This window comes from Streptomyces sp. NPDC003456 (genome assembly GCF_042878735.1).
In the GTDB taxonomy this organism is placed as follows: Bacteria; Actinomycetota; Actinomycetes; order Streptomycetales; family Streptomycetaceae; genus Streptomyces.
The window spans coordinates 981,759-1,206,635 of sequence record NZ_JBIAOK010000001.1; the positions used below are offsets into that span (position 1 = coordinate 981,759).

At 74.0% G+C, this 224,877-nt stretch carries 195 protein-coding genes, 3 tRNA genes, 4 pseudogenes and 1 riboswitch (2 of these 203 running past the window's edge); of the genes and pseudogenes, 94 read left to right on the forward strand and 108 right to left on the reverse strand.

All coding sequences use genetic code 11. The annotated features are described in order from the left end of the window. The 3 genes from ACFYWG_RS04000 to ACFYWG_RS04010 form a co-directional block, all read left to right on the forward strand. On the forward strand, positions 1–327 hold the 3' portion of the coding sequence (locus ACFYWG_RS04000) for a MarR family winged helix-turn-helix transcriptional regulator (protein WP_385417082.1). The gene continues 156 nt to the left of window position 1, outside the view; 327 of the gene's 483 nt are visible here — the last part of the coding sequence; its start codon lies off the left edge, out of view; its stop codon occupies positions 325–327. Continuing rightward, on the forward strand, positions 324–770 hold the full coding sequence (locus tag ACFYWG_RS04005; RefSeq protein WP_389199125.1) for a MarR family transcriptional regulator: 447 nt from the start codon (positions 324–326) through the stop codon (positions 768–770). Before ACFYWG_RS04000 ends, ACFYWG_RS04005 begins: the two co-directional genes overlap by 4 nt. 72 nt (positions 771–842) lie before the next feature. Beyond that, positions 843–1,202: a tetratricopeptide repeat protein gene (locus tag ACFYWG_RS04010; RefSeq protein WP_383503955.1), complete on the forward strand. Its 360-nt coding sequence runs from the start codon at positions 843–845 to the stop codon at positions 1,200–1,202. A gap of 106 nt (positions 1,203–1,308) precedes the next feature. On the opposite strand, the gene ACFYWG_RS04015 is transcribed toward ACFYWG_RS04010, so the two are convergent. Further along, positions 1,309–2,718, reverse strand: coding sequence for a PepSY-associated TM helix domain-containing protein (locus tag ACFYWG_RS04015; protein ID WP_389199127.1), 1,410 nt, complete (start codon positions 2,716–2,718; stop codon positions 1,309–1,311). A gap of 133 nt (positions 2,719–2,851) precedes the next feature. Here ACFYWG_RS04015 and ACFYWG_RS04020 point away from each other — a divergent pair, with 133 nt between their 5' ends. Next, entirely contained in the window at positions 2,852–3,496 is a 645-nt protein-coding gene (locus tag ACFYWG_RS04020) for a peptide deformylase (protein ID WP_385417074.1), read from the forward strand. Between the two features lie 507 nt (positions 3,497–4,003). On the opposite strand, the gene ACFYWG_RS04025 is transcribed toward ACFYWG_RS04020, so the two are convergent. Then, positions 4,004–5,434 carry a dihydrolipoyl dehydrogenase family protein gene (locus ACFYWG_RS04025; protein ID WP_389199129.1) on the reverse strand — a complete coding sequence of 477 codons (1,431 nt, stop codon included), beginning with the start codon at positions 5,432–5,434 and terminating at the stop codon, positions 4,004–4,006. A gap of 110 nt (positions 5,435–5,544) precedes the next feature. Here ACFYWG_RS04025 and trxA point away from each other — a divergent pair, with 110 nt between their 5' ends. Next, a complete protein-coding gene (gene trxA / locus ACFYWG_RS04030; protein WP_333936520.1) occupies positions 5,545–5,931 on the forward strand; it encodes a thioredoxin in 387 nt (128 codons plus the stop codon). Between the two features lie 106 nt (positions 5,932–6,037). Here trxA and ACFYWG_RS04035 read toward each other — a convergent pair whose 3' ends face one another. Both ACFYWG_RS04035 and ACFYWG_RS04040 read right to left on the reverse strand, forming a co-directional pair. Then, entirely contained in the window at positions 6,038–7,081 is a 1,044-nt protein-coding gene (locus tag ACFYWG_RS04035) for a LacI family DNA-binding transcriptional regulator (protein WP_376334058.1), read from the reverse strand. A 79-nt stretch (positions 7,082–7,160) separates the two neighbouring features. Beyond that, positions 7,161–7,829, reverse strand: coding sequence for a TetR/AcrR family transcriptional regulator (locus ACFYWG_RS04040; RefSeq protein WP_389199132.1), 669 nt, complete (start codon positions 7,827–7,829; stop codon positions 7,161–7,163). A gap of 128 nt (positions 7,830–7,957) precedes the next feature. Between ACFYWG_RS04040 and ACFYWG_RS04045 the strand changes: the two genes are divergently transcribed. Continuing rightward, on the forward strand, positions 7,958–8,521 hold the full coding sequence (locus ACFYWG_RS04045; protein ID WP_376334054.1) for an NAD(P)H-dependent oxidoreductase: 564 nt from the start codon (positions 7,958–7,960) through the stop codon (positions 8,519–8,521). Between the two features lie 120 nt (positions 8,522–8,641). On the opposite strand, the gene ACFYWG_RS04050 is transcribed toward ACFYWG_RS04045, so the two are convergent. From ACFYWG_RS04050 to ACFYWG_RS04065, 4 genes are read right to left on the reverse strand one after another with little or no spacing between them, the layout of a single operon-like run. Further along, positions 8,642–9,766, reverse strand: coding sequence for an XdhC family protein (locus tag ACFYWG_RS04050; RefSeq protein ID WP_389199134.1), 1,125 nt, complete (start codon positions 9,764–9,766; stop codon positions 8,642–8,644). Beyond that, positions 9,759–11,891 carry a xanthine dehydrogenase family protein molybdopterin-binding subunit gene (locus ACFYWG_RS04055; RefSeq protein WP_385417060.1) on the reverse strand — a complete coding sequence of 711 codons (2,133 nt, stop codon included), beginning with the start codon at positions 11,889–11,891 and terminating at the stop codon, positions 9,759–9,761. The genes ACFYWG_RS04050 and ACFYWG_RS04055 overlap by 8 nt, the downstream gene beginning before the upstream one ends. Next, positions 11,888–12,880 (reverse strand): FAD binding domain-containing protein, encoded by a 993-nt coding sequence (locus ACFYWG_RS04060; RefSeq protein ID WP_385417057.1) that lies wholly within the window; start codon positions 12,878–12,880, stop codon positions 11,888–11,890. The genes ACFYWG_RS04055 and ACFYWG_RS04060 overlap by 4 nt, the downstream gene beginning before the upstream one ends. Beyond that, positions 12,877–13,419 carry a (2Fe-2S)-binding protein gene (locus ACFYWG_RS04065; RefSeq protein ID WP_383500475.1) on the reverse strand — a complete coding sequence of 181 codons (543 nt, stop codon included), beginning with the start codon at positions 13,417–13,419 and terminating at the stop codon, positions 12,877–12,879. The genes ACFYWG_RS04060 and ACFYWG_RS04065 overlap by 4 nt, the downstream gene beginning before the upstream one ends. 248 nt (positions 13,420–13,667) lie before the next feature. On the opposite strand from ACFYWG_RS04065, the gene ACFYWG_RS04070 reads away from it, so the two are divergent. Continuing rightward, on the forward strand, positions 13,668–14,243 hold the full coding sequence (locus ACFYWG_RS04070; RefSeq protein ID WP_383500478.1) for a TetR/AcrR family transcriptional regulator: 576 nt from the start codon (positions 13,668–13,670) through the stop codon (positions 14,241–14,243). A gap of 69 nt (positions 14,244–14,312) precedes the next feature. On the opposite strand, the gene ACFYWG_RS04075 is transcribed toward ACFYWG_RS04070, so the two are convergent. Then, entirely contained in the window at positions 14,313–15,218 is a 906-nt protein-coding gene (locus ACFYWG_RS04075; protein WP_389199138.1) for a LysR family transcriptional regulator, read from the reverse strand. 115 nt (positions 15,219–15,333) lie between these two features. Here ACFYWG_RS04075 and ACFYWG_RS04080 point away from each other — a divergent pair, with 115 nt between their 5' ends. Next, positions 15,334–15,549 (forward strand): hypothetical protein, encoded by a 216-nt coding sequence (locus ACFYWG_RS04080; protein WP_376324939.1) that lies wholly within the window; start codon positions 15,334–15,336, stop codon positions 15,547–15,549. 52 nt (positions 15,550–15,601) lie between these two features. Here ACFYWG_RS04080 and ACFYWG_RS04085 read toward each other — a convergent pair whose 3' ends face one another. Both ACFYWG_RS04085 and ACFYWG_RS04090 read right to left on the reverse strand, forming a co-directional pair. Beyond that, positions 15,602–16,555 carry a hypothetical protein gene (locus ACFYWG_RS04085; RefSeq protein WP_389199140.1) on the reverse strand — a complete coding sequence of 318 codons (954 nt, stop codon included), beginning with the start codon at positions 16,553–16,555 and terminating at the stop codon, positions 15,602–15,604. Next, positions 16,552–18,222, reverse strand: coding sequence for a protein kinase (locus ACFYWG_RS04090; RefSeq protein ID WP_389199142.1), 1,671 nt, complete (start codon positions 18,220–18,222; stop codon positions 16,552–16,554). Before ACFYWG_RS04090 ends, ACFYWG_RS04085 begins: the two co-directional genes overlap by 4 nt. Positions 18,223–18,639: 417 nt before the next feature. Here ACFYWG_RS04090 and ACFYWG_RS04095 point away from each other — a divergent pair, with 417 nt between their 5' ends. From ACFYWG_RS04095 to ACFYWG_RS04105, 3 genes are all read left to right on the forward strand, one after another. Continuing rightward, complete coding sequence (locus ACFYWG_RS04095) at positions 18,640–19,566, forward strand: YihY/virulence factor BrkB family protein (RefSeq protein ID WP_389199144.1); 927 nt, start codon at positions 18,640–18,642, stop codon at positions 19,564–19,566. 98 nt (positions 19,567–19,664) lie between these two features. Beyond that, a complete protein-coding gene (locus ACFYWG_RS04100) occupies positions 19,665–20,873 on the forward strand; it encodes a CaiB/BaiF CoA transferase family protein (protein WP_376324929.1) in 1,209 nt (402 codons plus the stop codon). A gap of 172 nt (positions 20,874–21,045) precedes the next feature. Beyond that, positions 21,046–21,555, forward strand: a complete 510-nt coding sequence (locus ACFYWG_RS04105; RefSeq protein ID WP_389199146.1) for a GNAT family N-acetyltransferase — start codon at positions 21,046–21,048, stop codon at positions 21,553–21,555. Positions 21,556–21,564: 9 nt separating this feature from the next. On the opposite strand, the gene ACFYWG_RS04110 is transcribed toward ACFYWG_RS04105, so the two are convergent. Continuing rightward, the gene (locus tag ACFYWG_RS04110; RefSeq protein ID WP_383500501.1) at positions 21,565–22,545 is read right to left on the reverse strand and encodes a TerC family protein; all 981 of its coding nucleotides are present in this window, start codon (positions 22,543–22,545) and stop codon (positions 21,565–21,567) included. A 226-nt stretch (positions 22,546–22,771) separates the two neighbouring features. On the opposite strand from ACFYWG_RS04110, the gene ACFYWG_RS04115 reads away from it, so the two are divergent. The 3 genes from ACFYWG_RS04115 to ACFYWG_RS04125 all read left to right on the forward strand — a co-directional run bounded on the left by ACFYWG_RS04115 (position 22,772) and on the right by ACFYWG_RS04125 (position 25,161). After that, the gene (locus tag ACFYWG_RS04115) at positions 22,772–23,227 is read left to right on the forward strand and encodes an archease (protein WP_383500659.1); all 456 of its coding nucleotides are present in this window, start codon (positions 22,772–22,774) and stop codon (positions 23,225–23,227) included. Positions 23,228–23,289: 62 nt separating this feature from the next. After that, positions 23,290–23,742 carry a YbhB/YbcL family Raf kinase inhibitor-like protein gene (locus tag ACFYWG_RS04120; protein WP_376324918.1) on the forward strand — a complete coding sequence of 151 codons (453 nt, stop codon included), beginning with the start codon at positions 23,290–23,292 and terminating at the stop codon, positions 23,740–23,742. Positions 23,743–23,898: 156 nt separating this feature from the next. After that, positions 23,899–25,161 carry an MFS transporter gene (locus tag ACFYWG_RS04125; protein ID WP_389199460.1) on the forward strand — a complete coding sequence of 421 codons (1,263 nt, stop codon included), beginning with the start codon at positions 23,899–23,901 and terminating at the stop codon, positions 25,159–25,161. A gap of 78 nt (positions 25,162–25,239) precedes the next feature. Here the strand turns inward: ACFYWG_RS04125 and ACFYWG_RS04130 are convergent, their stop codons facing one another. The 4 genes from ACFYWG_RS04130 to ACFYWG_RS04145 all read right to left on the reverse strand — a co-directional run bounded on the left by ACFYWG_RS04130 (position 25,240) and on the right by ACFYWG_RS04145 (position 29,766). Further along, the gene (locus tag ACFYWG_RS04130) at positions 25,240–25,668 is read right to left on the reverse strand and encodes a VOC family protein (protein ID WP_383500504.1); all 429 of its coding nucleotides are present in this window, start codon (positions 25,666–25,668) and stop codon (positions 25,240–25,242) included. Between the two features lie 521 nt (positions 25,669–26,189). Continuing rightward, positions 26,190–27,743, reverse strand: a complete 1,554-nt coding sequence (locus tag ACFYWG_RS04135) for a serine/threonine-protein kinase (protein ID WP_389199150.1) — start codon at positions 27,741–27,743, stop codon at positions 26,190–26,192. Next, positions 27,740–28,534 (reverse strand): serine/threonine protein kinase, encoded by a 795-nt coding sequence (locus ACFYWG_RS04140; RefSeq protein WP_389199152.1) that lies wholly within the window; start codon positions 28,532–28,534, stop codon positions 27,740–27,742. Before ACFYWG_RS04140 ends, ACFYWG_RS04135 begins: the two co-directional genes overlap by 4 nt. A gap of 251 nt (positions 28,535–28,785) precedes the next feature. Continuing rightward, on the reverse strand, positions 28,786–29,766 hold the full coding sequence (locus tag ACFYWG_RS04145) for a hypothetical protein (protein WP_389199154.1): 981 nt from the start codon (positions 29,764–29,766) through the stop codon (positions 28,786–28,788). A 365-nt stretch (positions 29,767–30,131) separates the two neighbouring features. Here ACFYWG_RS04145 and ACFYWG_RS04150 point away from each other — a divergent pair, with 365 nt between their 5' ends. The 3 genes from ACFYWG_RS04150 (at position 30,132) to ACFYWG_RS04160 (ending at position 33,046) form a co-directional block, all read left to right on the forward strand. Further along, the gene (locus tag ACFYWG_RS04150) at positions 30,132–30,581 is read left to right on the forward strand and encodes a spore-associated protein (protein ID WP_383500516.1); all 450 of its coding nucleotides are present in this window, start codon (positions 30,132–30,134) and stop codon (positions 30,579–30,581) included. Between the two features lie 411 nt (positions 30,582–30,992). Further along, entirely contained in the window at positions 30,993–32,426 is a 1,434-nt protein-coding gene (locus ACFYWG_RS04155; protein ID WP_389199156.1) for an amidase, read from the forward strand. A gap of 173 nt (positions 32,427–32,599) precedes the next feature. After that, on the forward strand, positions 32,600–33,046 hold the full coding sequence (locus ACFYWG_RS04160) for a type II toxin-antitoxin system PemK/MazF family toxin (RefSeq protein ID WP_389199159.1): 447 nt from the start codon (positions 32,600–32,602) through the stop codon (positions 33,044–33,046). Here the strand turns inward: ACFYWG_RS04160 and ACFYWG_RS04165 are convergent. Then, positions 33,009–33,845 carry a TIGR02452 family protein gene (locus ACFYWG_RS04165; protein WP_389199161.1) on the reverse strand — a complete coding sequence of 279 codons (837 nt, stop codon included), beginning with the start codon at positions 33,843–33,845 and terminating at the stop codon, positions 33,009–33,011. The two genes, ACFYWG_RS04160 and ACFYWG_RS04165, sit on opposite strands and share 38 nt — an antisense overlap. Before the next feature lie 290 nt (positions 33,846–34,135). On the opposite strand from ACFYWG_RS04165, the gene egtA reads away from it, so the two are divergent. The 5 genes from egtA to ACFYWG_RS04190 all read left to right on the forward strand — a co-directional run bounded on the left by egtA (position 34,136) and on the right by ACFYWG_RS04190 (position 38,857). Beyond that, positions 34,136–35,437 carry an ergothioneine biosynthesis glutamate--cysteine ligase EgtA gene (egtA, locus tag ACFYWG_RS04170; RefSeq protein WP_383500527.1) on the forward strand — a complete coding sequence of 434 codons (1,302 nt, stop codon included), beginning with the start codon at positions 34,136–34,138 and terminating at the stop codon, positions 35,435–35,437. Beyond that, complete coding sequence (gene egtB / locus ACFYWG_RS04175) at positions 35,434–36,780, forward strand: ergothioneine biosynthesis protein EgtB (protein ID WP_389199163.1); 1,347 nt, start codon at positions 35,434–35,436, stop codon at positions 36,778–36,780. The genes egtA and egtB overlap by 4 nt, the downstream gene beginning before the upstream one ends. Then, entirely contained in the window at positions 36,780–37,568 is a 789-nt protein-coding gene (gene egtC, locus ACFYWG_RS04180; RefSeq protein ID WP_389199165.1) for an ergothioneine biosynthesis protein EgtC, read from the forward strand. Before egtB ends, egtC begins: the two co-directional genes overlap by 1 nt. Beyond that, positions 37,565–38,527 carry an L-histidine N(alpha)-methyltransferase gene (egtD, locus tag ACFYWG_RS04185; RefSeq protein ID WP_383500536.1) on the forward strand — a complete coding sequence of 321 codons (963 nt, stop codon included), beginning with the start codon at positions 37,565–37,567 and terminating at the stop codon, positions 38,525–38,527. The genes egtC and egtD overlap by 4 nt, the downstream gene beginning before the upstream one ends. Positions 38,528–38,641: 114 nt before the next feature. Next, on the forward strand, positions 38,642–38,857 hold the full coding sequence (locus ACFYWG_RS04190) for a dodecin (protein WP_333936343.1): 216 nt from the start codon (positions 38,642–38,644) through the stop codon (positions 38,855–38,857). Positions 38,858–38,876: 19 nt separating this feature from the next. Here the strand turns inward: ACFYWG_RS04190 and ACFYWG_RS04195 are convergent, their stop codons facing one another. Then, entirely contained in the window at positions 38,877–39,371 is a 495-nt protein-coding gene (locus tag ACFYWG_RS04195; RefSeq protein WP_385417019.1) for a hypothetical protein, read from the reverse strand. Positions 39,372–39,494: 123 nt separating this feature from the next. Here ACFYWG_RS04195 and rpmF point away from each other — a divergent pair, with 123 nt between their 5' ends. The 3 genes from rpmF to ACFYWG_RS04210 all read left to right on the forward strand — a co-directional run bounded on the left by rpmF (position 39,495) and on the right by ACFYWG_RS04210 (position 43,108). Further along, complete coding sequence (gene rpmF / locus ACFYWG_RS04200) at positions 39,495–39,665, forward strand: 50S ribosomal protein L32 (RefSeq protein WP_389199168.1); 171 nt, start codon at positions 39,495–39,497, stop codon at positions 39,663–39,665. 67 nt (positions 39,666–39,732) lie between these two features. Beyond that, positions 39,733–40,731 carry an LLM class flavin-dependent oxidoreductase gene (locus ACFYWG_RS04205; protein ID WP_383500543.1) on the forward strand — a complete coding sequence of 333 codons (999 nt, stop codon included), beginning with the start codon at positions 39,733–39,735 and terminating at the stop codon, positions 40,729–40,731. A gap of 10 nt (positions 40,732–40,741) precedes the next feature. Beyond that, positions 40,742–43,108, forward strand: coding sequence for an ATP-binding cassette domain-containing protein (locus ACFYWG_RS04210; protein WP_383500546.1), 2,367 nt, complete (start codon positions 40,742–40,744; stop codon positions 43,106–43,108). Between the two features lie 16 nt (positions 43,109–43,124). Here the strand turns inward: ACFYWG_RS04210 and ACFYWG_RS04215 are convergent, their stop codons facing one another. Together ACFYWG_RS04215 and ACFYWG_RS04220 are read right to left on the reverse strand one after the other, a co-directional pair. After that, positions 43,125–43,940: a lysophospholipid acyltransferase family protein gene (locus ACFYWG_RS04215; protein ID WP_389199171.1), complete on the reverse strand. Its 816-nt coding sequence runs from the start codon at positions 43,938–43,940 to the stop codon at positions 43,125–43,127. Then, complete coding sequence (locus tag ACFYWG_RS04220) at positions 43,937–44,704, reverse strand: GNAT family N-acetyltransferase (RefSeq protein WP_383500552.1); 768 nt, start codon at positions 44,702–44,704, stop codon at positions 43,937–43,939. Before ACFYWG_RS04220 ends, ACFYWG_RS04215 begins: the two co-directional genes overlap by 4 nt. A gap of 193 nt (positions 44,705–44,897) precedes the next feature. On the opposite strand from ACFYWG_RS04220, the gene ACFYWG_RS04225 reads away from it, so the two are divergent. From ACFYWG_RS04225 to ACFYWG_RS04260, 8 genes are read left to right on the forward strand one after another with little or no spacing between them, the layout of a single operon-like run. Then, positions 44,898–45,221, forward strand: a complete 324-nt coding sequence (locus ACFYWG_RS04225; RefSeq protein WP_383500555.1) for a gas vesicle protein — start codon at positions 44,898–44,900, stop codon at positions 45,219–45,221. 37 nt (positions 45,222–45,258) lie between these two features. After that, positions 45,259–45,720 (forward strand): gas vesicle structural protein GvpA, encoded by a 462-nt coding sequence (locus ACFYWG_RS04230; protein WP_383500558.1) that lies wholly within the window; start codon positions 45,259–45,261, stop codon positions 45,718–45,720. Positions 45,721–45,722: 2 nt separating this feature from the next. Next, entirely contained in the window at positions 45,723–46,484 is a 762-nt protein-coding gene (locus ACFYWG_RS04235) for a GvpL/GvpF family gas vesicle protein (RefSeq protein ID WP_383500561.1), read from the forward strand. Positions 46,485–46,488: 4 nt separating this feature from the next. Beyond that, complete coding sequence (locus tag ACFYWG_RS04240) at positions 46,489–46,821, forward strand: gas vesicle protein GvpG (protein WP_383500564.1); 333 nt, start codon at positions 46,489–46,491, stop codon at positions 46,819–46,821. Continuing rightward, positions 46,818–47,162, forward strand: coding sequence for a gas vesicle protein (locus ACFYWG_RS04245; RefSeq protein ID WP_383500567.1), 345 nt, complete (start codon positions 46,818–46,820; stop codon positions 47,160–47,162). Before ACFYWG_RS04240 ends, ACFYWG_RS04245 begins: the two co-directional genes overlap by 4 nt. Beyond that, positions 47,159–48,007 (forward strand): GvpL/GvpF family gas vesicle protein, encoded by an 849-nt coding sequence (locus tag ACFYWG_RS04250; protein WP_389199176.1) that lies wholly within the window; start codon positions 47,159–47,161, stop codon positions 48,005–48,007. The genes ACFYWG_RS04245 and ACFYWG_RS04250 overlap by 4 nt, the downstream gene beginning before the upstream one ends. After that, positions 48,004–48,249, forward strand: a complete 246-nt coding sequence (locus ACFYWG_RS04255) for a gas vesicle protein (RefSeq protein ID WP_389199178.1) — start codon at positions 48,004–48,006, stop codon at positions 48,247–48,249. The genes ACFYWG_RS04250 and ACFYWG_RS04255 overlap by 4 nt, the downstream gene beginning before the upstream one ends. Further along, positions 48,246–48,539, forward strand: a complete 294-nt coding sequence (locus ACFYWG_RS04260; protein ID WP_383500573.1) for a gas vesicle protein K — start codon at positions 48,246–48,248, stop codon at positions 48,537–48,539. Before ACFYWG_RS04255 ends, ACFYWG_RS04260 begins: the two co-directional genes overlap by 4 nt. A 92-nt stretch (positions 48,540–48,631) precedes the next feature. On the opposite strand, the gene ACFYWG_RS04265 is transcribed toward ACFYWG_RS04260, so the two are convergent. Genes ACFYWG_RS04265 through ACFYWG_RS04275 form a run of 3 tightly spaced genes read right to left on the reverse strand, consistent with a single transcriptional unit; the run spans position 48,632 to position 52,031 of the window. Beyond that, a complete protein-coding gene (locus ACFYWG_RS04265; RefSeq protein ID WP_383500576.1) occupies positions 48,632–49,378 on the reverse strand; it encodes a succinate dehydrogenase/fumarate reductase iron-sulfur subunit in 747 nt (248 codons plus the stop codon). Then, on the reverse strand, positions 49,375–51,324 hold the full coding sequence (locus tag ACFYWG_RS04270) for a fumarate reductase/succinate dehydrogenase flavoprotein subunit (protein ID WP_389199181.1): 1,950 nt from the start codon (positions 51,322–51,324) through the stop codon (positions 49,375–49,377). Before ACFYWG_RS04270 ends, ACFYWG_RS04265 begins: the two co-directional genes overlap by 4 nt. A gap of 2 nt (positions 51,325–51,326) precedes the next feature. Then, positions 51,327–52,031: a succinate dehydrogenase gene (locus ACFYWG_RS04275; protein ID WP_389199183.1), complete on the reverse strand. Its 705-nt coding sequence runs from the start codon at positions 52,029–52,031 to the stop codon at positions 51,327–51,329. Between the two features lie 94 nt (positions 52,032–52,125). On the opposite strand from ACFYWG_RS04275, the gene ACFYWG_RS04280 reads away from it, so the two are divergent. Then, positions 52,126–53,010 (forward strand): LysR family transcriptional regulator, encoded by an 885-nt coding sequence (locus ACFYWG_RS04280; RefSeq protein WP_389199185.1) that lies wholly within the window; start codon positions 52,126–52,128, stop codon positions 53,008–53,010. Between the two features lie 125 nt (positions 53,011–53,135). On the opposite strand, the gene ACFYWG_RS04285 is transcribed toward ACFYWG_RS04280, so the two are convergent. The 4 genes from ACFYWG_RS04285 to ACFYWG_RS04300 all read right to left on the reverse strand — a co-directional run bounded on the left by ACFYWG_RS04285 (position 53,136) and on the right by ACFYWG_RS04300 (position 57,945). After that, positions 53,136–55,277, reverse strand: coding sequence for a putative bifunctional diguanylate cyclase/phosphodiesterase (locus tag ACFYWG_RS04285; protein ID WP_383500586.1), 2,142 nt, complete (start codon positions 55,275–55,277; stop codon positions 53,136–53,138). Then, the gene (locus tag ACFYWG_RS04290) at positions 55,274–56,086 is read right to left on the reverse strand and encodes an SAM-dependent methyltransferase (RefSeq protein WP_383500589.1); all 813 of its coding nucleotides are present in this window, start codon (positions 56,084–56,086) and stop codon (positions 55,274–55,276) included. Before ACFYWG_RS04290 ends, ACFYWG_RS04285 begins: the two co-directional genes overlap by 4 nt. Positions 56,087–56,414: 328 nt before the next feature. Further along, positions 56,415–57,377 (reverse strand): SCO0930 family lipoprotein, encoded by a 963-nt coding sequence (locus ACFYWG_RS04295; RefSeq protein ID WP_383500592.1) that lies wholly within the window; start codon positions 57,375–57,377, stop codon positions 56,415–56,417. Positions 57,378–57,720: 343 nt separating this feature from the next. Next, entirely contained in the window at positions 57,721–57,945 is a 225-nt protein-coding gene (locus ACFYWG_RS04300; RefSeq protein ID WP_383500595.1) for a hypothetical protein, read from the reverse strand. Between the two features lie 295 nt (positions 57,946–58,240). Here ACFYWG_RS04300 and ACFYWG_RS04305 point away from each other — a divergent pair, with 295 nt between their 5' ends. The 3 genes from ACFYWG_RS04305 (at position 58,241) to ACFYWG_RS04315 (ending at position 59,908) form a co-directional block, all read left to right on the forward strand. Next, on the forward strand, positions 58,241–58,372 hold the full coding sequence (locus ACFYWG_RS04305; protein ID WP_333936356.1) for a hypothetical protein: 132 nt from the start codon (positions 58,241–58,243) through the stop codon (positions 58,370–58,372). 22 nt (positions 58,373–58,394) lie between these two features. Further along, positions 58,395–59,159 (forward strand): DUF4239 domain-containing protein, encoded by a 765-nt coding sequence (locus tag ACFYWG_RS04310; RefSeq protein ID WP_376324843.1) that lies wholly within the window; start codon positions 58,395–58,397, stop codon positions 59,157–59,159. Between the two features lie 227 nt (positions 59,160–59,386). Further along, positions 59,387–59,908 carry a hypothetical protein gene (locus tag ACFYWG_RS04315; RefSeq protein ID WP_383500600.1) on the forward strand — a complete coding sequence of 174 codons (522 nt, stop codon included), beginning with the start codon at positions 59,387–59,389 and terminating at the stop codon, positions 59,906–59,908. Between the two features lie 107 nt (positions 59,909–60,015). On the opposite strand, the pseudogene ACFYWG_RS04320 reads toward ACFYWG_RS04315, so the two are convergent. Then, positions 60,016–60,270 (reverse strand): annotated as a pseudogene (locus ACFYWG_RS04320) (hypothetical protein); the annotation flags it as partial. An 832-nt stretch (positions 60,271–61,102) separates the two neighbouring features. On the opposite strand from ACFYWG_RS04320, the gene ACFYWG_RS04325 reads away from it, so the two are divergent. After that, a complete protein-coding gene (locus ACFYWG_RS04325; RefSeq protein WP_376324837.1) occupies positions 61,103–61,771 on the forward strand; it encodes a class F sortase in 669 nt (222 codons plus the stop codon). 34 nt (positions 61,772–61,805) lie between these two features. Here the strand turns inward: ACFYWG_RS04325 and ACFYWG_RS04330 are convergent, their stop codons facing one another. Both ACFYWG_RS04330 and lysX read right to left on the reverse strand, forming a co-directional pair. After that, positions 61,806–62,651 (reverse strand): polysaccharide deacetylase family protein, encoded by an 846-nt coding sequence (locus ACFYWG_RS04330; RefSeq protein WP_385416978.1) that lies wholly within the window; start codon positions 62,649–62,651, stop codon positions 61,806–61,808. An 89-nt stretch (positions 62,652–62,740) separates the two neighbouring features. Beyond that, entirely contained in the window at positions 62,741–66,028 is a 3,288-nt protein-coding gene (gene lysX / locus ACFYWG_RS04335; protein WP_389199191.1) for a bifunctional lysylphosphatidylglycerol synthetase/lysine--tRNA ligase LysX, read from the reverse strand. A gap of 183 nt (positions 66,029–66,211) precedes the next feature. On the opposite strand from lysX, the gene ACFYWG_RS04340 reads away from it, so the two are divergent. After that, a complete protein-coding gene (locus tag ACFYWG_RS04340) occupies positions 66,212–66,676 on the forward strand; it encodes a universal stress protein (protein WP_376324830.1) in 465 nt (154 codons plus the stop codon). A gap of 105 nt (positions 66,677–66,781) precedes the next feature. Next, on the forward strand, positions 66,782–68,266 hold the full coding sequence (locus ACFYWG_RS04345; RefSeq protein ID WP_383500610.1) for an amino acid permease: 1,485 nt from the start codon (positions 66,782–66,784) through the stop codon (positions 68,264–68,266). On the opposite strand, the gene ACFYWG_RS04350 is transcribed toward ACFYWG_RS04345, so the two are convergent. Next, the gene (locus ACFYWG_RS04350; protein WP_385416969.1) at positions 68,253–69,404 is read right to left on the reverse strand and encodes a CapA family protein; all 1,152 of its coding nucleotides are present in this window, start codon (positions 69,402–69,404) and stop codon (positions 68,253–68,255) included. The genes ACFYWG_RS04345 and ACFYWG_RS04350 overlap by 14 nt on opposite strands. A 222-nt stretch (positions 69,405–69,626) precedes the next feature. Between ACFYWG_RS04350 and ACFYWG_RS04355 the strand changes: the two genes are divergently transcribed. From ACFYWG_RS04355 to ACFYWG_RS04370, 4 genes are all read left to right on the forward strand, one after another. Then, positions 69,627–70,175: a sigma-70 family RNA polymerase sigma factor gene (locus ACFYWG_RS04355; RefSeq protein ID WP_376324824.1), complete on the forward strand. Its 549-nt coding sequence runs from the start codon at positions 69,627–69,629 to the stop codon at positions 70,173–70,175. A gap of 151 nt (positions 70,176–70,326) precedes the next feature. Continuing rightward, a complete protein-coding gene (locus ACFYWG_RS04360; protein WP_376324821.1) occupies positions 70,327–70,839 on the forward strand; it encodes a hypothetical protein in 513 nt (170 codons plus the stop codon). Positions 70,840–70,990: 151 nt separating this feature from the next. Continuing rightward, the gene (locus ACFYWG_RS04365) at positions 70,991–71,644 is read left to right on the forward strand and encodes a zf-HC2 domain-containing protein (protein WP_385416964.1); all 654 of its coding nucleotides are present in this window, start codon (positions 70,991–70,993) and stop codon (positions 71,642–71,644) included. A gap of 109 nt (positions 71,645–71,753) precedes the next feature. Further along, positions 71,754–72,935 carry a PP2C family protein-serine/threonine phosphatase gene (locus ACFYWG_RS04370; RefSeq protein WP_376324815.1) on the forward strand — a complete coding sequence of 394 codons (1,182 nt, stop codon included), beginning with the start codon at positions 71,754–71,756 and terminating at the stop codon, positions 72,933–72,935. Positions 72,936–72,944: 9 nt separating this feature from the next. On the opposite strand, the gene ACFYWG_RS04375 is transcribed toward ACFYWG_RS04370, so the two are convergent. Together ACFYWG_RS04375 and ACFYWG_RS04380 are read right to left on the reverse strand one after the other, a co-directional pair. Continuing rightward, positions 72,945–73,808 (reverse strand): Fpg/Nei family DNA glycosylase, encoded by an 864-nt coding sequence (locus tag ACFYWG_RS04375; protein ID WP_389199196.1) that lies wholly within the window; start codon positions 73,806–73,808, stop codon positions 72,945–72,947. Between the two features lie 22 nt (positions 73,809–73,830). Beyond that, positions 73,831–75,921: a SpoIIE family protein phosphatase gene (locus ACFYWG_RS04380; protein WP_376324811.1), complete on the reverse strand. Its 2,091-nt coding sequence runs from the start codon at positions 75,919–75,921 to the stop codon at positions 73,831–73,833. Between the two features lie 172 nt (positions 75,922–76,093). On the opposite strand from ACFYWG_RS04380, the gene ACFYWG_RS04385 reads away from it, so the two are divergent. Further along, positions 76,094–77,515, forward strand: coding sequence for a lipase maturation factor family protein (locus tag ACFYWG_RS04385; protein ID WP_385416959.1), 1,422 nt, complete (start codon positions 76,094–76,096; stop codon positions 77,513–77,515). Between the two features lie 21 nt (positions 77,516–77,536). On the opposite strand, the gene ACFYWG_RS04390 is transcribed toward ACFYWG_RS04385, so the two are convergent. Both ACFYWG_RS04390 and ACFYWG_RS04395 read right to left on the reverse strand, forming a co-directional pair. Further along, a complete protein-coding gene (locus ACFYWG_RS04390) occupies positions 77,537–78,535 on the reverse strand; it encodes an aldo/keto reductase (protein WP_389199198.1) in 999 nt (332 codons plus the stop codon). A 298-nt stretch (positions 78,536–78,833) separates the two neighbouring features. Beyond that, a complete protein-coding gene (locus ACFYWG_RS04395) occupies positions 78,834–81,857 on the reverse strand; it encodes an alpha-mannosidase (RefSeq protein WP_389199200.1) in 3,024 nt (1,007 codons plus the stop codon). A gap of 535 nt (positions 81,858–82,392) precedes the next feature. Between ACFYWG_RS04395 and ACFYWG_RS04400 the strand changes: the two genes are divergently transcribed. The 3 genes from ACFYWG_RS04400 (at position 82,393) to ACFYWG_RS04410 (ending at position 85,518) form a co-directional block, all read left to right on the forward strand. After that, positions 82,393–83,418 carry an alpha/beta hydrolase family protein gene (locus ACFYWG_RS04400; protein ID WP_389199202.1) on the forward strand — a complete coding sequence of 342 codons (1,026 nt, stop codon included), beginning with the start codon at positions 82,393–82,395 and terminating at the stop codon, positions 83,416–83,418. A gap of 142 nt (positions 83,419–83,560) precedes the next feature. Then, positions 83,561–84,895, forward strand: a complete 1,335-nt coding sequence (locus tag ACFYWG_RS04405) for an amidase (protein WP_383500636.1) — start codon at positions 83,561–83,563, stop codon at positions 84,893–84,895. Between the two features lie 206 nt (positions 84,896–85,101). Continuing rightward, entirely contained in the window at positions 85,102–85,518 is a 417-nt protein-coding gene (locus ACFYWG_RS04410; RefSeq protein ID WP_389199204.1) for a VOC family protein, read from the forward strand. Between the two features lie 66 nt (positions 85,519–85,584). Here ACFYWG_RS04410 and ACFYWG_RS04415 read toward each other — a convergent pair whose 3' ends face one another. The 8 genes from ACFYWG_RS04415 to ACFYWG_RS04450 all read right to left on the reverse strand — a co-directional run bounded on the left by ACFYWG_RS04415 (position 85,585) and on the right by ACFYWG_RS04450 (position 95,806). Then, positions 85,585–86,067 (reverse strand): GNAT family N-acetyltransferase, encoded by a 483-nt coding sequence (locus ACFYWG_RS04415; RefSeq protein WP_376324794.1) that lies wholly within the window; start codon positions 86,065–86,067, stop codon positions 85,585–85,587. A gap of 54 nt (positions 86,068–86,121) precedes the next feature. Beyond that, positions 86,122–86,295 carry a hypothetical protein gene (locus ACFYWG_RS04420; RefSeq protein ID WP_333936385.1) on the reverse strand — a complete coding sequence of 58 codons (174 nt, stop codon included), beginning with the start codon at positions 86,293–86,295 and terminating at the stop codon, positions 86,122–86,124. A 474-nt stretch (positions 86,296–86,769) separates the two neighbouring features. Next, positions 86,770–88,272: an SDR family NAD(P)-dependent oxidoreductase gene (locus ACFYWG_RS04425; protein WP_389199207.1), complete on the reverse strand. Its 1,503-nt coding sequence runs from the start codon at positions 88,270–88,272 to the stop codon at positions 86,770–86,772. Between the two features lie 103 nt (positions 88,273–88,375). Further along, the gene (locus ACFYWG_RS04430) at positions 88,376–89,719 is read right to left on the reverse strand and encodes a wax ester/triacylglycerol synthase family O-acyltransferase (protein ID WP_389199209.1); all 1,344 of its coding nucleotides are present in this window, start codon (positions 89,717–89,719) and stop codon (positions 88,376–88,378) included. Between the two features lie 144 nt (positions 89,720–89,863). Then, positions 89,864–92,482: a PA14 domain-containing protein gene (locus ACFYWG_RS04435; RefSeq protein ID WP_385416937.1), complete on the reverse strand. Its 2,619-nt coding sequence runs from the start codon at positions 92,480–92,482 to the stop codon at positions 89,864–89,866. A gap of 101 nt (positions 92,483–92,583) precedes the next feature. Continuing rightward, positions 92,584–93,807: a glucose-1-phosphate adenylyltransferase gene (glgC, locus tag ACFYWG_RS04440; RefSeq protein ID WP_383500649.1), complete on the reverse strand. Its 1,224-nt coding sequence runs from the start codon at positions 93,805–93,807 to the stop codon at positions 92,584–92,586. A 52-nt stretch (positions 93,808–93,859) separates the two neighbouring features. Further along, positions 93,860–95,011: a glycogen synthase gene (glgA, locus tag ACFYWG_RS04445; RefSeq protein WP_376324785.1), complete on the reverse strand. Its 1,152-nt coding sequence runs from the start codon at positions 95,009–95,011 to the stop codon at positions 93,860–93,862. Positions 95,012–95,050: 39 nt separating this feature from the next. Then, positions 95,051–95,806, reverse strand: a complete 756-nt coding sequence (locus tag ACFYWG_RS04450; RefSeq protein ID WP_389199212.1) for a (2Fe-2S)-binding protein — start codon at positions 95,804–95,806, stop codon at positions 95,051–95,053. Positions 95,807–96,016: 210 nt separating this feature from the next. Between ACFYWG_RS04450 and ACFYWG_RS04455 the strand changes: the two genes are divergently transcribed. Further along, complete coding sequence (locus ACFYWG_RS04455) at positions 96,017–97,327, forward strand: DMT family transporter (protein ID WP_389199214.1); 1,311 nt, start codon at positions 96,017–96,019, stop codon at positions 97,325–97,327. Here the strand turns inward: ACFYWG_RS04455 and ACFYWG_RS04460 are convergent. Both ACFYWG_RS04460 and ACFYWG_RS04465 read right to left on the reverse strand, forming a co-directional pair. After that, positions 97,317–97,715 (reverse strand): annotated as a pseudogene (locus ACFYWG_RS04460) (M23 family metallopeptidase); the annotation flags it as partial. The gene ACFYWG_RS04455 and the pseudogene ACFYWG_RS04460 overlap by 11 nt on opposite strands. A gap of 570 nt (positions 97,716–98,285) precedes the next feature. Continuing rightward, positions 98,286–98,576, reverse strand: a pseudogene (locus ACFYWG_RS04465) (transglycosylase family protein); the annotation flags it as partial. Positions 98,577–98,924: 348 nt separating this feature from the next. Here ACFYWG_RS04465 and gndA point away from each other — a divergent pair. Further along, the gene (gene gndA / locus ACFYWG_RS04470; RefSeq protein WP_385416926.1) at positions 98,925–100,364 is read left to right on the forward strand and encodes an NADP-dependent phosphogluconate dehydrogenase; all 1,440 of its coding nucleotides are present in this window, start codon (positions 98,925–98,927) and stop codon (positions 100,362–100,364) included. A gap of 581 nt (positions 100,365–100,945) precedes the next feature. On the opposite strand, the gene panD is transcribed toward gndA, so the two are convergent. The 5 genes from panD to uvrA form a co-directional block, all read right to left on the reverse strand. Next, positions 100,946–101,365, reverse strand: coding sequence for an aspartate 1-decarboxylase (gene panD, locus ACFYWG_RS04475; RefSeq protein WP_389199216.1), 420 nt, complete (start codon positions 101,363–101,365; stop codon positions 100,946–100,948). A 165-nt stretch (positions 101,366–101,530) separates the two neighbouring features. Beyond that, positions 101,531–102,097, reverse strand: coding sequence for a type 1 glutamine amidotransferase domain-containing protein (locus ACFYWG_RS04480; protein WP_389199218.1), 567 nt, complete (start codon positions 102,095–102,097; stop codon positions 101,531–101,533). Positions 102,098–102,193: 96 nt separating this feature from the next. Continuing rightward, the gene (locus ACFYWG_RS04485; protein ID WP_376324772.1) at positions 102,194–102,643 is read right to left on the reverse strand and encodes a DUF1931 family protein; all 450 of its coding nucleotides are present in this window, start codon (positions 102,641–102,643) and stop codon (positions 102,194–102,196) included. A 407-nt stretch (positions 102,644–103,050) separates the two neighbouring features. Further along, positions 103,051–103,896, reverse strand: coding sequence for an aldo/keto reductase (locus ACFYWG_RS04490; RefSeq protein WP_389199221.1), 846 nt, complete (start codon positions 103,894–103,896; stop codon positions 103,051–103,053). A 246-nt stretch (positions 103,897–104,142) separates the two neighbouring features. Further along, positions 104,143–106,611, reverse strand: a complete 2,469-nt coding sequence (gene uvrA, locus ACFYWG_RS04495) for an excinuclease ABC subunit UvrA (RefSeq protein WP_389199223.1) — start codon at positions 106,609–106,611, stop codon at positions 104,143–104,145. Positions 106,612–107,037: 426 nt separating this feature from the next. Here uvrA and ACFYWG_RS04500 point away from each other — a divergent pair, with 426 nt between their 5' ends. Continuing rightward, a complete protein-coding gene (locus ACFYWG_RS04500; protein WP_389199225.1) occupies positions 107,038–109,050 on the forward strand; it encodes a serine/threonine-protein kinase in 2,013 nt (670 codons plus the stop codon). 20 nt (positions 109,051–109,070) lie between these two features. Here the strand turns inward: ACFYWG_RS04500 and ACFYWG_RS04505 are convergent, their stop codons facing one another. Continuing rightward, positions 109,071–109,394 (reverse strand): deoxyxylulose-5-phosphate synthase, encoded by a 324-nt coding sequence (locus tag ACFYWG_RS04505; RefSeq protein ID WP_383505136.1) that lies wholly within the window; start codon positions 109,392–109,394, stop codon positions 109,071–109,073. A gap of 106 nt (positions 109,395–109,500) precedes the next feature. Here ACFYWG_RS04505 and ACFYWG_RS04510 point away from each other — a divergent pair, with 106 nt between their 5' ends. Further along, positions 109,501–109,683, forward strand: a complete 183-nt coding sequence (locus ACFYWG_RS04510; protein WP_383505139.1) for a hypothetical protein — start codon at positions 109,501–109,503, stop codon at positions 109,681–109,683. A 30-nt stretch (positions 109,684–109,713) separates the two neighbouring features. On the opposite strand, the gene ACFYWG_RS04515 is transcribed toward ACFYWG_RS04510, so the two are convergent. Together ACFYWG_RS04515 and ACFYWG_RS04520 are read right to left on the reverse strand one after the other, a co-directional pair. Beyond that, positions 109,714–111,300, reverse strand: coding sequence for an amidohydrolase (locus ACFYWG_RS04515; protein ID WP_389199228.1), 1,587 nt, complete (start codon positions 111,298–111,300; stop codon positions 109,714–109,716). Between the two features lie 8 nt (positions 111,301–111,308). Next, positions 111,309–111,521 carry an MbtH family protein gene (locus ACFYWG_RS04520; protein ID WP_376324749.1) on the reverse strand — a complete coding sequence of 71 codons (213 nt, stop codon included), beginning with the start codon at positions 111,519–111,521 and terminating at the stop codon, positions 111,309–111,311. 93 nt (positions 111,522–111,614) lie between these two features. Between ACFYWG_RS04520 and ACFYWG_RS04525 the strand changes: the two genes are divergently transcribed. After that, a complete protein-coding gene (locus ACFYWG_RS04525; protein ID WP_389199230.1) occupies positions 111,615–112,721 on the forward strand; it encodes an alpha/beta hydrolase-fold protein in 1,107 nt (368 codons plus the stop codon). A 192-nt stretch (positions 112,722–112,913) separates the two neighbouring features. Here ACFYWG_RS04525 and ACFYWG_RS04530 read toward each other — a convergent pair whose 3' ends face one another. From ACFYWG_RS04530 to ACFYWG_RS04545, 4 genes are all read right to left on the reverse strand, one after another. Continuing rightward, the gene (locus ACFYWG_RS04530; protein WP_389199232.1) at positions 112,914–114,614 is read right to left on the reverse strand and encodes an ABC transporter ATP-binding protein; all 1,701 of its coding nucleotides are present in this window, start codon (positions 114,612–114,614) and stop codon (positions 112,914–112,916) included. Beyond that, the gene (locus ACFYWG_RS04535) at positions 114,604–125,508 is read right to left on the reverse strand and encodes an amino acid adenylation domain-containing protein (RefSeq protein WP_389199234.1); all 10,905 of its coding nucleotides are present in this window, start codon (positions 125,506–125,508) and stop codon (positions 114,604–114,606) included. The genes ACFYWG_RS04530 and ACFYWG_RS04535 overlap by 11 nt, the downstream gene beginning before the upstream one ends. Beyond that, positions 125,505–127,298: an ABC transporter ATP-binding protein gene (locus ACFYWG_RS04540; protein ID WP_389199236.1), complete on the reverse strand. Its 1,794-nt coding sequence runs from the start codon at positions 127,296–127,298 to the stop codon at positions 125,505–125,507. Before ACFYWG_RS04540 ends, ACFYWG_RS04535 begins: the two co-directional genes overlap by 4 nt. A gap of 217 nt (positions 127,299–127,515) precedes the next feature. Then, positions 127,516–128,865 carry a lysine N(6)-hydroxylase/L-ornithine N(5)-oxygenase family protein gene (locus ACFYWG_RS04545; protein ID WP_383505158.1) on the reverse strand — a complete coding sequence of 450 codons (1,350 nt, stop codon included), beginning with the start codon at positions 128,863–128,865 and terminating at the stop codon, positions 127,516–127,518. Between the two features lie 271 nt (positions 128,866–129,136). Here ACFYWG_RS04545 and ACFYWG_RS04550 point away from each other — a divergent pair, with 271 nt between their 5' ends. Then, positions 129,137–130,084: a methionyl-tRNA formyltransferase gene (locus tag ACFYWG_RS04550; RefSeq protein ID WP_389199239.1), complete on the forward strand. Its 948-nt coding sequence runs from the start codon at positions 129,137–129,139 to the stop codon at positions 130,082–130,084. Positions 130,085–130,389: 305 nt separating this feature from the next. On the opposite strand, the gene ACFYWG_RS04555 is transcribed toward ACFYWG_RS04550, so the two are convergent. Together ACFYWG_RS04555 and ACFYWG_RS04560 are read right to left on the reverse strand one after the other, a co-directional pair. Then, positions 130,390–130,869 (reverse strand): hypothetical protein, encoded by a 480-nt coding sequence (locus ACFYWG_RS04555; RefSeq protein WP_389199241.1) that lies wholly within the window; start codon positions 130,867–130,869, stop codon positions 130,390–130,392. Between the two features lie 103 nt (positions 130,870–130,972). Beyond that, on the reverse strand, positions 130,973–132,850 hold the full coding sequence (locus tag ACFYWG_RS04560) for an ABC transporter ATP-binding protein (protein ID WP_389199243.1): 1,878 nt from the start codon (positions 132,848–132,850) through the stop codon (positions 130,973–130,975). A 210-nt stretch (positions 132,851–133,060) separates the two neighbouring features. Between ACFYWG_RS04560 and ACFYWG_RS04565 the strand changes: the two genes are divergently transcribed. From ACFYWG_RS04565 to ACFYWG_RS04575, 3 genes are all read left to right on the forward strand, one after another. Beyond that, complete coding sequence (locus ACFYWG_RS04565) at positions 133,061–134,044, forward strand: YbhN family protein (RefSeq protein ID WP_389199245.1); 984 nt, start codon at positions 133,061–133,063, stop codon at positions 134,042–134,044. Positions 134,045–134,287: 243 nt separating this feature from the next. After that, positions 134,288–135,385, forward strand: a complete 1,098-nt coding sequence (locus tag ACFYWG_RS04570) for a mechanosensitive ion channel family protein (protein ID WP_376324724.1) — start codon at positions 134,288–134,290, stop codon at positions 135,383–135,385. Positions 135,386–135,772: 387 nt separating this feature from the next. Beyond that, positions 135,773–137,992, forward strand: a complete 2,220-nt coding sequence (locus ACFYWG_RS04575) for an NADP-dependent isocitrate dehydrogenase (RefSeq protein ID WP_383505176.1) — start codon at positions 135,773–135,775, stop codon at positions 137,990–137,992. 111 nt (positions 137,993–138,103) lie between these two features. Here ACFYWG_RS04575 and ACFYWG_RS04580 read toward each other — a convergent pair whose 3' ends face one another. Further along, positions 138,104–138,445 carry a DUF5713 family protein gene (locus ACFYWG_RS04580; protein WP_383511385.1) on the reverse strand — a complete coding sequence of 114 codons (342 nt, stop codon included), beginning with the start codon at positions 138,443–138,445 and terminating at the stop codon, positions 138,104–138,106. A gap of 81 nt (positions 138,446–138,526) precedes the next feature. Here ACFYWG_RS04580 and ACFYWG_RS04585 point away from each other — a divergent pair, with 81 nt between their 5' ends. Further along, positions 138,527–139,330 (forward strand): N-formylglutamate amidohydrolase, encoded by an 804-nt coding sequence (locus ACFYWG_RS04585; protein WP_389199248.1) that lies wholly within the window; start codon positions 138,527–138,529, stop codon positions 139,328–139,330. Between the two features lie 58 nt (positions 139,331–139,388). On the opposite strand, the gene ACFYWG_RS04590 is transcribed toward ACFYWG_RS04585, so the two are convergent. The 3 genes from ACFYWG_RS04590 to ACFYWG_RS04600 all read right to left on the reverse strand — a co-directional run bounded on the left by ACFYWG_RS04590 (position 139,389) and on the right by ACFYWG_RS04600 (position 142,065). Beyond that, positions 139,389–139,931: a hypothetical protein gene (locus tag ACFYWG_RS04590; RefSeq protein ID WP_389199463.1), complete on the reverse strand. Its 543-nt coding sequence runs from the start codon at positions 139,929–139,931 to the stop codon at positions 139,389–139,391. 65 nt (positions 139,932–139,996) lie between these two features. Then, entirely contained in the window at positions 139,997–140,572 is a 576-nt protein-coding gene (locus ACFYWG_RS04595; RefSeq protein WP_376324714.1) for an RNA polymerase sigma factor, read from the reverse strand. A gap of 62 nt (positions 140,573–140,634) precedes the next feature. Further along, positions 140,635–142,065, reverse strand: a complete 1,431-nt coding sequence (locus tag ACFYWG_RS04600) for a S8/S53 family peptidase (protein ID WP_389199251.1) — start codon at positions 142,063–142,065, stop codon at positions 140,635–140,637. A gap of 138 nt (positions 142,066–142,203) precedes the next feature. Between ACFYWG_RS04600 and ACFYWG_RS04605 the strand changes: the two genes are divergently transcribed. Beyond that, a complete protein-coding gene (locus tag ACFYWG_RS04605) occupies positions 142,204–144,810 on the forward strand; it encodes a CHAT domain-containing protein (protein WP_389199253.1) in 2,607 nt (868 codons plus the stop codon). A gap of 93 nt (positions 144,811–144,903) precedes the next feature. On the opposite strand, the gene ACFYWG_RS04610 is transcribed toward ACFYWG_RS04605, so the two are convergent. Further along, positions 144,904–146,613 (reverse strand): LuxR C-terminal-related transcriptional regulator, encoded by a 1,710-nt coding sequence (locus ACFYWG_RS04610; protein ID WP_389199255.1) that lies wholly within the window; start codon positions 146,611–146,613, stop codon positions 144,904–144,906. Between the two features lie 382 nt (positions 146,614–146,995). Between ACFYWG_RS04610 and ACFYWG_RS04615 the strand changes: the two genes are divergently transcribed. Beyond that, positions 146,996–148,717: an FAD-dependent monooxygenase gene (locus ACFYWG_RS04615; RefSeq protein ID WP_389199465.1), complete on the forward strand. Its 1,722-nt coding sequence runs from the start codon at positions 146,996–146,998 to the stop codon at positions 148,715–148,717. Positions 148,718–148,810: 93 nt separating this feature from the next. Here the strand turns inward: ACFYWG_RS04615 and ACFYWG_RS04620 are convergent. Both ACFYWG_RS04620 and ACFYWG_RS04625 read right to left on the reverse strand, forming a co-directional pair. Further along, a tRNA-Pro gene (locus tag ACFYWG_RS04620) sits at positions 148,811–148,884 on the reverse strand. Between the two features lie 42 nt (positions 148,885–148,926). Further along, positions 148,927–149,232, reverse strand: coding sequence for a hypothetical protein (locus tag ACFYWG_RS04625; RefSeq protein WP_385416861.1), 306 nt, complete (start codon positions 149,230–149,232; stop codon positions 148,927–148,929). Positions 149,233–149,484: 252 nt separating this feature from the next. On the opposite strand from ACFYWG_RS04625, the gene ACFYWG_RS04630 reads away from it, so the two are divergent. Continuing rightward, positions 149,485–149,829 (forward strand): cupin domain-containing protein, encoded by a 345-nt coding sequence (locus ACFYWG_RS04630; RefSeq protein ID WP_383506214.1) that lies wholly within the window; start codon positions 149,485–149,487, stop codon positions 149,827–149,829. On the opposite strand, the gene ACFYWG_RS04635 is transcribed toward ACFYWG_RS04630, so the two are convergent. After that, positions 149,819–150,853, reverse strand: coding sequence for a LacI family DNA-binding transcriptional regulator (locus ACFYWG_RS04635; RefSeq protein WP_376324698.1), 1,035 nt, complete (start codon positions 150,851–150,853; stop codon positions 149,819–149,821). The two genes, ACFYWG_RS04630 and ACFYWG_RS04635, sit on opposite strands and share 11 nt — an antisense overlap. 111 nt (positions 150,854–150,964) lie before the next feature. Here ACFYWG_RS04635 and ACFYWG_RS04640 point away from each other — a divergent pair, with 111 nt between their 5' ends. Then, positions 150,965–152,128, forward strand: a complete 1,164-nt coding sequence (locus ACFYWG_RS04640) for a Gfo/Idh/MocA family protein (RefSeq protein ID WP_383506220.1) — start codon at positions 150,965–150,967, stop codon at positions 152,126–152,128. 67 nt (positions 152,129–152,195) lie between these two features. Here the strand turns inward: ACFYWG_RS04640 and ACFYWG_RS04645 are convergent, their stop codons facing one another. Together ACFYWG_RS04645 and ACFYWG_RS04650 are read right to left on the reverse strand one after the other, a co-directional pair. Continuing rightward, entirely contained in the window at positions 152,196–152,807 is a 612-nt protein-coding gene (locus ACFYWG_RS04645) for a TMEM175 family protein (RefSeq protein ID WP_376324693.1), read from the reverse strand. Between the two features lie 64 nt (positions 152,808–152,871). Then, complete coding sequence (locus ACFYWG_RS04650; RefSeq protein ID WP_383506224.1) at positions 152,872–153,900, reverse strand: LacI family DNA-binding transcriptional regulator; 1,029 nt, start codon at positions 153,898–153,900, stop codon at positions 152,872–152,874. Positions 153,901–154,009: 109 nt separating this feature from the next. Here ACFYWG_RS04650 and ACFYWG_RS04655 point away from each other — a divergent pair, with 109 nt between their 5' ends. The 3 genes from ACFYWG_RS04655 to ACFYWG_RS04665 are packed head-to-tail and all read left to right on the forward strand — an operon-like array spanning position 154,010 to position 157,002. After that, a complete protein-coding gene (locus ACFYWG_RS04655; protein WP_389199467.1) occupies positions 154,010–155,167 on the forward strand; it encodes a phytanoyl-CoA dioxygenase family protein in 1,158 nt (385 codons plus the stop codon). 8 nt (positions 155,168–155,175) lie between these two features. Further along, positions 155,176–155,952 carry an SDR family oxidoreductase gene (locus tag ACFYWG_RS04660; RefSeq protein ID WP_389199259.1) on the forward strand — a complete coding sequence of 259 codons (777 nt, stop codon included), beginning with the start codon at positions 155,176–155,178 and terminating at the stop codon, positions 155,950–155,952. A gap of 45 nt (positions 155,953–155,997) precedes the next feature. Further along, on the forward strand, positions 155,998–157,002 hold the full coding sequence (locus ACFYWG_RS04665) for a Gfo/Idh/MocA family oxidoreductase (RefSeq protein WP_389199261.1): 1,005 nt from the start codon (positions 155,998–156,000) through the stop codon (positions 157,000–157,002). A 154-nt stretch (positions 157,003–157,156) separates the two neighbouring features. On the opposite strand, the gene ACFYWG_RS04670 is transcribed toward ACFYWG_RS04665, so the two are convergent. From ACFYWG_RS04670 to ACFYWG_RS04690, 5 genes are read right to left on the reverse strand one after another with little or no spacing between them, the layout of a single operon-like run. After that, the gene (locus ACFYWG_RS04670; protein WP_385416844.1) at positions 157,157–158,176 is read right to left on the reverse strand and encodes a Gfo/Idh/MocA family protein; all 1,020 of its coding nucleotides are present in this window, start codon (positions 158,174–158,176) and stop codon (positions 157,157–157,159) included. Between the two features lie 18 nt (positions 158,177–158,194). After that, positions 158,195–159,097 (reverse strand): sugar phosphate isomerase/epimerase family protein, encoded by a 903-nt coding sequence (locus ACFYWG_RS04675; RefSeq protein WP_376324681.1) that lies wholly within the window; start codon positions 159,095–159,097, stop codon positions 158,195–158,197. A 1-nt stretch (position 159,098) separates the two neighbouring features. Next, positions 159,099–160,010, reverse strand: a complete 912-nt coding sequence (locus tag ACFYWG_RS04680) for an ATP-binding cassette domain-containing protein (RefSeq protein ID WP_389199264.1) — start codon at positions 160,008–160,010, stop codon at positions 159,099–159,101. 5 nt (positions 160,011–160,015) lie between these two features. After that, a complete protein-coding gene (locus ACFYWG_RS04685) occupies positions 160,016–161,092 on the reverse strand; it encodes an ABC transporter permease (RefSeq protein ID WP_376324675.1) in 1,077 nt (358 codons plus the stop codon). Then, positions 161,092–162,111: a sugar ABC transporter substrate-binding protein gene (locus ACFYWG_RS04690; protein ID WP_376324672.1), complete on the reverse strand. Its 1,020-nt coding sequence runs from the start codon at positions 162,109–162,111 to the stop codon at positions 161,092–161,094. The genes ACFYWG_RS04685 and ACFYWG_RS04690 overlap by 1 nt, the downstream gene beginning before the upstream one ends. Before the next feature lie 323 nt (positions 162,112–162,434). On the opposite strand from ACFYWG_RS04690, the gene iolC reads away from it, so the two are divergent. The 5 genes from iolC to galE all read left to right on the forward strand — a co-directional run bounded on the left by iolC (position 162,435) and on the right by galE (position 168,407). Then, entirely contained in the window at positions 162,435–163,412 is a 978-nt protein-coding gene (iolC, locus tag ACFYWG_RS04695; RefSeq protein WP_389199266.1) for a 5-dehydro-2-deoxygluconokinase, read from the forward strand. A gap of 13 nt (positions 163,413–163,425) precedes the next feature. Beyond that, positions 163,426–164,304, forward strand: a complete 879-nt coding sequence (locus ACFYWG_RS04700) for a deoxyribose-phosphate aldolase (protein WP_389199268.1) — start codon at positions 163,426–163,428, stop codon at positions 164,302–164,304. 115 nt (positions 164,305–164,419) lie between these two features. Beyond that, a complete protein-coding gene (iolB, locus tag ACFYWG_RS04705) occupies positions 164,420–165,313 on the forward strand; it encodes a 5-deoxy-glucuronate isomerase (RefSeq protein ID WP_383506247.1) in 894 nt (297 codons plus the stop codon). Further along, positions 165,310–167,181: a 3D-(3,5/4)-trihydroxycyclohexane-1,2-dione acylhydrolase (decyclizing) gene (iolD, locus tag ACFYWG_RS04710; RefSeq protein WP_389199271.1), complete on the forward strand. Its 1,872-nt coding sequence runs from the start codon at positions 165,310–165,312 to the stop codon at positions 167,179–167,181. Before iolB ends, iolD begins: the two co-directional genes overlap by 4 nt. Before the next feature lie 125 nt (positions 167,182–167,306). Then, complete coding sequence (gene galE / locus ACFYWG_RS04715) at positions 167,307–168,407, forward strand: UDP-glucose 4-epimerase GalE (RefSeq protein WP_383506253.1); 1,101 nt, start codon at positions 167,307–167,309, stop codon at positions 168,405–168,407. A 55-nt stretch (positions 168,408–168,462) separates the two neighbouring features. On the opposite strand, the gene ACFYWG_RS04720 is transcribed toward galE, so the two are convergent. Beyond that, positions 168,463–170,277: a glycoside hydrolase family 15 protein gene (locus ACFYWG_RS04720; protein ID WP_389199272.1), complete on the reverse strand. Its 1,815-nt coding sequence runs from the start codon at positions 170,275–170,277 to the stop codon at positions 168,463–168,465. 199 nt (positions 170,278–170,476) lie between these two features. On the opposite strand from ACFYWG_RS04720, the gene ACFYWG_RS04725 reads away from it, so the two are divergent. The 5 genes from ACFYWG_RS04725 to ACFYWG_RS04745 are packed head-to-tail and all read left to right on the forward strand — an operon-like array spanning position 170,477 to position 175,719. Beyond that, complete coding sequence (locus tag ACFYWG_RS04725) at positions 170,477–171,298, forward strand: glycosyltransferase family 2 protein (protein WP_376324655.1); 822 nt, start codon at positions 170,477–170,479, stop codon at positions 171,296–171,298. Continuing rightward, a complete protein-coding gene (locus tag ACFYWG_RS04730) occupies positions 171,295–172,551 on the forward strand; it encodes a glycosyltransferase family 2 protein (RefSeq protein ID WP_389199275.1) in 1,257 nt (418 codons plus the stop codon). The genes ACFYWG_RS04725 and ACFYWG_RS04730 overlap by 4 nt, the downstream gene beginning before the upstream one ends. Positions 172,552–172,560: 9 nt before the next feature. Next, positions 172,561–173,910 (forward strand): lipopolysaccharide biosynthesis protein, encoded by a 1,350-nt coding sequence (locus tag ACFYWG_RS04735; RefSeq protein WP_389199277.1) that lies wholly within the window; start codon positions 172,561–172,563, stop codon positions 173,908–173,910. 16 nt (positions 173,911–173,926) lie between these two features. After that, complete coding sequence (locus ACFYWG_RS04740; RefSeq protein ID WP_383506265.1) at positions 173,927–174,898, forward strand: glycosyltransferase family 2 protein; 972 nt, start codon at positions 173,927–173,929, stop codon at positions 174,896–174,898. Continuing rightward, positions 174,895–175,719 (forward strand): polysaccharide deacetylase family protein, encoded by an 825-nt coding sequence (locus tag ACFYWG_RS04745; protein WP_389199279.1) that lies wholly within the window; start codon positions 174,895–174,897, stop codon positions 175,717–175,719. The genes ACFYWG_RS04740 and ACFYWG_RS04745 overlap by 4 nt, the downstream gene beginning before the upstream one ends. A gap of 7 nt (positions 175,720–175,726) precedes the next feature. Here the strand turns inward: ACFYWG_RS04745 and ACFYWG_RS04750 are convergent, their stop codons facing one another. From ACFYWG_RS04750 to ACFYWG_RS04760, 3 genes are read right to left on the reverse strand one after another with little or no spacing between them, the layout of a single operon-like run. Beyond that, positions 175,727–176,551 carry a family 16 glycosylhydrolase gene (locus tag ACFYWG_RS04750; RefSeq protein WP_389199281.1) on the reverse strand — a complete coding sequence of 275 codons (825 nt, stop codon included), beginning with the start codon at positions 176,549–176,551 and terminating at the stop codon, positions 175,727–175,729. 6 nt (positions 176,552–176,557) lie between these two features. Then, complete coding sequence (locus ACFYWG_RS04755; RefSeq protein ID WP_383506273.1) at positions 176,558–177,025, reverse strand: hypothetical protein; 468 nt, start codon at positions 177,023–177,025, stop codon at positions 176,558–176,560. After that, positions 177,022–178,848: a glycosyltransferase gene (locus ACFYWG_RS04760; protein WP_383506276.1), complete on the reverse strand. Its 1,827-nt coding sequence runs from the start codon at positions 178,846–178,848 to the stop codon at positions 177,022–177,024. The genes ACFYWG_RS04755 and ACFYWG_RS04760 overlap by 4 nt, the downstream gene beginning before the upstream one ends. A gap of 180 nt (positions 178,849–179,028) precedes the next feature. On the opposite strand from ACFYWG_RS04760, the gene ACFYWG_RS04765 reads away from it, so the two are divergent. Continuing rightward, positions 179,029–179,913: an alkaline phosphatase family protein gene (locus tag ACFYWG_RS04765; protein ID WP_383506279.1), complete on the forward strand. Its 885-nt coding sequence runs from the start codon at positions 179,029–179,031 to the stop codon at positions 179,911–179,913. A gap of 9 nt (positions 179,914–179,922) precedes the next feature. Here the strand turns inward: ACFYWG_RS04765 and ACFYWG_RS04770 are convergent, their stop codons facing one another. Together ACFYWG_RS04770 and ACFYWG_RS04775 are read right to left on the reverse strand one after the other, a co-directional pair. Further along, complete coding sequence (locus tag ACFYWG_RS04770; protein WP_389199284.1) at positions 179,923–181,008, reverse strand: GNAT family N-acetyltransferase; 1,086 nt, start codon at positions 181,006–181,008, stop codon at positions 179,923–179,925. Next, the gene (locus tag ACFYWG_RS04775; protein ID WP_385416796.1) at positions 181,005–182,084 is read right to left on the reverse strand and encodes a phosphotransferase family protein; all 1,080 of its coding nucleotides are present in this window, start codon (positions 182,082–182,084) and stop codon (positions 181,005–181,007) included. The genes ACFYWG_RS04770 and ACFYWG_RS04775 overlap by 4 nt, the downstream gene beginning before the upstream one ends. 165 nt (positions 182,085–182,249) lie before the next feature. Here ACFYWG_RS04775 and ACFYWG_RS04780 point away from each other — a divergent pair, with 165 nt between their 5' ends. Further along, positions 182,250–182,978 (forward strand): TetR/AcrR family transcriptional regulator, encoded by a 729-nt coding sequence (locus ACFYWG_RS04780; RefSeq protein ID WP_389199286.1) that lies wholly within the window; start codon positions 182,250–182,252, stop codon positions 182,976–182,978. On the opposite strand, the gene ACFYWG_RS04785 is transcribed toward ACFYWG_RS04780, so the two are convergent. Both ACFYWG_RS04785 and ACFYWG_RS04790 read right to left on the reverse strand, forming a co-directional pair. After that, the gene (locus ACFYWG_RS04785) at positions 182,944–183,768 is read right to left on the reverse strand and encodes a DUF427 domain-containing protein (RefSeq protein ID WP_389199288.1); all 825 of its coding nucleotides are present in this window, start codon (positions 183,766–183,768) and stop codon (positions 182,944–182,946) included. The genes ACFYWG_RS04780 and ACFYWG_RS04785 overlap by 35 nt on opposite strands. Before the next feature lie 273 nt (positions 183,769–184,041). Next, positions 184,042–184,115, reverse strand: a tRNA-Pro gene (locus ACFYWG_RS04790). 98 nt (positions 184,116–184,213) lie between these two features. Between ACFYWG_RS04790 and ACFYWG_RS04795 the strand changes: the two genes are divergently transcribed. Next, on the forward strand, positions 184,214–184,735 hold the full coding sequence (locus ACFYWG_RS04795) for a DUF309 domain-containing protein (protein ID WP_389199290.1): 522 nt from the start codon (positions 184,214–184,216) through the stop codon (positions 184,733–184,735). 70 nt (positions 184,736–184,805) lie between these two features. Here the strand turns inward: ACFYWG_RS04795 and ACFYWG_RS04800 are convergent, their stop codons facing one another. Beyond that, the gene (locus ACFYWG_RS04800; protein WP_389199292.1) at positions 184,806–185,579 is read right to left on the reverse strand and encodes a sulfite exporter TauE/SafE family protein; all 774 of its coding nucleotides are present in this window, start codon (positions 185,577–185,579) and stop codon (positions 184,806–184,808) included. An 87-nt stretch (positions 185,580–185,666) separates the two neighbouring features. Then, positions 185,667–186,854 carry a thiolase family protein gene (locus ACFYWG_RS04805; RefSeq protein WP_383511242.1) on the reverse strand — a complete coding sequence of 396 codons (1,188 nt, stop codon included), beginning with the start codon at positions 186,852–186,854 and terminating at the stop codon, positions 185,667–185,669. Positions 186,855–187,039: 185 nt separating this feature from the next. Here ACFYWG_RS04805 and ACFYWG_RS04810 point away from each other — a divergent pair, with 185 nt between their 5' ends. From ACFYWG_RS04810 to ACFYWG_RS04860, 11 genes and pseudogenes are all read left to right on the forward strand, one after another. Further along, a complete protein-coding gene (locus tag ACFYWG_RS04810; protein ID WP_383511244.1) occupies positions 187,040–187,297 on the forward strand; it encodes a WhiB family transcriptional regulator in 258 nt (85 codons plus the stop codon). Continuing rightward, the gene (locus ACFYWG_RS04815) at positions 187,294–187,776 is read left to right on the forward strand and encodes a Dps family protein (RefSeq protein WP_376324615.1); all 483 of its coding nucleotides are present in this window, start codon (positions 187,294–187,296) and stop codon (positions 187,774–187,776) included. Before ACFYWG_RS04810 ends, ACFYWG_RS04815 begins: the two co-directional genes overlap by 4 nt. Positions 187,777–187,826: 50 nt before the next feature. Beyond that, the gene (locus ACFYWG_RS04820; RefSeq protein WP_376324612.1) at positions 187,827–188,171 is read left to right on the forward strand and encodes a DUF3140 domain-containing protein; all 345 of its coding nucleotides are present in this window, start codon (positions 187,827–187,829) and stop codon (positions 188,169–188,171) included. 67 nt (positions 188,172–188,238) lie between these two features. Then, positions 188,239–188,700, forward strand: a pseudogene (locus ACFYWG_RS04825) (endonuclease); the annotation flags it as partial. A 201-nt stretch (positions 188,701–188,901) separates the two neighbouring features. After that, positions 188,902–189,723, forward strand: coding sequence for a hypothetical protein (locus ACFYWG_RS04830; RefSeq protein WP_389199469.1), 822 nt, complete (start codon positions 188,902–188,904; stop codon positions 189,721–189,723). A 151-nt stretch (positions 189,724–189,874) separates the two neighbouring features. Then, positions 189,875–190,687, forward strand: coding sequence for an SAM-dependent methyltransferase (locus ACFYWG_RS04835; RefSeq protein ID WP_385416779.1), 813 nt, complete (start codon positions 189,875–189,877; stop codon positions 190,685–190,687). A 46-nt stretch (positions 190,688–190,733) separates the two neighbouring features. Beyond that, positions 190,734–192,128, forward strand: coding sequence for a glutamine synthetase family protein (locus ACFYWG_RS04840; RefSeq protein WP_389199297.1), 1,395 nt, complete (start codon positions 190,734–190,736; stop codon positions 192,126–192,128). Position 192,129: 1 nt separating this feature from the next. After that, positions 192,130–193,257 carry an amidohydrolase family protein gene (locus ACFYWG_RS04845; protein ID WP_389199299.1) on the forward strand — a complete coding sequence of 376 codons (1,128 nt, stop codon included), beginning with the start codon at positions 192,130–192,132 and terminating at the stop codon, positions 193,255–193,257. Between the two features lie 85 nt (positions 193,258–193,342). Further along, on the forward strand, positions 193,343–193,870 hold the full coding sequence (locus tag ACFYWG_RS04850; protein ID WP_376324995.1) for an NUDIX hydrolase family protein: 528 nt from the start codon (positions 193,343–193,345) through the stop codon (positions 193,868–193,870). A 47-nt stretch (positions 193,871–193,917) separates the two neighbouring features. Continuing rightward, entirely contained in the window at positions 193,918–195,255 is a 1,338-nt protein-coding gene (locus ACFYWG_RS04855) for a SpoIIE family protein phosphatase (RefSeq protein WP_389199301.1), read from the forward strand. A gap of 33 nt (positions 195,256–195,288) precedes the next feature. Beyond that, complete coding sequence (locus ACFYWG_RS04860) at positions 195,289–196,287, forward strand: MASE1 domain-containing protein (protein ID WP_389199303.1); 999 nt, start codon at positions 195,289–195,291, stop codon at positions 196,285–196,287. A 56-nt stretch (positions 196,288–196,343) separates the two neighbouring features. Here the strand turns inward: ACFYWG_RS04860 and ACFYWG_RS04865 are convergent. Then, positions 196,344–196,417: transfer RNA gene (locus tag ACFYWG_RS04865), tRNA-Pro, on the reverse strand. A gap of 137 nt (positions 196,418–196,554) precedes the next feature. Between ACFYWG_RS04865 and ACFYWG_RS04870 the strand changes: the two genes are divergently transcribed. Continuing rightward, positions 196,555–197,259 carry a transketolase gene (locus tag ACFYWG_RS04870; RefSeq protein WP_389199305.1) on the forward strand — a complete coding sequence of 235 codons (705 nt, stop codon included), beginning with the start codon at positions 196,555–196,557 and terminating at the stop codon, positions 197,257–197,259. A 66-nt stretch (positions 197,260–197,325) separates the two neighbouring features. Continuing rightward, a complete protein-coding gene (locus tag ACFYWG_RS04875) occupies positions 197,326–198,237 on the forward strand; it encodes a transketolase family protein (protein ID WP_389199307.1) in 912 nt (303 codons plus the stop codon). Between the two features lie 12 nt (positions 198,238–198,249). On the opposite strand, the gene ACFYWG_RS04880 is transcribed toward ACFYWG_RS04875, so the two are convergent. The 12 genes from ACFYWG_RS04880 to ACFYWG_RS04935 form a co-directional block, all read right to left on the reverse strand. Then, positions 198,250–198,609: an MmcQ/YjbR family DNA-binding protein gene (locus ACFYWG_RS04880; protein WP_389199309.1), complete on the reverse strand. Its 360-nt coding sequence runs from the start codon at positions 198,607–198,609 to the stop codon at positions 198,250–198,252. A gap of 30 nt (positions 198,610–198,639) precedes the next feature. Then, complete coding sequence (locus tag ACFYWG_RS04885) at positions 198,640–199,167, reverse strand: GNAT family N-acetyltransferase (protein WP_389199311.1); 528 nt, start codon at positions 199,165–199,167, stop codon at positions 198,640–198,642. Next, complete coding sequence (locus ACFYWG_RS04890) at positions 199,164–199,739, reverse strand: helix-turn-helix domain-containing protein (RefSeq protein WP_383510839.1); 576 nt, start codon at positions 199,737–199,739, stop codon at positions 199,164–199,166. The genes ACFYWG_RS04885 and ACFYWG_RS04890 overlap by 4 nt, the downstream gene beginning before the upstream one ends. Positions 199,740–199,785: 46 nt before the next feature. Continuing rightward, entirely contained in the window at positions 199,786–200,703 is a 918-nt protein-coding gene (locus tag ACFYWG_RS04895) for a LysR family transcriptional regulator (protein WP_383510837.1), read from the reverse strand. A gap of 18 nt (positions 200,704–200,721) precedes the next feature. After that, positions 200,722–201,927, reverse strand: coding sequence for a glycine C-acetyltransferase (locus tag ACFYWG_RS04900; RefSeq protein ID WP_389199314.1), 1,206 nt, complete (start codon positions 201,925–201,927; stop codon positions 200,722–200,724). A 35-nt stretch (positions 201,928–201,962) separates the two neighbouring features. Beyond that, positions 201,963–202,991 (reverse strand): L-threonine 3-dehydrogenase, encoded by a 1,029-nt coding sequence (gene tdh / locus ACFYWG_RS04905; RefSeq protein ID WP_376324577.1) that lies wholly within the window; start codon positions 202,989–202,991, stop codon positions 201,963–201,965. A gap of 200 nt (positions 202,992–203,191) precedes the next feature. Continuing rightward, positions 203,192–203,764, reverse strand: coding sequence for a GAF domain-containing protein (locus ACFYWG_RS04910; RefSeq protein ID WP_383510834.1), 573 nt, complete (start codon positions 203,762–203,764; stop codon positions 203,192–203,194). 60 nt (positions 203,765–203,824) lie between these two features. Further along, positions 203,825–204,454 (reverse strand): ATP/GTP-binding protein, encoded by a 630-nt coding sequence (locus tag ACFYWG_RS04915; RefSeq protein WP_383510832.1) that lies wholly within the window; start codon positions 204,452–204,454, stop codon positions 203,825–203,827. After that, positions 204,432–204,803 carry a DUF742 domain-containing protein gene (locus ACFYWG_RS04920; protein ID WP_333935161.1) on the reverse strand — a complete coding sequence of 124 codons (372 nt, stop codon included), beginning with the start codon at positions 204,801–204,803 and terminating at the stop codon, positions 204,432–204,434. Before ACFYWG_RS04920 ends, ACFYWG_RS04915 begins: the two co-directional genes overlap by 23 nt. Before the next feature lie 2 nt (positions 204,804–204,805). Then, complete coding sequence (locus ACFYWG_RS04925) at positions 204,806–205,240, reverse strand: roadblock/LC7 domain-containing protein (protein WP_086564018.1); 435 nt, start codon at positions 205,238–205,240, stop codon at positions 204,806–204,808. A 65-nt stretch (positions 205,241–205,305) separates the two neighbouring features. Then, positions 205,306–207,660, reverse strand: a complete 2,355-nt coding sequence (locus ACFYWG_RS04930; RefSeq protein ID WP_389199318.1) for an ATP-binding protein — start codon at positions 207,658–207,660, stop codon at positions 205,306–205,308. Between the two features lie 569 nt (positions 207,661–208,229). Beyond that, the gene (locus ACFYWG_RS04935; RefSeq protein WP_389199320.1) at positions 208,230–209,498 is read right to left on the reverse strand and encodes an MBL fold metallo-hydrolase; all 1,269 of its coding nucleotides are present in this window, start codon (positions 209,496–209,498) and stop codon (positions 208,230–208,232) included. Positions 209,499–209,626: 128 nt separating this feature from the next. Here ACFYWG_RS04935 and ACFYWG_RS04940 point away from each other — a divergent pair, with 128 nt between their 5' ends. After that, on the forward strand, positions 209,627–210,805 hold the full coding sequence (locus ACFYWG_RS04940; RefSeq protein WP_385421414.1) for a Glu/Leu/Phe/Val dehydrogenase dimerization domain-containing protein: 1,179 nt from the start codon (positions 209,627–209,629) through the stop codon (positions 210,803–210,805). 63 nt (positions 210,806–210,868) lie between these two features. Further along, on the forward strand, positions 210,869–211,483 hold the full coding sequence (locus ACFYWG_RS04945; protein WP_376324562.1) for a TetR family transcriptional regulator C-terminal domain-containing protein: 615 nt from the start codon (positions 210,869–210,871) through the stop codon (positions 211,481–211,483). Positions 211,484–211,504: 21 nt separating this feature from the next. Here the strand turns inward: ACFYWG_RS04945 and ACFYWG_RS04950 are convergent, their stop codons facing one another. Together ACFYWG_RS04950 and ACFYWG_RS04955 are read right to left on the reverse strand one after the other, a co-directional pair. Then, complete coding sequence (locus ACFYWG_RS04950; RefSeq protein ID WP_376324992.1) at positions 211,505–212,290, reverse strand: SGNH/GDSL hydrolase family protein; 786 nt, start codon at positions 212,288–212,290, stop codon at positions 211,505–211,507. Positions 212,291–212,533: 243 nt separating this feature from the next. After that, positions 212,534–213,466 (reverse strand): peptidoglycan DD-metalloendopeptidase family protein, encoded by a 933-nt coding sequence (locus ACFYWG_RS04955; RefSeq protein ID WP_385421412.1) that lies wholly within the window; start codon positions 213,464–213,466, stop codon positions 212,534–212,536. A gap of 4 nt (positions 213,467–213,470) precedes the next feature. Next, positions 213,471–213,627, reverse strand: a riboswitch (cyclic di-AMP (ydaO/yuaA leader). Positions 213,628–214,271: 644 nt separating this feature from the next. Between ACFYWG_RS04955 and ACFYWG_RS04960 the strand changes: the two genes are divergently transcribed. Beyond that, positions 214,272–215,069: a tyrosine-protein phosphatase gene (locus ACFYWG_RS04960; RefSeq protein WP_383504890.1), complete on the forward strand. Its 798-nt coding sequence runs from the start codon at positions 214,272–214,274 to the stop codon at positions 215,067–215,069. 15 nt (positions 215,070–215,084) lie between these two features. Here ACFYWG_RS04960 and ACFYWG_RS04965 read toward each other — a convergent pair whose 3' ends face one another. From ACFYWG_RS04965 to ACFYWG_RS05005, 9 genes are all read right to left on the reverse strand, one after another. Then, positions 215,085–215,204 carry a DUF6126 family protein gene (locus ACFYWG_RS04965; protein WP_376324553.1) on the reverse strand — a complete coding sequence of 40 codons (120 nt, stop codon included), beginning with the start codon at positions 215,202–215,204 and terminating at the stop codon, positions 215,085–215,087. Further along, complete coding sequence (locus ACFYWG_RS04970; RefSeq protein WP_383504894.1) at positions 215,201–215,848, reverse strand: helix-turn-helix domain-containing protein; 648 nt, start codon at positions 215,846–215,848, stop codon at positions 215,201–215,203. The genes ACFYWG_RS04965 and ACFYWG_RS04970 overlap by 4 nt, the downstream gene beginning before the upstream one ends. A gap of 66 nt (positions 215,849–215,914) precedes the next feature. Next, complete coding sequence (locus tag ACFYWG_RS04975) at positions 215,915–217,330, reverse strand: aspartate aminotransferase family protein (RefSeq protein ID WP_385421409.1); 1,416 nt, start codon at positions 217,328–217,330, stop codon at positions 215,915–215,917. Continuing rightward, the gene (gene dxs, locus ACFYWG_RS04980) at positions 217,327–219,222 is read right to left on the reverse strand and encodes a 1-deoxy-D-xylulose-5-phosphate synthase (RefSeq protein ID WP_389199325.1); all 1,896 of its coding nucleotides are present in this window, start codon (positions 219,220–219,222) and stop codon (positions 217,327–217,329) included. Before dxs ends, ACFYWG_RS04975 begins: the two co-directional genes overlap by 4 nt. Before the next feature lie 29 nt (positions 219,223–219,251). Further along, a complete protein-coding gene (gene ispG / locus ACFYWG_RS04985; RefSeq protein ID WP_389199327.1) occupies positions 219,252–220,409 on the reverse strand; it encodes a flavodoxin-dependent (E)-4-hydroxy-3-methylbut-2-enyl-diphosphate synthase in 1,158 nt (385 codons plus the stop codon). A gap of 4 nt (positions 220,410–220,413) precedes the next feature. Next, positions 220,414–221,436, reverse strand: coding sequence for an adenosyl-hopene transferase HpnH (gene hpnH / locus ACFYWG_RS04990; RefSeq protein ID WP_385421403.1), 1,023 nt, complete (start codon positions 221,434–221,436; stop codon positions 220,414–220,416). Between the two features lie 5 nt (positions 221,437–221,441). Beyond that, positions 221,442–222,083, reverse strand: a complete 642-nt coding sequence (locus ACFYWG_RS04995) for a 1-hydroxy-2-methyl-2-butenyl 4-diphosphate reductase (RefSeq protein WP_385421401.1) — start codon at positions 222,081–222,083, stop codon at positions 221,442–221,444. Further along, complete coding sequence (shc, locus tag ACFYWG_RS05000) at positions 222,083–224,125, reverse strand: squalene--hopene cyclase (RefSeq protein WP_383504913.1); 2,043 nt, start codon at positions 224,123–224,125, stop codon at positions 222,083–222,085. Before shc ends, ACFYWG_RS04995 begins: the two co-directional genes overlap by 1 nt. Positions 224,126–224,247: 122 nt before the next feature. Then, positions 224,248–224,877 carry the 3' portion of a polyprenyl synthetase family protein gene (locus tag ACFYWG_RS05005; RefSeq protein WP_376324532.1) on the reverse strand. Its footprint extends 438 nt past the window's final position, so the window shows 630 of its 1,068 coding nt (coding positions 439–1,068); its start codon lies off the right edge, out of view — the gene reads right to left on this strand; its stop codon occupies positions 224,248–224,250.

Here is a 224,877-nt window from a genome sequence, read left to right on the forward strand (position 1 = left end):
GAGCGCCCCAGCCAGCGCCGCCTCGCGGACCACACCGGGCTGGAGCCGCTGTACGTGTCGAAGCTGGCCCGCGCACTGGAGACCGCCGGGCTGCTGGAGCGCACCCGGGACCCGCGCGACCCGCGGGCGGTGCAGCTCGCCCTGACCGAGCAGGGGCAGGACGTCACCCGGCGGGCGATCGAGGTCGTCCACCGGCTCCTGAAGCAGCTCCTGGACCCGCTCGGCGGCCTGGACGGCACGCGCACCCGCGCGTTCGTACGGGACCTGGCGACCCTGCTCGACGCACCGCTCGACCCCTTCGCCGACCACGAGACGGAGCAGCCATGACCACCGACGCACCCCCGCTCGACCCGCGTGTCATCGCCCTGGCCCACTACGCCGGCCGGGCGGTCCTGGAGAGCGTGCTCGCCCGGCACGGGCTCACCTTCCAGCAGTCGGTCACCCTCCGGCTGGCCGCCCTCGCCGACGGCCCGGTCCGGCGGGAGGAACTCGCGGGCGGTGTCACTGGCGCACTGAAGACCGGGGCCGCCGAGGCGCACGCCGTGATCGACGAACTGGTCACCGCCGGGCTCCTGGCACCGCAGGGCACGGCCGGCCTGCGGATCACGGACGCCGGGCGGGAGGCGTACGCCAGGACCTCCGGCGAGACGGCCCCCCACTCCGCCCGGATCTACGCGGGCATCCCCGAGGAGGACCTGGCCGTCGCGGGGCGGGTGCTGACCCTGATCACGCGGCGGGCCGAGGCCGAGCTGGCGGCGCTGACGGGGTGAGCTCCGCGGGCCCGGCGGGGCCGTGGAATAGCGAACGGGCAGGCCTGGTTGACGGCCTCGAAGGAGGCACGAGTGAACACGACCTACGACGCCGCGTACTACGCGCACGGCACCCCCGCGGAGCGCTGGGAGCGCGCGCAGCTGTTCTTCGACGCCAAGGACTACACCGCCGCCGCGCGGGTCCTGACCGGCCTGGTCGACGAGGTGCCGGAGCAGACCGGGCCCCGGCTGCTGCTGGCGCGCTCGTACTACCACTCGGCCCAACTGCGGCGGGCCGAGGCCGAGTTGCGCACGATCGTCGAGCGGGACCCGGTGGAGCACTACGCCCGGCTGATGCTCGGCCGTACGCTCCAGCGGCAGAACCGGCACGAGGAGGCCGAGTCCCACCTGCGGATCGCCTCCGCGCTCGCGGGCGACTTCCCGCAGGACTGACCCGGCACCACGGCGGATGCCCGGCTCCGAAAGGAGCCGGGCATCCGTGTGCCGGGGGGCGGCCAGGGCCCGCACCGCAGGCGCGCGGTGCCGTCCCGCCCCAGCGCTACCGGGCCGGAGCGCCGGCGCCGGACGCGCGCCGTCCGCGCCGGTGCGCGATCTCGCCCAGGACGATGTCGACGGCGAGGAACACCGCGAGCGGGATGCCGAACAGGGGCAGGAAGTAGCCGAGTACGGCGACCCCGGCCAGCAGGGGCACCAGGATCTGCGGCGGCACGTGCTGCCAGGCACCCCGCGGGATCGGCCGGCCGAAGGCGCTGCCCCGGCCGCGCTGCCACCACATGCGGTAGCCCCACACGATCAGCAGGATCAGGGAGAGCGTCAGCGCCATCAGCAGGATCTGGTTGGCGAGGCCGAACAGCACCCCGGTGTGCAGGTCGATGCCCCAGCGGGTGAGCTTCGCGAGCACCGGGTGGTCGGCGAACCGCAGGACGTCCGTGACCTGCCCGCTCGCCGGGTCGACGGCGACGGCGTCCTGCTTGGTGGGCCAGCCCCGGCCCACCTGCTTGACGACATAGGCCGAGTCCGCGTCGGCCGGCGGCACGATCTCCACCGGGTCGGTGAGCCGTTCGGCCCGCGCGGCGGCCAGCACCTTGTCCAGGCCCACGCCGTGGGAGGCGTCTCCCGCCTGCCCGGCGGCGGCACCGTGACCGGAGTGCTCACCGCTCGCGGCCGCCGACACCGACGGGGTCGCGTGCCCGAGCGAGGTGCGCAACTCGTCGATGTTGGCCCCGGCGTAGGCCGACCACGTCAGTCCGGTCGCCGACAGGAAGACGAAGCCGGTCGCCGCCCACACGCCGACACTGCCGTGCAGTCCGAGCGTGCGGCGCCGCCCCTTGGTCCCGCGCACCGTGCGCAGCGCCCGGCGGCGGGAGAACCACAGCACCAGCCCGCCGGCCGAGATCACCCACAGCCAGCTGGCCGCCAGTTCGCTGTAGAGCCGTCCGCTCTCCCCCAGGTGCAGATCCCGGTGGAACTCGTCGATCCAGGTGCGCAGCGGCAGCGCGCCGGTCGAGCCGTACTGTTCCAGGGCGCCGCGCACCTGCGCGGTGTAGGGGTCGACGAAGACGGCCATGGTGTGGCCCTCGTCGACGCCCGGGACGCCGGACAGCATGACCCGGGTCGTCGCGCCGGGCTCGGGCGAGGGGCGCACGGCCGAGACCGTGCCCTCCGGGTGGGCCTTGCGGGCGGCGGCCACCTGCTCGCCGATCGGCAGCTTCCGCTCTCCCACCGGGACGGTCAGTTCGTGCGCGTAGACGATCTTCTCGGCCTGGAACGAGGCGGCGTACAGCAGACCGGTGACGGCGGCGACGAGGAGGAAGGGGGCCACCAGCACGCCGGCGTAGAAGTGCAGCCGGAGGATCAGCGGGCGCAGGGGGGCCCAGCCGTTCCGGGCCGGCGCGGGGGTGGCTGGCTGGGGGGCCTCGTCCGTGGTGGTCGAGGGAGCGGTGGTCATCGGCGGGCTTCTCCCGGGGACGTCTTCTGGGCCGTTGCGGTGCAGGAGTCGGGGCGCGGGGCCGTCCAGTTCCCGCAAGGGGTGTGTGATGTGCGCCACAGGGAGGTGAGGGGGGCCGTGTCATCCTGGCGCGATGGGAACCCCGAGCGATCACGCACCCCTGGCCGAGCGCGTGGAGGAACTCCTCGCCGGCGGCGGCCCGTTGGGCATTGTCACCGCGGGTGATCCGGTGCTGCGGCGCGGAGCCGTGCCCTACGACGGTCAGTTGGACCCCGCGCTGTTCTCCCGGTTCGTCGAGGCGTTGCGGCTGACCATGCGCGCGGCGCCCGGGGTCGGGCTGGCCGCGCCGCAGGTGGGCGTGGGGCTGAGGATCGCGGTGATCGAGGATCCGGCGCCGGTGCCCGAGGAGGTGCGGCTGGCGCGCGGGCGGGTGCCGCTGCCGTTCCGGGTGCTGGTCAATCCCGCCTACGCGCCGGCCGGTGACGCGCGGGCGGCGTTCTTCGAGGGGTGCCTGAGCGTGCCGGGCTACCAGGCGGTGGTGGCGCGGCCCGCGGCGGTACGGCTGACCGGCGAGGACGAGCACGGACGCGCCCTGGACGAGGTGGTCACGGGCTGGCCCGCCCGGATCGTGCAGCACGAGACGGACCACCTCGACGGGGTCCTCTACCTGGACCGCGCCGAGACGCGGTCGCTGTCGTCGCACCAGGCGGCGGCGGAGCGCTGGGCGCAGCCGACACCGGAGGCGGCAGCGCGGGCGCTCGGCTTCGAACTGCCGTAGGGCGGGGCGGGAGGGCCTGCCCGCCGCCCTGCCCCACGGGCGGCGGGCCATGCCCGGCGCGACGCGGCGGCGGGGGCGGGCGAGCCCTGCCGCCCCCGGCAGGAGCCCCGGGGACCCGCTGCCCCCGGCCGAAGTTCCGGGACCCGCTGCCTCTCGGCGAAGTCTCGGGGATCCGCTGCCCCCGACCGGACCACCGCGAATCCGCTGCCCCCGGCCAGAGCCCCGGGGGGACGCGCAGTCCCCGCCGGCCGGAGCCCCGCGAAACCGCTGCCCCGGCCGATGCCCCGGGGACCACGCGCTGTCCCCCGGCGAAGCTCAGGGGCCCGCTGCCGCCGGCTGGAGTCCCTCGGGCCGCTGCCCCCGGCCAGCCGGAGCCCCGGGGACCCGGTGTCCCTCGGCGAAGCCGTGGAGATCCGGTGCCCTCGCCCAGCGCCTCGCCGACCCGCCGCTCCCCGGCCGGAGCCCCGCCCCCTGCCCCCCGCCGGGCCGGGCTCCGGGGGGCGCTCGTCAGGAGTCCCGGTATGCCTCCAGCAGGCGCAGCCACACCTCGCTGATCGTCGGGTAGGACGGGACGGCGTGCCACAGGCGGCTGATCGGGACCTGCCCGGCGACGGCGATCGTCGCGGAGTGGATCAGCTCCCCCACGCCGGGGCCGACGAGGGTGACGCCGCGCAGGATCTCGTCCTCCAGGTCCACGACCATGCGGGCCCGGCCCTGGTAGCCGTCGGCGTACAGGCTCGCCCCGGAGACGGAGGACAGGTCCACGTCGACGGCCCTGACCCGGTGCCCGGCCTGCTCGGCCTCGGCGAGGGACAGACCGACGGCCGCCGCCTCCGGGTCGGCGAACACGACCTGGGGGACGGCGCCGTGGTCGGCGGTCGCCGCGTGCGCCCCCCAGGGCTCGGCCGCCGCCTCCTCCCCGGTGGCCCGGGCGGCGATGACCGTGCCCGCGATGCGGGCCTGGTACTTGCCCTGGTGGGTGAGCAGGGCGCGCCGGTTGACGTCGCCGACCGCGTACAGCCAGTCGTGGCCGGTGACGCGGAGGCTGTCGTCGACCGCCAGCCAGCCGCCGGGCTCGAGGCCGATGGTGTCCAGCCCGATGTCGTCGGTGCGCGGGGCGCGGCCGGTGGCGAAGAGGATCTCGTCGGCCTCGATGCGCTCGCCCCGGTCGGTGACGGCCACGACGGCGCCGTTCTCCCGGGTCACCGACTCCACCGACACGCCCGTGCGGACGTCGGCGCCGGCCTCGGTGAGCGCGTCGGCGATCAGTTCCCCGGCGAAGGGCTCCATGCGGGGCAGCAGGCCCTTGCCGCGGACCAGCATCGTCACCTGGGCGCCGAGGGCCTGCCAGGCGGTGGCCATCTCGACGGCGACCACACCGCCGCCGACGACGATCAGGCGGCCGGGCACGGTCTGGGAGCCGGTGGCGTCCCGGCTGGTCCACGGCTTCACGGAGTCGAGGCCGGGCAGGTCGGGCAGGGCGGCGCGGGTGCCGGTGCAGACGGCCACGGCGTGCCGGGCGGTCAGCACCTGCTCGGTGCCGTCCGGGCCGGTGACCGTGACGGTGCGGGGGCCGGCGAGCCTGCCGTGGCCGCGGTACAGGTCGGCGCCGGTGGAGTCGAGCCATCGGACCTGGCCGTCGTCGTGCCAGTCGGAGGTGAAGTAGTTCCGGCGGGAGAGGACCGCGGCGGCGTCGAGGGGGCCCTGCACCGCCTGGCGGAGCCCGGGCACGCGTCGGGCGTCCGCGCGGGCGATGACCGGCCGCAGCAGGGCCTTGCTGGGCATGCACGCCCAGTAGGAGCACTCGCCGCCGACCAGCTCGCTCTCCACGACCGCGGTGGTCAGCCCGGCGGCGCGGGTGCGGTCGGCGACGTTCTCCCCCACGGGCCCGGCCCCGAGGACCACGACGTCGTACGTGTTGGTTTCCGTTTCCGTCATGGGGTCAGTCTGGTGGGTGGTGTGCCCCCTGGCCACACGGGTAGGGGCGCGGAATACGTGTCCGGTCGGCCGTGTTGTGCCGACGGCTTGACCCCACACCAGGAAGAGGGATGAACGCCATGAGCACCGTGGAGCTCACCAAGGAGAACTTCGACCAGACGGTCACCGACAACGAGTTCGTCCTGATCGACTTCTGGGCGTCCTGGTGCGGGCCGTGCCGGCAGTTCGCGCCGGTCTACGAGAAGGCGGCGGAGGAGAACCCGGACCTGGTGTTCGGCAAGGTGGACACCGAGGCGCAGCCGGAGCTGGCCGAGGCCTTCGGCATCCAGTCGATCCCCACGCTGATGATCGTGCGCGACCAGGTGGCCGTGTTCGCCCAGCCGGGAGCCCTGCCCGAGGCCGCGCTGACGGACGTCATCGGACAGGCCCGGAACCTGGACATGGACGAGGTCCGCAAGGCGATCGCCCAGCAGCAGGCCCAGCAGCCGGGCGAGTGATCCACCGGGGAGCTCCGGCTCCCCGGCCGGGCCGCGAACAGCGGCAGGGTCCCGAACACCGGCAGGGTCCCGGGCGCCGGCAGGCCCCGGGGCGCCGGTGCGCGGGTCAGCTCGATTCGCGGCGCAGGACCGTCGCACCGAGCACCTTGTGGGTCTCCGGTGCGGTGCCGGGCCGGCGCACCGCGCGGTCGACCAGTTCGGCCAGTTCCCGCCCCGAGGGCAGCTTCAGCCGGACCGTGCTCAGCCGCGGCCGCAGCAGCCGCCCCAGCACGAGGTCGTCGGCGCCGATCACGGCCGTCTCCTCGGGGATGCGGATGCCCTCGTCCTGCAGGGCCCGCATCAGCAGCATCGCGTACTCGTCGTTGTACGTGAACACCGCGTCCAGGCCGAGGCCGCGCCAGCGGGCGGCCAGCCGCGCCGCCGCCTGCTCGTCGTAGGGCAGGGGCAGTTCGGTCACCGTGGCGTCCGTGCCGCGCACGGACTGGCGCACCCCGTCGAGCCGCGGCGCGGAGAACGCCTCGAGGCCCGGTTCCTGCGGCACGACGACGCCGATCCGGCGCCGCCCGCGGTCGTACAGATGGGCGCCCGCGCTGTGGCCGACCACGTCGTGGTCCATGAGCAGCGCGTGCGCGCCCTCGATGGTCTCGGGGCCGAGGGTGACCACGGCCCGGGCGCCGGAGCGCTGGAGCACGGCCACGCCGCGCGGCCCGAGTCCGGAGCCGGGCACGAGCACGGCCACGGGCCGCAACTCCGCCCAGGCGCGGGCGGCTTCGTCGCCGTGGGGGCCGCCGGTGCCGTACTGCACCACCGTATAGTCCAGCGCGCCCAGGGCTCCCTGCAGGTCGGTGAGGAAACGGCTGTACAGCGGGCCGACGGGGAAGGTCGGCGCGGGGATGAGCACCATGCGGGTGTGCCCGGCACGCAGGCTGCGGGCCGCGGCGTGCGGCACGTACCCGAGTTCTCTGGCGGCGTCGTGCACGCGGCGCCGGGTGGGCTCGCTGATCCGTACGGCGCCGGTGTTGTTGAGGACGTAGGAGACGGTCGCGCGCGAGACGCCGGCCAGGCGGGCCACGTCGGCGCTCGTGGGAACCGAGCGCGACGGGGTCGGGGGCGCGGGCGTTTTCGGTATCTGCACCATGACGTACGGCATCTTGGCAGAAGCCCCAATGCGCCTGTCCGGCGGGGGAGTTGTGAGGATGCCGTGAGCGCTCCCGGCGGAGGGGGCGCGCTCAGCCCGTGCCGGCGCTCCGCGTCACACGGTCGACCAGGTCGGTCCAGGCCGCCTCCAGCCGGGACAGGGGCAGGCCGCACTGCGTGGTCAGGTGGTGGATCAGGGCCGGGTCGAGCTGGCCCATGAGGGTGTGGGCGAGCAGTTCGCAGTCGGCCTCGGGGACCGCCTGCCGCAGCAGCATCGCCACGTGGTGCTGCAGGACGCGGCGGGGCGGGGCGACGAAGCGGCGCGCGGCGTCCGGTTCGGCCGCCAGCTGGAGCTCCAGCTCGTCGGCCGAGCGGCGCAGCGAGGCCCGGCCGAAGGCGCGCAGCCGCTCCACCGGCGGCGCTCCGGGCCCGAGCGGGGGCGGCCCGGTGAGGAACGCGGCCTGGAACTTCTTCTCGGAGTGGTCCAGCAGCGCGGTCAGCAGGCCGGTGCGGTCGCCGAAGCGGCGGAAGACCGTGCCCTTGCCGACGCAGGCCTCCGCGGCCACCGCCTCCATCGTGACGGCGTCCGCGCCGCGCTCCGCCACCAGCCGGGCGGCGGCCTCCAGCAGCCGGGCGCGGTTGCGGGCCGCGTCGGCGCGCAGGCAGGGCTCGTCCGCCTCCAGGGCGGAGCCGAGCTGGAGCAGCTCGGGGTGGCCGACGGGCTCCTGGGGCGTCGGGAGGGGCGGTGGAACGGCGGACATGAAGCCAGCGTAAAGCATCGGGAACAAAACTGGACCGCGGTCCGGTTAGGATGCTACAAACGGAAAACGGACCCCGGTCCGGATCACCACCCCGCTGTTGAGCACCCTTTCCTTCCGTAGGAGTCAGCATGTCTGTTCGCATCCTCGCCCTGGTCGGCAGCCTGCGCGCCGGTTCGCACAACCGCCAGCTCGCCGAGGCGGCCGTCAAGCTCGCGCCCGAGGGGGCCGAGGTGGAACTGTTCGAGGGCCTCGCCGAGATCCCCTTCTACAACGAGGACATCGACGTGGAGGGCGGCGTCCCGGCCGCCGCCGCGAAGCTGCGCGAGGCCGCCGGCGCAGCCGACGCCCTGATCCTGTTCACGCCCGAGTACAACGGCACCATCCCGGCCGTGCTGAAGAACGCCATCGACTGGCTGTCCCGCCCGTACGGCGCCGGTGCCCTCAGCGCCAAGCCGGTCGCCGTCGTCGGCACCGCCTTCGGCCAGTACGGCGGTGTCTGGGCCCACGACGAGACCCGCAAGGCCGTGGGCATCGCCGGCGGCAAGGTGCTGGAGGACGTCAAGCTCTCCATCCCCGGTTCGATGACCCGCTTCGCCGAGACGCACCCGTCCGACGACGCCGAGGTGGCCGGGCAGCTGACCGAGGTCATCAGCCACCTGCAGGGCTTCGTCAACGAGCCGGCCGCGGCCTGACCCGGCCCGCACCCCGCGCGCGCCCCGGAGGGGCCGGGGCCCGAGACGGCCCCGGCCCCTCCGGTGTGTCCGCTCCCTCCCGCCGCACTCAGGCGCCTGCGGCCTCCGCCACGTCCACGCTCAGACCGGCTGGACCTCTCTGCCGGGCCGGTGGATCGGGGAGCCGGAGCCGGTGAGCGGGGCGCCCGTGCCGCCGTGTCGCCGCGCGATGATCTCCGCCACGATGGACACGGCGGTCTCCTCGGGCGTACGGGCGCCGAGGTCCAGCCCGATCGGGGACCTCAGCCGGGCCAGCTCGGCCGCGCCGGCGCCCGCCTCGCGCAGCCGCCGCTCCCGGTCCTCGTGGGTGCGGCGCGAGCCCATCGCGCCGATGTACGCGGCCGGCCGGCGCAGCGCCTCCCGCAGCAGGGGCACGTCGAACTTGGCGTCGTGGGTCAGCACGCACAGCACGGTCCGCGCGTCGGTGGCCGTGCCCCGCAAGTAGCGGTCGGGCCAGTCGACGACGATCTCGTCGGCGTCCGGGAACCGGGCCCGGGTGGCGAAGACCGGCCGGGCGTCGCACACCGTGACGTGGTAGCCGAGGAACCGTCCCGCCCGCACGAGCGCCGCCGCGAAGTCGATCGCACCGAAGACGATCATGCGCGGCGGCGGCACGGCCGACTCCACGAGCAGGGTGACCCCGCCCGGGCAGTGCGTGCCGTCCTCGGAGAGCTCCACCGTGCCGGTCCGGCCCGTCTCCAGCAGGGCACGCGCCTCTTCGCGCACGGTGCGGTCCAGCTCCGGGCCGGCGCCGAGTACGCCCTCGGACGAGCCGTCGGGGCGGACGAGCAGGGCCCGGCCCAGCAGCCCGGCGGGGCCCCGGGCGACCCGGGCCAGGGCCACCGGCTCACCGGCCGCCGCGGCGGACAGCGCCGCGGCGTGCACCGCCCGCCCGGCGGAGAACGGGACGACCAGCACGTCGATGGTCCCGCCGCAGGTCAGTCCCACCGCGAAGGCGTCCTCGTCGCTGTAGCCGAACCGCTCGGCCAGCGGCTCGCCGTCCCGCAGGGCCTGGCGGCACAGGTCGTAGACGGCGCCCTCGACGCAGCCCCCGGACACCGAGCCGATCGCCGTGCCGTCGGCGTCGACGGCGAGCGCCGCCCCGGGCGGGCGCGGGGCGCTGCCGCCGACGGCGACCACCGTGGCGACGGCGAAGTCCCGGCCCTCCTCGGCCCAGGCGCGCAGGGCCGCTGCGAGATCAAGCATCGGCGCCCGCCGACAGGACGCGGTCGGGCCGGATCGGCAGGTCGCGGTGGCGCACACCGGTCGCGTGCCAGACGGCGTTGGCGATCGCGGCGGCCGCGCCGACGATGCCGACCTCGCCGATGCCCTTGATGCCGACCGGGTCGTCGGGGTCGGGGTCGTCGACCCAGTCGGCCTCGACGTGCGGGACGTCGGCGTGCGCCGCTATGTGGTAGCCGGCCAGGTCGGCGCCGGGGACGCCGCCGCTCGCCGGGTCCCGGACGGCTTCCTCGTGCAGGGCCATGGACAGGCCCCAGATCATGCCGCCGACGAGCTGGCTGCGGGCGGTGAGCGGGTTGACGATCCGGCCGGCCGCGAAGACGCCCAGCATGCGGCGCACCCGGACCTCACCGGTGGCCGGGTCGACGGCGACCTCGGCGAACTGCGCCCCGAAGGAGTGCCGTTCCTTCTGCGCCAGCGCGCCGACGGCCTCGGTGGTGTCCGACCGTACGGTGACGCCCTGCGGCGGGACGTCCGCGCCGGGGGTGAGGTCGCGCCGCAGCTCCCGCGCCGCGGCCGTGACGGCCCAGGCCCAGGAGCGGGTGCCCGCGGAGCCGCCGGCGATCATCGCGGGGCCGAGGTCGCTGTCGCCGATCCGCACCAGGACGCGGTCGGTGGACACCTCCAGGGCGTCGGCGGCGACCAGAGTGAGGGCGGTACGGGCGCCGGTGCCGATGTCGGCGGCGTTGATCCGGACCGTGAAGGTGCCGTCCGCCTCTGCCGTCACCGAGGCCGTGGAGGGCATGGCCATCGCGGGGAAGGAAGCGGCCGCGGTGCCCGTGCCGAGCAGCCAGCGCCCCTCGCGGCGCACCCCCGGGCGCGGGTCCCGCTGCGCCCAGCCGAACCTGCGGGCCCCTTCCCGGAAGCAGGCGGCGAGGTTGCGCCCGGCGAACGGCAGCCCGGAGACCGGACCCACCGCGGGTTCGTTGCGCAGGCGCAGCTCGATCGGGTCGACCCCGCACTTCTCGGCCAGTTCGTCGAGCGCGGACTCCAGCGCGAACGAACCCGGCGCCTCGCCCGGGGCGCGCATCCAGGTCGGCGTGGGCACGTCGAGCCGCACCAGCCGGCTTGCCGTGTGGTGGGCGTCGGCGGCGTACATGGACCGCCCGGCCGCGGCGCTCGGCTCGACGAACTCGTGCACGGTGGAGGTCTGGTTCAGGGAGCGGTGCTCCAGGGCGCGCAGCCGCCCGTCCGGGTCGGCGCCGAGGCGGACGCGCTGCGCGGTGGGACTGCGGTAGCCGGCGAGCGAGAACATCTGCCGGCGGGTCATGACGACCCGCACGGGCCGGTGCAGCACGGTCGCGGCCATCACGGCGGCCACCTGGTGGGCGCGTACGCCCTTGCTGCCGAAGCCGCCGCCGACGTGCTCGGAGCGCACGCGCACCGAGCCCGGGTCCAGGGAGAACAGGTTCGCCAGCTCCCCCGCGACCCAGCCGGTGCCCTGGTCGGAGTCGACGACCTCCAGCCGGCCGCCCTCCCAGCGGGCGGTCGCCGCGTGCGGCTCCATCGGGTTGTGGTGCTCCTCCGGCGTGGTGTACCGCGCGTCCACCACGACGGCGGACGCCGCGAGTTCCCGGTCCAGGTCGCCCTTCTCCACCGTGGCCGGCAGATGCCCGTCGACCGGGTACGCCTCGGCCTCGCGCGCTGCCGAGAACGCCACGTCGTGCGGCTCCTCGTCGTAGTGCACGACGAGCGTCTCGGCCGCCTCCCTGGCCTGCTCGGACGTCTCCGCGACGACCAGGGCCACGGGCCAGCCCAGGTGGGGCACCCGGTCGTGCTGGAAGAGGGCGGTGCCGGGGTCCGGCGGGACACCCATCATGCCGACGAAGTCGGTGTCGACGCGCGGGGCGTTGTGGTGGGTGAGGACGGTGAGGACGCCGGGCATCGCGAGGACGGCGTCGGTGTCCAGGGCGCGGACCCGGCCGCGGGCGACGGTGGACAGCACCAGCCAGCCGTGGGCGAGTTCGGCGAAGGGGATCTCGCCGGCGTACCGGGCGGCGCCGGTGACCTTGTCGTGTCCCTCCACCCGGGTGTGGGCGGTGCCGGTCGCGCGCCCGGTGGCGGACCGGCCGGTGGTGGCGGTGGTCATCGGGCGGCCTCCTCGGCGAGTTCGCTGAGCACGGCCACGACGAGGTTGCGCATCAAAGTCACCTTGTATCCGTTGTCGGGCAGGGGCCGGGCGGCGGCCAGTTCGGCGTCCGCGGCGGCCGCGAAGGTCTCGGCGCCGGCCGGGGCGCCGGTGAGTACGCGCTCGGCGGCCCGGGCCCGCCAGGGGCGGGAGGCGACGGCCCCGAAGGCCAGGCGCACGTCGTGCACGACGCCGTCCCTGAGGTCGAGGGCGGCGGCGACCGAGCCGATGGCGAAGGCGTACGAGGCCCGCTCGCGCACCTTGCGGTAGCGGGAGTTGGCCGCCGTGGCGCCGGGCGGCAGGGTGACGGCCGTGATGAGGGCGCCGCGCGGCAGGGCGGTCTCCCGGTGCGGTGTCTCCCCCACGGGGAGGTAGAGGTCGGTGAGCGGCAGTTCGCCGGGGCCGTCGGCCGTCTCGTAGGACACGCGGGCGTCGAACGCGGTCAGGGCCACGCCCATGTCGGAGGGGTGGGTGGCGACGCAGTGACCGGAGGCGCCGAGGATGGCGTGATTGTGATGCTCACCGGTGACGGCGGGGCAGCCGCTGCCCGGGGCGCGCTTGTTGCAGGGTGAGGTGAGGTCGGTGAAGTAGCCGCAGCGGGTGCGCTGCAGCAGGTTGCCGCCGACGGTGGCCATGTTGCGCAACTGCCCGGAGGCACCGGCCAGTACGGCCTGGGCCAGGGCCGGGTAGCGGCGCCGGACCTCGGGGTGGGCGGCCAGGTCGCTGTTGGTGACGGTCGCGCCGATGCGCAGTCCGCCGTCCGGCGTCGGCTCCACCCGGTTCAGCGGCAGTTCGCGTATGTCGACGAGCCGGGCGGGCCGTTCCACGCCGGTCTTCATCAGGTCGACCAGGTTGGTGCCGCCGCCCAGGAAGCGCGCGTCCGTGTCGCCGTCGAGCAGCGCCACGGCACCGGGGACGTCGTAGGCGCGGTGGTAGCCGAACTCCTTCATGCCGACGCTCCGTTCGTCTCGGCGGCGCGGGCCACGGCCTGGACGATGGACACGTACGCGCCGCAGCGGCACAGGTTGCCGCTCATCCGCTCGCGGATCTCCTCGGGGGTCAGCGGCGGCGGTCCCGCCTCGGGCCGCAGGTCCGCGGTGGCGGCGCTCGGCCAGCCCGCGGCGTGCTCCTCGATGACGGCGATGGCCGAGCAGATCTGGCCGGGGGTGCAGTAGCCGCACTGGAAGCCGTCGAGGTCGAGGAACGCCTGCTGCACCGGGTGCAGCCGGTCGCCGTCGGCCACGCCTTCGACGGTGGTGATCTCGCGCCCTTCGGCGGCGACCGCCAGTTGCAGGCAGGCCACGCTGCGGCGGCCGTCCACGAGGACGGTGCAGGCGCCGCACTGCCCCTGGTCGCAGCCCTTCTTGGTGCCGGTCAGATCGAGCCGTTCCCGCAGGGCGTCGAGGAGGGTGGTGCGGTGGTCGACGGTCAGCGTGTACTTCTCGCCGTTGACGGACAGGGTGAGGTCGCTGGACGTCGATGAGGCCATGGAAGCCTTCTCTCTCACGTGGTGAGGCCGGTCGGGGTCGGGGGTGGGCGCCGCGGCTGGCGACGCCGGTGCGCGACCGTGCAGGATGCGGGGCAGGTGGGCCGCGTCCGGCCGCCCCGGGCTGTCCCGCACGGACGGCACGCCGATACGATGGGAACAAGCGGACAGTTGTCCGTTACCCGGAAACGTAACGGACAACTGTCCGCTTAACAAGGGCCGGGTTTCGGCCATCACCGCGAGGAGGGTCCGTGGGCCAGAACAAGCAGGTGCCTCTGCGCTCGGACGCGCAGCGCAACCGCGCGCGCATCCTGGAGGTCGCGCTGGCCGAACTGACCCGCTCGGCCGACACCCCGCTGAGCACGATCGCCAGGAAGGCGGGCGTCGGGCAGGGGACCTTCTACCGCCACTTCCCCACCCGCGAGGCCCTGGTCCTGGAGATCTACCGCCACGAGATGCAGCAGGTCGCCGACACCGCGGCCCCCCTGCTGTGCAGCCGGGAACCCGACCGGGCGCTGCGCGAGTGGATGGACGGGCTGGCCCGGTTCGCCATGACCAAGGCGGGGCTGGCCGACGCGATACGGCAGGCCACCGGCGCACCGGGCGCGCAGAAGCCGGGCCACGCCCCGGTGACGGAGGCGGCCGAGAGCCTGCTGCGCGCCGCCGAGCAGGCCGGAACCATCCGCCCCGGGATCACGGTGGACGACCTGTTCCTCGCCATCGGGGGCCTGTGGACGCTCGACCCGCACGGCGACTGGCAGCCCAGGGCGACCCGCCTGCTGGACCTCGTCATGGACGCGCTCCGCGTCGGGGCGCCCGGGCGGTGAGGGGTCCGGGGCGCCGGCGGGTCCCGGTCGCCGGCGTTCCGCGCCGGGGGTGTGCCGGGGCGCCGCTCGTCACCGCACCACCGAGGACGCCAGCTCGCGGAGTCCGGCCAGGGCGGCCGCCACGGCCGGGCGGGCGTCGGCGCCGCTCCTGACGCAGGTCACGAACGTGCGGTGGGGGTTGCCGGTGCAGGGGACGCGGCTGAGGGGCAGGTCCGGGTTGAGGCGGGCCAGGCGGGGGACGAGCGCGACGCCCAGACCCGCGGCGACCAGGTGGGCGGTGACGTTCCAGTCGAGGGCGTGGTGGACGATGTCCGGCGTGAACCCGGCGGCGCCGCAGGCGGACATGACGTGCGGGCGGCAGGGGCTCTGCGGCAGCGGCGCGATCCACTGCTCACGGGCCGCCTCGGCGAGACCGGTCGGGCCCCGCCCGGCCAGCCGGTGCCCCTCGGGCACGACCAGGTCGTAGGGATCGTCCAGCAGCGGCCGCTGGTCGAAGCGGGTGTCGCTCATCGGCGGGTTGCGCGGCGTGACCTCCACGACCGCGAGATCGGTGTCGCCCTCGAAGAGCCGGTCGAAGCTTTCCGGCACACCCGCCTCGGTGATCCGCACCGTGAGCCGCGGGTGCCGCTCCCCCAGCCGGACCGCCAGCGGCGCCAGCAGCACCGCCACGGCCACCGGGAACCCGGTCACCCGCAGCACCCCGGAGGGCGCGTCCTGCTCCGCCCGCAGGTCCAGTTCGGCCCGGTCCCAGCGGGCCTGGATGGCGTCCGCGTGCGCGAGCAGACTCTCGGCGGCCGGGGTGAGCCGGACGCCCCGCCCCTGGGGCTCCAGCAGGTCCACGCCGAGTTCGCGGGCGAGCTGACGGATCTGCTGGGAGGCGGCGGACGGGGTGACGTGCAGGGCCCGGGCGGCCGCGGTGACCGTGCCGTAGTGGGCGACCGCCCTCAGGACGTGCAGCCGGCGCAGGTCGATCATGCAGGCCAGGCTTCACAGTCGGCACCGCGAAGTCAACCTGGACGTGTACGGACCGTCCGGCGCACGCTGGTTGTGTCGCGACGTCCGGAAGTCCACGGGAGACGAGGAGCAGGTCATGACCAGCACCGCTGCCGGTGCCTGCCCGCACTGCGGGTGGCCGGACGGCTCGGAGCCGTTCCGGCTGCTGTCGCGGCACGCCACCGCGACCGGCCGCACGGAGTGGACGCGCTGCGGGTGCGGCTCGCTGCAGGTCCGGGTCGTGGACGGCCGCGGGAGCCGAGTCGTCTCCCGCAGCGGTCCGGCGCCGGCGCCGGGGCCCGTGCGGTCCTGAGCGCCCCGGGCCGCACGCCCCTGCCCGGCGGCGGAGGGCGCTGGCCGGCCCGTCAGGGGCAGGAGTACGTGAACCCCGCGGCGGCCGTGCGGGAGACCGGGGAGATGATGCGCAACTCGGCGCGGGCCTCTCGCTCGCCCTTGCCCTGGAAGGTCCACCGCAGGTGCAGGCGCGCCTGCTTGCGGCCCCGGACCAGTTCCTCCTCCAGCACGCCGGACGACGTGCCGTCGCTGCGGACCCAGCGGTAGGTCAGCGTGCCCGGGCGGCCGTTGGTGGTGACGAGGCCGGTGACGTCCGCGGTGCCGCCGCAGCCCAGAGTCGAGGGCCGGGCGGTGACCGTCACGGAGCCGACCGTCAGCGGCGGTCCGAGGCGCTGCCAGGCGAGGAACGCGAGGACGCAGAGCACGACCAGCGCGGGCAGGGCGTGCCGGCGCAGCCGGCGGCCCGCGGGTGCGGGGCGCTGCGGCAGGGCGGGCAGCGTCCGGTGGGTGCGCCCGGCGGCGGTGACGCCGGGCCCGAAGCGCAGCACCGTCCCCTCCACGCGGTCGGGCGCCGCCGACGGGGCGTCCGGCCCGCCGGGCCGCTCCACGAGGGTGCGGTCCTCATCGGGGCGCTGCACCCAGTGACTGGCGAGCACGGTGGCGCTGTACTCGGCGTCCGCGGAGCGGGCCGGCTCCACGGTCCCGGTCCCGGTCTCGGTCTCGGCGGGCGCGGCGTCGGTCGAGCACGACAGCGCAACGGTCGCGGAGGAGCCGGCGTCGGCCGCACCGGAGAGCGCGACGGTCTCGGACGAGGCGGCGTCAGCCGCGCCCGAGAACACCACGGTCTCGGAGGCTCCGGCGTCAGCCGCACCCGAGAACACCACGGTCTCCGAGGAGCCGGCGTCGGGCGGACCGGAGAGCGCAACGGTCTCGGAGGAGCCGGCGTCGGCCGGGTGGGTGAACGGCACGGTTCTCGCGCTGTCGGTGCCGGAGGCGGCGGGACGGTCGTCGTCGCGGGCTGTCATCGCAGGTCGCACCGCCTGGTCAGCAGCTGCTGCGAGGCACCGCCGCCCGCCGCGGCCGGGGACGTCGTGGCCTGCGCCGTCCAGTAGCAGCCGGTTCCGGTGAAGGTGTGATCGACGGTGAGCGTGTACCGGGTGGCGCCGCTGCGCTCGAACGTCAGGGGCGCCCCGTCCCCGGCGCCCGCCTGCCCCGCCGTGTCGCCCGAGAACCAGGACACGGTGATCGAGACCGGCCCCGTGCCGTCCGTGGTGATCCCGACGGTCGCCGTGGCGGTGGTGGGGCCGGTCTGCCGGAAGCCCGACACGGTGACGTCCTTCACGGCCGGTGCGGCGGGCGCCGTGGGACCGGCGGGTGAGGCGGGGGCGGTGGTCGTCGGCGCGGCCGGGGTGGACGGCGCGTCCGGCGGGGTCGGCGCGCCGGCGTCCGTCTCGGCGGCCGGGGACGGGGACGCGCCGCTGCCGGTGGCCGCCGGGGGCGAGGCGGAGGCACCGGGTCCCGGCGGGACGCCGCCGGATGCGGTGGGTGAGGCGGACGGGGAGAGCGCCGTGTCCGTCGGGACCGGGGAACCCTCGGTCTGCGCCCCGGACCCCGCTCCGGTGGTCGCCAGGGCCTGCGCCGTCCCCTGCGCCGCGGCTCCCGGGTCGTACGACAGCCCTTGGGTGAGCACGGCGCCCAGCAGCACGGCGGCCGCGGAGACGAGCAGGCCGGCGCGGCCGGGCAGCCAGGCGCGGGCCGGGCCGGGGCCCGGCTGAGGGCGCAGGACCGTGCGTGCGGTGTCGGTGGTGGTGCGGGGTGTGCCGCGGTGCGAGGGCAGCAGCAGCGGCAGCAGGGCCACCAGGGCGGCGAGCCGTGCGCGCCCGCGCCCTTCCCAGTCGGGGCCGTAGGCGCTGCCCGCGGCGGCTTCCAGCTCGGCGACGAACGCCTCCGCCCCGGCGGGCCGCCGGGCCGGGTCCTTGGCGAGGCCGCGGCGCACCAGCTCGCGCACCGCCTCGGGGACCTCCTCGGCGGGGACGGGCGCGTCGACGTGCTGCAGCGCGAGTTCCGCGAGGTTGCCGCCCGGGTACGGCTTGTGTCCCGTCAGGCACTCGAAGAAGGTGGCCGTCGCCGCGTACACGTCGGCGGCGGGTGAGGCGGGGGCGCCGGTCCACTGCTCGGGGGACATGTAGGCGGGGGTGCCCGCCACGCCCGCGCTGGTGCCGGCGTCCACCGCGATGCCGAAGTCGACGAGCGTGGAGGTCCCGTCCGGCACGACCAGGACGTTCTCCGGCTTGTAGTCGCGGTGCACCACGCCCACGCGGTGCGCGTCGGCCAGACCGAGCAGCGACCCCTTGAGGACCGTGAGCGCCGCCTCGGGCTCCAGCGGGCCCTGCCGCTTCAGCAGGGCGCGCAGGCTGACGCCGTCGACCAGTTCCATCACGATGGCGGCGCCGTCCGGGCTCTCCACGTACTCGTACAGCCCGGCGACGTGCGGGCTGTCCAGGCCGGCGAGCAGGCGCGCCTCGGCCCGGAAGCCGTGCACGAAGCCGGGCCGGGTGCGCAGGGACTCGCCGAGGTACTTCACGGCCACGGGCACGCCGGTCCCCTCGTGCACGGCGAGGACGACCCGCCCGCTCGCCCCCGACCCGAGTTCGAGCGACTCGGTGTATCCGGGCACCGCCCATGTGTTCATTCCAGCCCCCCGAGGCCCAGCGCCGGTGAAGCCCCGCCCCCCGGCGGAGCGGCCCGGCCGCGTTGAGAGACACATTTCCGGCCACCGCGGTTGCGGGGCAAGCCCCCGGACGGCGGACGAGCCGCGCCGCGGCCGGGAATCGGGGCAGGCGGCCGCGTGAAGCGGCGTTGCCGGGGCACCAGCGCCGACAGGAGCGGTGCGGGCGGTGACGGGTCGAGAGGTGGCACGGGATGAGCAGGCTGCGCGCGGGTGGGGGGCGCCCGCCCGGAGGCGCCGGCGGCACGCACAGTGCCGGCGGCACGCACGGTGACGCAGGAACCCGCGGCCCGGACGGCATCCGCGGCGCATGCGGCGGTCCGCGAAGCACCCACGGCCCGGGCGCGCACGTCGGCACCGGCTCCGCGCACCGGACGTCCCGTGGCCACTGAGACCCGGGCGGCGGGGCTGCCCCGCCCCCGCCTGCGGGCCGCCTGGTGGCCGGCGCTGCGGCGCACACCGGTGTCGCTGTGGAACGACGACGTCTCGGACTACGCGGCGGCGCTGACGTACTACGCCATCCTGGCGGTGCTGCCCAGCCTGCCCGCGACGGTGCTGGCGTTCGGCATGGTCAGCCCCGGCACGGCCGCCGAGTTCGTCTCGCACGTCAGCGCGTACGCGCCCGCCCAGTCCGGGCCGGAGCTGCACGCCGTGCTGAGCCGGGCACTCGGCACGGGGGGCACCGCCTGGTCACTGCTGGCGGTCGCCGCGGCCAGCGCGCTGTGGTCGGCGACCAGCTACCTGGCGGTGTTCCGCCGCGCCCTGCACGCCATGCACCGGGTGACGGACCACCGTTCGCCCTGGCGCAGGGCGCACCGGATCCTGCTCACCGCGCTGGTGCTGCTGGGGGTGCTCCTGGTCGGCTCGCTCACGCTGCTGCTGACCGGTCCGCTGGCGGAGGCCCTGGGCCGGGCGCTCGGGCTGGACTCGACCGCCGCCTGGGCCTGGAGCCTGCTGCGCTGGCCGGTCCTGCTGTGCCTGGTCGCCCTGCTGGTCGTGGTCGTCTTCCACACCGGCCCGGTCGAGGCCCGCCGTCGCCGGCGCAGCCTGCCGGGCGGGATCCTGGCCGCCCTGCTCTGGCTGACCGTCTCCGCGGGCTTCTCCGTGTACGCCTCCACACTCGGCACGTACAGCAAGCTGTACGGCTCGCTGGCCGGTGCCGTCGTCTTCCTGGTGTGGCTGTGGCTGTCCAACCTCGCCCTGCTGACCGGCGCGCAGTTCGCCGCCGAACTGGCCCTGGACGCGGAACCCGGGCCGGAGGCGGGCGCCGGGGAAGGGGCTGCTCCTCAGCGGCGGCCGGTTCCCTAGGCCGTGTCCCCCGGTGGCACCACCCGTCCCGCGCCGGGGTGATCCGCCTGGGGCAGACTGTCCGGGCGCGTCCCTACGAGGTACAGGAGCCTTACGGCATGAGCGTGCAGCGCCACCCCCTCGCCGGGGTCACGGTGGTCAGCCTGGAGCAGGCCGTGGCCGCGCCCTACGCCACCCGGCAGCTCGCCGACCTCGGCGCGCGCGTGATCAAGGTGGAGCGGCCGGGCGGTGGCGACTTCGCCCGCCGGTACGACACGACGGTCCACGGCCACTCCAGCTATTTCGTGTGGCTCAACCGCTCCAAGGAGTCCCTCACCCTCGACCTGAAGGACCCGCGAGGCCGGGAGGTCCTGCACGACCTGCTCGACGGCGCCGACGTGTTCGTGCAGAACCTCGCCCCGGGAGCCGCCGCCCGGCTCGGTCTGGACGCCGCGGCGGTCACCGAGCGGCGCCCCGGCCTGATCCCGTGCACGATATCCGGCTGGGGCACCACCGGCCCGTGGGCCGACCGCAAGGCGTACGACCTGCTGGTGCAGTGCCAGACCGGACTGGTGTCGCTGACGGGCACGCCGGAGGGGACCGCCCGCACGGGCATCTCCGTCGCCGACATCGCCGCCGGCATGTACGCCTACAGCGGTGTCCTCACGGCCCTCTACACCCGTGCCACCACCGGCGAGGCCCACCCGGTGGAGGTGTCCCTGTTCGAGGCGCTCGCGGAGTGGATGGGGCAGCCCGCCTACTACACCCGGTACGGCGGCGGCCAGCCTCCGCGCCTGGGCACGCAGCACGCCACGATCGCGCCGTACGGGACGTACACCGCCGCCGACGGCAGGGACGTGCTGTTCTCCATCCAGAACGAGCGCGAGTGGGCCGTGCTGTGCGAGACGTTCCTCGGGCGGCCCGAGCTGGCCGGTGATCCGCGCTTCGCCACGGCCTCCGACCGCGTCGCGCACCGCGGGGAACTCGACGCGGTCGTCGCCGAGCGCTTCGCCCGCTCCGACTCGGACCAGATCCTCGAGGACCTGGAGCGCATGGGCATCGCCTGCGCCGGGGTCAACGACGTCGCCGCGTTCCTGGACCACCCCGTGCTGGCCGCCCGCGGCCGCTGGACCGAGGTGGGGGTGCCGGGCGCGCCGGGCGCGCCGGGCGCCACCGTGGAGGCGCTGCTCCCGCCCGCCGACCTCGCGGGACTGCCCGCGCGCATGGACCCCGTGCCGGCGGTGGGCGAGCACACCGCGGCGATCCTCACCGAACTGGGCCGCACGGACCAGGAGATCGCGGCCCTGCGCACGGACGGCGTGATCTGACGCCGGCGCACCCGCCGGCCCCCGGGCCGACCGCCGGTCCGCGACCCCACCGTGTCCCCCTCACGCGAGCCGCGTTCTTTCCGCACCTGCGGTCATCGACCGGAGCCGGGGTGCTGCCCGGTCGGGTATTCCACGTGCGGTCCGGTCGTCCCGCGTGCTACTCCTCCCGGCTATGGGCGATCTTGTGACAGCGCGGCTCGTGCTCCATCCGATGACCGTCGGCGAGGCTGAACGACTGGTGGCGGGCGAGCCGGACGGCGGTGCCCGGTGGGCGCCCGGATACCCCACCGACGGGGACGTGTCCGCCGCCAGGCGCTTCCTGGACACCTGCGCCAGCACCGGTGATCCCCGACCGTTCGGCACCTACGAGATCCGGCGCCGCGAGGACGGTCGGGCGATCGGAGGCCTGGGTTTCCACGGACCCGCGGACGAGAACGGCAGCGTCACGATCGGCTACGGCCTCATCCCGTCGGCGCGAGGCGAGGGATACGCCTCCGAAGCCCTCCGCGGGCTGCTGCTGTTCGCGCGGGCACGCGGCATCACCTGCGTGAAAGGAGACGCCGACCACGACAACCTCGCGTCCCAGCACGTCATGACGGCAGCCGGCATGCGTCCGGCTGGAGAGGACGAACGCGTCAGGTACTTCGAGATCACCTGGACCGACACGACGGCGGAGAGCTGACCCACGCTCCTAGCGGGGTCCGGTGTCGCTCCTGTCCGCCTCCTCGGTCTGCTGCCGCTTCGAGGCGCGCAGGCTGGTGAACGTCGTCACGGCCAGGACCAGCACGATGAAGCCCAGGGAGAACGGGATACCGATCTCGGGCACGTGCACACCCGACTCGTGCAGGGCGTGCAGGAACAGCTTCACGCCGATGAAGCCCAGGATGATCGACAGGCCGTAGCTCAGGTGCACCAGCTTCTTGAGCAGGCCGCCGATGAGGAAGTACAGCTGGCGCAGGCCCATCAGGGCGAACGCGTTCGCCGTGAAGACGATGTACGGGTCCTGCGTCAGCCCGTAGATCGCCGGGATCGAGTCCAGGGCGAACAGCACATCGGTCGAGCCGATCGCGAGCATCACGACGAGCATCGGCGTCATGACCCGCTTGCCGTTCTCGGTGATGAACAGCTTCGTGCCGTGGTAGCGGTCGGCCACGCCGAAGCGCCGCTCGGCCAGCTTCAGCAGCTTGTTCTCCTGGTACTCCTCCTCGTGCTCCTCCTTGCGGGCGTCCTGGATCAGCTTCCAGGCGGTCCAGATCAGGAAGGCACCGAACAGGTAGAAGACCCAGGAGAAGGCCGAGATGATCGCCGCTCCGGCCGCGATGAACACACCGCGCAGCACCAGGGCCATCAGCACGCCGACCATGAGCACCCGCTGCTGGTACTGCGAGGGCACGGCGAACTTGGCCATGATCAGGACGAACACGAAGAGGTTGTCCACGCTGAGCGACTTCTCGGTGAGGTAGCCGGCGAAGAACTCGCCGGCGGGCCCGCCGCCGCCGAAGTACCACAGGCCGAGCCCGAACAGCACGGCCAGGACGACCCACACCACCGTCCAGGTCCCGGCCTCCCTGAGGGACACGTCGTGGGGTTTGCGGCCGATCAGGAAATCGACCCCGACGAGCAGGCACAGCGCCGCCACGGTCAGCAGCCAAACGGACAGCGAGACGTTCACGGGTGCTCCTGGTGCCGGCGGGAGAGGACATCGTCGGTCGTCCTGGCTGATTCCCACACCAGCGCCAGGTGAACGGATCGTCAAACCGGAGCGGCAGACGCACCACCGCACGACTCCCGGCTTACGCCCCCCCCGTGGGCCGATCATGGGGTGCGCGTCGCACCCGTCCGAGGTACGTGAGGGGCGGGTGTCGCATGGCTCGGGGCGGGTCGGGCAGGCGGTGTTCATGGGCGGTGACACGAGCGAGGGCGGGCACGTGCGGCAGCCGGGCGAGTGCGGGCACCGTACGGTGCCCCGTCCCGGCGACATCCGGATCGAGGCGTGGGCGGCGTGCCGGGAGCACTGCCTGGCCGAAGCGGTCCTGGCGATGGTGGAGACCTTCGCGGACGTCTCCGGGGTGCGGCCCACCGCCACGGGGAGAGTGCGCCTGCTGGACGCCAGCGACGACGACCTGCTCGCCGGCCTGCTGGACGAGATCATCTACCGGCTCGAGGAGTACGGCGAGATCCCCGTCGACGTGGAGGCCGACGAGGCCGACGGCGGCCTGGACGTGCGGCTCGCCGTCGCCGGCGTCGCGGACGTCGAGATCACGGGCAGGATCCCGACCGCGGTGGCCTGGGAGGAGCTGCGGATCGGCCCGGACCCGTACGGCTGGTCGTGCGCGGTGCGGGTGAACGCCTGAGACGACGGCCCGGGGACCCGGGGCGTGTGTCCCCATGGTGCGGCCGGGGTACACCGGAGCGCATGACCGGCTTGGAACTGCGCAGCGACGCGTTCGAGGACCACTCGTTCCTGGAGCGCCGGTACTCCTACGAGGGACCGAACCTCTCTCCGCCGCTGTCCTGGAGCGGCGTACCGGACGACGCCTCGGAACTGGTGCTGCTCTGCGAGGACCCCGACGCGCCCTCGGGAACCTTCACACACTGGGTCGTGGTCGGCATCGACCCGCACAGCGACGGCGTCGAGGCCGGGCACTGCCCGCCCGGTGGCACGGAACTCGTCAACGGCTTCGGCCAGCCCGGCTGGGGCGGACCGCACCCACCGCCCGGGGACGACGCCCACCACTACTGCTTCCGGCTCTACGCGCTGTCCGGCCCGTGCGTCCTGCCCGACGCGCCGCGCGCGGAACAGGTGCACGAGGAAGTGGACAGGAAACGCCTCGCGGACGGGACCCTGGTGGGTCTCTACCGGCGCTGAGCGGCGGCACGAACGGCGTGCCCGGCCCGCCTCCGGGCACAACGAGCGGTTGTGGGCACGCCGGTGGCGGTTGTTTGATCGCCCCGCCTGCTCGTCGCTTGGATGGCTCCCGGCCGACACCGGGTCGTCCGAGGGAGCGGGGAGTGTGTGCCGGGTATGGCGGGCGGGCCGTCGCTGGGGAGGCAGTTCGGGTGGCTGTGGGGTGCGTACGCGGCCAGCACGGCCGGTACCTGGCTGGCGTTCGACGCGTTCGCGCTGATCGCCGTTCTGGCGCTGGACGCGGGGCCGGCGCAGGTGTCGCTGCTGGCCGCCGCCGGGCCGGCGGTCGGCGCGCTGCTGTCGCTACCGCTCGGGCCCTGGGTGGAGGTGCGCCGCAAACGCCCCGTGATGATCGCCGCCGATCTCGTGCGGTGCGTGGTGCTGCTGAGTGTCCCGATGGCGTTCTTCCTGGACCGGCTGGGCTTCCTCCAGTTGCTGCTGGTGTCGGTGGCCGTCGCGGCGGCCGACATCACGTTCGGCGCGGCGGCCGGGGCGTATCTGAAGTCGCTGGTGCCGCGCGAGCACCTGCTGGTCGCGAACGGACGGTTCGAGGCGACGAACTGGACCGCCAGCATGGTGGGACCACCCCTGGGCGGGGCGGTGATCGGCCTGTTCGGGCCGGTGACGACGGTGCTGGCCGACGCGGTGAGCTACCTGCTGTCGGCGCTCGGCCTCCGGGCGATCGGCGCGGCGGGAAGCCCGGGGACGGTCGGGGCGGCGGCTGATGGCTCCCGGGCGAGGCCGCCGGCCCGGCCGAAGGCCGGGGACCTGCTCGGCGGCTGGCGGCACATCCTGGCCGACCCGGCACTGCGCTCCCTGTTCCTCAACACCGTCCTGGCCAACGCGTTGATCATGGCCGCCTCGCCTCCGCTGCTCGTCCTGATGGTCCACGACCTGCACTTCGCCCCCTGGCAGTACGCCCTGGCCTTCGCCGTGCCCTGCGCCGGGGGTCTGCTCGGTTCGCGCGCGGCCCCGCGTCTGGTCGCGCGGTACGGCCGCGACCGGGTGCTGCGCGCTGCCGGGACGCTGCGGGCCTGCTGGTCGGCGGCGCTGGCCTTCACCGGCCCGGGTACGCCGGGGCTGGTCCTGGTCATGGTGACGGAGTTCGGGCTGATCGCCTGCTGCGGCGTGTTCAATCCCGTCTTCGCGACCTTCCGGCTGGAGCGCACGCCGGCGGACCGGGTCACCCGCACGCTCGCCGCCTGGTCGGCCACCGGCAAGGCCACGACCGCGGCGACGACCGCGCTGTGGGGTGTGCTGGCCGCGACGGCGGGTCCGCGCGCGGCCATCGCCCTGGCGGGTGGCCTGCTGCTGGTCACCCCGCTGCTGCTGCCGCGCAAGGCGGACCTCGCGGAGAGCGCCCCGCAGCCGGTGGGCTAGCGGCGGGAGGGCCACTGAGCCCCGTGCGCACCGGGGGCGGACACGCGTCCGTGCGCCGCCCCCGGCCGCCCTGCGGGCTCAGACGGCCCCGGGCACGTCCTCCGTGACACCGTTCAGCGGGGAGTCCGGGTCGGTGCCGTACGGGCGCGTGATGATCTCCAGGCCGTGCCCGGCGGGATCGAGGAAGTACACGCCCCGGCCGCCGTCGTTGCGGTTGATGCGGCGGGGGTGGTTGCCGTGCGGATCGGCCTGGAGGGGGACACGGGCTTCGACCAGACGGTCGAGGGCCGCGTCGAACTCGTCCTCGGAGACGAGGAACGCGTAGTGCTGCATGGGGATGTCGGCGTCGATGGTGAGGAAGTCCAGGGTGACGCCGTTGGCGGTGGTCACCGGCAGGAACACCCCGGTGGGGGCGCCTACGCGAAGCCCCAGGATCCCGGCCAGGAAACGGGCGGACGTCTCCCGGTCGCGGGAGAGGACGATGGTGTGGTTGAACTCGACTGACACGGTCAATGCCTCCACGGGCATCTTCGCGGCGCCTCCATGCCTCACCCGGCCGGTGACCGGCACGCGATGCCGCGCGGAGGATCGTAGGCAGCGGCGGCCGGCAGCGTCGAGCGGTTTTCGGCCGTGTCCCGCCTCGGGAGCGCCGAGCGGTTCCCGGCCGTCCCCGCCCGGGGAGCGCCGGGCGGTCGCCGGCACAGCGTCGTCCGGCCGCATGCCCCACCGCACGCCCCGCCGTCCGTCCGCCGGTGTGGCACCACCCGCCGGTCTGCCCGCCCGCGCGGCGTGGGAGGTCCTGACAGGTGTCAGGACCGCGGCCACCGCCCGGGTTCCTAGAGTGAGCGGCGCGGGGCTGCGGCACCCGCAGGGGCGCGCCGGGCAATCGGCCGGCGAACGTCCCGGGGGGCGGTCGGCCGCGGCCGTGACGGCAACGGGGGACGAGCGGTGGGCGGGGCCCTACGGGTCCGGCCCACCGCTCGCGTCCACGGCCGCGGTGCGCCCGCCCGCTGCGGCGCCCGCCGGGGTCAGCGCAGGTACTGGGCGTGGTAGCGCAGCACCTTGGCGACGTGCGGCCGGACCCGTTCGGGGACGCCGCGCTCCTCGATGACGGTGCGGTCGCTGGTGCGGTAGCCGGCGGCCACCAGTGCGGGCAGGTCCTTCTTCGGCAGTCCGGCCTCCTTGAAGCGCTGGTCGAGCCAGCACACGTATCCGGCCATCGTGGAGATCGCGTCCGGCGGTGACATGTGGTCCTTGTCGCCGTCCCCGTCGCCGTCCACCGCCCAGGCCCGGAACACCGACGGCGTCCACATGGCGATGCCGTACTCGTCGACCGCCGGGCGGGAGGCCTTCGGGTCGAATCCGCTCTCCGCCTTGACGAGCGCGGCGAGCAGGGCGGGGGTGATCTCCTCGTCGGTGCAGCGGTGCGCGGCGCGGGTGATGACGTCGCGCAGCGACGCGGGGACGTCGGAGCTCTTCGGGATCTCGCCGGGCGCGTCGCCCTGCGGGCCGGTGGCGGCGGCCTGGGTGCGCCGGCCGCGGTCGTCGTCCCGATCGTCGCCGGTCCCGCCGAGCCACAGCGTCCCGCCGACCGCCGCGGCGGCCAGGACGGCCAACCCGGCCGCCAGGGCCGGGACCAGACGTCTGCGGCGGGGCTCCGGGACACCGGTGATCTCCTCGACCCGGGCGGCGACGCTCCGCGCCGTGTGCGGGAGCCGCCCGGCGTGGTCGGGTGCCAGGCAGTCGGCGATCAGCCGGCGCATGTCCTCGTCGAGTCCGGCGTCCAGCCGCAGGGCCGCGGTGCCGCGGGCGTAGGCCTGGGCGGCGAGCGAGCGTGCCCGGGCGGTGGCGCCCGGGAAGGGGTGCAGCCCGCCGGTGAGGACCTGGTGGGCGAGGACACCGAACGCCCAGACATCGGCGGTGGGCCGGACGACGGAGCCCTCGGAGCCGGTGCGCTGGGACCACCACTCGGGCGGCAGGTGGTCGAGCGTGCCGAGCGGCGGCAAGTGGGCGTGCGTACCGTCCAGTTCGGTGGCGAGTCCGAAGTCCGCGAGCCACACCCGGCCGCCGGGGCCCAGCAGGACGTTGGCGGGTTTGAGGTCGCCGTGCACCCACCCGGCGTCGTGCATATGGGCGAGTCCGGCGGCCACGCCGCGCAGGATGCGCGGGGCGTCGTCGATCGGCCCGCCCGTCGCGGCGGAGTCCAGCACGTCCTTCAGGCTGGCCTCGGCCCGGTCCATGACCAGGGCGATCGCTCCGTCGAGTTCGGGTGTCCCGGACGCCTCGACGGTGCACACGGCGTGGGTGCGCACGAGGTGCGGGTGGTCGGCCTCGGCGCTGAACCGGACCTCGCGGTCGACGAGTTCACCGAGCGCGGCACGCTGCCCGGGTGCCAGGGTGCCGGTGGGGAGCACCTTCACGGCGACGGGTGCGCCGTCGGCGACCGCGCGCCCCTCGTACACGGTGCCCCAGCCTCCGGAGCCGATGACCGGGCCCGTCTCCCAGTCGCCGATCCGGAAGCCCTCCGGCAACCGCGGCCGGGGCGCCTCCAGTTCGTCGTCCGGGGCGTCGTGCGTGCTCATACGCCGGCCTCCTGCGCGGCGGGGCGGCGGGCGCCGCGGGGCGGCAGCAGGCCGAGGTGTTCCTCGCGCACCAGCCCGAAGCGCAGGGCGACGGAGGCGAGCCGGGTGCGCTTGGCGCCGGTGCGGCCGCCGTCCGGTCCGGCCGCGGCCTCCTCCACCGGTTCCAGGCGGAGTTTGGCGAACGCCAGGTAGTCGATGTGGTAGTTGACCGCGGAACGCGTGAGGTCGCGGCAGGATTCCAGGGGCCGCAGCCGCTCCACGATCTGCCCGACCCCCGGCAGGGCCGAGTCCGCGGGGTCGCGCAGCCGGGGTTCGCACAGGGCGACCAGCACGAGGAAGTACTTCGACGTGGGGTCCAGGGCGAAGGGGTGGACGGTCTGTTCCCCGCCGCCCTGGGCGGACTGCTCGCCCAGGTAGGCGTGCTGGGGTGCGAACACCTTGAAGGTGGCGGTGCCGGACAGGGCGGGCAGCACCACGCGGGAGAACTCGAAGGGCACGGGCGCCCCGAGCCGGCCGGGTGCGACGGTCAGGTACTCGCCCGCGCCCTCCAGGTTCTCCACCACGTAGGACACGCTGCGGCTGAAGTTGGACAGCCGCCAGTAGTCGCCCGCCGCCTCCAGCTGGCCCGCGCGGCGGGAGATGCCGGGGTCCTTCAGGACGATGCGGACGCCGGCCGTGCCGCGTCCGAAGTCGGCGATGTCTCCCGGCCCGAGGTGGATCAGTTCCGGACTGCCCGTATCGTCCGCACCCCATCGGGTGGGACCGGGCAACTGCACGATGATGGTTTCCACGCGGACTCCCCCGCTGATGACGCCCCCGATTTGGTCGCCAGGATTGTAGGGCGGATCCCGTCCGCCGCGGAGGCGGCCGGGCCGTCCGCGCGGCGGGAGTGAGGCGTCGGGCAGGCGGCGGCCCGCATGGGCGGGGCAGTCGGTGACCGAAAACAACTCCCATGCGTAGCAAGGGAGTTGGGCGCCTATCGACCATGACCGGCGATACGGAGCCCGGCCGGCCGCCGCCTGCCCGACCGCCGGTTCCGGGCTCAGCCGAGGCAGATGACGAGCAGGCAGAGTGCGTCGGAGCGGGGGGCGGAGCCGGTGTCCCCCGGGGGCGTGTCGGGTGCGGTGGGGTCGGCCGCGGGCGGAGGCGTGGCGGGGGACTCCGGCTGCCCGGGCTCCGTTCCGGCCGCCGGGGGCGCGGCCGGTGAGGCGGCGCCCGGAGTGGTGGTGCCGGAGTCGCCGGGTGCGGAGCCGGCGGTGCCCGGGGCGGTGGCCCCGGTGCGCGCGGGTGTCGTCAGCGGCAGCTCGCGGGGGGCGGTGGCCGCGTCGGTGTGCGTGCCGGCGGGGGTGGTGCGGGGGTCGGCGGCCCGGGTCTGCTGGTGACGCGATGCGCGGGGGGTCTGCGGTGCCGCGCTGGAGGCGGATCGCGGGGTGTCGTACCGGCCCCGGTCGGGTCCGTCGGCATCGGGCGCCTGCGCCCCGGCGCCGCCCATGGGGGTGTCGCCCGGCGTGGTGGCCGCCTGCACACCGGGGGTGGCGTTGCCGTGCACGGCGGCGACGGTCAGTCCGCCGCCGACGAGGGCGACGGCGGTCGCCACCACGGCCCGCCGCTGGTTCTTCTTCCAGCGGGCCATCTGCCGGCGCCGCGCGGCCCGGCCCTGCGGGCGGCCCGTCCGGCCGTCGGCCGCACCGGGCTCCGCGGCCTCGGGCTCGTCGGGCACGGGCCCTGCGGCCACGGACCCTGCGGCGACCGGCTGTTCGGTCAGGGGCTGTTCGGCCGCGTCGGCATACGGGCCCACGTCCGGACGGAGGTCCGCGGGCTCCGGCAGGTCCGGCGTGGCCGGATACGGGACGGACGCGTCGTACCGCGGACCGGCGGCGGTGCCCCACACGGTCGGGACGGTGCTGCTCGCGGAGGCGCGGCCGTCGATGCCGCAGGGGTCGATGTCCGGGGCGTAGGCGCCGCACCCCGGGCAGACCAGGGCGCCGTTGAGGTGCCTGCGGCACGACGAGCAGTAGTCCATGTGTGGTGTTCCCGATCTGGCTGTTGCGGCGGCCCGCCGACCGCGACCTGGTGACGTTCGCACGCCGGAGCGAGCCGTAACGCTAACGAGACTTCGGCCGGGCGGTGTGCAGCCCGTGTGACACCCCTGCGCAGATCCTCGGGATCTCGCGTGTGCGACCGCCGACCGGGGAGTGGGCCACGCGCCGGAGGGGCAGACTCGGCCGGCGCCCCCGACGGCCCCGGGCCGCGCGCACGGAACCGGATCGTCAGGCCGGCTCGCCTCAACTCCCGCTATCGGCAAGGGAAATGGCGCACAACCCTTCGAGCGCTCCATGGGTCACACCCTGCAGGAGCAACCACCTCGAAGAGTTGCAAGGGGGAAATATGAGATTCACCCGTTCCGTCCTGTCCGCCTCCGCCGTGGCCGCGCTGTCCCTGGGCACCCTGACCGCCCTGGCGGCACCGGCCTCCGCCGCGCCCAACACCACCCCGCAGAAGGTCTGCGGCAGCGGGTACAAGACGGTCAACTCGGCGGCCCTCGGCTCGCTGGGGACGGTGTACCTGACCTACAACGCGTCCAACGGGCAGAACTGCGTGGCGACCATCCGCAACAACCCGGGCAGGGCCGTCACCATGTCCGCCTGGGCCTTCGTGCCGGACACGGAGGAGAGCCACTACGACGAGGGCCTGTTCACCTCCTACGCCGGTCCGACCTACGTCTACGGCAAGGGCCACTGCGTGGACTGGGGCGGCAGCATCGCCAACACCTACGTACAGGTGTACGGCTCCAACTGCGGCGCCCTGAAGGAGCACCGGGTCACCGGCACCCGCTGACCCCCGGCCGGGCCGTCTCCCCTCCACGACCACGAGAGGGAGGCGGCCCGTTCCGCTGCGTCGCCTTGCGTGCTGTTCCTTCGGTTCCGTGCGAGGCGGCGCAGGCGGTGGCTGCCGGGGCACCAGGGCCCGCGACGGACGAGGGAACGGCATCCGGCCGGCGCAGACCGTGCTCGACAGCACGGACGCGCGCAGGCTCGCGGAGGTCTACCGGGGCCTGCTGGGCCTCGTCTACCGCGCCGGGGACGAGCCCCACCGGCGAGAGCGTGACCCCCTTGTTTCGAACGAGACGAATGCGCCCACTGGGAAGGGTGTGGCCCCTGGGTGAACGTCCACTCCCCTCGAGGGCGTTCCGCCATCGGCCACCGGACGTTACCGTTCGGTAGAGAAGCTGCTTCCGGAGGTGTCCGCATGACGTCCGACCGTGCCGAAGGCCTGGCGGAGACCGCCCGCGCGCTGGCCGCCGGGGAGGTGACCTCCCGCGCGCTGGTCGAGCGCACGCTGGCCCGGATCGAGGCCGCGCAGGGCACTGTGAACGCCTTCCGGATCGTGCGCGCCGAGGCGGCCCTGGCGGAGGCCGAGGCCGCCGACCGCGAGCTGGCCGAGGGCGTGCGCAAGCCGCTGCTCGGGGTGCCCGTGGCGGTGAAGGACGACATGGACGTGGCCGGTGAGCCCACCGCCTTCGGCTGCTGCGGCGAGTTCCCGCCGGTCCCCTCGGACGGCGAGGCCGTACGGCGGCTGCGCGCGGCCGGGGCCGTGGTCGTGGGCAAGACCAACACCTGCGAGTTCGGGCAGTGGCCGTTCACCGAGGGTCCCGCGTTCGGCTCGACCCGCAACCCGTGGAGCACGGACCACACGCCCGGCGGTTCCTCGGGCGGTTCGGCCGCCGCCGTCGCCGCGGGGCTGGTACCCGCCGCGCTGGGCTCGGACGGGGCCGGTTCGGTGCGGATCCCGGCCGCCTGGACGCATCTGGTGGGCATCAAGCCGCAGCGCGGCCGCATCTCCACCTGGCCGCGCGGCGAGTCCTTCCAGGGCATCACCGTCAACGGCACCCTGGCCCGCACGGTGGCCGACGCGGCCCTGCTGCTGGACGCGGCGAGCGGGAACCACGACCTGGACCCGCACCGGCCGCCGGCGATCGACCTGTCGGCGGCCGTCGGACGCGACCCGGGGTGGCTGCGCGTCGCGCTGTCCCTGAATCCGCCCTTCACCGCCGTCCCCGCGCGGCTGCTGCCCGAGGTGCGCACCCGGGTCGTCGAACTGGCCGAGCGGCTCGCCCGCCTGGGCCACACGGTCGAGGAGGCCGACCCGCCGTACGGGCAGATCGGGCTGACCTTCGTCCCGCGCGCCACGGCGGGGATCGCCGAGCGGGTGGCCGAGGCGCCCTTCCCGGCGCTGCTGGACCGGCGCACCCGGGACGCGGCCCGGCTGGGCCGGCTGCTCGGCGGTGCGCCGCTCAGGGCGGCGCGGCGCGCGGAGGCCGTGCTGCACCGCCGGATCGGCGCCTTCTTCGACTCGTACGACATCGTGCTGGCGCCCACGACCGCCGCTCCCCCGCCCCGCATCGGCGCCCTGCTGGACCTGAGCGGGTTCGCCACCGACCGGGCCATGATCGCCGCCTGCCCCTACGCCTGGCCGTGGAACGTGCTGGGCTGGCCGGGGATCAACGTTCCGGCCGGGTTCACACCCGACGGCCTGCCCGTCGGCGCGCAACTGCTCGGCCCGGCGCACAGCGAGCCGCTCCTCGCGCAGGTGGCCGCGCAGCTGGAGGCGGAGCTGCGCTGGCAGGACCACTGGCCGTCACCGCCGGTCACGGCGGACGCGGCCGACGCGGCGGCCGCCTGACCGGACCCCCGGGGCCCCTCGCCGGAGCACGCGCGCGCGAGTCCAGTCCCGGGTCGCTCTCCGGAGCGCGTGTGCGCAAGTCCGGGTCCCCGGGGCCCTCGACGGTGCGCGTACGCGCGAGTGGGGCGAACCCCGGGGCGCACGCAGGGCAGGGCGGCCTCTAGGGTGCCCCCGTGAGCACGTACGCCGACGACCACGCCCCCGGCCGCCACGGCCCTTCCGCCACCGTCCAGGCCGACCCGCGCGGGACCGGCCCGGTGCGCACGGAGTACTCCCCCGCCTACGACGGCGATCCGGACCCGGGCGAGATCGTCTGGACGTGGGTGCCGTACGAGGAGAACGACGGCCGCGGCAAGGACCGGCCGGTCCTGGTCGTCGCCCGGGAGGCGGCGGGGACGTTCCTCGCCGTGCAGCTGTCCAGCAAGCGGCACGACGACGACCGGGAGTGGGTGCCGATCGGCAGCGGCCCGTGGGACCGCTCCGGCCGGGACTCGTGGGTGGACGTCGACCGGGTGCTGCGCCTGCACGAGGAGGGGATGCGCCGCGAGGCCTGCGCCCTGGACCGCATGCGCTTCGAGCTGGTCAGGCGCCGGCTGCAGGAGCGCTACGGCTGGAGCTGAACTGCCGCGCGAAGGCGGTTCGGACCAGGCCGCCCGGGGTGCGGTCGAGGATGCCGAGGACGACGTGGTCGAAGGCGGCGGCGAAGCGTCCGCCGGGACCCAGAAGGCCGTGGAACGCCGCCGCCACCTGGGCCGGGTCGTTGCGGAACACGCCGCAGCCCCAGGCCCCCAGGACGAGCCTCGGGTAGCCGTGGGCGGCGGCCGTCTCCAGGACGCGTTCCGCCCGCGCCGCCAGGGCGCGCGGCAGTTCGGCCGCCCGCTGCGGCGCCGTGCGGAGCACCACCCCCGCGTTCGGCGCGGCGGAGGTCAGGAAGCCGGCGGTGTACGGCTCGTCCAGCAGCCGGCCCCGGTCGTCGCGGAAGACCGGCACGCCGGGTGAGTGGATGACGCGGTCCGTGTAGAACGGGTCGCGGTGGGCGCGGTGGTGGTCGTAGAAGTCCGCGGCCCGCAGCAGGCAGGTGTGCAGGGCGGAGGCCCGGCACAGCGCCTCCTCCTGCGCCTGGGCGCCGTTCAGGTAACCGCCGCCCGGGTTGCGGGCCGAGGCGAAGTTCAGGACGGCCACGGACCCGCCCAGCCGGCGGGCGGCCTCCAGGCTGCTCTCGCCGGTGACCTCGATGCGCGTCCGCGTCACCCGGACGGCGGACACGGGAACGGGATCCGGTCCGAACAGGCGCGTGCCCTCCCGGGCCGCGCGCACCTGCTCGGCGATCCGCACCTCGCGGCCGCCGGGCGACCGGTAGGCGCCGGCCGCGACGATCCGCTCGGTCTCCCGCGCCACACCGCGCAGGCGCGCGCTCACGCCGCGACCCCCGTACGCGCCGTGACCGCGCGCCGCGCGGCCGTATCTGTCGTGCTCACGCAGGCATGGTGGTCGACGCCCGGACCGCGGCGCAACGGAGTTTCCGCGGCCGGAGAACGCACGGGGAAGCGCCGGGGAACACCGCACCACCGGAGACAACCGATCCGTGACGTCCCGATTTGCCCCCTTGTGGCGAGCGGGGCAACGGTCTTGGGTGGGACGAGTCGTCCGGCCCCGGGCGCCGAAGTGCCCGGACCGGTGGCATGGTGGAATCTCAGGAGGATCCCGACATGTCCGATTCGGTAAGTGGCTGTACCCGGCCACGCACCTCACTGTCCGAAGCCGAGGTCGAGGCACTGGTCCGCGGCATCTGCTTCAAGACCGGCCCGCCGCGCCGCCTCGGCGTCGAGGTGGAATGGCTCGTCCACGAGCTGCGCACCCCGCAGCTCCCCGTGACCCACGAACGACTCCGAGCGGCCCACGCGGCCGTGGGGGCTCTGCCCCTGCGCTCGGCGCTCACCGTCGAGCCCGGCGGCCAGCTGGAGCTCAGCTCGCCGCCCGCCGCCTCGCTGACCGAGTGCGTCGACACCGTCTCCGCCGACCTGGACGCCGTCCGCACGGCCCTGCGCCGGGACGGCCTCGCTCTCGTCGGTCTCGGCCAGGACCCCTGGCACGCACCCCGCCGGTTCCTGCGGGAGCCGCGGTACGACGCCATGGAGGCCTGCCTGGACCGCACCGGCCCGGCGGGCCGCGACATGATGTGCACCTCCGCGTCCGTGCAGGTGTGCGTCGACGCCGGCCACGAGGAACCCGGGCCCCTCGGCCACGTGCGGCGCTGGTGGCTGGCCCACCACCTGGGCGCGGTCCTGGTGGCGGCGTTCGCCAACTCCCCGCTCGCCGGCCGGCGGCCGACCGGCTGGCTCTCCACGCGCCAGCTGACCTGGACGCGGATCGGCGCCGGCCGGGCGGGCGGACCGCCCCTGGACGCCGACCCGCGCGGCGCCTGGGCCCGCCACGTCCTGGACTCCCCGGTGATGTGCGTGCGCGGCGACCGCGTTCCGTGGGAGGTGCCCGACGGGCTCACCTTCCGCGAGTGGGTCCGCACCGGCGCACCCCGCCCGCCCACCCGGGAGGACCTCGACTACCACCTGACGACGCTGTTCCCGCCGGTCCGGCCGCGCGGCCACCTGGAACTGCGCATGATCGACGCGCAGCCGGGCGACGACGGCTGGATCGTGCCGCTGGCCGTGACGGCGGCGCTGTTCGACGACCCGGAGGCCGCCGAGACCGCCTACCGGACCGTGAAGCCGCTGGCCGAGCGGACCCTGGGGCTGGCCGCGCCGAACAACCCGCTCTGGCGCGACGCGGCCCGTTCCGGCCTGGCCGACGCGGAACTGCGCGAGACGGCCGTCGTCTGCTTCACGGCCGCGCTCCAGGCCCTGCCCCGGCTCGGCGCCTCCCCGAAGGTCGTCGAGGCCGTCACGGCTTTTCTGGACCGTTACGTCGTCCCGGGCCGCTGCCCCGCCGACGATCTGCTCGACCGACAGCGCGCCGCGGACGGCCGCGCCCACGGGAAGGACCCGCGCTCATGACCGACACCCGTCCCGAGGCCGTCCCGGACTCCCCGGCCGCGGACCCCGAGGCGCTGCGCGAGCGCGCGGTCGCCGCGCTCGTCCTGGCACGCGACCGCACGACCCTGCTGACCAGCTGCGTCGAGGAGCCCGACCTGACCGCGCAGCACTCGCCGCTGATGTCGCCGCTGGTGTGGGACCTCGCGCACATCGGCAACCAGGAGGAGCAGTGGCTGCTGCGGGCCGTCGCCGGGCAGGAGGCGATACGCCCGGAGATCGACAGCCTCTACGACGCCTTCGAGCACCCGCGGGCCGAACGGCCCAAGCTGCCCCTGCTGGCGCCCGCCGAAGCCCGCACCTACGCGGCCGACGTGCGCGGCCGGGCGCTGGACGTGCTGGAGCGGACCGCGTTCGACGGCACCCGGCTGACGGAGGCCGGGTTCGCCTTCGGGATGATCGCCCAGCACGAACAGCAGCACGACGAGACCATGCTGATCACCCATCAGCTGCGCAAAGGCCCCCAGGCGCTGACGGCGCCCGACCCGGAACCGGTGCCGCTGTTCACCGGGCCGTCCGAAGTCCTGGTGCCCGGCGGCCCGTTCACCATGGGCACCTCCGCCGAGCCGTGGGCCCTGGACAACGAACGCCCCGCGCACCGGCGCGAGGTGGCCGCCTTCCACATCGACACCACCCCGGTGACCAACGCCGCCTACCGGGCGTTCATCGAGGACGGCGGGTACGACGACCCGCGCTGGTGGACGTCCGAGGGCTGGGCGCACATCCGCGGGCAGGGCATCCGCGCCCCGCTGTTCTGGCGGCGCGACGGCGGGCAGTGGCTGCGGCGCCGCTTCGGCGTGACCGAGGTGGTCCCGCCGGACGAGCCCGTGCTGCACGTGTGCTGGTACGAGGCCGACGCCTACGCGCGCTGGGCGGGACGCCGGCTGCCCACGGAGGCCGAGTGGGAGAAGGCCGCCCGGTACGACCCGGCCGGCGACCGTTCGATGCGCTACCCGTGGGGCGACGCCGATCCAGGCCCCGAGCACGCCAACCTCGGCCAGCGGCATCTGCGCCCGGCACCCGCCGGCAGCTACCCGGCCGGTGAGTCGCCGCTGGGCGTACGGCAGTTGATCGGCGACGTGTGGGAGTGGACGGCGAGCGACTTCCTGCCCTACCCCGGGTTCCGGGCTTTCCCGTACAAGGAGTACTCCGAGGTCTTCTTCGGCTCCGGCCACAAGGTGCTGCGCGGCGGCTCGTTCGCCGTGGACCCGGTGGCCTGCCGGGGCACGTTCCGCAACTGGGACTACCCGATCCGGCGGCAGATCTTCTCCGGATTCCGCACCGCCCGCTCCGCGGAGGAGAGCTGATGTGCCGTCATCTGGCCTACGTGGGGCCGGCCGAGCGGCTGGGCAGGCTGCTGGTGGAGCCCCCGCACGGGCTGTACCGGCAGTCGTGGGCCCCCCGCCGCCAGCGCCACGGGACGGTCAACGCCGACGGCTTCGGGGTGGGCTGGTACGCCCAGGGCGACCCGGTGCCGGCCCGCTACCGGCGGGCCGGGCCGATCTGGGCCGACCTGTCGTTCGCGGACCTGGCCCGGGTGGTGACGACCGAGGGCCTGCTGGCGGCGGTGCGCGACGCGACCCTGTCGGGTGCGGACGCCGAGGCCGCCGCGGCACCCTTCGCGGCGGGGACCTGGCTGTTCAGCCACAACGGGGCCGTCAAGGGCTGGCCCGGTTCGCTGGCCGCCCTGTCCCGGACGCTGCCGCACGAGGACCTGCTGTCCCTGGAGGCCCGCAACGACTCGGCGCTCGTGTGGGCGCTGGTGCTGGCGCGGCTGCGCAGCGGGGACGAGGAGGGCCAGGCCCTGGCCGACACCGTGCTGGAGGTCGCCGCCGCGGCCCCCGGCTCCCGGCTCAACCTGCTGATGGCCAACGGCGAGACCATCACGGCCACCGCCTGGGGCGACACGCTGTGGTACCTGACCCTGCCCGGCGGCGGCACGGTCGTGGCGTCCGAGCCCTACGACGACGACCCGCACTGGCGGGAGGTCCCCGACCGCACCCTGCTCGCGGCGAGCCGCACGGACGTGCTGCTCACCCCGCTGAAAGAGCCGGCCGACACCTTCGCGCCCACTCCCGAGGAGCCCCGCACGTGAGCCCGTTCCACCTGACCCGCACCCTGCCCGAGGACGCCACGGACGCCGCGCTGCGCGCCGACGTCCGGCGGGGCCTGACCGGCTCCCCCAAGACGCTGCCGCCCAAGTGGTTCTACGACGCCCACGGCAGCGACCTGTTCGAGGAGATCACCGCGCTGCCCGAGTACTACCCGACCCGCGCCGAACGGGAGATCCTCCTCGCGCGCTCCGGCGACATCGCCGCCGCGAGCGGGGCCCGCACGCTGATCGAACTGGGCTCCGGTTCCTCCGAGAAGACCAGGCACCTGCTCGACGCCCTGACGGACCTGCGCAGTTACGTGCCCGTCGACGTCAGCGGGAGCGCGCTCACCCAGGCCGGGGAGGCGCTGGCCGCCGAGCGGCCGGGCCTGGACGTGCACGCGCTGATCGCCGACTTCACCGCCGGCCTGGCGCTGCCGGACACACCGGGGCCGCGGCTGGTGGCGTTCCTCGGCGGCACGATCGGCAACCTCCTGCCCGCCGAACGCGCCCGGTTCCTCGCCTCCGTACGGGCCCTGCTCGCACCGGGCGACGCCCTGCTGCTCGGCACGGACCTGGTCAAGGACGAGGAGGTGCTGGTCCGGGCGTACGACGACGCGGCCGGGGTGACGGCCGCGTTCAACAAGAACGTCCTGACGGTGATCAACCGTGAGCTCGGCGCCGACTTCGACCTCGCGGGGTTCGACCACGTGGCCCGGTGGGATCCCGGGCACGAGTGGATCGAGATGCGGCTGCGGTCCCGTTCGGAGCAGACCGTGAAGGTGCCGGCGCTCGGGCTCGCCGTCGACTTCGCGGCGGGCGAGGAGATGCGGACCGAGGTGTCGGCGAAGTTCCGGCAGGAGGGCGTGCGCGCCGAACTGTCCGCGGCCGGGCTGGACCTGACCCACTGGTGGACCGACACCGGGGGGCGGTTCGCGCTGTCCCTGAGCACGGCCCGCTGACACCGCCCGTGCTCCGCGGCGGCGACGGCACGGGACGACGTCTCGCGCTTCGCCGCCGCGTGGGGCACGGTGGAGTGACGCCTGACACACCCGTCACGGAAGAGGAGCAGCGGTATGTCGCACCACACCTACCGGGTCACCGAGATCGTCGGCACCTCGCACGAGGGCGTCGACCAGGCCATCCGCAACGGCATCGAACGGGCCTCGCAGACCCTGCGCAACCTGGACTGGTTCGAGGTGACGCAGGTGCGCGGCCAGCTCGAGGAGGGGCAGATCGCGCACTGGCAGGTGGGCCTGAAGGTCGGCTTCCGCCTGGAGGGCTCCGAGTAGCGTCACGGGCGGGCGCCCGTCAGGTGCGGCCCTCGCGCTCCTGGGCCGCCTTCATCTCGGCGGAGCGGGCGGCCCAGTCGGCCCGCAGGACGGTGAAGCCGGCGCGCCGGGCGTCCTCGCAGACCAGTTCGTCGTCGTCGACCAGCACCCGGACCTCGCGGGTCCGCGCCAGCCGCCGCAGCGTCTGCAGCTTGGTGAACCGGGCGGGCCTGCGGTCGCTGTCCCCGCGCATGTACAGCCGCCCCTCGGGCAGCCCCTGGGCGGCCAGCCAGTCGAGCGTGTCGCGCCGGCAGCGCTCGGGCCGCCCGGTGAGGTAGACGATCTCGCACCGGCGCACGTACTCCGTGACCAGCGCGATGCCCTCGCCGAGCGGCCCGTCCTGCGGCGCGGCCGCGAAGAAGCCGTCCCAGTCCTTGGGGCGGCTCTCCAGGAAGTGCTGCCGGTGCGCGGTGTCGGCGAGGGTGTTGTCCAGGTCGAACACGGCCAGCGGGGCCTTGCCGGTGTCATCGCTCACACGCCCACCCTAGGGCCCCGGCGACGGGCGCACTCCTCCGGACGGCTTTTGTTAATGGGATCCATTTTCATGTAGCGTCTCGGTGGCCCGCCCGGCCGGGCGGGGGTCCCGAGGAGGAGTCCCATGGCTGTCCCGAAGCGGAAGATGTCCCGCAGCAACACCCGCCACCGCCGCGCCCAATGGAAGGCGGCCACCCCCGCGCTGGTGCCGGTCACCATCGACGGCGTCCGTCACCTCGTCCCGCAGCACCTCGTCAAGGCCTACGAGCGCGGGCTGCTGCGCCCCGAGGACTGACCGGTGCCGGACACCCGGGTGCGCCCGGGGCCGGGAATGCCACCGGGGCGCACGCGTTGAACACGGTGTGAGCTCCCTGATCGCCTCGACCCGCTTCTCCGTCCTCGACCGCTCCCGCACCCGGGAGGGCCACACCCACCCCGAGGCCCTGCGGGACACCGTGCGGCTCGCGGGGGAGCTGGAGCGGCTCGGCTACCACCGGTTCTGGGTGTCGGAGCACCACGGGGTGCCCGGGGTCGCCGGATCCGCGCCCACCGTGCTGGCCGCGGCCGTCGCGGGCGCCACCCGGACCATCCGGGTGGGTACCGGCGGGGTGATGCTGCCCAACCACCGGCCACTGGTCGTCGCCGAGCAGTTCGGGGTGCTGGAGTCGCTGTTCCCCGGGCGCATCGACATGGGGCTCGGCCGCTCCGTCGGCTTCACGGACGGGGTGCGCAGGGCCCTGGGCCGCGACAAGGGCGACGCCGAGGACTTCGAGGCGCAACTGCGGGACCTGCTCGGCTGGTTCGAGGGCACCTCCCCCACGGGCGTGCACGCCCGCCCGGCCGAGGGACTGGCCGTGCCGCCGTTCGTGCTGGCCATGGGTGAAGGCGCCGCCGTCGCCGCCAGGCTCGGACTGCCCATGGTGATCGGCGACCTGCGCGACCGGGAGAAGATGCGGCGCGGCATCGACCGCTACCGGGCGCACTTCCGCCCCTCCCCCTGGGCCGCGCAGCCCTACGTGGTCGTCTCCGGCACGGTCGCCGTCGCCGCGACCCCCGAGGAGGCCCGGCGGCTGCTGGTCCCCGAGGCCTGGTCGATGGCGTACTCCCGCACCCGCGGCACCTTCCCGCCCCTGCCGCCCGCCGAGCGCGTCGAGGCACTCACCATGACCGCCAAGGAACGCGGCTTCTACGAGTCCGGCCTGACCGGTCAGCTCGCCGGCACCGAGGAGCAGGTCGCGCACGAACTGGAGACGGTGCTGAAGGAGACCGGGGCCCAGGAGGTCCTGGTCACCACCAGCACCCACGACCGCGACGCCCTCCTGGACTCCTACCGGCGGCTGGCCGCGATCACCTCGGGCTAGAGTCGCGACCATGCACGACCCCGCCGCCCCCCGTGCCCTCCCTGTCCCCCACGACCCGTACGTGCGTGTGCGCGGAGCACGCGAGCACAACCTGCGGGGGGTCGACGTGGACATCCCGCGGGACGTCCTGGCCGTGTTCACCGGCGTGTCCGGGTCGGGGAAGTCGTCGCTGGCGTTCGGCACGATCTACGCGGAGGCGCAGCGCCGCTACTTCGAGTCGGTCGCCCCGTACGCGCGCCGGCTGATCCACCAGGTGGGCGCGCCGAAGGTCGCGGAGATCACCGGTCTGCCGCCGGCCGTGTCGCTCCAGCAGCGCCGCTCGGCCCCCACCTCGCGCTCCTCGGTCGGCACCGTCACCAACCTCTCCAACTCCCTGCGCATGCTGTTCTCCCGCGCCGGCACCTACCCGCCCGGCGCCGAGCGGCTCGACTCCGACGCGTTCTCGCCGAACACGGCCGCCGGTGCCTGCCCGGAGTGCCACGGACTCGGACGGGTGCACCGGACGAGCGAGGAACTGCTCGTCCCCGACCCGTCGTCGTCGATCCGCGAGGGGGCGATCGCCGCCTGGCCGGGCGCCTGGCAGGGCAAGAACCTGCGGGACATCCTCGACGCGCTGGGCTACGACGTGGACCGGCCCTGGCGGGAACTGCCCGCGGAGGCGCGGCGGTGGATCCTGTTCACGGACGAGCAGCCGGTGGTGACCGTGCACCCCGTGCGGGACGCCGACCGCATCCAGCGCCCGTACCAGGGCACGTACATGAGCGCCCACCGGTACGTGATGAAGACGTTCGCGGACTCCAGGAGCGCGGCCCTGCGCGCGAGGGCCGAGCGGTTCCTGACCAGTGCGCCCTGCCCGGCGTGCGGCGGGAGCCGGCTGCGGCCGGAGGCGCTGGCGGTGACGGTGGGCGGCCGGACCATCGCCGACCTGGCGGCCCTGCCCCTGGTGGAACTGGCCGCCGGACTCGACGCGGGCTCCGAGGCGGCCGAGGTCCTCACCCACGACCTGCGCTCCCGGATCGCGCCCGTCGTCGAACTCGGCCTCGGCTACCTCAGCCTGGACCGGGCCACGCCGACCCTGTCCGCCGGCGAGCTGCAACGCCTGCGCCTGGCCACCCAGTTGCGCTCCGGCCTGTTCGGTGTCGTGTACGTCCTCGACGAACCGTCGGCCGGGCTGCACCCGGCCGACACGGAGGCGCTGATCACCGTGCTGGAGCGGCTGAAGGCCGCCGGGAACTCGGTGTTCGTGGTGGAGCACCACCTCGACGTCGTGCGGGGTGCCGACTGGCTGGTGGACGTCGGGCCGCTGGCGGGCGAACACGGCGGACGGGTCCTGCACAGCGGCCCCGTGGACGGTCTGGCCGCCGTGGCGGAGTCGGCGACGGCCCGCTACCTCTTCGACCGCTCCCCCGCCCCGGTCCGGCCGGTGCGCACCCCGAGCGGCCTGCTGACGGTCGGGCCGGTCACCCGGCACAACCTGCGCGGGGTGACCGCCGAGTTCCCCCTCGGCGCGTTCACCGCCGTCACCGGTGTCTCCGGGTCGGGCAAGTCCACGCTCATCGGGGAGATCACCGAGGACACCGAGGGGGTGGGCCGGCTGGTGTCGGTCGACCAGAAGCCGATCGGGCGCACCCCGCGCTCCAACCTCGCCACCTACACCGGGCTGTTCGACGTCGTGCGCAAGGTGTTCGCCGCCACCGACGAGGCGCGGGCCCGGGGCTTCGGCGTCGGCCGGTTCTCCTTCAACGTCGCGGGCGGGCGCTGCGAGACCTGCCAGGGCGAAGGGTTCGTCAGCGTGGAACTGCTCTTCCTGCCCAGCACGTACGCGCCCTGCCCGGACTGCGGCGGGGCCCGGTACAACCCCGCGACCCTGGAAGTGACGTACCGGGGACGGAACATCGCGCAGGTGCTGGACCTGACGGTGGAGGGCGCCGCGGAGTTCTTCGCGGACACCCCGGCCGCGGCCCGGAGCCTGCGCACCCTGCTCGACGTGGGGCTGGGCTACCTGCGCCTCGGGCAGCCCGCGACCGAGCTGTCCGGCGGTGAGGCGCAGCGCATCAAGCTCGCGAGCGAACTCCAGCGCGGCAGGCGCGGCCACACGCTCTACCTGCTCGACGAGCCCACCACCGGCCTGCACCCGGCCGACGTGGACGTCCTGATGCGCCAGTTGCACGGTCTGGTCGACGCCGGGAACACCGTGATCGTCGTGGAGCACGACATGTCGGTCGTGGCGGGCGCGGACTGGGTGGTCGATCTGGGCCCGGGCGGCGGCGACGCGGGCGGCCGGATCGTGGCGGCGGGTACGCCGGCCCGGGTGGCGGCGGCCCCGGACAGCCGGACGGCCCCGTACCTCTCCCGCACCCTGTCGGGCACGCGCTGAGCCCGGTCCTCGCCGCCTACGCCATGAGGACCGCGTGCGGCCCGGACGGGGGCGGTGTCACGTGCCGCTGCGCCGCGCGGGCCAGCGTACGGCGGTCGGAGGCGCGGCCCGCGGGGATCGCCGGGCGCACCTCGACCTCCGCGACCAGGCCGCGTGAGGTCGCCACACGCCACACCGAGGCGAGCAGCGTGTCGTCGCCGACGAACGCCGGGGCGGTGCTGGCCGCTCCGCGGTCCACCCGGTAGGCGATCCGCACCGGCAGGACGGGCACCCCGGCGTCCAGCGCGGCCTGGAAGACGGCCCGGCGGAAGGGGCCCTGCGCCCGGCCGCACCAGGTGCTGCCCTCCGGGAAGGCCGCGACCGCGGCGCCCCCGCGCAGGGCGCCGGCGACCCGGGCGACGGTGTCCGGCAGGGCCCGCAGCCGGTCCCGGTCGATGAACAGCGTGCCGCCGCGGGCGGCCAGACCACCGGCGACGGGCCAGTGCCGGACCTCCGTCTTGGCCAGCATCCGGGCGGGGCGGACGGCGGCGAGCAGCGGGACGTCCAGCCAGGAGATGTGGTTGGCGACCAGCAGCAGTCCCCCGGCGGGGACCGGGCCGCCGGTGATCCGGACCCGCACCCCGGCGGCCCGCGCGATCCACCGGCACCACCGCCGCACCACGTCCGCCGGCACCCGGGCCCCGAGCGGCGACAGGGCGAGGCCGGCCAGGAGCAGCAGGACCGCACCGGTGAGCCGCAGCACGGCGCGCGGGACGGCCCGCAGCGCCGCGGTCGTCGACTCCACGCAGGCCCGCGGGGTGCAGGGCGCGGTGGGCAGCCAGGCGCTCGTCACGCGGGGACGAGGGAGAGGAAGTGGCGCAGATAGCGGGGGTTGACCCGGCTCATCGGCAGCAGCACGTACAGGTCGGCCACGCCGAAGTCCGGATCGTGGGCCGGTGCGCCGCACACCCAGGCGCCCAGGCGGAGGTATCCGCGCAGCAGGGCGGGCAGTTCGATCCGGGCTGCCGGCGCGGGGCCGGGTATCCAGGGCAGCAGCGGGCGCACCCGCAGGTCGGGCGGCGACAGGTGGCCGGTGCTCACCCGGTCCCAGGCGGCGGAGGCGAGGGTGCCGCCGTCGGCCAGCGGAACGGAGCAGCAGCCGGCGAGCCACTCGTGGCCCCGGTCGGCCATGTAGCGGGCGATACCGGCCCAGATGAGGCCGATGACGGCCCCGTCGCGGTGGTCCGGGTGGACGCAGGAGCGGCCGACCTCGACGAGCTGCGACCGTATGCCGTCCAGGGCGGTGAGGTCGAACTCGCCCTCGGAGTACAGGCGTCCGGCGACGGCGGCGCGCTCGGGCGGCAGCAGCCGGTAGGTGCCGACGACCTGCCCCGTGGTCTCCTCGCGCACGAGCAGGTGGTCGCAGTACGCGTCGAACGCGTCGACGTCGAGGCCGGGTTGAGGCCCGGCGAGCAGCGCGCCCAGTTCCCCGGCGAAGACGTCGTGCCGCAGCCGCTGGGCGGCGCGTACGTCGTCCTCGGTCCGGGCGAGGGAGACGGTGTAGCGGGTGGGAGCCGCGGGCCGATCGGGGCGTGCGACGGTCAGTGCGCCGGTCATGGCTTCTCCTGGTCACGGGCCGGGGGCGGCGGGCGGTGCCGCCGCCCCCTGTTGTCCCGAGGCCGGCTGACCTTCGCGTGTCGCGCGCGGGGAGCGGGGATGTGGGGTTGCTGAACGGCTCGCCCCCGCGGGCGGGGCCCGGACGGCCCAACCGAGCACGCGCGCGCCCGCCGCCGGGGCGAGAGTGGGGCACATGACAGAACCCGGAGCCCGTGAGCGGCGCAGCGGCACGGCCCCGGCCGGCAGGCGCCGGCCGGCCGTGCGCGGTGCCGGGGACGCCGCCCGGCGTGCCGCCGGGGCGCTGACCGAGCTGATCGGCCACCGCCTCGAAGGAGTCTCCGCGGTGTGCCCCGGCGAGGACGACGGCTGGATCGTCGACGTCGACGTGCTGGAACTGGCACGCATCCCGGACACCACCAGTCTGCTCGCCACGTACCGGGTGGAGCTGGACCGGGCGGGTGAGCTGGTGCAGTACCGCAGGGTCGCGCGCTACCGGCGCGGCGCCCAGGACCAGTGACCGGACCCGTCGCCCCGTCGACCGGAAGGACCGCCGCATGACCGTCCACAGCGACGAGATCGTCTGTGCGCCCCGCGCCGGCACGCTCTACGACGTGCTGGAACTGATCCTCGACCGCGGCATGGTGATCGACGTCTTCGTGCGCGTCTCACTGGTCGGGATCGAGATCCTCAAGGTCGACGCGCGCATCGTGGTCGCCAGCGTCGACACCTATCTGCGCTTCGCGGAGGCCTGCAACCGCCTGGACCTCGAGTACGACGCGCGTTCCAAGACCGTGCCGGAGCTGTTCGGCGGTTCGGTCGCCAAGAGCGTCGGCAAGGCGGGCGCCAAGCGCACCGCCCGTTCGCTGACCGACAAGGTGCGCGACGTCCTCACGCCGGACGAGGAGGAGGACGACGACTCCGGCGTCCCCGCGGAGCGCGCCCCGCGGCCGGAACGCAAGCGCCGCAGTGACGACGACCGCCCGCGGCCCCGGCGCCGCAGGGTTGAGGAGGACTGACCGTGACGGCCACCGCCGCCCCGACCACCGCCGGCACGCTCGGCACCCTGTACGTCTACGGCATCACCCCCGAGGGGGTGCGCCCGCCGCGCTCACCCGGGGTGGGCGGTGCCGCGGTGCGGCTCGTGGCCGAGGCCGGGCTGTGCGCGGCGGTCTCCGACGCCCCGGCCGGCGTCCGGGCGCGCCGACGCGACCTGACGGCTCATCAGAAGGTGCTCCAGGAGCTGGCCGCGCAGGGCCCGGTCCTGCCCATGCGCTTCGCCGTCCTCAGCCCCGACCCCGAGACGCTGACCGGGCAACTGCGCTCGGGCCGGGCCCACTTCGCGGCGCAGCTCGACACCGTGCGGGACTGCGTGGAGATGAACGTGAAGGGGGCCGTGGTGCCCGGGTGCGTCGCCGACCTGGTGCGCCGGGACGACACGCTGCGGGCCCTCGCGCTGCGGACCCGGCGGAATCCGGGCTACGAGGCGAACGTACGGCTGGGCGAGGCACTGGCCCGGGGTGTCGCGCGCGAGGCACGCGGTGCGGCACGGGCGGTGCTGGCCGGGCTCACGCCGCTGGCCGTGCGCACGGTGCAGGGCCCGGTCGACGAGGAACAGGTGCTGAGTACGTCGTTCCTCGTGCGCTGCGCCGACGAGGAGCGCTTCCGGCAGGCCGTGGCCGCGCAGGCCCGCGACGTCGGGGACCGGCTGGCGCTCAGCGTGACGGGCCCGCTGCCGTGCTACAGCTTCGTCGACACTCCGGCCGCTCCGGCCGTCCGGTGACGCGATGGGACTCGTGAGCGGACTGCTGCTGCTGCCGCTGGCCCCGGTGCGCGGCACGCTGTGGGTCGCCGACCACCTGCTCCAGGAGGCCGAACGCCTGAGCACCGACCCGCGTGCGGTCCACGCCCGCCTGGCGGAACTCGACCGGGCCCTGGAGGCCGGTGAGATCGACGAGGCCGCCTTCGAGGCGGAGGAGGAGCGGCTGCTCGCCCGCCTCGGCAGCCCCGTCCGGTACGCCGGTCATCCTCCGCCGTCCCCGGCGTGCGCCGGGCCGGAGGCGCGGGCCGGCGCCCGGGACGTCCCGCCGGGCCACCAGCACGGCGGGGGCGGGACATGACCGGCCTCGGCACCTGGCCCGGGGGCGCGGAACCGCAGCCGGCCGGGCCACCCGGCGGAAGCCTGGCGGACCTGCTGGAGCGCGTGCTGGACAAGGGCATCGTCATCGCGGGCGACATCAAGATCGAGCTGCTGGACATCGAACTCCTCACCATCCGTCTGCGCCTGTTCATCGCCTCGGTCGAGACGGCCAAGAAGGCGGGCATCGACTGGTGGGAGACGGACCCGGCGCTGTCCTCCCGCGCGGCGCGGGACGCACTGACCGAGGAGAACGCGCATCTGCGCGCCCGTCTGGCGGCCCTGGAAGAGGCCGGCCCCGAGACCGCGGAGGCGATCCGATGAGCAGCGTTGCCGCCGCCCGCACGGCCCCGGCGCGTCCGGGTGTGCCGGGCCCCACCGTCACCTGTGTCTTCGCCGTGACGGACACCCCCGTGGCGGAGGAGGTGCGCGCCGCGACGCCGGGCCACGAGGGGGGCGGCCCGCTGCGCGTCCTGCGGGCGGGTCCGCTCCACCTCCTCGTGCAGGACGTCCCCGCGGCGGCCTTCACCGAGGAGGCGCTGGCGGAGCGGCTCAACCGGCCCGACGAACTCGAGCGCTGCGCCCGCGCCCACCACCGGGGCGTGCGGGTGGCGGCGAGCGCGGGCAGCGCCGTGCCGCTGCCGATGGCGACGCTCTACCTCGACGACGGCAAGGCGGTACGGGCGGTGGCCGCCCGGGAGGCGTCCTTGCGCGTCCTGCTGGACCGGCTGCGCGACCGCACCGAGTGGGCGGTGAAGGTGCACGGTCCGGCGGCCGCGCCGGCGGCCGCAGCCGCCGGGGACGGGCCGGCCGACGGACGGTCGTACCTGCGCCGCGCGAGCGCCCGGCGGCGCACCGAGCGCGAGGGGCGCGAGGATGCCCTGGCGCGGGCCCACGCCGTCGACCGGGAGCTGCGGCGGTACGCCGTCGCCGCGACCCGGCACCGGCCGCAGAGCGAGCAGTTGACCGGCCGGAGCGTCCCGCAGGTGCTCAACGCGGCCTACCTGGTGGACGAGGCACGGCGCGAGGCGTTCGTCGAATCCGTCGGGGCACTGGCCCGGGTCCACCACCCGGCCGTGGAGGTCACGGTCTCGGGGCCGTGGATCCCGTACTCCTTCGCCCGGGCGGACGAGGGCGCGTGCGAGGCAGGGCAGGAGGTGCCGGGGTGAGCGTCCCGGTGGCCGGTCCCGGACGGGCGGCCGTCCCCTGGGACGGGGCCGAGCCGTGCGCGCCGGCCGGGGTGCCGCTGGTCGACCTGCTCGACCGGGTGCTGGCGACCGGGGTCGTGGTCAGCGGTGACCTCGTCCTGGCCGTCGCCGACGTGCCGTTGGTGAGGATCTCGCTGCACGCCCTGCTGGCCTCGGTGAGCGACCGGGTGCCCGCACCGTGGCCGGACAGCGGGCCCCTGTGACCGCGCCGCGCGCCCACACGCTGGACCTCGACCCGGAGCGCGTCACCGACGACCTGGCGGCCCTGGTCCTGACCGTGGTGGAACTGCTGCGGCAGCTCATGGAGCGCCAGGCGGTACGCCGTTTCGACGAGGGGACGCTCAGTGCCGAGCAGGAGGACCGCCTCGGTACCGCGCTGATGCTGCTGGACGAGCGGATGGACGAGCTGTGCGCGCGGCACGGCCTGCGGCGCAGCGACCTGAACCTGGACCTCGGCCCGCTGGGTCCGCTGCTGTCCGACCCCGGCCCGTGACACCGGCGCGCGCATACGAGACGGGACCGGGATGAGCACCTCTCCCGGTCCCGCCCGTCCGCACTCACCGGCGAACGTTCACCTGCCGCGCGCTACCGCTCCGCCTTGCGGGCGGCGCGCAGCCACTCCTTGTTCATGCTGGTGATCGACATCAGCGGGATGCCCTTGGGGCAGGCGGTGGCGCACTCCCCGGCGAGGGTGCACCCGCCGAAGCCCTCCGCGTCCATCTGCTCCACCATGTCCAGCACCCGCGTCTCCCGCTCGGGCGCCCCCTGCGGCAGCACGTTCAGATGGTTGATCTTGGCCGAGGTGAACAGCATGGCCGCGCCGTTGGGGCACGCCGCCACGCACGCCCCGCACCCGATGCACTCGGCGTGCTCGAAGGCGAAGTCGGCGTCGGGCTTGGGCACGGGTGTGGCGTGCGCCTCGGGTGCCGAACCGGTCGGCGCGGTGATGTACCCGCCGGCCTGGATAATCCGGTCGAAGGCCGACCGGTCCACGACCAGGTCCTTGATCACCGGGAAGGCGGACGCCCGCCACGGCTCGATGTCGATGGTGTCGCCGTCCTGGAAGGACCGCATGTGCAGCTGGCAGGTGGTGGTCCGCTCGGGTCCGTGCGCGTCGCCGTTGATGACGAGCGAGCAGGCGCCGCAAATGCCCTCGCGGCAGTCGTGGTCGAAGGCGACGGGGTCCTCGCCCTTGACGATGAGTTCCTCGTTGAGCGTGTCGAGCATCTCCAGGAAGGACATGTCGGGGGAGATCCCGTCCACCTCGTACGTGGACATCGCGCCGTCGGCGCCGGCGTTCTTCTGCCGCCAGACGCGCAGGGTGAGCTTCATGCGTAGCTCCGCTGGGTGGGGTGGACGTACTCGAAGACCAGGTCTTCCTTGTGCAGGACCGGCGCCTCGCCGGTGCCGGTGAACTCCCAGGCGGCCGCGTAGGCGAACTCCTCGTCCCGGCGGGCGGCCTCGCCGTCCGGCGTCTGCGACTCCTCGCGGAAGTGGCCGCCGCAGGACTCCGCGCGGTGCAGGGCGTCGAGGCACATCAGCTCGGCCAGTTCCAGGTAGTCGACGATGCGGTTGGCCTTCTCCAGGGACTGGTTGAACTCCTCGTCGGTGCCGGGGACCTTGATGCGCCGCCAGAACTCCTCGCGGATCTGCGGGATGCGCTCCAGGGCCTTGCGCAGGCCCGCGTCGCTGCGGGCCATGCCGCAGAACTCCCACATGAGTTCGCCCAGTTCGCGGTGGAAGGAGTCGGGGGTGCGGTCGCCGTCCACGGACAGCAGCAGGTTGAGCCGGTCCTGGGTCTCGGCCAGCACCTCCTCGACGACGGGGTGGTCGTCGCCGACCGCGGCGCGGTGGGGGTTGCGGGCCAGGTAGTCGTTGATGGTCGCCGGCAGCACGAAGTAGCCGTCGGCCAGGCCCTGCATCAGGGCGGAGGCGCCGAGCCGGTTGGCCCCGTGGTCGGAGAAGTTGGCCTCACCGACCGCGAACAGCCCGGGGATCGTGGTCTGCAGGTCGTAGTCGACCCACAGTCCGCCCATCGTGTAGTGCACGGCCGGGTAGATCCGCATGGGCACGCGGTACGGGTCCTCGTCGGTGATCCGCTGGTACATGTCGAAGAGGTTGCCGTACTTGGCCTCGACGGCCTTGCGGCCCATCCGTGCGATCGCGTCGGCGAAGTCGAGGTAGACGCCCTGCCCGCCGGGGCCGACGCCGCGTCCCTCGTCGCAGACGTTCTTCGCGGCGCGGGAGGCGATGTCGCGCGGCACGAGGTTGCCGAAGGAGGGGTAGATGCGCTCCAGGTAGTAGTCGCGTTCGTCCTCGGGGATCTCGGCCGGGGGCCGGTCGTCGCCCTTGGCCTTCGGCACCCAGATGCGTCCGTCGTTGCGCAGCGACTCGCTCATCAGCGTCAGCTTGGACTGGTGGTCGCCGGTGCGCGGGATGCAGGTGGGGTGGATCTGCGTGAAGCAGGGGTTGGCGAAGTACGCGCCGCGCCGGTGGGCCCGCCAGACGGCGGTGGCGTTGGAGTTCATGGCGTTCGTCGACAGGTAGAAGACGTTGCCGTAGCCGCCGGAGGCCAGCACCACCGCGTCCGCGAAGTAGGTGCCGATCTTCCCGGTGATCAGGTCGCGGGCCACGATGCCGCGCGCCCGCCCGTCGACGACGATCAGGTCGAGCATCTCGGTGCGCGGGTGCATCTCGACGTTGCCCGCGGCGATCTGCCGGCTGAGGGCCTGGTAGGCGCCGAGGAGGAGCTGCTGACCCGTCTGGCCGCGGGCGTAGAAGGTGCGCGAGACCTGCACGCCGCCGAAGGACCGGGTGTCGAGCAGTCCGCCGTACTCGCGGGCGAAGGGCACGCCCTGCGCGACGCACTGGTCGATGATCTCGACGGAGATCTGGGCGAGCCGGTGCACGTTGGACTCGCGGGCGCGGAAGTCGCCGCCCTTGACGGTGTCGTAGAACAGCCGGTGGACCGAGTCGCCGTCGTTGCGGTAGTTCTTCGCGGCGTTGATGCCGCCCTGCGCGGCGATGGAGTGGGCGCGGCGGGGCGAGTCCTGGTAGCAGAACTGGACGACGTGGTAGCCCTGTTCGGCGAGGGTGGCCCCGGCGGAGCCGCCGGCGAGGCCGGTGCCCACGACGATCACGGTGTGCTTGCGCCGGTTGGCCGGGTTGACCAGCTTGGCCTCGAAGCGGCGCTTGTCCCAGCGCTCGTGGACGGGACCGGACGGGGCCTTGGTGTCGGTGACCGGCTCGCCGGTCGTGTAGTCGGCGTAGGAAGGCATCTTCAGCTCACCACTCCGGTCATGACGCCCACGGGGACGGCGATGAACCCGGCCGTGAGCAGCAGTGCGAGGACGTCGGCAGCCGTCTTCAGGACGCGGTCGCGGGTGCGGCTGCCGGCACCGAGGGTCTGTGCGGCGCTCCAGAAGCCGTGCCGGATGTGCAGGCCGAGCGCGAGCATCGCGACGATGTAGATGACGTTGCCGTACCAGGTGGAGAAGGTGTCCACGACGTTCTGGTACGGGTGGCCGGGCCGGAAGCCGGGGTGCACCGTGCCGGTCGTCAGGTCCAGCAGGTGCCAGACGATGAACAGCCCGAGGATGATCCCGCCCCACCGCATGGTGCGGGTGGCGTAGGAGGCCCGCGGCTTCCTGTGCACGTACTTGTTCGGCCGGGCCCTGATGTCGCGGCGGCTGAGCTGGTACGCGCAGACCGCGTGGGCCACGACGGCGGCGACGAGGACGACGCGGATCAGCCAGAGCGTCCACTCGTAGTGCATGAACGGTTCGCCGACGGTGCGCAGCCAGTGGGCGTAGTGGTCGAACTCGCCGGCCCCGAAGAAGATCTTCAGGTTTCCGATCATGTGGGCGACCAGGTACAGCAGCATGATCAGGCCGCTGACCGCCATCACGGTCTTCTTGCCGACGGTGGAGTCCCACACGGTGCGTGCGAAGGACGGCCGACGGCCCGTCCGCGTTGCCAGTGCCATGGAAGGCACGTTAGGCGGGCGCACCCGGATCGGTCCAAGACATGGTCCGGCTGGTTTCGATAGGAGGGGACTATCACCCGTCTATGCTGGGTGCATGCAGTTCCAGCAGCTCCAGTATTTCGTGGCCGTCGCCGAGACCCGGCACTTCACGCGCGCCGCCGATCTGGTCCATGTCGCGCAGCCCTCGCTGTCGCAGCAGATCAAGGCGCTGGAGCGGGAGCTGGGCGCGGACCTGTTCCTGCGGGCGCGGGGCAACATCACGCTCACCGACGCCGGTGAGGCGCTGCTGCCCCTGGCCCGGCGCATCCTCGCCGACGCGGACACCGCCCGGCACGAGGTGCAGGAGCTGGTGCAGCTGCGGCGGGGCCGGGTCCGGCTCGGGGCCACGCCGAGCCTGTGCACGGGGCTGCTCCCGGACGTGCTGCGGGCCTTCCACGACCGCTACCCCGGCATCCGGCTGCTGATCGAGGAGGGCGGCTCGCACGACCTGGTGCGCGAGCTGGCCCGGGGCGCGCTGGACCTCGCGCTGATCGTGCTGCCCCTGCCGACGCCCTCGCCCGCGCTGACCACGGTCGAGCTGCTGCGCGAGGACCTGGTGGTGGTCTCCTCACCGGACGTGCCCGGGCCCGCGCGCGGCCGGCGCACCGTGCGCATCGCCGACCTGGAGGGGGAACGCCTGGTGATGTTCCGGCACGGCTACGACCTGCGCGAGCTGACCGTGGCCGCGTGCCGCGCCGAGGGCTTCGAGCCGGACCTCGCCGTGGAGGGCGGTGAGATGGACGCGGTGCTGGGCTTCGTCCGGGCCGGGCTCGGTGTCGCCGTGGTGCCCCGGATGGTGGCGGCCCGCTCCGGGGGCGGTCTCAGGGTCACCCCCCTGGCCCGCCCCGGCCTGCACCGGACGATCGCGCTCGCCCACCGCAGCGATGTGGCTCCGCCCCGGGCCGCCCGGGAACTGCAGCGCATGCTCCTGGAACGCTGACCCGCAGCCGGGCGCCGCCCGCCCGGCGAACCGGGACACGGCCGCCGCGCCGACGGATCGCACTTCGCCCGGGGGGCGGCACCGCGGTGGCCGCGGGTGCAGTTCCCCGCCCCCCCCGCCGCGCGTCACCCCGTCGCGTCGACCAAGGCCAGTTCGTGCAGCCGCTCCGGCGGGCCCGGGCGGGCGTAGTACCAGCCCTGGGCCGTGTCGCAGCCGAGGACGCGGAGCTGCTCGGCCTGCGCTCCCGTCTCCACGCCCTCCACCGTCACCGCGAGGTCCAGGCTGTGCGCCAGCGAGACGATCCCCTCGACGATCTTGAGGTCGACGGGGTCCGCGGGGAACTGCTGCATGCTCTGCGTGAAGGACCGGTCGAGCTTCAGGATGCTGACCGGCAGACGGCGGAGGTTGGCGAGGTTGGAGTAGCCCGTCCCGAAGTCGTCCAGGGCGATGTCGACGCCCATCTCCGCCAGCCGCCTCAGCGGCTTGAGCAGATCGTCGTCCGCCCCGATGAGCGCCGACTCGGTGACCTCCAGGCACAGCGCGTCCGGCGCGACACCGGTGCGCTCCAGGATGTCGACGGTGTCCTGCACCAGCGCCGGGTGCGTCAGCTGGCACGGCGAGAGGTTCACGTTGATCCGCAGCGGCCCGGCGTCCTCGCCGCCGTGCAGTTCCCGCCACTCGCGCGCCTGCCGCACCGACTGCTCCAGCACCCAGCGCCCCAGCGGCACGATCAGCCCGGTGTGCTCGGCGAGCGGGATGAACCGGTCCGGCCCGAGCACCCCGTGCTGCGGGTGCAGCCAGCGCACCAGCGCCTCCGCGCCGCGCACGCTGCCGTCGCCGAGGTGGACCAGCGGCTGGTACTCGATGAAGAACTCGCCGCGCTCCAGCGCCGTCGGCAGTGCCGTGGTCAGCCCGTGCCGGGTGATGACGCGGGCGTCGGCCTCCGGGTCGGCCAGCTCCCAGCGGTTGCCGCCCGCCGACTTGGCCCGGTACATGGTGATGTCCGCGCTGCGCAGCACCTCCGCCGGGCTGCGCTCGCCGGCCGGCCCCTCGACGACGCCGATGCTGCCCCGCACGGTCAGCTCCCGGCCGTCGACGCTGATCGGCGCGAGGAGCGCGTTCATGATGCGCCCCGCGAGCTCGTCGACCTCCTGCTGGGTGCCGGGGCCGGTGGTGAGGGCCACGAACTCGTCGCCGCCGAGCCGGGCGACCATCTCGCCGGGGGCGGTCACGCAGGACTGCAGCCGGTCGGCGACCTCCACCAGCAGCCGGTCGCCCGCGGCGTGCCCGAGGCTGTCGTTGACGGTCTTGAAGCCGTCCAGGTCGAGGTAGCACAGGCCGAAGCGCTGGCCTTCCCCGGCGGCCAGTGCCTTCTCCAGGCGCTCGAAGAAGAAGGTGCGGTTGGGCAGCCCGGTCAGCGCGTCGTGGGTCGCCTCGTAGCGCAGCCGCAGGTTGAGCAGCCGCCGCTCGGTGGTGTCCTCCATGAGGGCGAGCTGGTACTGCGGGCTGCCGTCGGCGTCGCGCAGCAGGGAGACCGTCAGGTTGGTCCACAGCACCGTGCCGTCGGGGCGGTAGAACGCCTTCTCCAGGTGGTAGTGCTCCCGTTCCCCGCGGACCAGTTCCTCGTACAGCCGCCAGGTCTGCGGGGCGTCGTCGGGGTGGGTCCACTCCCGGACGTTGCGGGTGCGCAGGGCGTTCTCGGAGACGCCGAACATGCGCAGCAGCGCGCCGTTGACCTGGAGCATGTTCCCGTCGAGGTCGGCGATGCCGATGCCTATGGCGGCGCCCTCGAAGACGGCGCGGAAGCGTGCCTCGCTGGCGTGCAGGGCCTGCGCCACCACGCCCTGCGCCTGGAGGGCCGCCCGGGCGATGGACTCCTGCTCGGCCAGGGTCCGTTCGCGCAGGGCCCGCGCGAATCCGGCCGCCATGGCGTGCTGCAGCCGGGAGCACCGGGCCCGCAGGTCCTCCTGGTCGCCGTCGCCGCCGCAGTACAGGACGAGGTAGGCGTCCACGCAGTCCAGGGTGCGGCTGAGCGCCTCGGGGTCGGTGCAGTGCGCGTGCACGAGGTCGGCGCCGACCTGCCGGCCCGCCTCCGCGTCGAACGCCCGGGCCCGCAGGCCCTCGCTCAACCGCCGTGCCAGCGGCAGCAGTTGCGCCTCGAACTCGGTGCGGGTCGACGACGTCGAGGTGACCGGGAAGACCGCCCGGCTCCAGATCGTCGCGAACCGGCGGAGTCTGTCCTCCGGCCCGTCCGGTTCCGCGGTCACGCCGTACGCCCCACGCCCGCGAACCCGGAGAACGCGTACGGATCCTCGTCCTCCGGTGCGGTGTCGGGCCGCCAGCGCGGCATCGCCACCAGTCCGGGTTCCACCATGTCGTACCCCTCGAAGAACCGCGCGATCTCCTCGCGCGAGCGCATGATCAGCGGGTTGCGGATGTCCTCGTACACGTCCACCGCGCCCCCGGCCCGCTCCGGCGGCAGCGGGATCCCCTCGTAGGAGGCGTGGGTGAGCAGGAGCATGCTGCCGGGCGCGAGCGCCTCGGTCAGTTCGCGCACCGCCCCGTACGGGTCGTCCTCGTCCTCCACGAAGTGCAGTATGGCAACGAGGAGGAGCGCCACTGGCCGATTCAGGTCGATCAGCCGCTCCACCTCGGCGCTGCGCAGGATCTCCTGCGGCTTGAGGAGGTCCGCGGCGACGACGCCCGCGTCGTCGTTGCCGGCGAGGACGGCCTGGCTGTGGGCCACGGCCACCGGGTCGTGGTCGACGTACACCACGCGCGCGCCGGGGCGGGCGGCCTGGGCCACCTCGTGCACGTTGCCGAAGGTGGGGATGCCGGAGCCGACGTCCAGGAACTGGGTGATGCCCTCGGCGGCCGCGAAGCGCACGGCGCGGCGCATGAACGCCCGGTTCGCCTGCATGATCTTGGGGAGGCCCGGCATGAACTCCATGGCCCTGCGGGCCGCTTCCCGGTCGACCTCGAAGTTGTGCGATCCGCCCAGGTAGTAGTCGTACATCCGGGACACGCTGGGCACCGAGATGTCGATGCTCCGCGGGGCCCAGGCGGGACGCTCCATCTATCTCTCCAAGGCGTAGGCGATCCGGTGTTCGAGCAGAGGCTACTGATCGCCCGCCAATGGAGCGACCCGAAACGGAAATTGACCATCCGTTCCCGGTCACTGCCTGCGGCGCGTGCCGCATTGATACCCGTCCGCATGCCCCATGAACATATGACGATGCGTGCCCGGCGGGTTCCGGAGCGTTCACCCCGCCGGCGGCGTTCCGGCCGGGAATCCGGCGGGCCGCGGTGGGGCACAGCGAAACGGCCCGCCTCTCCGTGGGGTACGGAGAGGCGGACCGGGTCGGCGCTCCGGGTGGACGACGAGCAACCCTGGGGAGGTTTCGCTACTTCGCCGGGGCGCCGACCGGCTTTCCGTCGGGCCGGACGGCGTACCAGGTGCCGCCCACGCCCTGCCCGTTGGTGTCGCCGGGCGCCTTGTCCCCGGCGAAGGTGTAGATCGGGGAGCAGTTGATCGTCTGCTGCTCGCCCTTGCCGTCGGCCCGGTCGAAGATCATGTAGCCCTTCTTCTGGATGCCCTTGGTGTCGGCGAAGTCGACGGGCTCCACGAGCGGCCACTTCTCCAGGCACGCGCCCTCGCAGTTCGACACGGGCTTGGGCCAGGCCTCGTCCTTCATGAACCGGTAGACGGTCATGCCGTTCTTGTCGACGACGATCTCGCCGAGCTCGGCGTCCTTGCGGGTGGACAGGCCGGCCAGATCGCCGGCGCCGGCGCCGCCGGCTCCGCCGCCCTGCGCCTTCTTGCCGTCGGGGGCGAGGGCGTACCACTTGCCGCCGACGCCCTGGCCCTTGACGTCCCCGGCGTTGACGTCCTTGGCGTAGCGGTAGGCGGGCCAGCCGCCGACCGTGAGCTGCTTGGTGCCGTCGGCGCGGGTGACCGAGCCGAGCAGCGACTTGGCGATGCCCTCGCCGGCCTCGGCGTCGTCCGCCGGGACGGGCGGCCACGTCTTGGCGCAGTCGCCGTCGCAGTTCGACTTGGGCGGCTTGTCGGCGTCCTGATCGAAGCGGTACAGGGTGAGGCCGAGGCTGTCGGTGACGACCTTGCCGATCTCGTCGGCGGTGGAGACCGACAACTTGCCCGCGGGGTTGGACAGGCCGGACGGGCTCGGCGCCGCGGGCTGGGGGCTCGCGCTGCCGCCGGCGCCGACGTTTCCGTAGCCACCGGGCGCGGCCGTGGCGCCCACGTTCTGGCTGGCCGCCGGTGGGCTGTCCTGACCGCACGCCGTCGTCAGCGCCAGGACCGCCGCGGCGCTCGCCACGAGAGAGGCGCTCCGCCAGGAGGTCTTCATCGTCAACTCCCCAATATCGCAAGGGTGTTGCAGCGCCCTGCTGCGCCGCCGCACGGCCATGAATACGCACGGGGGCGGCCGGAGTGTTCAACGGCGAGCCGAAATTCTTTCCGCGGCCTCGCCGAAGACCCCGAGCGACGACGTCAAACGCCGGTCCGTGTGCCTCCCGCAGAAACCGGGAGCCCGGGGCCCCCGGGTCCGCGGCAAGCCCCGTGCGCGCGCCGCCCGCACCCGGCCCGTCTCGTACAGCAGTACGCACCTGACCCCGCACGGGCGATGGTGGATCAACCCGTTGCCTCGGGGAGATCCCCCTTTCGGGGCAATACCCTTGCGCCCCGGCGCGTCACGGCGGCACAGGGCTCATGATCTTCGTCGTGCATGGATCCCTCTCGAACCAACCCGCCCTCGCCGCACGGGCCTTGGCGGTGGCGACGCTGACCTGGACGCTCGTGGGCGCGCCGGCCGGCGTGGCGGAGGCCGACGCCTGCGCGTACGCCTCGACGGGACCGGACGGCATCGAGGCGGTGGCGATCGCCGGCGGCACGACCTGGACGTGCCCCACACCCACCCCGCCCCCGCCTCCCCCTCCCCCTCCCCCGCCCACCTGCGAACCGACGCCCACGCCTCCTCCACCGGAACCGGCGCCCACGCCGAGCCCGGACCCGCCGCCCTCGCCGAAGCCGCCCCCGGCGCCACTCCCTCCGCCCCCGAAGCCCCCGGCGGAGCCGAAGCCGCCACCACCGCCCGCGCCCCGCCCGGAGGCGCCCCCGCCCCGCCCGGCCCCGCGACCGGTGCCCCCGCCACCCGCCCCCCCGGCGCCGGCCCCGTCGGCCAGCCCCGCACCGGCCCCGTCCGCGGCGCCGGTGCACTATCCGCGGTACCGCGCGGCCCCGCCGCGGCCCAGACCCGCGAACGGCGCCATGTCGCCGCTCACCTTCGTCCTGCTCGTCACGGTGCCCGCGGTGGTCGCCGTCGCCGCGCTGCGCGCGCGCTGATCCCGAACCCTGGAGGCACCCCTTGCCGGAATGGCTTGTTCTCACCCTCGCGATGCTGGCCGCCGGTGCCGTGGTGGTCGTCATCACCCTCGTCCGGCACCGCAGGGCCTCCGAGGACGAGGACCCCAGCGAGACCCCGGACGTCATCGAGTACATGACGATGTGGATCGGCGTGGTCTACGCCATCGTCCTTGGTCTGGCGATCGCCGGTGTGTGGGAGGGCCGCAGCGCCGCCCAGGACCACGTCCAGGCCGAGGCGACCGCGCTGCACGAGGTCTCGGAGCGCGTGCGGGTCTACCCGGCCGGCGAACGCGACCGCATCCGGGAGGACATCCAGGCCTATGTCGGCCACGTCGTCACCACCGAGTGGGACGCCATGGCCGACCGGGGCGAGGTCACCGAGCGCGGCGACGAGCTGTTCGCGCGGATCCGCCAGGACGTCACGGACTACGAGCCGGCGACGGACTTCGAGGCCCAGGCCTACCAGCCGCTCGTCGACCAGGTGACGGCGGCCAGCCAGGCCCGCATCGCCCGCGCGGAGTCGACCGGGGAGACCATGCCGGGCGTGGTGTGGTTCGGGCTGATCGCGGGAGCGGTCGTCACCATCGGGATGGTCTTCGTCCTGCAGATCCGCAGAACGGCGCGCGAGCTGATCCTCGCCGGTCTGTTCTCGGCGCTGATCGCCTTTCTGCTGTTCCTGATCTGGGACTTCGACAGCCCGTACAGCAGGGGGGTCGCGGCCTCGGCCGACCCCTTCCTCAACCTCTTCCCGGGGGCCGGGGGCTGACGGCTCCTCCCCCACCACGGGCAGCGGCCGGGGAACACGCGACACGCCGTCGCCGTCCCCCGGCCGTACGCGTGCCGTTCCCCCGGGCGGCCCACACCGTTCCCCCGTTCGCACTACCGGGATCGCGCACCTGTGCGCCTTTTCCTAGCGTTTCGGGCATCGAGGTGCAGGTGTGACGTGAGCGGAACAGGTCCGCGGCTGCGCCCCGAGGACCCGGAGGGAACACCATGCGCGCGATACCCGTCGCTGCGGCCGTACTCCTGGGCGCCGGCGCCCTGACTTCCTGCATGGCTCCCGCAGACGCGGCCATGCGTCCCGACTTCCGCTTCGGCGTGGAACCCTCGACGGTCGAGCCGGGTGACCGCGTCACGGTGTACGTCGAACGCAACCACGCCTGCCGGGGGGAGGCGGCGGTCAACTCGCCGGTCTTCGACCTGGTGACCATCCCGCGGCACGAGTCGCGGGCGAGGGCCGTCGTCGACCGGGACGCCAAGCCCGGCGCCGTCTACGACGTGGAGTTCGTCTGCGACGAGTCGAGCGGGACGGCACGCCTGACGATCGCCGGGGGCCACCCGACGCACCATCCCACCCACCACCCCCGCCACCCGAAGGGTGTGCACGCGGGTGAGGGCGGCACCATCGCCGGGTTCGACGTGAAGAACCTCGGCCTGGGCGCGGTGCTCATCGCCGGATCGCTCGGAGCCGCCTACCACTTCTCGCGCCGCCGCACGGACGAGGACGCGGGCTGACGCGCCCGTGCCGCGCAGATCGTCGCCCCGGGGCCTTCCGGCGAGGGGGGCCCCGGGGCGACGACCGTGCACGTGCGCGCCGCGTGACGCGAGCGTTCGGCGAGGCGTCAGATGTGCCGTTCGGCCCGGCGGCGCATCCAGAACACACCGCCGCCGACGACCGCCGCGGCCACGAGGCCGCCGCCGATGGCCATGTCGGTCGGGGTGGCCCCGGTGGTGGTGCTGCCGCCGAGGCCGCCGCGGACACCGCCGATCACGGTGAAGGCCTGCGGCCGGGTCAGCGTCCTGCCGTTGCAGGTGACGGTGATGTCGTACGAGCCGGGGCGGGCGTTGCTGTTGATGACGGCGGTGCCCCGAGCGGTCCCGTCGCCACCGCCGTTGCCGCCTCCCTTGCCGCCGTTGCCGCCGTTGCCGCCGTTGCCGCCGTTGCCGCCGAAGTTGTCTCCGCCGTTGCCGCCCCCGTTGCCGCCACCGCCGTTGCCACCGCCGTTGCCACCGCCGAAGTTGCCGCCGTTGCCGCCGAAGTTGCCGCCCCCGTTGCCGCCGCCGTCGCCGCCGGCGCCGCTCCGGTCGTTGTCGTTTCCGAAGCCGCCGCCCCGGCCGCCCTCGTTGCCCTTGCCCCCCTGGACGGGCGACAGACGGGTCGGCGCGAACGCGTTGGACGTCGCCGTACCGCCGTTGCGGCAGCCGTCGACGGTGATGGTCAGCTGACCGCCGCGGGCGACGACTCCGGGCTGGACGCTGATGTTGCTGGGGGTGTCCCAGGCCATGGCCGCGGGAGCCGACAGACCGAGGGCGGTCACCGCCGCGCCGGCCACCGCCAGGGCACGAGTGTTACGCATCTGAACCTCCGCGGAAGACGCCCCGGGGCCCGTTCCCCGGTGGATCGGCGAGAAAGCGCCTCCCAGGAAGACAGTCAGTCGCCCTGCCCCGAGCCGCATGTCGGGAGTGGTCCGTCCTGGTGAGCGAGGGCGCGGCCGGATGCGCGTGCGACCGCACATCGCCGCAGGTCACGACCCGTCAGAAAATGTCTCCGCGCGGCAACTCGGATGGCGCACCTCGGTGTGACGTCCCGCCCGGACGGCGCTGCGGCCACCCGTTCGCCGCCGCCCCGTCGCCGGTTTCCGGCACCGCGCTTAGCGTGCTGATATGCGCGATTGACCCGGCGACGGCCGCGTCGAGAGGGGATGGCCCATGTCTGCGTCCGAGCTGGCCGCGGCGGAAGAGGAGGCCCGGCGGAAGAAGCGCGCCCCGTGGGGCGTGATAGCGCTTGTTCTGCTCACCGGCCTCGCGCTCATTCGGAATGGTTCGGGAGAGTTCGACGAGGGGCCGCCGCAGCCGGCCACGGCGGCCGCCGCCGACACCCGGGTGCCCGGCGACACCTTCGCCGGAACGGTCAGGCCCCTGCCCCACTCCGTCCCGGCCCGGGTCGGCATCCCGGCGATCCAGGTCGACGCGCCGATCATCCCGGTGGGCCTGGACCCCGACGGCTGGGTCGGCGCGCCCCCGCCGGAGGACCCGAACCTGGCCGGCTGGTTCACCGGCGCCGTCACCCCGGGCGAGAAGGGCACGGCGGTCGTCGTCGGCCACGTCGACAACCAGCAGGGCCCGGCCGTGTTCTACGGGCTGGGCGCCCTGAAGCAGGGCAACCGCGTCGAGATCGCCCGGCAGGACGGCAGGACGGCCGTGTTCGAGATCTACGGCGTCGAGGTGTTCGCCAAGGACGACTTCCCCGGTGACCGCGTCTACGGTTCCAAGGGCGCGGCCGAACTGCGGGTCATCACCTGCGGGGGCGGTTTCACCGAGCAGGACGGCTACGCGGGCAACGTCGTGGCCTTCGCCCGCATGGTCGAGGTGCGCTGAGCGCACCCGGCCGGGCGGGCGAAGGCCCCTGGTGCTAGGCGTACTGCCGCCGGGGCACGGTGACGTGGTAGCCGGAGTCCAGCAGTTCGGGCAGGTAGCGCCGCAGGGCGCGGACACTCTGCGTACGGTCGCCCCCGGCGTCGTGGGAGAGCACCACGACACCGGGGGCGGCGCCTTTCTCGACGCGCTCGACGATGGAGGGGGTGCCCGGGGTGGTCCAGTCGAGGGTGTCGACGGTCCAGGCGAGGGGTTCCATGCCGAGTTCGGCGCCGAGTTGGAAGGCGGCGCGGTTCCAGGCGCCGTAGGGGGCGCGGAACCACTCGGGGCGTTCCCCGCAGACGTCCGCGACGACGTCGCTGGTGCGTTCCATCTCGGAGCGGATCTGCCGGCGGGTGAGGCGGGTCAGCAGGGGGTGGGACCAGGTGTGGTTGCCGACCACGTGCCCCTCGTCGCTCATCCGCGCGAGCAGCTTCTTGTTGTCCACGGCCATCTCGCCGCACACGAAGAACATCGCGCGCACGTCGTACTCGGCCAGGGTGTCCAGGATGTGGGGGGTGTAGCGCGGGTCGGGGCCGTCGTCGAAGGTCAGCACCATGGTGCGCCCGCGTCCGGACACGCGCAGCATCGGTGCGCGGCGTACCAGGGTCCGCCGGGGCGCGGCGCGCGGCGGGCCGTAGCCGGTCAACGGTTGCAGGCGGTACGCGGAGGAGTTCGGGGGGCGGCGGGCCGGGGGGCCGGCGGCCGGGGCGGGGCCGGTGGGCGGGCCCCCGGTGACCGCCGTGAACACCCCGGCGGTGGCGGCCGCTCCCACGGCTCCGGCGCCCGCGATCAACGCCCGGCGCCGGGTGAGCAGCCGGGAGAGCAACTGATCCTTCTTCATGACTCATCAGTCGCCCGGCCGAAGGCCGACGCACCTGCGCAACACCGGTGTGGCGGCACGGTTTCACCCGCGCGGCCCACGCAGTCGGGTCAGCGGCGGCGCACCAGGGGGAAGGGCAGGGTCTCGCGGATGGTGAGCCCGGTGAGGAACATGACCAGCCGGTCGACGCCGATGCCGAGTCCGCCGGTGGGCGGCATCGCGTACTCCAGGGCGTCGAGGAAGTCCTCGTCGAGCTCCATGGCCTCGGGGTCTCCCCCGGCGGCGAGCAGCGACTGGGCGGTGAGGCGGCGGCGCTGCTCGACCGGGTCGGTGAGTTCCGAGTAGGCGGTGCCCAGTTCGGTGCCGAAGGCGACGAGGTCCCAGCGCTCGGCCAGGCGCGGGTCGGTGCGGTGCTGCCGGGTCAGCGGGGAGACGTCGGTGGGGAAGTCCTTGTAGAAGGTGGGCAGCCCGGTCCGCTCCTCCACCAGCCGCTCGTACATCTCCAGGACGATGTCGCCGTGGCCGTCGTCGGCGACGTAGGGCACGCCGGCGCCGTCGCACAGGCGCTTGAGGGTGTCGATGCCGGTGCCGGGGTGGATCTCCTCGCCGAGGGCCTCGCTGACGGCGCCGTAGACGGTCTTGACGGGCCACTGGCCGGAGATGTCGTACTCCTGGCCGTCCTTGCGGGCGACGGGCCTGCCGAAGGCGGCGGTGGCGGCCTCCTGGATCAGCTCCCGCACGAGGTCGAGCATCACGTCGTAGTCGGCGTACGCCTGGTAGGCCTCCAGGATCGTGAACTCGGGGTTGTGCTTGTAGTCCGTGCCCTCGTTGCGGAAGGTGCGGCCCATCTCGAAGACCTTCTCCACGCCGCCCACGCACAGCCGCTTGAGGTACAGCTCGGGGGCGATGCGCAGGTAGAGGTCGAGGTCGTAGGCGTTGATGTGGGTGGTGAAGGGCCGGGCGTTGGCGCCGCCGTGGATCTGCTGGAGCACCGGCGTCTCGACCTCCAGGTAGCCGCGGGCCAGCAGGCCCTGGCGCACGGCCTGGACGGCGGTGGAGCGGGCGCGGACGACGTCGCGGGCGGCGGGGCTGGCGGCGAGGTCGAGGTAGCGCAGGCGGACCTTGGCCTCGGGGTCGGCCAGGCCCCGGCGCTTGTCGGGCAGCGGGCGCAGGCACTTGCCGGTGAGCTGCCAGGAGGTGACGAACACGGTCGGTTCGCCCGTGTCGCTGTGGCCGGCGTGGCCGGTGGCGGTGATGTGGTCGCCGATGTCGGTGTCGGCGGTGAAGCGGTCCAGTGCGGGGCCGGAGCGGTCGCGGGTGAGGGCGAGCTGGTGGTCGCCCGACCAGTCGCGCAGGACCGCGAAGACGATGCCGCCGAAGTCGCGGACGAGCATGACGCGCCCGGCGACGGTGACGTCCTGGCCCGGTTCCACCTCGGCGAGGGTGTGGGTGCGGGCCGGAATCTGAACCGGGTAGGGGTCGGTGCCGTCGGCGCGCAGCCGGTCGAGCTTGCGGTGCCGGACGCGCACCTGGTCGGGCAGGGCCGATCGAGGGTCGGCGGGCCCGGTCCCGTCCCCTCCGTCGAGACCGAGCGCCGCCAGCGACGGCAGCCCTTCGGTCGTGGCGGGCCGCTGTCCGTTCTTCTTCGGGTGCCCCTTCCCCCACAGCTTGCGCATCGACGGTACGGAGACGAACCCCTCGGCGATGCCGGAGGCGAGGCCGACCCTGGCGAGGGAGGCGGCCTCCGCGTAGCAGAGGAAGCGGGGGTACCACTCGGGGCGGTACTTGGCGTTGGAGCGGTACAGGGCCTCCAGCTGCCACCACTTGGAGAAGAACAGCAGCAGTCTGCGCCACAGGCGCAGGACCGGCCCGGCCCCGATGCGGGCGCCCTCCTCGAACACCGAGCGGAACACGGCGAAGTTCAGGGAGATCTTGCGCACGCCCAGTTTGGGCGCGGCGGCGCACAGTTCGGCGACCATGAACTCCATCACGCCGTTGGGGGCCTCCCGGTCACGGCGCATCAGGTCCAGGGAGACGCCGTCCCGGCCCCAGGGCACGAAGGACTGGATGGCGAGGAGGCGCCCGTGCTCGTCCAGCGCCTCGGCGAGCAGGCACTCCCCGTCGGCGGGGTCGCCGAGGCGGTCCAGGGCCATGGAGAAGCCGCGTTCGGTCTCGGTGTCGCGCCAGGCGTCGGCCCGTTCCACGAGCCGGCTCATCTCCTCCTCGCCGAGGGTGGAGTGGCGGCGGACGCGGCAGGTCACGCCGAGGCGGCGGACGCGGTGGACGGCCTGGCGGGTGACGCGCATGTCGCGGCCGTCTAGGTCGAAGTCGAGGACGTGCAGGATCGCCTCGTCACCGAGTTGCAGCGCGCCGAGCCCGGCGCGGACGAAGGCCCGGGCGCCTTCCTCGGAGGCGCCCATGACGGCCGGGACCCAGGCGTGGCGGCGGGCCACCTCCTGCCAGGCCGCGATCGCGTGCGGCCAGGCCTCCCGGTCGCCGACCGGGTCGCCGCTGGCGAGGCACACGCCGGCCTCGACGCGGTAGGTGACGGCGGCCTTGCCGCTGGGTGAGAAGACGACGGCCTTGTCGCGGCGGGTGGCGAAGTAGCCGAGGGAGTCCTGGTCGCCGTAGCGGCCGAGGAGGGCGCGGATGCGGGCCTCCTCGTCGTCGTGCAGGGCGGCCTCCAGCCGCTGGGAGCGGAACAGGGTGGCCGCGGCGTTGAGCAGGGCCAGCGCGCCGAAGAGGCCGAGGAGGAAGTACAGGGCGTGCGGCGGGCGGCCGTCGAAGCTCCCGGCGGGGACGAGTCCGCCGCAGACGCGGTTCGCGGCCCACGCCAGCCGCTGGCCACTGGGCAGCGTGCCGGGGAACGCCTCGACCAGGCCCCAGCCGACGAGGATCGCCACCACGAGGCCGGCGACCAGGACGGCCAGGGCCCGGCGGACGGCGGCGCGGCGGGAGGCGGCGTAGAACTCCCGGCGGGCGACGATCAGCAGGACCAGGGCCAGGCCGCACACCACGAAGGAGGGGACGGACTCGGCGAACTCGCCGACGGCCATGCCGAGGACGTCGGTGAGGACGAGCAGGCCGAGGTAGACGACGACCAGCCACCAGGCGATCTTCTTGCGCGCCCCGGTGGCGGCGGCGAGCAGGAAGAGGAAGACCGCGTAGGCGAGGTTGGCGCTGACCGGGACGAGCAGCAGGTCCAGGAAGCGCACGAGGGGGCGCAGCGCGGTGCGCAGCGGCGGGACGAGAGCGAGCAGGGCGCACAGCAGGCCGAGCGCGCCGAGGCAGACCGCGAAGCCCTGGGGCACCCGGCTCAGGAAACCGTGGGCCCGGTGGGGCGGGCGTATCGGACCTGCGGTGTCCTCGGCCGTCCCGGTGTCCGCGATGACGCTCATGCTTTCGACTGTAGGAACACCCGGGCGACCTCGCCCGCCGAGAGCGGGGCCCGGCCGTCGGGCGCGGACGGCGACCGCCGGGAGCGGCCCGCGACGGGGTCCGGTCCTCGGCGGGAGCTCCGCGCGGCGCTGGTGCGGCTCCCGCCCGCCGGTGCCGGGTGCGCCCTTCGATAGCCTCGCCCCGTGACGGAACAGCAGCACTCCTCCCGGTTCGAGCGGGGCACGGACGGCCCGAAGGTGATCGTCGTCGGGGTGGACGGCTCCGACTCCTCCCTCAGGGCCGCCGCCTACGCCGGTGGCCTGGCACGGCGGCAGAACGCGCTGCTCGCCGTGGTGTACGTGCAGCCGGTGCTGGCGGCGGGGGCCGCGTTCGGGGCGCCGGTGGCGGACACGACCGACGAGATCGCCGAGGAGCTGGTGGCGCAGATCCGTGAGGCCGCCGAGCGGGTCAAGGGGATATTCGAGGTCCGCTGGGAGTTCCACACGTTCCGCGGGGACCCGTTCAACGGCCTGGTGAAGGCGGCCGACGAGCTGAAGGCGGACGCCGTGGTGGTGGGCGCCTCGGAGCAGGCGGGACACCGCATCGTGGGCTCGGTGGCGGTCCGCCTGGTGAAGGCGGGACGCTGGCCGGTGACCGTGGTGCCGTAGGACGTCCCGCCGGGTCCGCCCGTGCGTGGTGTCTTCCTTCGGGCTCTCGCCTCGGCCATCATGATCCGCCGTCAGCCGATTGCCACTCGCGAAGAGGTGAGGCGCATGGCCGGGATCCGGATGGGTGAAGGAATTCTCCGCCGCAAACCGATCGAGCGGATCGAGGAGACGGAAGCCGGCAGCGGACCGCGGCTGGAGCGGTCCCTGGGGCTGTGGCAGCTGACCGCCATCGGCGTCGGCGGGATCATCGGCGCGGGCATCTTCACGCTGGCCGGCACGGTGGCCAACGGCACGGCGGGCCCCGCCGTGCTGGTGTCCTTCCTCATCGCGGGTGTGGCCAGCGCGGCGGCCGCCCTGTCCTACGCGGAGTTCGCCGGGCTCATCCCGAAGGCCGGCTCCGCCTACACCTACGGCTACGCGGTGCTGGGTGAGCTGGCGGGCTGGTTCATCGGGTGGGACCTGCTGCTGGAGTACACGGCGATCGTGGCGGTGGTCGCCATCGGCATCTCCGGCTACTTCAGCTTCCTGGTGGGCGAGATGGGAGCCGACCTGCCCGCCTGGATGCTGGGGGCGCCCGGGACCGGTGACGGGCACCGGGTCGACCTGTTCGCGGCGCTGCTGTGCCTGCTGATCGCCTACCTGCTCACCCTCGGCATCAGGAACGCCGCCCGGTTCGAGACGGTCGTGGTGGTGCTGAAGGTCCTGGTCGTCCTGCTGGTGATCGGGGTCGGCGTCTTCCACATCGACACGGCCAACTACGACCCGTTCTTCCCGTACGGGGTGGGCGGGGCGTTCACGGGTGCGGCGACGGTGTTCTTCGCGGTGTTCGGCTACGACGCGATGTCGACGGCCGCGGAGGAGTCCAAGGACGCGCAGCGCCACATGCCGAAGGCGATCATCTACTCGCTGGTGATCTCGATGGTGCTCTACGTGGCGGCGTGCCTGGTGCTGACCGGCATGCAGAACTACCAGGACATCGACCCGGAGAGCGGCTTCTCCACGGCGTTCAAGTCGGTCGGGCTGAGCGGACTGGCCGACGTCATCGCGGTGGGCGCGATCATCGGCATCCTGACGGTCATGTTCACGTTCATGCTCGGCGTCACCCGGGTCTGGTTCTCGATGTCCCGGGACGGGCTGCTGCCGAAGTGGTTCGCGAAGACGCATCCCGAGCGCCACGTGCCCACGCGCGTCACCTGGATCGTCGGGGTCGCCTCGGCCGCCATCGCCGGGTTCCTGCCGATCGGCGAGGCGGCCGAGCTGACCAACATCGGGATCCTGCTGGCGTTCGTGGTGGTGTGCGCGGCGGTGATCGTGCTGCGGTACCGGCAGCCGGATCTGCCGCGCACGTTCCGCACGCCGTGGATGCCGTTCGTGCCGGCGCTGGGCATCGTGTTCTCGATCTGGCTGATCACGTTCCTGCAGTGGCAGACCTGGGTGCGGTTCGCCGTCTGGCTGGCCCTGGGGCTGGTGATCTACTTCGGCTACTCCTACCGGCGTTCCGAGCTGGCGAGGGCGGCGGCGGACACGGGCCGCCGGACGGACGGCACGGACGGTTCCCAGGGCGGGCCGGCGGGTCCTACTCCCCCATGACCAGCCCGTCCTTCGCGGCGCCGCGGCTGAGGGCGACGTCCCGGATGCGGTCGCGGACGGTGCGGACGTCGGCGCCCTGGGCGAGTGCCCGGTTGAGGTTCACCACGCGCCCGGCGTCGATGTCGAAGAGCTGCGGGACGAACTCCGCCTCGGCGACCTCCCAGCGGCCGCCCGCCCGTGCCGGCGGGGTGAAGGTGAAGCGGCCGAGGGTGGACTGGTTGCCGCGCGGGTCGGGGGTGCCGTCGGGGCCGGTCATCTCGCCGGCGACCTGGTTGCCCATGCCGTAGACCACCCAGGTGCCGTTGACCTTCTCGTAGGCCTGCGGGACGTGGGCGTGGGTGCCGAGGATCAGGTCGACGGCGGGAAGGCCGCCGCTGCGGGCCGCGGTGAGGCTCCGGGCGAGGAGCAACTGCCGTTCGTCGGGGGCGTCCTGCCATGCGGTGCCCCAGTGCATCGAGACGACGACCACGTCGGCGCCGGCGGCCCGGGCGGCCCGGGCGTCCTCGATGATCTTCGCCTCGTCGATGACGCCGACGGCCCAGGGCTGCCCGGGCGGCGTCGGCGGGCCGTCGGTGTCGTAGCCGTAGGCGAGGTGGGCGACCTCCGCGTCACCGGCCCGCAGGACGGTCACCGTGCGCGCCTCCTGCTCGGAGCGGGCCGAGCCGGCGTGCCGCACACCTGCCCGGTCGAGGGCGTCCAGGGTGCGCCGGATGCCGTCGGCGCCGTCGTCCGGGCTGTGGTGGGAGGCGGTGGAGCAACCGTCGTAGCCGGTGGCGGCGAGGGCTGCGGCCACCTCGGGCGGGGAGTGGGAGGACGGGTGGCCGGTGTGGTCGCCGTTCTCGCCGTGGACCGTCTCCAGGTGGCACAGGGCGATGTCGGCGCGGGAGACGACGGGGCGGATCCCGGACAGCATCGGCCGGAAGTCGTAGCCGGTGCCGCCGGCGTCGAAGCGGGCCCTGTCGATGATCGAGTCGTGCGGCAGGACGTCGCCGGAGGCGACCAGGGTGAAGCCGCGGGGCTCGGCGGCCGGGGCCGGGCGGCCGGGCCGCGGCGGTTCGTGGTCGCGGGCCTGGCAGGCGGCGCCTGCGGCGAGGACGACGGTGAGGACCAGGGCCACCTGTCTACTGCGTGCGAGCATCCATTCACCCCACTGTGGGCGTTGTGGTCGTATTTACGCACCATCAGGAAAGGAGGCGCGGGGCGTCCCTCGCGGCTGCGACACGCTCATGCGCCCCTCCGGCACCCGCATGGCCGGGCGGCGCGACCGTTCGTCGAACCGTTCGCCGACGCGATCGACCGTCCGTCGCACAGCGCGGTACGTGCCCTGTGCCCCCGCCGCGCCCTGCGGTGGCATACGGCCATGACGGCCGGAACCACGCTCACGAACGGGACGACGACCGCCGAGCACGAGCTCGCCGCACTGCAGCGCGAGCACGGCAGGCCCCTCTTCGCGCTCCTGCTGCGGCTGTGCGACGGCGACCGCCAGCGCGCGGAGGACCTGGTCCAGGAGACGCTGGTGCGCGCCTGGCAGCACCCCGAGGCCCTGCGCGCCGACGACTTCGACTCCGTACGGCCCTGGCTGATGACCGTCGGGCGGCGGCTCGCGATCGACGCCCGGCGCGCCCGGCAGGCCCGTCCGCCGGAGGTGGGCGACGCGGTGCTGGAGAACGCGCGGGTCAGCTCCGACCACGCCGAGCGGGCCGCCGCGGCGCTGGACGTGCGCCGCGCTGTGAAGACACTCACTCCGGAGCACCGTGAAGTCCTGGTGCTCGTGTACTTCCAGGGGGCGAGTGTGGCGGAAGCGGCGGCGGCCCTCGGCATCCCGCCCGGTACCGTGAAGTCCCGCGCGTACTACGCGCTGCGCGCCCTGCGCCGGGTTCTTCCGGGATACGCCGCCGACCTGCGGTGAAACCGATTGCCGAGTCAAACCTCCGTAAAGCGCCTTGCTGAAGACCCCGGTTGAGTAATCGGGTGTTCTCATCCGTGTTCCGGAGGGGGCCGACCGCGCCCCGGGATCCGGTGTCGGGCGACGCGCACGTACCGGAGGAAGGCAGGAAGGGATGCTGGACAGAGGTCGAGAGGGCACGGACGGCGGCGAGGGCGAACTGACCGTCCCCATGGCGTGGTTGTACGCCGAGTACATCGCCGACGAGCTGCTGCGGACGGGCGATCTGATGCCGCCGACGTCCTTCGAGTTCCGCGCCGGGCGCGACGCCCTGGCGCTGACCGTGTTCCTCTCCGACACCGAGGGGGAGCTGTCCGGGATCCGCGTCGTCACCCAGCTGGAGACGTGGCTGTCCCTGACCGCCTACGACCAGCCGTGGCAGGAGTGGGTGCGCGAGCGGCTGGCCGAGCTGACCGCCGGCGCCGCCCGCACCGGGCGGCCCGCGCCGGACCTGGACCTGGCGCGGGAGGCGTGGCGCTGGCTGCAGGAGACGGAGCTGCTCGCTCCCGATCTGAACGCCGTGCCGGGCGGTGCTCCGGTGGCCGGGGAGGACGAGGGACCGAAGGTCTGGACGCCCGCCTGGCAGCTCGGACTGCCCCTGGGGCACCTGGCGATCCATCTGTTCTGAGATTTCCGGGACCCGGACCAATCCGCGGGCCGGAGGGCTCCGAATCCTTTGGTTGCGATTGTGTCACCGGCTTGAATGATTCGGCCGCCTGGTCCGTACCGGTGGGAGCAAGGAGTAACCCCACCCGCACCCAACGGCACGAGGATTCGGCATGAGGTCCCTGGAAAGGCATCGCGACGTCGGCGCCTACGCGCTCGGCGTGCTGGACGAGGCGGAGGCCTTCCGCTTCGAGGACCACCTCATGGAGTGCCCTCGGTGCGCTGCAGAGGTGACGGAACTCGGGCCGACCACGCGGCAGATGATGCTGTACCGGCGGGCGACTCCCCGGTTCGTGCACCCGATGGCCCAGCCCGGACCGCAGCTGCTGGACCGGCTGCTGGCCGAGGTCTCGACCCGCCGCCGGGCCGGCCGCCGGCGGGTGCTGTTCGCGCTGGCCGCGTCGGTGGCGATCGCGGTGTCGGTGCCGGGGGTCACGATGATGGCCCAGGGCAGCGACGAGGGTCCCCGGACCGTCGCGGCGACCGACACGCGCACGGGGGTGTGGGCACAGGTCACGACCGAGGACGGGGCCTCGGGCAGCGAGGTCGAGCTGAAGGTGAAGGACGGCACGGGCTCGCGCGCCTGCCACCTGGTCATCGTCGGCCACGACGGCACCGAGGAGACCGCGGCCAGCTGGCACGCCCCCGAGCACGCCGACCGCCCCAGCACCATGATGGCCAGCTCGTCGATGCACGCCTCCCAGATCGCCCGCTACGAGATCCGCTCGGCGACCGGGGAGGTCCTGGTGCGGCTCCAGCCGGGCTGACCGCTCCCGCGGGGCCGGTCGTCCGTCCGCCGCCGTCACCGGGCGGGGCGCGCGGGCCGGTGTGAGACTGCTGGACGACACACCCGGCAGTGCGGTGAGGGGAGACGACGTGGCGACGGCGGAGACCGGCGACGGCCGTCTGGAGGAGTTCCTCGCCGACCCGGAGACGGCGACGCTGGACCTGTTCACCGCCGCGGCCCGCTGCACCACGGCCCTCGGGATCCCGCACTCCGTGGTCTACCTGACCGACATCCAGCAGCGCCGGCTCGTGCCGCTCACGGACACCACCCCGTCGCTGCCCGTCGACGACTCCCTCGCCGGCTGGACCTACCGCACGCAGTCGCTGCGCGTGGCGGCGTCCGGCACCGGCGGGATGACGGCCTGGCTGCCCCTGGTGGACGGAGCCGAGCGCCTCGGCGTACTGGCCGTGCACGCGCCCGCCCTCACACCGGCCGTGCTGCGCAGCGCCCGGGCTCTGGCCACCCTCGTCGCCATGATGATCACGACGAGCCGCGCGTACGAGGACTCCTACATCCGGCGCACCCGCACCGACCGGATGCGCCTTCCCGCCGAGATGCTGCGCGCCTTCCTGCCGCCCCGCACGATCGGCACCTCGCGCGTGGTGTCCACGGCCGTGCTGGAGCCGGCCTACGAGATCGGCGGGGACGCCTTCGACCACGCGCTGACCGAGACGGCCCTGCACGTCACGGTGCTCGACGCCATGGGCCACGACCTGGCCTCCGGACTCACCACCGCCGTGTCGCTGGCCGCGTGCCGCAACTCCCGGCGCACCGGGGCCGACCTGCCCGACCTCGTCGCGTGCGTGGACGACGCGCTGGGCAAGTGGCTCCCCGACCAGTTCTGCACGGGGGTCCTGGCCCAGCTGCACCTGGCCTCGGGGGTGCTGCGGTGGATCAACTGCGGCCATCCCACCCCGCTGCTGATCCGCGACCGGCGGCTGCTCGTCGACGCCATGCGCCGCGATCCCGATCCGCCGATGGGGCTGCCGTCGCTGCTCGCCGGGCGGAAGCGGGCGGTGCACGAGATCGTCCTGAAGCCCGGGGACCGGGTGCTGATGTACACCGACGGCGTCACCGAGGCGCGTTCCGCGGACGGCGGCGAGTTCGGCCTGGAGCAGTTCGCCGACTACATCATCCGGGCGACGGCCGCGGGCGAGCTGGCGTCCGAGACGCTGCGCCGCCTCATTCACTCCATCCTCGACTCCTCCGCGAGCCGGCTGCGCGACGACGCGACCATCCTCATGTTCGAGTGGTGGCCGCCGTCCGGGTGAGGCCGCCGCTCACTTCAGCAGCCGCGACAGCCTCCGGTCCGCCAGCGGCTTGCCGCCCGTCTGGCAGGTCGGGCAGTACTGCAGCGAGGAGTCGCTGAAGGACACCTCGCGGATGGTGTCGCCGCACACAGGGCACGCCTCGCCGGTGCGGCCGTGGACGCGCAGGCCGCTCTTCTTCTCGGCCTTCAGCCGGCCCGCCGCCACGCCCCGGGAGCGCTCGACCGCCTCGGTGAGGGTCTCGCGCAGGGCCGCGTACAGCCGGTCGGTCTCCTCCCCGGTCAGGGAGGCCGCGAGTTTGAACGGGGACATCCGCGCCGCGTGCAGGATCTCGTCGCTGTAGGCGTTGCCCACCCCGGCGATCAGGCTCTGGTCGCGCAGCGCGCCCTTCAGCTGCCGTCGCTCGCCGGCCAGGAGCCCCGCCAGCCGGTCCCGGTCGAAGTCGTCGGCCAGGGGGTCGGGGCCCAGCCGGGCCACGCCGGGCACCTCCTGCGGGTCGGCCACGACGTACACGGCCAGCCGCTTCTGCGTGCCGGCCTCGGTCAGGTCGAACCCGGCGCCCGTGTCCAGCGCCACGCGCAGCGCGAGCGGGCCCTTGCCGGGCCGGGGCGGGCCGTCGGGGAGGCGGTCCTTCCAGTGCAGCCAGCCCGCGCGGGCCAGGTGCGTCACCAGGTGCGGTCCGTCCGCGGTGGCCAGGTCGAGGAACTTGCCGTACCGGCGCACGGCGGTGACCTCGCGGCCCTCCAGAGCGGACAGGGGCGGTTCGTACGTCTTCAGGACGCTGATCGCGACGGGCAGCACGCGTACGATCTCGCGGCCGACGAGGTGCTCGGTCAGGAAGTCCCTGAGCGCCTCGACCTCGGGAAGTTCCGGCATGGCTCCAGGGTGCCACGCGCGGTCAGTCGCGGCCGGGCACGACGAACTCGCACCACACGGCCTTGCCGCCGCCCCGGGCCTCCACGCCCCACACGTCGGTGAGCAGCTCGACCAGGAGCAGGCCGCGCCCGGAGACGCCGGAGTCGCCCGCCTCGCGGCGGCGCGGCAGGGCGCTGGAGGAGTCCTCCACCTCGACGCGCAGGCGGCGCTCGGCGCCGGTGAGGACCCGCAGGGTGACGGTCGCGGAGCCCTCGGTGTGCATCAGGGCGTTGGTGATCAGCTCGTCGGCGGCCAGCTCGATCTCGTCGGCCCGGTCACGGGCTCCCCACGCGGCGACAGCGGTGCGGATCATGTGCCGGGCCTCGGTCAGGGCCGCCGGGTCGCCGGGGGTCACGTGGCGCTGGATGCGGCGGCCGGACCGGTACCCCTCGGGGCCGCGCCGGCGCAGCAGGAGCAGCGCCACGTCGTCGTCGCCGCCGCGCTCGTCGGCGGCCTCGATGAGCCGGTCGGCCAGCTCCCGCACGTCGTCGGGGCCCGTCTCGACGAGGGTGGTGAGGGTGCGCATGCCGTCGTCGAGGTCGGCGCCGGGCTGCTCGACGAGGCCGTCGGTGCACAGCAGCAGCGTGTCGCCGGCGTCCAGCTCGACGGTGCCCACCGGGTAGTCGAGCCGGCCGAACTCGGCGGACAGGCCCAGTGGCAGCCCGCCGGGGACGGTGATCCGGCGGCAGGCTCCGCCGGTGTGGCGCACCAGCGGGTCGATGTGGCCGGCCCGCACGATCTGCAGCACGCCCGTGGTCAGGTCGGCCTCGGCGTACAGGCAGGTGGCGGAGCGGTCGGTGTCCAGTTCGTGCAGGAAGACGGAGGCGCGGGCCATGACCGTGGCCGGGGGGTGCCCTTCGGCCGCGTAGGCGCGCAGCACGATGCGCAGCTGGCCCATGACGGCGGCCGCGTGGGTGTCGTGGCCCTGGACGTCGCCGATGACGGCGCCGACCCGGCCGCCGGGCAGCGGGATGAGGTCGTACCAGTCGCCGCCGATGTCCCGGCCGACGGGGCCGCCGAGGGTGGCGGCCCGGTAGCGGACGGCGACGTCGGCACCGGGCACGCTGGGGATGGTGCGGGGCAGCATCGCCTGCTGCAGGCCCTGGGCGAGGTCCATCTCCTGCTCGTAGAACATGGCCCGCTGCAGGCTTTGGGCGATGCTGCTGCCGAGGGCGACGAGGACGTTGCGGTCCTCGGCGGTGAAACCGCGCCGGTCGCTGTAGAGCAGGCCCATGGCGCCGATGGGCCGGGCCTGGACGATGAGCGGGAGGTAGGCGGCCGAGGTGATGTTCAGGCCGGTGATGTGCGGCCAGAGGATCGGGTAGCGCTCGGCGAACTCCTCCGGCGACTCGATGAACCGCGGTCCGAGGGTCCGTACGGCCTCGCTCATCGGGTAGGGGTCGTCGATGCGGGTGATGCGGGTGCCGGGTACGGCGCTCTCCGCGGGGCCCTCGGCGATCATCCGGATCCGGCCGGCCTCGACCAGGCCCATGACGAGGCTGGTGGCGCCCAGGTGGACGAGGCCGTGGGTGTCGGTGAGGACGTCGATGACGTCCTGGACGGTGCGGGCGTGGGCGAGGGCGGCCGTGGTGAGTTCGACGACGCTGGTCTGCTGGCGGCGGGCCTCGTCCTGGGCGGCCTGCTCGCGGCGGGCGTCGATCTCGCCCAGCTCCTGCGTGGCGTCGCGGACGATGCCGATGATGCGCCTGGGCCGTCCGGTCCCGTCGCGGCGGATGTAGCCCTGGGTGTGGGTCCAGCGCAGGGTGCCGTCGCGGCGGCGCAGGCGGAAGTAGGCGCCGTAGTTCTCGCTGCCGTCCTTCAGGGCCTGGGACACGACCGTGTCCAGGCGCAGGGCCTCGCTCGGCGGGACGCGTGCGGACAGGGTGGCGGGGTCGCCGCCGTACTCGTCGGGGCGCATGTCGAAGACTTCGTGGGCCTGGGCGTCCATCTGCATCAGGCCGGTGTCCAGGTCCCAGTCGAAGCTGCCCATCCGGTTGAGCGCGAGGATCGGATCCGGGTGGGCCGGCCAGTCGTCCGGGAGGGACAGGGCGGCGCTCGCTCCCCGATCAGCCATGCGCCCACCTTGCCAGGATTCGCCCGATTCTTCGACCGGATGGGGCGTACGGGTCCGACCGGACGGACCGGGTCGGCGGCGTTCGCCGGGCGGGCGGCGGGGTAGCCGCCTAGTGTTCTTCACTGAGCGTGACGGCGGGGCCGGGCGCGGCACCGGGAGGAGCGCCAAGGCTGTGGACTGGTTCACCGCATCCGACTACTGGCTGACCCGCCTGGTCTTCCAGCGTGCGCTGGCCGCCGTGTACCTGGTGGCGTTCCTGACGGCGGCGCTGCAGTTCCGCGCGCTGATCGGGCGGCGCGGCATGCTGCCGGTGCCGCGGTTCGTGTCGCGGGTGCCGTTCAGGCGGGCGCCGAGCCTGTTCCAGCTGCACTACTCGGACCGCTTCTTCGCCCTGTGCGCCTGGGCGGGCTGCGCGGTGTCGGCGGGCCTGCTGGCCGGGCTCGACTCCCTGCTGCCGCTGTGGGGCGGCATGCTGCTGTGGCTGGTGCCGTGGGTGCTGTACCTGTCGATCGTGAACGTGGGGCAGACCTGGTACGGCTTCGGCTGGGAGTCGCTGCTGCTGGAGGTCGGCTTCCTCGCCGTGTTCCTCGGCAACGACGAGGTGGCGCCGCCGCTCCTGGTGCTGTTCCTGCTGCGCTGGATCCTGTTCCGGGTGGAGTTCGGCGCCGGGCTGATCAAGATGCGCGGCGACGAGTGCTGGCGCAGGCTCACCTGCCTGGAGCACCACCACGAGACCCAGCCGATGCCCGGCCCGCTGAGCTGGTTCTTCCACCGCCTGCCCCGGCCGCTGCACACGGCGGAGGCCGCCGCCAACCACGTCACCCAGCTGGTGGTCCCGTTCCTGCTGTTCACCCCGCAGCCGGTCGCCACGGCCGCCGCGGCGCTGATGATCGTCACCCAGCTGTGGCTGGTGCTGTCGGGCAACTTCTCCTGGCTGAACTGGATCACGATCGTGCTGGCGCTGTCGGCGGTGCGGTTCCCCACCGACCCGCCCGCGGCGCCGGACACCCCGCTCTGGTTCGCCGTCGTGGTGTCGGCCGTGTGCGCCGTGCTGCTGGCTCTGAGCGTGCGGCCGGTGCGCAACATGCTGTCCCGTCGGCAGGTGATGAACCGCTCCTTCGACCCGCTCCACCTCGTCAACACCTACGGCGCGTTCGGCAGTGTGAGCCGGGTGCGCCACGAGGTGGTGGTGGAGGGCACCGCGGACGACGTGCCGCGGCCGGACTCCGGCTGGCAGGAGTACGAGTTCCGCGGCAAGCCGGGAGACCCGCGGCGCTGGCCGCGCCAGTTCGCGCCCTACCACCTGCGCCTGGACTGGCTGATGTGGTTCGCGGCCCTGTCCCCCGCCTACGCCGAGCCCTGGTTCGGGACGTTCGTGGAGCGGCTGCTGGAGGGCGACCGGGACACCCTGCGGCTGCTGCGCCGCTCCCCGTTCCCACCCGGCCGCCCGCCGCGGTACGTGCGCGCCCGGCTGTTCCGCTACCGCTTCACCACCTGGCGCGAGCTGCGGGAGACGGGTGCGTGCTGGGAGCGCACGTACGTGCGGGAGTTCCTGCCCCCGACGCGGCTGGCGAAGCCGGTGAACCGGCCCTAGCGCCTGCCGCCGGGAGTCCGGTCAGGACGGGTGGCGCGGTGGGTCCTCGCCCGGTACGGGGGCCTCGGCGGGCAGAAGTCCCTCGGTGCGCAGGTCATGCCAGAACGCCTGCGGCACCCGGGCGGCGAACTGGTGTGCGCAGGCGCGCACTTCGTGCGCGGAGCGGGCTCCGACGAGGACGGTGGCGACCGCCGGGTGCGCGGCGCAGAAGGCCAGGGCGGCGGCGCGCAGCGTGGTGCCGTGCCGGTCGGCGAGCAGCTTCAGCCGCAGCGCCCGCCGGACCAGCTCCGAGGGCGCGACGGTGTAGTCGTACCGCGCGCCCGGCCGGGGGTTGGCCAGCAGGCCGGAGTTGAAGGCCCCGCCGATGACGACGGACCTGCCGCGCGCGTGGGCGGTGGGCAGCAGGTCGCGCAGCGCGCCCTGGTCGAGCAGGGTGTAGCGGCCGGCGCACAGCACCACGTCGACGTCGGTGTCGCGCAGGAAGCGGGTGAGCATCTCCGCCTGGTTCATGCCGGCGCCGATGGCGCGGACCACGCCCTGCGCGCGGAGCTCCTCCAGCGCCGGGTACCCCTCGCGGAAGGCCCACTCGGCGTGCTCGTCCGGGTCGTGCAGGTAGACGACGTCGACCCGGTCCAGGCCGAGCCGTTCGAGGCTCGACTCCAGGGTGCGGCGGATCCCGTCGGCGCTGAAGTCCCACACCCGGCGGTGGGTGGCGGGTACGGCGAAGCCGTCCGCGAGGTCGTCCCCGGGACGGTCCGCGGGGTCCAGGCGGCGGCCCACCTTGGTGGAGATCGTGTACTGGTCGCGGGGTCTGGCGCGCAGGGCGTCGCCGAGGCGGCGCTCGGACAGGCCGAGACCGTAGTGCGGGGCGGTGTCGAAGTAGCGGATGCCCTGCTGCCAGGCGGCTTCCACCGCCTCGTGCGCCTGGGCGTCACCGACCTCGGTGTACAGGTTGCCGATGGCGGCGGCGCCGAAGGACAGGGCGCTGACCTCGACGCCGCTGCCGCCGAGCCGGTTCACCGGGCCACCCGGCGCGTCCGGGCGCCGTGCGCCCTCCCCCGCGAACCCGCGCGGCCCTCGTGGTCGCTCATCCCCTCGGCTCCTTCCTCGTCACGCTCCCGGTCCGGCGGCGCCGGCGCCCCGGGCCCCGGGTGCCCGGTGGTGACCTTCCCGGATCACCACCGGGCCGGGGAAGTGCCGTGCGGCGGACCGGCGTGCCCACCGAGCCGGTCCGGCGCCGTCGGCGGCCCCGCCGGTCCGGCTCGCCCGCGGGGAGACCGGCTCCCGTACGGGCGTGACCGGTGCCCGACCGCTTCCGTCAGGCGCGCCGCAGCCGCAGCGTCACCAGCTCGAAGGGGCGCAGCCGCACCGCGATCCGGCCGCCGTCGGCCTCGGGCGCCGGCGCGTCGGCCAGCGGGCGTTCCAGCAGGTCCGTCACCGCGACGCCCGCCACCTCGAAACCGGCGGTGAGCGTGGCGCGCGCCCGGCCGCCGAACGCCTCGTGGAAGCGGACGACGACGTCGCCGCTGCCGTCGTCGGCCAGCTTGACCGCCGTGACGACCACCGCGTCCCGGTCCGAGGTCACCAGCGGGGCGACCTCGCCGGCGCCGGTCAGCCGCCGTTCCGGCAGGTTGATCCGCCAGCCCTCGCGGACGGCGTCACCGATGCCGGCGCCGGGCACCAGCGCGTGCCGGAAGCGGTGCACCCCCTGGTCGGTCTCGGGGTCGGGGAAGCGCGGGGCCCGCAGCAGGGACACGCGGACGGTGGTGGTCGTGCCGCCGTCGCCGTCGGTGCGGACGGTGCGCGTCACGTCGTGGCCGTAGGTCGAGTCGTTGACGAGCGCGACGCCCCAGCCCGGTTCCTCCAGGTGGACGAAGCGGTGGTTGCACGCCTCAAACTTGGCCGCCTCCCAGGACGTGTTGGTGTGGGTGGGCCGGTGGAAGTGCCCGAACTGGGTTTCCGAGGCGTACCGTTCGGCGTGCACGTCCAGCGGGAAGGCGAGCTTGAGGAACTTCTCCGTCTCGTGCCAGTCGACCTCCGTGTCGACGGTCAGCCGCCGCTCCCCCGGTGCCAGGGACAGCAGCTGGGAGACGCGGGAGGCGCCGAAGGACCGGACGATCCGTACGCCCTCGCCGTCGGGGGCGACCTCGTCGGCGTCGGTCAGGTCGGTGACGGTGTTGCGGTAGAACGCGTCGACGTCCCAGGCGTCCCACATGTTCGGGAAGTCGGGGTGCAGCTGGAGCAGGTTCGCGGCCCGGCCGGGGGCGACGGTCTCCCGGTCGGCGTCGATGTCGTACACGGACACGACGAGCCCGCGGGCGTCGATCTCCACCCGGAGCAGGCCGTTGTCCAGGACGTGCCCGCCGCCGGGCCGGTCGGTGCGGGCCGTGCGGGCCGTGCGGGCCGCCTCGGCCGGGGTGCGCGCGCCGCCGGACGGGACGCCCGCCCGGGTGTGCGGGGCGGCGTTGAAGACGAGCGGGGTCCGCCCCACGCCGGCGAGGGCCCGCTGGGCGGCGTCGATGATGCGGTTCAGCTCCTCGGCGACCCGCTCGTAGGTGCGGCGGGCCTCGCGGTGCACCCAGGCGATGGACGAGCCGGGCAGGATGTCGTGGAACTGGTGCAGCAGCACCGTCTTCCAGATGCGGTCCAGGTCGTCGTAGGGGTAGGGGAACCCGGTGCGCACGGCCGCGGTCGCGGCCCACAGCTCGGCCTCCCGCAGCAGGTGCTCGCTGCGGCGGTTGCCCTGCTTGGTCCTGGCCTGGCTGGTCAGGGTCGCGCGGTGCAGTTCCAGGTACAGCTCCCCCACCCACACGGGCGGTTCGGGGTACTCGGCGGCGGCCTTCTCGAAGAAGGCCCGCGGGCTCTGCCAGGTGACGGTCGCCGAGCCTTCGAGGTCGCGCAGGCGGGCCGCCTTGGCGACCATCTCGCGGGTCGTGCCGCCGCCTCCGTCGCCCCAGCCGGTCGGGGCGAGGGAGTGGCGGGCGACGCCCTTGTCCTTGAAGTTGCGGGCCGCGTGGGCGATCTCGCTGCCCTTCATGGAGCAGTTGTAGGTGTCGACGGGCGGGAAGTGGGTGAAGATCCGCGTGCCGTCGATGCCCTCCCACCGGAAGGTGTGGTGCGGGAACGTGTTCGTCTGGCTCCAGGAGATCTTCTGCGTCAGCAGGTATGTGGAGCCGGCCGCCTTGATGATCTGCGGCAGGCCGGCGGCGAAGCCGAAGGTGTCGGGCAGCCAGGCCTCGTCGTTCTCGATGCCGAACTCGTCGAGGAAGAACCGCTTGCCGTGCACGAACTGCCGGGCCATCGCCTCGGATCCGGGCATGTTGGTGTCGGACTCCACCCACATGCCGCCGGCCGGTACGAACCGCCCGTCGGCCACGGCCTTCTTCACCCGCGCCCACACCTCGGGCCGGTGGTCGCGCACCCACGCCCACTGCTGGGCCTGCGACATGGCGAAGACGAACTCCGGCTCGTCGTCGAGCAGCGCGGTCATGTTGGAGGTGGTGCGCGCCACCTTGCGCACGGTCTCGCGCAGCGGCCACAGCCACGCCGAGTCGATGTGGGCGTGCCCGACGGCGCTGATGCGGTGGGCGGAGGGGGCGGCGGGCCTGGCGAGGACGTCGGTGAGGCACGAACGGGCGCGCTCCGCCGTGCCGTTGACGTCCTGGAGGTCGAGGGCGTCGAGCGCCCTGTCGACGGCCCGCAGGATCTCCCAGCGCCGCGCCGACTCCGCCGGCAGCTCGGCCATCAGCTCGCCGAGCACCTCCAGGTCGAGCACGAGCTGCCAGACCGTCTCGTCGAAGACGGCGAGGTCCATGCGGGTCAGGGTGTACTGCGGTTCGCTGCCCGCGGTCTCCTTGTCGCCCAGCCGGGTGGGCCGGAAGGGGTGGTGGTCGAGGATGACGGGGTTGGAGGCGGCCTCGATGTGCAGGCGCACCTCCTCGCCGCCCTCGGCGGGGGCGCCGACGCGCACCCACTGGTTGCGCGGGTTCAGGCCCTTCACGGGGGTGCCGTCGGGCCGGTACACCAGGCCCTCGCACTGGAAGCCGGGCATGTTCTCGTCGAAGCCGAGGTCCAGGATCGCCTCGACGGTCCGGCCCGCCCACGCCTCGGGGACGGTGCCGGTCACCCGGAACCAGCTGGTGCCCCAGGGAGCACCCCACCGGGCGCCCACCTCGATCGGCTCGGGCTCGGCCGCGAGGCCCTCGGCGACCGGGACGGGCTCGCCCGGGGCGTGCCAGACGGCCACCTGGAGCGGCACGGACTCGGGGTACACGGCGGGGCGGACGCGCTCGTCGAGGACGCGCCTGAGACGGGCCTCGACCAGGCTGCGGTCGTCATGCATGCGGGGTGCTCCCTAGAGGGGGTGGTGACCAGGGGTGGGTCAGGGTCACGGGTGCCGACGAGGTGTAGAGCTCCCCCACGGCCCGCAGTTCGAACCGTGCGGCCCTCTCGCCCTGCTCGGGTCTCTGCCCGGCGACGAAGAAGGCCCGCGGGCAGGTGCCGCCGAGGATCGCCGGCTCCTCACGGAGCCGGGCTCCGTCGTCTCGGGCCAGGTCTGCCCGGTGGCCGGGCGTCCGCGGCCGTGGGGTCGGGCCACGGGCGTGCGGCGGTCCGGGGCTTCGACGCGGACGTCCGCCCGGGCCCCTGCACCTCGGGCGTCCCCTGGGCGGGAGCGGGCGTGGCGCCCCTGCCGGGCACCCCCCGGCAGGCCCGGCGCCGCACGGCCCCGTCGGGACGACGCACCCCCTGCCGGTCACGGCCCGGCGGAGACCCCGCGCCGTACCGCCCGGGCCCCTTCCGGGACGACGCGCCCTTTGCCCGTCACGGCCCGGCGGAGACCCTGCGCCGCGCCGCCCCGCCGGGTCACAATGGGCGGTATGCGCCCACGCGGCACCGCCTGTGCCGCCGCCGGGGTGCTCCTGGCCGTCGCGGCCGGCTGCACCGGCGGTGACGGCACCGCCGCGACCGGGACCGTGACCACGAGCGCGGCGGGAGAGCGGACCCCGGGCAGCGCCTCCCCCTCTCCCGGCCCGGTCGACCCCGTCTCCCTCCCGGCGCTGATGCGGCGCGAACACACCGGAACGGCCCTGCGTCTGGGCGACGTGCTCGACCGGACCTCCGCCTACACCCGCTACGCCGTCACCTACGAGGCGAACGGCCTGACCATCTCGGGCGTCATGAACATCCCGACGGGCAAGGGCCCCTTCCCGGCGCTCGTGCTCGCCCACGGCTACATCGACCCCGACGTCTACGTCAGCGGCCAGGGCATGCCGCGCGAGCAGGACCGCCTGGCCCGCAGCGGCTACGTCGTCCTGCACACCGACTACCGCAACCACGCCCGCTCCGACGACGACCCGGACAACGACGTGAACCTGCGCCTCGGCTACACCGAGGACGTCATCGGCGCCGCCCTGGCCCTGCGCGACTCCGGCCGCCCGGAGATCGACGGCGAGCGCATCGGGCTGTTCGGCCGGTCCATGGGCGGCGGGGTCGTCTACAACACCCTGGTCGTGGCGCCCGGCCTGTTCGACGCGGCCGTGGCGTACGCGCCGGTGAGCGCGCGCCCCGAGGAGAACCTCGACCACTTCCAGCGGCCCGACGGCGACCCGGTCGTCGCACGGATCGAGGACGAGCACGGCACACCCGAGGAGGACCCGGCGTTCTGGCGCGGTGTCTCGGCCCTCACCTACGCCGACCGCATGACCGAGCCGCTCCTGATCCAGCACGGCACCGCGGACGAGACGTGCCCGCCGGCCTGGTCGCGGGAGGCCGCCGCCGTGTTCGACGAGGCCGGCAAGGACGTCGAGCTGCGCGCGGTCGCCGGCGAGGGCCACACCTTCGGGCCCCGGTGGGCCGCCGAGATGGACGTCACCGAGGCCTTCTTCGAGCGCCACCTGCGCTGAGACCCGCCCCCGGCCGAGGCCCGGCCCCGCCGTGCGTCCGCGCTCCTCCCGCCCGGCGGCCTCGACGCGCACGGACGACCGGGTGCAGAGTTCTCCTTGCGTACTCGTCAGTAAGTCGTGTCGATCCCTCCGAGGAGCCGCTGTGACCACCTGGGCCGGCCGCACCGCCGCCGAGATATCCGCCGCCGTCCGCGAGAAGCGGGTCACGCCCCGCGAGGTGGTGGCCGAGCACCTCGCCCGGATCGAGCGGCTCGACGGCCGGGTCGGCGCGTTCCGCGCCGTGCGCGCCCGCGCGGCGCTGGCCGAGGCCGACGAGGTGGCCGCCCGCGGCGACTTCGCGGAACTGCCCCTGGCCGGGGTGCCCGTGGCCGTCAAGGACAACCTGCCGGTGCGCGGCGAGTCCACCCGTGTCGGGTCGGCCGCGACACCGGACAGGCCGGCCGACCGCGACCATGTGACGGTCGCCCGGCTGCGGGCGGCCGGGGCGGTGGTCGTGGGACTGACCAACGTACCGGAGCTGTGCGTCTTCGGCACGACGGACGGCGTGCTGGGCGTCTCCCGCAACCCCTGGGACACCTCGCGGTCGGCGGGCGGATCGTCGGGCGGCAGCGCGGCCGCCGTCGCCGCCGGGATGGTGCCCATCGCGCTCGGCAACGACGGCATGGGCTCCTTGCGCATACCGGCCGCCAACTGCGGCCTGGTCACCGTCAAGCCGGGCCGGGGCGTGGTGCCCACCGGCGACGGCAGCACCTGGTTCGGCATGGCCGAGCACGGACCGCTCGCCACGACCGTCGAGGACGCCCGGCTGATGCTGTCGGTGCTCGCCGGCACGGAGTTCGCGCCCGGCGCCGGAACGCTCCGGGTGGCCGTGTCGCTGCGCAGCCCTCTGCTGGGCACCACCGTCAGCCGCCCCTTCGCGGCGGCCGCCCGGGACGCGGCCGGTGTGCTGATGCGGGCCGGCCATCAGGTCCGCCGCGCCGACCCGCCCTACCCCGCGTCCCTCGCCACGACCTCGCTGATCCACTGGACGGCGGGCACGGCCGCCGACGCCCGGGCCCTGGACCCCGGGCGGCTGACCCGGCGCACCCGCGTCCACGCGCGCGTCGGCCGCCCCTTCGTCAGGACCGTCGCCTCCGGCGAGGGGCGCGAGAAGCTGCGGCAGCGACTGGAGCCGTTCTTCGCCGAGCACGACGTGCTGCTCACCCCGGCGCTCGCCCGCCGCTCCCCCGAGGCCGGTCCGTGGCACGAGCGCGGCTGGCTGCGCAATCTGCTGGTCAACACCGCGTACTCGCCCCTGACGCCGCCGTGGAACCTGACCGGCTGGCCCGCGATGGCGGTTCCCTTCGGCACGCTGCCCTCCGGCGCCCCCTGCTCCGTGCAACTGGTGGGGCGGCCCGGCTCGGAGGCCCGACTCCTGGCGCTCGCCGGGCAGTTGGAGGCGCGAAAGCCGTGGCGGCGCACCGCGCCGGTCGACTAGAGTCGGCCGGGTGACTGCCGGGTCGGCCGTAGGCCATGCACGAGTGAGGCGCCCGGCCTCGGAGTGAGCCCGGCGGGGACGGCCCCGCCCCGGCCCGTCCGAGCGCCGGAGGGGGCACGCGCCCCGCCGCACGTCTCCGCGTCCTCGTTCCCGCGCCCCTCAGCGGTGCCTCATCACGGACCCCGAGACCCGGAGAGCATCCACCCATGTACCCCACGTCGCACACCGGCCTGCCGGCCACCGTCGCCCGCCTCGACCACACCGTCGTCTACGCCTCCGACCGCAGCCTGTCGGCGGAGTTCCTCGCCGCCGTCCTGGGCCTGGGGGTCGGCGCCCCGTTCGGACCGTTCCTGCCCGTCGACCTGGGCAACGGCGTGACCCTCGACTACTACGAGAAGCGCGACGAGCCCGTCCAGCCGCAGCACTACGCGTTCCTGGTGCCCGAGGAGCAGTTCGACGCGATGATCGGCCGGCTGGAGGCGCTCGGCGTCACCTACTACGCCGACCCGGGCCACACCGAACCCGGGCGCGTCAACGACCTGTTCGGCGGCCGGGGCGCCTACTTCGCCGACCCGGACGGCCACAACATGGAGATCATGACCCGGCCGTACGCCCGGCCCTGACCGCGGCGACCGGTCGCTCGTCCGCGGGGCCGGGGCACGAGGGCTGCGGGGCCGGGCACACGAGGTCTAGAGGGCCCGGTACATGACGTGCAGCCCGACCAGGCCGTGGCGGGGATGCTCGAAGGCGTCCGGGACCGTGCCGAGGACCGTGAAGCCCAGCGAGGTCCACAGGCGCACGGCCGGGTTGGTCTCGACGACGGCGTTGAACACCATCCCCCGGTACCCGGCGGCCCGGGCCTCGGTCAGCAGGTGCTCGGCGAGCGCCCGCCCGTAGCCCCGGCCGCCCCGGTCGGGGTCGACCATGAAGCCGGCGTTGGCGATCCGGGCGGCCGGACCCCCGTAGTTGGGGGTGAGGTAGGCGGAGGCGACGACGGTGCCGCCGTCGTCCTCGACGACCCAGACGCGTTTCGCCGGGTTCATCCACAGGACCCGGGCCTCCTCCTCGGAGGTACCCGGGTCCCAGGCGTAGGTCTCGCCCGCGGCGACGATGCGGTGCCAGAAAGGCCAGATGCGAGGCCAGTCGTCAGCCGTTGCTTCCCTGATCGGCATGGGTGCGAGTGTGGCACGCCCATGCGCTCGGAGATCGCGGTGGGTCCGCCCGGGTCAGTCGACGCTGGGCAGGATGTGGGGCTCGGCGAGGTCGTCCTCGTAGCCCGCGAGGCGGATCGGGGCCGAACGGGCCCACACGTCGAGGCTGCCGAGCTCGTCGGCCCGTCGGCCGGCGCGCTCGCCGAGTTCCTTGGGGCGCTGATCGCGCTTCGTCTTCTCCGGTGTCACCGCGCACTCCTTATGTGTCGGTCACCCTGGGGACGTACGCGCCGGTCCAGCTGCGCCTGACGCCCCCTCGGGGTCGCGTGTCATGTGCAGTTCGGACGCGGTGGCGCCGGTCGACTCACGGGAGAGCAGCCGTGGTGAACCGGCTTGTCCCAGACGGACCGTGGGTGTGGGTAGGACCCGTGCTGCTGTCCGTCCGCCTCAGGTTAACCACATGAGCGGGCACCCGCTCGATGGGGCTGAAAACAAGCGGTAACGATCGCGCGTCATCCACCGTTCACCCAGGGTTTCCGTCCCGTTTTGTCACCCAACGGGCGTTTCACAAATCACTCGTTCGGCGTAGATGCGCGACGGCCCTTTCGAGACACGCCGGGATGTTCCCGCCGTATCGTCTCCCCCGTCGTCACCGGGGCGGAACCGGCGGACCGTCACCGGCCCGCCGCCCGGCACGCCCTGCCCCTTCCCGGGCGCGCGGTCCTACCACTTCCCGGGCGCGTAGTCCTTGAGGAAGACACCGTAGAGGTCCTCGCCGGCCTCGCCCCGCACGATCGGGTCGTAGACCCGTGCCGCGCCGTCGACCAGGTCGAGCGGGGCGTGGAAACCGGCCTCGGCCAGCCTCAGCTTGTCGTAGTGCGGCCGCTCGTCGGTGATCCAGCCCGTGTCGACCGAGGTCATCAGGATGCCGTCGGTCTGGAACATCTCCTGGGCGCTGGTGCGCGTGACCATGTTCATCGCGGCCTTGGCGGCGTTGGTGTTGGGGTGTCCCGCGCCCTTGTAGCCGCGGCCGAAGACCCCCTCCATCGCCGACACGTTGACGACGTACGCGCGCTTGCTCGCCGCCTTCCTCGCCGCCTCGGCCATCGACGGGCGGAGCTTGCTGATGAGGATGAAGGGCGCCGTGTAGTTGCACAGCTGGGTTTCCAGCAGCTCCACCGGGGAGATCTGCTCGATGGTCTGCACCCAGGTGTTGGTGTCGACGACGTCGGGGACCAGGCCGCCCGCGTCGATCGCCGTGCCGGCCAGGTGCCGTTCGACGCTGGCGTGGCCCGCGACCAGGGCGAGGTCGGCGACCTGCTGCGCGTCCAGGCCGCTGGTGCCGAGCGGCAGCGCGGCGATGCCGTCGACCGCGCCGGAGTTGAACGCGCCGATGACGTGGTGGGCGGGCAGCTCGCCGGCGGGCAGCGGTGCGCTCTCGCCCTCGACCAGCGCGGCGTAGGCCGAGGGCAGGCGGCGGACCGTCTGGGTCGCGTTGTTGACGAGGATGTCGAGCGGGCCCGCCTCGGCGACCTGCTCGGCCAGGGCCACGGCCTGGGCCGGGTCGCGCAGGTCGATGCCCACGACCTCCAGCCGGTGCATCCAGTCCCCGGAGTCGTCCATGGCCTTGAAGCGGCGGATGGCGTCCTTGGGGAAGCGCGTGGTGATCGTGGTGTGGGCGCCGTCGCGCAGCAGCCTGAGCGCGATGTACATGCCGATCTTGGCACGGCCGCCCGTGAGCAGGGCGCGCTTGCCGGAGAGGTCGGCCCGGACGTCCCGCTTCTCGCGGTTCACGCGGGCGCAGTCCGAACAGAGCTGGTGGTAGAAGTAGTCGACTTCCACGTAGCGCGTCTTGCAGGTGTAGCAGGAGCGGGGGCGCTGGAGTATCCCCGCGATCGTGCCCTCCTCGGTGCGCGAGGAGGGCAGCAGCCCCTCGGTCTCGTCGTCGATGCGCTGGGCGGAGCCGGTCGCCGTGGCCTCCGTCACCGCCTTGTCGTGCGCGGTCTTGGCGGCCCGGCGCTCCTGGCGGCGGCGCTGCTTGACCGTGCGGTACACGCCCGCGGTCGCCCGGCGCACGGCGATCGCGTCGGGGTGGTCGACCTCCAGCGTGTCGAGTTCCTCGAGCACGCTGAGGCAGACGGCCAGGCGCTCGGGGTCGATACCGGGTCCGTACGGGTGCCCGCTCGCCTCGTTGATGGCCTGCGGGCCGTCCTCTGTCACCGTCATCGCCGCTGCGTTCCCTGCTGTGCCGTCGCGGCGCGCCGGTCGCGCCTGCATTCGAACGGCGGATTTTACTTCAGCGCCGGGCCCGGCCGCCAAACGCGTGCCCTCAGGGCCGGCAGACCTCCAGCAGCCGCGCCACCTCCCGCGAGACGGCTCCGGCGAACCGGTCGAGGTCGGGGACCGCCTCGCCGTCGGCGACGAGCCCGTAGTGGACGCTGCCCCGATAGGTGGAGACGGCGACCGCCAGGGAGTGGCCGGGGGCCAGCGGCGCCATCGGGAAGACGGCGGTGAGCGGCCGGCCGCCGAGCCGCAGGCCGAGGCTGGGCAGCGGCACGCTGGTCACGAGCAGGTCGAACCAGAGCCGTGCCGCCTGCCCGACGACGGGACCGCCGAGGCGGTGGACCAGGGCGGGGACGTGGTCGGCGAGCAGGGCGACGGCACCCGCGCCCCGGTGGGGCCCGGCGTCCTTGTTGCGGTCCATGGCCTCCCGGACCGAGGCCAGGCGGGCCAGCGGGTCCGGGTCGTCCACCGGAAGCCGTATCAAGTACCCGGAGAGACGGTTGCCCTGGGGATGGGCGGTGCGCGGGCGGCGCCGGGAGACCGGGATCAGCGCCCGGGGCGCGACGCCCTCGCTGCCGTCGCCGCGCTCGTCCAGCCAGCGGCGCAGGGCGCCGGCCACGACGGCGATGAGCACGTCGTTGACGGTGCCGCCGACGGTCTTGCGGATCCGGTGCACGTCGTCCAGGTCGAGCACCACCCCGGCGGTGCGGCGGGTGCCGCTCGGTTCGCAGCTCAACGCGGGGGCGGAGCGCACGTCGAGGGAGGAGCGGGCGACGGCGGAGCCGATGTCCAGGGCGCGGCCCACGTCGGACAGGGCGCCGCGGACCATCCCGGGCAGGTCCCGCACGTCCGGGAGCAGGGGGCGCGGGGGCTCGGCCGGCCGGGGGCGGGGCGCGGGCATGTCCATGGGGTCCATGACGCCCGCGGCCAGTGTGAGGGCCCGCAGCCCGTCGGCCAGGGCGTGGTGGAACTTGAACAGCACCGCGAAGCAGTCCCCGTCCGCGCCCGGCAGCACATGGGCCTCCCAGGGCGGCCGGCCCCGCTCCAGCGGGCGTCCCATCAGGGGGCCCGCCACCGCGTGGAAGTCGGCGGCCGGGGGGTGCAGGCGGACGTGGTGCAGGGGGTCGAAGTCCGGGTCCGGTTCGCGGGCGGCGCCGCCGAAGGCGAAGGGGCTGCGCAGGGCGGCGGGCAGCGGCTGCCACACGTCGCGGATCCGCATGCGCAGCCCGGGGACGCCCGCGGCCCGGGCCGCGAGCAGGTCCGCCGCGTGGGCGCCCGCGGCGGGCGAGTGCGCGGTGAAGATCCCGAGGGCGCCGAGGTGCATCGGATGGTCCGCGGACTCGAGGTTCCAGAACGCCAGGTCGAGAGGAGCGAGCAGATCAGCAGTCAAGGGCTTGCCTCGCGTCAGGGACGGGTGGGCCAGCAGTCAATCGCTCCCAGCCGATTACGGTCAAGTACGATCAGGCTACGCTCAGTTAACAGCGGATTAAGTCCCGCCCCGGTGAGACGGGCGGGACTCATGGTGCATGTGCGGCTAGTCCAGCACAGGTTGCGGCGCCGGGCACCCCGTGGGAGTCACCCGGGAGGCGTCACGGATCAGCGCCTCGTGCGCGGCCCGCAGCTCGGCCGTGCCGGGTTTCAGCACCGCGCGGTCGTAGGTGAGCAGGCCGTTCAGCTCGCCCTCCACGTCGGCGATCTGGGTGTACACGGCGCCGTTGCCGCCCTTGCAGACCAGGGCCCGGACCTCGTCCAGCTTCTCGAGGTAGTCCTCGGTGTAGGTGGCCGGGTCGACGTCGACGTACGACTGCTGCACCGACCAGGCGTGGCCGGGCACCGCCAGGCCCAGGCCGCCGTACTCGCCGCTGACCAGGGCGCGTCTGCCGTCGGGGCGGGGCGGCAGGGCGGGGCTCGGGTAGCCGTGCTCGTCCATGAGGTCGCCGGCGCCGCCGTCGGCGCCCAGGTTCAGCCCGGACTGGTTGTTGACGAGGCGGGTGGGGTCCCAGGCCTTGGCCTGCTCGGCGACCCGGCCCACGTCGTACTGGCCCCAGCCCTCGTTGAAGGTCACCCACATGACGACCGAGGGACTGCTGACGTGCTCGTCGATCATCTCCTTCAGCTCGCGCTCGTAGCGGGCGCGGGCGGAGGCGCTCGGGTTCACCCCGGCCGTCATCGCCGGCATGTCCTGCCAGACCAGCAGTCCGAGCCGGTCGGCCCAGTAGAACCAGCGGTCCGGCTCGACCTTGATGTGCTTGCGCACGGAGTTGTAGCCGAGCCGCTTGTGCACCTTCAGGTCGTAGGCCAGGGCCTCGTCGGTGGGCGCGGTGTGCAGGCCGTCCGGCCAGAAGCCCTGGTCGAGGGTGGCCATCAGGAAGACCGGTTCGCCGTTGAGGACGGTGCGCGGTACGCCGTTCACCTTCTCGACGGCGATGGAGCGCATCCCGAAGTAGCTGCCGACCCGGTCGGCCCCCACCTCGACGCGGAGCTCGTAGAGGAACGGGTCGTCCGGCGACCACAGGCGCGGGTCGTGGACGGTCAGGGTCAGCGGGGCGCCGGTGCGGCCGCGGGCCGTGGCCACCTTGCGCCGGCCCTCGTACGCCGTCGCCCGGACCGGTACGCCGTCGCGGACGCCCCGGGCCTCGACGGTGACCTTCTCCCCGGCCACGTCGGGCGTGATCGCGAGGGAGTCGACGTGGTCGCGGGCCACCGGCTCCAGCCAGACCGTCTGCCAGATGCCGGAGGACGGGGTGTACCAGATGCCGCTCGGGTCCAGGCGCTGCTTGCCGAGGGGCGGGTTCTCACCGGACGCGGCGTCGGTCGGGTCGTGGACGCCGACGATCAGCTCCTGGGTGCGGCCGGGCTTGAGCGCGTCGGTGATGTCGGCGCCGAACTTGTCGTAGCCGCCCTCGTGCACGGCCACTTTCGTGCCGTTGACGTAGACCTCGGAGCGCCAGTCGACGGCCCCGAAGTTGAGCTTGAGCCGCCGGGCGGAGCCGATGTGCCAGTCGCGCGGGACGGTGAAGGTGCGGCGGTACCACATGCGGTCCTCGTGCCGTTCGACCCCGGAGAGCTGGGACTCCACCGGGTACGGCACGAGGATCCGCTCCTTCAGCGTCCTGCCGACGGGCGGCTGCTCGCCCGGCTCGGCGGGGGCGAACTGCCAGCGGCCGTTGAGGTTGCGCCACGCGTCCCGGGTCAGCTGCGGGCGCGGGTACTCGGGCAGGGCGTTGTCCGGTCCGACCTCGTCGGCCCAGCGGGTGCGCAGCTGGTGGGTCGAGTGGTTGGGGCCGCTGGTCCAGAAGGCGCTGACAACGTTGCCCTGGGTGTCGGAGAGGCCGCCCTCGCCGTCGTAGCGGACGTCGGCGGAGCCCTTGGCCGTGCCGGTCCTGTTGCCCACGACGGGCTCGTCGAGGGCGACCAGGAGGGCGGTGGGGTCGGACGGGTCGGGCCGGGCGGCACCGAGGGGCCAGACGGCACCGCCGATGACCGCCGTGAGGTGCTCGGCGAAGCCGGCCGGGGGCGCGGCGACGGGCCGGGCGAAGTCGAGCTTCAGGGTGCGGCCGCTGCTCTGGACGGTGGCGGCGAGGGCTCCGTCGTAGTCGAATCCCTCGGGCAGGCGGAAGGCGGACTGGGGGACGGGTTCCTTGGCGGCCCCGGGCCGCGTCCAGCGCAGGTGGAAGTTGGAGCCGCCGTAGTGCTCGAAGTACTCGACCTTGATGTCGTACGGCGTGCCGGCGGTCAGCTCGACGGGGGCGGAGGTCTGTTCGCGGTCCCAGTCGTCGACCCAGTGGTCGATGGCGAGGGTGCCGTCGATCCAGAGGCGGAAGCCGTTGTCGGCGGTGACGGAGAAGGTGTGGGAGCCGGTCTCGCGCGGGACGAGCCTGCCCGTCCAGCGGACGCTGACGTCGTCGGACCGGCCGGTGGTGAAGTCGAGGCGCGGTTCGAGGTTGCCGAAGTCGAGGTCCTTCTCGAACGTCGTCGCCTTGAGGGTGTGGAAGTCGAAGGCGCCGGGGGCGGAGTGGGTGTAGTACTCGCCCTTGAGGCCGTGGATCTCGGCGGGGTCGTCCGCGAGGGCGGGCGCGGAGGCCAGGCCGGTGAGGGCGAGAAGCACGGCGAGCAGTAACGCGAGGCGGTTTCTGGGGCGTCGGGGACGCACGGAACCTCCATGCCAACGTTGTCATGTACAAGACGTTGGCATGGCAACACGGATCGGGGGCTTCGTCCAGAGGCAGGACAAAGTCCCCGTCCGCCGTCTCGTCAGGTGACCAGCTGCCCCTTGCCCAGGGCGATGACGCCGCCCTTGGAGACAGTGTACAGCTCCGCGTCCCGCTCGGGGTTGACGCCGATGGTGGCACCCGGCGGGACCTCGACGTTCTTGTCGAGCACGGCCCCGCGCACCACCGCGCCCCGCCCCACGTGCACGTTGTCGTGCAGCACGGAGCCCTGCACCACCGCGCCGGGGTCGACCAGCACGCCCGGCGACAGCACCGACCGCGTCACCTGCCCCCGCACCAGGCAGCCCGCGCTGATGATGGACTCGCTGGCGATGCCGCCCGCGTTGAACCGGGCCGGCGACAGCTGGTACGAGTGCGTGTAGATGGGCCAGCTGCGGTTGTACAGGTTGAAGGCGGGCCGCTCGGCGATCAGGTCCATGTGCGCCTCGTAGTAGGCGTCCAGCGTGCCGACGTCCCGCCAGTAGCCCTGGTCGCGGCTGGTCTCGCCCGGGACGTGGTTGGCGCTGAAGTCGTACAGCGCGGCCTCGCCCCGGTCGGTGAGCTGGGGCAGGATCGAGCCGCCCATGTCGTGCACGGAGGACTCGTCCTCCGCGTCGCGCTTGAGCGCCTCGATGAGGGCCTTGGTGGTGAAGATGTAGTTGCCCATGGAAGCGAACACGCAGTTCGGGTCGTCCGCCAGGCCGGGCGGGGCCGTCGGCTTCTCCAGGAAGCGCTCCACCGTCCGCCCGTCCGAGCCGGGCGTGATCACGCCGAACGACGAGGACTCGGTGCGCGGCACCCGGATGCCGGCCACCGTCACGCCCGCCCCGCTGTCGATGTGCTGGGTGAGCATCTGGCGCGGGTCCATGCGGTAGACGTGGTCGGCACCGAAGACGGCCACGTACTCGGGGCGCTCGTCGTAGATCAGGTTCAGCGACTGCAGGATCGCGTCGGCGCTGCCCAGGTACCAGCGCGGTCCGAGGCGCTGCTGGGCGGGGACCGGCGTGACGTAGTTCCCCAGCAGGTTGGACATCCGCCAGGTGGTGGTGATGTGCCGGTCCAGCGAGTGCGACTTGTACTGCGTCAGGACGCAGATGCGCAGGATGCCGGCGTTGACCAGGTTGGACAGCACGAAGTCGACCAGGCGGTACGTGCCGCCGAAGGTCACCGCGGGTTTGGCGCGGTCCGTGGTCAGGGGCATCAGCCGCTTGCCCTCGCCGCCCGCCAGCACGATCCCCAGGACCGAAGGACCACCACCACCACGCATGGCCGCTCCCCTATCGCCGATTTCCCCGATGCCTGCCCCTGACCAGTACCCACTAAGCCTGTTTGACGATCTCCTCGTACAGCCGGACCGTGCGGCGGGCCACCGCGTCCCAGCCGAACTCGCCGACCGCGCGCTCGCGCCCGGCCTCGCCCATGCGCCGCGCCGCCCCGGGATCGGCCAGGACGGTGTCCATGGCCCGGGCGAGCCCGGCCTCGAAACCCTCGCCGGCCGGGACGAGCAGACCGGTCCCGCCGTCGTCCACGACCTCCGGGATGCCGCCGACCGCCGAGGCCACCACGGGCGTGCCGCAGGCCATCGCCTCCAGGTTCACGATGCCGAGCGGCTCGTACACCGAGGGGCACACGAACAGCGCGGCGTGGGTCAGGAGCTGGATCACCTCCGGTCGGGGCAGCATCTTCGGGATCCAGAAGACGCCGTCGCGGACCTCGCCCAGCTCCGCGAACAGCTCCCGGAACTCCCGGTCGATCTCCGGCGTGTCGGGGGCGCCCGCGCACAGCACGACCTGCGCGGCCGGGTCGATGTCGCGCACCGCGCGCAGCAGGTGCGGCACGCCCTTCTGCCGGGTGATGCGCCCGACGAACAGCACGTACGGCCGGGAGCGGTCCAGGCCGATCCGGTCCAGGGCGTCCGTCCCGGGGTCGGGCCGGTACAGCGTGGTGTCGATGCCGTTGTGCACGACGTGCACGCGCTGCGGGTCCAGCGCCGGATAGCAGCCCAGGATGTCCTCGCGCATCGCGCCGGAGACGGCGACGACCGCGTCGGCGGCCTCGATCGCCGTGCGCTCGGCCCAGCTGGACAGCTCGTAGCCGCCGCCGAGCTGCTCCGCCTTCCAGGGTCGCAGCGGCTCCAGGGAGTGCGCGGTCATCACATGCGGGATGCCGTACAGCATCTTGGCGAGGTGACCGCCGAGGTTGGCGTACCAGGTGTGCGAGTGGACCAGCTCACGGCCTTCGAGCGCGGCGGCCATCGCCAGGTCCACGGAGAAGGTGCGCAGCGCGTCGTTGGCCCCGTCCAGCGCGGACCAGGACCGGTGCCGCCGTACGCCGTCGGTGCGGCCCTCGCCCCAGCAGTGCACGTCGAGATCGACCAGCGGTCTCAGTTCCCGGGCGAGGAACTCCACGTGGACACCCGCACCGCCGTACACATCCGGCGGGTACTCCCGGGTCAGCAGTCCCACTCGCACCCGCAACTCCCTGCTCTCAGCGGCCGTTCCCTTTCATGGTCACCCAGAAGCGGCCCGTGGGGAAGAGCGGGGCGGCCGCGGGAAGCAGCAGTCGCCGCAGACGCCCCCGCCGGGCACCCGGTAGTACAGGCAGCAGCTGCGGCGCCGGAAGGACGTGCCGGTGAGCGTGCCGGCCCCCGCGAGCCCGGGGTGGGCGAGGAGTTCGGCGGCCAGGGAGCCGGCCCGGGCGGCGGCGTCGGGACGGCCGTGCAGCCGGGCCCGGCGGTCCAGCTCGCGGGCGGCTCCGGCCAGCGCGGAGGCGGCGTTGCCGCGCAGCAGGCCGGGGGCGGGGCCGCCGTGGGCGGCCAGGGCCGCCGCCAGGGGGTCGAGGTGGCCGCACAGGACGACGTCCGCGATCGTCGCCGCGTCCGCGGGCAGGGCCCGGACGCCGGTCAGCCGCAGGTCGTCGGGCGCGCCGGCGTCCGGGTCCCAGCGCAGGAGCCCGGGGTCGAGGTCGGGCACGGCGCCGCAGAGCACGGCGCTGCCGAGCGCGACCGACCACAGCCGGGCCGTCAGTCCCTGCTGCGCGACGGACGCGGCGACGCGCACCTCGCGGGTGCCCAGGGCGGCGGCGACCTTCCGCAGGCGGAAAACCAGCGGATTTCCGGGCACATCGGGTGCCGTGGCGGCGTACGCCTGTGCCAGAGTGGGAAGGGAGTCCGCTCGTGCTCCGTCCGTGCGCAGCACGAAGAAGCCGCCCAGCGGGCGGAGCGCGGCGAGGTCGGGGTCGAGGTCCACGAAGAGCAGTAGTACCAAGGCCCCTCAGGGGTGCTGCCCGGGGACCCCCTACCCGGGGCGCCCACCCTGGGGATGACGGGGGTTCGCCCCTACTCCATCGGCAGTAGGACCCAATGAGTGCTCAGGGACGACGACGGGAAGACCCGGACACGGCAGGGTGTTGGACATGAGAGCCGACCGTTCGCCGCGCCGGGCCGACAGCCCCCGCCTCCCGCAGAGGAGCAGCCGATGAGCGCCCTCGCGTTGTCCGTTCTGCTGTCGCTGGTGTCCGCGTTCGCCTACGCGGGCGGAGCGATCGTGCAGGAGCGGGTGGCGGAGTCCTCGCCGGGCGAGCAGTACGCCCCGCTGCGCCGGCCGGGCTGGTGGGCGGCGGTCGCGTTGAACGGCCTCGGCGGTCTGCTGCACGTGGTGGCGCTGGCCTACGGCCCGCTCAGCCTGGTGCAGCCGCTGGGCGCGCTGACCATCGTCGTGGCACTGCCGATGGCGGCGCTGTTCGTCGGCCGCAGGGCCGGGGCCACGGCCTGGCGCGGCGCGATCATGGCGACGGTCGGGCTCGCCGGTCTGCTGTCCCTGGTCGCCGCGTCCGACGCGCAGTCGCTGAACGGGGCCGAACGGGTGGCCGTCGCGCTGGTGACGGCGGGCGCGGTCGTGGCCCTGATGATCGCGGCGCGGGCCGCGCACCGGCACCCCGCGGTGCGCAGCATGCTGCTGGCGACCGCGTCGGGCATCGCGTTCGGCATGTCCTCGGTGTTCACCAAGACCGTCGCGGTCGACTGGACCGGCGGCGTATCGGCGGCGGACGTGCCGTCCCTCGCGGTGATCGGCGTCCTCGCCACGGCCGGCATGCTGCTGTCCCAGGCGTCCTACCGGGGCGCCGGGCTCGCCGCCCCGCTGGCCATGCTGACGGTCGTCAACCCGGTGGTGGCGGCCGCGGTCGGCATCACCATGTTCGGCGAGTCCTTCCGCTACGGCGCGACCGGCACGGCGCTGGCCCTGAGCTGCGGCGTGGTGGCGGCCGGCGGCCTGATCCTGCTGACGACGGAGCGGCTGGCGCGCGAGGAGCGGGAGCCGGTCGCCGTGGGCGGCGTGCCCGGCAGCCCCGCCGAGCTGCCCGAGCCGGTGACCCTGGGCGATGTGCCCGACAGTCCTGCGGGCCTGTCCGGGCCGGTCTCCGTGAGCGGTGTGCCCGGCAGCCCGGCTTCGGTGCCCGGGCCGGTCTCCGTCAGTGATGTGCCCGGCAGCCCCGCCCAGTTGCCCGAGCCGGCCGCCCTGGGCGGTGTGCCCGGCAGCCCGGCGGCGCTGCCGGCGCCGGTCTCCGTGAGCCGTGTCGGCAAGGGCGTGGACGGGCCGTTGCTCGTGGAGGGCGTGCTGGTGCCGGGGCCCGCGGCCCCGCGGGCGTCCCCGGACGCGGCGCACGGCAGCGAGGAGCCGCCGGTCGTACCCGGCGACGTGCGCCCGCTGCCCTACGCTCCCTTCTACGGCGTCCCGTACATCCCGCTGCCGGTGTTCGACCGGCACCGCGCACGCGTCAGATCCTGACGCCGCCGGCCCTGAGGTACGCCACGGGGTCGACGTCCGAACCGAAACCGGGCCCCGTCCGCACCTCGAAGTGCAGATGCGGGCCCGAGCTGTTGCCCGTGGAACCGGACCGCCCGATGCGCTGGCCGGCGCTCACCGACTGCCCGTCGCGCACGGAGATCGCCGACAGGTGCGCGTACTGGCTGTAGCGGCCGTCGGAGTGCCGGATGACGACCTCGTAGCCGTACGAGCCGCCCCAGCCGGCGCTGACCACGCTGCCCGCCGCGACGGACTTGACGGTCGTACCCGTGGGGACGGGGAAGTCGACGCCGGTGTGGTAGCCCTTCGACCACGCGGAACCGGCCTTGCGGTAGGGCGTGCCCGGGGAGGCGCCGACCGGGGCGACGAGGCCCTGGCGGGTGGCGGTGGACCGCGCGGCGCGCTCCTTGCCCGCTTCCTTGTGCCGGTCCTGTGCCTTGTCCTTGTGCCTGTCCCGGGCCGTGTCCTTCTTCGCCCCGTCCGCCCCGTCCCGGGCCCGCTCCTTCGCGGGCCTCTCCGGCGCCGGGCGGAGCTTCTCGGCCGGCCTGGGTGCGGGGCGCGTCTTCGTCGCGCCCTCACCGCGCAGCGCGAGCCGCTGCCCCGGCACGATCAGGTCCGGGTCGTCGCCTATGGTCGCGCGGTTGGCGGTGTACAGCCCGCGCCAGCCGCCCCTGACCTCGTGCTCGCCGGCGATGCCGGAGAGCGTGTCGCCCCTGACGACCGTGTACATCTCGGCGTTGCCCGCGCGGGACTGCGGCGTCGACTGCGGCCGGACGTCCTCGATGGACGTCTTCTTCCGCGTCTCCTTCTGCTGCGTGCGCCCGGCGGCCGGGCGGATGTCCGGCTCGCCTCCGCCCCGCGTCAGCCCGGCCCGTACCGAGCAGGCCGGCCAGGCGCCCGGCCCCTGCCCGTCCAGGACCTTCTCCGCGACGGCGATCTGCTGGTCCCTGGAGGCCAGGTCCGCGCGGGCCGCATAGGTCCGGCCCCCGTAGGCCTCCCAGGTCGACTGGGTGAACTGCAGTCCGCCGTAGTAGCCGTTGCCGGTGTTGATGCTCCAGTTGCCGCTGGACTCGCAGGCGGCGACCTTGTTCCAGGTGTCCACGTCCGCCGCCTGGGCGGGCGACGCCCCCATGAGCGGCAGCGCCATACCGGCGCCGCCCGCCGTGACGGTGAGCGAGGCGCGGTTGATCCTGTTCGGCTGATACCGGCGGTGCCGGCCGCGTACGGCCATCGGGAGCCCCCCTAGACATGCGTCAGGAGGGGCAAAAGTAAGCGCTGCGAACCGGCCGGAACAAGACGCCAATCGGCCGCGCGGAGGCCCGAATGGCCGATATGAGGCCCCAGTTGCGCGACGCGCGCCCCGGCCGTGCACCCCCTGCGGCACGCGGTGCGCGGGTGCGGCGCGCGCGGGTGCGCGTACGACCGCTGAGTACCGCGGGCCCCGCGTGCGTATCTGCCTGCGCGGCGTCGTGCGACCCGCGCGTGCGGACGGAACAGCGGCACGTCAGGATGGTCGGACGGACCAGGCCGGCGGGCACCACCGGCGGCACCGACACCTAGGTCTTCAGGAGCGAACCGAATGAGCAGTACAGCGCAGATCGGCGTCACGGGACTGGCGGTCATGGGCCGCAACCTCGCCCGCAACTTCGCCCGCAACGGCTACACGGTCGCGGTGCACAACCGGACGCCCTCGCGCACCCACGCCCTGGTCGAGGAGTTCGGCGGCGAGGGCGAGTTCGTCGCGTGCGAGAGCGCGAAGGACTTCGTGGCGGCGCTCGAGCGGCCCCGGCGGCTGGTCGTCATGGTGAAGGCCGGCGACCCGACGGACGCGGTGATCCAGGAGTTCGCGCCGCTGCTGGAGCCCGGCGACATGATCATCGACGGGGGCAACGCGCACTTCGCGGACACCCGGCGCCGCGAGCGGGACCTGCGCGAGCAGGGCATCCACTTCGTCGGCATGGGCGTCTCCGGCGGCGAGGAGGGCGCGCTGAACGGCCCGAGCATCATGCCCGGCGGCCCGAAGGAGTCCTACGACTCGCTCGGCCCGATGCTGGAGAAGATCTCGGCCAAGGCGGCCGACGGCACGCCGTGCGTCTCCCACGTCGGCCCGGACGGTGCCGGTCACTTCGTGAAGATGGTGCACAACGGCATCGAGTACGCGGACATGCAGCTCATCGGCGAGGCGTACCAGCTGCTGCGCGACGTCGCCGGCTACTCCCCCGCCGAGATCGCGGACATCTTCCGCACCTGGAACACCGGCCGCCTCGACTCCTACCTGATCGAGATCACGGCCGAGGTCCTGTCGCACGTGGACGCGGAGACGGGCAAGCCGTTCGTGGACGTCGTGGTGGACCAGGCCGAGCAGAAGGGCACCGGCCGCTGGACCGTGCAGATCGCGCTGGACCTGGGCGTGCCGGTCTCGGGCATCGCCGAGGCGGTGTTCGCGCGGTCGCTGTCGGGCCACGCGGCGCTGCGCGAGGCCTCGCGCGGCCTGGCCGGCCCGACGGCGCAGCCGATGGGCGAGGCGGAGGCCCGGGCGTTCGCGGACCGGGTCGAGCAGGCGCTGTACGCCTCGAAGATCGTGTCGTACACGCAGGGCTTCCACGAGATCGCCGCCGGCAGCGAGGAGTACGACTGGGGCATCGACCTCGGTGCGGTCTCCGCGCTGTGGCGGGGCGGCTGCATCATCCGCGCGGCGTTCCTGGACCGGATCCGGGCCGCGTACGACGCCCGGCCGGACCTGCCGAGCCTGCTGTCGGACGAGACGTTCGCCCGGGAGATCGCGGACGCCCAGGACGACTGGCGCGAGGTGCTGGTCGCCGCGACCCGCCAGGGCGTGCCGACGCCCGGCTTCGCGGCGGCGCTGGCCTACTACGACGCCCTGCGCGCGGAGCGGCTGCCGGCCGCGCTGACGCAGGGGCAGCGGGACTTCTTCGGCGCGCACACCTACCGCCGGGTGGACCGGGACGGGTCGTTCCACACGCTGTGGGGCGGGGACCGGTCGGAGGTCACGGCGTAGCGGCCGGAGCCGCCGCACGGGCACCGGCGAGGGGCCGGTGGGCCGCCCTGACGGGCGCCCATCGGCCCCTTCGTCGTGTCTGTCTGCCGTGCGCCATCCTGTCGTACGCGTCGTGCCTCAGGACAGGGGCGGGCCCGGCTCGGGGCTCGGTACGGGTTCCGGTCCCGGGGGGATCGGGGACGGGTCGGGCCCCGGCGGCCCCGGCGGCGTCGGCCCCGGGGGCGGGGTGGGCGACGGCGGGGGCGGCGTCGGCTCCGGGCCGGGCGGCGGCTGCGGGTTGGGCACGGGGTCGGGGCCCGGGGGGTCCGGTTGGTGCGGGTCCGGGCCCGGCGTCGGTGCGGGGGGCACCGGATCGGGATACGGGTTCGTCATCTGGTCCTCCAGCCAGTGGCTCGACTCCGGCACTGGACTACTCCCCCGCCTACCCGGCGCGGCTGTGCGCAGTCACTCCCCCGCGCGACGGGGAGGCGACCAGGTGGTGGTATCACCGAGGTTGCCGGTGACGGCCGGGCAGGGACCGCTCGACTGTCACCGGCGGGGCGCTGCGGCTCGCTCCTGGGCGCCTTCGCCTGGGACGCCGCTCAGGCGCCGACCGCGTGCGTGCTGCGCTGCTGGTCCGTGTCCGGCACGGGCGCGGACGGGTCGGCTCCGAGGGCCACGATCCGATTCCGGTCGTCCACGTGGACGACCTTCGGGACGAGTGCCCGGGCCTCGGCGTCCGTCACCTGGGCGTAGCTGATGAGGATGACCAGATCGCCGGGGTGCACGAGGTGGGCGGCGGCCCCGTTGATCCCGATGACGCCGGATCCCCGCTCGCCCTCGATGACGTACGTCTCCAGCCGGGCGCCGTTGGTGATGTCGACGATGTGGACGAGCTCGCCGGGCAGCAGATCGGCGGCGTCGAGCAGATCGGCGTCGATGGTCACGGACCCCACGTAGTGCAGGTCGGCCTGGGTGACGGTGGCACGGTGGATCTTGGACTTGAACATGGTGCGCAGCATGTCGAACTCCTGGAAGACGGCTCCCTGCCTGCTTTGTACAGGTCAAGGGCGGTCGTCACTGTACACCGGCACGCGTCGCAGTCGATGGTTGCGAGAAGATCGCTCGACTCGGAGGACAGGAAGCTCCGTGCTCACCTTCCTCCTCGCCGTCCCGAGGCCGGGGGTTCAGCCGGGCATGGGGTGGTGCGCCCGGGCGAACTGGTCCACGACGGCGGCGCAGAAGGCAGGCAGGTCGGCCGGGCCGCGGCTGGTGACCAACTGCCCGTCCACCACCACCTCCTGGTCGGCGACGACCTCGGCCCCGGCGTTGCGCAGGTCGGTGCGGATGCTGGGCCAGGACGTCAGGCGGCGACCGCGCACGGTGTCCGCCTCCGCCAGCGTCCACGGGCCGTGGCAGATCGACGCGACCGGTTTCCCGCCGGCCATGAAGTCCCTGACGAACTGCACCGCGTCGCGGTCCATGCGCAGCTGGTCGGGGTTCATCGTGCCGCCGGGCAGGAGCAGGGCCTGGTAGTCGTCGACGGAGGCGTCGGCGACCAGGCGGTCCACAGGGAAGGTTCCTGCCGGGTTGAGGTCGAACTGGCGGGCCTGGATCTCCCCGGGATGAAGCGAGATGATCTCGGTTTTCGCCCCCGCGCCCTGCAGCGCGCCGCGCGGTTGGTCGAGTTCCACGCGCTCGACGCCGTCGGTGGCCAGGACGGCCACCCGCATCCCCTGCAGTTCCTGAGTCATGGTGTGGTTCCCTTCACGAGTCGCTGGTCGTACGCCACGATCGTTCGCTGCCTTCTTCACCGGCACGCGCACCTGGCGCGCACCGGGGCGCGATCGCTACAGCAGCCGGTCGAACACCGCCGTCACGCCGTCCCAGTGGCTGGTCTGCGGGTTCTTGACGTCCGGATACACGGTTCTGAACGTCTCGGCGAGGGCGACGCTGAGACCGCCGATGATCTCGGGGTAGCGCTCTTCGGTCTCGTCGGTGGGTGCCCTGTCGAGGGGAGGGTGCGCGGCCAGCTGTTCCACGATCGGTTTCAGCTCGACCTCCTGGTCCAGCCGGCGGAACCGGTGGATGCTCTCCTGGAGACCCTTGGTGATCGGCAGGTCCCACGGTTCGACGGTGTCCCGGCCGTTGGCCTTGGCCGACGCCTGCCCGACGACCAGGAGGTCGTAGAGCTTCGCGTCGACGAAGTCGCCGTACCGCTTCAGGTCGTTCTTGTCCACGTCGAGGCCCGCCGCGGCGCGGAAGAACCTCTCGAACTTCGACACACCCATCACGGTCATGCCTTCGCCTCCTCGCCGTGAACCGGACGGCGTCGTTCGCTCACGCCGGCGCCGCCATCGGCTGCTACCGGTCGAGACTCGCAGAGCCCGCCTGCCGAGCGCCTCCGCACCCCAGGCCGAAAGGGAACAGCCCCTCCTACCCCGGCAGAGCAGTAGCGAACGGGCGGCAGTCCCCGGTCAGCCGTACGGCCCCCTCCCGCAGGGGGTCTGGGCGGTGTCGCAGCGCCTCGAGCGGGAGCCGGTGACCGGACGGCGTGGCCGACCAGGGAAGCGGGTCCGTGTCCGGACGGCCCGAGGAGGGGTCGCCCCTCCCGGCCCTACCCCCCGGGCGGGGTGCCCCCACTTGTGCTCGGAGGTCCGAACCTCCCGTTCCGACGACGAACGGGCGCGTCATCCTGGCAGCTCTTTCAGAGCATCTCCAGGGGCGTGGACCCGCGGGGCGACGGGAACGCCGCGTCGAGGGTGTCCAACGCCTCGGTGGGCAGGTGGAGATCAGCCGCGCCGCGGTTCTGCCGGACGTGGTCGGGTGATCCGGAACGCGGGATCGCGACCACCCCTTGCTGCAGCACCCAGGCGAGTGCCACCTGGGCCGGTGTCGCTCCGAGGGTGCGGGCCACAGCGCCCAGCGCCTCGACCTGGAGGATCCGCCCCTGCTCGATCGGGGAGTAGGCCATGACCGTCACCTCCGCCTCGCGGCACCAGGGGAGCAGATCCCACTCGATGCCGCGCCGGGAGAGGTTGTACAGCACCTGGTCCACGGCTACGGCGTCGCCACCGGGAAGGGTGGCCAGCTCGGCCATGTCGGCGACGTCCAGGTTGCTCACGCCCCAGTGGCGGATCTTCCCCGCCGCCATCAGGTCGGTGAATCCCGCAAGGGTCTCCTCGAGCGGCCACCGTCCCCGCCAGTGCAGCAGGTACAGGTCCAGCCGTTCCGTACGCAGCCGCCGCAGGCTGGCCTCGCAGGCGGCGACGGTGCCCTTCCGGTCGGCGTGGCCGGGCAGCACCTTGCTGACGAGGAAGATCTCCTCCCGCCGCCCTAGGAGGGCCTCCCCGACGAGTTCCTCGGCTGCGCCGCCGCCGTACATCTCCGCCGTGTCGACGACGGTCATGCCCAGGTCCACGCCCAGCCGCAGCGCGGCGATCTCCTGTGCACGCCGGGCCGGGTCCTCGCCCAGGTACCAGGTTCCCTGCCCGAGCGCCGCGATCTCCTCGCCGGTGGGGAGGGCGATCGTTCCGGCCGATTCCGCAGACATCCCGGGCCTCCCGTCCGCCGCGGACTCCGTGTCACGCGCACCGCACCGGGTGCCCAGGTCCACGCCTCCCAGACAGCCTTGTCGCATGCGACAGGCTCTGGGAGAGACGGCTCGATCCAAAGGCGTCTCGTCCCGCGCTGTCACCGGTTCCCGGCCCACCCCCCGTGCAGCAGTCCGTCCACGTGCGCGGCGATGCTTCTCGGTCGCGCCGCAGGTGGTCGGGGACCCGCCACCGCGAGTGTGTCGTCAGGAACGCGCGAGCCGGGCCGCCAGATAGGGCGCGGTGGCGCTGCGGCGGGCCCTCGCCACCTTGGCGGGCGGGCCCGCCGCGACCACCCGCCCGCCCGCGTCGCCGCCGCCCGGACCGAGGTCGACGACCCAGTCCGCGGTGGCGACCGTGTCCAGGTCGTGCTCGACGAGGACGACCGTGTTGCCGGCGTCGACAAGCCGGTGCAACTGTCGCAGCAGCAGCGCGATGTCCGAGGGGTGCAGCCCCGCGGTCGGCTCGTCGAGCAGGTAGAGCGCGTGCCCGCGGCGGGCCCGCTGCAGTTCGGTGGCCAGTTTGATGCGTTGCGCCTCACCACCGCTGAGTTCCGTCGCGGGCTGGCCCAGCCGCAGGTACCCCAGTCCCACCTCGCGCAGCGTCTCCAGACTGCGGGAGGCGGCCGGGACGTCGGACAGGAACGCGGCGGCGGCGTCGACGGAGAGCGCCAGTACGTCCGCGATGTTCTTGCCGCGGTAGGTGACGTCCAGCGTTTCGGCGTTGTACCGGGCGCCCTGGCAGGTCGGGCACGGCGCGTAGGTGCCGGGCAGGAACAGCAGTTCCACGGCGACGAATCCTTCGCCCTGGCAGGTCTCGCACCGTCCTTCGGGCACGTTGAAGGAGAACCGCCCGGCCGAGTAGCCGCGCGCCCCGGCCTCGTCCGTCGCCGCGTACAGCTTGCGCACCGCGTCGAACATCCCTGTGTACGTGGCCAGGTTGGACCGGGGAGTCCGGCCGATGGGCCGTTGGTCGACCAGGACCAGCCGGTCGAACGACTCGACCCCCGACGCGTCCTGGACGTCGACCTCCAGCTGCGCCTCGCCGGGCTCCTCGGGCACGAGTCCGAGGTGGCCGCGGACGACCTCGGCGAGTACCTGCGTCACCAGCGTCGACTTTCCGGAACCGGAGACCCCCGTCACCGCCGTCAGCACGCGGAGCGGTACGTCGACCGACACGTCGCGCAGATTGTGGCGGGAGACGCCGCGCAGGTGCAGCCACCCGTGCGGTGCGCGCGGGCGGTGATCGAGCGGCTGGGCGCGCCCGAACAGGTACGGGCTCGTAGCCGACTCCCGGACCCGCTCGAGACCGGCGACCGGGCCGCTGTACAGCACGCGTCCGCCGCCTTCGCCCGCGCCGGGGCCGATGTCGACCACCCAATCGGCCCGCCGTACGACGTCCATGTCGTGCTCCACGACGAACAGCGAGTTGCCCGCCGCCTTGAGGCGGTCCAGCACGTCCAGCAGCGGCTCCGCGTCAGCCGGGTGCAGGCCGGCGGAGGGTTCGTCGAGGACGTAGACGACGCCGAACAGGCCGGAGCGCAGCTGGGTGGCGATCCGCAGGCGTTGCGCCTCGCCGGGTGACAGGGTCGTGGAGCGGCGCCCGAGGCTGAGGTAGCCGAGGCCCAGGTCGAGCAGTACCTCGATCCGCGCGACCAGATCGCCGCAGATGCGGACCGCGACCTCGGTCGTCTCCCCGGATCGGGCGGTCGAGGTGGTGGCGTCCGCCTCGGTCCGCCCCGCCACGGGCCGCAGCAGCGCCACTGCCTCCGTGAGCGGCATCGCGTTGATCTCGGCGAGGGAACGTCCGGCGAAGGTCACGGCGAGCGCCTCGGGGCGCAGACCGCTGCCGTGACACTCGGGGCAGGGCACGCTCCTGACGAACTTGAGCGCCCGTTCGCGCATCTTCTCGCTCTTGGAGTCGGCGAGGACGTGCATGACATGCTTGCGGGCGCTCCAGAACTTGCCCTGATAGCCGTAGTCGATGCGGTCCTCCTCCGGCTCGATGTACACGGAGGGCTGCTCGTCCGTGTACAGCAGCCAGTCCCGGTCCTTCTTCCTGAGCCTGCGCCACGGCCGGTCGATGTCGATGCCGAGGCCGTTCACGACACTGCGCAGGTTGGCCCCCTGCCAGGCGCCCGGCCAGGCGGCGATCGCCCCCTCGCGGATGCTCAGCGAGGGGTCCGGGACGAGCAGGTCCTCGGCGACGTCGTGCACGACGCCCAGTCCATGGCACCGAGGGCAGGCGCCGGCCGCGGTGTTGGGTGAGAAGGACTCGGCTTCCAGCCGCGCGGCCCCGGGCGGATAGGTGCCGGCGCGGGAGTACAGGATGCGCAGCAGATTGGACAGGGTGGTGAGGGTGCCGACGGTCGAGCGTGAGCTGGGCGACCCGCGCCGCTGCTGCAGGGCCACGGCGGGTGGCAGTCCGGTGATTTCCTGCACGTGCGGTGCGCCGACCTGCTGTAACAGCCTTCGGGCGTACGGTGCCACGGACTCGAAGTAGCGCCGCTGGGCCTCCGCGTAGAGCGTGCCGAACGCGAGCGAGGACTTGCCGGAACCGGAGACGCCGGTGAAGGCGACCATCGCGTCCCGCGGAACGTCGACGTCGATGTTCCGCAGATTGTTCTCACCGGCGCCCCGGACATGCACGAAGGGGTCGGTCGCGTCCTGGCTCACCGTTCCTGCTTACCTGATCGCGCCGGGAACCGCGCGACAGGCGCCGTCACCGGGACCCGCTCCGGCGAGGGCCTCCTGCGCCAGGAGCCTCCGATACGCGACCGGGCCGTTCCGGCCGCCTCCGGGCGGAAAGCCGCATAGGCTCGCGTCGCACAGGTCGAGGGCCGGGGAGGGACCACGATGCGACGGGGCAGTGCCGTGTACGGGCGGCAGTCGAACGCCGTGACCGGGATGCCGCAGACGTGGACGGCGCGCGGTACGGGCGGCTGAGCACGGCCGTACCGACCCGTGCGCAACGGGGCTGCACGCCGGGCAGGACACGGGTTGTCCAACTGCCGTGCGTTACATGCCCGTCTGCCCGGACCGGACCGTCGCCGTCGGCTTCTCCCCCGGTCCGCATCGTCATCTCGTCGCAAGGAAGTGTTCGTGAGCGCAATCGGCTCCGGCGGAAGGGTCCAGCCGGCTCGTCCGGGAGACCCGTCCCGCATCGGTCCCTACCGGATCATCGGCCGTCTCGGCGCGGGCGGTATGGGCACCGTCCACGCCGGCGTCGCCCCCGACGGGCTGCGCGTGGCGGTCAAGGTGATCCACCCCGAGCAGGCCCAGGACCCGGAGTTCAGGGCCCGCTTCCGGCGCGAGGTCGAGTTGTCCTCCCGTGTCACCGGACCGCACGTGGTCCCCCTGCTCGCAGCCGATCCCGACGCGCCGACACCGTGGCTGGCGACCGCCTACGTCCCCGGGCCGACGCTGACCCAGCACGTCCTCGCCCGGGGGCCGCTCACCGACGGAGGCCCCTACGCCTTCGCGGCGGCCACCGCGCAGGCGCTCGCCGCCATCCACGCCGTGGGCGTGGTGCACCGCGACGTGAAGCCGCAGAACGTGCTGCTCACCCCCGCCGGACCCCGGCTGCTGGACTTCGGCATCGCGCACGCCGCGGACGGGACCAGCGTCACCCGGACGGGGATCACGACCGGCACCCCCGGCTGGATCAGTCCCGAGCAGTACCGCCAGGGCACCGCGGGTCCGGCGGGTGACGTGTTCGCGTGGGGGGCGCTGGTGGCCTACGCGGCCACCGGGCGGCTGCCCTTCGGGGCCGGCGCACCCGATGTGGTGGCGTTCCGGGTGATGTCCGGCGAGGCCGACCTCGACGGCGTCCCCGAGCTGCTGCGCCGGGTCGTGGAGAAGGCGCTGGCCCAGGAGCCGGGTGACCGGCCGACAGCCGCCGAGGCCGCCCAGGAGTGTGCGGGGCTGCTGGCCTCCCAGGTCACGCAGGCGGCGAGTGCGGGCACGTCACCGGCGCCCGTGGACATGATCACAGCCGCGTGGGAGATACCCGCCGCCGACGACCCCACCTGGCAGGTTCCGGCGGACCCGCGCCGTTCCCGGAAGCGGGTGCTGGCCACCGTCGCGCTCGCGGCGGGTGTCGTCGGCGGTCTGGCCGGAGGCGTCGCGGCGCTGCTGCCCGGTGACACCGGCGGTGACCCTCGCGCGTCCTCGTCCTCGTCCACCGCCTCGGCCTCGCCACTGACGACCGCCGGGGCCGGGCGGGCCACGGCGAGCACCGCGCAGGGGAACGGCACGGCGCGGCACGAGGACCGGAGTACCGGCTCGGCGAGTGCGGCGAGCTGGAACCGGGCGCGGGCGGCGCGGGGCGCAGCGGAGCACGACGTGGCGCGCGCGGTGCTGCACGACCAGAGTGTCGAGGCGCAGCAGCTGGGCGACGGCGTCGACTTCGAGCCGGGGGCCGTGCGCTTCCACGCGTCGCGCCGCGAGGTGTACCTCTCGTACCGGCTGTCCTCCGACGAGCAGGGCACGCTGTACGCGGAGACGGAGATCGCCGGGTCGATGTGCCTGACCCTCCGGGACGTCGTCCTGCGGCAGCACCCGGACCTGCCGTACCGGACGTACGTCCTCATCGCGGAGGAGGAGGGCCGCGAGGCGCGGGTGACCTGGCAGGACGACTTCGCCGCCGGCACGGACTGCCCGTCGGCCGGCGGCGGGACGGGCGGGGGCGGCGACGGTGCGCAGGACTGGCAGCCCGGCGAGGAAGGGCTGGGGCAGGCGATGGTCCCCAGCACCGACGGCGCGGAGATCCGGGTCGCGGACGGCACCGCCAAGAAGATCATCGCGGGGACCAACGGCATGCGCGGGACGCTCGGCACGGACCGGGTGCTCGGCCACGACCACATCAAGGTGGGCTTCGACCCCGCGAACTCGGCGATGTACGTCTGGTCCGAGTACCTGCGGTGGAACCAGGGGCAGGTGGAGTCCTGGGCGGCGCTGGCCGCCGGCGAGGCGTGCCGGGCCCTGGTGGGCGAACGGGAGCGGGCGGGCAGCGCCTGGCCGTACTCCCGCTACGCCGTCGCCGAGATCGGCGGGTCCGGCTACCTGATGGTCCGCTGGGGCACGGCGACCACCCGGGGCGACTGCCCGGCCTGAGCGGGCGTCCCCGGCCTCGGTCAGAGGGAACGGACGAGGGCCTGCGCGAAGGACTCGCCCGTGCGTCCGGCATGGATCATCCGCTCGCGCACCTCCCGCGGCGTGCGGGGGCGGTAGCCCGGGCCGCCGCAGCAGCTCTTGTGGAAGCGGACGCCGGCGTGCAGCAGCACGGACAGCGTCCGCCAGGCCGCGGTGTCCCGGCGGCGGGGCGCGGCGAAGGCCGAACCCACGTGGACGAGGAGCCGCGCGCAGCGCGGGCAGACCCGTGCCCGGTCCCGGTCGTACGGCTGCTTGTACGACGCCCGGCAGGGGAGGCAGACGTACGAGGTCTTCGCGTGGCCCATGCCGGCAGCGTGACCAGGTGAAACGTGGAGTTCGACTCCTTTTCGAACAATGTGTTCGATGCAGGGAGCGAGGGGCACCCGTGGGCTCTTACGGAGGGAGTCCGCCATGGCGAACGACGATTTCTACACGCGTGACCGCCCGGACGACGCGGTACTGCCGGAGGACCGTCCCCGCGGCGGCGGACCCGAGGACGCGGGCCGGGGCGGGGGACGGCGGGGCAAGCCGGTCTGGATGATCGTTCTGCTCGTCGCCGCGGCGGTGGTGCTGCTGGCGCTGTTCATGCCCTGATCGCCCTGATCGCCCTGATCGCCCTGATCCTCATTCCCGTGGATCCTCCTGCGGGCCGGCCGGGCGGCCGTCGACCCAGGTCTGCACGACCTCGATCCCGCCGATGCGCGAGGGGTCGACGCGGCGCGGGTCGTCGCCGAGGACGGCCAGGTCGGCGCGCTTGCCCGGGGCGAGGCTGCCCAGGGCGTCCTCCCAGTGGCAGGCACGGGCCCCCGCGACGGTGTAGGCGTACAGGGCCTCGTCGACGGTGATGCCCTCGTCCGGGCCGATGAGCCGGCCGGACGAGGAGGCGCGTTCGACCATGAACTGCACGGCCCGCAGAGGGGATCCGTCGGCGACGGGCCGGTCGGAGCTGCCCACCAGGGGGATGCCGTGGTCCAGGAACGCCCTGCCCCGGTAGAGCCACGGGGCCCGCTCCTCACCCATGATCGTGGCGTAGTCGTCGCCGAAGTACCGCAGGAACGCAGGCTGGACGACGGCCGTGACGCCGAGGCGCGCGAAGCGCGGCAGCTGGTCGGGCCGGATCAGCCCGGCGTGCTCGATGCGGTGGCGGGCGTCGGGGCGGGGGCGGAGCCGCTGGGCCCGTTCGAGGGCGTCCAGGGCGAGGTCGGCGGCCCGGTCGCCGATCGCGTGGACGGCGAGCTGCCAGCCGGCGAGGTGCCCGTCGACGACGAGCCGCGTGAGGGCGTCCGGGTCGTCCTGCAACTGCCCGGTGTGGTCGAGCCCTTCGTAGGGGGCGGTCAGCGCGGCCGTACGGGCCATCATGCCGCCGTCGGTGTAGATCTTCAGGGCCCCGACGCGGAGCCGGTCGTCACCGAAGCCGGTGCGCAGGCCGAGGTCGAGGGCGCCGGGGATGCCGTCGTCCTCGTGCGCGGCGACGGGGCGCAGCCGGTCGGCGGACACCATGAGCTGGACCCGCAGCGGCAACAGGCCCTCTTCGAGCGCCAGTTGGTAGGCGCCGAGCTCGACGGGGCTGTGGCCGAAGAGGGTGCCGCCGATGCCGGCTTCGGCGCAGGCGGTGATGCCCTCGGCCAGGCAGGTGCGGGCGGCGCGGCCGATGGCCTCGGCCAGCTCCCGCTGGGAGTAGGGCAGGCGCAGGGCGCGGGCGGCGCCCATGGCCTGTTCGGCGAGGAAGCCGTTGTCGTGCGGGACGTCGGCGGGCAGCAGGTCCAGGACGGCGGTGTTGACGACGCAGCCGTGCCCGGAGTCGTGCAGCAGGTACAGCTTGCGCCCGTCGCTGACCCGGTCGAGCTCGGCGGCGGTGAGGTGGCGGCCCAGGGCGCGCTGGTCGTAGCCGGCGATGCTCACCCAGTCTCCGGGTCCCCGGCTGCGGGCCACGGCCCCGGCCACGACGGCGAGCACGTCGTCCACGCGGGTGCGGCCGGCGATGCTCGGGGTGGTCTGCTTGAACCCCGTCCACGCCAGGTGCACATGGGCGTCGACGAAGCCGGGCAGGACCGTGGCGCCCTGAAGGTCGACCACCTCGCGGGCGGGCAGGGCGGTCACGGCGTCGTCGAGACCCACGATCCGGCCCCGCCAGATGCCGAGGTCGTGGGCGACCGGGTGGCCCGGATCCATGGTGAGGAACCGGGCGTTGGTCAGCCGGGTGCAGAGCACGGGCGCGCTCAGGCGTCCTGGGACGCGGCGAGGGAGCGCGGGCGCAGGTCCGTCCAGTGGGTCTCGACGTACTCGAGGCAGGCCTCGCGGGTGTTCTCGGCGAAGGCGACCGTCCACCCTCCGGGCACCTCGGCGAAGACGGGCCACAGGGAGTGCTGGCCTTCGTCGTTGACCAGGACCAGGAACCGGCCTTCGGTGTCGTCGAAGGGGTTGGTGCTCATGCGCGGGTACCTCCTCGAAAGGCCAACGTTAGGTTAGGCTCGCCTAATTGACGGAGCCTAGCCTCTGCCCCTCCGGCTCACAAGGAGACGTTCATGCGTGTGGCCGCCGCCGACCGGGAGGACGCCTTCGCCGCGTTCGGGCTGCCGGGCGCGCCCGGCAGTGCCGCGTTCTGGGCCGCCGCGGGCGCGCCCGCGGCGGTGCCCGACGGGGGCGGCGGCTGGAGGGCCCTGTTCCTGTGGCGCGGGTCCGGGCCGGTGGCCGTGGAGTTCGAGAGCTGGTCGGATCCCGTCCCGCTGGAGCGGTGGGCGGACTCGGACTGCTGGTACGCCGAGGTGCCGATGCCGGCGCGGTTGTGGGTGACCTACCGGTTCGCGACGCCGGACGGGTCGTACGCCGACCCCCTCAATCCTCACGGAGCGGGCGGTGAACGGTCCCTGGCGGCGACGCCGGACGCCCCGGCGCAGCCGCACTGGCCCGTCGTGGGCCCCGGTGACGTGCTGCCGCTGCCGCGGGCGCGGGTGCGCTGGGCGAGCGAGCGGCTCGGCGGGCGGCGTACCGTGCGGATCCAACCGGTGGGCGGGGGCGGGCCGTTGGTGCTGCTTCTCGACGGGGACGACTGGCTGTATCTGCACCCGGCCGTGACCGCGTTCGGTTCGGCCGTGGCCGCCGGTGAGCTGCCGCCGGTCACCCTGGTGTTCCTGCCGGCCAAGGACCGGGCGGCCGAGTTCGGGTGCCGGCCGGAGCTGTGGGAGGCGGTCCGCGACGAACTGCTGCCGCTGGTGGCGGAGTCGGGTGTGCCGGCCGAGGCGGGACGGCTGGTGGTCGCCGGGCAGAGCCTCGGCGGGCTCGGCGCGCTCCACGCGGCGCTGGAGTTCCCCGGGCTGGTGTCCCGGGTCGCCTGTCAGTCCGGGTCGTTCTGGTGGACGGCCGACGCGTCCCGGCGAGCCGATCCGCTGGACGGGCCGCTGGGCGGTGCGCTCGCCGAGCGGTTGCGGCAGGGGGCGGATCTGTCCGGGCTGCGGGTGGCGTTCGACGTCGGGGAGCACGAGGGGCGGATGCTGCCCCACTGCGCGGTGGTCGAGGACCTGGCCGCGCGGGCCGGGGCGACGGTGCGGGTGTCCCGGTCCGCCTCGGGGCACGACCGTGCCGGGTGGCGGCACGCGCTGCTCAGGGACGTCGGCTGGGCCCTCGGTGGGTGAACCGGCGCGAAGCCGGTGAGCACCCGCCCGGCGGCGCGCCTGAGCGCCCTGCTGACACGCCACGGCCGCCGCGACTGCCCGGGCCACTGCGCGCTCCGCCGCGAGGCCCGGGCGATGCAGCCCTGCTCGCCCCCCGCCACGTGCGTCACCAGCCCCGCCGGGGACGGCTCGCCGGCGCCCCCGTGCGGGAGGTCAGCGCGCCACCGCCGTGCGGTAGTGCGGGTCGTTCGCCAGCAGATTGCGGTGGGTGTCCTCCGCGGCGACGGCCCCCTCGTCCAGGACCAGCACCCGGTCCGCCGCGTCCAGGAACGCGGGGCTGCTGGTGATGACGATCGTCGTACGCCCCCTGCGCAGCTCGGCCACGTTGCGGGCGACGAGCTGCTCCGTGACCGCGTCCACCGCCGTCGTCGGGTCGTGCAGCACGAGGACCTCGGTGCCGGCGGCCAGCGCGCGGGCCAGGGACAGGCGCTGGCGCTGGCCGCCGGAGAGGTTGGCACCCCGGTCGCGGACGGGGTGGTCCAGACCCTCCGGGTGCAGGGCGACGACGTCGGTCAGCAGCGAGGCCGCGACGGCTTCCGGGACCGCGGTGCCGGTGCCCGAGGGGTCGATGTTGGTGCGCAGGGTGCCGGCGAAGATCTCACCGTCGTAGGGGTTCACCAGCAGGTGGGCGCGGACGGCCTCGACGGACAGCTCCGCGAGGTCCTGCCCGCCGACACGGACCGTCCCCTCGTAGGCGGTGGGCGGCACGGCGACGGCCAGCACGGCCGCGAGATCGGCCGCCGCGCGCGGCTGGTAGGGGGCGATGGCGACGAACTCGCCCGCCTCCACCTTGAAGGTGAGGCCGTCGAGCGTGCCGTGGCGGACGCCGTCGACCTCCAGGCCGCCGCCCGGGGCCGGGTGGCCGGTGCCGGGGGTCATGACCGCGGGCGCCGCCAGGACCAGCGCCATGCGCTCCGCCGACGCCCGCGCGATCATCACGTACTTGGGCATCTCGGAGAACAGCTTCAGCGGCTCCATGATGAACTGCGCGAGGCCGACGGCCATGACGAGTTCCCCGATGGTGATGCGCCCCTCGAAGGCCAGCAGGCCGGCCGTCAGGGTGACGGCTCCGGCGAGGACCGCGTTGAGCGCCAGCGCGGTGCCCGCGTAGACGCCGTTCACCTTCGCCACGGTGATCGACTGCTGCCGCGCCTCGGCGCTGACCTTCCGGTAGGACCGGAACGCGGCGTGGTTGCCGCCGAAGCCGTGCAGCGGGCGCAGGCCCGTGATCAGGTCGGCGACCTTGGCCCCCGCCCGGGCCACGCGTGCCTGCTGCTCCTGGGTGCTGGAGCCGATGCGCCGGGACATCACGCTGAGGATCGACAGGATGGCCACCGTCCCCACGATCACCAGCAGGCCCAGCCGCAGGTCGGCCAGTCCCAGCGCGACCGACGCGACGAGCACCGCGACGAGCGAGCTGACCAGCAGCGGCACCACCTCGATGATGTCGGCGGTCTGGTCGGCGTCCTCGGTGGCGATGGTGAGCACCTCGCCCGACTTGAGGCCGGTGTCGCGCGCCACCGGTTGCAGTCCGCAGGCGGCGACCTTCACCCGCCAGCGGTGCGCCTCGGTCGTGTTGGCCTTCTGCAGGATGCGCATGCCGAACCGCCACGACAGCGACACCGTCGTGATGATCACGGCCAGGGCGCCGATCGACAGCGCGAGGGCGTCGAGGCCGCGATCGCCGCGCAGGGCGTGCTCCACGATCAGGCCGAGGGCGATGGGGAACGCCGTCTCACCGGCCTGGTAGAGGCCCATGAGGAGGGTGCCCGAGGTCATGGCGCCGAGGTTGCGGCGCAGGGCGGTGCGCAGGATGGCGGCCCCGTGGCGGGGCCGCTGCGGGTCAGTGGTCATCGAGGTGGCGGGCAATCGCTTCCGGGGTGCGCAGGGTGAACAGATCTCGGACGGTGATCACGGGACCGTACTCGCGGCGGAGCAGCGCGGCCAGCCGCACCGCCAGCATGGAGTGCCCGCCCAGGGACACGAAGTCGCTCACCGCGCTCACCTCGTCGTCGTCCAGGTCCAGTGCCTCGGCGAACATCTCGCACACGGCGGTCTCGGTCGCGGACCGCGGGCCCCGCTCCCCCGCAGTGGTCAGGGCGCCCAGCGGCTTGGCCTCCGGGAGGGCCTTGGTGTCGGCCTTCCCGTTCACCGTGAGCGGGACGGCGTCGACCCGGGCGTAGTGGGTGGGGCGCAGGAAGTCCGGCAGGGCGGCGCCCACGTCGGCGGCGACGTCCGCCAGCTCGGCGTCCTCCAGCACCAGGTAGGCGGCCAGCCGGTGGGCGCCGTCGACCTGCGGGTCGGGCTGGGCGACGGCCGCCACGAACCGCACCGCCGGGTGGGCCGCGAACGCGGCCTCCACCTCGCCGAGTTCGACCCGGTGGCCGCGGATCTTGACCTGCTGGTCGGTGCGGCCGAGGTAGGCCAGATTGCCGTCGGGCCGGCGTACCACCAGGTCGCCCGTGCGGTACATGCGCTCCCCGGGCGCCGCGAAGGGGCAGGCGACGAAGCGGTGCGCGCTCTGGCCGGGCTGCCCGAGGTAGCCGCGCGCGATGCCGACGCCGGACACGTACAGCTCGCCGGGCACTCCGTCGGGCAGGGGCCGCAGCCACGGGTCGAGGACGTACACGTCGGTGTTGTCGATGGGGACGCCCACCACGGGGTCCGCGCACTCGAAGGTGCCGACGCCGAGGGTGTTGATGGTGTACTCGGTGGGCCCGTACAGGTTGTAGCCGACCGTGCCCTCGGTCCGTGCCAGTCGCTGCCACAGGGCCGGGGTGACGGCCTCACCGCCGAGCAGGACGAGCGCCGGCCGCCGGCCGGGGTCGTCCAGCAGGCCCTCGGCGACGAGTTGCTGCGCGTACGTCGGGGTCACGTTGACGACGTCGATGCCGTGCTCCAGGCAGTAGGCGACCAGGCGCGGGGCGTCGCGGCGCAACTCCTCGTCGCAGATGTGCACTTCGTGTCCGTCGGCGAGCCACAGCAGCTCCTCCCACGACATGTCGAAGGCGAACGACACGGTGTGCGCGATGCGGAAGACCCGGTGGCCGTGCCGGGCCAGCACCGGCTCGAAGATGCGGCGCTGGTGGTTGATCAGCATGTTGGTCAGGCCCGCGTACTCGGTGACGACGCCCTTGGGCCGGCCGGTCGAGCCGGAGGTGTAGATGGTGTAGGCGGGGTGCCGCAGCCGGCCGGGGTCGTCCGGGGCGAACGTCGTGTACGGCTCAGCCCCGGGAAGCGGCCGGTCCAGTTCGATCAGGTCGCCGGTCAGCCGGTGCGCGACCGCGCTCACCGTGAGGATCACCTCGGGCCGGGCGTCGGCCACGACGGCGGCGATCCGCTCGTCCGGGTGGTCCAGTTCCAGCGGCACGTAGGCGGCGCCGGTGCGCAGGACGGCGAACAGCGCCACGATCGAGTCGAGGGAGCGCGGGATCGCGAGCCCGACGGTGGTCTCGGGTCCGATGCCGCGCGCGACGAGCACTCCGGCGACCTCGCGGCTGCGGTCGCGCAGGCCGGCGAACGTCGTCGTGGAGCCGTGGGCGACCAGGGCCACCCGGTCGGGGGCCCGGTCGGCGGCCCGGTCGAACCGGTCGACGACGGTGTCCGTGCCGATGCCGGTCCGCTCGCCCGCCCGGGGCAGGGGCGCCAGGCCCGGCAGGGCACCGACCGGGCCGGTCGCGCGGGTCAGGTTCTCCAGGACGCCCAGGTAGTCGTCGAGGAGGCGGCGGGCGCCGGCCGTGTCGCCGTCGCGGTGCTCCAGCTTGACGGTGAGCCGGTCGCCGGGCGTGACCACCCAGGTGAAGGGGTAGTGGGTGGAGTCGTCGGCGCGCACCGCGGTGATGCCGTGCCGGGCGTTCATCTCGGCGAACGCGTCCATGTCCAGGAAGTTCTGCAGCACGAACAGGTTGTCGAAGAGGGTGTCGTGCCCGCCGGCCCGCTGGATCTCGCCGAGTCCGAGGTGCTCGTGCTCCATCGCCTCGACACGGGCCGCCTGCACGGCCGTCAGGTAGGCGCGGACGCTGTCGTCCGGGCGGGGCCGGGTCCACATCGGCACCGTGTTGAGCAGCACCCCGACGACGTCGGACAGCCCCTCGCCCTCGCGGCCGGAGACCGTCACGCCGAACACGGCGTCGCCGCGTCCCGTGCGGGCTCCGAGCAGCAGGCCGAACGCGCCGGTCAGGACGGAGTTGAGGGTGACGCCGTGGGTCCTGGCCGCCTCGCGGACGCGCTCGGACTGCTCGGCGGACAGCGTGTGCACGAGGGCCGTCGGCAGGTCGTCCGGGAGCAAGGGCGCCGGTCCGGCCAGCAGGGTCGGGCCGGGCAGGCCGGACAGGTGGTCCGCCCAGAAGCGCATCGACGGGCCCGGGTCCCGGGCGGCGAGCTCGCGGGCGTACTCCTCGAAGCCCGGCACGGCCGGTGCCGGGTCGAGGGGCTCGCCCGCGAGGACGGCACGGTAGGCGTCGAACAGGTCCCGCAGGACGATCTCGCGGGACCAGCCGTCCCACAGGATCAGGTGGTAGCTCAGCAGCAGGCCGTCGCGGTCCCCGGGCAGGCGGACGACGGTCATCCGGACCAGCGGTGGCTCACCCGGGTCGAAGCCGGTGGCGCGGTCCCGGGCGCGCAGCTCGTCGGCCTCCGCCTCCGTGGCGAGCTCGACCGTGCGGACGTCGACCCGGCGGCCGGCCCCGAGGACCTGGACCGGGTTGCCGTCGTCGTCGGTGGTGAACCCGGCGCCCACCACGGGGTGCCGTGCGATGACGTGCGCCATGGCCTCGGCCAGGGCGCCGGGGTCCAGGCGCCGGTCGAAGGTGAACCAGTTCTGTGCCACGTAGTGGCCGGCGGGACCGGCCAGTTGGGCCTGGAAGTACAGGCCGCGCTGGAGCGGGGTGACCGGCGCGGTGCGCTCGGCGGTCGCGGCGGCCTCCGCGATGAGGCGCAGCGCCTCGCGCCAGTGCTCGGTGATGGCGTCCGGCACGCCGTCGGCCAGGACGAACTCGGCGAGCAGGCTGCCGGTGGCGTCGTCGGTCCAGGCGTTCACCTCGACGGCGTACGGGTTCGGCTGCGGGCCCCGGGTCAGGTGCAGGGCCCGGGACTCACTGCCCCGGCCGAGGTAGTTGAACAGCACCTGCGGGCGGCCGGTGAGCAGCGGCGCGGTCTGCGCGTTGAGGTACCGGAGCCGCCCGTAGGCGAGGTGCCCGGACTCGTCCGGCTGGCGCGCCGTCAGTTCGCGGGCGGCGGCGACGGGGTCGGTGTGCGGGGAGAGCCGTACCGGCGCGACGGCGGTGAACCAGCCGACGGTGCGGGTGTAGTCGTGCTGCGGCAGCACCGGGACGCGGCCGTGCCGCTCCAGGTCGACGGCGAGGTCGGTGGGCTCGGGCTGGACGCGCGTCAGCGCGGCGCGCAGGGCGCCGCACAGCAGCTCGGTGAGGCCGAGCCCGAGCGCGGCGGGGGCGGTCCGGGTGAGGAGGTCGCCGACGTCGGGGGCGGCGACGACCGTCGTCTCGCGCGGCGGCCCGCCGCAGGGCAGCGGCTCGGGTGCCCGCAGGGTGTCCACCCAGTGGTCCAGGGTGTCGGTGTCGGCGGCGGCCCGCAGGGCGAGGGCTTCGGCGTACTCGGCGTAGGACGTGGTCGGCGGGGCGAGGGGCTCGCCGCGCAGGGCCGCCGCGAGGTCGTCGAGCAGGATCAGCCAGGAGACCGCGTCGACGGCGAGGTGGTGCACGGTCACGACCAGGGTCCTGCTCGCCTCCAGCCAGGCGAAGGCGATCAGGTCGCCGGTCGCCGGGTCGAGCCGCCCGGCCGCCTCGTCGGCGACGGCCGTCGCGTCGGTGGTGTCCGGGCGCAGCACGGTCGTCTCGCGGGCGGGAACGGTGTGCAGGGTCCACACGCCGTGTGCGGTGCCCAGGCGCATCCGGAGGGCCGGGTGCGCGGCGACGACGGCCTCGGCGGCCCGTACGGCGTCGGCGTGGCCGGCGCCTTCGGGTGCCCGGAGGGTGCGGGCCTGGGCGAAGCGGGCGAGTGAGCCGCCGAGTTCGCGCTGGCGGAGCACGATCGGCGTGGGGGGCAGCGGACCGTCCTCGCGGTGTCCCGCCCCGGGGGCGGGCGGGACGGCCGCGCTGCTCGGCAGGTGCCCGGCCAGGGCGCGGGGCGTCCTGAGGAGGAAGACGTCCCGGGGGGTGACGGGCAGCCCGAGCGCCCGGGCCCGGTTGACGACCGTGATGGCGACGATGCTGTCGCCCCCGGCGCGGAAGAAGTCGGTGTCGGCGGTGACCTCGGCGCCGGGCAGCGCCCCGGCGAAGACGTCCACCAGTGCGGTGAGGGCCGCCTGCTCGTCCACGGCCGCCGTGCGGCCGGCCGGGTGCGGCTCCGCACCGGCGCGGGCGCGTTCGGTCAGGGCTGGCCGGTCCAGCTTGCCGTTGACCGTCAGGGGCAGGGCGTCGATCGGGAGCACCCGGCGCGGCACCATGTGCGCGGGCAGCCTCTTCGCGAGCCGGTCCTCCAGGTCGTCCGGCACCCGGCCGACCACGTGCGCGACCAGGTGGTCTCCGGCCGCCGACACGGTCACGGCCGCGTCCCGCACCCCGTCGACCTGCCTGACGGCGGTCTCGACCTCGCCCAACTCGATGCGGTAGCCCTTCAGTTGCACCTGGTCGTCGGCGCGGCCGGTGAACCGCAGGTCGCCGTCGAGGGTGCGCACGGCGAGGTCGCCCGTGTGGTACATGCGCGAGCCGTCGGCCGCGAAGGGATCCGCGACGAACCGTCCGGCGGTGAGCCCCGGCCTGCCCAGGTAGCCGAGGGACAGCTGGTCGCCGGCGACGTAGACCGCGCCCACCCGGCCGGGCGGGACGGGCCGGAGCCGGTCGTCGAGGAGGTGGGTGACCAGGCCGGGGATCGGGCCGCCGATCGGGCTCGCCCCGGCCTCGCCGGCGAAGTCCTCCTCGTGCAGCACCCGGTGGGTGACGTGGACGGTGGTCTCGGTGATGCCGTACATGTTGACCAGCTCGGGCGAGGCCGTGCCGTGCCGTTCGACCCAGCCGCGCAGCCTGCCGAGGTCCAGGGCCTCCCCGCCGAAGACGATCCGGCGCAGCGCGGGCAGCGGTTCGCCGGACAGCCGGTCGGCCTCGGCGAACTGGTGGAAGGCGGACGGGGTCTGGTTCAGCACGGTCACGCCGTGTTCGCGGACCAGCCGGTGGAAGTCGACCGGCGAGCGGGTCAGCGCGTGGTCGGGGACGAGCAGTTCACCGCCGTGGGCCAGTGCGCCCCACAGCTCCCAGACGGCGAAGTCGAAGGAGAAGGAGTGGAACTGCACCCAGACGTCGTCCGGGCCGAAGTCCATGTCCGGCCGGGTCCGGGCGAGCAGCGTCACCACGCCGGCGTGCGGGACGACGACTCCCTTGGGCCGGCCGGTCGACCCGGACGTGTAGATCACGTACGCGGGATCGCGCCAGTCCGGTGCCGGCCCGGGCACGGTGGCGGGGGCCCGGGGTGTCTCGCCCAGCACGAGGAGCCGCGCCGGCAGGCCCGTCCGGTTCAGCAGGGCCGCGACACGGTCCCGGTGCGCACGGTCGACCAGGACGGCCTGCGGGGCGGCGTCGGTGAGGACGTACTCCAGGCGTTCGTCGGGGTAGGCCACGTCCAGCGGTACGTAGGCGCCGCCGGCGGTGACGGTTCCGACCAGGGCGACGACCTGCTCGGCCGAGCGCGGGACGGCGACGGCCACGCGCGTGCCCGGGCCGATCCCGGCGGCGCGCAGGGACGCCGCCAGCTCGTCCTTGCGGCGGGCGAGTTCGCCGTAGGTGAGGGAGCGCGTGGCGCCGTCGAGGCCGCACTCGGTGACGGCGGTCGCGGCCGGGTCGCGGCGGGCCGCCGCGTCGAAGAGGGCGTCCAGGGTGAGCGGGGCGACCGGCGCGGGCCGCCGGTCACCGGGGCGCGCCGGCTCGTGGGCCGGGGCGTCCGGGTGGGCGAGCAGGCGGGTCAGGTTCCGGGTGAAGGTGTGCAGGATCCGGCGGGCGGCGGACTCCCGCAGGAGCGCACCGTCGTGGACGAGGTTGAAGCGCGGGCGGCCGTCGGGGGTGCGCTCGACGACGAGGGTCAGCGGGTAGTGCGGGGCGCCCTCGTTGACGATGCCGGTGACCGTCAGCGTGTCGCCGGGGCGCCGCAGCGCGGTGACGTCGGTGGCGACGTCGAACACCACGAGCGTGTCGAAGAGGGGGCCGGCGCCGAATCGGCGGGTGATCCCGGACAGCGAGACGTGCTGGTGGGGCAGGACGCGGGCCTGGTGGTCGCGCACCGCGGCGAGCAGTTCGGCCGCCGTGGTGCCCGCAGTCCACCGGGCGCGCACGGGCACGGTGTTGATGAACAGGCCCACCATGTCCTGGATGCCGGGCACGTCGGCGTCGCGGCCGGACACCGTGGAGCCGAACACCACGTCGTCGCGGTGCAGGACGCCGCCCAGGGTGAGGGCCCAGGCGCTGTGCACGGCCACGCTCAGCGGGACACCGGCCGCGCGGACGGCGGTGTCGAGGTCGTCCCGGGCGGGCACGGCGGTGTCGGCGAAGCGGTCGGAGGGGGTGTGGCACTCGGCGACCAGGGAGGGTCCGGGCAGGCCGGCCAGTTCCCCGCGCCAGACGCGGTCGCTCTCCTCGGCGTCCCGGCGGGCGAGCCAGTGCACGTAGTCGGTGAAACCGCCGGCCGGGTGCACGGACCCCGGCGCGTGGTACTCGGCCAGGAGCGCGCGCAGCATCGGCGGGACGGACCAGCCGTCGGCGATGAGGTGGTGGACCGTCTGCACCAGGACGCTGCGGCCCGCTGCGGCGCGGACGAGGGTGCAGCGCATCAGCGGGCCGGTGGCGAGGTCGAAGCCGGCACGCCGGTCGCGCTCGGCGAGGTCGCGTATCTCCTCGTCGGTGATGCCGGGCCGGTCGATCGTGGTGAAGGGCACGGGCACGCCGTTCTCCAGTACCGACACCACGCGGCCGTCGGCGAGGGACGTGAAGCGGGCGGCCAGGTTGGGGAAGAGCGTGAGCAGCCGGGTCGCCGCAGCGGCGAGCCGGTCCGCGTCCACCTCGCCCTCCAGGGTGAGCAGTTGCTGCTCGACGTAGGTCCCGGCGGAGTCGTCGTCGAAGACGGAGTGGAAGTACAGGCCCTCCTGGAGGGGGGTGAGCGGCAGGACGTCCCGCAGGGCCGGTCCGTCCAGGGCGTCCACGTCGGCCTGGCTGAGCGGCACCAGGGGGAAGTCGCCGGGGGTGTGGCCGCCCTGTTCGAGGGCGGCGAGTCCGGCCAGGGCCGTGCGGAAGCAGTCGCCGAGGGCGGTGATGTCCGCGTCGGTGAACATGCCGTCGGGCCAGGAGACGGTGGTGACCAGCTCGTATCCGCCGCAGGCGGCGGGTTCGGCGATGGCGTTGAACTCCAGGGCGCGCGGCAGGCGCATCCTCGGGTCACGCTTCTCGCCCAGCTGCCCGGTGGTTGCGGCGAGTTGCCAGTCGCCGGGGGCGCCCGCGGCGAAGCGGCCGAGGTAGTTGAAGAGCACCTGCGGGGCGGGGGCGTCGAACCGCACGTCGGCGAGGTGGCGCAGGGCGCCGTAGGAGACGCCGTGATCGGGCACCCGGGCGAGGTCCTCCTTGACGGCCTTGAGGGCGGCGCCCAGGTAGGCGGGGTCGGTGAAGTCGGCTGCCGGGCCGGGGTCGACGGTGACCGGGAAGAGCGTGGTGAACCAGCCGACGGTGCGCGACAGGTCCGGTTCGAACCCGGCCGGGCCCGCGGTGAACTGCGGTTCCCGGCCGTGGCCTTCGAGCTCGATGTGGGCGAACGTCTGGTCCTGGCCGCGGTCGCGGCGCCACCGGGCGAGGGCGACGGCGAGGGCGGTGAGCAGCACGTCGTTGACGCCGGCGTGGAACTTCGCGGGGATCTCGCCCAGCAGTGCGGCGGTCGCCTCGGCGCCGAGGGTGACGGTGTGCAGGCGTTCGCGGGCGACGGTGTCGGACGCGGCCAGGGGGCGCCGGCCGAGCGGCAGGTCCTCGCCCGGCAGCGGTCGCCGGTAGCAGGAGCTGTCGGCGTCGAACGCGGCGCGCTCCAGCAGGTGGGTCCAGCGCCGGAACGAGGTGCCCTCCGGGGGCAGTTCGACCGGGGCGCCCGAGCCGTACCGGCGCCACGCGGTGGCCAGGTCGTCCATCAGCACGCGCCACGAGACGCCGTCGATCACCACGTGGTGGGCGACGAGGACGAGTTGGCGTGCCGCGCGGCGCAGGACGGCGCTCAGCATGACGCCGTCCGAGGGGTCGAGGCCCTCGGTGGCGAGGGCGACGCAGGCGTCGAGCGGCAGGTCGCTCTCGCACCACCGGGCCGTGCCGTGGCCGGCCTCGGGGATGTCGAAGCCCCAGCGCTCCCCGCGCACCAGGCGGGCGCGCAGCATGGGGTGCGCGTCCAGGAGGGCGGTGAGCAGCGTGCCGAGGGCGTCCGCGGTCAGCTCGGCGGGGGTGTTCAGCACGACGGATTGGACGAAGCCGTCGACGTGGTCGGTGGTCTCCCCGAGCCACTGCACGACGGGCGAGCCCACGACGGTGCCGGTGGCGACGTCGGCGTGGTCCGCCGCCCGGTGGTCCTCCCGGTCGGCGACCGCCGCGAGGGCGCCCGGCGTGGGGTGCGTGAAGATCTGCCGTGCCGTGACGTGCAGCCCTCGTGCGCGCAGCGCGCTCAGCAGGGAGATGGCGAGGATGCTGTCGCCGCCGAGCTGGAAGAAGTCCTGGTCGACGCCGACCTCGTCGAGGCGCAGCACCTCCGCGACGGCGGCGCACACGGTCCGCTCGTCCTCGGTGGCGGGCCGCGCGAGGGGGCCGGTGCCGAGGGCGGGTTCGGGCAGGGCGTTGCGGTCGAGCTTGCCGTTGGCGGTGAGCGGGAACTCCTCCAGCACCACCACGTGGGCGGGCACCATGTAGGCGACCATGTGCGCGCTCGCCCACGCCTTGACGTCCTCCGCCCGCAGGTCCTCGCGTCCGGCGGCGGGGATGACGTAGCCGACGAGGTAGGTGCCGCCCGCCGTGTTCTTCCTCGCGACGACGCAGGTGTGCCGGACCGCGGGGTGTTCGGCGAGGCCGATCTCGACGTCCTCGAGCTCCAGCCGCATGCCGCGGATCTTGATCTGGTTGTCGGCGCGGCCGAGGAAGTCCAGGGAGCCGTCCGGGGCGAAGCGGGCGAGGTCGCCGGTGCGGTAGAGGCGGGAGCCGTCGTCCGCGAAGGGGTTGGCGACGAACCGGGAGGCCGTGAGGCCGGGTGCGCCCACGTAGCCGCGGCCGAGGAGGAAGCCGCCGACGTACAGTTCGCCGCCGACGCCGACCGGGACGGGACGCAGTTCCTCGTCCAGGACGTACAGCTGGGTGTTGGGGTTGGCCCGGCCGATGGAGGTCGACAGGCGCTCGGCGGCGCCCCGGTAGACGACGTGGGAGACGCCGATGGTCGTCTCGGCCGGTCCGTAGCCGTGGTACATGGGGATGTCGAGCGTGGCGCGGAACCGCTCGTACAGCTCGGGGGTGAGCACCTCGCCGCCGCACCACACGTGCCGCAGGCTGTCCAGGCTCCCGGAGTCGCCGGCCATCTCCAGCAGCACGTCCAGCATGGACGACACCAGGTAGGTGAAGGTGACGCGCTGTTCGGCGATGACGCTCAGCAGGTGCTGCGGGTCGCGTTCGCCGCCGGGCCGCAGGACGACGAGCCGGCCGCCGCAGACCAGGGGCAGGAAGATCTCGTTGACGGAGATGTCGAAGGACAGGGGTGCCTTGAACAGGGAGGCGTCGTCGGGGCCGAAGCCCAGGATCTCGTGGACCTGCCACAGCAGGCGTTCGCTGATGGCCTCGTGCCGGATCATGGCGCCCTTGGGGCGCCCGGTGGAGCCGGACGTGAAGATCACGTAGGCCAGGGCGTCGCCGGGGACCGTGACGCCGGTGCCGTCCTCGGGGTAGGCGTCGTACCGCCAGTCGCCGAGGTCGACGGCGACGGCCTCCGGTTCGGCCGGGTCGTGCGCGCCGGAGGCGTTGAGCTGCAGGACGACGTCCGCGTCCTCGACGACGACGGCCCGGCGTGCCGCGGGCCAGTGCGGATCGAGCGGGACGAACGCGCCCCCGGCCCGCAGGACGGCGAGCAGCCCGACCACCATGTCGGCGGAGCGGTGCAGCGAGATGCCGACGACCTGCTCCGGCCCCAGCCCGCGCTCCAGCAGGTGGTGGGCCAACTGGGCGGACAGGGACGCCACCTGGCGGTACGTCAGTGACCGGTGCTCGTCCACGACGGCGACGGCGTCCGGTGCGGTCCGGGCCTGGGCCAGGAACATCTCCACGATGGCCGGGCGGTCCCGGTCGGCCCGGTTGTCGTTCCACTCGGCCAGGGTGGCGAGCCGCTGCGCCACGCTGGACGGGCCGACGGTGCCCAGCGGCCGGTCGGGGAAGTCGGTGAGGTCGTCCAGGGCGAGCTGCGCTGCGGCGGCGTCGACACCGTCGGGCAGGGTGATGCCGAGGCCGTCGGGGGTGACGTCCCAGCCGCCGGTCACCGCGCCGCCGTTGTCGGCCCAGCCGAGGACGTCGGCGAAGAGGGTGCCGGGTGCGAGGTCGAGGCCTTCCGGGCTGCGGCCGGTCGCCCAGTAGGCCAGGGAGATCGCGCAGGCCTCGGCGACGGTCCGGTCGGGGTAGGCGCCGATCCGGCGCCGGACGCCGGCCAGGCCCGGGGAGGAAAGACGTGCGAGACGAGCGCCCGATTGCATCATGCGTGACTACCCTCTCTCCAGGCCCGCCACAGCCGCGCGTACCGGCCGCCCCGAGCCACCAGTTCCTCGTGCGTGCCCTGCTCCACGACGCGTCCCGCGTCCAGCACGGCGATCCGGTCCGCGGCCATGGCCTGGGAGAGCCGGTGCGCCACGAACAGCGTGGTCCGGCCCTCGCACGCGGCCCGCACGGCCCGTTCCAGCTCCGCGGCGCCCTCGCTGCCGGCCTCCGCGGTCGACTCGTCGAGCACCACCACCGGGGCCCGCCCCAGGACCAGGCGGGCCAGGGCGATCTGGGCGACCTTGGTCACGTCCAGGCGCTCACCGCCCTCGCCGACCGGTGTGTACAGCCCGTCGGGCAGGGCGTCGACCCACTCGCCCGCCCCCACCGTGCGCAGGGCGGCGGCCAGTTCGGCGTCGCTCGCGCCGGGCGCGGACAGCCGCAGGTCGTCGGCGAGGGGGCCGGAGAAGACGTGCGTCTCCTGGGTGAGGATGCTGACCAGTGCCCGCGCCCCCGCCTCGTCGAGGTCGGCGAGGTCCTCGGTGCCGATGCGCACCGTGCCGGCCTCCGGGGTGCCGATGCCGGCGATCAGCGCGGCCAGGGTCGTCTTGCCGGCTCCGGTGGCACCCACCAGTGCGAGGGAACGGCCGGCGTCGATGGTGAGGTCCACGTCCCGCAGCACGGGCTCGGCGGAGCCCGGGTAGCGGAACGTCAGCCCCCGCACCGTCACCGGGTACGCCCGGGGCGCCGCCGCGGCGACGGACGCGTCGCCGACGAGCCGCTCCCCGGACGACTCCCCCAGCACCCCGACCAGGCGGGTCAGGCTCGCACCCGACTTCTGCGCCTCGTCGAAGGTGAACATGATGGCGCCGAGCGGGGTGAACAGCCGGTGGAACAGCAGGGGGGCGGCGGACACCTCGCCCAGGGTGGCGGCGCCGGTCTCCAGCAGGGCGTAGCCGACCACGAGGATCAGGACGAGTCCGATGAACTCGGCGCGGTTCTCGCGGCCGACGAACCGGCCGAAGAACCGGAACACGTCGATGCCGAGGTCGCGCACGCGCCAGGACTCGTCGGTGACCTTCTGCCGGAAGGCCCCCTCCAGGCGGTACGCCCGGACCGTGTCGATGCCGTTGAGGCCGCTGATGAACGCCTGGGCGCGGTCGGCCTGGGCGATGCGCTGGCGGCGGTACAGGGGCGCGGACCGGGGCAGGTACCAGCGCAGGGCGAGCGCGTAGGCCGGCAGGGCGCCGGCACCGGCCAGGCCGAGGCGCCAGTCCAGCCCGAACATGCCGAGGGTGGCGATGACCACCAGCACACCCGCGGAGAACACCGTGGGGACGGCGGTGCGGATGCCCTTGGAGATGACCGCGACGTCGTCACCGACCCGGGAGAGCACATCGCCCCGGCCGACCTGTTCGACGCGTGCGCTCGGCATGCCGAGGACCGCGCGGACGGCGCCCTCGCGCAGGCGCGCCAGGAGGTCGGCGCCCAGCCGGCCGACGAGGTAGGTCGACACCGCGGTGGCGGCGGCGCCGAGCAGCGCGGCGGCGCCGATCAGGACGCCGACGGTGACCAGGACCGACCGGTCCTCGCCCCCGACGACCCCGTCGACCACGCGGCCGAGCAGCAGCACCGGCAGGACCTGCAGCGCCGCCCCCGCGACCGTGGTGAGGACGGTCGCGGCGGTCAGCCAGGGCGTCTCGCGGCAGTGTGCGGCCACCCAGCGGGCGGCTTCCCGGCCGGTCGTCGTGCGCAGGGTCGCCGGGGCGACGCGCGGGGCGGTGGTGCTCACTCCTGCCCGGCCGACATGACGGGGACGGCGATCGCGTACGGCATCGCCGCCTGCCCTCGCCGGCGCCTCCCGGCCTTCGTGCGGTGCAGGAGCATCCAAGGTCCCTTTGTTCTCGTGCCGGTACGCCGCACCCCCGGCTCGGGGGCAGGCAGCACCATAGCGTGGGAAGTGAGGCAAGCCTTACTTGCTTGAGGGGGCGGCGTCGGTCCGCCGGCCGTCAGCGGGCCGTGCCGCCCCTGCCGTCGGTGAGCGTGCGTGCCCGGCCGGCGCCGGGACCGTGTCCCAGGAGGGAGTCCAGGATCTCGCCGACTCTGATGGCCGTGTTGGACAGCAGGGAGGAGGTGATGCCGTGCGTGTGCTCGGTGCCGCCCTGCAGGTAGATGCCGCAGCGCAGGGCGGGATCGGTGACCATGCGGTAGTCGCGCTCCACGCGGACCCGGCCCTCGTCGTCGCGCAGGCAGTGGTCGGCCACCTCGCCCAGCAGGCCGGTGGGGTCGGCCGGGGCGTACCCGGTGGCCAGGACCACGACGTCCGCGTCCAGGTCGGTCTCCTCGCCGGTGACCAGGGACTGCACGGTGCACCGGACGGCGGACGGCGTCTCCTTGACGCCCGTGAGCCGGGAGACGTTGAGGAAGCGCAGGCGTTCGGCGCCGAGGACCTTCTCCCGGTACGACTGCCGGTAGAGGTCGTCGATGAGGTCGATGTCCACCACGGAGTAGTTGGTGTTGCCGTGATAGCCCATCAGGCGCCGCTTGACGTCCTCCGGGGCCGCGAAGTACTCGTCGACCGCCTGCGGATCGAAGATCCGGTTGGCGAAGCTGCTGTCGTCGGCGGGGCTGTAGCCGTAGCGGGAGAACACCGCGCAGACCTCGGCACCGGGGAAGCGGCGGTGCAGATAGGCGACGTTCTCGGCGGCGCTCTGCCCGGCGCCCACGACGACGAAGCGCTGGGGCGAGGTGCCCGTCAACCCGTCGACCCTGGCGAGCAGTTCGGAGTTGTGCCAGACGCGGTCGCCGCGCTCGACGCCCTCCGGCAGGAGGGGGCGCAGCCCGGTGCCGACGACGAGGTTGCGTGCCCGGTGGATCTCCAGGCCGCCGCCGGAGCGGACGGTCACCTCCAGGTGCTCCACGACGCCGTCGCGGCTGACGGGTGCGACGCCGACCACCTCGTGGCCGTAGGAGACCAGGTCGTCCACCTGGGCCGCCGCCCATTCGAAGTAGTCGTGGAACTCCACGCGCAGCGGGAACAGGTTCTTGTGGTTGATGAAGTCGATCAGCCGGCCCCGGCTCTGCAGGTAGCACAGGAAGCTGTACCGGCTGGCGGGGTTGCGCAGCGTCACCAGGTCCTTGAGGAAGGAGACCTGCATGGTGGCGTCGTCGATGAGCATGCCGCGGTGCCAGCCGAAGCGCGGCTGCTGCTCGAAGAAGTGGGCGGTGACCGCCTCCCGCCTGCCGACGCGTGCGTTGTGCTCGCGGAGCGCGATGGCCATGGCCACGTTGGACGGGCCGAAGCCGATTCCGATGAGGTCGTGGACCGGTGGTGCGTCATCAGGAGGAACCTGCGACATGTCACTCCCATCGTGCGGGGCAGCCGCGTGTCGGGGGGGGGAAGGGAAGGTGAGGGGAGGGGAAGGCAAGCAGAGGAGGGCATGCCGACAGAGCGGCACCCCCGTGAAACTTAGGTGAGCCTAAGCTGAATCGGCGCGAGGTGTCGACAGGGCAAAACGGACACCTGCTCAAGCGAAAATCTTCAACTTCCGCTCCGGAACGCCCTGTTGTGAACTAAGGCAAGCCTTGCTTTACTTGCCGGGCCATCGCCTGCCCTGAGGAGGAACCCCCATGCGGGTCGTCATGTTCGGTTACCAGACCTGGGGCCACCGCACCCTGCAAGCCCTCCTGGAGTCCGAGCACGACGTCGTGCTGGTCGTCACCCATCCCAGGAGCGAGCACGCCTACGAGAAGATCTGGAGCGACTCCGTCGCCGACCTCGCCGAGGAGCACGGGCTCCCGGTGCTGATCCGCAGCCGCCCCGACGACGAGGAGCTGTACGCGCGGCTGAAGGCGGCCGACCCGGACATCATCGTGGCCAACAACTGGCGCACGTGGATCCCGCCGCGCATCTTCGGACTGCCGCGCCACGGCACGCTGAACGTGCACGACTCGCTGCTGCCGAAGTACGCGGGCTTCTCCCCCCTGATCTGGGCCCTGATCAACGGCGAGGACGAAGTGGGCGTCACCGCGCACCTGATGAACGAGGAGCTGGACGCCGGTGACATCGTCCGCCAGGAGGCCGTGCCGGTCGGGCCGGCGGACACGGCGACCGACCTCTTCCACAAGACGGTGGACCTCATCGCCCCGGTCACCCTCGGCGCCCTCGCCCTGATCGCCTCCGGGCAGGAGGAGTTCACGCCGCAGGACCGCTCCCGGGCCTCCTTCTTCCACAAGCGCGCCGACGAGGACAGCCGCATCGACTGGTCCTGGCCCGCGGAGGACCTGGAGCGCCTGGTGCGCGCCCAGTCCGAGCCGTACCCGAGCGCCTACACCTTCCACCGGGGCCGGCGCCTGGACGTCCTGGCCTCGTTCGTGTCCGAGGGCCGCTACGGCGGCACACCCGGCCGCATCTTCTACCGCGAGGGCGACGGCGTGGTGATCGTCGCCGGGGCCGACGCCCGCACGGGCCGCAACCGCGGTCTGGCCCTCACCCGGGTCCGCACCGAGGACGGCCGGGAGCTGCCCGCCGCCGAGTACTTCACCTCCATGGGCGGCTATCTCACCGACCGCCCCTGATCCGCCGGCCCGGGGCCTTCCCCGCCGCTCAGACCCGCCAGGCGTACCGGCGTTCGGGCCGTCCTGCGGCGCCGTAGCGCAGCGTCCCGTCCGCGCTGCCGGTGCGGTGGAGTACTCGTGGGCGGCGGCCCGGCGGAGGCGGCGACCACGCGCACGGGATCGTCGCTGCCGACGCGGGCGGGGCGGCTCGTCCGCCGAGTCGCCCCGTCATGACGCCTGCCGGCCGACATCGGAAGTGAGGTGCCGGGAAGGGCGGCTGTGCGTGCTCCCGTCGCAACGCGGCTGGCAAGCCCGCGGAGACCGTGTCAGGAGAAGGTCGGGCGGGGTCCGATCCCGGACAGCTTCCTGATCTCGCCGCCGAGTTTCGCGCGCAAGGGCCGGAGCGTCGCCGGCTCGGCGCTGACGACCCACCGCATTCCGACCAGGTAGGTGCCCCCGTAGACGCGGGCCGACTCCAGCCAGGTCTCCTTGAGCCGTTCCGCGGGGAAGGTGGTGATGAGGAAGTCGCCCTCGCGGGTGCGGCACACGCCCTCGCGCAGCTCCTGCGCCTCGGTGCGGATCTCGGCCTCGCAGCCGGCCAGCCCGGCGATGACCTCCACCTTCGCCGGGGCGACGACCCCGGCGGCGGGCGCCGCCGGCGCGCCGGGCGCGGCCCGGTCCTGCTGCCCCCGGCAGGCCGTGAGCAGGGCCAGTGCGATAAGGACGCCGGCCGTCGCCGCGGGGCGCGGCCGGCGGGTCGGCCGGGTCCGGTGGTCGGGTCGTACGGGCGGTCGCTGCTGGGACACGTCGCCTCTCCGGTGCGGGGCTCGCGGGCTCGGTCTGCCGGAGGGGAGTACGGCCGGGCGCACCGGGGTGTTCACGGCCCCCGTGGCGGCGGGGTCCGGGGCGTCACGCGGCGGCGGGGTGCGCGCCGTCGAACTGGGTGCGGTACAGCTCGGCGTACCGCCCGTTTCCGGCGAGCAGTTCCTCGTGGGTGCCTTCCTCCACGATCCGGCCGGCCTCGACCACGAGGATCCGGTCGGCGGAGCGGACCGTGGACAGCCGGTGGGCGATCACGACCGCGGTGCGGCCGGCGAGGGCCTCGGTGAGCGCCTCCTGCACGGCGGCCTCGGAGGTGTTGTCGAGGTGGGCGGTGGCCTCGTCGAGCACGACGACCCGCTGACGGGCCAGCAGCAGCCGGGCGATGGTCATGCGCTGCCGCTCCCCGCCGGACAGGCGGTAGCCGCGCTCGCCCACGACGGTGTCCAGCCCGTCGGGCAGGGACCGCACGAGCTCCTCCAGGCGGGCCCGCCTCAGGGCGTCCCACAGCTCGTCCTCGCCGGCCCCGGGCCGGGCCATCAGGAGATTGGCGCGCACGGAGTCGTGGAAGAGGTGCCCGTCCTGGGTGACCATGCCGACGGTCTCGCGCAGGGAAGCCGCGCTGAGGTCGCGCACGTCGACACCGCCGACGCGCACCGCGCCCCCGTCCACGTCGTACAGCCGGGGCAGCAGCTGGGCGATGGTCGACTTGCCCGCCCCGGAGGATCCCACGAGCGCCACCGTCCGGCCGGGTTCGGCGGTGAAGGAGACGCCGTGCAGCACCTCCTCGCCGCCGCGGCCGTCCAGGGAGGCGACCTCCTCCAGGGAGGCCAGGGAGACCTTGTCGGCGGCCGGGTAGCCGAAGCGCACGTCGTCGAACTCGACGGCCACGGGCCCGTCGGGCACGGGGCGGGCGTCCGGCTTGTCCTCGATGAGCGGCGCGAGGTCGAGCACCTCGAAGACGCGCTCGAAGCTGACCAGGGCGCTCATCACCTCGACCCGGGCCCCGGCGAGCGCCGTCAGCGGCGCGTACAGCCGGGTCAGCAGCAGCGCCAGCGACACGACCGCGCCGGGCTCCAGGGTGCCGCGCAGGGCCAGGTAGCCGCCGAGGCCGTAGACCAGGGCCAGGGCCAGGGCGGAGACCAGGGTGAGGGCGGTGATGAACGCGGCCTGGGCGGTGGCCGTGCGCACCCCGATGTCCGCGACCAGGCGCGCCCGTTCGGCGAACTCCCGCGACTCCTCCCCGGGCCGTCCGAAGAGCTTGACGAGGGTGGCGCCGGGCGCGGAGAACCGCTCCGTCATGCGGGTGCCCATCGCCGCGTTCAGGGTCGCCGCCTCCCGCTGCATCCGGGCCATCCGGCTGCCCATGCGGCGCGCCGGCAGCACGAACACCGGCAGCAGCACCAGCGCGAGCAGCGTGATCTGCCAGGACAGGGTCAGCATCACGGCGAGGGTCAGCAGCAGGGTGACCAGGTTGCTGACCACTCCGGACAGGGTGTTGCTGAACGCGCGCTGGGCGCCGATGACGTCGTTGTTGAGACGGGAGACCAGGGCGCCCGTACGAGTGCGTGTGAAGAACGCCACCGGCATGCGCTGCACATGGTCGAAGACGGCCGTGCGCAGGTCGAGGATGAGGTGCTCGCCGAGCGTCGCGGAGAGCCTGCGCCCGAGGATGCCCAGCGCCGCCTCGGCCACGGCGATCAGCGCGATGAGCAGGGCCAGGCGCACGACGGCCGCCTCGTCGCCGCCCGACACGATGGTGTCGACGACGCGCCCGGCCAGCACGGGCGTGGCCACCGCGAGCAGTGCCGTGGCCACCCCGAGCAGCACGAACAGGGCGATGCGGCGCCGGTGCGGACGGGCGAAGGCGCCGATGCGGCGCAGCGTCGCCAGGGCGAACGGGCGTCGCTCCTGCTGGGCGTTCATGACGCTGTACAGCTGCGTCCACGCCGTGGTCTCCATACTCATGGGTGCGAACGTAGAACCTCGAGCGGCCTTGAGGTCAAGGAGCTCGCGCAACGGCCCCGACATCCCGCACAATCGGCCCGATCCCCCTCTTCCCCGACCCACCGCGCAAAGGTCCCGATGACGCTTCCCACGCAGCCGCTCCCCGCGCGCCATCCGCAGGCCCCGCTTCCGCAACCCGCCGTTGGGACGGCGTGGGAAGCCTCGTCCGATGTGACAGCGCTTCAACTCCCCGACGTCCGGCCGGGACGGATCCCCCGTCGCGTCCCGGCCCGCCGTCTGCGGCAGATCCTGTGCCTGCTGCCGCTCCTGCTGGTCACCGTGGTCGCGGTGCGGCACCGCTCGGTGCTCGCCGAAGGCTTCGCGCACCTGCGCACCGCCGAGTGGCCGTGGCTGCTGGCCGCGGCCGGGACGACCTGCCTGACCTGGGTGGCCGCCTCCTTCACCCGGCAGGGCGCGGTCGTCGAGCGGCTGCCCCGACGGCGGCTGCTGGCCACGCAGTTCGCGGCCGGCGCCGCCAACCACATGCTGCCGACCGGCCTGGGCGCGAGCGCGGTCAACCTGCGCTTCATGACGGTGTGCGGGCTCCCGCTGGCCCGCTCCTCGGCCGCCCTCGCCCTGTACCTGCTGGCGGAGAGCATCGGCCGGGTGGCCCTGCTGGGCGCCCTGCTCCTGGCGTTCCCCGGCGCGTTGCGGCTGGGGACGCTGGTGCCGCAGACCGCGTTCGGGCCGCTGCTGGCCGGAGCCGCGGCGGTGCTGGTGATCGCCGTGCTGGTGCTCGTCCTGGTGCGGCGGCTGCGCGCGGCGCTGGTGTCGTTCCTGCGCACCGCGCTCGGCGAGGCGCGTACGGTGCACACCCGTCCGGCGCGGGCCCTGGCCCTGTGGGGCGGCTCGCTCGCGTTCCCGGCGCTCCAGGCGTCCGTCCTGGTGCTGGTGGGGCAGGCGCTGGGCCTGGAACTGCCGGCCGGCCACATGGCGGTGGCCTACCTGGCGGCGACGGTGGCGGTGGCGCTGGTGCCGACGCCGGGCGGCATCGGCTCGGTGGAGGCCGCGCTGGTCGTGGCGCTGGTGGCGGCGGGCGGCCCGCCCGCGGTGGCCACGGCCGTGGTGCTGGCCTTCCGGGTCGTCACCGTCTGGCTGCCGCTGGTGCCCGGGGCGCTGACGCTGGCGGCCCTGGTGCGGACGAAGGTGATCTGACCCGGCGGATCCGGCGCGCGTGGGGGCGCGTCCCGTGCGCCAAGTCGCCCTCCGCTCGCCCCGGTCCGCGGTTCGGACCCCCGTACGGGATGCGGCAGGATGAATGACCGTGCCGACCGCCGGGCCAGGGCGGGCGGTCACCATCGGACATCACGCAGAACGAACAGGTGACGACGTGACGACATCTCACATCCGACCGCTCCGGACGGCGTTCGCCGGGCTCCGCGTCTGCGGGGGTGACCGGTGAACCGGGCCCTCACCGTGGACGATCTGCTCTTCGCCGGCATCGCCCTGGCCGCGGGCCTGCTGGCGGCGTTCGCGCTGCGCCTGCTGCTGCGCTGGTTGGGCGGGCACGCCGACCGGACCCGCTGGAGCGGTGACGACGTCATCGTGCACGCGCTGCGGGCCGTGGTGCCGTGGGCCGCGGTCGTCGGCGGCGCGGCGGGCGCGGCGGCGGTGCTCCCGCTGACCCGGGCGGTGCAGCACACCACCAACCAGGTGCTCACCGTGCTGCTGATCTTCGTCGCGACGGTGTCGGTGGCCCGGGTGGTGACCGGGCTGGTCCGCACCGTCACCCAGTCCCGCTCCGGGGTCGCCGGGTCCGCGACGATCTTCGTGAACATCACCCGGATCCTGGTCCTGGCGATCGGGTTCCTGGTGGTGCTGCAGACCCTGGGCATCTCCATAGCGCCGCTGCTCACCGCCCTGGGCGTCGGCGGTCTGGCGGTGGCGCTGGCCCTGCAGGACACGCTGGCCAACCTCTTCGCGGGCATCCACATCCTCGCCTCCAAGACGGTCCAGCCGGGCGACTACATCCGGCTCAGCAGCGGCGAGGAGGGCTACGTCGAGGACATCAACTGGCGGCAGACCACCATCCGGAACCTGTCGAACAACCTCGTCGTGATCCCCAACGGCCAGCTCGCCAAGTCGAACATGACGAACTTCATGCGCCCCGAGGAGCAGCTGACGATCCTCGTCCAGGTCGGGGTGGCCTACGACAGCGACCTGGAGCACGTGGAGCGGGTGACCAACGAGGTCATCGCCGAGACCATGGCCGAGGTCGAGGGGGCCGTCCCGGACCACGAGCCGATCATCCGGTTCCACACCTTCGGCGACTCCCGCATCGGCTTCACGGTGATACTGGGCGTGGGCGAGTTCAGCGACCAGTACCGGATCAAGCACGAGTTCATCAAGCGCCTGCACAGGCGCTACCGCGCGGAGGGCATCCGCATCCCCGCCCCGACCCGGACGGTGGCGCTCCAGCAGGGCGCGGTGGTGATCCCGCAGCAGCGCACGGGCGACATCGAGCCGGGCGCACTGCCGATCGCCGGCTTCGACTGAGCCGGACGGCGGGGGCCGGGGGCCCGGGGGGCCTGGGGGCCGCGGTGGGAACAGAACTCCCGCCGTGGCCGGAGGCCCGGGTGCCCCCGCTCCCTACGGCCGCCCTCGTGGCGGCCGGACCCCGCCGGCCGTGCGGGCGGCCCGCGCCCGGCCGGTCACCCACCGCCGCCGGCGCTGCCGCCCGGACGCGCGGGCCGACGGGCCGGGGCCCGCGTCCGGGCCCCGAACACCGACCGGAGGTCCGCGCACCCGGCCCCGCGCCGACCTGGGTCTTCGCGCGCGGCGGAGCGGGTGGCGCGAAATCGGGCCCGGACCCCTGTCGAGACCGGGTCGATCACGAGATATCTTGATGTCGAGCAATGTTGCAGACGTGGAGCGGAGCACCCGGTGACTGACTCGACCATCATCTATACGCACACTGACGAGGCCCCCGCCCTGGCGACGTATTCCCTCCTGCCGGTGGTCCGGGCGTACGCCTCGCAGGCGGGTGTCCCGGTGGAGACCCGCGACATCTCGCTGGCCGGGCGCATCATCGCCGTCTTCCCGGAGTACCTGACCGAGGACCAGCGCATCCCGGACGCCCTCGCGGAGCTGGGCGAGCTGGCCAAGACGCCCGCCGCCAACATCATCAAGCTGCCGAACATCTCGGCGTCCATCCCGCAGCTCAAGGCCGCGATCGCCGAGCTGCAGGGCCAGGGCTACGCGCTGCCGGACTACCCGGACGACCCCAAGAGCGACGAGGAGCGCGAGATCCGCGCCCGCTACGACAAGGTCAAGGGTTCCGCCGTGAACCCGGTCCTGCGTGAGGGCAACTCCGACCGCCGCGCCCCCGCCTCGGTCAAGAACTACGCCAAGTCCCACCCGCACCGCATGGGCGCCTGGACCTCCGAGTCCCGGACGAACGTGGCGACCATGGGGCAGAACGACTTCCGCTCCACCGAGAAGTCCGTGGTGATCGCCGAGGACGGCACGCTGCGCATCGAGCTCGTCGGCGACGACGGCACCACCACGGTGCTGCGCGAGTCCGTCCCGGTCCTCGCCGGCGAGGTCGTCGACGCCTCCGTCATGCGCGTCGCCGCCCTGCGCGAGTTCCTGACCGCGCAGGTCGCCCGCGCCAAGTCCGAGGGCATCCTGTACTCGGTCCACCTGAAGGCCACGATGATGAAGGTCTCCGACCCCATCGTCTTCGGCCACGTGGTGCGCGCCTTCTTCCCGAAGACCTTCGCGCAGTACGGCGAGACGCTGGCCGCGGCCGGCCTGAGCCCGAACGACGGCCTGGGCGGCATCTACAAGGGCCTGGAGGCCCTGCCGGAGGGCGCCGAGATCAAGGCCTCCTTCGACGCCGAGCTCGCCGAGGGCCCGGAGCTGGCGATGGTCGACTCCGACAAGGGCATCACCAACCTGCACGTCCCGTCGGACGTCATCATCGACGCCTCCATGCCGGCGATGATCCGCACCTCCGGCCACATGTGGGGCCCGGACGGCCAGGAGCACGACGCCCTCGCGGTCATCCCGGACTCGTCCTACGCGGGCGTCTACCAGGCCGTGATCGACGACTGCCGCGCCAACGGCGCCTTCGACCCCTCGACCATGGGCACGGTGCCGAACGTCGGCCTCATGGCGCAGAAGGCCGAGGAGTACGGCAGCCACGACAAGACCTTCGAGATCGCCACCACGGGCACGGTCCGCCTGGTCGACCGGAACGGCACCGCGCTGATCGAGCAGACCGTCTCGGCCGGCGACATCTTCCGCGCCTGCCAGACCAAGGACGCGCCGATCAAGGACTGGGTGAAGCTGGCCGTCACCCGCGCCCGCGCCACCGGCGACCCGGCCGTGTTCTGGCTGGACGAGACCCGCGCCCACGACGCCAACCTGATCGCCAAGGTGAAGACCTACCTGGCGGAGCACGACACCGAGGGCCTGGACATCCGCATCCTGTCCCCGGTCGAGGCGACGAAGCTGTCGGTGGAGCGCATCCGCCGCGGCGAGAACACCATCTCCGTCACGGGCAACGTGCTGCGCGACTACCTGACCGACCTGTTCCCGATCCTGGAGCTGGGCACCAGCGCCAAGATGCTGTCGGTCGTCCCGCTGATGGCGGGCGGTGGCCTGTTCGAGACCGGCGCGGGCGGCTCCGCCCCGAAGCACGTGCAGCAGCTGGTCAAGGAGAACTACCTGCGCTGGGACTCCCTCGGTGAGTTCTTCGCCCTGGTGCCCTCCTTCGAGCAGTACGCCAAGGTGACGGGCAACGCCCGCGCCCAGGTGCTGGCCGACACCCTGGACCGCGCCACGGCGACCTTCCTCAACGAGGACAAGTCCCCGACCCGCCGCGTCGGCGGCATCGACAACCGCGGCAGCCACTTCTACCTGTCCCTGTACTGGGCGCAGGAGCTGGCGCGGCAGACCGAGGACGCCGACCTGGCGAAGGCGTTCGCGCCGCTGGCCGAGACGCTCGCCGCGAACGAGCAGACGATCGTCGAGGAGCTGATCTCCGCCCAGGGCAAGCCCGTCGACATCGGCGGCTACTACCAGCCCGACCCGGCCAAGGCCGCTGAGGCCATGCGCCCGTCCGCCACGTGGAACGAGGCCCTGGCGTCCCTGAGCTGACGCCCGGGACCGACCGGTCCCCCGGCTCCGCCCCGGCCGCGCACCGCCCGGCCGGGGCGGAGCCATGTGCGCTCCCTCTCCGGCGCCCCCACCTCGCCGTCCCGTCCGCGCTCACCAGTCGCGCGGGGCGATCAGCTCCTCCACGTCCGCGTCCGGGAAGCCGTAGGCACGCGCGACGAAGTCGAAGTCGCCCGCTATCTCCTCCCGGGCCACCGTCTCGATCTCGCTGCCGGCCTCCTCGAACGCGGCCTGGAGGTCGTTGAACTCCTCCGTGGCCGCATGGGTCAGCGCGTACAGCGCGGCCAGGCCGGTGGGCCGCTCCCGCTCGATGCGCTCGCACAGGGCGAGCAGGACGGCACGGCCCCGGTCCACGACGTGGTCGGGGTAGTAGTCCGAACCGTACAGGCCCTTCAGGAACGGATGGGTGCTCACCTGCTGGTTGCTGATCGGCATGACGTCCTCGGCCTCGGTCCTCGGGTGATGTGGCACCTTGATCGTGCCGGACACCACTGACAACGCCCCGGGAGCCGCCCCGTGACCGACGCGCCACCGCCCTTCGCCCTGCTGCCGGGGGCCGCCGACTCGCCCGTGATCCTCCATGTGCCGCACGCCTCCCGCGAGATCCCGGCCGCCGTGCGGGCCGGGATCGTGCTGGGCGACGAGGAACTGGCGCGCGAGCTGGACCACATCACGGACGCGCACACGGACCGGATCGCCGAGACGGCGGCCGGGCTGGCCGGTGTCACGCCGTGGCGGTTCGTCAACCGCCTGTCGCGGCTGGTCGTCGACCCGGAGCGGTTCCCGGACGAGCGCGAGGAGATGCTGGCCGTCGGCATGGGCGCGGTCTACACGAGGACCACGCACGGCGAGGCCCTCAGGCCCGCGGGCGCCGACACCGGCCCGCTGGTCGAGCACTGCTTCCTGCCCTACGCGCGCGCGATGACCCGGGCCGTGGCGGACCGGCTGGCGGCCACCGGCCGGGCCGTGATCATCGACGTCCACTCGTACCCGAGCCGGCGGCTGCCCTACGAACTGCACGGGGAGGGCCCCCGCCCGCCGGTGTGCCTGGGCACCGACCCCTTCCACACCCCGGCGGCGCTGCTGGAGGCCGCCCGGCGGGCGTTCGGGGAGACGGAGCTCGACACCCCGTTCAGCGGGACGTACGTGCCCTTGGAGTTCTACGGGATCCGGCCCGAGGTCAGCGCCCTCATGGTGGAGATCCGCCGCGACACCTACATGAGCGAGCCGGGTGGTCCCGCCGGGCCGGGGCTGGAGCGGCTCGCGGGGGCGCTGGCCCGGCTGACCGACGCGGTGTCCGGCGGGACCGCCACCGGCTGAGGCACCCCGTGACGCAACCGGCGGGCGCACCTCGGGGCGCCCGCCGGTCCGGCGGGCGTCAGGCCCGCAGCCACTCCGTCACCACCACGTGCCCGCCGGTCCGCAGCCGCAGGGCGAACGGGCCGGACAGCGGCAGGTCGCCGGAGAAGCGCCCGAGGTCGTCGACCGTGAGCGGGGTGCCCGGCCGGGGGCCGCCCAGGACCTCGATACGGGCCGGCCGCGGCGGCAGCACCTGCCCCAGCAGGCCGTGGGCCCCGACCTCGACGTCGACGGTCACCTCGCCCGCCTGGAAGGTCAGCATCCGGGGCGCCTCACCGGCGCCCCGCACCGGCAGGGCGTCGACCAGCGAGTCGAAGGTCAGCTCCGCGACCCGCGCGCCGAGGTCGTGCAGCGCGTAGGCGTCCAGGGCGACCTGCTGGAGCTCCGGCGGCACGGGGTCGAGGACCGCGGCGGCCTGCCGCAGCTCCTCCTCCAGCAGCGCGTCGTCGAACTCCCGGTCGTCGAAGTCCTCCTCCCCGAAGAGGTCGTCACCGCCCCGCTCCCCGCCGCCCCACGCGCCGCCGCCCGGCGAGCCCTCGCCCGTGAAGCCGCCGCCCCGCATGCCCTCACCCAGGATGCCGTCCTCGCGCATGCCGTCACCCGGGACGCCGTCGTCGTGCCTGCCGCTCATGCCGCCCCCCGTGCCTCGAGCCGGGCCCGCAGGCGGCGCAGGCAGCGCTGGCGCAGCGGTCCGATGCTGCCCACCGCGATGCCGAGCGCGGCGGACACGTCCTGGTAGCTCGGCGGCGGCGTGGCCATCAGCACGCGCAGCAACTGCCTGCACCGCTCGCCCAGTTGCTCGAACTCCTGCCACAGCCTGCGTACGCGTTCGCTCTGCGCGGCGGCCTCCTCGGCGTCCAGCAGCGACTGCTCCGGCGCGCCGTCCTCGCTGGGCCGGTCCAGCAGGCCCGGATCGTCGGTCAGGGTCAGCCGCTGCGCGCTCCTGATCACCTTGAGGCACTCGTGGCGCGCGGTGCTGGCCAGCCACGCGCCCGCCTTGCCGGGCTCGCGGATCCGCCCCAGGTGCTGGGCGAAGCGGAACCAGGTCGTCTGGTAGACCTCGTGGGCGTCGGCGTCGGAGAGCCGGTGGGCCCGCACGACGGACCAGACCAGCGGGCTGAGCCCCTCCACGAGCGCCTTCCAGGCGGCCGCGTCGCCGTCGGCCGCGGCCTGGACGAGCGCGCCGGCATCAGTACGGTCCACGGCAGCCCCACCCCTCGAGTACGGCAGGTCATCGTACGCCGTGGAGGGGGGCGTTCCGGTCCTCACAGCCCCGGGGCCTGACGCACGACCGGCACGGGCCGCCAGGTCGGCGGGCGCAGCGCCGGTACGCCGACTCCGCGCACCTGCGCCGATCCCGCCTCGGAGGCGAGCAGCTGCCGCCGGGCGGCGCGCGGGTCGCGCTCCTTGTGCGCGGTCATGCGGGCGGCGACCAGGCCGGCGGTGACGGGCGTGGCGAAGGAGGTGCCGCTCCACTGCGCGTACCCCTCGAACATCACCTGGTCGGGCTTGGCCGCGTTGCCCTCGTCGCTCAGCACCCCGCTGTGGGCGGGGCTCTGGCAGGTGCAGCCGTATCCGGACCCGTAGCGACAGGCGTCGTAGGTGGAGTGCTGGTAGACGTACGGGACGGGCGAGTCGAAGCCGGTGAGGGGGGCGGTCAGGCGCTCGCCCGGGGCGTAGACCTTGACCCAGGGGCCGTGGTTGGTGAAGCAGGCGCCGGACTCGCCGTCGCTGCGCAGGGCGCCGACCGAGAGCACGGAGTCCTCCCAGCCGGGCAGTGCGGCGTAGGCCGCGGGCCAGAAGGGGTTGTCGCTGCCGTTGTTGCCGGCGGCGGCGACCAGCAGGGTGCGTTGGGCGCGCAGTTCCCGCATGAAGGTCTCGACGCCGAGCAGGCCGTCGGTGCGGCCGTTGGAGGTGCCCGCGGACAGGCTGAGGATGTCGGGCCAGCCGCTCGCGTCGACGGCCTCGAAGAGCTTCTCGCCGAACTCCGACTCCAGCACGGCGCCCGCGTCGTCGAGGCTGCCGCGCACGGTGATGTCGGTGTTGGGCGCGACGGCGGCGACCAGCCCGGCGATGAACGTGCCGTGCCCGACGTACTGCTGGAGGATCCCCCGGTCGTCGCGCTCGCGGACCTGGGCGTCGCCCTCGGTGTGGGCGAGCAGGCCGCAGGAGCGGTAGTCGTGCATCAGGCCGGTGTCGACGACGAGGACGCCGACGGAGGTGGCCGGGTCGTGGGGCGTGCCGGCGGCGGCCGGGTTGGGCGGCTCGCTGAGCGGGGCGGGGACCGGTTCGTCGCCCGGGCAGGCGTTGACCGCGATGTGCACCACGTGGTTGCGGGCGGCCATCCGGCGTCCCGCGCGGGACTCGTGCTCCCGTACCGAGCGCAGGGCGTGCACGACGGCGCGGTCGCCGTCCCGGCCGCCCTCGCCCGGGTCAGCGACCCGGATGCGGGTGATGCCGCTGCGGTTGGTGAGCGGACCGGCCCGGCGCACCTGCTCCTGGTCGAGGTCGGGCGCGGCCGTGAAGTGGGCCCGTACGGCGTCCTCGACGACCTGGGCCTCCTCGCCGTCGCGGACGAGGACGACGCCCTTCTCGTACATGAACTCCGCCGCGTCGTCGGGGCCCATCGCCAGCGGGACGTCCGGCATCGAGCGCTGGATCTGGTCGAACTGCTCGTGGAAGCGCTGAGGTGGCATGCGGGTCCTCCCAGGGGCCACGGCGTCGGTCGGTGCCGCGGAGCGGTCGTCGATTCTCTTCGACTGGAGCCGCCGTGCGCCTGCTTGATACACCGCCGGCCTGTGGGGCGCGGTGGTGCGGCCACTACCATCCGAGGAGTGACGGCGGGAAGCGAGTCGGTTGCGGAGCTGCTGCCCCTGGTGTTCGCCGACCCGGGCGAGGCCCTGGCGAGGGCGCGGGCGCTGCTGGACACCGGCCCGGGCCCGCTGGAGGCGTCCGTCGCCCACCAGGTGATCGGCATCTGGCAGCGGGACTTCGGCGATCTGCGGCTCGCGCTCGGCCACCTGCGCCGGGCCCGGGCGTGCGCCGCGCGCGCCGGTTCGGCCGACCGGGAGGCGGACGTGCTGGCCACCCTGGGCGTGGCCCTGGTGCACGCGGGGCGCACCCGGGACGGGCTGGCCGCGTTCGAGCGGGGGGTGGCGCGGGGCACCGGGCACACCCGGGCACGGGTGCTGTTCCGGCGGGCGTACGTGTGGTGGGTGCTCGGGCACCATCGCGAGGCCCTGGAGGACGTGCGCCGGGCCGTGCCCGTGCTGCGGCAGGCGCGGGACGTGATCTGGACGGCGCGGGCGCTGACCCTGCGGGCGACGGTGCACCTGGCGCTCGGCGCGGTGGAGAGGGCGGAGGCGGACTTCACCGCGGCGGAGGCGCTGTGGGAGACCACCGGCCAGGAGCACGACAAGGCGGACGCGGTCGAGAGCCGGGGGCTGGCCGCGTTCCGGTCCGGGGACGTGCCGGCGGCGCTGCGGCTGCTGGACGAGGCGGAGGAGCGCTACGCCCGGCTCGGCACACCGACGTTCATGCTGACCATCCGGCGCTGCGAGGTGCTGATGGCGGCCGGGCTGGCGCCCGAGGCACTGGCCGAGGCGGACGCGGCGGTCGGCCGGCTCGACGGCATCGGCGGGCAGTCCACGCGCAAGGCGGAGCTGCTCCTGGTCGCCGCACGGGCCGCCCGCCTGGCCGGGGACCCGCAGACGGCGATCGACCGCGCGGCCGTCGCCGTCCGGCTGTTCGCGCGGCAGCGGCGCACCTGGTGGGAGACGCACGCCCGGCTGGTGCTCGCCGAGGCGCGGCACGCGGCCGGGCGCGGGTCGGGCCGGCTCGTCGCGGACGCGGCGGCGGTGGCGCGGACGCTGGCGTCCTTCGGTGCTCCGGCGGCGCCGGAGGCCGCGCTGCTCGCGGGCCGGATCGCGCTGGACCTGGGGCGGACGGCCGACGCCGAGCGGCACCTGGCCCTCGCGGCGCGCAGCCGCCGCAGCGGGCCGCCGCTGGCGCGGCTGACGGGCTGGGCGGCACAGGCGCTGCGGGCGCGGGCCGCCGGGTCGGCGCGGGGGGTGCTGGAGGCGTGCCGGCGGGGTCTGGACGTCCTCGACGACCACCGGACGACCCTGGGCGCCTCGGAGTTGCGGGCCCGGGCCACCGCGCAGGGCGCGGAGCTCGCCGCGCTGGCCCAGCGGGCCAGTGTGGTCTCCGGCGGACCGCGGCGGCTGCTGGTGTGGAGCGAACGCTGGCGGGCGACCGTGCTGTCGGCCCCGCCGACCCGGCCGCCCGCCGATCCCGTGCTGCTGAGCGGCATGACGGCGTTCCGCGAGATCGCCGCGCGCGCGGAGGCCGCTCGGATGGAGGGCCGGCCGGTGGTGGCGCTGGAGCGTGAACAGCGCCGTCTGGAGCGGGAGATCCGCTCCCGCACCCTGCACATACGGGGTGACGCGCCGGGCGACGGGAACCGGTTCGACGTGGGGCGGCTGCTGGAGCGGCTGGGCGAGGAGGTGCTGCTGGTCGAACTGGCCGTGCTCGACGGACGGGTGCAGGTGCTGCTGTGCGGGCGGGGCCGGGTGCGCAGGTTCGAGGCGGGGCCGCTGGCCGAGGCGGAGACGGAGGCCGAGCACGTGCAGGCGGGGCTGCGGCGGCTGGCGCACCCGGGGGCGGACGCCCGGCTGCCGGTGGTGGAGGCGGCGGGCCGGCAGCTGGAGGACCTGCTGCTGGGCCCGGCGGCCGCGCAGCTGGGCCGCGGGCCGGTGGTGATCGTGCCGCCGGGGCGGCTGCACCGGGTGCCGTGGGCGCTGCTGCCGTCACTGCGGGAGCGGGTGCTCAGCGTCTCGCCGTCGGCGGCCAGTTGGCTGCGGGCCCGGGACACCGCGCCGCCGCCGGACGGCCGGACCGTGCTGGTGCGCGGCCCGGGGCTGGCCGGCGGCGGCGCGGAGGTGACGGAGCTGGCCGGGCGGTACGCCGGGGCGACGGTGCTGGAGGGCGGCGCGGCGCGGGTGCCGCGCGTGCTGCGGGAACTGGACGGGGCGGGGCTGGCCCACATCGCCGCACACGGCACGTTCCGCGCGGACAGCCCGCTGTTCTCCGCCCTGCGCATGGCCGACGGGCCGATCGTGGTGCACGACTTCGAGCGGCTGGACCGCAGCCCGTACCGGATCATCCTGTCCTGCTGCGACACCGCTCGTCTCGCGTCGGTCGGGGCGGACGAACTGCTGGGCCTGGTCACGGCGTTGCTGCCGCTGGGCACGGCCGGGGTCGTGGCGTGCAGCGCCCCGGTGAACGACGCCGCCGTCGTGCCGCTGATGCTCGCCCTGCACAAGGGCCTGGACTCCGGGCTGTCCCTGGCGGAGGCGCTGCGCGACGCCCGGGCCGCCCTGCCGGGCGACGCCCTGCACCAGGCCACGGGCTGGGCGTTCTCGGCGTTCGGGGCGGCCTGACCCGTCCCCTGCGCGGGTCAGGCCGCCGGTCGGTGTGCGGCCCGGGGGCCGGGGGTGCGATCGGCCGGGTCCGGTCGCCCGGGCCGTCGCCGCTCAGGCCGGTTGCGGCTGCGGGCTTCGCGTCAGGCGCGGCAGGGCCGTGCGGTCGCCGGCGCCGAGGCGGGTGTAGGCGCCGTACAGGTGGTTGCCGACGGTGCGGACCGACAGGGTGAGGCGTTCGGCGATCTGCCGGTTGCTCAGGCCGGCTGCGGCCAGATCGACGATCTGCCGCTGCCGGGCGGTGAGTTCGCCGAGGGCCAGTCCCGACAGTGCGGGCGTACGGGCGTCCTCGCAGCGCCGGGCCAGGGCGACGGCCCGCGTCCGGGCGTGCCGGGCGGCGCGCGGGTCGCGGTGCACCCCCACCGCCTGGGCGTACGCCTCGGCGGCGAACAGCGTGAAACCGCGCTCCTCCAGCTCCACGGCCACCGCGTCCAGGCCCGGGCCGTCCGCTCGGGCGAGCGCGTGGGCGTGCCGGGCGAACACGCCCCTCAGCCGCCCGGCCGCCTCCCCGGGCGCGCCGAGCCGGACGGCGTCGTAGGGATCCGGGGACGTGCCGTCGAGGGACACGGCGCCCTCGGCGCGGGCCAGTTCGTCGCGGCAGGCCGTGTCCTGCGGGTCGGTCCGCAGGCCCGCCCGCGCCCAGGCGGCCGCGGTCCCCGGCTCTCCCCGCAGCCGGGCGAACCGGGCCCGCACGGCCGCGTACGGCCCCGGCAGGGAGCGGCCCTCGGCGACCAGGAACTCCCCCACGGGTGCGGGCAGCTCCGTGACGTCGTCCCGGTCGATCCGGCGGGCCAGGGTGGAGGCCTCGGCGTCGAGGGCCGCGGTGTACGCCTCCGGGGCGGGCGACAGCCTGCGCGCCCTCAGCCGGCCCGCCGCGGCCCGGAGGGCGGGCCCGTACAGCGGGTGGGTGAAGCGGACGCCGCCCCGCGCCCCGACGCCGATCACCCCGGCGGACTCCAGTGTTTCGAGGGCGGCGAGGTCCAGGCCGTCCGGGGCGGGCTCCAGGGGCTCGGCGAAGGCGAGGCCGTCGAGGGTCTCGCGCTCGCGCGGGCAGTCGCGGCCGAGGACGGGGGCGGCGTACGCGCGCAGGGGCGCGGTCAGCGGGAGAGGCCCCCGCCACGCGCGCTCGCCGGTGCCCGGGCCGGGCACGAGCACATCCCGCACGGCGTGGAGCAGATCGCGCAGCAGTCGCAGGTCTCCCCGGCTCAGCCGCAGCAGCCGGCCGGCGGTGAGCGGTTCGACAGGGCCCGCGCCCGCCGCGAGGAGGCGCGCGGTCTCCTGCGCGGGCAGCGGCTCCAGGGCGAGGTGCGGCAGGAGTTCCCCGGTCCACAGCCGGGAGACCGCCCCGGGCGCCGGGGAGTCGTCCGGGGCGGCCACCAGCAGGCGGGTGCGGCCCTGCACGGCGAGCTGGTGGACCAGGGCGGCGGAGGCGTCGTCGAGCAGGTGCGCGTCGTCCACGACCAGCGTGCCCGCCCCGGACAGCAGGCCGACCGCGCGGGGCAGGGTGACGGCGTCGGGCAGCACGTGGGCGAAGGCGGCGAAGGGGATCGCGCGGCCCTCGGGCGTACCGGCGGCCCGTACGCAGTCGCCGCCGCGGACCGCCTCGGCGAGCAGGCGGGACTTGCCGCAGCCGGCCGGGCCGGTCACCACGATCCCGCGGCGGGCTCCGGTCGAGGACCGCCCCACCAGCTCCAGTTCGGCCTCCCGCCCGGTGAACGGCCAGGGCGGCACCGGCGTCGTCGCGTCCTTCTCGTAGGTCGTCACACCCGTATGAGCGCGACTGCTCAGCTTTGATACAGGGCGAGTTGAGCAGACCCCGACTCAGGCGGCCGTGGGGGGCGGCGGGGCAGGATGGGGCACCGTCGGTGTCGGCGACGCCGGCGTGGTGGTCCGCGAGGGTGGGGGACGACGGGGGATCCCGCCACCCGGCCGCGGCGTCCGCGTCGCCCGCACTCCGGCCGGGGTTCCGGCGGGACGGCGGTGATGCGCCGGTGAGGGCGCACCACCGCCGCACGGAGACCCCAGTCACAGGCCGGCACCGGGGGAACGGCCGGGGACGCCACCCGTGGGGGCGGGTGACGTCCCCGGCCGCGCCGCGTCCGGGGCCCTCGGCGCCGGCTCGCAGGCCGCCGCCGGGCGGTGGACGATGGAGACGGAGCTGCAGGGGGGCTTCCGGCGGGAGACCTCCGTGGTGGACACAGACGTACTGATCGCCGGCGCCGGACCGGTCGGGCTGACCGCCGCCGCCGAGCTGCGGCGGCACGGGGCCGGCTGCCGCCTGGTCGACCGGCTGCCGGCCCGGCTGCCGTACGCCAAGGCGGTGGGTGTGCAGCCGCGGACCCTGGAGGTGTGGGACCGGATGGGCGTGGTCCGCGCCGTCCTGGAGGCCGCGGTGCCGCTGCGGGGGCAGCTGGTGTACTCCGACGGCGTGGAGCAGGCGCGCCTGGAGCTGCGGCTGCCGCCGGAGGTCCCCTACGCCTTCGCGGCGCTGCCGCAGTACGAGACGGAACGGATCCTGGAGGAGCACCTGGCCCGCTTCGGCACGGCGATCGAGCGGGAGACGGAGCTGCTGGACTTCACGCAGGACGCGGACGGGGTCGTCAGCCGCGTGGTCACGGCGTCGGGCGAGGAGCGGGAGGTGCGGTCGCGCTTCCTGGTCGGCTGCGACGGCGCGCACAGCACGGTCCGCAAGAAGCTGGGCCTCGCCTTCGAGGGCGGCAGGTTCCCCGAGGAGTACATGCTCGCCGACGTGGAGGTCGACTGGAGCCTTCCGCAGGGCTACGGCGTGCGCGCCTCGCACCACGACGCCGAGGGACGGGTCGACGACCGGCTGGTGTGCATCCCGCTGCCCGGGGACCGCCGGTACCGGATCTCGATGCAGGTGCCGCCCGAGCTGTCCGCCGCCGACGGGGGCGGGGCGCCGGACGCGGTGGCGCACGGGCTGGAGAGCGGACGCGCGCCCGGGCTGGAGCACGTGCAGGCGGTGCTCGACCGCATGTCGCCCGAGCCCACGACGGCGTCGGCGCTGCGCTGGTCGTCGGTCTTCCGCATCAGCCACCGCCTGGTCGACCGGTACGGCGACGGCCGGGTCCTCGTCGCGGGGGACGCCGCGCACATCCATCCCCCGACCGGGGCGCAGGGCATGAACACCGGCATCCAGGACGCCTGCGACCTGGCCTGGAAGCTGGCGCTCGCGCTGGACGGCGGCCCCCGCACCCGGCTGCTGGCCGGTTACGACGCCGAGCGCCGCCCGGTGGGCGCGGAGGTGGTGGGGCGCACGGTCCGCCACGCGGCGCAGGACGGTGTCCGGGCCGCTCCCGGCGACTTCGCGACGGTCATGCTGCGCGAGGCGCAGTTGCTCGTCGCCTATCCGGACAGTCCCCTGATCGTGCCGGACGGCGCCGCCCCGGGCGGCGCCGGGGCCGCGGGGCCGCTGCCCGGGCAGCGGGTTCCCGACTGCCGCGGCCTGACCGCGCGCCTGGCCACCACACCCCTGCGCCTGTACGACCTGCTGCGCGAGCGCGGCCATGTGCTGGTCCTGTACGCCGACGGCGCCGAGGCGCTCCCCGGGTGCGGCGCCGCAGCCGCCGGGATCCGCCGGCTGACGGACGGCAGGGTGCCGGCGTTCGTCGTGGCGGCGCGGGAGGTGGACACCCCGGAAGCGGATCGCGGGCAGCTGGACGCGGACGGCCGGGCCGTGCCGGTCTTCCGGGACGACGAGGGGGAGTTCGCCCGGCTGTTCGGCGGGGACGCCACCGCCTTCCTGGTCCGCCCGGACGGCTACCTCGCCGCCCGGCAGTCCCCGCCCGCCGCACCCGGTGCGGGTTCGGCCCTGGCGGAGGCGGTGGAACGCGTCTTCGGCGGATGAGGCGCACCAGACCCGCCTGTCCGAGGGACCGGGAACGCGGCGGAGGCCGGGCCGGATCGCTCCGGCCCGGCCTCCGACCTGCTGCCTCTTGCGTCGGGACGACAGGATTTGAACCTGCGACCCCTTGACCCCCAGTCAAGTGCGCTACCAAGCTGCGCCACGTCCCGCTGCGCACCACCCGGATGAGCGGGTGATCGCGCAGGTCAACCCTACCGCATACGGAGCGGCGCCTCGGTGTCGTCGTGCCGCGGACGGGGCCGGAGCGGACGCGCGGGATCCGAGGGCCGCACGGGGGCGCCGCCGAAGGGCTCGTCGCGAGGTCCGGACCTGCGGCCGGCGCGGGACCCGGTCCAGCCCGCCGGGCCGGCCGCGGAGAGCGCGACGGCGAGGACGGCCCACCAGGGCAGTCCCGTGTTGGTCGCGTGCCCGGCGCAGGCCGCGACGGCCAGGAGTGCCGTGACGGCCCCTCCCGCCGGCCCGGCGCGCCGGACGGAGCGGTGCCGTCTGCCGTCCATGTCCTGCTCCCCCGTTCACCCGCGCCCGCACGCCCTGCCCGGCCGTGCTCGCGCACCCGGATCACCTCGCTGGGGCATATGCCGCAAACAATACGCCAATCGCCGAGAACTCCCGACCAGCGCATAGGGGTTGAGACGGACATCGCGCGGCGGCGTCCCGGGGCCGGACGGGACGGAGTGTCCGCCGCACGCCGCGGACACCGCACACTCTGTCCAGGCCGCTCCCGGGTCCGCCGGGGCTAGGGTCGCCGCATGACGCACAGCTTCGCACTGCACATCCCCGACGCCGAGCTCGTACCCGAGCCCCTCGCACCCGGGCAGATCCTGGCCGGGAACCCCGAGGTGACCGGGAAGGTGGTCTGGGAGTCGGAGGACGGCCGGCAGGTGCGGGGCATCTGGCAGATCACGCCCGGCGTGGTCACCGACACCGAGGCCGACGAACTGTTCGTCGTGGTCAGCGGATCGGCGACGATCGAGGTGGAGGGCGGACCGGTCTTCACGGTCGGCCCCGGGGACATGGCCGTGCTGCGTGCCGGCGACCGCACGACGTGGACGGTGCACGAGACCCTGCGCAAGGCCTACGCGATCACTCTGTGAGCGGTGCGGACGACCGTCGGCGCGCGGGCGGGGCGGCCGCCGTGCCCCTGATCTCCAGTGCGGGGGCGGCCAGTTCCTCGCGGCCCGGGGCGTCGCGGTCGTCGAAGCGGTCCAGCAGGCAGCGGGCCGCGCGGCGGCCGACCTCGTGGCCGGCGTGGTCGACCGTCGTCAGCCACACGTGGCGCAGCCTGGCGATGCTGGTGTTGTCGTAGCCCACGACCGACAGGTCGCGCGGGACCCGCAGGCCGAGTTCCTCGGCCGCCGAGAGCACGCCGACGGCGGCGATGTCGTTGACGGCCAGGACGGCCGTCGGCCGCCCGGGGCGGCTCAGCAGCCGGACGGTGGCGCGGTAGCCGCCCTCCTCGGTCATGTCGCTCGGCTCCACGACCGCCTCGTCCGCGAGGCCGTGGCGGCGCATCGTCGCCTCGAAGCTCCGGCGCCGCAGAGCGCCCACCGCTCCGTACCCGGCGATGTGCGCGATGCGGCGGTGCCCGAGGCCGATCAGGTGCTCGGTGGCCAGCCGGGCACCCTGCTCGTCGTCGCCCGCCACGACGTCGGCGCCCGGCGGCGCCGGTTCGCGGGAGCCGGCCAGGACGACCGGGATGCGTGCGGCCGCCGCTTCGAGGGCCGCCGGGTCGGGCAGCGTCCCGACCACGACCAGCCCGTCGACCCGCAGGTCCAGCAGCGGGTCGGCCGGGTCCTGGCCGGTGCGGCGGTTGAGCCGGGCGTCGGCGAGCAGCATCCGCAGGCCGTTCGCGTGCAGCAGGGAGTTCAGACCGTCCAGGAGGTCGGCGAACCAGGGGTTGCGCAGGTCGTTCAGCAGGACGCCGACGGTGCGGGTGCGCTGCTCGCTCAGGCTGCGGGCGGCGGCGTTGGGCCGGTAGCCCAGTTCGCGCGAGGCCCGCAGCACCGCTTCCCGCTTCTCGGGGCGGACCTGGTCGGAGCCGCGCAGGACCAGGGAGACCAGCGACTTCGAGACACCGGCCCGCTCGGCCACGTCCCGGATCGTCGGCGGTCTCGTCATGTCATGGACCGTTCCATGCGAGCCGTGCGCTTGTCAAAGGGTTGACACGGTGCGCGAAGCCCGCCCAGGGTGGCGTGGACAGGTTCTGGAACGGTCCAAAGAGGGGCTCTCATGGTGGACACGCTCGGCGTCGCCGTCATCGGATTCGGCTGGATGGGGCGGGTGCACACCCAGGCGTACGCGCGCGTGCGGCACCACTATCCGCAGCTGCCCCTCGCCCCGGAACTGGTGACCGTCGCCGAGGAGGTGCCCGGCCGGGCGGAGGAGGCGGCGGCGCGGTTCGGCTTCGCCTCCACGACCCGCGACTGGCGCGAGGTGGCCGCCGACCCGCGGGTGCGGGCGGTCAGCATCACCGCGCCGAACTTCCTGCACCGCGAGATCGGCGTCGCGATGGCCGAGGCGGGCAAGCACATCTGGATCGAGAAGCCGGTGGGCCTGACCGCCGGGGACGCCCGCGCGGTGGCGGACGCGGTCGCCGCGGCGGGCGTGCAGGGCACGGTCGGCTTCAACTACCGCAACGCGCCCGCCGTCGAGGCGGCCCGCGACCTGATCGCCTCGGGGGAACTCGGCACGGTCACCCATGTCCGCGTCCGGTTGTTCAGCGACTACGCCGCCCACCCCGAGGGCGCGCTGACGTGGCGTTACGAGCGGGAGCGCGGGGGCAGCGGAGTGCTGGGCGACCTGGCCTCCCACGGCGTCGACCTGGCCCGGTTCCTGCTCGGCGACATCGCGTCCCTCACCGCCGACACGGCGATCTTCCTGCCCGAGCGGGCCCGCCCCACCGGCGCGACGGCGGGCCACAGCCGTGCCTCGGGCGGGGAGCTCGGCCCGGTCGAGAACGAGGACTACGTCGGCTGCCTGCTGCGCTTCGCCTCCGGGGCGCGCGGCGTGCTGGAGGCCTGCCGGGTCTCGGTCGGCGAGCAGAACAACTACGGCTTCGAGGTGCACGGCACCGAGGGCGCGGTCTTCTGGGACTTCCGGCGCATGAACGAACTGGGGGTCAGCCGCGGCACGACGTACCAGGACCAGTCCGTCACCACGGTGTACGCCGGGCCCGCGCACGGGGAGTTCGCCGCGTTCCAGCCCGGGGCGGCGAACGCCATGGGCTACGACGACCTGAAGGTCGTCGAGGCGTACCGCTTCCTGCGGTCGGTCGCCGAGGGCACCCCGTACGGGGCGACGGTGCGGGACGCGGTGCACAGCGCGGCCGCCCTGGACGCGATGGCGCGCTCGGCGGCCGGCGGGACGTGGGAGGACGTGACCGGGCAGCGGTGAGAGCCGCCGCCGAGGGGGTGCGCGGGCGCGCGCCCTCGGAGCCCGGCCCGGGGCTGCGGTGCCCCGCTCAGTTCGCTGCCTGCAGCCGGCGGCCCAGGTAGACCTTGACCGGCACGAGCACCAGCCACACCCACATGATCCGCGGGCCGGCCACCAGGGCCAGCGGGACGGTGGCGGTGAAGACCACCACGGAGGTGGCGCTGTCGAGGAGGTAGAGCGGGGTGGCCGCCTCGGAGGTGCGGCCGTGGCGCAGCCAGGGGCGTCTGGCCAGGACGGCGGCGACGGCGAGATGGGCGGCGGCGAGCGCGGCGACCGCGCCGGAGTAGACCGCGACCGACACGGGCTCGGCGCCGTACTCGGCGAGCAGCCTGGTCGGGAAGGGGACGAGGGCCGCGATCCCGAGGCCCGCCATGGAGATGCCGATGACCTGCCCGTCGATCTCCCGGACGTCCTGGAAGATGCGGCGGTGGTCGCGCCAGAAGCTCCCGAGCACCGCGACGCTGAGCGCGTAGGCGCCGATGTCGGGCAGCAGGTCGCGCAGGGCGTCGCGGTAGGCGTCCGGGTCGAGGTCCCGGGGGACGGAGAGGTCGAGGACGAGCAGGGTGACGGCGATGGCGAACACGCCGTCCACCAGGGTCACCAGCCGTTCGGGGCTGCCGTCCGGGCGCGAGGTCCACATGGTGCCCGACGGTAGGGCGCGCGCCGGGTCTTCTCCCGCACCCACGCCCGGTCCGCGCGGCCCGTCACACGGCTGCCTGCGGGGGCATGTTGTACGGGGTCACCACCTGGATCGCCGAGGGGAGCGTGGGGCCGGCCGGGGGCAGGGCGCCGTGCGCGCGCATGACGGTGTGGCAGGCCTCGCGCACGTCCTGGCGCAGGTCGTGGTGGAGCACGGCGGACAGGCGGTGCTCGCGCAGCAGGCGGGTGTTGTCCTGGTCGAGGTCGTGCGCGACGAACACCGCGCACTCGCGGCCGAGGTCGTCGAAGGCCCGCAGGGTGGCGATGTTGCCGCCGCCGATCGAATACACCGCGCGGATGTCCGGATCGCGTTCCAGCGCGGCGCGCACGAGGTCGTACTGGGTGGCGTCGAGGCCCTGCCCCTCGGTGATCTCGACCAGCGTGCGGTCGGGGTGGCGGGCGCGCATGACGCTGCGGAAGCCCATCTCGCGCTCCTCCTCGTTGCGGAAGAAGCCGCTGCTGAGGCTGGTGAGGACGTTGCCCGGCCGCCGTCCCAGCCACTGGCCCATGAGATAGGCGGCCGTCGCGCCCGCGGCCCGGTCGTCGATGCCGACGTAGGCGCGGCGGGCGCTGGCGGGCAGGTCGGTCACCAGCGTCACCACGGGTATGCCGGCGGCTTCCAGCCGGCCGACCGCGGCGGTGACCTCGGGGACGTCCGGGGCCTTGAGGACCACGCCCTGGGAGCCGCGCCGCGCGATGCGGTCGAGGATGCGCACCACCTCGGCGGCGCCGGTCTCGCGGAAGTGGAAGCGCGAGCGCAGCACGGCCGGGTGCAGGGAGGGCAGTTCGGCCTCCAGGGCGGCGCGGATCGCCGTGGTGAAGCGCTCCGGTGCCTGCATGACGAGGTCGACCATGAACGTCCGGCCGACGAGCCGGACCTGGGTGCGCTGCCGGTCGAGGTCGGCGATGGCCCGGTGGACCTCCCTGGCGGTGCTGTCGCGCACACCTCCCCTGCCGTTCAGGACCCGGTCGACGGTGGCCTCGCTGAGCCCCGCCTGACGTGCGATCTCCCGAATCGGGAAGGGGTGGCCCATGCGCCGGCTCCTTGAGGGCTTTTTGATGGCTCGCTGCTGGTTGTTCGAGGGGTTTGTACTGACAAGAATGGCAGAGCTGCGCCGCTCCGTGACCCCCGAAGGGACGACGATGTCCTTCACTTCCGTGCACCACCGCGCCTGGCTGTCCGAGCAGGACTGCGACCTCGACGCGTTCCGCGGCCTGGTCGAGCAGGCGACCGACCCGTCCGACGTCCCGCACGCCTCGGCGGTGGAGCGCAACGTGCCCGTGTACGACTGCGCGCTGCTGGAAGGCGACCGCATGGTCCAGGCCGAGCTGGTGCGGGCCCTCGCCGACGGTCCCGGCATCGTCGTCTTCCGCGGGGCGTTCCCCGATCCGGGGGTCGTGGACCGGGCCACCGCCGTCTTCGAGGCGCTGATCGCCGAGCAGCGCGCCTCGGGCACCGCGGCCGGCGACCACTTCGCCGCCCCGGGCGCCAACGACCGTGTGTGGAATGCGCTGGAGAAGGCCGCCCTGTACGACGCGGAGGCGTTCGCCGACTACTACGCCAACGACGTCCTCGCCCTGGTGGCCACCGCCTGGCTGGGCCCCGGCTACCAGGTGACCTCCCAGCTGAACGTGGTCAACCCGGGCTGCGCCGCGCAGAGCGCCCACCGCGACTACCACCTGGGCTTCCTGACGAACGAGAAGGCCGCCGCCTATCCCGCGCACGTGCACCGCCTGTCCCCCGTGCTGACCCTCCAGGGCGCGGTCGCGCACTGCGACATGCCGGTGGAGTCCGGGCCGACGATGTACCTGCCGCACTCGCAGAAGTACGAGCCGGGCTACCTCGCCTGGCGGCGCCCGGAGTTCCGGGCCTACTTCGAGGAGCACCAGGTGCAGCTGCCGCTGGCCAAGGGCGACGCGGTGTTCTTCAACCCGGCGCTCTTCCACGCCGCCGGCACCAACCGCTCCTCCGGCATCCGGCGCATGGCGAACCTGCTGCAGGTGTCGTCGGCGTTCGGGCGGGCCATGGAGACGGTCGACCGGGAGGCCGTCGCCAACGCCGTGTACCCGGTGCTGCTCAGGCGCAAGGCCGAGGGCGCCGACCCGGCGTGGCTGGACAACGTGGTGGCGGCGAGCGCCGAGGGCTACCCCTTCCCCACCGACCTGGACAGCGATCCGCCGCTGGACGGGCTCGCCCCGCCCTCGCAGGCGGACCTGGTGCGGCGGGCGCTCACCGAGGAGTGGGAACCGGCGGTGCTCCGGGCGGAGCTGCGGGCCGCCGCGCGGCGGCGGGAAGGCTGAGGGACGCCATGGGACTTCTCGACGACAAGGTGGTGCTGGTCAACGGCGGCAGCCAGGGGGTCGGCGCGGCCGTCGCGCGGGCCGCGGTGCGCGAGGGAGCGGTCGTCGCCCTCACGGGCCGGCGCGCCGAGCCCGGTGAGGCGCTGGTCGCGGAACTGACCGCCGCGGGCGGCAAGGCCCGCTTCGTCCGGGCCGACCTCGCGGACGCCGGGCAGGCCCGGGGCGCCGTCGCGGAGACCGTCGGCGCCTACGGGCGCGTCGACTGCCTGGTCAACGCCGCGGGGCTGACGTCCCGGGGCACGCTGCTGGACACCACGCCGGAGCTGTTCGACCAGCACATCGCGATCAACCTGAAGGCACCGTTCTTCGCGATGCAGGCGGCCGTCGCCGACATGGTGGGGCGCGGGGCGCCCGGCACGGTCGTCAACATCATCACGTCGTCGGCCCACGGCGGCCAGCCGTTCCTCGCCCCGTACGTGGCCGCGAAGGCCGGCCTGATCGGCCTGACCCGCAACGCCGCGCACGCGCACCGGTGGGACCGGATCCGGATCAACGGGCTGAACATCGGCTGGACGGCGACCGAGGGCGAGGACGCCACGCAGCGCGCCTTCCACGGGGCCGGGGACGACTGGCGCGAGGAGGCCGCCGCGAGGCTGCCCATGGGCAAGCTCGGCCAGCCGGACGAGATCGCCGACTTCGTCGTCCTGCTGCTGTCGGACCGGTCCGGGGTGGTCACCGGGTCGGTGATCGACTGGGATCAGAACGTCCTCGGCGGACTCGACTGAGCACCACCCGCCCGCACCACTCACCCTCTCCAGGAGCAACACCCCATGCGTATCGGAATCCTCGGCCTCGGCCGCATCGGCGCCTTCCACGCCGAGACCCTCTCCGGACTCCCCGCCGTCGACTCCCTCGTGGTGACCGACCCGTTCGCGGACGCGGCCAAGGCCGCCGCCGAGCGGTTCGGGGCCGAGGTCGTGGACTCGCCGGAGGCGCTGCTGGCCGCCGGTGTGGACGGCATCGTCGTCGCGGCCGCCACCGACGCCCACCCGGCGCTGATCCTGGCCGGGGTCGAGGCCGGGGTGCCGGTGTTCTGCGAGAAGCCCGTCGCCCGCACCATGGCCGAGGGCGTCGAGGTGCTCGAAGCCGTGCGGGGCAGTGACGTGCCGGTCCAGATCGGCTACAACCGCCGCTTCGACGCCGGGTTCGTCAACGCCCGCGCCGCCGTGCTCGGCGGTGAGCTCGGCACGCTGCACACGGTCCGCTCCACCACGCTCGACCCGGCGCCGCCGCCGGCCGCGTACATCGCCGCCTCGGGCGGCATCTTCCGCGACTGCTCGGTGCACGACTTCGACATCATCCGCTGGGTGACCGGCCGCGAGGTGACCGAGGTCTACGCCGTGGGCGGCAACCGCGGTGCCGACTTCATCAGGGACGCCGGCGACGCCGACACCACCGGCGCGGTCCTCACCCTGGACGACGGCACCCTCGCGGTGGTGTCCAACTCCCGCCACAACGGCCGGGGTTACGACGTCCGCATGGAGATCCACGGTTTCCAGGACTCCATCGCGGTCGGTCTGGAGGACAAGCTGCCGCTGCGCTCGGTCGAGCCGGGCACGACGTTCCCAACGGGCACCCCGCACGACTTCTTCATGGACCGCTTCACCGACGCCTACCGCGCCGAACTGACGGCGTTCACCGAGGTCGTGGCCGGCAGCCGTCCCTCCCCCTGCACGATCGAGGACGCCCTGGAGGCGGGCTGGATCGCCGACGCGTGCACCCGGTCGCTGCACGAGCACCGCCCGGTGACGATCGACGAGGTGCGGCAGGCGTGAGCGCACGGCGACCGCCGCGCACCTGACACCGGTGCGCGGCCGGCACACGCCACCGACCGCCCGGCGGACCGGCGGGGGACGTGCGGCCGCAGACACAGGAGGAAGGGCCCGGTACCGGTACCGGGCCCTTCCTCCTGTCCTCCCGCGCGTCCTCTCAGGCGTACAGCGCGGGTCTGTCCACGAGCTCGACCTGCACCCGGCCGCCGTCCCGCAGCGCCCGGACCCCCGCCTCGCACACCGCCGCCGCCGCGTAGCCGTCCCAGACGCTCGGGCCCGTCACCTCGCCGCGGCGGGTGGCGTCGACCCAGCTCTGGATCTCACGGTCGTAGGCGGTCTCGAAGCGCTCGGTCCAGTCCTGGGCGACGGTGCCGCCCCAGCGGCCGGCCGTGTGGGTGACCAGGGCGTGGCCGTCGCCGATGCGGGCGGTGCCGCGCTCGCAGACCACCTCGGCCCGCACCTGGTAGCCGAAACCGCAGTTGACGAAGATCTCGACGTCGCTCAGGGCGCCGCCGTCGGTCTCGAAGACGACGAACTGGGGGTCCTGCAGGCCGTCCGGCGCGCCGGACGAGGGCGCGGGGCGCAGCACGGTGACGGCGGTGATCTCGTGGCCCAGCAGCCAGCGGGTCGCGTCGGCCTCGTGGGCGACGGAGTCGGTGACGAGCATGGAGCTGGTGAAGAAGGGCGCACTGGCGACGTTGCGGTGCACGTTGTGCAGCATCAGCGGGCGGCCCAGCCGTCCGGTGGCCAGCAGGGCCTTCAGCTCGGCGTACTCGGGGTCGTAGCGGCGCATGAAGCCGACCTGGACGCGGCGGCGGCCGAGGCGCTGCTCGGCTTCGAGGACGCGCAGGGCGGAGGCCGCGTCGGGGGTGAGGGGCTTCTCGCACAGCACGGGCAGGTCGCGTTCGAACGCCGCGAGCAGTGTGGCCTCGTGGGCCGGACCCGGGGAGGCGATGAGGACGGCGTCGACGCCGTCGGCGGCCATCGCGGCCGACGGGTCGGTGTGGGCGGGGCAGCCGCCGACCCGGGCGGCGACGGCCTTCGCCCGCTCCGCGTCGACGTCCGCGACGGCGGCCACCCGTGCTCCGCCGGTGACCTCGTGGATGCGGCGCGCGTGGTCGGCGCCCATCCGCCCGGTCCCGATGACCGCGACTCCGAGGGGGGCACGCTCGGTCATGGGCGTCCTTCCGGTCCGTCAGGCGCCGCAGGACTTGAGGAACCTGCGGGTGCGCACGGCGATCGGCAGCGGCTTGTCCGGCTCGCAGGGGTACATGTCCTGCTCGACGATGGCGAACAGGTCCACGCCCAGCTTCTGGGCCGCCGTGAGGACCGGACCCAGCTCGGGCACACCGGCGGGCGGTTCGCACATCACACCGCGTGCGACGGCCGGGCCGAACGGGACCTCGTTCTTCACGACGTCGGCGAGGATCTCGGGGTCGACCTGCTTGAGGTGCAGGTAGCCGATGCGCTCGCCGTAGGTCTCGATCAGCTTGACGCTGTCGCCGCCGCAGTAGGCGTAGTGACCGGTGTCCAGGCAGAGGTTGACGTGCCGGGAGTCGGTCGAGTCGAGGAACCGCTCGACGTGCTCCTCGGTGTCGATGTGGGTGTCGGCGTGCGGGTGCACGACGATGTCCAGGCCGTAGGTGTCCTTGACCTCCCGGCCGAGGCGCTCCATGCCGGTGGTGAGGTGGCGCCACTGCTCGGTGGTGAGCTCCGGCGGCTCCAGGATCTCGGCGGTCTTGTCGTCGCGCCAGAAGGACGGGATGACCACCAGGTGCTCGGCGTTCATGGCCTGGGTGAGGGCGGCGACCCGGCTGACCTGCTCCCAGGTGGACTCCCACTCGGAGGGGCCGCGGTGCAGTCCGCAGAAGATCGTGCCGGCGGAGACCTCGAGGTTGCGCCTGGCCACCTCGTCGGTGAGGCGGGCCGGATCGGTGGGCAGGTAGCCGTAGGGGCCGAGTTCGATCCAGGAGTAGCCGGCCTCGGCGACCTCATCGAGAAAGCGTTCCCAGGGCACCTGCCGGGGGTCGTCGGGGAACCAGACGCCCCAGGAGTCGGGGGCGGAGCCGACCCGGATGCGGTCGAGCGCGAGGGCCATGTCAGGACTTTCCTTCCGACGACGCGGCTGCGGGGGCACCGATCTCCCCCTCTTCGGGCAGGCCCTGGACGTCGACGCCGCGGACCTGCGCCAGCTCGTGCTTCAGGGAGGCCAGTTCGGCACCGCCGGCCATGTGGTTGGTGAGTTCTTCGAGGCTGACCCGGCTGCGGTCGGCGGACAGCTCCAGGGTGCCGAGGCGCAGCACGCTGAAGTGGTCGCCGACCATGTAGGCGTGGTGCGGGTTGTGGGTGATGAAGATGACGCCGAGGCCCTTCTCGCGGGCGGCGGCGATGTACTTCAGGACCACTCCGGACTGCTTGACGCCGAGGGCGGCGGTCGGCTCGTCCAGGATGAGGACGCGGGCGCCGAAGTAGACGGCGCGGGCGATGGCGACGCACTGGCGCTGGCCGCCGGAGAGCGTGCCGATGGGCTGCTCCAGGTCGTCCAGGACGATGCCCATGTTGCGCAGTTCCTCGTCCGCGGTCTTCTTCATCGTGTCGATGTCGAGGCGGCGCACGGGCCAGGGGCCCTTGGTCATCTCGGAGCCGAGGAAGAAGTTGCGCCACACCGGCATCAGCGGGACGACCGCGAGGTCCTGGTAGACGGTGGCGATCCCCCGGTCCAGGGCCTCGCGCGGGGTGGAGAAGCGCACGGGCTCGCCGTCGACGAGGAACTCGCCCTCGGTGTGCTGGTGCAGCCCCGAGACGATCTTGATGAGGGTGGACTTGCCCGCGCCGTTGTCGCCGAGGACGCAGGTCACCTTGCCGGGGTGGACGGTGAGGTCGACGCCGTGCAGGGCGCGGATGTTGCCGTAGGACTTGCCCGCGCCGCGCAGTTCGACGAGGGGGCGTTCTCCGGCGGGCGGCTCGTCCTCGCGGACGGCGCCGTGGGTGCCGGTCGTGTTGCTGGTCATCGCGGTCACCTCCGGGTCGCCGTGCGCTGGACCCACAGATTGATGAGGACGGCGCCCAGGAGCATGACGCCGAGGAAGGCCTTGAACCAGTCGGGGTTCCAGCCGGCGTAGACGATGCCCTGCTGCACCATGCCGAACATGAAGGCGCCGAAGACCGGGCCGATCGCGGAGCCGTAGCCACCGGTGAGCAGGCAGCCGCCGATGACGGCCGCGGCGATGTAGATGAGCTCCTGGCCCACGCCCTCGCCGGACTGGACGGTGTTGAAGGAGAACAGCTGGTGCATGCCGACGAACCAGGCGCCGAAGCCGACCAGCATGAACAGGGAGATCTTGGTGAAGGTCACGGGGACGCCGACGGCCCGCGCGGAGTCCTTGTTGCCGCCGACGGCGAAGATCCAGTTGCCGTACCTGGTGCGCAGCAGGACCCAGGTGGCCAGGGCGGCGAAGACGAGCCACCAGACGACCGTGATCTTCACGTTGACGCCGCCGACCTCGAAGGTCGAGGCGAAGATCTTCTGCGCCTGGGCGAAGCCGTCCATGTCGCTGATGTCGTCGGTGGCGACGTTGCCGGTGACCAGCTTGGTCACCGCGAGGTTCACGCCCTGCAGCATCAGGAAGGTGCCGAGGGTGACGAGGAAGCTGGGCAGGCCGGTCCTGACCAGCATCCACCCGTTGAAGGCGCCGATCCCGAGGGACACCAGGAGGGCGACGATCACGCCGACCCAGACGTTCAGGGTCAGCTGGTAGCTGAGCATCGACGCGGTCAGCGCGGAGGTGACGACGGCGACGCCGGCGGACAGGTCGAACTCGCCGCCGATCATCAGCAGGGCCACGGGCAGCGCCATGATCCCGATGGTCGACGACTGGTACAGGATGTTCGCCATGGAGCTGCCGTCGCGCACCGGCGGCGCGGCGAACAGGAAGAACACGAGGACGGCGACGGCGCCGAGGAAGACCCCGACCTCGGGGCGGGCGAGCAGCCGCAGGGCGAGCGGCCGCTGCCGCGTGCGCCCGTCGGACTGCCGGGGGCCGGGGGCCGGCGGTGTGTCCACCGCCGGCGTGGCCTGCTGGGTCATGCTCATCACCGGGTGCCCTTCGCGGCGAACTCCCCGATCCGGTCGACGTTGGACTTGTCGACGAAGGCCGGGCCGGTCAGCACGGGCTGCTCGCCGCCGCCGCTGTAGTTGCCGTTGTTCTTGTAGAGCCACAGGCCGTCGACGGCCAGGTAGCCCTGCAGGTAGGGCTGCTGGTCGACGGCGAACTGGATGTCGTCGCCCTTGATGGCCTTGATCAGGTCCTTGTTCAGGTCGAAGGTGGCGATCTTGGCCTTGCTGCCGGCGTCGCCGACGGACTGGACCGCGGTCAGCGCGAAGGGGGCGCCGAGGGTGACGACATAGTCGATCGACGGGTCCTGCTTCAGCTTGGCGGTGATCGTCGACTTCACGGACGGCATGTCGGTGCCGTTGACGTTCTGGGTGTCGAGCTTGCCGTCGAAGGTCTTGTCCACACCGTCGCAGCGCTGGGTCAGGCCGACGTTGCCCTGCTCCTGCACGACGCACAGCGCGTGCTTGGCGCCGACCTCGTTGAGCTTCTTGCCGAAGGCCTCACCGGCGACGGACTCGTCCTGGCCGAAGAATTCCAGCAGGTCGAGGTCCTTCCAGTCGCTGAGGCCGGAATTGAGGCCGACGACCGGTATGCCGGCCTTCTCGGCCTTGCCTATGACGGTCTTGAGCGCGTCCGGCTTGGCGAGGGTGACGGCGATTCCGTCGACCTTCTGGTCGATCGCGTTCTGCACCAGGTTGGCCTGGTTGCCCGCGTTCGGGTCGGCGGAGTAGACGAGCTTGATGTTGTCCTTGGCGGCGGCGGCCTCGGCGCCCTTGCGGACGGTGTCCCAGAAGGTGTCGCCGGGTGCCTGGTGGGTGACCAGGGCGACGGTCATGCGGGGCGTGTTCGCCTTGCCGGCGGAGGCGTTCGCGCCGCCTTCCTCGGACTTCTTGCCCCCGGAACTGCTGGAGCAGCCGGCGAGGGTCAGGGCCGCCGCTGCGGCGACGGCGACGACGGGCGCGAGCCTGCGAGAGCGGGGGTGAGAAGAGCGGTCCATCTTTCCTGGCACCTCACTGTGCTACTGCGGGGGAAAGGGAGGGATCACGAAGGGATCCGTGGTCCCGGAGCCTTACGGAGTCCGGATCATGATGCCGCACACCGACTGGTGCGATGGCACGGGATACAAGCCCCTGCCGCGCCCGCTGTCAATACTTTGTTAAGACATCATTTCACAAGCAGGTCCGAATGTAAGTACAAAGTGTTGACAGCAGCGCCCTCCGCGACCTACACCTGGGAGGCGGCAGGTCCCGCGGGATCCCCGCCCCCACCGTGTCAGGGGCCCCTCGGGGCCGCATCCCCAGCTTCCCGAGGAGGTCGCCCATGGCCGAGCCGGCCCGGTATCTCGATGTGATCACGATGGGCCGCATCGGGGTCGACCTCTATCCCCTGCAGACGGGCGTGCCCCTGGCCGACGTGGAGACGTTCGGGAAGTTCCTGGGAGGTTCGGCGGCGAACGTGGCGGTGGCCGCCGCCCGCCTCGGCCGCCGTACCGCGCTGATCAGCCGGACCGGCGACGACCCCTTCGGCACGTACCTGCACCAGGAGCTCAAGGGCTTCGGCGTCGACGACCGCTGGGTCACGCCGGTCGCCGCGTACCCGACGCCCGTCACCTTCTGCGAGATCTTCCCGCCGGACGACTTCCCGCTGTACTTCTACCGCCGCCCCAAGGCGCCCGACCTGGAGATCCACACCGCCGAGCTGGACTTCTTCGCGATCCGAGCGGCCCGCATCTTCTGGATCACCGGCACCGGCCTGAGCGAGGAGCCCAGCCGCTCCGCCACGCTCGCCGCCCTCAAGGCACGCGACCGGGCCGGCATCACCGTCTTCGACCTCGACTGGCGTCCGATGTTCTGGCACGACCCCGAGGAGGCGCGCCCGTACTACCGCGAGGCGCTGCGCAACGCCACGGTCGCCGTCGGCAACCTCGACGAGTGCGAGATCGCCACCGGGGTGCGCGAGCCGCACGCCTGCGCCGACGCCCTGCTGCAGGCGGGCGTGGAGCTGGCCGTGGTCAAGCAGGGGCCGAAGGGCGTGCTGGCGGTGCACCGCGACGGCAGCCGGGTCGAGGTGCCGCCGGTGCCGGTCGACGTCGTCAACGGCCTGGGGGCGGGCGACGCCTTCGGCGGATCCCTCTGCCACGGGCTGCTCGCCGGCTGGGACCTGGAGCGGACCGTGCGCCACGCCAACGCCGCCGGGGCCCTCGTCGCCTCCCGCCTCGCCTGCTCCTCCGCGATGCCCACCCCGTCCGAGGTCGAGGACCTCCTCGCCGGCGTGCCGTCGCCGGGCACGAGCCACTGAAACGGAGCCTTCCTTGAACATCGGCATTCCCGAGCTGACCACGATCCGGGCCCGCCACCCCGAGGCGGTCGCCGAGGCGGCGGCCCGCCGCACGCGGCGTCCGCTGCTCGGCGACAGCGGCCGGCTGATGATCGTGGCCGCCGACCACCCGGCACGCGGCGCGCTCGCGGTGGGCGACCGCCGCCTGGCCATGGCCCACCGCGCGGACCTGCTGGAGCGGCTGTGCACCGCGCTGTCGCGGCCCGGCGTCGACGGCGTGCTCGCCACCGCCGACATCCTGGAGGACCTGCTCCTGCTCGGTGTGCTGGAGGACAAGGTCGTCATGGGCTCGATGAACCGCGGCGGCCTGGCCGGGGCCTCGTTCGAGATGGACGACCGCTTCACCGGCCACCGCGCCGAGGACATCGACCGCCTGCGTTTCGACGCGGGCAAGCTGCTGCTGCGCATCGACTACGACGACCCCGGCTCGCTGACCACCCTGGAGTCCTCCGCCCGGGCGGTCGACGCGATGGCCGCCCGGCGGCTGCCGCTGTTCGTCGAGCCGTTCATCTCCCGCAGGGTCGACGGCAGGGTCCGCAACGACCTGTCCGCCGAGGCGGTCACCCGGTCGATCGCCATCGCCTCGGGCCTGGGCGGCACCTCCGCCTACACCTGGCTGAAACTGCCCGTCACCGACGACCCGGACGACATGGGCGAGGTGCTGGAGGCCTCCACCCTGCCGGTCGTGCTGCTGGGCGGCGAGGTCGGCGGCGACCAGGAGGCCGCCTACGAGCGCTGGCGCAAGGCCCTGCGGCTGCCGACCGTCCAGGGGATGGTCGTCGGGCGGTCGCTGCTCTACCCGGCCGGGGGCAGTGTGGAAGAGGCGGTGGACACCGCCGTCGGCCTGCTGTGAAGCGGCGGGCCGCGCAGCCGTCCTCGACAGCCGCGGAGCAGTCCGTGCAGCAGTCCGTCCAGGAGACCGTGCAGCAGTCCGTGCGCCGCTCCCACCGTGATCCGAAAGGCACGCGATGACGTATCACCTTCCCGCGGGCAAGGCCGTGGGCGGCCCCTACACCGTCGACGTCACACCCGAGTCGGCCGGCTGGGGATTCTCCAGCCTGCGGGTCCTCCACCTGCCGCCGGGCGGCACGCACACCTTCCGCACCGGCGACAGCGAGTGGATCGTCGTCCCGCTCGCCGGGGCCTGCACCGTCGCCGCGGCGGACGACTTCGGCCAGGACACCTTCGACCTCGCCGGCCGCGCCGACGTGTTCAGCGGCGTCAGCGACTTCGCCTACGTGCCGCGCGACGCCCGGGCCACGGTGACGTCCGCCGCCGGCGGGCGCTTCGCGCTGACCGGAGCGCGCTGCACGCGCCGGCTGCCCGCCCGCTACGGGCCCGCCTCCGAGGTGCCCGTGGAGCTGCGCGGCACCGGCACCTGCTCCCGGCAGGTCAACAACTTCGGCGCCGCCGGGGTCTTCGAGTGCGACAAGCTCATCGCGGTCGAGGTGATCACCCCGGGCGGCAACTGGTCGTCGTTCCCGCCGCACAAGCACGACGAGCACCGGCCGGGCGAGGAGTCCGTGCTGGAGGAGATCTACTACTTCGAGTTCGCGGGCCACGACGGCGTCCCCGGTCTCGGCTACCAGCGCGTCTCCCCCTCCGGCCCCGGCCGCGACACCGACGTGCTGGCCGAGGTCCGCGACGGCGACGTCGTCCTCATCCCGGACGGCTGGCACGGCCCGTCGATGGCCACCCCCGGCCACCACATGTACTACCTCAACGTCATGGCGGGCCCGGAGGCCGAGCGCGCCTGGCTGATCTGCGACCACCCCGACCACGCCTGGATCCGCGACACCTGGCAAGACCAGCCGGTCGACCCCCGCCTCCCCCTCTACACCGCCCCGGAGACCTCCCGATGAGCGCCCGCACCCGCCGACTGACCACCGCCCAGGCCCTGGTGCGGTTCCTCTCCGCCCAGTACACCGAGCGCGACGGCGTGCGCCGCCGGCTGATCGCCGGGACCTGGGGCATCTTCGGCCACGGCAATGTCGCCGGGATCGGCCAGGCGCTGGTCGAGCACACCGACGTGATGCCCTTCCACCAGGGCCGCAACGAGCAGTCCATGGTCCACGCCGCGGTCGGCCACGCCCGCCAGCTCAACCGCCTGTCCGCGCAGGCGGTGACGACCTCCATCGGCCCCGGCGCCACCAACCTGGTCACCGGGGCCGCGCTCGCGACGATCAACCGGCTGCCGGTGCTGCTCCTGCCCGGGGACTACTTCGCCTCGCACGCGGCCGACCCGCTGCTGCAGCAGCTGGAGCACCCGGTGGAGGCGGACGTGTCGGTCAACGACACCCTGCGCCCGGTGTCGCGGTACTTCGACCGGATCACCCGCCCCGAGGCGCTGATCCCCTCCGCGCTGCAGGCGATGCGCGTGCTGTCCGACCCGGCCGAGACCGGCGCCGTGACCCTCGCCCTGCCGCAGGACGTGCAGGCGGAGGCGTACGACTGGCCGGAGGAGTTCTTCGCCGAGCGCGTCTGGTACGTGCGGCGGCCCGCGCCGGACCCGGTGGAGCTGGCCGCCGCCGTCGACGCGATCCGGTCGGCCGGGAGGCCGCTGGTCGTGGCCGGCGGCGGTGTCCACCACAGCGAGGCCGAGGAGGCGCTGAAGGCGTTCGCCGAGGCCACCGGCATCCCGGTGGCCTCGACGCAGGCGGGCAAGGGCTCACTGCGCCACGACCACCCCGCCGACCTCGGCGGCATCGGCCACACCGGCACCGCCGTCAGTGACGACCTCGCCCGCACCGCCGACCTCGTCATCGGCGTCGGCACCCGCTACACCGACTTCACCACCGCCTCGGGCACGCTCTTCCAGAACCCGGACGTGCGGTTCCTGAACCTCAACATCACCGGCTTCGACGCCCACAAGCTGGCGGCGCGCACGCTGGTCTGCGACGCGCGCACCGGACTGGAGGAGCTGACCGGGGCGCTGGCCGGGCACCGCGTGCCCGAGGCGTACGAGGCCCAGTACCGCGCCGGCAAGGAGCGCTGGGACGGGGTCGTCGAGGCCGCCTTCCGGGCGGCCGACGACAGCGCGGTGCCGACCCAGACGCAGGTGCTGGGCGCGCTGGACGCCGTCGTGGGCGACGACGACGTCGTCATCAACGCGGCCGGTTCGCTCCCCGGCGACCTGCACAAGCTGTGGCGCGCGCGCAGTCCCCGCCAGTACCACCTGGAGTACGGCTACTCCTGTATGGGGTACGAGATCCCGGCCGCCATCGGCGTCCAGCAGGCGGCCCCGGGCACGCCCGTGTGGGCGCTGGTCGGCGACGGCACCTACCTGATGATGCCGACGGAGATCGTCACGGCCGTCCAGGAGGGCCTGCCGCTCACCGTCGTCCTGCTGCAGAACCACGGCTACGCCTCCATCGGCGGCCTGTCGGAGGAGACCGGCGGGGAACGCTTCGGCACCGCCTACCGGTTCCGGGCGGCCGACGGCACCTTCACCGGTGCTCCGCTGCCCGTGGACCTGGCCGCCAACGCCGCCAGCCTCGGCATGGACGTGCTGCGTGCCAAGACCGTGCGCGAGCTGCGGGAAGCCCTGGCCGCGGCCCGCGCCGCGGACCGTCCGACGTGCGTGTACGTGGAGACCGACCCCACCCCGACCGCTCCCCCGGCCGAGGCGTGGTGGGACGTGCCGGTCGCCGAGACCGCCTCCCGCCCGGCCGCCGTCGAGGCCCGCGAGCGCTACGACCGCGGGGCGGCCGGACGACGCCGCCACCTCTGACCGATCGGGCAGGCCCCTCACGCCCGTTGCCGGTGAGGCCTTGACCCGCTCGCGAAACGGGTGCAAAGTCGTACATATACACCGTAAACATACGGTACCGACGCACCTGACGCGGGAGTCCTGGCATGGCCCGCAGGAACCAGTTGCCGACCGCCCGACGAGCCGGCTCCTCCTGGGCGCCCTCGACCGTCCTGGTCACCGGCGGGGCGGGATTCCTCGGCAGCCATACCTGCGTGGAGCTGCTCGACCACGGCTACGAGGTGATCGTGGTCGACGACTACTCCAACAGCACCCCGCAGGTCCTCGCCCGGGTGGAGCGGGTCGCCGACCGCTTCGTCGGCGCGGTGTACGAACTGGACATCCGTGATCGGCGCGCCCTCTCGGCCGTCTTCGACCGACACTCCGTGGACGCCGTCGTGCACTTCGCCGCGCACAAGGCGGGGGGCCTGTCGACACGGATGCCCGCCGCGTACTACGACACCAACGTCGGCGGCACGACCGCCCTGCTGCACACCATGCAGCAGCACGGGGTGCACCGGCTGGTCTTCCCCTCCTCCTGCTGGATCTACGGCGACGCCGGGAGCGGTCCGCTCGACGAGGCGACCCCGGTGCGGCCCGGGACCCCGTACGCGTCCTCCAAGTGGATGTGCGAGCAGATCCTCGCGGACGTCTGCCGGCGCCACCCCGAGTTCACCGTGCTCTGCCTGCGCTATCCCGTGCCGGCCGGGGCCCATCCCAGCGGGCTCCTCGGTGAGGACCCGCGCCGCACGCCCGAGAACCTGCTGCCGTACCTCGCCCAGGTCGCCGTCGGCCGGCGCGAGCGGCTCACCGTCTTCGGCGACGACTACCCGACCCCCGACGGCACCGGCGTACGGGACTACCTGCACGTCATGGACGCCGTCGAGGCGCACCGCGTCGCGCTGGACCACCTGGCCGACGCGCCGGGCATGCGGGTGTACAACCTGGGTGCCGGCGCGGGCCGTTCGGTGCTCGACGTGGTCGAGGCGTTCTCCCGCGCCTGCGGCCGGCCCCTGCCGTACACCGTCGCCCCGCGCCGGCCCGGGGACGTGGCCGCACTGGTGGTCGACGCGTCGGCCGTGCACCGCGCCTGGGGCTGGCGGCCCACCCGCGACCTGGCCGACGTGTGCCGGGACGCCTGGCGTTTCCAGCGGCTGAACCCGCAGGGCTACGTCGGCACGGCACGGGCCCCCGACAGCAAGCAGTAGGCCGCCACCGGGGGTTGGCGGCCAGGGGGGGCACGCGTCACCTGCCGAGGCCGGTTCACCGCGCGGGCGTCACCGGGCCGCGCTCGCTCCACGCCGAGGCCGGCGACAGGGCGAAGGCCGTCTCCACCAGGGCGATGTGGCTGAACGCCTTGGGCGCGTTGCCCAGTTGGCGGCCGCTGCCGGGGTCCCACTGCTCGGCCAGCAGGCCGACGTCGTTGCGGACGGCCAGCACGCGTTCGAAGACCTCCCGGGCCTGCCGCCGGTCCCCCGTGGCGGCGAGGGCGTCGGCGTACCAGAGGGTGCAGGAGACGAACGCGCCCTCGCCGCCCGCCTGTTGCTGCGGCGAGGAGCCGTCCGCGCCGTACCGCCGCAGGAACCCTCCGTGGTCCAGCCGGCCCAGGGCGCGCACGGTGGCGCGCACCCGTTCGTCCCGGCCGGGCAGGAATCCGACGCGGGGGACGAGCAGCACCGAGGCGTCCAGGCCGGGTGCGCCGTAGGACTGCACGAAGGACCGCCGCGCGGGGTCGTAGCCCTCGCGGCAGACCTGCCGGTGGACCTCGTCGCGCATGACGCGCCACTGCGCGCAGGGGCCGTTGCGGCCGAGGAGCGCGGCCATGCGCACGGCGCGGTCGGCCGCGACCCACGCCATGATCTTGGAGTGGACGAACTGTCGCGGCGGGCCGTCCGCCTGCCACATCCCCTGGTCCGGTTCCCTCCAGTGCCGCAGCAGGAAGCCCATGAGCGACTCCACCAGGTCCCACACGTGGGCCGGCAGGGCGATGCCCGCCCGCAGCGACAGCCACAGCGTGTCCATCACCTCGCCGTACACGTCCAGTTGGAAGCAGCCCACGGCCGAGGTGCCGAAGCGGACGGGCCGGGAGCCCTCGTACCCGGCCAGCCAGGGCGCCTCGGTCTCGGGGAGCAGCCGCTGCCCCTTGACGCCGTAGACGGACTGCAGGTCGGCGGGGTCGCCCGCGACGGCCCGCATCAGCCAGTCGAGCCAGGCCGCGGCCTCGTCGTGGTACCCGCTGCGCAGCAGGCAGGACAGGGTGCGGCTGGAGTCGCGCAGCCAGCAGAACCGGTAGTCGAAGTTGCGCGCACCGCCGATGGACCCGGGCAGCGAGGTGGTGGGTGCGGCGACGATGGCGCCGGTGGGGGCGTAGGTGAGCGCCTTGAGGGTGATGAGGGAGCGTACGACGGCTTCCCGCCAGGGCCCTCGGTAGCGGCACCGGCCGGCCCAGCCCCGCCAGAAGGCGGAGGTCTCCTTGACGGCGGTCTCCGCGGGGACGGACAGGGGCGCGGGCGGCCCGGGGCGGTGCGAGGGCGTCCAGCCCAGGGTGAGGGCCAGCCGGCGTCCGGCCGTGACGGTGAAGTCCCAGACGGTGGCGTCCGCGTCGCCCCGGTCGCGTACGGAGCCCTCGGCGCCGAGCCAGACGGCGTCCGGGCCGGCGACCGCGACGGTGCAGTGGCCCGCGTCCCGCACCCACGGCACGACGCGCCCCTGGTGGAAGCGGAGCCGCAGCTCGCTGCGCAGGTCCACGGTGCCGCTCAGGCCCTCCACGACGCGGACCAGGCAGGGCACGTCGGCGCGGGGCGGCATGAGGTCGGTGACCCGCACGGTCCCGGTCGGGGTCTGCCAGACGGAGTCCAGGACCAGGGTGTCGGGCCGGTAGGAGCGGCGCGCACAGGTGCCGCCTGAGACCGGTGCGAGCCGCCAGCGCCCGTTGCCCGCGGTGCCCAGCAGGGCGGCCAGGCAGGCCGGGGAGTCGAAGCGGGGCAGGCAGAGCCAGTCGACCGACCCGTCCCGGCCGACCATGGCGGCCGTCTCCAGATCGCTGATGAGGGCGTAATCCTCGATGCGTGCGTTCATGATCGGGACCACGCCGCCGTGCACTTCGCCGCGATCGAGCCTACTCCGCACTGCGCACCGCCGCACCGCCTCCCCCGGCCCGCCGTACGGCCCGGACCCCCCCTTGACCTGCGGGGCAAAAGGGGCAATATGTACGTATACGCCGTAAATATATGGCGTCTTCACCGTGAGGACGCTTCACCGGGGAGACACCGGCACCATGAACCACACGCATCACCTGACCCAGCACCCCTCCTGGCTGCCCCCGACCGCCGGCAACGGCACCGAGCAGCCGGACCGCACGGCCCACCCCCTGCGCCGGTCCGGGGACCGCCCCCCGCCGCGCGCCACCGTGAGCCTGGTCGTCCCCGCCCGCAACGAGGCGCGCAACATCCCCTGGGTCTTCGAGCAGATACCGGACTGCGTCGACGAGGTCATCCTGGTCGACGGCGACTCCGCCGACGCCACGGTGCACATGGCGACCCGGTGCCTGCCGACCGTCCGCCACATCGAGCAGAGCGGCCCCGGCAAGGGCAACGCCCTGCGCACCGGCTTCCTGGCCGCGACCGGCGACCACATCGTGATGATGGACGCCGACGGCAGCATGCTGCCCGGGGAGATCCCGCACTACCTGCACTTCCTCGACAACGGCTTCGACTTCGTCAAGGGGTCGCGCTTCATCGCCGGGGGCGGGTCCCTGGACATCACGCCCGTCCGGCGCCTGGGCAACCAGGTGCTGCTGGCCGCCGTCAACCACCTCTACGACGCGAAGCTGACGGACCTCTGCTACGGCTTCTGCGCCTTCCGCCGGGACTTCCTCGACGACCTCGACCTGCACTCCTCCGGCTTCGAGATCGAGACGGAGATGATCGCGCACGCCCTGCGCTCCGGCCTGCGCATCGCCGAGGTCCCGAGCCTCGAACTCCCCCGCCGCAGCGGCCGCTCCAACCTGCACGCCGTCTCGGACGGCCGGCGGGTCCTGCGCACCCTGCTGTCGGAACGCCCCGGAGCCCGTCGCACGGCGCACGGGAACCCGGCGTGACCGTCACCGGGCCCCCGCCGGCGGCCACCCGCCTCCCGGCCGGCAGCCCCGCCCAGGTCGTCGACGTCGACCTGGAGCGGCCGTACCGGTTCCGAGCGCCCGGACGGCCCGGGTACCTCCGCCCCGAGCCCCCGGTGCTCGCCCTGGTGCGGCTGCGCGGGCGCCCGCTGGGCCTGGTCCACGCCGAGGGGGAGCGCGACGGCACGGCGGAGGAGCTGTGGCGGTCCGTGGCGGACACCGCCCGGCGGCGCTTCGCGCTGCCGGAGACCGCCCCAGCCGCCCGCGGCGCACCCGCCGCCCGGCCCGTCTCCGTCGTCGTCGCGACGCACGACCGGCCCGCGATGCTCCGGGACTGCCTGGACTCCCTGCTCCGGCAGGACCATCCGCGCTTCGAGGTGATCGTCGTGGACAACGCCCCGGCGGACGACGCGGCGGAGCGGCTGGTGCGCGACCACTACGCGGGCCGGGTCCGCTACGTGCGCGAGCCGGTGCCCGGACTGGCCCACGCCCACAACCGGGGCCTGGCCGAAGCCCGCGGCGAGATCGCCGCCTTCACCGACGACGACACCCTGGCCGACCCCGGCTGGCTCACCGCGCTCGCCGGCGCCTTCGCCGACGACGAGCGGATCGCCTGCGTCACGGGACTCATCGTCCCGGCCGAACTGGACACCGCGGCCCAGGTGGCCCTGGAGCGCCACGGCGGTTTCGGCAAGGGCTGCGCACCCCGCACCTGGTCGCTGCGCCACCCGCCGGACGACCCCCTGTTCCCCTTCACGGCGGGACGTTTCGGTTCCGGCACCGACATGGCCTTCCGCGCCACCGCGCTGCGGGCCCTCGGCGGCTTCGACCCGGCGACCGGCACCGGCACCCCGGCCCACGGCGGCGACGACCTGCTCGCCTTCTTCCGGATCCTGACCGCCGGCCACACCCTGGCCTACCGGCCGGACGCGATCGTCTGGCACCGCCACCGGCGCACCCGGGACGCGCTGGAAGCCCAGGCGTTCGGCTACGGAGCCGGGCTCGGGGCCTACCTCACCGGCGCCCTGGTGCACGAACCCCGCATGATCTGGCCCCTGTTGCGCAGGCTCCCCCGAGGCGTGGGACACGCCCTGGCCCAGGCCCGCCGCAAGGCCCGGGCGGACACCGCGCGTTCGCGCAGGCTCGCCCTGCTGGAGCTGCGCGGGCTGCTGTACGGGCCGGTCGGCTACCTCCGCAGCCGCCACCGCAACCGCGCCCGCGGCCCCGCCGCCTGAGGAGGAACCGTGTACGCCCCCCAGGAGACAGCCGGCCCGCCCGGGGCCGCCGACGCGGCGGGCCGGACGCGATCGCTGACCACCGCGGTGCGGACCGGGATCGCCCGGGTGCTGCCCAGCGAGCCGCTGGTGCGCAACGGCCACCTGCTGGCGGTCGGTTCGCTGGTCAACGCCGGAGTCGGCGCGGTCTTCTGGCTGTTCGCGACGCACTGGTACGACGACGAGGTCGTGGGCGTGAGCTACTCCGCCCTGTCCGCCTCCCTGCTCCTGGCCAACATCGGCCAGCTCAACCTCAACGACTTCCTGATCCGGTTCCTGCCCTGCTCCGGCCGGCAGACCCGCAGACTGCTGCTCACCTGCTACGCGGTGACCGCCCTCTGGAGCGCCGTGGTCTGCCTCGTCTTCGTCCTCCTGGTCCCCGCCCTCGCGCCCGACCTCGCCTTCCTGCGCGACCCGCTGGTCGCCCTGTGGTTCGTGGCCGCGACGGCGGCCTACACCGTCTTCGTGCTGCAGGACGGGGCGCTGACGGCGATGCGCCGCCCCGGCTGGGTGGTCGCGGAGAACCTGGTCTTCGCCGTCACCAAGATCGCCCTGCTGGCCGGCGGGGCCGTCCTGGCCCTCACCACCGGCATCCTGCTCTCCTGGGCGGGAGGCCTGCTGGTCTCGCTGATCGTGGCCAACTACCTCCTGCTGCGCCGGGCCGTGCCCCACCACGAGCGGGAGAACCCCGAGGCCGTCCGCCCGCCGCGGCTGCTCAGCTACGCGGCCGCCGACTACACGGGCTCCCTGTTCCGGATGGCCGCCTACACCCTCGTGCCGCTGATGGTGCTCAACGCGCTCGGAGCGGAGCAGAGCGCCTACTACTCGCTCGCCTGGATCATCGGCTACGTCCTGTTCCTCGTCGTGCGCAACATGGGCAGCTCCCTGGTCGTGGAGGTGGTGCGCCGCCCGGAGCGGCTCGCGGAGCACGGGCTGCGCGTGCTGCGCCACTCCGGGACGCTGCTGGCCGCCGGGGTCGCCGTCATCGTCGTCGGGGCACCGTGGATCCTGCGGCTGTTCGGCCCCGGCTACGCCGAGCACGGCACCACCCTGCTGCGCCTGCTGGCCCTGTCGGCGCTGCCGAACCTGGTGTTCAGCGTGGCCGTCGACGTCCTGCGCGCCCGGCGCCGGATGCGGCTGGTGGTGGGACTGCAGATCGCCCTGTGCGTGCTGGTGCTGGGGCTGGTGCACGCGCTGCTGCCGGTGTTCGGCGTGACGGGGGCGGGCCTCGCCTGGCTGGCGGCCGAATGCCTGATCGCGGCACCGCTGCTGATCTTCCGGTCCCGCTGGCTGGTCGCCGCGTCCGGGAGCACGCCGTGATTTCCGGGAGGACCTCATGACCACCGCACCGACCCTCTCGGTCGTCGTGTGCGCGTACACGCTCGACCGCTGGGAGGACATCCAGTCCGCCATCGCCTCCGTCCAGGCCCAGCGCCGCCCCCCGGACGACGTCGTCCTGGTCGTCGACCACTGCCCGGAGCTCCAGCGGCTGGCCGGGCGCATGCTGCACGGCGTGCGCGTGCTGCCCAACGCGCAGCGCAAGGGCCTGTCCGGGGCCCGCAACACGGGTGTCGCGGCGGCCGTCGGGGACGTGGTGGCGTTCCTCGACGACGACGCGACGGCCCATCCCTCCTGGGCGGAGCGCCTGCTGGCCGGCTACCGCGACCCGCGGGTCGCCGGAGTGGGCGGACTCGTGGTGCCGTGGTGGGAGACGGACCGTCCGCCCTGGTTCCCCCCGGAGTTCGACTGGGTGGTGGGCTGCTCGTACCGCGGGCTGCCCGAGCGGAGGGCACCGGTCCGCAACTTCATCGGGGCCAACATGTCCTTCCGCAGGGCCGAGCTCCTCGCGGCCGGCGGCTTCCGCACGGACCTGGGGCGGGTGGGGACCCGGCCCCTGGGCTGCGAGGAGACGGAACTGTGCCTGCGCGTCACCGCCCGCCGCCCGGAGGCCGTGCTGCTGCACGACCCGGCGGCAGCCGTCCGCCACCGCGTCCCCGCGGCCCGTGCCACCTGGTCCTACTTCCGGTCGCGCTGCTACGCCGAGGGCCTGTCCAAGGCGCTGGTGGCCCGGTACGGCAACGGCTCCGCCGCCCTGTCCAGCGAACGCGCCTACCTGGCACGGACCCTGCCGCGCGCCGTCCGCGAGGCGCTGCGGCCGGGCCGGCCCGCGGGGGCGCGCAGGCTCCTCGCACTGGCCCTCGGGACCGGCGCCACCGCCCTGGGGTACGCCGTCGGGTCCGTGCGCGCCCGCTTCGCGGCCGGCCCCGGCCCGGCCCGCCCCGTGACCGTGAGGCGGCGGCCCGCATGAGGTACCGGCCCGTCCCCGTCCTGCTGTACCACTCGGTGTGCGACGAACCGCCCGCCTGGATCGCCCCGTTCACCGTGCCGCCCCGCGTCTTCACCGAGCACCTCGACCTGCTGGCGGACCACGGCGTGGAGGTCGTCCCGCTGCGGCGGCTGCTCGACGCGGTGCGCGGCGGCCCGCCCCTGCCGCCCCGCTCGGCCGTGCTGACCTTCGACGACGGGTTCGCCGACTTCCACTCCACGGTGGCTCCCCTGCTCGCGGCCCGCGGCCTGCCGGCGACGCTGTACGTCACCACCGGGGCCCTCGGGGATCCGTCCCGGCCGGGACGGGACGGGAGTCTTCTGCCGCCGGCCCCGATGCTGACCTGGCCGCAACTGCGCGAGCTGGACGAGGTCTTCGAGATCGGCGGCCACACCGTGAGCCATCCCCAGCTGGACGCCCTCCCCCGGAGCGCGGCCCGAGGGGAGATCGCCGGGTGCAAGGCCCGGCTGGAGGACGCTCTGGGGCACCGTGTGGACGCCTTCGCCTACCCCCACGGCTACTCCAGCCGCCCGGTCCGCCGGTCGGTGCGCGAGGCGGGCTGGGTCTCGGCGGCGGCCGTCCGCCACGGTTTCAGCTCCGCCGCGGACGAGCCGCTGCGCGTGGCCCGGCTCATGGTGCGCGCCGACACCCCCCGGGACCGGTACCTGGACTGGGTCGACGGCAGGGGCGCCCCGGTCGCGCCGTTCCCCGAACGGACCCGGACCCGGGTGTGGCGCAGCTACCGGAGGCTGCGGGCGGGCCTCCACCACCCCCACCTCTCCCTGCCGACGACCACCGGCTGACGGGCCGTCACCGCTGCCAGACCCGCACCCAGTCCACGGTCATCCGGGCGGAGTCCACCGACCGGGGAGGCGAATCGGGCACGCCGACTGCGAGGTTGATGAGGACCTCCATGGGCACGTGCGGGATCCGCTCGGGTTCGGTCACCCGGAACCTGCGGACGCCGTCGACGTACCAGCTCACCTCGTCCGGGGTCCACAGCAGGGCGAACACGTGGTGCTTGGCGGGGAAGTCCACGGGCCCGTAACCCGCCCGCGCCCGCTGGTCGCCGTCCGGGCTGCGCCAGTGCGCGTACATCATCACCCGGTCGGTGCGCTCCAGGAACTCCATGATGTCCAGTTCGGGCGGTGTGAACTTCGACGCCGGCATCATCCAGAACGCGGGGAACATGCCGGCCTCGGCGGGGATGCGGACGGAGGCCTCGAAGTAGCCGTAGGTGAAGACGTGCCGGGGTTCGGCGTACCAGTCGTCGCGGCCGGTGGAGACCATGCCCGAACGCCAGGGGAAGGTCTTGTCGTCGCTGCCGCGCGTGGAGCGCCGCTCGGCGTTCAGGCTGAGGTGCCCGTCGCCGACCGAGACCTGGCCGGGCAGGTACCACTGCTCCTCGTCGTTGCCGCTGTTGGTGCACCCGTCCTGGTTCCAGTCGTAGCAGGTGGCCCAGCGGTCGGTGTCGAGTTCCGTGCCGTCGAACTCGTCACGGAAGGTCAGTTTCCAGTCCCGCGGGACCGGCTCGGGCCTGGGGGGCTGCTCCCGGTCGGCGGCGCCGCAGCCCACGGTCAGCACGAGGGCCGCCGCCGCGGCGGCCAGGGCGGTTCGCAGCCGTCGCACCGGCATGGCGGGCTACCGCCGTTCCCCGGTCCGGACGGCGTCGCTCGCGCGGCCGCCCGCCGTCCCGTCGCCCGGCCCGCCGTGCCGCACGCCGGGACGGCGCGTGCCGGGGACGGGGAGCAGGGCCAGGACGGTGGTGAGGGCCGCCAGGGTGCCGAGCACCCGGGTCGTGCTGTAGGCCTCGCCGAGGTAGAACGGCACCACCACGAAGACGTCCAGGCACAGGCTGAGCGCCACCGGCAGGAACGCGCTCTCGAGGGCGAACGGCCGGCTCCCCGCGCGCCAGGGCGAGGGCCCGCACCAGCGCGCGGCGGCGATGCCCGGGCACAGGAACAGGAAGACGCACACGACGATCAGGCGCAGGACGCCCGCGTCCGGCAGGAGGCTGACCGCCGCCAGGGCGATCCAGCCGGACAGTGCGAGCCCGATGCGCAACGGCGCCTTCCAGCGCGGGGGGAGGCCGGCGGGTAGCGTGGTCATGACGACTCCGCGCGGTCGGGGTTCTGGTAGCGGTACACCACGGCGTCCTCGTTGCGGAACACCGGCACGAAGCCCCAGGTGCTGGACATCGCGGTGTCCATCCGCTGCATGGTGTCGGCGGGCAGGGTGCCGTTCAGGTAGCACTCGGCGGCCTGGGCGCGGCTGAGCACGATGTAGGCGGGCTCCCGCTCGGTGGCGCCGTCGATGAACGGCTCCAGCCCTTCGATCGGATCCCTGACCAGCCGCTCGCGCACCGCGAGCTCCTGTTCGTTGAGCTGCACGCGGGGGTGCTTGTCGTAGTTCATCTCCAGGCCGGGCACGTCGGAGGTGAGGGAGACGATGAGCGAGCCGGGCGGTGTGGTGGCCGTGACGAAGTGGGTGGCCGCCACCTCGTCCTTGGTGAAGTAGTTGGCGGACTCCTTGCCGTAGTAGCCGAAGAGCAGCCCGCCGAGCATCGCCAGCAGCACCGGGGCGACGGCGAAGACGCGCAGGCGCGGACGGCTGCGGGATTCGAAGAGCAGCGCCGAGATGAGCAGGACGGCGGCCGGCAGCGCGAACAGGTACGCGCGGAAGATCATCTCGCCGCCGTAGGCGTTGGCCACGAGGACCGGCAGGGGGGCCACCACCAGCAGCGGCATGCCGGTGCGGCGGGTCCAGCGCCGCCGGACGAAGGCGACGGCCGCCAGGAGGAACACGGCGGCGGACAGGCCCCGGTCGATCCAGGAGACCTGCACCTGCCCGGGCGCGGCGGTGCCGAGGGCGGCGAGTCCGGACACCACGTTGGAGTCCGGTTCGAGCAGGGCCCCGACGAACTCGCTGAGGTTGGCCGAGACGAAGGGCCGGGCGACGGTGGCGTCCCAGGCCACGGTGAGCAGCACCCCGGCGCCCAGGACCGGCAGCAGCACGCGTCTGTTGCGCCGGGGCAGCGACAGCGCCACCAGCGCGCTGATCATCATGAGCGGGGTCAGCGGGTGGGAGCAGACGATCACCGCCATGATCAGCACGACGGCCAGGAACCTGCCGGGGGGCCACGCCCTGCCCCCGCTGCCCGGGGGTCGCTGCGCCGACGCCCGCAGCTGGCTCGTCAGCAGGGCCACGAGCGTGACGAAGAGGAGGAAGGCGAAGGCCTGGGGGGCGAAGTAGTCCTGCCCGACCCAGGAGCAGGAGTAGTAGATCCAGACGGCTCCCCAGATCAGCCTCCGGTCGGTGGTGACGGAGCGGTAGATCAGCAGCAGGGGCGCGATCAGCAGGGCGTTGGTCACCGGCGGCGCCCAGACGGCGTAGCCGAGGGACGACTCCAGGCCGGTGGCCTGCACCACCAGCGCGTTGAGGTGGAAGAAGCCGGGCCACTGGTCGTACACGTCGAGCTTCTCGGCGCCCGGCACGCTGCCGCCGTTGCGGATCATGGCGTCGACGACCGCGACGTGCTTCCAGGCCCAGCCGTAGCGCAGGGTCGGGTACAGCAGGGCCGGGGTCGCGTGCAGGACCGCGATGAGTCCGAGGACGTAGGCGACGAACCAGCCGCCGTGGGTGCGCCGGTCGGACAGGGCCGCGCAGAAGCCGAGGACGAGCAGTCCGAGGGCGATCCAGAAGAGGACGGGCAGCACCTGGAGCAGGCCCAGGTCGGTCATGGCGCCGAGGTTCACGTGGCGCAGGGAGAGGAGCCACAGGACGAGGGCGACGGGCAGGGCGGCCCGTGCCGCCCACTGCCATGCCGCCGCTTCCCGCGCGGGCGGACCGGCCGCCCTCTCGTCGGGCCGCCGCGTCTCCGGGGTGGCACGCGGCGCCCACTGACCCGCCGTCAGCGGCGAACGCTTGCCCATGGAGATGCCTCCCGCACAGCGGGTACGACGACCGGGCCGGGGAAGTGCCCGCGCGGCGCTTCCTTCAACGGCACACACCAGCGATCCATGCCGACCCATATGCGGCATAAGTGCTAAAAATTACGTTACTGCCCTTCAGTGCGAGTGGCAGCGCGAGCGGGCGAGCGTCGGAGGAGCGCCGTGACACCAGCAGTGAGGTTGCCGTCCCGGCCGGTGCGCCGCCTGCGCAAGGCCTTGGTCGCCGTCGCGGCCGCGGCGCTCCTGGCGCCGGTGGCGGGGTGCGGATCCTCGGGCGGGGACGGCGGTGTCCCGCGCCCGGACCACGTCGTGGTGGTGGTCGAGGAGAACCGCGGCTACGAGGACGTGATCGGCTCCCCCGAAGCCCCGTTCATCAACGAACTGGCCCGCAAGGGCGCCAATCTCACCCAGTTCTTCGCCATCACCCACCCCAGTCAGCCCAACTACCTGGCCCTGTTCTCCGGCTCCACCCAGGGCGTGGACGACGACTGCCCGAACGAGTTCTCGTCCCGCAACCTCGCCTCCCGGCTGATCCAGGACGGCCTGACCTTCACCGGCTACGCCGAGAGCCTGCCGAGGACCGGGTTCGAGGGGTGCACCAGCGGCCCCTACGTGCGCCGGCACGCGCCGTGGGTCAACTTCACCAACCTGCCCGACTCCGTCAACCGCCCGTGGACGGACTTCCCCGAGGACTTCTCGAAGCTGCCGGACGTCTCGTTCGTCGTGCCGAACCTGGACAACGACATGCACGACGGCGGGGTCGAACGGGCCGACGCCTGGCTGCGCGAGAACCTCGGGGACTACGCGGAGTGGGCCATGACCAACAACAGCCTGCTCGTGGTGACCTGGGACGAGGACGAGGGGGGCGAGGACGAGGACAACCGCATCCCGACCGTCGTCGTCGGTGAACGGGTCGAGCCCGGCGACCACGACCAGCCCAACAACCTGTACGGGCTGCTGCGCACCCTCCTGGACGCCTACGGCCTCGACCCGCTCGGCCACAGCGCGGAGGCCGAGCCGCTGGACATCTGGAAGGGCGACGGCTGAGCGGGGTCCTCAGGCGTCCTGGAAGCGGATCGCCCGCTTGACGGCGGTGCGCAGCGACCGCTCGGCCGCGGAGACCGGCAGCGTTTCGCGCCAGTAGCGCGGGGAGGGCCGGCTCACCGCCCCGAACCCGGCCTTGAAGTGCTCCAGCGACGACCCCGGGGCGGACTCCCCCAGGTCGAAGGTCCGGCATCCCTGCTCGCAGGCGTCCTCGATGGCCAGGCGGTACAGCAGCGGGGTGGCCCGCACCGGGTGCGCCACCTCCCGGTCCATGGCCGCCCGCCAGAACTTGGCGTGCGGGCCGTGGCGCAGCACCACGAGGGCGGCGGCGGGCTCCCCGCGGTTCCAGGCCGCCCACAGGGAGCACGAGGCGCCGAAGCGTGCGGCCACGGCGGCCAGCCGCTCCGGCGGGAACTCCAGCCGTCTGCGCCACCGGGCCAGCGTCCGGGGCTCGTGCTGCTGCACGGCCCAGCGATCGATCGACCGGTCGTACAGCTCCTGGAAGACGGGGACGAGCCGGCCGGACCGGTCCACCTCCACGTCCACGTGCGCCTTCTCGGCGCGCTTGACGTCCCGCCGGACCCGCTGGTGGAAGCGGTCCCGCCACACCGTGCCGAACCCGCCGTCGAGGTCGATCGCCTGGGTGGTGTGGGGTTCGAGCCGGAAGGCACCGCCGGCGGCCCCTGCCCACAGCTCGGCGCCCTGCGGACGCAGCCGCACCGCGACCCTCAGGGCGGGCCGGCGGGCCAGGTCCTGGAAGACCACCCGCGCCTGGTCCGGGCCCACGCCCGCCGAGGCCAGCGGCCCGCCGATCCCCCAGCCGGCCGGCCAGGACTCCTCCGCGTCCAGGCGGCGGGGCCGCCTCCCCCGGCTGACGAGCGGCAGGACGACCAGGCCCCCGCCGGGGAACGCGTAGAGGCGGCTGGCGTCCCGGTGGGGCCCGGTCGCGCACAGGCAGTCGAGCCAGGCCGGCGTCTGGGTGACGGAGAGATCCGCGTCGCGCTCGGCGAGGTCCCACCAGATCTCCCGGGGCGCCGGGGTCGTCACCTGCGCGCGGCCGGCCGAGACGGCGGCCGGCAGCTCGGCGGCCACGTTCACGGTGTCCTCCCCCTCGGTCGTGGACGCGCCCCCGACACGCCCGGGACGCCGCCGGGTGCGGGCACCTCGGCGAGGACTGCCACCACGTTGTCGGCGACCCAGCGGTGGCTGCGCGCGTACCGCTGAGACTTCTCCAGGTTGCCGGCAACGTGCCACAGCCAGGTCAGCAGCGCGGCGGCCGTCTCCGCCCCGGGCCCGGGCTGCACGGCCCGCACTCCGGCGAGCAGCCGCCGGTCGGCGGGCCTGAGCCGGGCCCGCCGCAGGACGTCGGCGACGACGGCGCCGAACTCCCGGCCGGTGAGCTGGTGCCGCAGGGTCAGCACGAAGGTGTGGCAGTCGAGCAGGGCCGGGCCGTCCGGCACGGCCCCTGCCCAGTCGATGACTCCGGAGGGCGTTCCGCGGTCCGCCGTGAGCAGCAGGTTGCCGGGGTGGAAGTCGCCGTGCGTCCATCCCACCAGCAGGCGGCGGCCGGTGAGTTCGCTCTCCAGGAGGCCGCGCACGGCCGCCAGGGCCCGCGCGCCCTCGCCCGTGCGGCACCAGCGGACCTCCCGGGCCAGGACGTCGAGCCGGGGCTCGACCCAGCCGGCGGTCCGGTGCGTGACGTCCTCCGTCCGGCCGGTGGCCCGGTGCAGGGCGCTGATCGCGGCGAGGGCGGACTCGGCGACCCGGCACGCCTGCCGCGGCGCGTGCCTCAGATACGCGTCGGCCCCGACCCCGGGCAGGCAGGACTCCACCACCAGCGGCAGCGGACCGTCCGGACGGTCCTCCTCCACGACGGGCAGCAACTGCCGCCACGGCCCCAGGCGGTCGTCCTGCCCCAGCCGGCGCACGGCATCGCACTCGTGGGCCAGCGAGGCGGCGGCGCGCCGGCTGCGGGGGTGCTTGACCACGGCCGTGCGCTCCGCGCCGTCGAGCCGGAAGACGAGCAGGTCGGAGAACGTCCGCCGGGGAAGGCGCGGGTCACCGTCGCCGAGCGACTCCGCCAGCCTGCGGGCCGTCAGTGCGTCGGCGGGGCGCGTCAGCACGGGGGCCGGACGCAAGGGCAGCAGCCCTCTCAGCTCCTCGGTCAGCGTCACCCGGCACTCCCTTCCGCCAGATGCCCGCGCATGCCCCGTGCCGCTTCTTCCCATCATCGGCGCCGCCGGGTCGAGGTGCGACTCGGCCCGGATCGTGTATGTGTACGTCGTAGGAGTCGTCCTGCGTCCGCCCGGGACGTCCCTTCCGCTCACCCAGGAGGCAGCATGGCGAACGGCCGCGGACCACGGGAGGCCCGGCGCGCCGGCGACCGCGGCCGCTACGGCCGGCTGAGCCGGGAGCGCGTCCTGGCCAGCGCCCTGGAGCTGGTCGACCGGGAGGGCCTGTCCGCGCTGAGCATGCGCCGCCTCGGCACCGAGCTGGGCGTGGAGGCCATGGCCCTGTACCGGTACGCGCCCAGCAAGGACTCCCTGCTCGACGGTCTCGTCGAGGCCCTCTACCTGGAGCTGGAGGAGCGGCTCGCCTCGGACGGCGGTACGGGCGGGGACTGGCGGGCCGGTCTGCACCGGATCGCCCGCTCGACCTACGACGTGTGCCTCACCCACCCCCACGCGGTGCCCCTGCTCTCCACGCGTCTGCTGGCCGTGCCGCTGGCGCGGCGCCCCGCCGCGGTGCTGCGGGACCACGAGCGGGTGCTGGCCCTGCTGCGCGGCGCCGGGTTCGAGGAGGAGGCCGCGGCGGGCCTGTTCCGCGCCTTCACCGCCTGGCTGCTGGGCTATGTCTCCGTCGAGCTGCGCCCCGTGGTGGACAACCCGGACGAGACCGAGCCGGCCTTCCGGCTCGGGGTGCACCGGCTGTCGCCGAAGGAGCTGCCGACCCTGCGGGAGAGCGCGGCGGCGCTCGCCGAGCCGGGCGGCCCCGAGGGGCTCGCGGCCGGCCTCGACGCCCTGCTCGACGGCTTCAAGGGCGGCCCCCCGTCCGGAGCATCCGGCTGAACGGCGTCGTGGGCCGCTCCAGGCGCTCGCCGTCCAGCACGATGTCCACGGCCTCGTCGAAGAAGGCCAGGCGCCCGCGGACCGCCGCCACCGCGGGCAGGGGCTCGGGGTAGCTCCACAGCACGTTCGGCGGTACGTCGCCCCCGCCGCGCCAGGACCAGTAGGAGGCGGTGCCCTTGTAGGGGCAGCCGGTGCTGTGGTCGGTGGCGTCGAACAGGTCGAGCCGGACGTCCTCGGGCGGCAGGTAGTAGCGGGTGGGCAGGGACGTCTCGAAGAGCAGCACCGGGGCGCCGCTGTCGGCGACGACCTGCCCGTCCACCTCGACCCGCACGTGCCGGCTGCTCGGCAGAGCGTCGACGCGCTTGTGGGGGTCGCGCGGGTGGACGAAGATCTCCTCGTCCTCCTCGTACCAGTGGTCGAGGCCGGTGTCGGCGCGCAGGAACCACTCGAAGGCGATGTGCCCGGCCAGGTCGTCGGCGGGGAACGTCCAGGCCGCGTTCGGCCGTACCCGCCCCTCGACGTGCAGGTCGTGGAAGACCTGGGAGCCGGTGTGGCTGCCGGTGGGCGGGTGCTGCGCCGGGCGCAGGAGGTCGGTGCGGACGTCCTCGCGCGGGAAGGCGTACTGCGGCACGGGCAGGTGCGGCTCCCAGACGAGCAGCGGGTGCCGGCTGTCGACGACGGTGGTGCCGCCCGCGCGTCCGCGCACCCAGCGCTCGCTGGGCTCCCACAGCAGGCCCTCGGGCGTGATCCTGATCGAGCGGGCGCCGGGGTGGGCCGGGTGGGTGGTCATGGCCGATGCTCCTCTTGGGAGGTTCGGGCCCCCTGCTGCCCCGGTGTGCCCGGGCAGGACGCCCGTCTCCCTCCACGGTCCCACGCCCGGCCCCGGCCTTCTCGCTGCGCGGTGTCCGGCCGGGCCCGCCGCCCGGCCTGGGGTCTGCGTTCCGTAGCCCGCTCCAAGTCGAGTACGTGCGGGCTGATTTGGCGGGCCCGGAGTGGTCCGGCCGGCCACATGGGGCACAGAAAAGGCCCTCGCGGGCATCCGCCCGCGAGGGCCTTCACACCGTCGGGACGACAGGATTTGAACCTGCGACCCCTTGACCCCCAGTCAAGTGCGCTACCAAGCTGCGCCACGTCCCGGTGCGCGCCACCCGCCGTGACCGGCGTGATCGCGCGGACAGCACTTTACCCCACACCCCTGGCCGCGCCGAAAACGGGCCGCGCGGGACAATCGGCCTATGGGCAGCACAGGAGAGACCCGGCCGGAGCCCGCGGGCAGCGCACGGGACCGCGACGGCGAGGGCCGGGCCCGCAACGCCCGGCCCCGGGACGGCCTCGGCCGGCCCCTGCCGTACGGCAGCGAGGGTGTGCCCCGGCAGCCGGAGGGGGTGGTCCGCACACCCGAGGAGACCGTCCGGGAGGCGCAGCGGCTGCTCGACGAGGGGAAGCCGTTCCACGCGCACGAGGTCTTCGAGGACGCGTGGAAGTCGGGGCCTGACGAGGAGCGGGAGCTGTGGCGGGGACTGGCCCAGCTCGCCGTGGGCCTGACGCACGCGGCGCGCGGCAACCTCACCGGCGGGGCACGGCTGCTGCGGCGCGGGGCGGGCGCGGCCGGTGCGTGGGCGTCCGCGTCGGGGCGGGCCCGGCCGCACGGCATCGACGTCGAGGGCGTCGCGGCGTGGGCCCGGAAGCTGGCCGGCGAGCTGGAGCGCGAGGGCCGTTCCGTGGACGCGGCGGTCCGCGCGCCGCGGCTGCGGTGAGCCGGCGGGGACGCCGGCCCGCGGGCCGGCGTCCCGGAGGGTGACGGGGGCGGCCGTCCGGCGTCCCGGGTCAGCGCAGCAGCAGTTGCAGGCCGCCGACGACCGTGGCCGCGATGACCAGCTGCTCGAACAGCCGCTGGTCGATCCGGTGCACCGCCCACTTCCCCAGCAGCGCGCCGGGCACCACGAACAGCACCAGTGCCAGGTCCAGGAGCAGGGAGCGGCCGTCGATCAGGCCGAGGCCGGCGCTGAAGGGCAGCTTGGAGACGTTGACGATGAGGAAGAAGAACGCCGACGTGCCGAGGAAGCCGAGTTTGCGGAAGCCGGCGGACAGCAGGTACAGCGACATCACGGGGCCGCCCGCGTTGGCGACCATGGTGGTGAAGCCGCCCATGACCCCGTAGGAGCGGGCCTTGAGACGTCCGGCCCGGGTGGTGACCGGCGCCGGGTCCGCCCCGGCGTCGGCGGTGCGCCTGCGGCGGACCGTCACGGCCGCCATCAGCAGCAGGATCGCGCCGATGGAGGTCCGTACGACCGCGTCGTCGGCCCACACCAGGAACACGGTGCCGACGACGACACCGGCCGCGACCGCGGGGAACAGCCGCCACAGCGTGGGCCAGTGCGCGTGCCGCCGGTAGGTGGCGACGGCCAGGAGGTCCCCCGCGATCAGCACCGGCAGCAGCACCCCGGTGGAGGCGCGGGCGGGCAGCACGGCGGCGAAGATCGCGAGGCTGACCGTGTTGGCCCCGCTGACGGCGGTCTTGGAGAAACCGACGAGCAGGGCCGCGAAGGCGAGGGCGGCGAACTCCCAGCCGGTGAGGTGCCAGAGCGTCATGGTGTTCATGCGGACACCGATGCTATGTGCACCGGGTCGACGGGGGTGAGGGCCGTCTCGCCCGGTGACCGCGCACCTCGGACCCGCGGGGCGCGGTCAGTGGCGTTCGACGAGGACCGCGCTGCCCTGCCCGACGCCGACGCACATCGTGGCCAGGCCCCGTTCCGCGCCGGTGCGCCGCATCCGGTGCAGCAGGGTCGTCAGGATGCGGGCGCCCGAGCAGCCCAGGGGGTGGCCGAGGGCGATGGCGCCGCCGCTGGGGTTGACCCGCTCGGGGTCGATGCCGAGCTGGTCGACGCAGGCCAGGGCCTGGGCGGCGAAGGCCTCGTTGAACTCGGCCTCCTGCAGGTCGCCGATGCTCCAGCCCGCGCGGGCGAGGACCTTGCGGGTGGCGGGGACCGGGCCGATGCCCATCACGTCGGGGTGGACTCCGGCGGAGGCGCCGGCCACGTAGCGGCCCAGGGACTCCAGGCCCAGGTCGTTCAGGGCCTCCTCGCTGACCAGGAGGAGTCCGGCGGCGCCGTCGTTCATCGGCGAGGCGTTGCCGGCGGTGACCGTGCCGCCCTCGCGGAAGACCGGCTTCAGCCGGGCCAGCTTCTCCGGGGAGGTGTCCTCGCGCACGCTCTCGTCGGCGTCGACGAGGACCCCGTCGGGCCGCTCCACGGGCAGCAGCTCGTCGTCGAAGTGGCCGTTCTTGCGGGCCAGGGCGGCCAGCCGGTGGCTGCGCAGGGCGAACTCGTCCTGGCGTTCGCGGGTGATGCCGTACCGGGTGGCGACCTCCTCGGCCGTCTCGCCCATGGCGAGCAGGCCGTGCAGGTCGCGCATCGCCGGGTTGACCAGACGCCAGCCGAGGCGGGTGTCGGCGGTCTCCATGCGGTGCGGGAGGGCCTCGTCGGGACGGGGCAGCACGAAGGGGGCGCGGCTCATCGACTCCGAGCCGCCCGCCACGACGATGTCGGCCTCACCGGCGGCGATGGTGCGGGCTGCCGTGGTCACGGCCTCCAGGCCGGAGGCGCACAGGCGGTTGACGGTGGCGCCGGGCACGGACTCGGGCAGGCCGGCGAGCAGGACGGCCATGCGCGCGACGTTGCGGTTGTCCTCGCCGGCCTGGTTGGCCGCGCCCCAGTAGACGTCGTCGATCCGGGCGGGGTCCAGGGCGGGCACGTCGGCGACCAGGGCGCGGACGACGCTCGCGGCGAGGTCGTCGGGCCGGACCGTGGACAGGGAACCGCGGAGTCTGCCGATCGGGGTGCGGCGGGCGGCCGCGAAGTGGACGGGACGCACGAGAGGACTCCTCACACCGCCGGTTAATTAGCACCGCTAGTTTCGGACTATAGACCTTGCCGGGCCTCCTGTGAAGAATTCGGGGGTGACGGGGCGCCCGCACGGCGGTATCGCAGGTCGCCTCGCCGGGATCGGGCCTTCCGTATCCGAGTTTGCACCGGTGTGCCCGGGGCACCCGCGCGTCCATGGAGTGGTTGCGGAGCGCCGCCTGCGTGGACGAGGACCCCGAGCTGTTCTTCCCCGTGGGCACGGCGGGGCCCGCCGTGCGGGACGTCACGGCCGCCAAGCGCGTCTGCGCGCGCTGCCCGGTCACCGACGCCTGCCTGACCTACGCGCTGAGCAACGGACAGGCCTCGGGCGTGTGGGGCGGCACCTGCGAGGAGGAGCGCGACGCACTGCTCAGGAAGAGGACGAACGACGCGAGAAGGAGAAGCGCCCTATGACGGCTCTCAGGAGCACCCTGCCCGACGAGGCCCGACGGGTCTCCTGCGAGGCCCTCCAGGACACCCTGGTGGATCTGCTCGGTCTGTCGCTGATCGGGAAGCAGGCGCACTGGAACATCGTCGGGCCGCGGTTCCGGTCCATCCACCTCCAGCTCGACGAACTGGTCGCCGCCGCCCGGAACTTCGCCGACACGGTGGCCGAACGGTCCGCCGCCCTCGGTGTGTCCCCGGACGGCCGCCCGGAGACGGTCGCCAAGGCCTTCACGCTGCCCGCCCCGGAGGAGGGCTGGGTGCGCGACGCGGACGCCGTGCAGGTCATGGTCGACGCGCTGCAGGACGCCGTGGCCCGGCTGCGCGAGCGCATCGACACGACCGAGAAGGCGGACCCGGTCACCCAGGACCTGCTGATCTCCATCACCGCCGAACTGGAGAAGCAGCGCTGGATGTTCGTCGCGGAGAACGTCCCGGCCGAGGGCTGAGCACCCCCGGCCGGCGTGAAGCACCGACATACGCACGGAAGGGGCAGACGATGACCGACGCCCTCGAACTCGACGCGCTGTGGGAGGACTTCCACCGCGCGGTCAACATGACCTCGCAGGAACTCGCGGCCTGGCTGCGGGTGCGGGACGCCGGCGAGGACACCGAACCGCTGCCCGAACAGGCGGGCACCGACACCGGGCAGCACGTCCTGGCGATCCTGCAGAAGCGGCGCACGGATCTGACCGAGGACGACCTGCGGGTCATGCGGAAGGTCGTCGACACGGTCGACGAGCAGACCGATCCGGAGAACGAGCCCGAGCCCGAGACGACGGACGCCGACACCCGCCGCCGCCACCGGCTGATGACGCTCGGCCACGATCCGCTGAAGCCGTGAGCCGTGGGTCGGCACCGGGGTCTGCCGTTCGGATCATGGCGCAGGGCGTCGGCAGCACCTGTGAACGGCCGCCGCCCGTGCCCTGCACGAGGCGGGGCTGCGCGACCCGCGGCGGACGGCGGCGGCCTCCTGGCAGCAGCGGGTGGACGCGCTCGGCCGGGGCGGCTACCGCCGCTACGACGAGCGCACCGCCACCCAACTCGGTGACGGTGCCCTGCTGGTGAACGAGAGGTGGGGCGGGGACCTCCGCAAGCCGCACCGGGAGGCGGACGGCGACGTCGCCGAACTGCGCCGTCTGCTCCAGGAGTTCCCGGGCATGGGGCCGGCCGGCGCGGACATCTTCCTGCGCGAGGTGCAGGGCGTCCGGCCGGACGTCGCCCCCTTCCTGGACGCCAAGGCGCTCCAGGGCGCCGAGCGGCTCGGCCTGCCGCGGGAGCCCGAGCGCCTCGTGGCCCTGGCCGGCGACACCGACCCGGCCGTCCTCGCCACCGCGCTGGTCCGCGCGGCCGTCGGCAAGGGCGTGGCGGACGTCGCCTCGGCGGCTGACCGGCCCGCCCGGCCACGAAGCCCCCCTGCGGGAACGGCAGTTCCCCCGGCCCGGCCCCGCGCGGCTGGCGCCCGGGCGGGAGTCCAACCGCCCCGCTCACCCGAACGGTCCGGCGCCGGTGGTGGGGCGCCCGTGCCGGTGGTGCGCTGGGGACACGCGCCACGTCCCCAGGAGGCACTGCCCATGACCCGTCGATCGCCCCGGCTCGTCCGCACCCTGACCACCGCGCTGGCGGCGGGCACGCTGCTGACCACCGCCGCCTGCTCCGACGGCGGGGACACGGAAGGCGGCACGCGCGTCACCGGTGTCGAGGCCTCGCAGGTCGCCGGGGAGCGGCAGACCCCCTCCCCCACCGCCACCCTCAGCACCGAGGGCGCCAGGACCGCGCTGATCACCGAGGCGGACATCGAGGACGACTGGACCCAGGTCAAGGACACCGAGGCCGAGAACTGGCACGACAACCTGCTCATCGGCAAGGTCGACGTCAACGACTTCATCAGCGGCAAGAACCAGGCCGCCGACTGCCAGCGCCTGATGGACTCCCTGTTCGACGACGACCTGCTGGGCCGGCCCTCGGGCGCCTCCGCCCTGCGTGGCTTCGTTCAGGGCGACTCCCGCCTGCTGTACCAGGTCGCCTCCTACGACCGCACCGACCCGCAGGACTCCCTGACCTGGATGTCGACCCTGCCGGAGAAGTGCGACCAGTTCACCGTGACCGACGGCGGCGACAAGCGGACCGTCCAGGTCGTCGAGACCTCGCTGCCCGGCGTCGGCGACGCCCGGCAGGGCCTGCGCGTGACCGTGCAGGGCGATGCCGGGGGCGACCCCGCCACCCTCACCCTGGACGTCGCCGCCGTACGTGTGGGCGACGACGCGATCACCGTGACCGCCGGCGGCCTCGACGGGGACGAGAACGACTCGACCAAGCAGGCCGTCGAGCAGGGCACCCAGCGCCTGCAGGACGTCTTGGCCGGCAAGTCGCCCGCCGCGAGCCCGACCGACTAGCCGGCGCACGGCCGCGGACCGGCCGGGCCCCCTCGGAGCTCTCCCCTTCGTCCGCCGTGCCCGCTCCCCGATTCGCGGGACACCGTGATCACCGGAGCGGCACAATGGCGGCCATGACCGCTGGGTCGTTCGGGCGAGGAGAGGACGAGTCGTGAGTGATGGCCACACCCCTTCGGGAGGATCGGCGCGGCTGAACACCGGTGTGGCGCACAACGCGCGCGTGTGGAACTACTGGATCGGCGGCAAGGACAACTACGAGGTCGACCAGCAGGTCGGCGAGCACGTCGCCGGCATGTTCCCGATCATCCGGGACATCGCCCGGGCCGACCGGGAGTTCCTGGGCCGGGCCGTGTCGTTCCTGGCCGACGAGCGCGGGGTGCGGCAGTACCTCGACATCGGCACGGGCCTGCCGACCGCGGACAACACCCACGAGATCGCCCAGCGCATCGCGCCGGACTCCCGCATCGTCTACGTCGACAACGACCCGATCGTGCTGGTGCACGCCCGCACGCTGCTCACCGGCACGCACGAGGGCGTCACCGCGTACATCGACGCCGACGTGCACGACCCGCAGGCCATCGTCGAACGGGCCGCGGACACCCTGGACTTCACGCAGCCCGTCGCCGTGATGATGCTGGGCATCCTCAACTTCGTCCTGGATCTCGAGAAGGCGCGCGAGATCGTGCGCCGCGTGATGGCCGCCGTGCCCTCCGGCAGCTTCCTGGTCCTCACCCACCCGACGTACGACGACGAGCTCGGCGGCGCCGGCCAGATCCCGGCGATGGAGTTCTGGAACGAGAACGCCACTCCCCCGATCACCGCCCGCAGCGGCGCCGACATCGCCGCGTTCTTCGAGGGACTGGAGCTGCTGGAGCCGGGTCTGGTGTCCTGCGGGCAGTGGCGGGCCGCCCCGGGTGCGGCCGTGCTGGTGCCGCAGTACGGCGCGGTGGCCGTGAAGCCCTGACCTTCCCGGGGGCGGGCCGCGGGGGGCCGAGCAGCGAGGAGGACCCATGACCACCCTGGCCGATCCGGTGCCCGGCGGCCGTCCCGGCGACGTCGAGCGGGCCACGGCCCTGAGCGGTGAGCTCGCCGCGCGGGGCGTGCACGGCGTGGTGCTGGCGTATGTGGACACCGCGGGCATCACCCGGGTGAAGACCGTCCCCACGGCGCGGCTCGCGTCCGCAGCGGCCTGGGGTGTCGGGATGTCGCCGGTGTTCGACACCTTCCTCGCGCACGACGCGGTCGTCACCACCGACGTCCTCGGCTCCCCCGACGGCGATCTGCGCCTCTACCCGGACCTTGCCCGGCTGGTGGTGCTGGCGGCCCAGCCCGGCTGGGCCTGGGCGCCCGTCGACCGGATCACCCAGGAAGGGGAGCGGCACCCCGGCTGCACGCGCACCTTCCTGCGGCGTGTCGTCGCGGACGCGGCCGACCGGCACGGGCTGACGTTCAAGGCGGCCGTGGAGATCGAGTGGATGTTCGCCCGCTCCGACGCCCCCGACGACGCCTTCGTGCCGGCGACGACCGGTCCGGCCTACGGGGCGGTACGCCAGGTCGAACTGGGTGCGTGCACCGCCGAGCTGCTCGCGGCGTGCGCCGCCCAGGGCATCGACGTCGAGCAGGTCCACCCCGAGTACGCGCCCGGGCAGTTCGAGATCTCCGTGGGCGCCGCCGACCCGGTGGCGGCGGCGGACCTCAGCGTGCTGGTGCGGCAGACGATCCGGGCGGTGGCCCTGCGGCACGGGCTGCGGGTCTCGTTCGCCCCGGCGGTCTCGGGGCGCGGCGTCGGCAACGGCGGGCACGTCCACCTCTCCGCCTGGCGGGACGGCGCAGGCCTGTACGCGGGCGGAGAGGGCCGGTACGGCATGACGGCCGAAGCGGAGTCGTTCACGGCGGGGCTGCTCGCGCATCTGCCGGCTCTGACCGCCGTCACCGCGCCCAGCCCCGCCAGCTACCTGCGGCTCAGGCCCTCCCAGTGGGCGGGGGTGTTCGCCGCCTGGGGCCGGGAGACCCGGGAGACGGCCCTGCGGGTCGTCACCGGGACGGCGGGGCTCGGCGGCCGGGCGGCCAACCTGGAGATCAAGCCCGTCGACCTGGCGGCCAACCCCTATCTGGCGCTCGGTGCCCTGATCACCGCGGGGCTGGACGGCCTGGCCTCCGGCGCGGTGCTGCCCGGCGAGACCACCGGCGATCCGGCTCTGGCGCCGGGGGCGGCACGGGACGCGCGGCGGCTGCCGGTGTCGCTCGCGCAGGCCGTGGACGCCTTCCGCGCGGACGAGGTGCTGCGCGCCGCGCTCGGCCCGGTCCTGGCCGACGCGGTGACCGCCGTGCGCCGCGGCGAGATCGACGCGGTCGACGGGCTGGACGACGACCGGGTGGCGGCGGCCTACCGCTGGAGGTACTGACGTGGGCGCGGTCCGCGAGGCACTCGACGCGCTGCGGCTGGCCGACCACCACTGCCACGGCACGGTCACCGCCGACCTCGACCGCCCGGCCTTCGAGGCCCTCATCACCGAGGGCGGCACCTGGCCGGGCGTGTCCACCTTCGACAGTCCCGTCGGGCTGGCCGTCCGCCGGCACTGCGCCCCCGTCCTGGACCTGCCCCGGCACGCCTCCGCCGACGACTACCTCGCCCGGCGCCTCGACCTGGGGTGGCGCGAGGTGCGGCGGCGCTTCCTGCGCGGCTCGGGCACCGGCGTCTTCTGCGTCGACACCGGGTTCTCCCCCGAAGCCCTCACCACGCCGTCCGAGATCGCCGAGGCCGCGGGCGGCCGGGCCTACGAGGTCGTGCGGCTGGAGGCCGTGGCGGAGTCGCTGCCGGCCTCCGGCGTGGACCCGGACGGGTACGCCGAGGCCTTCCGGCAGGCGGCGCTGGAGGCCGTTCGCCGGCCCGGCGTGGTGGCCGTGAAGTCGGTGGCCGCCTACCGCACCGGCTTCGACCTGGACCCGGCCCGCCCCCCGGACGCGGAGGTCACCGCGGCCGCCCGCCGCTGGCTGGGCCGCGGCGGCCGGTTCGACGACCCCGTGCTCATGCGGCACCTGCTGTGGACCGCGGTCGACCTCGGGCTGCCGCTGCAACTGCACACCGGCTTCGGCGACGGCGACCTCCGCCTCGACCGGGCCGACCCCACGCACCTCACGGACTGGCTGCGGCTGACCGCCGGGACGATCCCCGTCCTGCTGCTGCACTGCTGGCCCTTCCAGCGGCAGGCCGCCTACCTGGCGGCCGTCTTCGAGCGGGTCCACCTCGACGTCGGCCTCACCCTGCATCACGTCGGTCCGGCCCGGGCCGGCGCGGTCCTCGCGGAGGCCCTGGAGATCACACCGTTCCGCAAACTGCTCTACAGCTCCGACGCCTACGGCGTCCCCGAGTTCCACCACCTGGGGGCGCTGGCCTTCCGGCAGGGTCTGGCGGAGCTGCTCCAGCAGCGGGTCGACGCGGACGAACTGGCCCCGGCCGACGCGCTGCGGATCGTCAGGTGGACCGGGCGGGAGAACGCCCTGCGGATCTACGGTCTGGCGGCGGACGATTGAGCGGGCGTGTGGACGGTCACAGTTCTCCTGAAGCGGCTACCCAGGAAGTCCGAACGGCTGAAAGTATGATCAAGCGATGTCTGACATGACCGAAACCACGCCCGGCTGGCTGTCCTCCGACGAGCTGGAGATGGCGCGCGCCCGCATGCCGATCCTCTATGTCGAGGCCGTGCCCGTGCGCGTCGACGACAGCGGCGAAGTCACCAGTGTCGGTCTGCTGCTGCGCATAGGGCCCGACGGGACGGTCAGCCGGACGCTGGTGTCCGGCCGCGTGCTGCACCACGAGCGGGTCCGCGACGCCCTGCTGCGGCACCTGGAGAAGGACCTCGGCCCGGTCGCCCTGCCCCGTGTCCCGGCGTCGCTCCAGCCGTTCACGGTGGCGGAGTACTTCCCGACGCAAGGCGTCACGCCCTACCACGACCCGCGTCAGCACGCGGTGTCCCTGGCGTACATCGTGCCGGTGACGGGCGACTGCCGGCCCCGGCAGGACGCGCTGGACCTGGTGTGGTTCAGTCCCCAGGAGGCCCTGTCGCCGGCGGTGCAGAGCGAGATGCCGGGCGGCCACGGAGTGCTGCTGAAGCAGGCGCTGGCACATGCGGGCTGCGTGAACTGAGGCCTAAGCTCTATCACGGGACCGACCTCCGGCCACGGGGCGGCGTGATGGCGGCGCAAGAGCAGGACGAGTATCCGCAGCAGGCGCACCTGCCCGATCTGCACGTGCGCCTGCGTACGGAACTCGACCGCATCGACGACCAGTTGCGCGCCCTGCTGGACGCCATGGACCGCATGCAGGGCCTGCTGGACGCGGTGGTGGCGATCAGCAGGGAGGTGGAGCTGCCGGCGGTGCTGCAGCGCATCGTCACCACCGCCATGGATCTGGTCGGCGCCCGCTACGGCGCCCTGGGCGTGCTCAACGCCTCCGGGGAGCGCCTGGAGGAGTTCATCACCGCCGGCCTGGATCCGCAGGAACGCGAAGACCTGGCCGGGACCGACCTGCCGAGCGGCCGGGGCGTCCTCGGCCATCTCATCACCCACCCCGAGCCGCTGCGCATCGACGACATCCGGGCCCACCCGTCCTCCGCCGGCTTCCCGCCCGGCCACCCGTGCCTGCGGACCCTGCTCGGCGTCGCCATCAGCGTCCGCGGCGAGATCTACGGCGACCTGTACCTCTCCGAGCGGCGCGACGGGCAGCCGTTCGACGTCCACGACGAGAACGTCGTCATGGCCCTGGCCAGCGCCGCCGGCATCGCGATCGAGAACGTCCGCCTGTTCGAGCAGGTGCGGGTCGGGGCCGAGCAGTTCCAGCGCCTGCTGCTGCCCACGCTGCCCGACCTGACTCCCTTCTCCGCGGCCGCCGTCTACCGGCCCGCCGCCGAGCCCAGCCGGCTCGGCGGCGACTGGTACGACGCGATCCCCCTGCCCGGGGGCGTCGTGGCGGTCGTCATCGGTGACGTGGTCGGCCACGATCTGCACGCCGCGGCGGCCATGGCCTCCACCCGCAACATGCTGCGGGCGCTGCTGTTCGACCGGGGCAGCCCGCCCGGCGCGGTCCTGACCCGGCTCGACCGCACCCTGCAGGCCGTCACCCCCAACCCGGTCACCACCACCGCCCTGGCCCGGATCGAACCCGCGGAGGCCGGGTGGCGGCTGCGCTGGAGCACCGCGGGGCACGTCCCGCCCCTGCTCGTCACACCGGAGCACCGGGTCGAGATCCTCAGCGCCGAACCCGGGCTGCCGCTGGGGGTCGCCCCCGACGAACCCCGCCCCGACCACGCGCGCCTCCTGCCGCCTCGGGCCACCCTGCTGTTCTTCACGGACGGGCTGATCGAGCATCCCGCCCACGACATCGACGCGAGCCTGGCGGAGCTCGCGGACCTCGCGGCGGCCTGCGCGCACCTGCCCCTGCCGGACTTCGTGCACGCGCTGGCCGACCACCATCCGAGCGACGGCCACGACGACATGGCTCTCCTGGCAGTGCGCACTCCGCCCGGCGGATGACGGCCAGGAGCCAGGACGATCCGGAGGTCACCGATGGCAGTCGCGGGGCGGGCCAGGTACCGGCGCGGTGGTGCGGCCGCCGCGGAGATCTGCGTCCTCGCCGCGCTGTACTACGGCGCCGCCGAGCTGGGACTCCTCCAGCAGCTGGTGCGCGGACAGGTCAGTCCGCTGTGGCCGCCCAGCGGCATCGCGCTGGCGGGTCTGCTCCTGCGCGGGCGCCGGGTCTGGCCCGGGATCGCCCTCGGCGCGTTCCTGACCAATGTCACGCTCGGGCCGTCCCTCCCGGCCGTGCTCGCGATCACGGCGGGGAACACGCTCGCACCGCTCTGCTCGTACGCCCTGCTGCGCCGGGCCGGGTTCCGGGACGAACTCAGCCGGCTGCAGGACGCTCTCGCCCTGATCTTCCTCGGCGCCTTCACCGGGATGCTGGTCAGCGCCACCGTGGGCAGCGGGACCCTGGTGCTGACCGGGGTGGTGGAGCACGCGGACTTCTGGCCGGTCTGGTCGGTGTGGTGGACCGGCGACGCCATGGGCGTCCTCACGGTCACCCCGGTGCTGCTCCTGCTGCGTTCGGCCCGGCTGCCGCGGGGCGTGCGGCCGGCGCGCTGGGTGGAGGCGGCCCTGCTGGTGGTGGCGACGGCCTGCGTCGGATTCGCCGTGACCAGCAGCACACCGCTGCTCTTCCTCGGGTTTCCGCTGCTGATCTGGGCCGCCTTCCGCTTCCAGCGGGCCGGTGCGGCGCCCTGCGCACTGGCCGTGTCGGTGTTCGCGGTCGTGGCGGCCGCACAGCGGTCGGGCCCGTTCGCCGGGCACGACCTGTTCACCGGCATGATCACTCTGCAGGCGTTCAACGGTTCCGTCTCGCTGACCGCGCTGCTGCTCGGAGCAGCCGTCGCCCAGCGTGCCCAGACCGAGCGGGAGATCGCGCAGGCCTGCAGGCAGCTGGCCGGGATGGCCACGAGGATCTCCGGCACTGAGCGCCGGCCGGTGCTGCCCGCGGGGCGGGCCGGGGGGCGCGACGATCCCGCATGAGCGAAAGGCCGTACCGGTGATCTCCGGTACGGCCTCCGACGGACTGCTTTCGACAGTCGGGACGACAGGATTTGAACCTGCGACCCCTTGACCCCCAGTCAAGTGCGCTACCAAGCTGCGCCACGTCCCGTTGCCCGTCTGACCTGGGGTTTCCCTCGGCCGAACGCGCAGGGAAACAATACCGCACTCCCACCGGTGATCGCGCACCCGTTTTCGCCACTCCCGCCGCTTGACCTCGACTTTGCTTGAGGTTGCACGCTCGGGGACATGACCGACGCGACACTGACCTCCCCGTACGGGTACGCCGACCTGCCGGGGCTGATGGCCCTGATGACCGGCGACGAGAAGCACGGGCCGGCCGCCACCTCCACCCTGGACGTGCTGTGGGTGCTCTACGACCGGGTGCTGCGGGTGACCCCCGCCGGGACCGCCGACCCGGAGCGGGACCGGTTCCTGCTGTCGAAGGGGCACGGGCCGATGGCGTACTACGCCGTGCTCGCCTCGAAGGGCTTCCTGCCGGTGGAGTGGCTGCCCGGGTTCGGCTCCTACGACTCCCCGCTGGGCCACCACCCCGACCGCACGCTGGTGCCGGGGGCCGAGATCGGCAGCGGCTCGCTGGGACACGGGCTGCCGATCGCCGTCGGCACCGCGCTGGGACTGCGGGCCCAGGGACTGGACGAGCCGCGCGTGTGGACCCTCGTCGGCGACGCCGAGCTGGACGAGGGCAGCAACCACGAGGCAATCGCCTTCGCCGGGCCCGCCGGACTCGACCGGCTGCACACCGTCGTCGTCGACAACGCCTCGGCGACCCATGCGCGGCCGGGCGGGATCGCCGCCCGGTTCGAGGCGGCGGGCTGGTCCGTGCTGACCGCCGACGGCCGCGACCACGAGGCCCTGTACACCGCGTTCACCGCCCCGCACCCGGGGCGTCCGCACGCGGTCGTGGCCCGGGTCGAGCCGAAGGGCGCCTGACCCGGCCGTCCGATCACCCGGCGGCCCCGCTGCCGCCCCGCTTCTCCGAAAGGAACCTGAACCTCCATGGACTCCATGCGTGACCGTTTCGCCTCTGTCGTCCCCCGGCTGCTCGACGAGGATCCGCGGGTCGCCGTGGTCCTCGCCGAGATCGGCGTGAGCGGCTTCGCCGAGGCCGCCCGGCGCCATCCCGACCGGGTCGTCAACGTCGGCATCCGCGAGCAGCTCCTGGTCGGGGCGGCGGCGGGCCTGGCGCTGACCGGGCTGCGGCCCGTGGTGCACACCTTCGCCGGCTTCCTCGTGGAGCGGCCCTTCGAACAGGTGAAGCTGGACCTCGGGCACCAGGACGCGGGCGCCGTCCTGGTGAGCGCGGCCGCCTCCTACGACTGGCCCGCCGGCGGCTACACGCACATGGCGCCGGGAGACGTGGCGCTGCTCGACACCCTCGACGGGTGGACCGTCCATGTGCCGGGCCACCCCGACGAGGCGGAGGCACTGCTGCGGCACGCGGTGGCCGCGGGCGACGACAAGGTCTACGTGCGGCTGTCGCTGCAGTCCGGCCGGCGGGCGCTGCCGGTGGACGGGGCGCGCTTCCTGACCGTGCGCGAGGGGCGCCGCGGTGTCGTGGTCGCCGTCGGGCCGCTGCTCGACGCGGTCCTCGACGCGACCGAGGGCCTCGACGTCACCGTCCTGTACGCCACGACCGTCCGCCCCTTCGACTCGGCGGCCCTGCGCCGGGCCGCGGAGGCGGCCGGGACGGACGTCGTCCTGGTGGAGCCGTACCTGGCGGGCACGTCGACGGCCGCCGCGAACGACGCGCTGTCGGCCGTGCCGCACCGGGTGCTGGGGCTCGGGGTGGGACGCCGTGAACTGCGCAGGTACGGGCGGCTGGAGGAGCACGTCGCCGCCCACGGCCTGGACGCCGCCTCGCTCAGGGAGCGCATCGCGGCCTTCACCGGGGCGGCCGCCGCCGCGTGAGCTGCGGGGAGGTCAGCCCCCGGCCGGGAGCCCGAGCCGGGGGTGCGCCTCCAGGAGTTGGGTGGGCGCGGCCTGCCGCCAGGAGTCGGCCAGGATGTCGCGCAGTTCGCCCTCGTCCTCCAGCGCGGCGAGCCGGGCGCGCACCCAGGCGAACTGGGACTCGTGGTCGGCGATCCAGAACTTGTCCGGCTCGGCGAGCACCAGCTCGTCCCGCTCCTCCTTGGGGCAGCGCACGGCGATCGACGTCTCGTCCTCGGGCAGGGTGGCGAACATCTTGCCCGCGACCCGGAACGTGGGCATGTTCCAGGCGACCTTCTCGGTCGTGTCCGGCAGGGACAGGGCGATCCGTCGTACGTCTTCGGCATCCGGCATGGACGGCACCGTAGCGGCCGGCACTGACAGTCACCTGGTGGGGGTGGCCGCGGTCAGGCGCTTGTAGTAGATCGTCGTCGGCCGCAGCAGGCCCTCGGGGCTCTCCGCGTAGTCGGGGACGGTGCCGGCCGGGGTCCAGCCCGCGGACCGGTACAGGTGCTCGGCGGGGCTGCCGGTCTCGGTGTCCAGGTGCAGCAGGGAGAGCCCGGCGGCCGTGGCGGCGGTCTCGGCGGCGGTCAGGAGGGCGCGTCCCAGCCCCCGGCCGCGGGCCTCGCGGTGCACCATGAGCTTCACGAGTTCGGCCCGGTGGCGGCTGTTGGGCCGGGTGGCGAAGGCGAGGCCGACGGTGCCGAGCACCCGGTCGCCGTCGCGGGCCGCCCAGACGGCGAGCCGGCCCGCGGCCACGTCGGCGGCGCGTTCCTCCCACCAGGCCAGCGCCTCGGACCGGCCGAGCGGGGCGAGGAAGCCGACCGAGGCTCCCCCGTGCACGGTGTCGGCCAGCAGGTCCGCCAGCCCTTCGGCGTGCCGGCGCACACCGGCGGCGTCCAGGCGCCTCACGGCCGCACCACCGCCAGCAGGTAGCGCACGCCGCCGGGGGCGGTGCACCGGAACCTGGTCGGCCCCCAGACCCGCATGCGCAGGCAGTCACCGGCGGCGAGACGGTGTTCGGTGCCCTGCGCGGTCACGTCGAGGGCGCCTTCCAGGACCCAGATGTGCTGCTCGAGACCGGCCACGGGCGGACGGTCGTAGGCGAGGTCGGCGCCGGCGGTCAGGCGGCCCTCGACGAGTTCGCCGCGCAGGGCGGGGTGCGGCGGCGAGACGGAACGCCGGACGAAGCCGGAGGCCCGGTCGTGCCAGACGGGCTGGTCGCCCGCCCGGACCACGGGCGCCGGTTCGGCCTCGACCTCGCTGAGCAGCTGGGACATGGTCCGCCCGTAGACGGCGCACAGCCGGTTCAGCAGCGCGGCCGTCGGGCTGGTCTCGGCGCGTTCGGCCCGGGACAGGGTGGAGCGGCTGACGCCGCTGCGCTCGGCCAGCTCGCCCAGGGACCAGCCCTGTCCGGCGCGCAGCTCGGCCAGGCGGGCTCCGAGCCGGACGTCCACGGGATCCGCTTCGTCGTCGCTTCTCATATCCGGGACGCTATCCCTGATATGAGACGAGCGGGTTACGGAGTCCTCACACCGGCAGCGGCTGGGCCCGGGCCGCCTCGCTCAGCGCGTCGAGCACCGGGCGGATCAGCGGGTGCTCCTCGGCCCCGCGGCGTACGGCGGCGAAGACGCGGCGGGTCGGGGCGGTGCCGTCGACGGGCCGGACGACCACTCCGGTGAGGTCCATGCCGCGCAGTGCCGAACGCGGCACGAGGGCTACTCCCACGTCGGCCGAGGCGAGCGCGACGACGGCCCGGAAGTCGTCGGAGGAGTGCTCCATGCGGGGCTGGAACCCGGCGTTCTCGCAGGCGAGTATCACCACGTCGTGGCAGGGGTTGCCCGGGTAGGGGCCGATCCAGGCGTCCTTGCCCAGGTCGGCGAGCGGCACCTCGGCCGCCCCGGCCAGCCGGTGGCTGACGGGCACGACCGCGTCGAAGGGCTCGGCGTACAGCGGTACGTGGGCCAGGCGGGGATCGTCGGCGGGCGGGGCGCCCCGGTACTCGACGGCCACGGCCACGTCGACCTGCCGGTCCAGCACCATGGGCAGGCTGGCGTCGCCCTCCGCGTCCTGGACGCGGATGCGGATGCCCGGCGCGGTCTCCGCGAGGCGGGCCACCGCGGGTGCCACGACCAGGGCGATGCCGGTGGCGAAGGCCGCGACCGTCACCGTCCCGGCCTCGCCGGAGCCGTAGGCGGCCAGTTCGGCCTCCGCCCGCTCCAGCTGGGCGAGGACCACGTTGGTGTGGCCGAGCAGGATCTCCCCGGCCGGGGTGAGCCGTACGCCCTTGGCGCCGCGCTCGACCAGGCGGTGGCCGGTCTCCTGCTCCAGCGCGGCGAGCTGCTGGGAGACGGCCGAGGGGGTGAGGTACAGCGCGGCGGCCGCCGCCGTCACGGTGCGGTGGTCGGCCACCGCACGGAGGATGTGGAGCCGCCGCGCCTCGATCATGCGACCGATTGTCTCAGGTCACCGGCTGTTTTCGGCCTCCAGCTCCGCCCGGGCGGCCACGAAGGCGTCCACGGCGCGGTTCACGTCGTCGGTGGAGTGCGCCGCCGACAGCTGGACGCGGATCCGGGCCTGGCCCTGCGGCACGACCGGGTACGAGAAGCCGATCACGTACACCCCGCGCTCCAGCAGCAGTTCCGCCATGCGTCCGGCGACCGCCGCGTCGCCGATCATCACCGGGGCGATGGCGTGGTCGCCGGGGAGGACGTCGAAGCCCTCCGCGGTCATCCGGCCGCGGAACAGGGCGGTGTTCTCGGCCAGCCGGACGCGCAGGTCGTCCGCGGCCTCCAGCAGGTCCAGCACCTTCAGGGAGGCGGCGGCGATCACCGGGGCGAGCGTGTTGGAGAAGAGGTAGGGCCGCGAGCGCTGGCGCAGCAGGGCGACGATCTCGGCGCGGGCGGCGACGTAGCCGCCGGAGGCGCCGCCGAGGGCCTTGCCGAGGGTGCCGGTGATGATGTCGACGCGGTCCATGACGCCGTGCAGCTCGGGCGTGCCCCGGCCGCCCGGGCCGACGAAGCCGACCGCGTGGGAGTCGTCGACCATGACCATCGCGTCGTAGCGGTCGGCCAGGTCGCAGATCTCGCGCAGCGGGGCGACGTAGCCGTCCATGGAGAAGACGCCGTCGGTGACGATCAGGCGGCGGCGCGCGTCGGAGGCCTCCTTCAGGCGGGCCTCCAGCTCGGCGAGGTCGCGGTTGGCGTAGCGCAGGCGGCGGGCCTTGGACAGCCGGATGCCGTCGATGATCGACGCGTGGTTCAGCGCGTCGGAGATGACGGCGTCCTCCGGGCCGAGCAGCGTCTCGAAGACACCGCCGTTGGCGTCGAAGCAGGAGGAGTACAGGATCGTGTCCTCCTGGCCGAGGAACGCCGACAGCCTCGCCTCCAGCTCCTTGTGCACCTCCTGGGTGCCGCAGATGAAGCGGACGGAGGCCATGCCGTAGCCCCAGCGGTCGAGGGCCTCGTGGGCGGCGGCGACGACCTCGGGGTGGTCGGCGAGGCCGAGGTAGTTGTTGGCGCAAAAGTTGAGGACCTCGCCGGGGCGGCCGCCCGCGGTGACGTTCACGGTGGCGGACTGCGGGGTGCCGATGACGCGCTCGGGCTTGTGCAGTCCGGCGGCGCGGATCTCGTCGAGGGTGGCGCGCAGGTCGTCGCGCACGGAGTCGAACATCGGGGAAGCTCCTAAGGTGCTCGCGGAGGAGGGGGTTACGCGGTCCAGTCGAGGATGACCTTGCCGCCGCGGCCGCTCGCCGCGTCCTCGAACGCCGCTTCGTAGTCGCGGTGGCCGTAGCGGCCGGTGATGACGGGCGCCAGGTCCAGGCCGGCTTCGAGCAGGACGGACATGGCGTACCAGGTCTCGAACATCTCGCGGCCGTAGATGCCCTTGATGGTGATCATCGAGGTGACGACGCGGGCCCAGTCGACGGGGAACTCCTGGGCGGGCAGGCCGAGCATGGCGATGCGGCCGCCGTGCGTCATGTTGGCGATCATGTCGCGCATCGCCTCGGGGCGGCCGGACATCTCCAGGCCGATGTCGAAGCCCTCGCGCAGTCCGAGCGTGCGCTGCCCGTCGGCGATGGTCGCTCCGGAGACGTTCAGCGCGAGGCTGACGCCGATCTTGCGGGCGAGTTCCAGCCGCTCCTCGCTGACGTCGGTGATCACGACGTTGCGGGCGCCGGCGTGCCGGGCCACGGCGGCGGCCATCAGGCCGATGGGGCCCGCGCCGGTGACCAGGACGTCCTCGCCGACGAGCGGGAAGGACAGCGCGGTGTGCACGGCGTTGCCGAAGGGGTCGAAGATGGCGGCCACGTCCAGGTCGACCGGCACCCGGTGCACCCAGACGTTGCCGGCGGGCAGGGCCACGTACTCGGCGAACGCGCCGTCCCGGCCCACCCCGAGTCCGACGGTGGCCCGGCACAGGTGGCGGCGGCCGGCCAGGCAGTTGCGGCACTTGCCGCACACCAGGTGGCCCTCGCCGCTGACCCGGTCGCCGACGGAGACGTCGGTGACGTCGCGGCCGGTCTCCACGACCTCGCCGACGAACTCGTGCCCGACCACGAGCGGGGTGCTGATCGCCTGCTGGGCCCAGCCGTCCCAGGCGCGGATGTGCAGGTCGGTGCCGCAGATGCCGGTGCGCAGCACCTTGATGAGGACGTCGCCGGGGCCGATGACCGGCTCGGGCACGTCCGCCAGCCACAGGCCGGGCTCCGCCTTCTGTTTGACCAGCGCCTTCACCGCTACGGCTCCAGGGGGTGAGTCCCGGCTCCGGGCATGCCGAAGGAACCCCTGGGCCGGGAGAGGAGTGGGATCGCACAGCAATCTGCCGTATCCGGCGCACCCGGTCCATCGAGGTTTTCTTAAGCGCCGCCTCAGCTTTGCTTCACGCCCGGGGGCGGCCGGCGCCGAGGACTCGACGGGGCCGCGGGGGTGAGGGCTCAGCGGGGCGGCAGGCCGCCGCGGCGCTCCAGGTCCGCGCAGAGCAGCGCGGCGTGCTCCTTGATCGCCGTCAGGCCGGCCGTCCCCCAGGGCCGCGGCTGGACGTCGGCGACGCTGACGGTGCCCAGCACGAGCCCGGAGCCGTCCAGGAGCGGCGCCCCGAGGTAGGAGCGGATCCCGAACTCGTCGACCACCGGATTGCCCGCGAAGCGCGGGTAGTCGCGGACGTCCTCCAGGGCCAGGGCCTTGCGCCGCGCCACCACGTGGAGGCAGAAGCCGTGGTCGCGGGGCAGCACCCGGCTCAGGCGCGTGCCGGTGCCGTCGCTGCGCACGGCGGGCGGTACGGCCGGGACGTACAGGCCCGCGTAGAACTGCCCGTGCGGACCGGGGAAGTTGACCATCGCGTACGGCGCCCCGGTGACCTCGGCCAGACGCAGCGCGAAGGCGTCGAGGGCGGGTTCGGGGTGTTCCCCCAGGCCCATCCCGCGCAGTCGGCGAGCGCGGGCGGGGGCCTCCTTGTCCTCCGGGGTGAGCAGGAGACGACCGGCCGGGCGCGGCGGGTCGTAGGTCATGGGCGTGCTCCCGGGCTGTGGGCATGCGTCATACAGGAACTCCGTGGCGGTGTCGGACGGTCACATGTGGGCGCTGTACCCCGTCGTGGGGGCGGGCGTGTGGGCGATGAGATGGCGCACCAGGGTCAGCAGGGTCTGCACCCCTGAGCTGGAGATCCGGGCGTCACAGCGGACGACCGGGATGTCCGCGGGCAGGTCGAGGGCGCCCCGCACCTCCTCGGGGTCGTAGCGGTGGGCGCCGTCGAACTCGTTGACGGCGACGATGAATCCGAGTCCGCGCTGCTCGAAGAAGTCGACGGCGGCGAAGCACTCCTGCAGGCGCCGCGTGTCGGCCAGGATGACCGCGCCGAGCGCGCCCTCGCACAACTCGTCCCACATGAACCAGAAGCGCTCCTGGCCGGGCGTGCCGAACAGGTACAGCACGTGTTCCGCGTCGAGGGTGATGCGCCCGAAGTCCATCGCGACGGTCGTCTCGAGTTTGTTCTCGATGCCGTCGAGGTTGTCGGTGGCCGCGCTGACGGTGGTGAGCAGCTCCTCCGTGCTGAGCGGCGCGATCTCGCTGACGGCGCCCACGAAGGTGGTCTTGCCCACGCCGAATCCGCCCGCCACCAGGATCTTCAGCGCGGTGGGGAAGGGATCGGCGCCGTGGCCCGGGCCGCCGGCGTAGTCAGAGCTGTCGTCGTAGTCCATCGAGCACTGCCTCCAGAAGGGCCCGGTCCGTCGGGTTGTGGTGGAACGCGGGGGGCTTGGTCGTCAACGCCCCGCAGTCGACGAGGTCGGCCAGCAGGACCTTGGTGACGGCCACCGGCAGTTTCAGGTGGGCGGCCACCTCGGCGACCGCGACGGGCACCCGGCACCGTTCCAGCGCCTGGGTGTGTTCGGGGCCCAGATAGCCGAGGGGGGTCGCCCCGGTGGCCATTACCTGTGACACGAGGTCGAGCGCGACGGTGGGACGGGTCCGGCCGTTGCTGACCGTGAACGGGCGCACGAGCCGCCCGGCCGCGTCGTCGAGCCAGGGCCCGTCACCGGCCGCCGTCACGCTCAAGGCCTCATCGCCGGGGATTCGACGGACTGCTGCCGGGGCGCGGTCACCAGGTAGGGGCGGACGCTCTTGACCAGCATGGCCATCTCGTAGCCGAGCACGGCCGCGTCGGCCTCCCGGCCGGCGAGCACGGCCAGGCAGGTCCCGGATCCGGCGGTCGTGACGAACAGCAGGGTCGAGGCCAGTTCGACGACGACCTGCCGTACGTCGCCGCCGTCGCCGAAGCGGACCCCGGCGCTGCGGCCCAGCGAGTACAGGCCGGAGGCCAGGGCGGCCATGTGGTCGGCGCTGTCGGGGTCGAGACCGTGCACGGACTTCACGAGCCCGTCGCAGGACAGCAGCACCGCGGCACTCGTGTGCGGTACGCGCTGCACGAGGCCGCTCATCAGCCAGTCGAGGTCGGATACATGGGCGGTCGGCGCGTCGCTCGCCATGGTGGATCGACTCCTTGGGGTACGAAGGTCTGCGGGAGCGCTGGGGGTGGGGGTGGCGGGGGTGGTCATCCGGCGGGGGCGCTCCCGTCCCGCCGGTCGGTGGTTCTGTGCTCGGGCCGGAGCCCGGGGGCCGGGACGGCCGGGGATGCCTCGGGGGGAAGCGCCTCCGGACGCACCGGCCGCAGCGGGCTGAGGCGTCTCGGCGCGGTGTCCTGGTGCGGCGGATCCGTGGGGGCGGGGTCCATGGGCGCGGGATCCCTGGGCGCCGGACCTGTGGGCGCCGGACCCATGGGTGTCAGCGCCATGGGTGCCGGACCCGTCGCTGACGGAACCACGTGCCCCGGATCCCTGTGTGTCGGCTCCATGTACGCCGGCGCCACGTGTGTCGGCTCCATGTGTGTCGGCTCCATGTGCGCCGGATCCAGGGGCGACGGCTCCGTGTACGCCGGCTCCCTGTGCACCGGGGCGAGGTGGGGCGGTGTGGTGTACGCGGACTCCATGTGGGCCGGCACCGTGTCCCCCCACGCCATGTCTCCGGCCTCCAGGCTCTGCTGGGTCTCGGCGAGGCTGATGCCGCGCTGGAACGCGGCCATCAGGCCCGGGTCGTGCCCCACGACGAACTCGGTGTCCTGGCGTGGGACGGGGCCGTCGCGCAACTGGGGTGCGATGTGCTCCTGGGCGCGGCGGCGCGGCAGTTGGGGCTTGCCCATGGTGCCGCGTACGGCGCCGTTGCGCGGGGTGGGGGGCGCGGACCCGTGCTCGGCCAGGGCAGGGCGGTCCTCGGGCTTGATGCCGGGCGCCGCGTCGGCCGGGGTGGGCCGCTCCCGCCGCGCACCGCGTACGGGCAGGGGCGCGGGGGGACCGGCGGGAGCGGCGGCCCGCCGGCCACCCGGGTCGGCATCCCTCCCGGCCGCGTGCTGCCCGGAGCCACCGGCTGCACCCCCGCCGCCGAATCCGTCACCGGAACCGAAACCGTCACTGGAACCAGCACCGGCACCGGCACCGGCAGGCGCCTGCCCGTGCGTCCGGTCCAGCCCGCTCCGCTGCTGCGGCCCGCTCTGCCCGTTCAGCCCGTGCCGCTCCTGCTGCCGCTCCTGCTGCGGGCCCAGTCCGTCCTGCCCGGGCCCGCCGGTCTGCGGGAGCGGCACAGTCCGGCCGCCGGCCACCGCCCCGCCCTGCGGTTCCGCACCGCCCGGTGCCCCGGCCTCCGTCCCGAGCAGCGCCTGCGGCACCACGAGCACGGCCTGGACGCCGCCGTAGATGTTGGACTGCAGGCGGACGGTGATGCCGTGCCGCCGGGCGAGCTGCGAGACGACGAAGAGACCGATCCGGCCGTCCGCGAGGAGCCGCGCCACGTTCACCTGGTCGGGGTCGGCGAGCAGCGCGTTCATCCGCGCCTGCTCCTCGACGGGCATGCCGAGGCCGCGGTCCTCGACCTCGACGGCGAGCCCGGACGTCACCAGGTTGGCGCGGAGCAGGACCTGGGTGTGCGGGGCGGAGAACACCGTGGCGTTCTCGACGAGTTCGGCCAGCAGGTGGATGACGTCGGCGACGGCGTGCCCGCGCAGCTGCCCGTCGATCGGCGGGACGAGTTTGACCCGGGAGTACTGCTCGACCTCGGCGATGGCGGATCGCAGCACCTCGGTCATGTCGACCGGGTTGCTCCACTGCCGCCGGGAGACGGCCCCGCCGAGCACCGCCAGGTTCTCCGCGTGACGGCGGATGCGGGTGGCGAGGTGGTCGACGTGGAAGAGCCCCTTGAGCAGCTCGGGGTCCTCCATCTCGTTCTCCAGCTCGTCGAGGAGGGAGATCTCGCGGTGGACCAGCGACTGCAGCCGCCGGGCGAGGTTCACGAACACCTCGAGCTTCTGCTCGCTGCCCGCCTGGCTGGAGAGCTGGGAGGCCTGGACGACGGCGGTGACGGCGCCGTCGTGCGCGCGGGACAGGTCGGCGGTGAGGAGGTCGAAGTCGTCGGCGTCCCCGCCGGGGCCGCCGCCGCGGCCCTGCGCGGAGGGCTGCGGGGGGCCGTCGCCCCGGCGCAGCGCTTCCACCAGGGCGCGCAGGTCGGCTTCGCGGCGCGCGGTGGCGCGGCGCAGGACGCCGACGCGGTCGTGCACGGACCGCGCGGCCCGGCCGGCGGCCACCGCGGCGACGCCGATGCCGACGAGGGTCACCGACAGGGCCCCGGCGAGCACGGCCCACAGCGTGAGCCCCGGGCGTGCGCCGGTGGAGCGGACGGTGAAGAGGACGGCTGCGCAGCCGCTGAGGGCGACGGCGACGGGCGGCAGTACGGCGATGCGCAGCAACTGGGACCGTATGTGCGTCTCGGGCAGCCCGTGTGCGGTGCGGGACGCCGGCCGACCGTGCCGGCCGCCCTCACGGCGGTCTGCGCGTGGGGCCGGTGCGCGGAGCTGTGACATCGGTGTCCTCGTGCTGGTCCGTCGGGCGTCGGTTCCGGGGGCGCTCGCGGGAGCGCCCCCGGGTTCGCGTGGCCGTTGCCGCGCCGGGGCGCTCGCCGAGGTGCGCCCGGTGTCACCGGGCCGCCGGCGTGCGCCGCGGGTGTCGGCGGCCTCGCCGCGCGGCCGTCCGGGAGCGGACCGGTCCGGGTTCGCGTGACGTCCCGTCCCGGGGCTCGCGGCGGCACCGGCGTCGGTGGTGCGCGGGCAGCGGGGGTCCCCGCCGCGTCGACTCCCTCGTCCGCCTTGCGCCTGCACGTGCCGGCCCCCGCTCCTTGATCCGTCCGTTCCCCGACGGCCACTGACAGTAGTCGTCAGCGCATCATGTGCGGTGGGCAGTTGACAAACTCATACGGAGAGCGTCCCGCTCTGGTATGAGGTCTCGTACGACAGACCGATAACCCCCTCAAGGATTCGGCTAGCAAGGACAAATTTTCGATCCGACCTGGTCAGAACCGGTCACACGCAGACGGCGAGGGCCGGGGAGCCCTCCGCTCCCCGGCCCTCGCCGTCCGTCGTGCGTGCGCCCCGGGTCAGCCCGCCGGGAGCGACTCGGGGTCCTCGGTGCCCGTGCCGGACTTCCGGACGCCATCACTCTCCGTATCGGCCTGGGCCACGGCTGCCCGGTCGGACACCGTCTTGACGGTGCTGCCGGCGACGGCCTCGGCGGCCGCCGGACGACGGCCGGACGGGGCGAGCGCCACCCCGCGCCACCACGGCTCCGAGGGGACGGTCGCGGCCGTCGGCTCGAACGGCTCGCCCGGGTGGGGCAGGGCGACCCGGGCCCCCACGGCGCGGGCGGCCCGCAGCGTCCCCTCGCCCGGCTCCGCCCACGGGTGCGTGGCCAGGTTGAAGGTCGCCCAGTGGATGGGCAGCATCAGGCCGCGGTCCGGTCCGCCCTGGAGGTCGAGGTGGGCGCGCATGCCCTCTTCGGGCGTCATGTGGATGTCGGGCCAGAAGTCGGAGTAGGCGCCGATCTGGATCATCGTGGCGTCGAACGGGCCGTGCGCGGCGCCGATCTCCCTGAAGCCGTCGAAGTAGCCGGTGTCCCCGCTGTGGTAGATCCGGTGCTCCTCGCCCCGGACGACCCAGGAGGCCCACAGGGTGTGCTGGGTGTTGCGCAGGCCGCGGCCGCAGAAGTGCCGGGCCGGGGTGGCGGTCAGGGTGAGCCCGCCGACCTCGGTCGACTCGTGCCAGTCGAGCTCGCGCAGCCGCGAGGCAGGCACCCCCCAGTGCTCCAGGTGGGCGCCGACGCCGAGCGGGACCGCGAAGAGCGTGTCCGTACCGGCCAGCGCCTTGATGGTGGGCATGTCCAGGTGGTCGTAGTGGTCGTGCGAGACGACCACCACGTCGACCGGGCCGAGCGCGGCGAGCGGCACGGGGACGGGGTGCAGCCGCTTGGGGCCGGCGAAGGGGAACGGCGAGCAGCGCTCGCCCCACACCGGGTCGAACAGGACCCGCCGGCCGTCGATCTCCGCGAGGACGCTGGAGTGCCCCGTCCAGGTCAGCCGCAGACCGGTGGCCGGGGGCCGGGCGATGTCCGCGAGCGTGGTGGAGTGCACCGGCACGGCGCCTTGCGGGGTGCGCCGCGGCCGGGTGTCCTTGTCGAAGAAGACCTTCGCGAAGTCCAGGGTGGAGCCCGAGGGCCGGGTCCGCGCGGGGCCGCCGGGGTTCTGGAAGACCCCGTCCTCGAAGTGGGGCGACCGGCGGATGCGCGCCATGCGCTCGCCGCTCGGGTCCGCGCCGAACGCGCCGGGGCGCAGCGCGCGGAGCCCGGCGCTCAGGGTTCGGAAACCGGCCACGGTACCTCCAGGTGGAGTCGGTCAGGCTTTCCATTATGGTCGGCCCCTCCGGCCCCACCCGTGCGCAGGCGTCCCGGCAGGGTAGATACTGACCGGCGATTCAGTAGCCCGGCGCCGAAGGAGCCCGCATGGCCACCCCCCTGATGTCCCTCACCTGGACCGATCACCTCACCGGCCGGCAGGGGTTCCTGGTCGTCGACCGGCTGGTGCGCGGGGTGGCCAGCGGCGGCCTGCGGATGCGGCCCGGCTGCACGCTGGAGGAGGTGACGGGCCTGGCCCGCGGCATGACCCTGAAGGAGGCCCTGCACTACGACCCCGCCGGCCGCTACGTCCCGCTCGGCGGCGCCAAGGGCGGCATCGACTGCGACCCGCGCGACCCGGAGGCGTACCCGCTCCTGGTGCGCTACCTGCGGGCGATGCGCCCGTACATCGAGCGCTTCTGGACGACCGGGGAGGACCTCGGGCTCAGCCAGGACGTGGTGGACCGGGCCGCCGCCGAGGCCGGGCTGGTCTCCTCGATCCAGGCGGTGTACCCGCTGCTGGACGACGAGGCGCAGGCGCGGCGGCGGCTGGCGGACGCCTTCGCCGTCGAGGTGGACGGCATGGGGCTGGACGAACTCGTCGGCGGCTGCGGGGTCGCCGAGGCGGCCCTCACCGCCCTGGACCGGGCGAGAGTGCCGTACACGGGGACACGGGTGGCGCTCCAGGGGCTGGGCACCATGGGTGGGGCCACCGCCCGGTTCCTGTCCCGCGCGGGGCTCACGGTCGTGGCCGTCGCCGACCTCAAGGGCACGATCGCCAACCCGGCGGGGCTGGACGTCGAGGCGCTCCTCGCCGCCCGCGACGCCCACGGCACGGTCGACCGCGCGGCGCTGCGCCCCGGCGACCGCGAACTGCCCGGCGACGCCTGGCTGTCGGCGCGGGCGGAGGTGCTGGTGCCGGCGGCCGTGTCGTACGCCATCGACGCCGAGAACCAGGAGCGCGTCACCGCCCGCTGGATCGTGGAGGCGGCCAACATGCCCGTACGGGCGGAGGCCGAGCCGCCGCTGGCGGCGCGCGGGGTGACCGTGCTGCCGGACGTCGTGGTCAACTCGGGGACGAACGCCTGGTGGTGGTGGACGCTGTTCGGGGACGTCGGCCCCGACGCCGAGGAGGCGTTCGCGCACACGCGGCGCGCGATGCGGGCCCTGGTCGGGCGGATGCTGGCCCGCGCCGAGGCCGAGGGCATCACGCCCAGGGCCGCCGCCCACGCGCTCGCCGCGGACCGGCTGCCGGAGCTGGCGGACCGGTTCGGCTGGTACCGCTGAGGCTGCGCGACCCGGCCGGATCCGGGCGCCGGGGGCCGCTCGGGCCGTGGATAGGGTGAGGGCGTGACGAGAGTCCGGTTGAGTGTCGCCGAGCGGCGCGGGGAACTGCTGCGGGCCGCCATCGAGCAGATCGAGGCGCGGGGGGTGGCGGCGGTCAGGATCGCCGACGTGGCCTCGGCGCTCGGTGTGAGCAACGCGCTGGTGCTCTACCACTTCTCCTCGAAGGAGCAGTTGGTGGCCGCCGCGTTCCGGCACGCGGCCGAGGCCGACCTCGCGCACCTGCGCAGGCTGCTCGGCCGCCGGGCTCCGGCGCTGCGCCGGCTGCGGTCGGCCGTGCGGTGGTACGCGCCGACCGGCCAGGCCAAGGGCTGGCGCCTGTGGATCGAGGGCTGGGCGGCGGCGCTGCGCGAGCCGGCGCTGCGGGAGGTCACCGAGGACCTCGACCGGCAGTGGAAGGCCGCCCTGACCGAGGTCATGGCGGAGGGCGTGGCGGCGGGCGAGTTCCCCTGCCCGGACCCCCGCGCGGCGGCCTTCCGCCTCACCGCCCTCCTCGACGGCCTCGCCGTCCAGCTGACGTCCTACCCGGGAACGGTCTCCCGGACCCGCGCCCAGCAGTGGGCGGACGAGGCCCTCGCCCGCGAACTGGGGCTGGAACCGGCCGCGTCGCCCGCGGGGTAGCGGCCGGCCCCGGTCCGGGTCTCACGCCACGGGAGCGATCCGCAGCCGGATGTCGTCCGGGGACAGCGTCCCCTTGGCCGTCACATGGTCGCCCGAGGACTCCCCGCGCAGCCGGCGCCCGATCCACGGCACCAGGAACTCGCGCGCCCACTGCACGTTGTCGCGCCGTACGTCGAACGCCCCGCGCGGCGGCAGCGGCGGCCAGGCCTGCTCGGGGTCGGCCGGCACGTCCAGGCCCATCACCTGGCCCGCGCGCAGCGCCACCCGCGTGTGCCCCTCGGGGGACAGGTGCAGCCGGTCGGCGTCCCACGCCCGGCGGTCCTGCACGCTGCGCAGGGACCACAGGTCGAGCACCGGGCAGCCGTGGCGGTCGGCGATGGCCCGGACGTGTCCGTTGTAGGTGGCGATCTTGCCGCGCAGGTGCTTGAGCACGGGCACGCCCCGGGTGTCGAACCCGGTCGTCACCATCACCGTGCCGGCCGCGGCGGTGAGCTGCCGCAGCGCCCGCTCGAAACGCTCGGCCACCTCGTCCGGGTCGGTGCCGGGCCGGATGATGTCGTTGCCCCCGGCGCAGAAGGAGACGAGATCCGGGGCCAGTTCGACGGCCCGCGGCACCTGGTCCGCCACGATCTGGTCGAGGAGCTTGCCGCGCACGGCGAGGTTGGCGTACCGGAAGTCGCCCTCGGGCCGCAGGTCGGCGAGCAGGACGGCGAACCGGTCGGCCCAGCCGACGAACGCCCCGTCGGGACCGGGGTCGCCGACCCCCTCGGTGAAGCTGTCCCCCAGCGCCACGTACGACCCGATCACTGCTTTGCTGTCACTCTTCGAATCGTCTGCCACAGCCGTTCATGATTCACCCTCGAATGTGACCTACGCGACCGTAGGCAAGGCTTGACGGACGGTGAGAAAGGCCACTTACCAAGGGTTCGCCAACTCCGGAACACGCAGGCCCCCGCGGGCGTTGCGCCTGGAACTCGGAACACACCGAAGGCCGGACCCGGGGAACGGGGTCCGGCCTTCGACGGCGTGTCAGGCAGGTGGTGAGGCGGGTCAGCCGACGGAGACGCCGTGCGAGCGCAGGTAGGCGACCGGGTCCACGTCCGAGCCGTAGTCCGGCGTGGTGCGGATCTCGAAGTGCAGGTGCGGCCCGGTGACGTTGCCGGTGGCGCCCGACAGGCCTATCTGCTGCCCGGCGGTGACGGTCTGGCCGGCCGAGACGGACAGCTGCGACAGGTGGGCGTACTGGGCGTAGTTGCCGTCGCTGAGCTTGATGACGACCTGGTTGCCGTACGCGCCGCCCCAGCCGGCGGAGACGACCGTGCCCGCGCCGACGGCCTTGAGGGAGGTGCCGGTCGGGACGACGAAGTCGACACCGGTGTGGTAGCCGCTGGACCACATGCTGCCGGACATCCGGTAGGGCGTGCCGACGGTGGCGCCGTCCACCGGCGCGGCGAAGCCGGAGGCGTTGCTCTGGGCGGCGGGCTTGGCGGCTGCGGGCTTGGCGGCGGTGTCCGCCTTGGGGGCGGAGTCCGCGGACGACCGGGTGGACGACTTCTTCGCCGGCTTCTCGGCGGGGGCCTTCGGCGCGGGCTTCGCCGGGGCCTGACCCGCGGCGGCCTTCTTGCCGATCGAGAGCTTCAGGCCCGGGTGGATCAGCGACGGGTCGTCGCCGACGGCGTCGCGGTTGTCCGCGTAGAGCTTCTTCCAGCCACCGCTGACGTGCTGGTCGTCGGCGATCTTCGCGAGGTAGTCGCCGGCCTTCACGGTGTACGTGCGGGTGCCGGCGGCCTTGTCGGCGGTCTTCTTCTCCGCGGCCGGAGCGGACTGGACCGCCTTCTCCGGAGCCGTCTGCGGGGTGGCGGCGTGGGCGCCGGCGGCCCCCATGAGCGGCAGTGCGAGAGCGGCGCCACCGGTACCGGCGACGGCGATGGAACGGGTGAAACGCTGGGTCTTGGGACGGCGGTGCTTACCCTTCGCGGGCATGGCGAATTCCTCTCCGTCGCCTGCGAGGTGAGCTGTCGGGTGCGGGCTGGAGATGCCCGGCCGCGCCGAGGCGCGGCTTAACCCCAAGCCGTTCCGGGAACCGGAACAGGCGTGGTACCTGTGGGTCCCCCGCTCCTGCCGTGCGTCGGGTCAGTGTGTGCGGGCTCCGGGCGGCGGCAGGATTAGGCGTCCGTCCGGATCGGTGTGGAACGTAAGCGACCGGGACGCGAAGGGACAAGCTTGCGGTTGCGGGTGACGGTGTTTTTTGTGGGACGCCCGCGCATTCCCCGTCACCGAGCGTGGATTTCCGATCTTTCCCTTTCCTCAACACCCCTGCTGTTCGCCCGAATTACGTGCACATGGCGACAACGCATCGTCACGGATATGACGATGGTCACGCGACTCCTCCCCATCTCCTTTACGACCGGGGCACGTTATGGCGAAGCGGCCTAAGCGCCTCATTCGGACAGAACGGCCACTTCTCCTCAAGGTGGGCGACGCAGCAACAGGACGAAGCGGCGGGAAATTCGCCCGTTTCACGGCATTGGCACGCTTGCTCCTGCTTCAGTCCGCTCAAGAGCACGCCCCGATGACGCGGGCGGCCCCCACGCGCGCGGAGTGGATCCGGATGGCGCCCTGCCGGACGGCGAGCCGGTTCGAGCGGTCCGGTGGCGCCCGAGGCGCACACCCGCAGGACCTGGGACAGCGCCTGTGGACGACCTCGTTGCCCCAGGCAGGCATGTCGTATCGTCGAGTCGTGCCCGCCGGCGAGCCGCGGCGGCGGCACCGATGGGGAGGAGCCCTCGTGACGCAGCAGGTCCCGTCGACCGAGCCGGAGCTGACCGGAGTGCGCAACTTCCGCGATGTCGGCGGACTGCCGACCGTGGACGGCCGGCGGGTGCGCCAGGGCGTGCTGTTCCGCAGCGGCCACCTCGCCCACGCGACCGGCGAGGACGCCGCCTTCCTGACGGCCCTGGGCCTGCACACGATCTTCGACTTCCGCAACGCGGCCGACCAGAAGCTCGAAGGGCCGGACGTCACGCTGCCGGGCGTGCGCAACGTGAACCTGCCCCTGAGCGACCCGGCCGACGGCGCCGAGTTCTGGAGGATGGTCCGCGACGGCGACCTGGACCAGCTGCGCGCGATCCTCGCCGACGGCAAGGGCGCGGCCCGGATGATCGCCTCGTACCGGTCGATCATCAAGGACCGCACCGCCGAGCACTCGCGCGTGCTGCACGCCCTGGCCGAGGACAGCGTGCCCGCACTCATGCACTGCGCGGCGGGCAAGGACCGCGCGGGCCTGTCGGTGGCGGTGACGCTGCTGGCGGTGGGCGTCGAGCGGGAGGCGATCGTCGACGACTACCTGAAGTCGAACGCCAAGCACCGCCGCTACAAGGTCCACCGCAGCAGCTCGCACGCCTCGGCCTACTCCCCCGAGGTCATGGAGCTGCTCAGCCCCCTCTTCGACGCCCGCGCCGAGTACCTGACGGCCGCCTTCACGACCATCGAGGAGACCTGGGGCGGCGTCGACGCCTATCTGGAACAGGGCCTCGGGCTCACCCCGCGGACCCGGGAGCGGCTGCGCGAGCGGCTCCTGGACTGAGGCCCCGGACCGGGCCTACTTGGCCCCGACCTCGAACAGCAGGTAGATGAACGCGGCGAAGACGTGCCCGAGGATGAGGTAGACCAGCAGGCGCACCCACAGGGCCCGGGGGAACTTCTCCTCGAAGTCGCTCATGTCAGGTCTCCAGGGTTGGGGCCCAGGCACAGGGCGGCCGTCGGGCTCTGCAGCAGGGTGTGGACGAAGAGCAGATCGACGCCGTCGTGGTCCTCGGCGGCGATGCGGTGCGGGGTCAGCGAGTCGAAGTGGGCGCTGTCGCCGGGCCCCAGGCGGTGCACGGTGTCCGCGAGGCGCAGCCGCAGCCGGCCCCGCAGCACGTGCAGCCACTCCTCCCCGGGATGGACGCGCACGATGTCGCCCTGGGAGCCGTGGGGGACGTGGACGCGCAGCGCCTGCATCCCGCGGCCGGGCGCGCCGGCCTGCCAGTAGGTCCAGCCGCCCGCGGCGGTGGGTTCCATGTCGGCGGCGCGGATGACGGAGTCCCGTTCGGCGACCGTCTCGCCGAGCAGTTCGGAGACCGTCGTACCGTAGATGCGGGCGAGAGCCAGCAGCATCGGCAGCGAGGGCTGGCGCCGGCCGGTCTCCAGTCGGGACAGGTGCGCGGGCGACAGCCCGGCGGCACGCGCCGCGGCCTCCAGCGTCAGGGAGGCCTGCCGCCGCAGTGCCCGCAGCTGGGGCGCGACCACGGCCGGCAGGGCGTCGGGTGCCTGGTCGGCCGGCGAGCCGGCCCCGGGGGGCCGCTCGCTCTCGGAGGAGCTCATGCCTCCATTCAGCCGGACCTTTGCCTCTGCGGCAAATTTCTTGCCTCCCAGGCAAAAGCACCGGGTTCAGCGGTTGGCGACCGCCTGCTTGACGAGGGTCTTGCCGAAGTCCCACACCAGTCCGCCGTCGTGGGCGTCGTCCATCACGGCCGTGAACGCCTCGACGAACCGGTCCACCTCCCGCTCCCCGATGATCAGCGGCGGGATCAGCTTGATCACCTCCATGTGGTCGCCGGAGACCTGGGTGAGGATCCGGTGCTTCTGCAGCAGCGGCACCACGACCATCTGCGCGAACAGCCCCTTGCGCGCCGCCTGCAGCATCGTCCAGCGGCTGCGCAGCTTCAGCGACTTCGGACGGCCGAACTCGATGCCGATCATCAGCCCCCGGCCGCGCACCTCGGCGAGCATCTCGTACCGGTCCGTCAGCGCCGCGAGCCGGGAGCGCAGCCGCTCACCGGTGGCCCGGACGCCGGCGACGATCTGCTCGTTCTCCATCACCGACAGCACGGCCAGGCCGGCCGCCATCGCCTGGGCGTTGGAGCCGAAGCTCGCCGAGTGGACCAGCACCCGGTCCATGGACGAATAGACCTTCCTGAAGATCCAGTCCTTGCCGAGGGTGGCGCCGACGGGCACGTAGCCGCCGGACAGCGCCTTGGCCACGCACACCAGGTCCGGCTCCACGCCGTCCTCGTGCTGGTAGCCGTAGAAGTCGCCGGTGCGCCCGAGTCCCGTCTGCACCTCGTCGGCGATGAGCAGGGCCTTGTGCCGGTGGAGCAGGTCCTGCGCGGCCCGCATCCAGCCGGGCGGCCCCTCCAGCACGCCCTTGCCCTGGATCGGCTCCACGATCAGGGCGGCGACGTCCCCCTTGCGCAGCTCCCGCTCCAGCGCGTCGAGGTCGCCGAGCGGTACGGCCGTGTCGGGCAGCAGCGGGGCGAAACCGTCGCGGAAGGCGGGCTCGCCGTTGACGGACAGGGAGCCGGTGGTCAGCCCGTGGAAGGCGTGCGCGCAGTACAGGACCCTGGGCCTGCCGGTGACGAACCGGGCGAACTTCAGCGCGCCCTCGACCGCCTCGGTGCCGCTGTTGCCGAAGAACACCCGGTCCAGGTGCGGGCTGTGCGCGAGCAGCTTCTCGGCCAGCAGGCCGGGCAGCGGCTGGCAGTCGAAGCGGGTGAGGTCGGCGAGGGAGGCGTCCAGCACGTCGTGCAGCGCCTTGCGGACGACGGGGTGGTGGCGGCCGAGCCCCATCACCCCAAACCCGGCGAGCATGTCCAGGTAGTCGTTGCCGTCCGCGTCGTAGAAGTAGGCGCCCTCGGCGCGCTCGTAGACCTTGTCGAAGCCGATGGTGTGCAGCATGCGCGGGAGCTGGTGGTTGAGGTGCCGGCTGTGCAGCTCGTAGCGCTCGGCCCCGCGCTCGGCCAGCAGGGCGGCGAGGTCGAAGCCCCCGGCCTGCGACGACTCCGACGCGGATTCGGCGGTGGTCATTCCTGTGACTCCTTGGAGTGCTCTTGCCCGGCGGTCAGGCTCGCGCTGATCCGTCCGGCGATCTCGACGGGGGTCAGGCCGATGTCGGCCAGGACCTCGGCCCGCTTGGCGTGCGCGAGGAACTGCTCGGGGATGCCGAACCGCCGCACGGGCACGTCGACGTCGGCGTCCCCGAGGGCCAGCGCCACGGCCGAACCCACTCCGGCGGCCCTGCTGTTGTCCTCGACGACGGCCACCATGCGGTGCTCGGCGGCCAGGGCGGGCAGCGCGGGGTCCACGGGCTTGACCCAGCGGGGGTCGACGACGGTGCAGCCGATGCCGCGGTCCTCCAGCAGCTTGGCGGCCCGGAGGCAGACCGGCGCCATCACGCCGACCGCCACCAGCAGCACCCGCGGGTCCGGGACGCGGTGCAGGACGTCCGTCCCGCCCACCCGGTCGATCGCCGGGACGCGCTTCCCCACGGACTCCTTGGGGAAGCGGATGAGGGTCGGCGCGTCGTCCACGGCGACGGCCTCCCGCAACTGGGCGCGCAGCTGGTCGGCGTCCCGGGGCGCGGCGATGCGCAGCCCGGGCACGACCTGCAGGACGGACAGGTCCCACATGCCGTTGTGCGAGGCCCCGTCGACGCCGGTGACCCCGGCCCGGTCCAGCACGAAGGTCACCCCGCAGCGGTGCAGGGCCACGTCCATCAGCAGCTGGTCGAAGGCGCGGTTGAGGAAGGTGGCGTAGACGGCGACGACCGGGTGCAGTCCCCCGGTCGCCAGGCCGGCCGCGGAGACGGCCGCGTGCTGCTCGGCGATGCCGACGTCCCACACCCGGTCAGGGAACCGCTCGGCGAACGCGCCGAGGCCGACCGGGTGCAGCATGGCGGCGGTGATCGCCACCACGTCGTCCCGTTCCTCGCCGATCCGCAGCATCTCCTCGCCGAACACGGACGTCCAGGAGGGGCCGCCCGCCGGGGAGAGCGGGGCGCAGGTCAGCGGGTCCATGACGCCGACGGTGTGGAAGTGGTCCTCCTCGTGGGCGAGGGCGGGCCCGTAGCCGCGCCCCTTCTCGGTGAGGCAGTGCACGAGGACCGGTCCGTGGAAGCGCCCGGCGCGGCGCAGGGCGGACTCGACGGCCGCGATGTCGTGCCCGTCGACCGGGCCGACGTACTTCAGGCCCAGGTCCTCGAACAGGCCCTGCGGGGCGAAGGCGTCCTTGAAGCCCTTCTTCGCGCCGTGCAGGGCCTCGTAGAGGGCGCCGCCGACCAGGGGTGTGCCCTGGAGCAGGTCCTTGCCCCAGGCCAGGACCTGCTCGTAGCCGTCGGTGGTGCGCAGGGTGGCGAGGTGGTCGGCGAGCCCGCCGATGGTGGGGGCGTAGGAGCGCTCGTTGTCGTTGACGACGATGATCAGCGGACGGTCGCCGGCGGCCGCGATGTTGTTGAGGGCCTCCCAGGCCATGCCGCCGGTGAGGGCGCCGTCGCCGACGACCGCGACGACGTGCCCCGTCCCGCCCCGCACCTGGCGTGCCTTGGCGAGTCCGTCGGCCCAGCCGAGCGCGGTGGAGGCGTGGCTGTTCTCGATGACGTCGTGCTCGGACTCCTCCCGCGAGGGGTAGCCGGACAGGCCGCCCTTGCCGCGCAGTTTGGAGAAGTCCTGCCGGCCGGTGACCAGCTTGTGGACGTAGGCCTGGTGGCCGGTGTCCCACAGGATGCGGTCGGCCGGCGACTCGAAGACCCGGTGCAGGGCCAGGGTCAGCTCCACCACGCCCAGGTTGGGGCCCAGGTGGCCTCCGGTCCTGGCGACCGCGTGCACCAGGAACTCCCGGATCTCCCCGGCCAGTTCACCCAGGTCCGCTTCGGACAGCGCCTTCAGGTCGCCTGGTCCCCGGATGCTCTCCAGAATCGTCACGCTCGGGCCCCCTTCGGTTTCCGTGCTGCTCAGCTCACGGTGACGGCGGGCTCCCCCGGCCCCACGCCGTCCTGCTCCATCTGCGCGGCGAGTCTCGTCGCCTCGTCGATCAGCGTCTCGACGATCTTCGACTCGGGGACGGTCCTGACGACCTCGCCCTTGACGAAGATCTGCCCCTTGCCGTTGCCGGAGGCCACGCCCAGGTCGGCCTCCCGTGCCTCGCCGGGTCCGTTGACCACGCAGCCCATGACGGCGACGCGCAGCGGCACCTCCATGCCCTCCAGCCCGGCGGTGACCTCCTCGGCGAGCTTGTACACGTCGACCTGGGCGCGTCCGCAGGAGGGGCAGGAGACGATCTCCAGCCGGCGTTCCCTGAGCCCCAGCGACTGCAGGATCTGGATGCCGACCTTGACCTCCTCGGCGGGCGGCGCCGACAGCGACACCCGGATGGTGTCGCCGATGCCCTGGGACAGCAGCGCCCCGAACGCCACGGCCGACTTGACCGTGCCCTGGAACGCCGGTCCCGCCTCGGTCACGCCCAGGTGCAGCGGGTAGTCGCACTGCTCGGCGAGCTGCCGGTAGGCCTCGATCATCACGACCGGGTCGTTGTGCTTGACGGAGATCTTCAGGTCGCGGAAGCCGTGCTCCTCGAACAGGGACGCCTCCCACAGGGCGCTCTCCACGAGCGCCTCCGGGGTGGCCCTGCCGTGCTTCCGGAGCAGCCTGCGGTCCAGCGATCCGGCGTTGACACCGATCCGGATCGGCGTGCCGTGGTCCTCGGCGGCCCGGGCGATCTCCCCGACCCGGTCGTCGAACTGCTTGATGTTGCCGGGGTTGACCCGGACGGCCGCGCAGCCGGCCTCGATGGCCGCGAAGACGTACTTGGGCTGGAAGTGGATGTCGGCGATCACCGGGATCTGCGACTTGCGGGCGATGACCGCCAGAGCGTCCGCGTCGTCCTGCGTGGGGCAGGCGACCCGGACGATCTGGCAGCCCGAGGCGGTGAGCTCGGCGATCTGCTGCAGCGTGGCGCCGATGTCGGCGGTGCGGGTCGTCGTCATCGACTGCACCGACACCGGGGCCCCGCCGCCGACGGCCACCGGGCCGACATGGAGCAGGCGCGAGGCGCGCCGGGGTGCGACCGGCCGGGCCGGCACCTCGGGCACGCCCAGCGGGACGGCGGTCACGTCCTCACTCCCGGTTCGCGGAGACCGTCTCGCGCAGGGCGCGCAGCGACTCCTTGAGGGATCCCATGGTGGCCAGGACGGCGGTGGGCTCGTAGCCGCAGTGCGCCATGCAGTTGGCGCAGCGCGGGTCCTTGCCGCGGCCGTACTTGTCCCAGTCGGTGTCCTCCACCAGTTCCCGGTACGTCGGCACGTAGCCGTCGCTCATCAGGTAGCAGGGGCGCTGCCAGCCGAAGAGCGAGTAGTTCGGGATCGCCCATGCCGTGCAGGGGAAGTCGACCTTGCCTTCCAGGAAGTCCAGGAAGAGCGGGGAGTGGTTGAGCCGCCAGCGCCGCCGGTTGCCGCCCGCGAAGGCCTTCCTGAACAGCTCGCGGGTCTGCTCGACGCCGAGGAAGTGCTCCTGGTCGGGGGCCTTCTCGTAGGCGTAGGCGGGCGAGATCATCATCTCGTCGACCTCGAGGTCGTCGTTGAGGAAGTTCAGTACCTCGATGATCGTCTGCGGGGTGTCGGTGTTGAAGAAGGTCGAGTTGGTGGTGACCCGGAAGCCGCGCCGCTTGGCCTCCTTGATCGCCTCCACGGCCTCGTCGAACACGCCCTCCTTCGCCACGGACTCGTCGTGCCGCTCGCGCAGTCCGTCGATGTGCACCGCGAAGGCGAAGTAGGGGGACGGCGTGAACTTGTCCATCTTCTTGCGCAGCAGCATGGCGTTGGTGCAGAGGAACACGTACTTGCGCCTGGCCACCAGCTGGCGCACGATCTCGTCGATCTGCGGGTGCATCAGCGGTTCGCCGCCGGCGATGGAGACCATCGGGGCACCGGACTCCATGACGGCGCCCACGGCCTGGGCGACCGGCATCCGCTGCTTGAGCACTCCGGCGGGGTGCTGGATCTTGCCGCATCCCTCGCACTTGAGGTTGCAGGCGTACAGCGGCTCCAGCTCCACGATCAGCGGGAACTTGTCCCTGCGGCGCAGCTTCTGTTCAGCCAAGTACGTAGCGACCTTGATGGACTGTCGGAGCGGCATGGCCATCTGGCTCACCTCCTGGGGAGCAGCAAGGAACGGTGCCATTCGAAGAAAGCGGGAAGGACCGAACGAAGAACACGGAAAGCTGATATTCCACCGCGCACCGTGCCGATCCGGACGAGTTCATGTTCAGGAGCGTCCACGACCACCCGGACGGCCGCAACCGGGCGCTCGCCGCCGCGCACGGCGCTCAGGAGCGTGGCGGCGGACTCCATGTCGACGGCGATCGCACCGGTGGCGCGCAGCGCGGAGCGCTCGGGGCCGCGGACGACGTGGTCGGAGCCGGTGAGCGGACCGGTGTGCACGGTCCTGCCCGGTACGGCGCGGGCCAGGGCCTTCACCAGCAGGCCGGTCCCCACGCAGGCGGTCGTGGCGCGCGGGTCGCGGGTCTCCTCGGCGACGACGAGGTCACCGGGATGCATGCCGGGTGCCAGCCCGGCGCAGAAGCCGGTGGCGAGCACGGCGGCGCCGGCGAGGGCCGGGTCGGCGAGCATCCGTGTGACGGCCCGCTCGGCCGCCGCCGGTCCCATCCCGGTGCGCACCACGGTGACCGGCCCGCCGGCCCCGCCCCGGCCGCCCGCGCGCAGGGCGAACTGCTCGATGCCGAGCGCGCAGGCGATCAGCAGCGGGCCGGGGGCGGACGGGGTGCCCATCAGTCGGCCTCGGCGGCGAGCCGGTAGTCGCCGGCGTCCCCCGCCGTCCCGATCATCCGGAGCCGGTCCGCGAAGGGCTCCCCGTGGAGGTACCGGCCGAGCGCGGTGAGCGGGAACACCTGCCGGTAGAGGTGGTAGTTGATGGAGAAGTCCCACGGGAAGCCCGTCCCCGTGAAGTACGGCTCGTCCCAGGAGCCGTCCTCGCGCTGGGTGGCGGCGAGCCACTCGACGCCGCGTTCCACGGCGCGGGAGTCGCGCTCCCCCGCCGCGAGCAGCGCCATCAGCGCCCAGGCGGTCTGGGAGGCGGTGGAGGCGCCCCGGCCGCTCCACCGCGCGGGGTCCCGGTAGGAGCGCAGGTCCTCGCCCCAGCCGCCGTCGTCGTTCTGCACGGACTCCAGCCAGCCCACGGCCCGCCGGATCGCCGGGTGCGCGGCGGGCAGACCGGCGGCGGTCAGGGCGGGGACGACCGATCCGGTGCCGTAGACGTAGTTGACGCCCCAGCGCCCGAACCACGAGCCGTCCGGCTCCTGTTCGGCCAGCAGCCACTCCACACCGCGCCGGGTGCGCGGGTCGTGGGAGAGCCCTTCGACGGCGAGCATCTCCACGACGTGCGCGGTGACGTCGGCGGAGGGCGGGTCGACGACCTCGCCGAAGTCGCAGAACGGCAGCCGGTTGGGCAGCGGGCTGGTGTTGTCGGCATCGAAGGCGCCCCACGCGCCGTTCCTGGACTGCATGCCGAGCGTCCAGCGCACCCCGCGCCCGACGGCCCGGTCCAGCCGCCGCGGATCGTGGTGGTCGATCCGGCGCAGCGCCAGGATCACCTCGGCGGTGTCGTCGATGTCGGGGTAGTTGTCGTTGTGGAACTCGAACGCCCAGCCGCCGGGCGGCAGTCCGGGCCGCCGCACGGACCAGTCGCCGGGCCGGACGATCTCCTCGCCCAGCATCCAGTCGGCCGCCTTCACCAACTGCGGGTGGTCGGCGGGCAGTCCGGCGTCCACGAGCGCGATGGCGGCCAGGCACGTGTCCCAGACCGGCGACTGGCACGCCTCGATCATGCGGGCCCCGTCCTCGCGCCACACGGCGAACCGGTCCAGGGAGGCGAGCCCTTCCCGCATGACCGGGTGCTCCAGGTCGTAGCCGAGCAGGTGCAGGGCGATGATCGAGTACACGGCCGGGGGCTGGATGCCGCCCCAGCAGCCGTCGTTCTCCTGCCGCTCGATGATCCAGCGGGCGGCGCTGTTCATGGCCGCCCGGCGCAGACTCCGCGGCGCGACCTTGCGCAGGGCGTGCAGGGCCCGGTCCATGCGCTGGAAGGCGCCGTCCCAACTCAGCGGCGGCGCGAAGGGCTTGAGGGGGTTCGGGTGCGCCGGGTCGGTGTGCAGCTCGTCGAGCGGGAAGGGTGCGGGGCGCACCGGGCGCTTCGCGGAGACCACCGTCAGCGGGACGATGGTCTGCCGGGCCCAGCAGCCGAAGTCGTAGATGTTGAGCGGCATCCACTTGGGGAGGAAGAGGAGCTCCGGCGGGAGTTCGGGCAGGTCCTCCCACTTCCACCAGCCGAACAGGGCCAGCCAGATGCGGGTGAAGACCCGGGCCGCGGCGATGCCGCCCTGCGCGCGGACCCAGGCGGCGGCCCGTGCCATGTGCGGGGCGTCGGGTGCGTCGCCGGCGAGGCGCAGCGCGACGTAGGCCTCGACGGTGGCGGAGAGTTCGCCCGGCCCGCCGTGGAAGGTGGACCAGGTGCCGTCCGCGCGCTGCTCGCCGCGGATGAACAGGGCGGCGGCCTGCGTGGTCCTCTCGTCGCGGATGCCGAGGAACTGGCGCAGCAGCAGGTCCTCGGCGTCCATCGTGACGTTGGTCTCGAGGTCGCCCTTCCACCAGCCCTGGGGGTCCTGGCGGGAGAGCAGGTGGTCGGTGGCGCGCCGGGCGGCGCGTGCGGCGGCCTGCGGTACCCCGGCCGCCCCGGGGGTGTGCGTGTCGGTGTCGCTGGCCGCGGCGGCGCGGGGTGGCAGGGCCCCGAAGCTTCCGTCGGTCGTCGCTGTCATGGCTTCCCCTTCGTGCAGTCCTGCAAGGTGTGCATCTGCTGTGGGTCCGCCGTCGGCCGGTACCTGGGTGCTGCTCGCGGCACCGGCCGGCGACTACGCGAGGGTTATTCGGCCGATAGTGATCATCTCTTTCGTACGACGACGAAGTCCGCGAGCGCCGTGAACTGCTCCCGCACCCGGTCGGGCATGTCGACGGCGTCGAGGGCCTCGATGGCGATGGTGTGCTGGCGGCGTGCCTCACCGGCGGTCCACTCGCGGCCGCCGGCCTCCTCGATCAGGGCGGCGCGGGCCGCGAACTCCTCCTCGGAGAAGTGCGCGAAGTCGCTGGCCTTGGCGTCGGCGGCGAGCAGTTCGCCGAGCCGCTCGGAGGCGGGGCCGCCCGCAGCGAGCGCGGCCACCACGGGCAGCGACTTCTTGCGCTGGCGCAGGTCGCTCCAGGTCTGCTTCCCGGTGGCGTCGGGGTCGCCCCAGATGCCGAGGAGGTCGTCGACGGCCTGGAAGGCGAGGCCGAGGTGGTAGCCGTACTTCTCCAGGGTGTCGGCGGTGCGGTCGTCGGCGCCGCCGAGGACCGCGCCGATGGAGCTGGCGCAGGCGAGCAGGGCGCCGGTCTTGTTGCCCTCCATCTCCAGGCACTCCTCGACGCTGACGCGGTCGCGGTGCTCGTAGGAGATGTCCTGGGCCTGGCCGTCGATCAGGGCGCGGGTGGCGGTGGTCAGACGGCGGGTGGCGCGGCCGGCCTCGACGGTGCCGAG

Bases quoted from the DNA above. Each gene is read 5' to 3' on its own strand.
- ACFYWG_RS04005 (WP_389199125.1), top strand. From the start codon at position 324: ATGACCACCGACGCACCCCCGCTCGACCCGCGTGTCATCGCCCTGGCC.
- ACFYWG_RS04015 (WP_389199127.1), bottom strand. From the start codon at position 2,718: ATGACCACCGCTCCCTCGACCACCACGGACGAGGCCCCCCAGCCAGCC.
- ACFYWG_RS04020 (WP_385417074.1), top strand. From the start codon at position 2,852: ATGGGAACCCCGAGCGATCACGCACCCCTGGCCGAGCGCGTGGAGGAA.
- ACFYWG_RS04025 (WP_389199129.1), bottom strand. From the start codon at position 5,434: ATGACGGAAACGGAAACCAACACGTACGACGTCGTGGTCCTCGGGGCC.
- trxA (WP_333936520.1), top strand. From the start codon at position 5,545: ATGAACGCCATGAGCACCGTGGAGCTCACCAAGGAGAACTTCGACCAG.
- ACFYWG_RS04035 (WP_376334058.1), bottom strand. From the start codon at position 7,081: ATGCCGTACGTCATGGTGCAGATACCGAAAACGCCCGCGCCCCCGACC.
- ACFYWG_RS04040 (WP_389199132.1), bottom strand. From the start codon at position 7,829: ATGTCCGCCGTTCCACCGCCCCTCCCGACGCCCCAGGAGCCCGTCGGC.
- ACFYWG_RS04045 (WP_376334054.1), top strand. From the start codon at position 7,958: ATGTCTGTTCGCATCCTCGCCCTGGTCGGCAGCCTGCGCGCCGGTTCG.
- ACFYWG_RS04050 (WP_389199134.1), bottom strand. From the start codon at position 9,766: ATGCTTGATCTCGCAGCGGCCCTGCGCGCCTGGGCCGAGGAGGGCCGG.
- ACFYWG_RS04055 (WP_385417060.1), bottom strand. From the start codon at position 11,891: ATGACCACCGCCACCACCGGCCGGTCCGCCACCGGGCGCGCGACCGGC.
- ACFYWG_RS04060 (WP_385417057.1), bottom strand. From the start codon at position 12,880: ATGAAGGAGTTCGGCTACCACCGCGCCTACGACGTCCCCGGTGCCGTG.
- ACFYWG_RS04065 (WP_383500475.1), bottom strand. From the start codon at position 13,419: ATGGCCTCATCGACGTCCAGCGACCTCACCCTGTCCGTCAACGGCGAG.
- ACFYWG_RS04075 (WP_389199138.1), bottom strand. From the start codon at position 15,218: ATGATCGACCTGCGCCGGCTGCACGTCCTGAGGGCGGTCGCCCACTAC.
- ACFYWG_RS04080 (WP_376324939.1), top strand. From the start codon at position 15,334: ATGACCAGCACCGCTGCCGGTGCCTGCCCGCACTGCGGGTGGCCGGAC.
- ACFYWG_RS04085 (WP_389199140.1), bottom strand. From the start codon at position 16,555: ATGACAGCCCGCGACGACGACCGTCCCGCCGCCTCCGGCACCGACAGC.
- ACFYWG_RS04090 (WP_389199142.1), bottom strand. From the start codon at position 18,222: ATGAACACATGGGCGGTGCCCGGATACACCGAGTCGCTCGAACTCGGG.
- ACFYWG_RS04100 (WP_376324929.1), top strand. From the start codon at position 19,665: ATGAGCGTGCAGCGCCACCCCCTCGCCGGGGTCACGGTGGTCAGCCTG.
- ACFYWG_RS04105 (WP_389199146.1), top strand. From the start codon at position 21,046: ATGGGCGATCTTGTGACAGCGCGGCTCGTGCTCCATCCGATGACCGTC.
- ACFYWG_RS04115 (WP_383500659.1), top strand. From the start codon at position 22,772: ATGGGCGGTGACACGAGCGAGGGCGGGCACGTGCGGCAGCCGGGCGAG.
- ACFYWG_RS04120 (WP_376324918.1), top strand. From the start codon at position 23,290: ATGACCGGCTTGGAACTGCGCAGCGACGCGTTCGAGGACCACTCGTTC.
- ACFYWG_RS04125 (WP_389199460.1), top strand. From the start codon at position 23,899: ATGGCGGGCGGGCCGTCGCTGGGGAGGCAGTTCGGGTGGCTGTGGGGT.
- ACFYWG_RS04135 (WP_389199150.1), bottom strand. From the start codon at position 27,743: ATGAGCACGCACGACGCCCCGGACGACGAACTGGAGGCGCCCCGGCCG.
- ACFYWG_RS04145 (WP_389199154.1), bottom strand. From the start codon at position 29,766: ATGGACTACTGCTCGTCGTGCCGCAGGCACCTCAACGGCGCCCTGGTC.
- ACFYWG_RS04150 (WP_383500516.1), top strand. From the start codon at position 30,132: ATGAGATTCACCCGTTCCGTCCTGTCCGCCTCCGCCGTGGCCGCGCTG.
- ACFYWG_RS04155 (WP_389199156.1), top strand. From the start codon at position 30,993: ATGACGTCCGACCGTGCCGAAGGCCTGGCGGAGACCGCCCGCGCGCTG.
- egtA (WP_383500527.1), top strand. From the start codon at position 34,136: ATGTCCGATTCGGTAAGTGGCTGTACCCGGCCACGCACCTCACTGTCC.
- egtB (WP_389199163.1), top strand. From the start codon at position 35,434: ATGACCGACACCCGTCCCGAGGCCGTCCCGGACTCCCCGGCCGCGGAC.
- egtC (WP_389199165.1), top strand. From the start codon at position 36,780: ATGTGCCGTCATCTGGCCTACGTGGGGCCGGCCGAGCGGCTGGGCAGG.
- ACFYWG_RS04190 (WP_333936343.1), top strand. From the start codon at position 38,642: ATGTCGCACCACACCTACCGGGTCACCGAGATCGTCGGCACCTCGCAC.
- rpmF (WP_389199168.1), top strand. From the start codon at position 39,495: ATGGCTGTCCCGAAGCGGAAGATGTCCCGCAGCAACACCCGCCACCGC.
- ACFYWG_RS04210 (WP_383500546.1), top strand. From the start codon at position 40,742: ATGCACGACCCCGCCGCCCCCCGTGCCCTCCCTGTCCCCCACGACCCG.
- ACFYWG_RS04220 (WP_383500552.1), bottom strand. From the start codon at position 44,704: ATGACCGGCGCACTGACCGTCGCACGCCCCGATCGGCCCGCGGCTCCC.
- ACFYWG_RS04225 (WP_383500555.1), top strand. From the start codon at position 44,898: ATGACAGAACCCGGAGCCCGTGAGCGGCGCAGCGGCACGGCCCCGGCC.
- ACFYWG_RS04230 (WP_383500558.1), top strand. From the start codon at position 45,259: ATGACCGTCCACAGCGACGAGATCGTCTGTGCGCCCCGCGCCGGCACG.
- ACFYWG_RS04240 (WP_383500564.1), top strand. From the start codon at position 46,489: ATGGGACTCGTGAGCGGACTGCTGCTGCTGCCGCTGGCCCCGGTGCGC.
- ACFYWG_RS04245 (WP_383500567.1), top strand. From the start codon at position 46,818: ATGACCGGCCTCGGCACCTGGCCCGGGGGCGCGGAACCGCAGCCGGCC.
- ACFYWG_RS04250 (WP_389199176.1), top strand. From the start codon at position 47,159: ATGAGCAGCGTTGCCGCCGCCCGCACGGCCCCGGCGCGTCCGGGTGTG.
- ACFYWG_RS04265 (WP_383500576.1), bottom strand. From the start codon at position 49,378: ATGAAGCTCACCCTGCGCGTCTGGCGGCAGAAGAACGCCGGCGCCGAC.
- ACFYWG_RS04270 (WP_389199181.1), bottom strand. From the start codon at position 51,324: ATGCCTTCCTACGCCGACTACACGACCGGCGAGCCGGTCACCGACACC.
- ACFYWG_RS04275 (WP_389199183.1), bottom strand. From the start codon at position 52,031: ATGGCACTGGCAACGCGGACGGGCCGTCGGCCGTCCTTCGCACGCACC.
- ACFYWG_RS04280 (WP_389199185.1), top strand. From the start codon at position 52,126: ATGCAGTTCCAGCAGCTCCAGTATTTCGTGGCCGTCGCCGAGACCCGG.
- ACFYWG_RS04290 (WP_383500589.1), bottom strand. From the start codon at position 56,086: ATGGAGCGTCCCGCCTGGGCCCCGCGGAGCATCGACATCTCGGTGCCC.
- ACFYWG_RS04295 (WP_383500592.1), bottom strand. From the start codon at position 57,377: ATGAAGACCTCCTGGCGGAGCGCCTCTCTCGTGGCGAGCGCCGCGGCG.
- ACFYWG_RS04315 (WP_383500600.1), top strand. From the start codon at position 59,387: ATGCGCGCGATACCCGTCGCTGCGGCCGTACTCCTGGGCGCCGGCGCC.
- ACFYWG_RS04325 (WP_376324837.1), top strand. From the start codon at position 61,103: ATGTCTGCGTCCGAGCTGGCCGCGGCGGAAGAGGAGGCCCGGCGGAAG.
- ACFYWG_RS04330 (WP_385416978.1), bottom strand. From the start codon at position 62,651: ATGAAGAAGGATCAGTTGCTCTCCCGGCTGCTCACCCGGCGCCGGGCG.
- lysX (WP_389199191.1), bottom strand. From the start codon at position 66,028: ATGAGCGTCATCGCGGACACCGGGACGGCCGAGGACACCGCAGGTCCG.
- ACFYWG_RS04345 (WP_383500610.1), top strand. From the start codon at position 66,782: ATGGCCGGGATCCGGATGGGTGAAGGAATTCTCCGCCGCAAACCGATC.
- ACFYWG_RS04350 (WP_385416969.1), bottom strand. From the start codon at position 69,404: ATGCTCGCACGCAGTAGACAGGTGGCCCTGGTCCTCACCGTCGTCCTC.
- ACFYWG_RS04355 (WP_376324824.1), top strand. From the start codon at position 69,627: ATGACGGCCGGAACCACGCTCACGAACGGGACGACGACCGCCGAGCAC.
- ACFYWG_RS04360 (WP_376324821.1), top strand. From the start codon at position 70,327: ATGCTGGACAGAGGTCGAGAGGGCACGGACGGCGGCGAGGGCGAACTG.
- ACFYWG_RS04365 (WP_385416964.1), top strand. From the start codon at position 70,991: ATGAGGTCCCTGGAAAGGCATCGCGACGTCGGCGCCTACGCGCTCGGC.
- ACFYWG_RS04375 (WP_389199196.1), bottom strand. From the start codon at position 73,808: ATGCCGGAACTTCCCGAGGTCGAGGCGCTCAGGGACTTCCTGACCGAG.
- ACFYWG_RS04380 (WP_376324811.1), bottom strand. From the start codon at position 75,921: ATGGCTGATCGGGGAGCGAGCGCCGCCCTGTCCCTCCCGGACGACTGG.
- ACFYWG_RS04395 (WP_389199200.1), bottom strand. From the start codon at position 81,857: ATGCATGACGACCGCAGCCTGGTCGAGGCCCGTCTCAGGCGCGTCCTC.
- ACFYWG_RS04400 (WP_389199202.1), top strand. From the start codon at position 82,393: ATGCGCCCACGCGGCACCGCCTGTGCCGCCGCCGGGGTGCTCCTGGCC.
- ACFYWG_RS04410 (WP_389199204.1), top strand. From the start codon at position 85,102: ATGTACCCCACGTCGCACACCGGCCTGCCGGCCACCGTCGCCCGCCTC.
- ACFYWG_RS04415 (WP_376324794.1), bottom strand. From the start codon at position 86,067: ATGCCGATCAGGGAAGCAACGGCTGACGACTGGCCTCGCATCTGGCCT.
- ACFYWG_RS04425 (WP_389199207.1), bottom strand. From the start codon at position 88,272: ATGACGGTGACAGAGGACGGCCCGCAGGCCATCAACGAGGCGAGCGGG.
- glgC (WP_383500649.1), bottom strand. From the start codon at position 93,807: ATGCGTGGTGGTGGTGGTCCTTCGGTCCTGGGGATCGTGCTGGCGGGC.
- ACFYWG_RS04455 (WP_389199214.1), top strand. From the start codon at position 96,017: ATGAGCGCCCTCGCGTTGTCCGTTCTGCTGTCGCTGGTGTCCGCGTTC.
- gndA (WP_385416926.1), top strand. From the start codon at position 98,925: ATGAGCAGTACAGCGCAGATCGGCGTCACGGGACTGGCGGTCATGGGC.
- panD (WP_389199216.1), bottom strand. From the start codon at position 101,365: ATGCTGCGCACCATGTTCAAGTCCAAGATCCACCGTGCCACCGTCACC.
- ACFYWG_RS04480 (WP_389199218.1), bottom strand. From the start codon at position 102,097: ATGACTCAGGAACTGCAGGGGATGCGGGTGGCCGTCCTGGCCACCGAC.
- ACFYWG_RS04485 (WP_376324772.1), bottom strand. From the start codon at position 102,643: ATGACCGTGATGGGTGTGTCGAAGTTCGAGAGGTTCTTCCGCGCCGCG.
- ACFYWG_RS04490 (WP_389199221.1), bottom strand. From the start codon at position 103,896: ATGTCTGCGGAATCGGCCGGAACGATCGCCCTCCCCACCGGCGAGGAG.
- ACFYWG_RS04505 (WP_383505136.1), bottom strand. From the start codon at position 109,394: ATGGGCCACGCGAAGACCTCGTACGTCTGCCTCCCCTGCCGGGCGTCG.
- ACFYWG_RS04510 (WP_383505139.1), top strand. From the start codon at position 109,501: ATGGCGAACGACGATTTCTACACGCGTGACCGCCCGGACGACGCGGTA.
- ACFYWG_RS04520 (WP_376324749.1), bottom strand. From the start codon at position 111,521: ATGAGCACCAACCCCTTCGACGACACCGAAGGCCGGTTCCTGGTCCTG.
- ACFYWG_RS04525 (WP_389199230.1), top strand. From the start codon at position 111,615: ATGCGTGTGGCCGCCGCCGACCGGGAGGACGCCTTCGCCGCGTTCGGG.
- ACFYWG_RS04530 (WP_389199232.1), bottom strand. From the start codon at position 114,614: ATGACCACTGACCCGCAGCGGCCCCGCCACGGGGCCGCCATCCTGCGC.
- ACFYWG_RS04535 (WP_389199234.1), bottom strand. From the start codon at position 125,508: ATGATGCAATCGGGCGCTCGTCTCGCACGTCTTTCCTCCCCGGGCCTG.
- ACFYWG_RS04545 (WP_383505158.1), bottom strand. From the start codon at position 128,865: ATGTCGCAGGTTCCTCCTGATGACGCACCACCGGTCCACGACCTCATC.
- ACFYWG_RS04550 (WP_389199239.1), top strand. From the start codon at position 129,137: ATGCGGGTCGTCATGTTCGGTTACCAGACCTGGGGCCACCGCACCCTG.
- ACFYWG_RS04560 (WP_389199243.1), bottom strand. From the start codon at position 132,850: ATGAGTATGGAGACCACGGCGTGGACGCAGCTGTACAGCGTCATGAAC.
- ACFYWG_RS04580 (WP_383511385.1), bottom strand. From the start codon at position 138,445: ATGCCGATCAGCAACCAGCAGGTGAGCACCCATCCGTTCCTGAAGGGC.
- ACFYWG_RS04590 (WP_389199463.1), bottom strand. From the start codon at position 139,931: ATGCGGGGCGGCGGCTTCACGGGCGAGGGCTCGCCGGGCGGCGGCGCG.
- ACFYWG_RS04600 (WP_389199251.1), bottom strand. From the start codon at position 142,065: ATGCCACCTCAGCGCTTCCACGAGCAGTTCGACCAGATCCAGCGCTCG.
- ACFYWG_RS04615 (WP_389199465.1), top strand. From the start codon at position 146,996: ATGGAGACGGAGCTGCAGGGGGGCTTCCGGCGGGAGACCTCCGTGGTG.
- ACFYWG_RS04625 (WP_385416861.1), bottom strand. From the start codon at position 149,232: ATGGACGGCAGACGGCACCGCTCCGTCCGGCGCGCCGGGCCGGCGGGA.
- ACFYWG_RS04630 (WP_383506214.1), top strand. From the start codon at position 149,485: ATGACGCACAGCTTCGCACTGCACATCCCCGACGCCGAGCTCGTACCC.
- ACFYWG_RS04635 (WP_376324698.1), bottom strand. From the start codon at position 150,853: ATGACGAGACCGCCGACGATCCGGGACGTGGCCGAGCGGGCCGGTGTC.
- ACFYWG_RS04640 (WP_383506220.1), top strand. From the start codon at position 150,965: ATGGTGGACACGCTCGGCGTCGCCGTCATCGGATTCGGCTGGATGGGG.
- ACFYWG_RS04645 (WP_376324693.1), bottom strand. From the start codon at position 152,807: ATGTGGACCTCGCGCCCGGACGGCAGCCCCGAACGGCTGGTGACCCTG.
- ACFYWG_RS04650 (WP_383506224.1), bottom strand. From the start codon at position 153,900: ATGGGCCACCCCTTCCCGATTCGGGAGATCGCACGTCAGGCGGGGCTC.
- ACFYWG_RS04655 (WP_389199467.1), top strand. From the start codon at position 154,010: ATGTCCTTCACTTCCGTGCACCACCGCGCCTGGCTGTCCGAGCAGGAC.
- ACFYWG_RS04660 (WP_389199259.1), top strand. From the start codon at position 155,176: ATGGGACTTCTCGACGACAAGGTGGTGCTGGTCAACGGCGGCAGCCAG.
- ACFYWG_RS04665 (WP_389199261.1), top strand. From the start codon at position 155,998: ATGCGTATCGGAATCCTCGGCCTCGGCCGCATCGGCGCCTTCCACGCC.
- ACFYWG_RS04670 (WP_385416844.1), bottom strand. From the start codon at position 158,176: ATGACCGAGCGTGCCCCCCTCGGAGTCGCGGTCATCGGGACCGGGCGG.
- ACFYWG_RS04675 (WP_376324681.1), bottom strand. From the start codon at position 159,097: ATGGCCCTCGCGCTCGACCGCATCCGGGTCGGCTCCGCCCCCGACTCC.
- ACFYWG_RS04680 (WP_389199264.1), bottom strand. From the start codon at position 160,010: ATGACCAGCAACACGACCGGCACCCACGGCGCCGTCCGCGAGGACGAG.
- ACFYWG_RS04685 (WP_376324675.1), bottom strand. From the start codon at position 161,092: ATGAGCATGACCCAGCAGGCCACGCCGGCGGTGGACACACCGCCGGCC.
- ACFYWG_RS04690 (WP_376324672.1), bottom strand. From the start codon at position 162,111: ATGGACCGCTCTTCTCACCCCCGCTCTCGCAGGCTCGCGCCCGTCGTC.
- iolC (WP_389199266.1), top strand. From the start codon at position 162,435: ATGGCCGAGCCGGCCCGGTATCTCGATGTGATCACGATGGGCCGCATC.
- iolB (WP_383506247.1), top strand. From the start codon at position 164,420: ATGACGTATCACCTTCCCGCGGGCAAGGCCGTGGGCGGCCCCTACACC.
- iolD (WP_389199271.1), top strand. From the start codon at position 165,310: ATGAGCGCCCGCACCCGCCGACTGACCACCGCCCAGGCCCTGGTGCGG.
- galE (WP_383506253.1), top strand. From the start codon at position 167,307: ATGGCCCGCAGGAACCAGTTGCCGACCGCCCGACGAGCCGGCTCCTCC.
- ACFYWG_RS04720 (WP_389199272.1), bottom strand. From the start codon at position 170,277: ATGAACGCACGCATCGAGGATTACGCCCTCATCAGCGATCTGGAGACG.
- ACFYWG_RS04725 (WP_376324655.1), top strand. From the start codon at position 170,477: ATGAACCACACGCATCACCTGACCCAGCACCCCTCCTGGCTGCCCCCG.
- ACFYWG_RS04740 (WP_383506265.1), top strand. From the start codon at position 173,927: ATGACCACCGCACCGACCCTCTCGGTCGTCGTGTGCGCGTACACGCTC.
- ACFYWG_RS04745 (WP_389199279.1), top strand. From the start codon at position 174,895: ATGAGGTACCGGCCCGTCCCCGTCCTGCTGTACCACTCGGTGTGCGAC.
- ACFYWG_RS04750 (WP_389199281.1), bottom strand. From the start codon at position 176,551: ATGCCGGTGCGACGGCTGCGAACCGCCCTGGCCGCCGCGGCGGCGGCC.
- ACFYWG_RS04755 (WP_383506273.1), bottom strand. From the start codon at position 177,025: ATGACCACGCTACCCGCCGGCCTCCCCCCGCGCTGGAAGGCGCCGTTG.
- ACFYWG_RS04760 (WP_383506276.1), bottom strand. From the start codon at position 178,848: ATGGGCAAGCGTTCGCCGCTGACGGCGGGTCAGTGGGCGCCGCGTGCC.
- ACFYWG_RS04780 (WP_389199286.1), top strand. From the start codon at position 182,250: ATGGCGAACGGCCGCGGACCACGGGAGGCCCGGCGCGCCGGCGACCGC.
- ACFYWG_RS04785 (WP_389199288.1), bottom strand. From the start codon at position 183,768: ATGACCACCCACCCGGCCCACCCCGGCGCCCGCTCGATCAGGATCACG.
- ACFYWG_RS04795 (WP_389199290.1), top strand. From the start codon at position 184,214: ATGGGCAGCACAGGAGAGACCCGGCCGGAGCCCGCGGGCAGCGCACGG.
- ACFYWG_RS04800 (WP_389199292.1), bottom strand. From the start codon at position 185,579: ATGAACACCATGACGCTCTGGCACCTCACCGGCTGGGAGTTCGCCGCC.
- ACFYWG_RS04810 (WP_383511244.1), top strand. From the start codon at position 187,040: ATGGAGTGGTTGCGGAGCGCCGCCTGCGTGGACGAGGACCCCGAGCTG.
- ACFYWG_RS04815 (WP_376324615.1), top strand. From the start codon at position 187,294: ATGACGGCTCTCAGGAGCACCCTGCCCGACGAGGCCCGACGGGTCTCC.
- ACFYWG_RS04820 (WP_376324612.1), top strand. From the start codon at position 187,827: ATGACCGACGCCCTCGAACTCGACGCGCTGTGGGAGGACTTCCACCGC.
- ACFYWG_RS04830 (WP_389199469.1), top strand. From the start codon at position 188,902: ATGACCCGTCGATCGCCCCGGCTCGTCCGCACCCTGACCACCGCGCTG.
- ACFYWG_RS04840 (WP_389199297.1), top strand. From the start codon at position 190,734: ATGACCACCCTGGCCGATCCGGTGCCCGGCGGCCGTCCCGGCGACGTC.
- ACFYWG_RS04850 (WP_376324995.1), top strand. From the start codon at position 193,343: ATGACCGAAACCACGCCCGGCTGGCTGTCCTCCGACGAGCTGGAGATG.
- ACFYWG_RS04855 (WP_389199301.1), top strand. From the start codon at position 193,918: ATGGCGGCGCAAGAGCAGGACGAGTATCCGCAGCAGGCGCACCTGCCC.
- ACFYWG_RS04860 (WP_389199303.1), top strand. From the start codon at position 195,289: ATGGCAGTCGCGGGGCGGGCCAGGTACCGGCGCGGTGGTGCGGCCGCC.
- ACFYWG_RS04870 (WP_389199305.1), top strand. From the start codon at position 196,555: ATGACCGACGCGACACTGACCTCCCCGTACGGGTACGCCGACCTGCCG.
- ACFYWG_RS04875 (WP_389199307.1), top strand. From the start codon at position 197,326: ATGGACTCCATGCGTGACCGTTTCGCCTCTGTCGTCCCCCGGCTGCTC.
- ACFYWG_RS04880 (WP_389199309.1), bottom strand. From the start codon at position 198,609: ATGCCGGATGCCGAAGACGTACGACGGATCGCCCTGTCCCTGCCGGAC.
- ACFYWG_RS04890 (WP_383510839.1), bottom strand. From the start codon at position 199,739: ATGAGAAGCGACGACGAAGCGGATCCCGTGGACGTCCGGCTCGGAGCC.
- ACFYWG_RS04895 (WP_383510837.1), bottom strand. From the start codon at position 200,703: ATGATCGAGGCGCGGCGGCTCCACATCCTCCGTGCGGTGGCCGACCAC.
- ACFYWG_RS04900 (WP_389199314.1), bottom strand. From the start codon at position 201,927: ATGTTCGACTCCGTGCGCGACGACCTGCGCGCCACCCTCGACGAGATC.
- ACFYWG_RS04910 (WP_383510834.1), bottom strand. From the start codon at position 203,764: ATGACCTACGACCCGCCGCGCCCGGCCGGTCGTCTCCTGCTCACCCCG.
- ACFYWG_RS04915 (WP_383510832.1), bottom strand. From the start codon at position 204,454: ATGGACTACGACGACAGCTCTGACTACGCCGGCGGCCCGGGCCACGGC.
- ACFYWG_RS04925 (WP_086564018.1), bottom strand. From the start codon at position 205,240: ATGGCGAGCGACGCGCCGACCGCCCATGTATCCGACCTCGACTGGCTG.
- ACFYWG_RS04930 (WP_389199318.1), bottom strand. From the start codon at position 207,660: ATGTCACAGCTCCGCGCACCGGCCCCACGCGCAGACCGCCGTGAGGGC.
- ACFYWG_RS04940 (WP_385421414.1), top strand. From the start codon at position 209,627: ATGGCCACCCCCCTGATGTCCCTCACCTGGACCGATCACCTCACCGGC.
- ACFYWG_RS04955 (WP_385421412.1), bottom strand. From the start codon at position 213,466: ATGCCCGCGAAGGGTAAGCACCGCCGTCCCAAGACCCAGCGTTTCACC.
- ACFYWG_RS04965 (WP_376324553.1), bottom strand. From the start codon at position 215,204: ATGAGCGACTTCGAGGAGAAGTTCCCCCGGGCCCTGTGGGTGCGCCTG.
- ACFYWG_RS04970 (WP_383504894.1), bottom strand. From the start codon at position 215,848: ATGAGCTCCTCCGAGAGCGAGCGGCCCCCCGGGGCCGGCTCGCCGGCC.
- ACFYWG_RS04975 (WP_385421409.1), bottom strand. From the start codon at position 217,330: ATGACCACCGCCGAATCCGCGTCGGAGTCGTCGCAGGCCGGGGGCTTC.
- hpnH (WP_385421403.1), bottom strand. From the start codon at position 221,436: ATGGCCATGCCGCTCCGACAGTCCATCAAGGTCGCTACGTACTTGGCT.
- ACFYWG_RS04995 (WP_385421401.1), bottom strand. From the start codon at position 222,083: ATGGGCACCCCGTCCGCCCCCGGCCCGCTGCTGATCGCCTGCGCGCTC.
- shc (WP_383504913.1), bottom strand. From the start codon at position 224,125: ATGACAGCGACGACCGACGGAAGCTTCGGGGCCCTGCCACCCCGCGCC.